This is a genomic window from Sphingomonas qilianensis (assembly GCF_039614825.1).
In the GTDB taxonomy this organism is placed as follows: Bacteria; Pseudomonadota; Alphaproteobacteria; order Sphingomonadales; family Sphingomonadaceae; genus Sphingomonas; species Sphingomonas qilianensis.
On the sequence record NZ_JBDIMF010000001.1, the window covers coordinates 1 to 230686 of the forward strand.

The 230686-nt window shown below is 64.6% G+C and carries 205 protein-coding genes, 2 tRNA genes and 3 pseudogenes (1 of these 210 cut by a window edge); 81 read left to right on the forward strand and 129 right to left on the reverse strand.

Going from position 1 to position 230686, the window contains the following annotated elements; genetic code table 11:
• Window positions 1–285: 285 nt before the first annotated feature.
• From ABC969_RS00005 to ABC969_RS00015, 3 genes are all read left to right on the forward strand, one after another.
• Complete coding sequence (locus ABC969_RS00005; protein WP_345862195.1) at window positions 286–435, forward strand: hypothetical protein; 150 nt, start codon at window positions 286–288, stop codon at window positions 433–435.
• A 175-nt stretch (window positions 436–610) separates the two neighbouring features.
• On the forward strand, window positions 611–1015 hold the full coding sequence (locus tag ABC969_RS00010; RefSeq protein WP_345863759.1) for a hypothetical protein: 405 nt from the start codon (window positions 611–613) through the stop codon (window positions 1013–1015).
• 256 nt (window positions 1016–1271) lie between these two features.
• Window positions 1272–1724 carry a hypothetical protein gene (locus tag ABC969_RS00015; protein WP_345862196.1) on the forward strand — a complete coding sequence of 151 codons (453 nt, stop codon included), beginning with the start codon at window positions 1272–1274 and terminating at the stop codon, window positions 1722–1724.
• Window positions 1725–1874: 150 nt separating this feature from the next.
• On the opposite strand, the gene ABC969_RS00020 is transcribed toward ABC969_RS00015, so the two are convergent.
• From ABC969_RS00020 to ABC969_RS00045, 6 genes are all read right to left on the reverse strand, one after another.
• A tRNA-Lys gene (locus ABC969_RS00020) sits at window positions 1875–1950 on the reverse strand.
• 107 nt (window positions 1951–2057) lie between these two features.
• On the reverse strand, window positions 2058–3176 hold the full coding sequence (rodA, locus tag ABC969_RS00025; protein ID WP_380808891.1) for a rod shape-determining protein RodA: 1119 nt from the start codon (window positions 3174–3176) through the stop codon (window positions 2058–2060).
• The gene (gene mrdA / locus ABC969_RS00030; RefSeq protein WP_345862197.1) at window positions 3173–5248 is read right to left on the reverse strand and encodes a penicillin-binding protein 2; all 2076 of its coding nucleotides are present in this window, start codon (window positions 5246–5248) and stop codon (window positions 3173–3175) included. Before mrdA ends, rodA begins: the two co-directional genes overlap by 4 nt.
• Window positions 5249–5256: 8 nt before the next feature.
• Window positions 5257–5775, reverse strand: coding sequence for a rod shape-determining protein MreD (mreD, locus tag ABC969_RS00035; protein ID WP_345862198.1), 519 nt, complete (start codon window positions 5773–5775; stop codon window positions 5257–5259).
• Window positions 5772–6710, reverse strand: coding sequence for a rod shape-determining protein MreC (locus ABC969_RS00040; protein WP_345862199.1), 939 nt, complete (start codon window positions 6708–6710; stop codon window positions 5772–5774). Before ABC969_RS00040 ends, mreD begins: the two co-directional genes overlap by 4 nt.
• Window positions 6711–6796: 86 nt before the next feature.
• Window positions 6797–7843, reverse strand: a complete 1047-nt coding sequence (locus ABC969_RS00045; protein ID WP_345862200.1) for a rod shape-determining protein — start codon at window positions 7841–7843, stop codon at window positions 6797–6799.
• Window positions 7844–7998: 155 nt separating this feature from the next.
• Between ABC969_RS00045 and mutL the strand changes: the two genes are divergently transcribed.
• Entirely contained in the window at window positions 7999–9804 is a 1806-nt protein-coding gene (gene mutL, locus ABC969_RS00050; RefSeq protein WP_345862202.1) for a DNA mismatch repair endonuclease MutL, read from the forward strand.
• Between the two features lie 417 nt (window positions 9805–10221).
• On the opposite strand, the gene rplI is transcribed toward mutL, so the two are convergent.
• From rplI to ABC969_RS00070, 4 genes are all read right to left on the reverse strand, one after another.
• On the reverse strand, window positions 10222–10842 hold the full coding sequence (rplI, locus tag ABC969_RS00055; RefSeq protein WP_345862203.1) for a 50S ribosomal protein L9: 621 nt from the start codon (window positions 10840–10842) through the stop codon (window positions 10222–10224).
• Window positions 10843–10856: 14 nt separating this feature from the next.
• Entirely contained in the window at window positions 10857–11081 is a 225-nt protein-coding gene (rpsR, locus tag ABC969_RS00060; RefSeq protein WP_034158365.1) for a 30S ribosomal protein S18, read from the reverse strand.
• Window positions 11082–11095: 14 nt separating this feature from the next.
• Window positions 11096–11521, reverse strand: coding sequence for a 30S ribosomal protein S6 (rpsF, locus tag ABC969_RS00065; RefSeq protein WP_345863761.1), 426 nt, complete (start codon window positions 11519–11521; stop codon window positions 11096–11098).
• A 240-nt stretch (window positions 11522–11761) separates the two neighbouring features.
• Entirely contained in the window at window positions 11762–12124 is a 363-nt protein-coding gene (locus tag ABC969_RS00070) for an RcnB family protein (RefSeq protein WP_345862204.1), read from the reverse strand.
• Between the two features lie 170 nt (window positions 12125–12294).
• Here ABC969_RS00070 and fabD point away from each other — a divergent pair, with 170 nt between their 5' ends.
• The 6 genes from fabD to mltG all read left to right on the forward strand — a co-directional run bounded on the left by fabD (window position 12295) and on the right by mltG (window position 17174).
• Window positions 12295–13230 carry an ACP S-malonyltransferase gene (gene fabD, locus ABC969_RS00075; RefSeq protein WP_345862205.1) on the forward strand — a complete coding sequence of 312 codons (936 nt, stop codon included), beginning with the start codon at window positions 12295–12297 and terminating at the stop codon, window positions 13228–13230.
• 42 nt (window positions 13231–13272) lie between these two features.
• Window positions 13273–13701, forward strand: coding sequence for a GxxExxY protein (locus ABC969_RS00080; RefSeq protein WP_345862206.1), 429 nt, complete (start codon window positions 13273–13275; stop codon window positions 13699–13701).
• Complete coding sequence (gene fabG, locus ABC969_RS00085; RefSeq protein ID WP_345862207.1) at window positions 13701–14438, forward strand: 3-oxoacyl-[acyl-carrier-protein] reductase; 738 nt, start codon at window positions 13701–13703, stop codon at window positions 14436–14438. The genes ABC969_RS00080 and fabG overlap by 1 nt, the downstream gene beginning before the upstream one ends.
• A gap of 109 nt (window positions 14439–14547) precedes the next feature.
• Complete coding sequence (locus ABC969_RS00090; RefSeq protein WP_345862208.1) at window positions 14548–14784, forward strand: acyl carrier protein; 237 nt, start codon at window positions 14548–14550, stop codon at window positions 14782–14784.
• Window positions 14785–14917: 133 nt separating this feature from the next.
• Window positions 14918–16177 carry a beta-ketoacyl-ACP synthase II gene (gene fabF / locus ABC969_RS00095; RefSeq protein ID WP_345862209.1) on the forward strand — a complete coding sequence of 420 codons (1260 nt, stop codon included), beginning with the start codon at window positions 14918–14920 and terminating at the stop codon, window positions 16175–16177.
• A gap of 28 nt (window positions 16178–16205) precedes the next feature.
• Window positions 16206–17174 carry an endolytic transglycosylase MltG gene (gene mltG, locus ABC969_RS00100; RefSeq protein WP_345862210.1) on the forward strand — a complete coding sequence of 323 codons (969 nt, stop codon included), beginning with the start codon at window positions 16206–16208 and terminating at the stop codon, window positions 17172–17174.
• A 161-nt stretch (window positions 17175–17335) separates the two neighbouring features.
• Here mltG and eda read toward each other — a convergent pair whose 3' ends face one another.
• From eda to ABC969_RS00135, 7 genes are all read right to left on the reverse strand, one after another.
• Window positions 17336–17941, reverse strand: coding sequence for a bifunctional 4-hydroxy-2-oxoglutarate aldolase/2-dehydro-3-deoxy-phosphogluconate aldolase (gene eda / locus ABC969_RS00105; protein ID WP_345862211.1), 606 nt, complete (start codon window positions 17939–17941; stop codon window positions 17336–17338).
• An 11-nt stretch (window positions 17942–17952) separates the two neighbouring features.
• The gene (gene edd, locus ABC969_RS00110; protein WP_427916122.1) at window positions 17953–19812 is read right to left on the reverse strand and encodes a phosphogluconate dehydratase; all 1860 of its coding nucleotides are present in this window, start codon (window positions 19810–19812) and stop codon (window positions 17953–17955) included.
• Window positions 19775–20488, reverse strand: a complete 714-nt coding sequence (pgl, locus tag ABC969_RS00115) for a 6-phosphogluconolactonase (RefSeq protein WP_345862213.1) — start codon at window positions 20486–20488, stop codon at window positions 19775–19777. Before pgl ends, edd begins: the two co-directional genes overlap by 38 nt.
• A gap of 185 nt (window positions 20489–20673) precedes the next feature.
• Window positions 20674–22143 carry a glucose-6-phosphate dehydrogenase gene (gene zwf / locus ABC969_RS00120; RefSeq protein ID WP_345862214.1) on the reverse strand — a complete coding sequence of 490 codons (1470 nt, stop codon included), beginning with the start codon at window positions 22141–22143 and terminating at the stop codon, window positions 20674–20676.
• Window positions 22144–22195: 52 nt separating this feature from the next.
• Entirely contained in the window at window positions 22196–23125 is a 930-nt protein-coding gene (gene argC / locus ABC969_RS00125; RefSeq protein ID WP_345862215.1) for an N-acetyl-gamma-glutamyl-phosphate reductase, read from the reverse strand.
• Window positions 23122–23520: an SH3 domain-containing protein gene (locus ABC969_RS00130; RefSeq protein WP_345862216.1), complete on the reverse strand. Its 399-nt coding sequence runs from the start codon at window positions 23518–23520 to the stop codon at window positions 23122–23124. Before ABC969_RS00130 ends, argC begins: the two co-directional genes overlap by 4 nt.
• Complete coding sequence (locus tag ABC969_RS00135; RefSeq protein ID WP_345863762.1) at window positions 23456–23776, reverse strand: MarR family transcriptional regulator; 321 nt, start codon at window positions 23774–23776, stop codon at window positions 23456–23458. The genes ABC969_RS00130 and ABC969_RS00135 overlap by 65 nt, the downstream gene beginning before the upstream one ends.
• A 251-nt stretch (window positions 23777–24027) precedes the next feature.
• Here ABC969_RS00135 and secG point away from each other — a divergent pair, with 251 nt between their 5' ends.
• Together secG and pyrG are read left to right on the forward strand one after the other, a co-directional pair.
• Complete coding sequence (secG, locus tag ABC969_RS00140) at window positions 24028–24393, forward strand: preprotein translocase subunit SecG (RefSeq protein ID WP_345862217.1); 366 nt, start codon at window positions 24028–24030, stop codon at window positions 24391–24393.
• A gap of 89 nt (window positions 24394–24482) precedes the next feature.
• The gene (pyrG, locus tag ABC969_RS00145) at window positions 24483–26117 is read left to right on the forward strand and encodes a CTP synthase (RefSeq protein ID WP_345862218.1); all 1635 of its coding nucleotides are present in this window, start codon (window positions 24483–24485) and stop codon (window positions 26115–26117) included.
• Window positions 26118–26177: 60 nt separating this feature from the next.
• Here the strand turns inward: pyrG and ABC969_RS00150 are convergent, their stop codons facing one another.
• Window positions 26178–26645 carry an Hsp20 family protein gene (locus ABC969_RS00150; RefSeq protein ID WP_345862219.1) on the reverse strand — a complete coding sequence of 156 codons (468 nt, stop codon included), beginning with the start codon at window positions 26643–26645 and terminating at the stop codon, window positions 26178–26180.
• A gap of 397 nt (window positions 26646–27042) precedes the next feature.
• Here ABC969_RS00150 and ABC969_RS00155 point away from each other — a divergent pair, with 397 nt between their 5' ends.
• The 8 genes from ABC969_RS00155 (at window position 27043) to ABC969_RS00190 (ending at window position 39410) form a co-directional block, all read left to right on the forward strand.
• Window positions 27043–29511 carry a TonB-dependent receptor gene (locus ABC969_RS00155; protein ID WP_345863763.1) on the forward strand — a complete coding sequence of 823 codons (2469 nt, stop codon included), beginning with the start codon at window positions 27043–27045 and terminating at the stop codon, window positions 29509–29511.
• Window positions 29512–30007: 496 nt separating this feature from the next.
• The gene (locus ABC969_RS00160) at window positions 30008–31258 is read left to right on the forward strand and encodes a lipoprotein-releasing ABC transporter permease subunit (protein ID WP_345862220.1); all 1251 of its coding nucleotides are present in this window, start codon (window positions 30008–30010) and stop codon (window positions 31256–31258) included.
• Window positions 31251–31925, forward strand: a complete 675-nt coding sequence (locus ABC969_RS00165) for an ABC transporter ATP-binding protein (RefSeq protein ID WP_345862221.1) — start codon at window positions 31251–31253, stop codon at window positions 31923–31925. Before ABC969_RS00160 ends, ABC969_RS00165 begins: the two co-directional genes overlap by 8 nt.
• Window positions 31922–32512, forward strand: coding sequence for a GNAT family N-acetyltransferase (locus ABC969_RS00170; RefSeq protein ID WP_345862222.1), 591 nt, complete (start codon window positions 31922–31924; stop codon window positions 32510–32512). Before ABC969_RS00165 ends, ABC969_RS00170 begins: the two co-directional genes overlap by 4 nt.
• Entirely contained in the window at window positions 32509–32994 is a 486-nt protein-coding gene (locus ABC969_RS00175; protein WP_345862223.1) for a glutathione peroxidase, read from the forward strand. The genes ABC969_RS00170 and ABC969_RS00175 overlap by 4 nt, the downstream gene beginning before the upstream one ends.
• Window positions 32995–33170: 176 nt before the next feature.
• Window positions 33171–36761, forward strand: coding sequence for a DNA polymerase III subunit alpha (gene dnaE / locus ABC969_RS00180; protein WP_345862224.1), 3591 nt, complete (start codon window positions 33171–33173; stop codon window positions 36759–36761).
• Window positions 36762–37011: 250 nt separating this feature from the next.
• A complete protein-coding gene (locus tag ABC969_RS00185; RefSeq protein ID WP_345863764.1) occupies window positions 37012–38580 on the forward strand; it encodes a long-chain fatty acid--CoA ligase in 1569 nt (522 codons plus the stop codon).
• 47 nt (window positions 38581–38627) lie between these two features.
• The gene (locus ABC969_RS00190) at window positions 38628–39410 is read left to right on the forward strand and encodes an EAL domain-containing protein (protein ID WP_486669486.1); all 783 of its coding nucleotides are present in this window, start codon (window positions 38628–38630) and stop codon (window positions 39408–39410) included.
• On the opposite strand, the gene ABC969_RS00195 is transcribed toward ABC969_RS00190, so the two are convergent.
• Genes ABC969_RS00195 through ABC969_RS00215 form a run of 5 tightly spaced genes read right to left on the reverse strand, consistent with a single transcriptional unit; the run spans window position 39407 to window position 45057 of the window.
• Window positions 39407–40477, reverse strand: coding sequence for a PA0069 family radical SAM protein (locus tag ABC969_RS00195; protein WP_345862225.1), 1071 nt, complete (start codon window positions 40475–40477; stop codon window positions 39407–39409). The two genes, ABC969_RS00190 and ABC969_RS00195, sit on opposite strands and share 4 nt — an antisense overlap.
• A 44-nt stretch (window positions 40478–40521) precedes the next feature.
• Window positions 40522–41961: a S41 family peptidase gene (locus tag ABC969_RS00200; protein ID WP_345862226.1), complete on the reverse strand. Its 1440-nt coding sequence runs from the start codon at window positions 41959–41961 to the stop codon at window positions 40522–40524.
• Between the two features lie 57 nt (window positions 41962–42018).
• A complete protein-coding gene (moaB, locus tag ABC969_RS00205; protein ID WP_345862227.1) occupies window positions 42019–42546 on the reverse strand; it encodes a molybdenum cofactor biosynthesis protein B in 528 nt (175 codons plus the stop codon).
• Window positions 42536–44287, reverse strand: a complete 1752-nt coding sequence (locus ABC969_RS00210; RefSeq protein ID WP_345863766.1) for a lytic transglycosylase domain-containing protein — start codon at window positions 44285–44287, stop codon at window positions 42536–42538. The genes moaB and ABC969_RS00210 overlap by 11 nt, the downstream gene beginning before the upstream one ends.
• A gap of 35 nt (window positions 44288–44322) precedes the next feature.
• Window positions 44323–45057 (reverse strand): uracil-DNA glycosylase, encoded by a 735-nt coding sequence (locus ABC969_RS00215; protein ID WP_345862228.1) that lies wholly within the window; start codon window positions 45055–45057, stop codon window positions 44323–44325.
• Between the two features lie 116 nt (window positions 45058–45173).
• Here ABC969_RS00215 and ABC969_RS00220 point away from each other — a divergent pair, with 116 nt between their 5' ends.
• The 5 genes from ABC969_RS00220 to ABC969_RS00240 all read left to right on the forward strand — a co-directional run bounded on the left by ABC969_RS00220 (window position 45174) and on the right by ABC969_RS00240 (window position 52584).
• Window positions 45174–46835, forward strand: coding sequence for an electron transfer flavoprotein-ubiquinone oxidoreductase (locus tag ABC969_RS00220; RefSeq protein WP_345862229.1), 1662 nt, complete (start codon window positions 45174–45176; stop codon window positions 46833–46835).
• A 168-nt stretch (window positions 46836–47003) separates the two neighbouring features.
• On the forward strand, window positions 47004–47828 hold the full coding sequence (locus ABC969_RS00225) for a 4-(cytidine 5'-diphospho)-2-C-methyl-D-erythritol kinase (RefSeq protein WP_345862230.1): 825 nt from the start codon (window positions 47004–47006) through the stop codon (window positions 47826–47828).
• Between the two features lie 233 nt (window positions 47829–48061).
• Window positions 48062–49783: a dihydroxy-acid dehydratase gene (ilvD, locus tag ABC969_RS00230; protein ID WP_345862231.1), complete on the forward strand. Its 1722-nt coding sequence runs from the start codon at window positions 48062–48064 to the stop codon at window positions 49781–49783.
• Window positions 49784–49876: 93 nt separating this feature from the next.
• Window positions 49877–51382 (forward strand): NAD(P)H-hydrate dehydratase, encoded by a 1506-nt coding sequence (locus tag ABC969_RS00235; protein WP_345862232.1) that lies wholly within the window; start codon window positions 49877–49879, stop codon window positions 51380–51382.
• Window positions 51379–52584 carry a class I SAM-dependent RNA methyltransferase gene (locus tag ABC969_RS00240; protein WP_345862233.1) on the forward strand — a complete coding sequence of 402 codons (1206 nt, stop codon included), beginning with the start codon at window positions 51379–51381 and terminating at the stop codon, window positions 52582–52584. The genes ABC969_RS00235 and ABC969_RS00240 overlap by 4 nt, the downstream gene beginning before the upstream one ends.
• 82 nt (window positions 52585–52666) lie before the next feature.
• On the opposite strand, the gene truA is transcribed toward ABC969_RS00240, so the two are convergent.
• Together truA and fmt are read right to left on the reverse strand one after the other, a co-directional pair.
• Entirely contained in the window at window positions 52667–53410 is a 744-nt protein-coding gene (gene truA / locus ABC969_RS00245; RefSeq protein ID WP_345862234.1) for a tRNA pseudouridine(38-40) synthase TruA, read from the reverse strand.
• The gene (fmt, locus tag ABC969_RS00250) at window positions 53407–54333 is read right to left on the reverse strand and encodes a methionyl-tRNA formyltransferase (protein WP_345862235.1); all 927 of its coding nucleotides are present in this window, start codon (window positions 54331–54333) and stop codon (window positions 53407–53409) included. Before fmt ends, truA begins: the two co-directional genes overlap by 4 nt.
• 55 nt (window positions 54334–54388) lie before the next feature.
• Between fmt and recR the strand changes: the two genes are divergently transcribed.
• Together recR and def are read left to right on the forward strand one after the other, a co-directional pair.
• Window positions 54389–54985, forward strand: a complete 597-nt coding sequence (gene recR, locus ABC969_RS00255; protein ID WP_345863767.1) for a recombination mediator RecR — start codon at window positions 54389–54391, stop codon at window positions 54983–54985.
• Window positions 54986–55235: 250 nt separating this feature from the next.
• Window positions 55236–55763 (forward strand): peptide deformylase, encoded by a 528-nt coding sequence (def, locus tag ABC969_RS00260; RefSeq protein ID WP_345862236.1) that lies wholly within the window; start codon window positions 55236–55238, stop codon window positions 55761–55763.
• A gap of 164 nt (window positions 55764–55927) precedes the next feature.
• On the opposite strand, the gene ABC969_RS00265 is transcribed toward def, so the two are convergent.
• Window positions 55928–57592 (reverse strand): formate--tetrahydrofolate ligase, encoded by a 1665-nt coding sequence (locus ABC969_RS00265; RefSeq protein ID WP_345862237.1) that lies wholly within the window; start codon window positions 57590–57592, stop codon window positions 55928–55930.
• A gap of 262 nt (window positions 57593–57854) precedes the next feature.
• Here ABC969_RS00265 and ABC969_RS00270 point away from each other — a divergent pair, with 262 nt between their 5' ends.
• Window positions 57855–59306, forward strand: a complete 1452-nt coding sequence (locus ABC969_RS00270; RefSeq protein WP_345862238.1) for a DNA recombination protein RmuC — start codon at window positions 57855–57857, stop codon at window positions 59304–59306.
• 7 nt (window positions 59307–59313) lie between these two features.
• Here the strand turns inward: ABC969_RS00270 and ABC969_RS00275 are convergent, their stop codons facing one another.
• From ABC969_RS00275 to ABC969_RS00315, 9 genes are all read right to left on the reverse strand, one after another.
• Window positions 59314–59619, reverse strand: coding sequence for a type II toxin-antitoxin system RelE/ParE family toxin (locus tag ABC969_RS00275; RefSeq protein ID WP_345862239.1), 306 nt, complete (start codon window positions 59617–59619; stop codon window positions 59314–59316).
• Complete coding sequence (locus tag ABC969_RS00280) at window positions 59616–59867, reverse strand: type II toxin-antitoxin system ParD family antitoxin (protein WP_345862240.1); 252 nt, start codon at window positions 59865–59867, stop codon at window positions 59616–59618. The genes ABC969_RS00275 and ABC969_RS00280 overlap by 4 nt, the downstream gene beginning before the upstream one ends.
• Window positions 59868–59937: 70 nt before the next feature.
• On the reverse strand, window positions 59938–60738 hold the full coding sequence (locus ABC969_RS00285; protein ID WP_345862241.1) for a TrmH family RNA methyltransferase: 801 nt from the start codon (window positions 60736–60738) through the stop codon (window positions 59938–59940).
• 126 nt (window positions 60739–60864) lie between these two features.
• The gene (locus ABC969_RS00290; RefSeq protein ID WP_345862242.1) at window positions 60865–61137 is read right to left on the reverse strand and encodes an HPr family phosphocarrier protein; all 273 of its coding nucleotides are present in this window, start codon (window positions 61135–61137) and stop codon (window positions 60865–60867) included.
• On the reverse strand, window positions 61137–61544 hold the full coding sequence (locus ABC969_RS00295; RefSeq protein ID WP_345862243.1) for a PTS sugar transporter subunit IIA: 408 nt from the start codon (window positions 61542–61544) through the stop codon (window positions 61137–61139). The genes ABC969_RS00290 and ABC969_RS00295 overlap by 1 nt, the downstream gene beginning before the upstream one ends.
• A complete protein-coding gene (gene rapZ, locus ABC969_RS00300; protein WP_345862244.1) occupies window positions 61544–62479 on the reverse strand; it encodes an RNase adapter RapZ in 936 nt (311 codons plus the stop codon). The genes ABC969_RS00295 and rapZ overlap by 1 nt, the downstream gene beginning before the upstream one ends.
• Complete coding sequence (locus ABC969_RS00305; RefSeq protein ID WP_345862245.1) at window positions 62479–62907, reverse strand: HPr kinase/phosphorylase; 429 nt, start codon at window positions 62905–62907, stop codon at window positions 62479–62481. Before ABC969_RS00305 ends, rapZ begins: the two co-directional genes overlap by 1 nt.
• Window positions 62904–64463 carry a sensor histidine kinase gene (locus ABC969_RS00310; protein WP_345862246.1) on the reverse strand — a complete coding sequence of 520 codons (1560 nt, stop codon included), beginning with the start codon at window positions 64461–64463 and terminating at the stop codon, window positions 62904–62906. Before ABC969_RS00310 ends, ABC969_RS00305 begins: the two co-directional genes overlap by 4 nt.
• The gene (locus ABC969_RS00315; protein WP_345862247.1) at window positions 64460–65167 is read right to left on the reverse strand and encodes a response regulator; all 708 of its coding nucleotides are present in this window, start codon (window positions 65165–65167) and stop codon (window positions 64460–64462) included. Before ABC969_RS00315 ends, ABC969_RS00310 begins: the two co-directional genes overlap by 4 nt.
• 211 nt (window positions 65168–65378) lie before the next feature.
• On the opposite strand from ABC969_RS00315, the gene ABC969_RS00320 reads away from it, so the two are divergent.
• Window positions 65379–66995: a phosphoenolpyruvate carboxykinase gene (locus ABC969_RS00320; RefSeq protein ID WP_345862248.1), complete on the forward strand. Its 1617-nt coding sequence runs from the start codon at window positions 65379–65381 to the stop codon at window positions 66993–66995.
• 23 nt (window positions 66996–67018) lie between these two features.
• Complete coding sequence (locus ABC969_RS00325) at window positions 67019–67516, forward strand: hypothetical protein (protein ID WP_345862249.1); 498 nt, start codon at window positions 67019–67021, stop codon at window positions 67514–67516.
• Here ABC969_RS00325 and ABC969_RS00330 read toward each other — a convergent pair.
• Window positions 67503–67964: an NfeD family protein gene (locus ABC969_RS00330; RefSeq protein ID WP_345862250.1), complete on the reverse strand. Its 462-nt coding sequence runs from the start codon at window positions 67962–67964 to the stop codon at window positions 67503–67505. The two genes, ABC969_RS00325 and ABC969_RS00330, sit on opposite strands and share 14 nt — an antisense overlap.
• A complete protein-coding gene (locus tag ABC969_RS00335) occupies window positions 67961–68944 on the reverse strand; it encodes an SPFH domain-containing protein (RefSeq protein WP_345862251.1) in 984 nt (327 codons plus the stop codon). Before ABC969_RS00335 ends, ABC969_RS00330 begins: the two co-directional genes overlap by 4 nt.
• Before the next feature lie 164 nt (window positions 68945–69108).
• Between ABC969_RS00335 and guaB the strand changes: the two genes are divergently transcribed.
• From guaB to ABC969_RS00350, 3 genes are all read left to right on the forward strand, one after another.
• Window positions 69109–70566 carry an IMP dehydrogenase gene (gene guaB / locus ABC969_RS00340; RefSeq protein WP_345862252.1) on the forward strand — a complete coding sequence of 486 codons (1458 nt, stop codon included), beginning with the start codon at window positions 69109–69111 and terminating at the stop codon, window positions 70564–70566.
• A gap of 180 nt (window positions 70567–70746) precedes the next feature.
• Window positions 70747–71922, forward strand: coding sequence for an RsmB/NOP family class I SAM-dependent RNA methyltransferase (locus ABC969_RS00345; RefSeq protein WP_345862253.1), 1176 nt, complete (start codon window positions 70747–70749; stop codon window positions 71920–71922).
• A 32-nt stretch (window positions 71923–71954) separates the two neighbouring features.
• Window positions 71955–72467 (forward strand): hypothetical protein, encoded by a 513-nt coding sequence (locus ABC969_RS00350; RefSeq protein WP_345862254.1) that lies wholly within the window; start codon window positions 71955–71957, stop codon window positions 72465–72467.
• 30 nt (window positions 72468–72497) lie between these two features.
• Here the strand turns inward: ABC969_RS00350 and ABC969_RS00355 are convergent, their stop codons facing one another.
• The 6 genes from ABC969_RS00355 to ABC969_RS00380 form a co-directional block, all read right to left on the reverse strand.
• Window positions 72498–72743, reverse strand: coding sequence for a DUF6894 family protein (locus ABC969_RS00355; RefSeq protein WP_345862255.1), 246 nt, complete (start codon window positions 72741–72743; stop codon window positions 72498–72500).
• Window positions 72744–72831: 88 nt separating this feature from the next.
• On the reverse strand, window positions 72832–73566 hold the full coding sequence (locus tag ABC969_RS00360) for a Crp/Fnr family transcriptional regulator (protein ID WP_345862256.1): 735 nt from the start codon (window positions 73564–73566) through the stop codon (window positions 72832–72834).
• A 40-nt stretch (window positions 73567–73606) separates the two neighbouring features.
• A complete protein-coding gene (rsmA, locus tag ABC969_RS00365; protein ID WP_345862257.1) occupies window positions 73607–74428 on the reverse strand; it encodes a 16S rRNA (adenine(1518)-N(6)/adenine(1519)-N(6))-dimethyltransferase RsmA in 822 nt (273 codons plus the stop codon).
• Window positions 74425–75420, reverse strand: coding sequence for a 4-hydroxythreonine-4-phosphate dehydrogenase PdxA (pdxA, locus tag ABC969_RS00370; protein WP_345862258.1), 996 nt, complete (start codon window positions 75418–75420; stop codon window positions 74425–74427). Before pdxA ends, rsmA begins: the two co-directional genes overlap by 4 nt.
• A gap of 10 nt (window positions 75421–75430) precedes the next feature.
• Window positions 75431–76774 (reverse strand): peptidylprolyl isomerase, encoded by a 1344-nt coding sequence (locus tag ABC969_RS00375; protein WP_345862259.1) that lies wholly within the window; start codon window positions 76772–76774, stop codon window positions 75431–75433.
• An 88-nt stretch (window positions 76775–76862) separates the two neighbouring features.
• Entirely contained in the window at window positions 76863–79124 is a 2262-nt protein-coding gene (locus ABC969_RS00380; RefSeq protein WP_345862260.1) for an LPS-assembly protein LptD, read from the reverse strand.
• A 158-nt stretch (window positions 79125–79282) separates the two neighbouring features.
• On the opposite strand from ABC969_RS00380, the gene ABC969_RS00385 reads away from it, so the two are divergent.
• The 4 genes from ABC969_RS00385 to ABC969_RS00400 all read left to right on the forward strand — a co-directional run bounded on the left by ABC969_RS00385 (window position 79283) and on the right by ABC969_RS00400 (window position 82214).
• Window positions 79283–80755 (forward strand): leucyl aminopeptidase, encoded by a 1473-nt coding sequence (locus ABC969_RS00385; protein ID WP_345862261.1) that lies wholly within the window; start codon window positions 79283–79285, stop codon window positions 80753–80755.
• Entirely contained in the window at window positions 80756–81196 is a 441-nt protein-coding gene (locus ABC969_RS00390; RefSeq protein WP_345862262.1) for a DNA polymerase III subunit chi, read from the forward strand.
• Between the two features lie 75 nt (window positions 81197–81271).
• Window positions 81272–81694, forward strand: a complete 423-nt coding sequence (gene ndk, locus ABC969_RS00395) for a nucleoside-diphosphate kinase (RefSeq protein WP_345862263.1) — start codon at window positions 81272–81274, stop codon at window positions 81692–81694.
• 1 nt (window position 81695) lies between these two features.
• Window positions 81696–82214, forward strand: coding sequence for a GNAT family N-acetyltransferase (locus ABC969_RS00400; protein WP_345862264.1), 519 nt, complete (start codon window positions 81696–81698; stop codon window positions 82212–82214).
• 50 nt (window positions 82215–82264) lie between these two features.
• Here the strand turns inward: ABC969_RS00400 and ABC969_RS00405 are convergent, their stop codons facing one another.
• The 3 genes from ABC969_RS00405 to purM are packed head-to-tail and all read right to left on the reverse strand — an operon-like array spanning window position 82265 to window position 84591.
• Window positions 82265–82897 carry a hypothetical protein gene (locus ABC969_RS00405; protein WP_345862265.1) on the reverse strand — a complete coding sequence of 211 codons (633 nt, stop codon included), beginning with the start codon at window positions 82895–82897 and terminating at the stop codon, window positions 82265–82267.
• Window positions 82894–83445 carry a phosphoribosylglycinamide formyltransferase gene (purN, locus tag ABC969_RS00410; RefSeq protein WP_345862266.1) on the reverse strand — a complete coding sequence of 184 codons (552 nt, stop codon included), beginning with the start codon at window positions 83443–83445 and terminating at the stop codon, window positions 82894–82896. Before purN ends, ABC969_RS00405 begins: the two co-directional genes overlap by 4 nt.
• Before the next feature lie 39 nt (window positions 83446–83484).
• Entirely contained in the window at window positions 83485–84591 is a 1107-nt protein-coding gene (gene purM / locus ABC969_RS00415; protein WP_345862267.1) for a phosphoribosylformylglycinamidine cyclo-ligase, read from the reverse strand.
• A gap of 60 nt (window positions 84592–84651) precedes the next feature.
• On the opposite strand from purM, the gene ABC969_RS00420 reads away from it, so the two are divergent.
• Genes ABC969_RS00420 through ABC969_RS00435 form a run of 4 tightly spaced genes read left to right on the forward strand, consistent with a single transcriptional unit; the run spans window position 84652 to window position 90234 of the window.
• Entirely contained in the window at window positions 84652–85905 is a 1254-nt protein-coding gene (locus ABC969_RS00420; RefSeq protein WP_345862268.1) for a heavy-metal-associated domain-containing protein, read from the forward strand.
• Complete coding sequence (locus tag ABC969_RS00425; RefSeq protein WP_345862269.1) at window positions 85902–86555, forward strand: HdaA/DnaA family protein; 654 nt, start codon at window positions 85902–85904, stop codon at window positions 86553–86555. The genes ABC969_RS00420 and ABC969_RS00425 overlap by 4 nt, the downstream gene beginning before the upstream one ends.
• On the forward strand, window positions 86552–88732 hold the full coding sequence (locus ABC969_RS00430) for an RNA degradosome polyphosphate kinase (RefSeq protein ID WP_345862270.1): 2181 nt from the start codon (window positions 86552–86554) through the stop codon (window positions 88730–88732). Before ABC969_RS00425 ends, ABC969_RS00430 begins: the two co-directional genes overlap by 4 nt.
• 8 nt (window positions 88733–88740) lie before the next feature.
• Window positions 88741–90234, forward strand: coding sequence for a Ppx/GppA phosphatase family protein (locus ABC969_RS00435; RefSeq protein ID WP_345862271.1), 1494 nt, complete (start codon window positions 88741–88743; stop codon window positions 90232–90234).
• 145 nt (window positions 90235–90379) lie between these two features.
• Here the strand turns inward: ABC969_RS00435 and ABC969_RS00440 are convergent, their stop codons facing one another.
• The gene (locus ABC969_RS00440; RefSeq protein WP_345862272.1) at window positions 90380–90667 is read right to left on the reverse strand and encodes an I78 family peptidase inhibitor; all 288 of its coding nucleotides are present in this window, start codon (window positions 90665–90667) and stop codon (window positions 90380–90382) included.
• Window positions 90664–91839 carry a ribonuclease D gene (gene rnd, locus ABC969_RS00445; protein WP_345863768.1) on the reverse strand — a complete coding sequence of 392 codons (1176 nt, stop codon included), beginning with the start codon at window positions 91837–91839 and terminating at the stop codon, window positions 90664–90666. Before rnd ends, ABC969_RS00440 begins: the two co-directional genes overlap by 4 nt.
• Window positions 91840–92012: 173 nt before the next feature.
• Between rnd and aspS the strand changes: the two genes are divergently transcribed.
• Entirely contained in the window at window positions 92013–93830 is a 1818-nt protein-coding gene (gene aspS / locus ABC969_RS00450) for an aspartate--tRNA ligase (RefSeq protein ID WP_345862273.1), read from the forward strand.
• 13 nt (window positions 93831–93843) lie between these two features.
• Window positions 93844–94620, forward strand: a complete 777-nt coding sequence (locus ABC969_RS00455; RefSeq protein WP_345862274.1) for a polyphosphate kinase 2 family protein — start codon at window positions 93844–93846, stop codon at window positions 94618–94620.
• On the opposite strand, the gene ABC969_RS00460 is transcribed toward ABC969_RS00455, so the two are convergent.
• The gene (locus ABC969_RS00460) at window positions 94617–95264 is read right to left on the reverse strand and encodes a carbonic anhydrase (protein ID WP_345862275.1); all 648 of its coding nucleotides are present in this window, start codon (window positions 95262–95264) and stop codon (window positions 94617–94619) included. The genes ABC969_RS00455 and ABC969_RS00460 overlap by 4 nt on opposite strands.
• 55 nt (window positions 95265–95319) lie before the next feature.
• Between ABC969_RS00460 and lipA the strand changes: the two genes are divergently transcribed.
• Both lipA and ABC969_RS00470 read left to right on the forward strand, forming a co-directional pair.
• Window positions 95320–96240: a lipoyl synthase gene (lipA, locus tag ABC969_RS00465; RefSeq protein ID WP_345862276.1), complete on the forward strand. Its 921-nt coding sequence runs from the start codon at window positions 95320–95322 to the stop codon at window positions 96238–96240.
• A complete protein-coding gene (locus ABC969_RS00470; protein ID WP_345862277.1) occupies window positions 96240–96716 on the forward strand; it encodes a type II toxin-antitoxin system RatA family toxin in 477 nt (158 codons plus the stop codon). The genes lipA and ABC969_RS00470 overlap by 1 nt, the downstream gene beginning before the upstream one ends.
• On the opposite strand, the gene ABC969_RS00475 is transcribed toward ABC969_RS00470, so the two are convergent.
• Genes ABC969_RS00475 through ispF form a run of 3 tightly spaced genes read right to left on the reverse strand, consistent with a single transcriptional unit; the run spans window position 96662 to window position 98960 of the window.
• Entirely contained in the window at window positions 96662–97177 is a 516-nt protein-coding gene (locus ABC969_RS00475) for a CinA family protein (protein WP_345862278.1), read from the reverse strand. The genes ABC969_RS00470 and ABC969_RS00475 overlap by 55 nt on opposite strands.
• A gap of 2 nt (window positions 97178–97179) precedes the next feature.
• On the reverse strand, window positions 97180–97710 hold the full coding sequence (locus ABC969_RS00480) for a hypothetical protein (protein ID WP_345862279.1): 531 nt from the start codon (window positions 97708–97710) through the stop codon (window positions 97180–97182).
• On the reverse strand, window positions 97710–98960 hold the full coding sequence (gene ispF / locus ABC969_RS00485; protein ID WP_345862280.1) for a 2-C-methyl-D-erythritol 2,4-cyclodiphosphate synthase: 1251 nt from the start codon (window positions 98958–98960) through the stop codon (window positions 97710–97712). The genes ABC969_RS00480 and ispF overlap by 1 nt, the downstream gene beginning before the upstream one ends.
• Window positions 98961–99045: 85 nt before the next feature.
• Here ispF and dusB point away from each other — a divergent pair, with 85 nt between their 5' ends.
• The 8 genes from dusB to ABC969_RS00525 all read left to right on the forward strand — a co-directional run bounded on the left by dusB (window position 99046) and on the right by ABC969_RS00525 (window position 109480).
• Entirely contained in the window at window positions 99046–100044 is a 999-nt protein-coding gene (gene dusB / locus ABC969_RS00490; RefSeq protein ID WP_345862281.1) for a tRNA dihydrouridine synthase DusB, read from the forward strand.
• Window positions 100044–101126 carry a two-component system sensor histidine kinase NtrB gene (locus ABC969_RS00495; RefSeq protein WP_345862282.1) on the forward strand — a complete coding sequence of 361 codons (1083 nt, stop codon included), beginning with the start codon at window positions 100044–100046 and terminating at the stop codon, window positions 101124–101126. The genes dusB and ABC969_RS00495 overlap by 1 nt, the downstream gene beginning before the upstream one ends.
• 1 nt (window position 101127) lies before the next feature.
• The gene (ntrC, locus tag ABC969_RS00500; RefSeq protein ID WP_345862283.1) at window positions 101128–102582 is read left to right on the forward strand and encodes a nitrogen regulation protein NR(I); all 1455 of its coding nucleotides are present in this window, start codon (window positions 101128–101130) and stop codon (window positions 102580–102582) included.
• A 61-nt stretch (window positions 102583–102643) separates the two neighbouring features.
• Complete coding sequence (locus tag ABC969_RS00505) at window positions 102644–104866, forward strand: sensor histidine kinase (protein WP_345862284.1); 2223 nt, start codon at window positions 102644–102646, stop codon at window positions 104864–104866.
• A 2-nt stretch (window positions 104867–104868) separates the two neighbouring features.
• Window positions 104869–106242, forward strand: coding sequence for a nitrogen assimilation response regulator NtrX (gene ntrX, locus ABC969_RS00510; protein WP_345862285.1), 1374 nt, complete (start codon window positions 104869–104871; stop codon window positions 106240–106242).
• A 297-nt stretch (window positions 106243–106539) separates the two neighbouring features.
• Window positions 106540–107031, forward strand: a complete 492-nt coding sequence (gene hfq, locus ABC969_RS00515) for an RNA chaperone Hfq (protein ID WP_345862286.1) — start codon at window positions 106540–106542, stop codon at window positions 107029–107031.
• The gene (gene hflX, locus ABC969_RS00520; protein WP_345862287.1) at window positions 107028–108320 is read left to right on the forward strand and encodes a GTPase HflX; all 1293 of its coding nucleotides are present in this window, start codon (window positions 107028–107030) and stop codon (window positions 108318–108320) included. The genes hfq and hflX overlap by 4 nt, the downstream gene beginning before the upstream one ends.
• 413 nt (window positions 108321–108733) lie before the next feature.
• Window positions 108734–109480, forward strand: a complete 747-nt coding sequence (locus tag ABC969_RS00525) for an alpha/beta hydrolase (RefSeq protein WP_345862288.1) — start codon at window positions 108734–108736, stop codon at window positions 109478–109480.
• 158 nt (window positions 109481–109638) lie between these two features.
• Here ABC969_RS00525 and mazG read toward each other — a convergent pair whose 3' ends face one another.
• The 8 genes from mazG to hemN all read right to left on the reverse strand — a co-directional run bounded on the left by mazG (window position 109639) and on the right by hemN (window position 116581).
• Window positions 109639–110442, reverse strand: coding sequence for a nucleoside triphosphate pyrophosphohydrolase (gene mazG / locus ABC969_RS00530; RefSeq protein ID WP_345863769.1), 804 nt, complete (start codon window positions 110440–110442; stop codon window positions 109639–109641).
• Window positions 110443–110547: 105 nt separating this feature from the next.
• A complete protein-coding gene (locus ABC969_RS00535; RefSeq protein WP_345863771.1) occupies window positions 110548–111171 on the reverse strand; it encodes a response regulator transcription factor in 624 nt (207 codons plus the stop codon).
• A 64-nt stretch (window positions 111172–111235) separates the two neighbouring features.
• Entirely contained in the window at window positions 111236–111907 is a 672-nt protein-coding gene (locus tag ABC969_RS00540; protein WP_345862289.1) for an NAD(P)H-dependent oxidoreductase, read from the reverse strand.
• A gap of 14 nt (window positions 111908–111921) precedes the next feature.
• Window positions 111922–112062: a hypothetical protein gene (locus tag ABC969_RS00545; RefSeq protein WP_345862290.1), complete on the reverse strand. Its 141-nt coding sequence runs from the start codon at window positions 112060–112062 to the stop codon at window positions 111922–111924.
• 87 nt (window positions 112063–112149) lie between these two features.
• The gene (locus ABC969_RS00550; RefSeq protein ID WP_345862291.1) at window positions 112150–112953 is read right to left on the reverse strand and encodes a universal stress protein; all 804 of its coding nucleotides are present in this window, start codon (window positions 112951–112953) and stop codon (window positions 112150–112152) included.
• A 61-nt stretch (window positions 112954–113014) separates the two neighbouring features.
• Window positions 113015–113407: a response regulator gene (locus ABC969_RS00555; protein WP_345862292.1), complete on the reverse strand. Its 393-nt coding sequence runs from the start codon at window positions 113405–113407 to the stop codon at window positions 113015–113017.
• A 54-nt stretch (window positions 113408–113461) separates the two neighbouring features.
• On the reverse strand, window positions 113462–115030 hold the full coding sequence (locus tag ABC969_RS00560; protein WP_345862293.1) for a PAS domain-containing sensor histidine kinase: 1569 nt from the start codon (window positions 115028–115030) through the stop codon (window positions 113462–113464).
• A gap of 162 nt (window positions 115031–115192) precedes the next feature.
• Window positions 115193–116581 (reverse strand): oxygen-independent coproporphyrinogen III oxidase, encoded by a 1389-nt coding sequence (hemN, locus tag ABC969_RS00565; protein WP_345862294.1) that lies wholly within the window; start codon window positions 116579–116581, stop codon window positions 115193–115195.
• 89 nt (window positions 116582–116670) lie between these two features.
• On the opposite strand from hemN, the gene ABC969_RS00570 reads away from it, so the two are divergent.
• Window positions 116671–117333 carry an OmpW/AlkL family protein gene (locus ABC969_RS00570; RefSeq protein WP_345862295.1) on the forward strand — a complete coding sequence of 221 codons (663 nt, stop codon included), beginning with the start codon at window positions 116671–116673 and terminating at the stop codon, window positions 117331–117333.
• Window positions 117334–117481: 148 nt separating this feature from the next.
• Here ABC969_RS00570 and ABC969_RS00575 read toward each other — a convergent pair whose 3' ends face one another.
• Entirely contained in the window at window positions 117482–118306 is an 825-nt protein-coding gene (locus tag ABC969_RS00575) for a universal stress protein (protein ID WP_345862296.1), read from the reverse strand.
• Between the two features lie 147 nt (window positions 118307–118453).
• On the opposite strand from ABC969_RS00575, the gene ABC969_RS00580 reads away from it, so the two are divergent.
• Window positions 118454–119107 carry an NAD(P)H-dependent oxidoreductase gene (locus tag ABC969_RS00580; protein WP_345862297.1) on the forward strand — a complete coding sequence of 218 codons (654 nt, stop codon included), beginning with the start codon at window positions 118454–118456 and terminating at the stop codon, window positions 119105–119107.
• A gap of 16 nt (window positions 119108–119123) precedes the next feature.
• On the opposite strand, the gene ABC969_RS00585 is transcribed toward ABC969_RS00580, so the two are convergent.
• The 11 genes and pseudogenes from ABC969_RS00585 to ABC969_RS00640 all read right to left on the reverse strand — a co-directional run bounded on the left by ABC969_RS00585 (window position 119124) and on the right by ABC969_RS00640 (window position 130697).
• Window positions 119124–120275 carry an acetate/propionate family kinase gene (locus ABC969_RS00585; protein ID WP_345862298.1) on the reverse strand — a complete coding sequence of 384 codons (1152 nt, stop codon included), beginning with the start codon at window positions 120273–120275 and terminating at the stop codon, window positions 119124–119126.
• A gap of 32 nt (window positions 120276–120307) precedes the next feature.
• On the reverse strand, window positions 120308–122665 hold the full coding sequence (locus ABC969_RS00590; RefSeq protein ID WP_345862299.1) for a phosphoketolase family protein: 2358 nt from the start codon (window positions 122663–122665) through the stop codon (window positions 120308–120310).
• A gap of 182 nt (window positions 122666–122847) precedes the next feature.
• Complete coding sequence (locus ABC969_RS00595; RefSeq protein WP_345862300.1) at window positions 122848–122988, reverse strand: pepsin/retropepsin-like aspartic protease family protein; 141 nt, start codon at window positions 122986–122988, stop codon at window positions 122848–122850.
• A pseudogene (locus ABC969_RS00605) lies at window positions 122989–123470 on the reverse strand (retropepsin-like aspartic protease family protein); the annotation flags it as partial. It lies immediately after the preceding gene.
• Window positions 123467–124231, reverse strand: a complete 765-nt coding sequence (locus ABC969_RS00610) for an MBL fold metallo-hydrolase (RefSeq protein WP_345862302.1) — start codon at window positions 124229–124231, stop codon at window positions 123467–123469. The gene ABC969_RS00610 and the pseudogene ABC969_RS00605, both read right to left, overlap by 4 nt.
• A 116-nt stretch (window positions 124232–124347) precedes the next feature.
• Complete coding sequence (locus ABC969_RS00615; RefSeq protein ID WP_345862303.1) at window positions 124348–125124, reverse strand: TatD family hydrolase; 777 nt, start codon at window positions 125122–125124, stop codon at window positions 124348–124350.
• On the reverse strand, window positions 125124–126644 hold the full coding sequence (metG, locus tag ABC969_RS00620) for a methionine--tRNA ligase (RefSeq protein ID WP_380808863.1): 1521 nt from the start codon (window positions 126642–126644) through the stop codon (window positions 125124–125126). The genes ABC969_RS00615 and metG overlap by 1 nt, the downstream gene beginning before the upstream one ends.
• Before the next feature lie 81 nt (window positions 126645–126725).
• Window positions 126726–127709, reverse strand: a complete 984-nt coding sequence (locus ABC969_RS00625; protein ID WP_345862304.1) for a DNA polymerase III subunit delta' — start codon at window positions 127707–127709, stop codon at window positions 126726–126728.
• Entirely contained in the window at window positions 127706–128332 is a 627-nt protein-coding gene (gene tmk / locus ABC969_RS00630; protein WP_345862305.1) for a dTMP kinase, read from the reverse strand. Before tmk ends, ABC969_RS00625 begins: the two co-directional genes overlap by 4 nt.
• The gene (locus ABC969_RS00635) at window positions 128329–129504 is read right to left on the reverse strand and encodes a D-alanyl-D-alanine carboxypeptidase family protein (protein ID WP_345862306.1); all 1176 of its coding nucleotides are present in this window, start codon (window positions 129502–129504) and stop codon (window positions 128329–128331) included. Before ABC969_RS00635 ends, tmk begins: the two co-directional genes overlap by 4 nt.
• Window positions 129505–129656: 152 nt before the next feature.
• The gene (locus tag ABC969_RS00640) at window positions 129657–130697 is read right to left on the reverse strand and encodes a lytic murein transglycosylase (RefSeq protein ID WP_345862307.1); all 1041 of its coding nucleotides are present in this window, start codon (window positions 130695–130697) and stop codon (window positions 129657–129659) included.
• A 94-nt stretch (window positions 130698–130791) separates the two neighbouring features.
• Between ABC969_RS00640 and ABC969_RS00645 the strand changes: the two genes are divergently transcribed.
• A tRNA-Ser gene (locus ABC969_RS00645) sits at window positions 130792–130881 on the forward strand.
• Window positions 130882–131115: 234 nt separating this feature from the next.
• Here ABC969_RS00645 and ABC969_RS00650 read toward each other — a convergent pair.
• Window positions 131116–132001 (reverse strand): annotated as a pseudogene (locus tag ABC969_RS00650) (IS3 family transposase); the annotation flags it as partial.
• 336 nt (window positions 132002–132337) lie between these two features.
• Entirely contained in the window at window positions 132338–133171 is an 834-nt protein-coding gene (locus ABC969_RS00655; RefSeq protein WP_345862308.1) for a PEPxxWA-CTERM sorting domain-containing protein, read from the reverse strand.
• A 246-nt stretch (window positions 133172–133417) separates the two neighbouring features.
• Here ABC969_RS00655 and ABC969_RS00660 point away from each other — a divergent pair.
• Window positions 133418–133582: pseudogene (locus ABC969_RS00660) on the forward strand (IS3 family transposase); the annotation flags it as partial.
• Here ABC969_RS00660 and ABC969_RS00665 read toward each other — a convergent pair.
• The 15 genes from ABC969_RS00665 to ABC969_RS00730 form a co-directional block, all read right to left on the reverse strand.
• Window positions 133564–134073: a hypothetical protein gene (locus ABC969_RS00665; protein ID WP_345862309.1), complete on the reverse strand. Its 510-nt coding sequence runs from the start codon at window positions 134071–134073 to the stop codon at window positions 133564–133566. The pseudogene ABC969_RS00660 and the gene ABC969_RS00665 overlap by 19 nt on opposite strands.
• Before the next feature lie 36 nt (window positions 134074–134109).
• Window positions 134110–134403 (reverse strand): hypothetical protein, encoded by a 294-nt coding sequence (locus ABC969_RS00670; RefSeq protein ID WP_345862310.1) that lies wholly within the window; start codon window positions 134401–134403, stop codon window positions 134110–134112.
• Entirely contained in the window at window positions 134391–134894 is a 504-nt protein-coding gene (locus tag ABC969_RS16450) for a tyrosine-type recombinase/integrase (RefSeq protein WP_380808861.1), read from the reverse strand. Before ABC969_RS16450 ends, ABC969_RS00670 begins: the two co-directional genes overlap by 13 nt.
• A 14-nt stretch (window positions 134895–134908) precedes the next feature.
• Window positions 134909–135358 carry an Arm DNA-binding domain-containing protein gene (locus ABC969_RS00675; protein ID WP_345862311.1) on the reverse strand — a complete coding sequence of 150 codons (450 nt, stop codon included), beginning with the start codon at window positions 135356–135358 and terminating at the stop codon, window positions 134909–134911.
• 121 nt (window positions 135359–135479) lie between these two features.
• Complete coding sequence (rpmE, locus tag ABC969_RS00680; RefSeq protein WP_345862312.1) at window positions 135480–135710, reverse strand: 50S ribosomal protein L31; 231 nt, start codon at window positions 135708–135710, stop codon at window positions 135480–135482.
• 98 nt (window positions 135711–135808) lie between these two features.
• Window positions 135809–136297 (reverse strand): 3-hydroxyacyl-ACP dehydratase FabZ, encoded by a 489-nt coding sequence (gene fabZ / locus ABC969_RS00685; protein ID WP_345862313.1) that lies wholly within the window; start codon window positions 136295–136297, stop codon window positions 135809–135811.
• On the reverse strand, window positions 136294–136962 hold the full coding sequence (locus tag ABC969_RS00690; protein WP_345862314.1) for an OmpH/Skp family outer membrane protein: 669 nt from the start codon (window positions 136960–136962) through the stop codon (window positions 136294–136296). Before ABC969_RS00690 ends, fabZ begins: the two co-directional genes overlap by 4 nt.
• The gene (bamA, locus tag ABC969_RS00695; RefSeq protein ID WP_345862315.1) at window positions 136962–139658 is read right to left on the reverse strand and encodes an outer membrane protein assembly factor BamA; all 2697 of its coding nucleotides are present in this window, start codon (window positions 139656–139658) and stop codon (window positions 136962–136964) included. Before bamA ends, ABC969_RS00690 begins: the two co-directional genes overlap by 1 nt.
• 76 nt (window positions 139659–139734) lie before the next feature.
• Window positions 139735–140868, reverse strand: a complete 1134-nt coding sequence (gene rseP, locus ABC969_RS00700) for an RIP metalloprotease RseP (protein WP_345862316.1) — start codon at window positions 140866–140868, stop codon at window positions 139735–139737.
• Window positions 140865–142022, reverse strand: a complete 1158-nt coding sequence (locus tag ABC969_RS00705; RefSeq protein ID WP_345862317.1) for a 1-deoxy-D-xylulose-5-phosphate reductoisomerase — start codon at window positions 142020–142022, stop codon at window positions 140865–140867. The genes rseP and ABC969_RS00705 overlap by 4 nt, the downstream gene beginning before the upstream one ends.
• Window positions 142019–142813, reverse strand: coding sequence for a phosphatidate cytidylyltransferase (locus ABC969_RS00710; protein WP_345862318.1), 795 nt, complete (start codon window positions 142811–142813; stop codon window positions 142019–142021). Before ABC969_RS00710 ends, ABC969_RS00705 begins: the two co-directional genes overlap by 4 nt.
• Window positions 142810–143550: an isoprenyl transferase gene (locus ABC969_RS00715; protein ID WP_380808981.1), complete on the reverse strand. Its 741-nt coding sequence runs from the start codon at window positions 143548–143550 to the stop codon at window positions 142810–142812. The genes ABC969_RS00710 and ABC969_RS00715 overlap by 4 nt, the downstream gene beginning before the upstream one ends.
• A gap of 14 nt (window positions 143551–143564) precedes the next feature.
• Window positions 143565–144122, reverse strand: a complete 558-nt coding sequence (gene frr, locus ABC969_RS00720; protein WP_345862319.1) for a ribosome recycling factor — start codon at window positions 144120–144122, stop codon at window positions 143565–143567.
• A 1-nt stretch (window position 144123) separates the two neighbouring features.
• On the reverse strand, window positions 144124–144846 hold the full coding sequence (gene pyrH / locus ABC969_RS00725; RefSeq protein ID WP_345862320.1) for a UMP kinase: 723 nt from the start codon (window positions 144844–144846) through the stop codon (window positions 144124–144126).
• Between the two features lie 78 nt (window positions 144847–144924).
• Window positions 144925–145647: a Crp/Fnr family transcriptional regulator gene (locus tag ABC969_RS00730; protein WP_345862321.1), complete on the reverse strand. Its 723-nt coding sequence runs from the start codon at window positions 145645–145647 to the stop codon at window positions 144925–144927.
• A 515-nt stretch (window positions 145648–146162) separates the two neighbouring features.
• Between ABC969_RS00730 and ABC969_RS00735 the strand changes: the two genes are divergently transcribed.
• The gene (locus tag ABC969_RS00735) at window positions 146163–146360 is read left to right on the forward strand and encodes a hypothetical protein (RefSeq protein WP_345862322.1); all 198 of its coding nucleotides are present in this window, start codon (window positions 146163–146165) and stop codon (window positions 146358–146360) included.
• A gap of 57 nt (window positions 146361–146417) precedes the next feature.
• Here the strand turns inward: ABC969_RS00735 and ABC969_RS00740 are convergent, their stop codons facing one another.
• The 5 genes from ABC969_RS00740 to ABC969_RS00760 form a co-directional block, all read right to left on the reverse strand.
• Window positions 146418–146618 (reverse strand): hypothetical protein, encoded by a 201-nt coding sequence (locus tag ABC969_RS00740; RefSeq protein WP_345862323.1) that lies wholly within the window; start codon window positions 146616–146618, stop codon window positions 146418–146420.
• Window positions 146619–146826: 208 nt separating this feature from the next.
• Window positions 146827–147759, reverse strand: coding sequence for a translation elongation factor Ts (gene tsf / locus ABC969_RS00745; RefSeq protein WP_345862324.1), 933 nt, complete (start codon window positions 147757–147759; stop codon window positions 146827–146829).
• 89 nt (window positions 147760–147848) lie between these two features.
• A complete protein-coding gene (rpsB, locus tag ABC969_RS00750; RefSeq protein WP_345862325.1) occupies window positions 147849–148739 on the reverse strand; it encodes a 30S ribosomal protein S2 in 891 nt (296 codons plus the stop codon).
• A 404-nt stretch (window positions 148740–149143) separates the two neighbouring features.
• Entirely contained in the window at window positions 149144–149956 is an 813-nt protein-coding gene (pssA, locus tag ABC969_RS00755; RefSeq protein WP_345862326.1) for a CDP-diacylglycerol--serine O-phosphatidyltransferase, read from the reverse strand.
• 7 nt (window positions 149957–149963) lie between these two features.
• A complete protein-coding gene (locus tag ABC969_RS00760) occupies window positions 149964–150695 on the reverse strand; it encodes a phosphatidylserine decarboxylase (protein ID WP_345862327.1) in 732 nt (243 codons plus the stop codon).
• A gap of 144 nt (window positions 150696–150839) precedes the next feature.
• Here ABC969_RS00760 and ABC969_RS00765 point away from each other — a divergent pair, with 144 nt between their 5' ends.
• Entirely contained in the window at window positions 150840–152060 is a 1221-nt protein-coding gene (locus ABC969_RS00765) for an NADP-dependent isocitrate dehydrogenase (protein WP_345862328.1), read from the forward strand.
• Between the two features lie 124 nt (window positions 152061–152184).
• Window positions 152185–154011 carry a cation:proton antiporter domain-containing protein gene (locus tag ABC969_RS00770; RefSeq protein ID WP_345862329.1) on the forward strand — a complete coding sequence of 609 codons (1827 nt, stop codon included), beginning with the start codon at window positions 152185–152187 and terminating at the stop codon, window positions 154009–154011.
• Between the two features lie 2 nt (window positions 154012–154013).
• Here the strand turns inward: ABC969_RS00770 and ABC969_RS00775 are convergent, their stop codons facing one another.
• Together ABC969_RS00775 and alaS are read right to left on the reverse strand one after the other, a co-directional pair.
• Window positions 154014–154712 (reverse strand): hypothetical protein, encoded by a 699-nt coding sequence (locus ABC969_RS00775; protein WP_345862330.1) that lies wholly within the window; start codon window positions 154710–154712, stop codon window positions 154014–154016.
• Window positions 154713–154784: 72 nt separating this feature from the next.
• Window positions 154785–157442: an alanine--tRNA ligase gene (gene alaS / locus ABC969_RS00780; RefSeq protein ID WP_345862331.1), complete on the reverse strand. Its 2658-nt coding sequence runs from the start codon at window positions 157440–157442 to the stop codon at window positions 154785–154787.
• 212 nt (window positions 157443–157654) lie between these two features.
• Between alaS and ABC969_RS00785 the strand changes: the two genes are divergently transcribed.
• Window positions 157655–158059, forward strand: a complete 405-nt coding sequence (locus tag ABC969_RS00785) for a YbaN family protein (protein WP_345862332.1) — start codon at window positions 157655–157657, stop codon at window positions 158057–158059.
• On the opposite strand, the gene ABC969_RS00790 is transcribed toward ABC969_RS00785, so the two are convergent.
• The gene (locus ABC969_RS00790) at window positions 158056–160101 is read right to left on the reverse strand and encodes a S9 family peptidase (RefSeq protein WP_380808980.1); all 2046 of its coding nucleotides are present in this window, start codon (window positions 160099–160101) and stop codon (window positions 158056–158058) included. The genes ABC969_RS00785 and ABC969_RS00790 overlap by 4 nt on opposite strands.
• Window positions 160102–160230: 129 nt before the next feature.
• Here ABC969_RS00790 and ABC969_RS00795 point away from each other — a divergent pair, with 129 nt between their 5' ends.
• Both ABC969_RS00795 and ABC969_RS00800 read left to right on the forward strand, forming a co-directional pair.
• Window positions 160231–162039, forward strand: coding sequence for a DUF885 domain-containing protein (locus ABC969_RS00795; RefSeq protein ID WP_345862334.1), 1809 nt, complete (start codon window positions 160231–160233; stop codon window positions 162037–162039).
• A gap of 41 nt (window positions 162040–162080) precedes the next feature.
• On the forward strand, window positions 162081–163691 hold the full coding sequence (locus ABC969_RS00800) for an NAD(P)/FAD-dependent oxidoreductase (RefSeq protein WP_345862335.1): 1611 nt from the start codon (window positions 162081–162083) through the stop codon (window positions 163689–163691).
• On the opposite strand, the gene ABC969_RS00805 is transcribed toward ABC969_RS00800, so the two are convergent.
• From ABC969_RS00805 to ABC969_RS00840, 8 genes are all read right to left on the reverse strand, one after another.
• Entirely contained in the window at window positions 163688–164758 is a 1071-nt protein-coding gene (locus ABC969_RS00805; protein WP_345862336.1) for an oxidoreductase, read from the reverse strand. The genes ABC969_RS00800 and ABC969_RS00805 overlap by 4 nt on opposite strands.
• 101 nt (window positions 164759–164859) lie before the next feature.
• Entirely contained in the window at window positions 164860–165366 is a 507-nt protein-coding gene (gene msrA, locus ABC969_RS00810) for a peptide-methionine (S)-S-oxide reductase MsrA (protein WP_345862337.1), read from the reverse strand.
• Window positions 165363–165812 (reverse strand): peptide-methionine (R)-S-oxide reductase MsrB, encoded by a 450-nt coding sequence (gene msrB / locus ABC969_RS00815; RefSeq protein ID WP_345862338.1) that lies wholly within the window; start codon window positions 165810–165812, stop codon window positions 165363–165365. The genes msrA and msrB overlap by 4 nt, the downstream gene beginning before the upstream one ends.
• 52 nt (window positions 165813–165864) lie before the next feature.
• Entirely contained in the window at window positions 165865–167073 is a 1209-nt protein-coding gene (locus ABC969_RS00820; RefSeq protein ID WP_345862339.1) for a chymotrypsin family serine protease, read from the reverse strand.
• 59 nt (window positions 167074–167132) lie between these two features.
• Complete coding sequence (locus ABC969_RS00825) at window positions 167133–168098, reverse strand: FAD:protein FMN transferase (protein ID WP_345862340.1); 966 nt, start codon at window positions 168096–168098, stop codon at window positions 167133–167135.
• A 5-nt stretch (window positions 168099–168103) separates the two neighbouring features.
• A complete protein-coding gene (locus ABC969_RS00830; RefSeq protein ID WP_345862341.1) occupies window positions 168104–168997 on the reverse strand; it encodes a DUF4198 domain-containing protein in 894 nt (297 codons plus the stop codon).
• A 14-nt stretch (window positions 168998–169011) separates the two neighbouring features.
• Window positions 169012–169500, reverse strand: a complete 489-nt coding sequence (locus tag ABC969_RS00835) for a DUF2271 domain-containing protein (protein WP_345862342.1) — start codon at window positions 169498–169500, stop codon at window positions 169012–169014.
• 9 nt (window positions 169501–169509) lie between these two features.
• Window positions 169510–170154, reverse strand: a complete 645-nt coding sequence (locus tag ABC969_RS00840; RefSeq protein ID WP_380808979.1) for a PepSY-associated TM helix domain-containing protein — start codon at window positions 170152–170154, stop codon at window positions 169510–169512.
• Between the two features lie 145 nt (window positions 170155–170299).
• On the opposite strand from ABC969_RS00840, the gene ABC969_RS00845 reads away from it, so the two are divergent.
• From ABC969_RS00845 to ABC969_RS00855, 3 genes are read left to right on the forward strand one after another with little or no spacing between them, the layout of a single operon-like run.
• Window positions 170300–171952: an MFS transporter gene (locus ABC969_RS00845; protein ID WP_345862344.1), complete on the forward strand. Its 1653-nt coding sequence runs from the start codon at window positions 170300–170302 to the stop codon at window positions 171950–171952.
• Window positions 171949–173103, forward strand: coding sequence for an HlyD family secretion protein (locus tag ABC969_RS00850; RefSeq protein WP_345862345.1), 1155 nt, complete (start codon window positions 171949–171951; stop codon window positions 173101–173103). Before ABC969_RS00845 ends, ABC969_RS00850 begins: the two co-directional genes overlap by 4 nt.
• Window positions 173100–174461, forward strand: a complete 1362-nt coding sequence (locus tag ABC969_RS00855; RefSeq protein ID WP_345862346.1) for an efflux transporter outer membrane subunit — start codon at window positions 173100–173102, stop codon at window positions 174459–174461. The genes ABC969_RS00850 and ABC969_RS00855 overlap by 4 nt, the downstream gene beginning before the upstream one ends.
• A gap of 120 nt (window positions 174462–174581) precedes the next feature.
• Here the strand turns inward: ABC969_RS00855 and ABC969_RS00860 are convergent, their stop codons facing one another.
• The 7 genes from ABC969_RS00860 to ABC969_RS00890 all read right to left on the reverse strand — a co-directional run bounded on the left by ABC969_RS00860 (window position 174582) and on the right by ABC969_RS00890 (window position 186959).
• Window positions 174582–174929, reverse strand: coding sequence for a hypothetical protein (locus tag ABC969_RS00860; protein WP_345862347.1), 348 nt, complete (start codon window positions 174927–174929; stop codon window positions 174582–174584).
• A 2-nt stretch (window positions 174930–174931) separates the two neighbouring features.
• Window positions 174932–176434 carry a L,D-transpeptidase family protein gene (locus ABC969_RS00865; RefSeq protein ID WP_345862348.1) on the reverse strand — a complete coding sequence of 501 codons (1503 nt, stop codon included), beginning with the start codon at window positions 176432–176434 and terminating at the stop codon, window positions 174932–174934.
• 100 nt (window positions 176435–176534) lie between these two features.
• Window positions 176535–178532, reverse strand: a complete 1998-nt coding sequence (locus ABC969_RS00870) for a TonB-dependent receptor (RefSeq protein ID WP_345862349.1) — start codon at window positions 178530–178532, stop codon at window positions 176535–176537.
• 90 nt (window positions 178533–178622) lie between these two features.
• The gene (locus ABC969_RS00875) at window positions 178623–179648 is read right to left on the reverse strand and encodes an SMP-30/gluconolactonase/LRE family protein (RefSeq protein WP_345863774.1); all 1026 of its coding nucleotides are present in this window, start codon (window positions 179646–179648) and stop codon (window positions 178623–178625) included.
• A 5-nt stretch (window positions 179649–179653) separates the two neighbouring features.
• Complete coding sequence (locus ABC969_RS00880; RefSeq protein WP_345862350.1) at window positions 179654–180760, reverse strand: Gfo/Idh/MocA family protein; 1107 nt, start codon at window positions 180758–180760, stop codon at window positions 179654–179656.
• 33 nt (window positions 180761–180793) lie between these two features.
• A complete protein-coding gene (locus ABC969_RS00885) occupies window positions 180794–183790 on the reverse strand; it encodes a TonB-dependent receptor plug domain-containing protein (protein WP_345862351.1) in 2997 nt (998 codons plus the stop codon).
• Between the two features lie 112 nt (window positions 183791–183902).
• Window positions 183903–186959, reverse strand: coding sequence for a glycosyl hydrolase family 28-related protein (locus ABC969_RS00890; RefSeq protein WP_345862352.1), 3057 nt, complete (start codon window positions 186957–186959; stop codon window positions 183903–183905).
• 187 nt (window positions 186960–187146) lie between these two features.
• On the opposite strand from ABC969_RS00890, the gene ABC969_RS00895 reads away from it, so the two are divergent.
• From ABC969_RS00895 to ABC969_RS00910, 4 genes are all read left to right on the forward strand, one after another.
• Window positions 187147–187704: a gluconokinase gene (locus ABC969_RS00895; protein WP_380808848.1), complete on the forward strand. Its 558-nt coding sequence runs from the start codon at window positions 187147–187149 to the stop codon at window positions 187702–187704.
• A 57-nt stretch (window positions 187705–187761) separates the two neighbouring features.
• On the forward strand, window positions 187762–188721 hold the full coding sequence (locus tag ABC969_RS00900; protein WP_345862353.1) for an alpha/beta hydrolase: 960 nt from the start codon (window positions 187762–187764) through the stop codon (window positions 188719–188721).
• Window positions 188722–188879: 158 nt separating this feature from the next.
• Window positions 188880–190166: a PQQ-dependent sugar dehydrogenase gene (locus ABC969_RS00905; RefSeq protein WP_345862354.1), complete on the forward strand. Its 1287-nt coding sequence runs from the start codon at window positions 188880–188882 to the stop codon at window positions 190164–190166.
• Between the two features lie 400 nt (window positions 190167–190566).
• Window positions 190567–193077 carry a cellulase N-terminal Ig-like domain-containing protein gene (locus ABC969_RS00910; protein WP_345862355.1) on the forward strand — a complete coding sequence of 837 codons (2511 nt, stop codon included), beginning with the start codon at window positions 190567–190569 and terminating at the stop codon, window positions 193075–193077.
• Between the two features lie 239 nt (window positions 193078–193316).
• Here ABC969_RS00910 and ABC969_RS00915 read toward each other — a convergent pair whose 3' ends face one another.
• Window positions 193317–194033 (reverse strand): pirin family protein, encoded by a 717-nt coding sequence (locus ABC969_RS00915; protein WP_345862356.1) that lies wholly within the window; start codon window positions 194031–194033, stop codon window positions 193317–193319.
• Window positions 194034–194158: 125 nt separating this feature from the next.
• On the opposite strand from ABC969_RS00915, the gene ABC969_RS00920 reads away from it, so the two are divergent.
• Together ABC969_RS00920 and ctrA are read left to right on the forward strand one after the other, a co-directional pair.
• Window positions 194159–195070: a LysR family transcriptional regulator gene (locus ABC969_RS00920; RefSeq protein WP_345862357.1), complete on the forward strand. Its 912-nt coding sequence runs from the start codon at window positions 194159–194161 to the stop codon at window positions 195068–195070.
• Window positions 195071–195304: 234 nt separating this feature from the next.
• Window positions 195305–196012, forward strand: coding sequence for a response regulator transcription factor CtrA (gene ctrA, locus ABC969_RS00925; RefSeq protein WP_345862358.1), 708 nt, complete (start codon window positions 195305–195307; stop codon window positions 196010–196012).
• 210 nt (window positions 196013–196222) lie between these two features.
• Here the strand turns inward: ctrA and ABC969_RS00930 are convergent, their stop codons facing one another.
• The 3 genes from ABC969_RS00930 to ABC969_RS00940 form a co-directional block, all read right to left on the reverse strand.
• Window positions 196223–196546, reverse strand: a complete 324-nt coding sequence (locus ABC969_RS00930; RefSeq protein WP_345862359.1) for a GIY-YIG nuclease family protein — start codon at window positions 196544–196546, stop codon at window positions 196223–196225.
• 80 nt (window positions 196547–196626) lie between these two features.
• Complete coding sequence (locus ABC969_RS00935; RefSeq protein WP_345863776.1) at window positions 196627–198270, reverse strand: amidohydrolase; 1644 nt, start codon at window positions 198268–198270, stop codon at window positions 196627–196629.
• The gene (locus ABC969_RS00940; RefSeq protein ID WP_345862360.1) at window positions 198270–199124 is read right to left on the reverse strand and encodes an NAD(P)-dependent oxidoreductase; all 855 of its coding nucleotides are present in this window, start codon (window positions 199122–199124) and stop codon (window positions 198270–198272) included. The genes ABC969_RS00935 and ABC969_RS00940 overlap by 1 nt, the downstream gene beginning before the upstream one ends.
• Window positions 199125–199181: 57 nt before the next feature.
• Between ABC969_RS00940 and ABC969_RS00945 the strand changes: the two genes are divergently transcribed.
• Both ABC969_RS00945 and ABC969_RS00950 read left to right on the forward strand, forming a co-directional pair.
• Entirely contained in the window at window positions 199182–200417 is a 1236-nt protein-coding gene (locus ABC969_RS00945; RefSeq protein ID WP_345862361.1) for a threonine ammonia-lyase, read from the forward strand.
• Between the two features lie 159 nt (window positions 200418–200576).
• A complete protein-coding gene (locus tag ABC969_RS00950; RefSeq protein ID WP_345862362.1) occupies window positions 200577–201353 on the forward strand; it encodes an arginyltransferase in 777 nt (258 codons plus the stop codon).
• A 23-nt stretch (window positions 201354–201376) separates the two neighbouring features.
• Here ABC969_RS00950 and ABC969_RS00955 read toward each other — a convergent pair whose 3' ends face one another.
• The 4 genes from ABC969_RS00955 to ABC969_RS00970 form a co-directional block, all read right to left on the reverse strand.
• A complete protein-coding gene (locus ABC969_RS00955) occupies window positions 201377–202189 on the reverse strand; it encodes a transglutaminase family protein (RefSeq protein ID WP_345862363.1) in 813 nt (270 codons plus the stop codon).
• A complete protein-coding gene (locus ABC969_RS00960; protein ID WP_345863777.1) occupies window positions 202189–203124 on the reverse strand; it encodes an alpha-E domain-containing protein in 936 nt (311 codons plus the stop codon). Before ABC969_RS00960 ends, ABC969_RS00955 begins: the two co-directional genes overlap by 1 nt.
• Before the next feature lie 13 nt (window positions 203125–203137).
• Window positions 203138–204649 (reverse strand): circularly permuted type 2 ATP-grasp protein, encoded by a 1512-nt coding sequence (locus ABC969_RS00965; protein WP_345862364.1) that lies wholly within the window; start codon window positions 204647–204649, stop codon window positions 203138–203140.
• A 196-nt stretch (window positions 204650–204845) separates the two neighbouring features.
• Complete coding sequence (locus ABC969_RS00970) at window positions 204846–206873, reverse strand: protein-disulfide reductase DsbD family protein (protein WP_380808976.1); 2028 nt, start codon at window positions 206871–206873, stop codon at window positions 204846–204848.
• A gap of 74 nt (window positions 206874–206947) precedes the next feature.
• Here ABC969_RS00970 and ABC969_RS00975 point away from each other — a divergent pair, with 74 nt between their 5' ends.
• Window positions 206948–208603, forward strand: coding sequence for an alkaline phosphatase family protein (locus tag ABC969_RS00975; RefSeq protein ID WP_345862365.1), 1656 nt, complete (start codon window positions 206948–206950; stop codon window positions 208601–208603).
• 102 nt (window positions 208604–208705) lie between these two features.
• On the opposite strand, the gene metH is transcribed toward ABC969_RS00975, so the two are convergent.
• From metH to ABC969_RS00995, 4 genes are all read right to left on the reverse strand, one after another.
• The gene (metH, locus tag ABC969_RS00980; RefSeq protein ID WP_345862366.1) at window positions 208706–211399 is read right to left on the reverse strand and encodes a methionine synthase; all 2694 of its coding nucleotides are present in this window, start codon (window positions 211397–211399) and stop codon (window positions 208706–208708) included.
• A gap of 114 nt (window positions 211400–211513) precedes the next feature.
• A complete protein-coding gene (locus ABC969_RS00985) occupies window positions 211514–212560 on the reverse strand; it encodes a homocysteine S-methyltransferase family protein (RefSeq protein WP_345862367.1) in 1047 nt (348 codons plus the stop codon).
• Between the two features lie 123 nt (window positions 212561–212683).
• Entirely contained in the window at window positions 212684–213631 is a 948-nt protein-coding gene (gene metF / locus ABC969_RS00990) for a methylenetetrahydrofolate reductase (protein ID WP_345862368.1), read from the reverse strand.
• A complete protein-coding gene (locus ABC969_RS00995; protein WP_345862369.1) occupies window positions 213628–214602 on the reverse strand; it encodes an ArsR/SmtB family transcription factor in 975 nt (324 codons plus the stop codon). Before ABC969_RS00995 ends, metF begins: the two co-directional genes overlap by 4 nt.
• A gap of 116 nt (window positions 214603–214718) precedes the next feature.
• Between ABC969_RS00995 and ABC969_RS01000 the strand changes: the two genes are divergently transcribed.
• Genes ABC969_RS01000 through ABC969_RS01010 form a run of 3 tightly spaced genes read left to right on the forward strand, consistent with a single transcriptional unit; the run spans window position 214719 to window position 216171 of the window.
• Window positions 214719–215009, forward strand: coding sequence for a hypothetical protein (locus tag ABC969_RS01000; protein ID WP_345862370.1), 291 nt, complete (start codon window positions 214719–214721; stop codon window positions 215007–215009).
• Window positions 215010–215032: 23 nt separating this feature from the next.
• Complete coding sequence (locus ABC969_RS01005; RefSeq protein WP_345862371.1) at window positions 215033–215224, forward strand: hypothetical protein; 192 nt, start codon at window positions 215033–215035, stop codon at window positions 215222–215224.
• Window positions 215221–216171 carry an aldo/keto reductase gene (locus ABC969_RS01010; RefSeq protein ID WP_345862372.1) on the forward strand — a complete coding sequence of 317 codons (951 nt, stop codon included), beginning with the start codon at window positions 215221–215223 and terminating at the stop codon, window positions 216169–216171. Before ABC969_RS01005 ends, ABC969_RS01010 begins: the two co-directional genes overlap by 4 nt.
• 123 nt (window positions 216172–216294) lie before the next feature.
• Here ABC969_RS01010 and ABC969_RS01015 read toward each other — a convergent pair whose 3' ends face one another.
• Both ABC969_RS01015 and ABC969_RS01020 read right to left on the reverse strand, forming a co-directional pair.
• A complete protein-coding gene (locus ABC969_RS01015; protein WP_345862373.1) occupies window positions 216295–218517 on the reverse strand; it encodes a S9 family peptidase in 2223 nt (740 codons plus the stop codon).
• A gap of 24 nt (window positions 218518–218541) precedes the next feature.
• Window positions 218542–219930: a DUF418 domain-containing protein gene (locus tag ABC969_RS01020; protein WP_345862374.1), complete on the reverse strand. Its 1389-nt coding sequence runs from the start codon at window positions 219928–219930 to the stop codon at window positions 218542–218544.
• 227 nt (window positions 219931–220157) lie between these two features.
• Here ABC969_RS01020 and ABC969_RS01025 point away from each other — a divergent pair, with 227 nt between their 5' ends.
• The 3 genes from ABC969_RS01025 (at window position 220158) to ABC969_RS01035 (ending at window position 225881) form a co-directional block, all read left to right on the forward strand.
• Window positions 220158–222521, forward strand: coding sequence for an FdhF/YdeP family oxidoreductase (locus ABC969_RS01025; RefSeq protein ID WP_345862375.1), 2364 nt, complete (start codon window positions 220158–220160; stop codon window positions 222519–222521).
• On the forward strand, window positions 222457–223305 hold the full coding sequence (locus tag ABC969_RS01030) for a formate/nitrite transporter family protein (RefSeq protein ID WP_345862376.1): 849 nt from the start codon (window positions 222457–222459) through the stop codon (window positions 223303–223305). The genes ABC969_RS01025 and ABC969_RS01030 overlap by 65 nt, the downstream gene beginning before the upstream one ends.
• A gap of 128 nt (window positions 223306–223433) precedes the next feature.
• The gene (locus tag ABC969_RS01035) at window positions 223434–225881 is read left to right on the forward strand and encodes a S9 family peptidase (RefSeq protein ID WP_345862377.1); all 2448 of its coding nucleotides are present in this window, start codon (window positions 223434–223436) and stop codon (window positions 225879–225881) included.
• Window positions 225882–225947: 66 nt separating this feature from the next.
• Here ABC969_RS01035 and ABC969_RS01040 read toward each other — a convergent pair whose 3' ends face one another.
• The 3 genes in view from ABC969_RS01040 to ABC969_RS01050 are tightly spaced (at most 47 nt apart) and all read right to left on the reverse strand, a layout consistent with a single transcriptional unit that may run on beyond the window.
• Window positions 225948–227459 carry a tryptophan halogenase family protein gene (locus tag ABC969_RS01040; RefSeq protein WP_345862378.1) on the reverse strand — a complete coding sequence of 504 codons (1512 nt, stop codon included), beginning with the start codon at window positions 227457–227459 and terminating at the stop codon, window positions 225948–225950.
• On the reverse strand, window positions 227459–229012 hold the full coding sequence (locus ABC969_RS01045; protein WP_345862380.1) for a tryptophan halogenase family protein: 1554 nt from the start codon (window positions 229010–229012) through the stop codon (window positions 227459–227461). The genes ABC969_RS01040 and ABC969_RS01045 overlap by 1 nt, the downstream gene beginning before the upstream one ends.
• Window positions 229013–229059: 47 nt before the next feature.
• Window positions 229060–230686, reverse strand: the 3' portion of a protein-coding gene (locus ABC969_RS01050) for a TonB-dependent receptor (protein ID WP_345862381.1). The gene runs 1421 nt beyond the window's last position; 1627 of the gene's 3048 nt are visible here — the last part of the coding sequence; the start codon falls outside the window, past its right edge — the gene reads right to left on this strand; it ends in the stop codon at window positions 229060–229062.

Below are 230686 nucleotides of genomic sequence, written 5' to 3' on the forward strand. Positions count from 1 at the left end.
CGGCGGCTATGCCCTCGCATCCGGCCGCAAGTTGTGGCTCGTCGTGCAGGATTGCGCTGCCGACGAGTTGACCCCGGTGATGGCGCAGCTTGTCGGGCACCCGGAACGCGTCGAGGCAGTCCGATGCACGATCGAGCAACGCCAAAGCGGCAACGTGCGGTGATGGCACACCCCTCAATCCCGCCCCGCCTACCAGCCCCGCCTCGTGTTGGTTGGCAACGGTCGCGCCGGCGCCGGTGGGCTCGGCCGAATGACATACCATCCGCCACCCGCCTGCTTGCGATCATGCCTTCGTTGCCACGTGCCGCTTTGGCCCGGCTCACCGCCTGCATGATCGACCGAATGGACGAGATCGACGGCGATCCGGACCTTGAGCATCTGCGCGAGGATTGGGAAGACAGTTACGACTGCGAACAGGAGGATGCTTACGACTAGCCCCGCCTCATGGCCCGAGGCAACGCCCCGGCCCAAGCAGCACCCGCCCGTCGTTCGCAGATCGCGGTCGGCGGGTTGGTCGCGTGTCCATCGATTCCAGGACAGCCACGATCTGTCAGCGCAGTACGGATCAGACTGGTGGATCCCGATCTATCGGCAAGTCTTCCCTACCTTGATGTCGGCCGTCGCGATCGAGCAAGATGGGTGGGCCCAGCGGGCGGGTATCGATCGCTTGCTCACGCTGGCCTGCGGGCGCACCTTCACCGTGGACGAGAAGATCCGCACGCAGGATTGGCCCGACGTGCTGCTAGAGCGCTGGTCCGACGAGAAGCGCCAGCTGCCGGGCTGGGTGCAAAAGCCGCTGGCGTGCGACTTCATAGCTTATGCCTATGCGCCGGCCGCAACCTGCGTGCTGCTGCCCGTGCCGTCGCTACAACGTGCTTGGCGCCAGCATGGGCGGCAGTGGATTGGGCTCTACGGGATACGGCGAGCGGCCAATCACGGCTACACATCGGTTAGCGTGCCGGTGCCGCGGGGCGTGCTGATGCAGGCGATCGTCGAGGCGATGTTCGTTTCGTGAAAATCGAACGCCGCCATTCTTAATGGTAGATAAGCGTTGACGAATACGGAATTTCGATCCCTTCGGCGGCGCGGAGGAGGCAACAAATGAAAGCTAGCGCGGACAGAGAACCTATAGAGGCGCCTGGAAACGCCACCAGCCTAACTGGAAAACATATATCCTTTCAACGCGTCTGCCGTGATCCATCACAGCCGATGGTATTGAGTCTGTTTGGCGATATCGTAGGAGCCCCAGCGCTGTGAGTATGCAAGCCGTTATGACAAGCGTAAATTGGGGGGCGCTGGCACAGATGATGACAGCGTGCTCGGCGATTGCCGCACTATTTTTGGCGCCCCGTCTTGCCGGTCGCAATGAGCAACGAAAGCTTATGGCTGCCACTCAGCAATCATGGCTTGATGCGCTCAGAAGTGATGTTGCCGAATTGATAGCTGTATGGATGCAGGTCGTAGCAATAAGGGAAAGAATAAAGGACGTCGAAGCTCTCCGGGCCGATGAAAGAGAACGCGTCTATCGAACTGACCACCTAAATCACCGAGTGAGACTTTGTCTCGACTTGTCCGACACCGCGCAGAATGAGTTATACAAAGCGATAAGCGGCTATTTGAATGCGAAATCTTTTACGGAACTTTCCGATCGACGCCTGGCAGTCGGTACTGCCATGGAGACATTGGCGGCGACGGTTGCACAACGAGTAAAATCAGGGAAATAGCGTACACGCTATCGCAGCGCTGACACAACGGCAGCCCTACGCCCGGCAAAGAATGATTACCGTGGGTGCATGGTGGGTGCACGATCAGCGTCGTGTAATGACGCTCCGTCTAGGGTGCGGCCAAAAAAGACGGTTTTCTGGGGTTTGTGGTGGTGGACGCACTTGGGCTCGAACCAAGGACCCGCTGATTAAGAGTCAGCTGCTCTACCAACTGAGCTATGCGTCCGTGTCCGATGCGGCGTCTGGTGGTGCGTTGGAGGGCACCGCCGCGTTCGGGGAGGGCGCGAACTAGCATCGCCCCCGGAGATTGCAAACCCTTTTATGCGCTTTTTTTCACAACCGGCTGGTTTGTCGGTTTTGACGGTCGATCGACATCAGGATTCCCAGGCACAACAACACGGTGAGCTGTGCTGAACTGCCGAAGCTGATGAAGGGCAGGGGGATGCCGACGACCGGCGCCAGCCCCATTACCATCGACATGTTGATCGCGACATAGAAGAAGATCGTCGCCGACAGCCCCGCTGCGGTGAGCCGGGAGAAGCGCGTCGGCGCGTTGAGCGCAACGCTCGCACCCCAGAAGATGATGCAGAAAAAGGCAATGATCGTCAGCACACCGCCGACCAGGCCCCATTCTTCCATCATCGTCGCCAGCGCGAAATCGGTATGCCCCTCGGGCAGATAATCGAGATGGCTTTGTGAGCCGTTGAGGAAGCCCTTGCCGAAAATACCGCCCGATCCGATGGCGATCTTGGACTGACTGATATGATAGCCGGTGCCAAGCGGGTCGCTTTCCGGATCGAGAAAGATCAGGATGCGGTTGCGCTGGTAATCGTGCAGCGCGAAATTGAATGCCAGCGGTATCGCGGCGCCAAGCGCCAGCGCGCCGCCGACAAACAGTCGTAGCGGCACGCCGGCCAGGAATACCACCGTCACCCCGCCGGCGCAGATCATCAGCGCGGTGCCCAGATCGGGCTGCAGCATCACCAGTCCCGCGGGAATGCCGATCAGCAACGCCGCCGGCCAGATCGCGCCGAAGCGCCGTGTCTCGTTTGGCGGCAGCAGATCATAGAATTTTGCGCAGGCCATCACGATGAACGGTTTCATGAATTCGGACGGTTGCAGCCGGATCACGCCCAGATCGAGCCAGCGCTGGCTGCCGCCGCGCACCGCGCCGAGCAATTCGACCAGTATCAGGGCGACGACCAGCACAGCATAGACCGGCAGCGCGATGCGCGCGAGAAAGCCCTCCGGCATGCGGGACAGCGCGATCGCGCCGCACAGCAAGATGACGAAGCGGATGCCCTGGCTGAGCGCCCAGGGGCGCACGCTGCCGCCCGCCGCGGAATACAGCACGATCAGGCCGAACGCGCCGATCGCCATAACCAGAAAGATCACCCGCCAAGGCAGCTGCGCCAGCGGCGCGGGGACGAAATCGAGCCCGTTGCGCATCATTGCGGTTCCGGCGAGCCGGTGATCTGCGCGATGCCGTTGCCCGTCGCCGCGTCCCGCGCCAACGCATCGGCGGTGGCATTGGCGGCGTCGGTCGCGGCTTCCACCGCGGGGGCGGCGGTCGGCTGCGTGGCGCGCGTCTCGGTGGCCGCGGCGACGGTCGGCGGCGGTGCGCTCGCCGCCGCGCGGAAGGCCGCGGCCTGCGCGGCGGCACGCGTGGGGATGTCACCGCCCCAGGTCGGCTCGAATTCGGCCAGCGATGCCATCGCCCGGTCGCGATCGAACATATAGGTCATGATGTCGCGTCCGGTGAGCGGCGTATCCAGATTGGCGGTGATATGCCCGTTATGTTCAAGCACCACGGCCAGCGCATATTTGGGCTTATCGGCCGGGGCAAAGCAGACGAGCAACGCGTGATCGCGCATCTTGAAGGGCAATTGCGCGTTCTTGAGCACGCCGCCGGCCCGCTCCGACATGGTGATACGGCGGACCTGCGCGGTGCCGGTTTTTGCGGCCATGGTCACACCGGGGACGAGCAGCCGTGCCCGCCCGCCGGTGCCGCCCTGGTTGATCACACCGAACATCGCATCGCGCACGATGGCGAGTTGCTCGGGCGTCGCCGAAAGCGGCGGGGCCGGGGGCGGGGTACCGTTCATGATCAGGCGCGGCTTGAGTTGCCGCCCCGAGCCGATCCGCGCCGCCATCACCGCCAGCTGGAACGGATTGGCCAGCACATAACCTTGGCCGATCGAGGCGTTGAGCCCGTCGGCCACTGTCCACTTCTGCTTGTACTTCTTCAGCTTCCACGCGCTGTCCGGCACGGTGCCGTAACGCTGCGAATCGAATGGCAGTTCGAATTTCTGCCCCAGCCCGACCTCGCGCGCGATCGGCGCGATCGCATCATAGCCGACGCGGCGGATCATTTCGTAGAAATAGATGTCGCAGCTCTGCATCACCGCATTCTTCATATCGAGCGGCCCGTGCCCGCCACGCTTGTGGCAATGGAACACGCCACTGCCGACGCGCATCGCGCCCGAGCACACAATGCGGGTGGCGGGATCTACGCCGGCGTGGAGCAAGGCCAGCGCGTTCATCGGCTTGACCGTCGATCCCGGCGGATACAGCCCTTGCAGCGTCTTGTTCATCAGCGGAACGTGATCATCGTCGGAGAGCATCTTCCATTCCATATGGCTGATGCCGTCGGAAAAGCTGTTGGGGTCATAAGCCGGCATCGAGACCATCGCCAGAATATCGCCATTGTCGCAATCGATCATCACCGCCGAGCCGCTGTTGGTGCCCAGCCGCCGCGCGGCATATTCCTGCAAGCCCGCATCGATGGTCAGCCGCACGGTCTTGCCCGGCGCGTCGATCTTGGTTTCAAGCTCCCGTACCAGCTTGCCGCGGGCGGTGACTTCGACGCGCTTGGCGCCGGCATCGCCCCGCAGCGTGCGCTCCAGCGTCTTTTCGAGCCCGTCCTTGCCAAGCTTGAAGCCGGGCGTGACATAGAGCGGATCGCGGGTTTTCTGATATTGCACCGCCGTGGCCGCGCCGACATAGCCGGTCAGATGCGCTACCGCCGCGCCGGCGGGATAATTGCGCGCAAAGCCGCGGGTGGGGGCAACGCCCGGCAATTCCGGCAGTCGCACGCTGACCGCGGCGAACCGCTCCCAATCCAGATTTTCCATCACCTGCACCGGCTGTAGCCCACGCGCATGTTTGAGATCGGTGCGGATCCGCTCGAGCTCCTCGGGCGGCAGGCTGAGAATCCGGCCCAGTTCGGCCAGCACCTGCTCGGCATCGACCAGCCGGTCAGGGATCAGATCGACGCGGAAATCGGTGCGGTTGTTGGCGATCGGTGCACCGTTGCGGTCGACAATCCAGCCACGCCGTGGAGGCACCAGCGTCATGTTGACGCGGTTGCTTTCGGATAGCACGCGATAGCGTTCGTTTTCGGCCACCGAAAGCCACGTCATGCGGCCGGCGAGCAACAGCCCGACCGCCGCCTGGCCACCGCCAAGCATCAGCGCGCGGCGGGTGAAACTGTAAGTTTGGGATTGTTCGGTGGCGATCCGCATGGGACGATCTATGCGTCCCCGCGCTTGCCATCAAGCCATGTGCAGATTCGCGCAATCAGCGGAAACAGCATGATCGTCATGGCCAGCTGCAGCATCAGCGCGGTATCGACATGCGCGGCAAGCGGCGTGGCCACCGCTCGGCCGGCGAGCAGGCAAAAGGCGATGGCACCACCGGCGATCAGCCAATCCTGCCAGAAATCGCGATACACCATGCGCTGATCAATCAGATCGATCATGAAAAGGCATAATTGCCATAGCAGCATCGCGCTGCCCAGCGGCTGGCCGCTGAGCAGATCGTCAAACAAGCCTAGCGGCAACGCCCCCCAGATCGGAAATGAATCCGAACGAAGCAGGCGCCAGCCCAGCAGCATGAGCAAACCAAACGGAGGCAACAGCGGGATCCCGGCGATGACGGGCCAGATCGTGAGCAGCGACCCCGCCAACACGCTGAAGGCAGGGAGCCAGCGGGCGACCGGGCTGAGCGGGGCGGGGTCAAACGGCCCGGCGCGGGGGCGGGGCGGGATCATTCCGGCGCGCTCGGGGCGAGGGTGGGGGCAGAGGTGGGGCTAGGGGACGGCATGGCCGTGGGCGTGGCCGTGGGCGCCGGCTTTGGTGCAGGCGGAGGGAGAAAGGCCTGCTGTACCAAGGCAAAATCGAGCGTGTTGGGCTGCGCCAGTGCGCGTGCCAGCGCGATGTCGCTGGCCCGCCGCACGACGCGCGCCACCGGAATATTGGGCGCGAAAATGCCGCCGGTGCCGGATGTCACGAACAGATCGCCTGCGCCGAACGCGGCGTTGGCGAGGCTGACCGAGCGAACATCAAGCATACCGTCGCCACGCCCCACGACCAGCGCCGCCAGACCATCGCGCGTGCGCCGCACCGGCACGATGCTTTCCGGATCGGTGATCAGCAGCACGCGCGCGGTGTTCGGCCCGGTTTCAAGGATGCGTCCGATCAGCCCCTCGGGCCCCTGCACCGGTTGCCCTTCGCGCACGCCTTGCCAACTGCCGGCATTGAGCACGGCGACGCGCCGCGTGCTCGACGCGGTGGAGCTAACGAGACGCGCCGTGACCACCGGTTGCACCGCCCGTTCGCGAAAATGCAGCAACGCCCGCAAGCGGCGATTATCGTAATTCAGTGTCCGCGCGCGCTGCAGCAGGCGCGACGCGTCGGCCAGTTCGCGGCGCAGTTCGGCGTTGCGTGCCTTGACCGCGAAATGCTCGCCAATGCCCGCTGGAATAGAGCCAAGCCCACGCCCGATCGCGGCCAGCCCGCTCGATAGCGGCGTGGTCAGCTCGGCGACAGTGGCGCGCGCGGCGGCGTAAGCAGGGGGATTTACGGACGACAGGGCCAACAGCACCAACGCCACCAGCGCCCCCGCGCCGGCGATCACGTAACTCAGAAAAAGCCCGTATTGCGCCCGCCGCGAAAACCCCGGACGCCGATTGCGAGACGGCGCCATCTTGCCCCCTTTTAAAGTTGCCCGCGACCGCCGCGATGGCCGATCGGGCGCCAGATCATCGTCACGCGGCGCACCGCATCCTAAGCTCAGGCGCTGTGCAGCACACCACGATAGACCGGATCTTCGAGCGCGCGACCGGTGCCCAGCGCAACGCAGATCAACGGATCGTCAGCGATCGTTACCGGTAGACCGGTCTCGTCGCGCAGCACTTCGTCGATGCCTTGCAACAGCGCGCCGCCGCCGGTCAGCACGATGCCCTGATCGACGATATCGGCGGCCAGTTCGGGCGCGGTATTCTCCAGCGCGATGCGCACACCCTCGACGATCTGACCGACCGGCTCGGACAGCGCCTCGGCGATCTGCCCCTGGTTGATCTGGATTTCCTTGGGCACGCCATTGACCAGGTCGCGGCCCTTGACGTGAATGGTCAGCCCGATGCCATCCGCTGGCGGCTTGGCCACGCCGACTTCCTGCTTGATCCGCTCCGCGGTGGAATCGCCGATCAGCAGATTGTGGTTGCGGCGCACATACGAAACGATCGCTTCGTCCATCTTGTCGCCGCCGACGCGCACCGACGTGGTATAGGCCAGCCCGCGCAGGCTGAGCACCGCGACTTCGGTCGTGCCGCCGCCGATATCCACGACCATCGAACCGATCGGCTCGGTCACCGGCATGTCGGCGCCGATCGCCGCCGCCATCGGCTCTTCGATCAGCCACACCTGGCTGGCACCAGCATTGGACGCGGCATCGCGGATCGCGCGGCGCTCTACCGAGGTAGAGCCCGAGGGCACGCAGATCACGATCTGCGGCCAGCGCAGGAAGCGCCGCTGCCCGCCATGCACCTTATGGATGAAATGCTTGATCATCTGCTCGGCGACGTCGATGTCGGCAATGACACCGTCGCGTAACGGGCGGATTGCCTGGATGCTGTCGGGCGTCTTGCCCATCATCAACTTGGCATCCTCGCCGACCGCCTTGACGCGCTTGACACCGTTGATCGTCTCGACCGCGACGACCGACGGTTCGTTGAGCACGATGCCCCGCCCGCGCACATACACCACGGTATTGGCGGTCCCCAGATCGATCGCCATGTCCTGCGACATCATCCGGAAGAAGCGGGAGAAGAATGCCATTGATCGTTCCGTACTTGGCCGCCCCGACTGGAGCGGCAGCCTTTGCCAACTCGCGCGGTATCTACATTATGCCAAAAAACTGAGCGGGAATTGCGCGCTCAGGACTTGGCGAATGCGGGTCGCGGGATGCCGTCGCTTGGTCTAGGGAAAACAGCATGTCAATACGCCGGCTGCCCGAACATCTCGTCAATCGTATCGCCGCCGGTGAAGTGGTTGAACGACCGGCCAGCGCGTTGAAGGAACTCGTTGAAAACGCAATTGATGCTGGCGCGACGCGAGTCGATGTGCGGCTCACCGGCGGGGGCATCGACGGCATCGAAGTGATCGATGACGGATGCGGCATGACGCCCGCCGACATGGCGCTGGCGCTGGAGCGGCATGCGACGTCGAAACTGCCGGACGAAGCGATCGAGGCGGTCAGCACGCTGGGTTTTCGCGGAGAGGCGCTGCCCTCGATCGCCAGCGTTGCGCGAATGACCCTGGAGAGCCGCGTGCGTGGGGCCGAGGGCTGGATGCGCGTGGTCGATAACGGCGTGGTCGACGCGGAGGGGCCCGCCGGTGTGCCGCCCGGCACGCGCGTTCGCGTTGATGGGTTGTTCGCGCGCGTGCCGGCGCGGCGCAAGTTTCTGCGCACGGCGCGCAGTGAATATGCCGCTTGTCTCGATGTCGTGAAGCGGCTGGCGATGGCGCGGCCCGATATCGCCTTTTCGCTCGAGCATGACGGGCGGCGCACGCTGCAGGTGCTGGCCGGCGAGAGCCTGCCGCAGCGGGTCGCCGCGCTCACCGATCGCGGGATGATCGATAATGGCGTGCCCATCGATTTTGCGCGCGAAGGGCTCACGCTCGGCGGCGTCGCCGGATTGCCCACGTTCAACCGCGGCATTGCCGATCACCAATATCTCTTCGTCAACGGGCGCCCGGTGAAGGATCGTCTGCTGATCGGGGCGATCCGCGGTGCCTATGCCGAGATGATGCCGCGCGATCGGCATGCCATGGTCGCGCTGTTCCTTGATGTGCCGGCGGATGCCGTCGACGTGAACGTGCATCCGGCCAAGACCGAGGTCAGATTCCGCGAACCGGCGCTGGTGCGCGGGCTGATCGTCAGCGGTTTGCGCCGCGCGCTCGACGCGGCGGGGCACCGCAGCGTGCAACGCCCCGCCGAGGATGCGATGGCGGCGTGGCAAGCGGAACCCGCCGATCGGAATCCGCGCGACGGAAGTCCCGCAGCTTCGCTGTTCACGCCGTCGCCAGCAAGCGAAGCGCCGGCTTGGGCGGGATTGACGGCGGGACACGCGGTGTTTGACCGTCGGCAAAGCTTTACGATGCCCGCGCCTCAGGGGCGCGCCGAGCCTTCCTACGCCCCGCCGCCCGAGACCATCGCGCATCCGCTCGGCGTCGCCCGCGGGCAGGTCGCCAAGGCCTATATTGTCGCAGAGGCCGAGGACGGTCTGGTGCTGGTCGATCAGCACGCCGCGCACGAACGCCTGGTGCTGGAGCGGATGCGCAAGGCGATGGCCAATGGCGGCGTCGCGTCACAGGCGCTGCTCCTTCCCGAGGTGATCGAACTCGATGAGCCCGCCTGCGATCGGCTCGAGGCGCGGGCAGTGGAGCTGGGAGAGTTCGGGCTCGATCTCGAGCGTTTCGGCCCACGCGCGATGCTGGTCCGCGCCGTGCCCGCGTTGCTCGGGCAAAGCGACGTGATCGGCCTGGTCACCGATCTGGCCGACGAGCTTGCCGCGTTTGATGAAGCGCTGTCGCTGAAAGAACGGCTGGATGCGGTGGCCGGCACGATGGCGTGTCACGGCTCGGTCAGGGCAGGGCGCGTGCTCTCGGTCGCGGAGATGAACGCGCTGCTGCGCGAAATGGAGATCACGCCGCATTCGGGGCAGTGCAATCACGGTCGGCCGACATGGGTGAAGCTGCAGATGGGCGACGTGGAGAAGCTGTTCGGGCGGAAGTGAGCTTGGTCGTTTGCCATGCCTTATCCCATCCTTGGGAGAGGATTGGGCGAGGGTCTTCTTCTTCCTTTTTTAGGTTGAGAAGGAAGAAGACCCTCACCCAACCCTCTCCCGCGAAGGGCGGGAGAGGGCATAGTCCGGGTTGTGGCCAACGGGCCGTTCATCTCCCGGAAACCTTTTCGGCGCTCGCGCATTTCACGCTTCAGGTCCTCAGTTCACGAAAAGCGAACCGATCATGAAGCAGATACTCCCCCTCGTATTCGCGCTGATCCCGCTGGCTGCCGTCGTCGGCGCCTGCGTCGCTTGTCCATGAACTGAGTGTTCCCCGGCGCCCCCCTCGCCGGCCGGAACTCGAACAAGAAAGGCCCGCCCGGATCGCTCCGGACGGGCCTTTTTCTTGAACCAACCAGAAGCTGAAGATCAGCCTTCGGTCGTCTCGTCGTCGTTCCGGGCAACCGGCGCGTCGTCGTTCGACGACACTTCGGCGGTCATGCCGGGCTCGGCGTTGGGATCGTAATCCTCGACGAAGCCAGCTTCGTCCTTTTCGAACATCGCTTCCATCACGTTCACGCCCGAGGCCTGCATTTCTGCTTCCTCCGGCGAGCGCGCGACGTTGACCTTGACGGTCACCGACACTTCCGGATGCAACGCGACCTTCACTTCGTAGAGGCCGATCGCCTTGATCGGCTTGTTGAGCACGATCGACGACTTGGGGACCTTGTGGCCCTCGGTCTCGAGCAGCTCAAGCAGATCGCGAACCGCGACCGAGCCGTACAGCTGGCCCGTGTTCGATGCCTGGCGGATCAACGTCAGCGTGATGCCGTCGATGGTCTTGGCTTCGATCTCGGCTTCACCGCGGCGCGCCGCGTTGGTCGCCACGATCGATTCCTTGTTCTTTTCGAACACCTTGCGGTTGGCTTCGTTGGAGCGAAGCGCCTTCTTGTTCGGCAGCAGGAAGTTGCGGGCGAACCCGTCCTTCACGGTGACGACGTCGCCGATGGCGCCGAGCTTCTCGACGCGCTCAAGCAGGATGACTTGCATGGGTCAGTCCTTCCTTACTTAACGATATAGGGCAGCAGGCCCAGATGACGGGCGCGCTTGATCGCCTGGGCGAGTTCGCGCTGCTTCTTGCCGCTCACCGAAGTGATACGGCTCGGGACGATCTTGCCGCGCTCGGACACGAAGCCCTGCAGCAACCGGACGTCTTTGTAATCGATCCGTGGGGCATCCTTGGCCGAAAACGGGCAGGACTTGCGACGGCGGAAAAATGGGCGTGCCATTGTCTATATGCTCCTTATTCGCCGTCGAAATCACGACGCGGGCGCTCGGAGCGCTCGGGGCGGTCACCACGGTCAGGGCGGCCGCCTTCGCGGTCACCACGACGCTCGCGGTCACGATCGGATTTGCGCATCATCACGCTGGGGCCTTCTTCATGGCCGTCGACCTTAACGGTCATGTAGCGGATGACGTCTTCGTTGATCTGCGTCTGGCGCTCCAGCTCGGCGACAACATCGCCGGGGGCGTCGATTTCGAGCATCACGTAATGCGCCTTGCGGTTCTTGGCGATCTTGTACGCCAGGCTGCGCAGGCCCCAATTTTCGGTCTTTACGACGCGACCATTGTTATCGTCGATGATCTTCTTGGCGTTTTCCGCCAGGGCGTCCACCTGCGCTTGAGCCAGATCCTGGCGCGCAAGGAACACGTGCTCATACAGAGCCATGTCTTGTCCTTCGTCTTGGCCGATCGCTGACGCCCGCACCATGCGTGACGCCCCTCCGGCTATCGTCTTGGTATACAAACGAGGCGGCATAGCATGTCGCTGCCGCTTCGAAGCGGTATTCAATAGCGACATTGCGGGAGAAGGCAAGGCGCTGTCCTATCGGCAGGGGCGGCGCACCCACAAAGAAAAGGCGGCGGGACCGAGGTCCGGCCGCCTTTTCTGGGTTAAAACAGCTGCCGCTTACCGGATCAGGCCGCTGAAGATCTGCGAGATGATCCCGCCATTGCTGACCAGGATGACGTTGCGGTCAGACTGGACATAGCGATAACCGCGCGGGGGCGCCCGCAGGCCGCGATACTGGCGATAGTCGATCTGGCGATAATTGCGTGCCTGGCGCTGGTCGAAACGCTGGCCCTTGCGCCAATCGCTGCGGTACTTCGGCGCCTGCTGGCGGACCACGGTGCGCTTCACGACCTTGCCATTGTTGCGCTGCACGACGGTGGTCTGGCGCTCCTGCTGGCGGCCCTGCGCGCTGGCGACCGATGCGGCGATCGGGCTCAAGGCAACCGATGCGGCAAGCGCGGCGAGGATGAACTTCTTCATGAACTGTCTCCGAAAAACTCGGCGCCGTCGTTGGCGTCGAAAACATATTTAGGAGCCGCTTGTCGCAGCCTTGTCCCGCCGAACGCGCGAAAGCGTAACAAAGTGTCGCAAGCTTGCCAGATCGCGTGCTCTTTTCTAGGCCGCACCCCTGCAATCAGGAGCGACCAGTGATGCGTGCATTCATTTTTCCCGGGCAGGGCAGCCAGGCCGTCGGCATGGGCAAAGCGCTGTCCGAGGCCAGTCCGGTCGCCCGGGCGGTGTTCCAGGAAGTCGATGAGGCGCTTGGCCAGCATCTTTTCCGCCTGATGACGGAAGGGCCGGAGGACCAGCTTCTGCTCACCGAGAACGCCCAGCCCGCGATCATGGCCAACGCCATCGCCACGCTGCGCGTGCTCGAACAGGAGGGCGGTATCCGTCTGGCCGACAAGGCCGATTATGTCGCCGGCCACTCGCTCGGTGAATATACCGCGTTGTGCGCCGCGGGCGCGATCGATCTCGCCACCACGGCCAAGCTGCTCAAGCATCGCGGTCAGGCGATGCAGGCCGCGGTGCCGGTGGGTGAGGGCGCGATGGCGGCCTTGCTCGGCGCCGATCTGGTAAAGGCGCAGGCCATCGCCGATGCCGCGGCGGAGGGCGAGGTGTGCACCGTCGCCAACGATAACGACCCCAGCCAGGTCGTCATTTCGGGGCACCGCGGGGCGATTGAGCGCGCTATCGCGCTGGCCAAGGAAATGGGCGCCAAACGCGGCATTTTGCTCCCCGTCTCCGCGCCGTTTCACTGTCCGCTGATGCAGCCTGCCGCCGATGCGATGGAACAGGCGCTGGCAGATGCCCGCATCGCGGCGCCGCTGGTCCCCGTCTTCGCCAACGTCACCGCCGCCTCCGTCAGCGACCCCGATACGATCCGCCGCCTGCTCGTCGAGCAAGTCACCGGCATGGTCCGCTGGCGAGAATCGGTGCTGGCCATGACGACGGCGGGCGTCGAGCGCCATGTCGAATTCGGCGGCAAAGTGCTCGCCCCGATGGTCAAGCGCATCGCGCCGGACGTCGAGGCAATCAGCCTGATCTCGATGGACGATATCGAGGGGCTGGCTAGGATGCTTTAGCAAGGATTGTTCACGCAGAGGCGCGGAGGACGCGGAGAAGACGTGAAGGACATCGACGAGGTCAGCGGTGACGTAATCGATGTCGCTTTGCGGCTGCACCGCGAGCTTGGCCCTGGCCTTATGGAAAGCGTTTATGAGGCATTATTAGCGGCTAGATTGATAAAGATGGGTTACGCTGTCGCGCGGCAGCAGCCTATAAGCATCGACTTCGATGGGATGCATTTCGAGGGGGCGTTCAAGATCGACCTGCTGGTCGATGGTCGCCTGATCGTCGAACTCAAATCGATCGAACGGCTGTTGCCCGTCCATGCCAAGCAATTGCTAACATATCTAAGACTGACACATCAGCCCGTCGGGCTGCTGATAAATTTCGGCGGCGACACGCTGAAAGAAGGGATACGCAGATTGGTGAATAACCACGTCTCTGCGTCCTCCGCGCCTCTGCGCGAACCAATCAACAGGAGAGACTAATGTTCGACCTTACAGGCATGACTGCCCTTGTCACCGGCGCATCCGGCGGGATCGGCTCGGGCGTGGCACAGGCGCTGGCGGCACAGGGGGCCAGGCTCGCCGTGTCCGGCTCCAATCTCGCCAAGCTTGAGACGTTCAGGGATGGCCTTGGCGGCGATCATGTCGCGCTGCCGTGCGATCTGTCCGACGGCGCGGCAGTGGATGCGCTGGTGCCCTCGGCGGTCGCCGCACTCGGCAAGCTCGATATCCTGGTCAACAATGCCGGCGTGACGCGCGACAATCTCGTCATGCGCATGAAGGATGAAGAGTGGGACATGGTGATCCGCGTCAACCTCGAAGCCGCGTTCCGCCTTGCGCGTGCCGCGGCACGCCCGATGATGAAGGCGCGGTTCGGGCGGATCGTGTCGATCACCTCGGTCGTCGGCACGACGGGCAATCCCGGCCAGGCCAATTACGCCGCCTCCAAAGCCGGGCTGGTCGGCATGTCCAAGGCGCTGGCGCAGGAACTCGCCAGTCGCGGCATCACGGTCAATTGCGTGGCCCCCGGGTTCATCGCCTCGCCGATGACCGATGCGTTGCCCGAAGCGCAGAAGGAAGCGCTCAACGCGCGCATTCCAGCGGGCAAGATGGGCGAGGGCGCCGATATCGGCGCTGCGGTGGTCTATCTCGCCAGCCGCGAGGCGGGCTATGTTACGGGACAAACCGTGCACGTAAACGGCGGAATGGCCATGATCTAGCGTGGGCCCAAGGGTGAACGAACCGTCAACGCCCCCTTGCAAGGGCACCAACCCCGTTCTAGGTGCGTTCAGGAATTACCCAAACCCCCAGCGATAGAGGGAAGATACAATGAGCGACACCGCAGACCGCGTTAAGAAGATTGTCGTCGAGCATCTCGGCGTCGAAGCCGACAAGGTCACCGAGGACGCGAGCTTCATCGACGATCTGGGCGCTGACAGCCTCGATATCGTTGAGCTGGTGATGGCCTTCGAAGAAGAGTTTGGCGTCGAAATCCCCGATGATGCTGCCGAGAAGATCACGACCGTCAAGGACGCGATCACCTTCATCGACGAGAACAAGGCCTGATCGCCGGTCGCCGCTGATGCCATCCGGTGTCGGCGGTATCGGACCGAGACGACCATAGGATCGGCTCTCCGTCCCGGCACAGCGTCCAGGGGTGGGGGGCCGTTCGCATTTTGAGACTTAATGGAGAACGCCCATGCGCCGCGTTGTCGTAACCGGACTTGGACTCGTCACGCCGCTTGGCGCGGATGTCGAAACCGCCTGGGCGAATATTCTCGCCGCGAAATCTGGCGCGGGGACGATCACGCGTTTCGACGCGACCGACTATCACAGTAATTATGCCTGTGAAGTGAAGCCGGCCGATCACGCCTATGGCTTCGATCCGAACAAGCGCGTCGATCACAAGGTCCAGCGGCAGGTCGATCCGTTCATCATCTATGGCATCGATGCCGCCGGCCAGGCGCTCGAGGATGCCGGCCTGCTCGACATGACCGAAGAACAGCGGTTCCGCGCCGGTTGCTCGATCGGATCGGGCATTGGCGGTCTGCCGGGGATCGAGAGCGAATCGATCGTGCTGCACGAAAAGGGCCCGCGCCGCGTCAGCCCGCATTTTGTGCATGGCCGGCTGATCAACCTGATCACCGGGCAGGTGCAGATCAAATACGGGCTGATGGGCCCCAATCATGCCGTGGTCACCGCCTGCTCGACCGGCGCGCATTCGATCGGCGATGCCGCCCGGATGATCGCGATGGATGATGCCGATGTGATGCTCGCCGGCGGTGCCGAGGGCACGATCTGCCCGATCGGCATCGCCGGATTCGGCCAGGCGCGCGCGCTGTCGACCAATTTCCGCGATGAGCCATGGCGCGCCAGCCGCCCCTGGGATCAGGGCCGTGACGGCTTCGTCATGGGCGAGGGCGCAGGAGTCGTCTGCCTGGAGGAATATGAGCATGCCAAGGCGCGCGGCGCGAAAATCTATGCCGAGGTGATCGGCTATGGCCTGTCGGGCGACGCCTATCACGTTACGGCGCCGCATCCCGAAGGCTCGGGCGCGTTTCGCTCGATGCAGATGGCGATGAAACGCTCCGGGCTCGATCTTGCCGATATCGATTACATCAATGCGCACGGCACCTCGACGCCGCTTGGCGACGAGCTCGAATTGAACGCCGTGCGCCGGCTGTTCGGCAGCAATATCGAGACGCTGTCGATGTCGTCGACCAAGTCGGCGATCGGGCATCTGCTGGGCGGCGCCGGCGCGGTCGAGAGCATCTTCTGCATTCTGGCGATGCGCGACAGTATCGTGCCGCCGACGCTCAACCTCGACAATCCGAGCGAGAATTGCGCCGGCGTCGATCTCGTGCCGCACAAGGCCAAGGAGCGTAGGGTAAAAGCCGTGCTCAACAACAGCTTCGGCTTCGGCGGGACCAATGCCTCACTTGTCATGAAGGCGATGTGATCTATTCTTCACGCCGGGGTGTAAACGCATGAAGAAGCTCGGATACGCGGCGCTGATCGTCGCCGCGCTCGCCGTGGCAGTGTTCTTTCTCGTGCTGCAGCGCTGGAGCGGCAGCGGTCCGCTGCAGCGTGCCACCACGGTGCAAATCGCCCCTGGCACCAGTATGTCCGGCGCGGCGAGCGCTCTCGAAAAGGCCGGGGCGATCTCGTCCGCCGGCGCGTTCAAGCTGTTCGCCCGCCTCTTCGGTGGCAATACGGGGATCAAGGCGGGCGAATACAGCATTCCGGCGCATGTCAGCCAGGCCGACATTCTCAAGCTGCTGCAGGGCGGCCGCACGCTGCAGCGCTTCGTCACCATTCCCGAGGGCTGGCCGTCGGTGATGGTGCAGGATGCGGTGATGAACGCCACGGGCATGACCGGCACGATCGACGCGCCCGCCGAGGGCTCGATCCTACCCGACAGCTACAGCTTCCAGCGCGGCGAAGCCCGACCGGCGATAGTGGCGCGGATGCAGCGCGCGATGAGCGACTATCTCGCCGCCGCCTGGGAGAAGCGCAAACCCGGCATTGCCGTGGCCACGCCCCGTGAGGCGCTGATCCTTGCCTCGATCGTTGAAAAGGAAACCGGCAAGGAAGCCGAGCGTCGCACCGTTGCCGCGGTCTATTCCAACCGGCTTAAGCGCGGCATGCCGCTGCAAGCCGATCCGACAGTGATCTATCCGGTGACGAAGGGCCGCCCGCTCGGGCGCCGCATCCTGCGATCCGAGCTGCAGGCGGATAACGGCTATAACACTTATGCCAAGACCGGGCTGCCGATCGGCCCGATCGCCAATCCGGGGCGCGCGAGCATTGATGCGGTGCTCGATCCGGCAGCATCCAGCGCGCTGTATTTCGTGGCGGATGGGACGGGGGGACACGTGTTCGCGGACACGCTGGAGCAGCACAACGCCAATGTGCAGAAATGGTATGCGATCCGGCGCGCCAGAGGCGAGATGTAGCTCTTATTCCTCCCCCAGCTTGCTGGGGGAGGGGGACCGCCCGGCGCAGCCGGGTGGTGGTGCGGTTCTCGCAGCAGGCGGAGCGCTTGGCGGGTACCCCTCCACCATTCGCACGAAGAACACGAATTTTCCCCCTCCCCGAGCTAAACTCGGGGAGGAATTCAGATGCGCAACGCGCTCGCCGCTTTCGCCTTTGCCTCGACCTCGGCCATCGTTCCGCCGGTCACCCAACTCCCGCCGACGCACAGCACCGGCGCGAACGCCAGCCACTCAGGCGCGCTTGCCTCGGTGATCCCGCCGGTCGGGCAGAAGCTGCACTGATAAAAGGGTGCGGCCAGCGCCTTGAGCGCCTTGAGCCCGCCCGAGGCTTCGGCCGGGAAGAATTTGAAATGCGTGAGGCCCAGATCCAGCCCGCGCATGATATCGCCGGCATTGGCGATTCCGGGCAGGTAGGGCACGCCGCTATCGATAATGGCTGTGCCCAGCCGCTCGGTGAGGCCAGGCGAGACGATGAATTCCGCGCCGGCCGCCATCACCTTCTCGAACTGTCCTGTATCGACGACGGTGCCCGCGCCGACGATCGCGCCGGGCACCTGCTTCATCTCGCGGATCGCCTCCAATGCGGCGGGGGTGCGCATCGTCACTTCCAGCACGCGCAGGCCGCCTGCCACCAAGGCTTCGGCCAGCGGCCGCGCGGTTGCCGCATCATCGATCACCAGCACCGGGATGACCGCGCTGGTGCGCATGATCGTCTGAATATCGCTCATCGTTGTGTTCCTTACCAACCCATCGCCGCGAGCATGGCGGATCCGCCGCGCTCCGCTTCGTTCGCCTGTGCGCGCATCAGCGCAAACAATTCGCGCCCCATGCCGACCGCAGGAGCGGGGGCGGGGGCAAAATCGCGCGCCGCCCACTCGGCCGGATCGACCAAGGCAACCAGCTCGCCCGTCTCGGCGCTCAGTCGGATGACATCACCGTCGCGGACTTTGCCCAGCGGACCGCCACCCAGCGCCTCGGGGCTGGAATGGATCGCGCACGGCACCTTGCCGCTGGCACCCGACATGCGCCCGTCGGTGACCAAAGCGACACGGAAGCCCTTGTTTTGCAGCACGCCCAGCGGCGGGGTCAGCTTGTGCAGTTCGGGCATGCCGTTGGCGCGCGGCCCCTGGAAGCGCACCACCACCACGACATCGCGATCGAGCTCGCCCGCCTGAAATGCATCCTGCACTTGCTGCTGGGTGGAGAAGACGCGCGCCGGTGCCTCGATCGTCCAGCGATCGCGGTCGACCGCACTGACCTTGATGCACGCGCGGCCGAGATTGCCGGCGAGGATGCGGAAGCCGCCCTCGGCGGAAAACGGCGTCGCTGCGGGACGGACGATCGTGTCATCCTTGCTTGGGCCCGGATCGCTCCACTTGAGAAGCTCGTTGGCGATGTCCGGCTTCGTGCCGAAATCCGCCATCGTCGCGCCACCGGCGGTGAGCACGTCGCCGTGCATCAGGCCTTCGCCGAGCAATTCGCGGATCACATACGGCATGCCGCCGGCATCTTCGAACTGGTTCACGTCCGCCGCGCCGTTGGGATAGACGCGCGCAATCAGCGGCACGACCTTAGACAGGCGATCGAAATCCTCCCAGTCGATCACGATTCCGGCGCACGCGGCGATCGCCGGCAGATGGATCAGATGATTGGTCGAGCCACCCGTGGCGAGCAGCCCGATCGCGGCGTTGACGATCGCGCGCTCGTCGATGCACTGGCCGATCGGGCGATAATCCTCGCCCTGCCAGCCGATCGCGGCGATGCGGTGCACCGCGGCGCGGGTCAGTTCCTGGCGCAATTTGGTGCCCGGATTGGCGAAGGCGGCACCGGGGATGTGGAGCCCCATCATCTCCATCATCATCTGGTTCGAATTGGCGGTGCCGAAGAAGGTGCAGGTGCCCTTGCCGTGATAGGCGGCGATCTCGGCATCGAGAAGCTCCTCGCGGCTGGCCTCGCCGACCGCATAGCGCTCGCGCACCGCTGCCTTGGCCTTGTTGGCGAGCCCGGTACGCATCGGGCCGCCGGGGATCAGCAACATCGGCAGATGGCCGAAGCGCAGCGCGCCCATCAGCAGCCCGGGGACGATCTTGTCGCAGATGCCGAGCAACGCCGCGCCCTCGAACAGCCCGTGGCTGAGCGCGATTGCCGTGCTCATGGCGATCGTGTCTCGGCTGAACAGCGACAGCTCCATGCCGGGATAGCCCTGCGTCACGCCGTCGCACATCGCCGGCACGCCGCCCGCAACCTGCGCGGTGACGCCCGCCTCGCGCGCCCACACCTTCATCTGCTCGGGATAACGATAGTAAGGCGCGTGCGCCGAGAGCATGTCGTTATAGGCGGTGACGATGCCGATGTTCATGGCGCTGCCGGGGCGCATCGCATCGCGATCCTCGTCCGTCCCGGCATAACCGTGCGCCAGATTGGCGCAGCCCAGGCTGGGCCGTTCCAGGCCATGATCACGCTCATGCTGGATCAGCGCCAGATAGGCGTCACGCGTCGGCTTCGATCGCGTGATCATCCGGTCCGTCACGGCACCGATTTCGGCATTGAGCGCAGTCATGTCATTCGCTCCAGTGGATATCGACCGGCAGTTCGGCATCAGCGAGCACGCGACCGATGGGATAGGCGGAGGACGGCCCCTGCTTGATCGCCTGTTCGATCACCTTGCGCTTCTCCGCGCCGGTCACCGCGATCAGCAGCGCCTTGGCCGACACGATCGCCGCGCGCGACAGCGTGACGCGTGGCACCGGTGCTTCCTTGGGCAGCGGATCGGGCAGCACGCCCAGCGCGCGGCGCTCCTTCGGCCCGGCAATCGCTTCATCGAAATCGGGGCCGGGGAAGATCGAGGCGGTGTGCCCGTCGCCGCCGACGCCGAGCAGGCACAGGTCGAGCGGCCAGTGCAGATCCTGGCACAGCGCATCGGCCGAGCGGCCTGCTGCTTTATAATCTGCCGCCTTGTCGCTGACGATCGGCATTACCCGCGCGCCCTTGGGCAGGAAGGTCTTGGCGATCATCGTGACATTGCTCAGCGGATCGCCGAGCGGCACGATACGGTCATCGGTGGGGATGATCGTCACGCGCTTCCAGTCGATCTTGGCTTCGGCCAGCTTAGCGTAGATCGGGATCGGCGTCTTGCCGCCGGACAGCGCGATGACCGCCGCGCCGCGTGCATCGATTGCGCTTTCGATGATGAAGGCGATGTCGCCGGCAACGGCCGCGGCCATCTCCTCGGCATCGTCATAATCCCACCATTCGATTTCGTGTTCGTCGCTCATGATGTTTCCAATCTTCTCGTATCTCTTAGCCCTCTCCCGCCCTTCGCGGGAGAGGGTTGGGTGAGGGTCTTGTTCTTTTCGGACGCCCGCCAAAAAAGAAGACCCTCACCGCTGCGACTAGGCCGGCATGAAGAATGCCGACCAAGTCTCGCTCCTCTCCCGCAGGCGGGAGAGGGCGTCGAAAGTCAATCGTCCTGCCAGGTCACCCCGTCGCGCTCGCTCAGCGCTACCGCCGCCGATGGCCCCCAGCTGCCCGACGGATAGCTTTTCGGCTTGACTGCGCCCGCCTCCCATCCGGCGCGGATCGCATCGGTCCACTCCCATTGCGCCTCGACCTCGTCGCGGCGCACGAACAGAGTGGGATCGCCCTCGATCAGATCGAGCAGCAGGCGTTCATAAGCGATGCGCCGCCGCGATCCGGCAAACGCGCTGTCCATGCTGAGATTGAGCGGCACCTCGCGCAGCCGGATGCCGTCGCGATCGAGCCCCGGCTCCTTGGCCATGACCAGCAGCTGGACATATTCCTCGGGCTGCAGGCGGATCACCAGCACGTTGGGTTGCAGCGTGCCGCCGCGCCCGGCGAACATCGAATGCGGCACCGGCTTGAACTGGATGGCGATCTCGGAGCGCCTGGTCGCCATGCGCTTGCCGGTGCGCAGATAGAAGGGCACGCCTTGCCAGCGCCAGTTATCGACATGCGCCTTGATCGCGACGAACGTCTCGGTGGTCGATGGTTTGCCCAATTCGTCGGCATAACTTTTGACGATCTCGCCACTCACCGCGCCCTCGCCATATTGGCCGGTCACCGTCAGATTGGGCACGTCCTCGGAACGCATCTGGCGCAGCGAGCGGAAAACCTTGGCCTTTTCGTCGCGGATCGCGGTGCCGTCGAACCGGGCAGGGGGCTCCATCGCGACCAGCGCGAGCAATTGCAGCATGTGGTTGGTGACCATGTCGCGCAGCGCGCCGGCGGTTTCGTAATAGCCCGCGCGATCCTCCAGCCCGACCGTCTCGGCAATGGTGATCTGCACATTGTCGATCCCGCGCGCATTCCACACCGGCTCAAAAAACGAATTGCCAAAGCGCAGCGCCAGAATGTTCTGCACGGTCTCCTTGCCGAGATAGTGGTCGATGCGGAACGTGCGCTCCTCGGGGAAAGCTGTCGCCACCGTATCATTGATCGTGCGGCTGCTCTCCAGATCGTAGCCGAGCGGCTTTTCCAGCCCGATGCGCACCGTCGGCCCGGCCAGCCCGGCGGAATCGAGGCCCTTGATGACCGGCTCGAACAACGACGGCGCGGTCGACAGGAAAATCGCCAGTCCGCCGGCCACGTCACCGACCTTGGCGGCCAGATCCTGATAATGCGCTATGTCCGTTGCATCGAGCGCCTGATAGCCGATCCGCTCGAGAAACGATTGCACCGCATTTGCGTCCTTGCGATCCTCCGGCAGGAATTCGTCGAGCGCGGCCTTGGCGAATTCCCGGTAGCTGGCGTCGTCATGCTCGGAGCGCGCGGTGCCGGTAATCGTCAGCCCCTCGGGCAGCAGATGATCGGCGTGCAGCCCATAAAGCGACGGCAGCAACATGCGCTGCGCCAGATCGCCGGTCGCGCCGAACAGCAGCAATTTGCTCACCGGGGTGCGGGTCGTCGGCATAGGCTTGCTTTCCGTTATTGGGGTGAGCCGTAATCCGGCTGCGGCAGAGTGACTAGAGCGTCAGCCCGGCGACCGGATCGAATCCCGCCATAATGTTGAGGTTCTGTACGGCCGCGCCGGCGGCACCCTTGCCGAGATTGTCCAGCGTGGCGATGAATCGCGCCTGCCCGGTATCGACACTGCCGCATACGCGCAGCGTCAGCCGATCACTGCCGGCATCGGCCTCGATTGCTACGGTTTTGGCATCGTTGTCGCCGATGTGGATCAAGGGTGAATCACGATACGCCTCGGCCAGGACCGCTTCGCACACGTGCAGGCTCGGGCGGCGTGAAAAAGCGTGCAGCGGCAGCGGCACCTCGACGATCATGCCGCGATAGGTGTTGGCGACCGAGGGCGCGAACAGCGGCGGATGCTCGATCCGCGCATGTTTCTGCATCTCGGCAACATGCTTGTGCGCCAGGCCAAGGCCGTAAGCGCGCGCTGCGGGCGGCGTGGCGCTGTCACGATAGTTGGCGATCATCGCCTTGCCCCCGCCGGAATAACCCGACACGGCGTTGACGCTCAGTGGCCATTCAACCGGCACCAGTCCAGCGCGCACCAGCGGCCGCACCAGCGCAAGGAAGCCAGTGGGATAGCAACCGGGATTGCTGACCCTTTTGGCCTCGGCGATCATCGCCTGCTGACCCGGCTCCAGTTCGGGGAAACCATAGGTCCAGCCCTCGGTCACACGGTGCGCGCTCGATGCGTCGATCACGCGCGTGCGGTCGTTGGCGATCAGCGCCACGGCATCGCGCGCGGCATCGTCCGGCAGGCACAGGATAACGAAATCGGCGTCGTTGAGCGCTTGCGTACGGGCCGTAATGTCTTTGCGCAGCGCCTCGTCGAGCTGGATTATCGCAATATCGTCGCGTCCGGCGAGCCGCTCGCGGATTTCAAGCCCGGTCGTGCCCTCGGCGCCATCGATGAATACGCTGACCGTCATGCCCGTGGCCCAATCGCATCTGCCAGAATATAGCCGACCAACCCCTGGGCGGGCGCCAAGCCCCAGGCGTTCATCCCGGCCAGTTCGAGCACCTCAAACGTGTCGCCGGCCATTAACTGCGCGATCTCGGCAGCATCAGCGGCGGCCGCTTCCCTCAAGCTGGCATCCTGCGTGAGAATGACGGCCATGGGCGCCGCATAATGCGGCGCAAAAACGCGGTCGGCAAGGCGCAGATCGGCAAGGTCGCCGCGTACGGCATGCGTCCGCGGGTCGAGCGTCATCGAGCGGCCAGCGAGCGCAAAGCTGCTGCGTGCCGGCGACGGGGTATCGTTAAGCGACGGCGTGGCGGGGGCTTGGCTGATCGGCCTCGCCGAGAAAATGCCCGAACTCTTCAAGAAAATCTGCCCCTTCAGTGGTGCGCGCGACAAAGATGTTGCGTTTGTCGCTATCATCACGCTGCCGGCGCAGATAGCCCAGGCTGCCAAGGCGGTTCAAGGCGCGCGTCACCACGGGCTTAGAAACATTAAGCGCGCGCGCTAATCCGCGCACGGTATGTGGCCCGGGTTTCAGGTACACCACGAGCAATAATGCCATCTGCCGGTTGGTCAGATCCGGTTCGCCCGATCGCACGTAATCGACCAGCGCCTGCATCCAGGATCCGAGTGCTGAGCCGAAAGAGGGTTTTTCCAGTACAGTCGCCACAATGAACTTCCACCGTTACCCGATGCCTGCAGTCCGTCGGCATCGGGTTCATAACGCCCGCGATCGCGGGTGGTTTCAGGCCAGCAACGAATTGTTAAGATCAGCCACGCGGCGGGGCGGCTCGGCTCGACGGTTGATTGGCGGCGCAGCCTCGCCTATGTGCCCGCTTTCAGCACAGCCAAGAAACGTACCAGCACCCCATGTTCACTTTCCTGCTCGTCATTCACGCAATCATCGCGGCTGCCTTGGTGGCGGTTATCCTGATGCAGAAGTCGGAGGGTGGTGGCCTTGGCACCGGCGGCAGTCCATCGGGGCTGATGTCGGCGCGCGGCGCGGCGGATTTCTTGACTCGCTCGACTGCGGTGCTGGCCTCGGTGTTCGTCGCCCTCAGCATCGTGCTCGCCGTGCTGGCGGCCAATCGCCAGACGGTGACGATCGATCCCACGCTGGCACGTAAGCCCGCCGTAGCGGCGCCGGCGGCGCCGCTCGCGGTCGATCAGCAGAACGGCACGGCGATCCAGGCACCGGCGCCCGCCTCGAACGAAGCCGTGCCACTCGCACAATAAGCGCCCACCGCTTCTCGCAATTTTATTACTCACCTCCCGGAGTCGCGCGCTTGTCGCCGCGGCCCGATAGACGCTAGGCATTTGCTCCCATGGCGCGGTTTATCTTTATCACCGGCGGCGTGGTCTCCTCGCTCGGCAAGGGTCTCATGGCGGCGAGCCTCGCGGCTCTCCTGCAAGCACGCGGGTATCGCGTGCGCATCCGCAAGTTCGATCCGTATCTGAATGTCGATCCGGGCACGATGTCGCCGTATCAGCACGGCGAAGTCTATGTGACGGATGATGGCGCGGAGACCGATCTCGATCTTGGCCATTACGAGCGCTTCACCGGCGTGCCCTCGCGCCAGTCGGACAACATCACCTCGGGCCGCATCTATCAGCAGATCATCGCGCGGGAGCGGCGCGGTGATTATCTGGGCGCGACGGTGCAGGTCATCCCGCACGTCACCGATGCGATTAAGGAATTCGCCCAGGCCGAAACGGAGGATCTCGATTTCGTGCTGTGCGAGATCGGCGGTACGGTCGGTGATATCGAATCGCTGCCGTTCATCGAGGCGATCCGCCAGCTGCGCAACGATCTGGGCCGCGGCAATTCGGTCAGCATACACGTCACCTTGGTGCCGTATATCGCCGCCGCGGGCGAGCTGAAGACCAAGCCGACGCAGCATTCGGTGCGCGAGCTCGCCGCCCTCGGCGTACAGCCCGATGTGTTGGTGTGCCGCTGCGAACAGCCGCTGCCGGCCAGCGACCGCGCCAAGATCGCCTTGTTCTGCAATGTGCCGCAGGCCGCGGTGATCCCTGCGCTCGATGCCAAGAGCATCTATGCCGTGCCCGAACAATATCATGCCGAAGGGCTCGATTCGGAAGTGCTGCGTGCGTTCGGGATCGAACCCGGCGCCGCGCCGCGGCTGGATCGCTGGGCCGACATCATGGATCGCCTGCAAAATCCCGAAGGCGAGGTCACGATCGGCGTGGTCGGCAAATATGTCGGCCTGCCCGATGCCTATAAGTCATTGAACGAGGCGCTGGTGCATGGCGGCATGGCCAACCGGGTCAAGGTCAACGTCCAGTGGATCGACGCCGAATTGTTCGAGAGCGAAGACAGCGATATCGCTGCCAAGCTCGAGCCGCTGCACGCCATCCTTGTGCCGGGTGCGTTCGGCGAGCGCGGCGCGGAGGGCAAGATCGCCAGCGTCCGCTTCGCGCGTGAGCGCAAGGTGCCGTATTTCGGCATTTGCTTCGGCATGCAGATGGCCTGTGTCGAAGGCGTGCGTAATTTGGGCGGTATTGCCGATGCCTCGTCGACCGAGTTTGGCCCCACGTCCGAACCCGTCGTCGGCATGATTACCGAATGGATGACCGCGGAAGGCGTGCAGAAGCGCGAGGCGGATGGCGATTTGGGCGGCACGATGCGGCTCGGCGCCTATGAGGCCAAGCTTACCGGCAACAGCGTGGTCGCCTCGATCTATCAGTCGGACGATATCAGCGAGCGGCATCGCCATCGTTATGAGGTCAACACGCATTACCGCGAAACGCTGGAGGCGGGCGGTCTGGTTTTTTCCGGCATGTCGCCGGACGGCATGCTGCCCGAGATCGTCGAGCGCCCTGATCATCCGTGGTTCGTCGGCGTTCAGTTCCATCCTGAACTGAAGAGCAAGCCGTTCGACCCGCATCCGCTGTTTGCCAGCTTTGTGGCAGCGGCGGTCAAGCAAAGCCGCTTGGTTTGAACAAAAAGGCGCCCGGGCGACAAGCCCGGACGCCATGTTAACACCAGTAGGGCGAATGGCTTACGCCGCCTGCGACGTCTGATCCTCGACCGCGGCCGGCGGCGCGCCGGTCTTGATCGCGACGGTCTTGGGCTTCATCGCCTCGGGGATTTCGCGCACGAGCTCGATCGCGAGCAGACCGTCGTTCAGCCGCGCATCTTCGACGCGGACGAAGTCGGCCAGCTCGAAGCGGCGCTCGAAGCTGCGATTGGCGATGCCCAGATGCAGGAAGGCGGCGCTGTTGCCGTCTTTCTCGTCTTTCTTGCCCTTCACCTGCAGCAGGTTCTGCTGCGCGACGATCTCGATCTCGTCGCGGCCAAAGCCGGCCACCGCCAGTGTGATGCGATAGCGATCATCGGCGAGCCGCTCGAGGTTGAAGGGTGGGTAATTCTCCACCGGCGCCTGCCGGGCGCTGGTTTCGAGCATGTCGAACAGCCGATCGAAACCAACGGTCGATCGACGATAGGGGGTCAAATCGAACTGACGCATGAAAATTCTCCTTTGAGCAATTCACATTGATGCATCGACGTCCGCCTGCTGCGCGACGTCACTCCCGCGCGGCCCCGCAGGCACCACGCAGCAAGAATTTTGGAACGGACTGTTCGAGCGTCAAGAGGTCGCATTAGAAAAAATTCATGCTGTCCGGCGTCGAATGTTCCGTGGTCTGTACAACCTTACTACGACAGTCGTCAGAGCCCGGTTACCCGACCGTTAGCCTCCCTTTGGCGCAAAAGTGGCGCGCCCCGTCGCCGCACATTTCCAGAATATCAAGGTTTTTAAGCATTCTAAAGTCGGGCTTGGGGCACAGAAAGTTTCTCCAATTTATATCCTATCGAATTACTCGGCATTCTTTCCCGGCCGCTGCTTTGGCGACAGGGGGACGATGATGTTTGCACACGCCTGGCATGTTCTAATGGCCTCCACCGCCTCGCCGCTGGCTGTTGTGCCGCTGCTGGTAAAGCCGCTGCAGCAGCCCGCCACCGCGGATGCACCGGACAGCGACGCGCGTACCGGCGACGTCGTTGTTACTGCGCGTCGGCGCTCCGAGCGCGCGCAGGAGGTGCCGATCGCGCTGTCGGTCATCGGCGGCGATGAAATCGAGAAAACCGGCGCGTTCAATGTCAATCGGCTGCAGCAGCAACAGCCGAGCCTGCAATTCTACTCCAGCAACCCGCGTAACTCGGCAATCAACATCCGGGGGCTTGGCGCCCCGTTCGGCCTGACCAATGATGGGATCGAGCAAGGCGTCGGCTTTTATGTCGACGGCGTCTATATCGGCCGCATCGGCGCCTCGACGTTCGATTTCGTCGATGTCGCGCAGGTCGAGGTGCTGCGCGGGCCGCAGGGTACGCTCTACGGCAAAAATACCACCGCTGGCGCCATCAACATCACCACGCGGCCGCCGAGCTTCACCCCCGAAGCGCGGGTCGAGTTGAGTGGTGGCAATTATCACTTTGTGCAGGGCAAGGCCTCGGTCTCCGGTCCGCTGACCGACAAGCTTGCGTTGCGCCTGTCGACCTCAGCCACCACGCGCCGCGGCACGGTCTACGACGTCACCTCCGACGAAAGGCTCCATCGGCAGAGCAATCTGGGCATTCGCGGCCAGGCGCTATGGCAGCCGACCGATACGCTCGATCTAACGCTATCGGGCGATTTCAACGTCCAGAACCCGCTCTGCTGCGTGCAATATTATGCCCGCACCGGCGCGACGCAGCGGCCGATCGCACGGCAATATGCGGCGCTGGCCGCGGCATTCGGCTATGCGCCGCCCAGCACCGATCCGTTCGACCGCGTCATCGATCTTGATGCCAGCATCAACTCGCGCCAGGAAATCGGCGGTGCCGCGCTGGTGGCCAATTGGGATCTCGGCCCCGCGACGCTGACGTCGGTTAGCGCATGGCGCTATTGGGATTGGCAGCCGCAGAACGACCGCGATTTCATCGGCCTGCCGATCACCACCGTGTCGCAGAACCCGTCGCAGCAGAAACAGGTCTCGCAGGAAGTGCGCCTCGCGTCCAAGGGCCGCAACACGCTGGACTACACCGTCGGCGCATTCTTCTTTCACCAGACGATCGATACGCAGGGCTCGCAAGTTCAGGGGCCGGCGGCGAGCCGTTTCCTCTTGTCCGGCGCGGACGCCTCCAATCCCAACGTGCTCAACGGCTTGACCTCGACCAACACGATCAGTTTCGACAACAGCAGTTTCGCCGTCTTCGGCAAGCTTAACTGGGCACTGACAGACCGGCTGCACGTTCAGCCCGGCGTCAGGGTTAATTATGACAAGAAATCAGGCTTTTACGAATCGATCGTCAGCATCCGTAACAGCCAGTACGATTTCGTCGCCACCGCCGATAATGTTGCGGCGTTGCTCGCGGCGCGACCCGTCGGTGCCGCGCGGACGACCTTCCAGAATCAGATCAACACGCTGGCACCGCAGCGCTACAGCCCGGAATTCAGCGATTGGAACATGTCGTGCGATTTCACCGTCTCGTACGATCTTACTGCCGATGTTCACGGCTATGCGACCTATGCAAAGAGCTTCAAATCGGGCGGCATCAACCTCTCCGGCCTCCCGCTCAATGCGACCAGCACCGGCGTCGATCTCGCCACGCAGACCGTGAAGCCCGAAAAGGTCGATCATTTCGAAATTGGCTTGAAGACGCAGTTCTTCGATCGCCGCGTGACGGTCAACGCGGCTGCCTTTTGGACCGAGATCGGCGACTATCAGGCAACGGTAAACAACAATGCGATCAACGTGATCCGCGGCTATCTGGCCAATGCTGACAAGGTCCGCTCGCGGGGGTTCGAATTCGATTCTAGTTTTCGGCCGAGCCGGCGGTTCAGTGTCTACCTCAGCGGCGCTTATACCGATGCGACCTACCGCAAATTCACCAATGCGCCGTGCCCGCCAGAACTGTCCGGCGGCAGCGCCACCGCGCCCGGCGGGGTTACCGACCCAGTCGGCACGGCGGGCGGGCGCAGCCCTTCCTTTTGCGACATCTCCGGCCAACGCCTGCCGGGCATCTCCAAATGGTCGTTCTCTTATGGTGCGGAATATAATTTGTCGGTCGGCGGGGCAGGGGGCCAAGTCTATCTCGGCTATGACGGCAATTATCGCTCGCGTTTCTCGTCCAACCCGTCGCCATCGGCCTACACCTGGATCGACGGTTATTCGCTGTCCAACGTCCGCGCCGGATACCGCAAGGATAGTCTCAACGTGTTCGGCTGGGTGCGCAACGCATTCGACCGGCAGTATTTCGAACTGCTCTCGACGCAATCGGGCAGCACCGGGCTGATCGTCGGCCAGCCTGGCGACCCGCGGACCTACGGATTGACGATCAGCAAGTCGTTTTGAACCCAGCACTGCCGCTCTTCGCGGGAGAGGGTTGGGTGAGGGCCTTCTTCTTCTGTTTGTTTTTGTCTGGGAAATTTAAAACGCCGACGGCAAAGCCGTCGGTCGGGGCGGCGGATGCGCCGCCCGCCGTCGGTTTTGGGCGATCCGCTCTGCGGACCGCGGCGTCATCGCCGCCTTCGCCCAAAAGCAAACGCCCGAACTGTTTCCAGCCCGGGCGTCCTGCGTGACGATCGCTCGTCAGCCCCCAATATACTTCCGCTACACGCCTCTGCAGGCGGAGCTGAAAGCCAAGTCCCCGAACCACGGCCATTGCCTGTGTCTCAGTATGTATGTTGCTAGGTTGTGTACCGGCGCTTGTCATCGGCTATGTGCCGCGACGCGTTTGATTGCGCCCGTCCTGTGTCGAATCCGCCACAGTCGTGCCTTAGTTGCCAGTCCTCCCACGCCGCCGTAGAGAAGCGCGTCTCTCCTCGGGCCAAAGTGCAGCCATACCCTCATGATCCTGTCCCGTTACGAACGCATGATCGCCCGGCGCTATCTGTTGCCCGGCAAGGGCGAGGCGTTCATCTTTCTCGTTGCCAGCATCAGCCTTGTCGCTGTGATGCTCGGCGTCGCCGCACTGGTCATCGTGATGAGCGTGATGAACGGCTTCCGCGCCGAATTGTTCGACAAGATCGTGGGGCTGAATGGCCATGCCGTCGTCCAGGGCTATAACGGTCGCCTGCCCGAATGGCAGGATGCGCTGGCCAAAACGCGGGCCACGCCCGGCGTTACCGCGGCGATCCCGCTGATCGAACAGCCCTTGTTCGCCATCTATAACGGCCGCTCCGAGGGCATATTGGTGCGCGGCATGCGCGCGCAGGATCTGCGCAACAATTCGGTGATCAGCAGCAAGATCGTGATGGGCACCCTGAACAGCGTCACCCCGCGATCGAACACCATCGCGATCGGCTCGCGGCTGGCGGAATCGCTCGGTGCGGTGGTTGGCAGCCAGGTGACGATCATCAATCCACAAGGCCCGGCCACGCCGTTCGGCACGATGCTGCGCTCGATCAGCTTCACGGTCGGCGCGATCTTCGAGATCGGCGTCTACGATTACGACAAGACCTATGTGATGATGCCGCTGGAGGATGCGCAGACGCTGCTGCTGCTTGGCGACAATGTCGGCATGATCGAGGTGCAGACCAACAATGCCGATCGGGTCGGCGAGATCCTCGCGCCGCTCGCCGAACAGATGCAGGGCAAGGCGCAGATCCAGGACTGGCGGCAGATGAACGCGCAATTGTTCCAGGCGCTGGCGGTCGAGCGCGTGGCGATGTTCACCGTGCTGTCGATCATCATCCTGGTGGCGGTGTTCAACATCCTGTCGTCACTGATCATGCTGGTGCGCGCCAAGACGCGCGACATCGCCATCCTGCGGACGATGGGGGCGACGCGCGTCGGGCTGATCCGCATCTTCATGGTCGTGGGCACCACGATCGGCGCGCTGGGCGTGCTCGCCGGTTTGATCCTCGGCTTCATTTTCCTGTTCTACCGCCAGGGCGTGGTCAATTTCGTGCAGCTGGTCACCGGGCAGAATCTGTGGGATCCATCGATCCGCTACCTCACCGAACTGCCCTCCAAGACCGATCCGGTCGAAATCGTCACGATCGCGCTGATGGCGCTGATCTTCAGCTTCCTCGCCACGCTCTATCCCGCGTTCAAGGCGGCGAGCACCGATCCCGTGCAGGTGCTGCGTTATGAATGAGCCGATCCTCCGCGTCACCGGGCTGCAGCGCAGTTTCGTCCAGGGCGATGTCACGATCGAGGTGCTGCGCGGCATCGATCTGACGGTCGGCAAAGGCGAGATCATCGCGTTGCTCGGCCCCTCGGGCTCGGGCAAATCCACGCTGCTGCAGGCGGTCGGGCTGCTGGAGGGCGGGTTTGCCGGCTCGATCGAGATCGCCGGCAAGGAAGCGGCCAAGCTCGATGCGCATGGCCGCACCCTGGTGCGCCGCGATCAACTGGGCTTCGTCTATCAGTTCCATCATCTGCTGCCCGATTTCAACGCGACGGAGAATGTTGTCCTGCCGCAGCTGATCAAGGACAAGACGCGCTCCGAGGCCGACGATCGCGCCGTCGCCTTGCTCACTGCTCTTGGGCTTGGCCACCGGCTGACGCATCGCCCCAGCCAGCTGTCGGGCGGTGAGCAGCAGCGCGTCGCCGTCGCGCGCGCACTGGCCAATCGCCCCGCCCTGGTGCTGGCCGACGAGCCGACCGGGAATCTCGACGAAGCCACCGCCGATATCGTGCTGGCGGAATTTCTTCGCCTGGTCCGCGACGAAGGCTCGGCCGCCTTGGTCGCCACGCATAACGAGCGTATTGCCGCCAAGATGGACCGCGTGGTGCGGTTGCACGAGGGCCGGCTGGCATGAGCGTGTGGCGTGACACGCCGACGCTGATCGGCCGTCACGTCACGCTCCGCCCGCTCGATCGCGCCGATCGCGCCGCGATCCTCGCCGCGTTTGCGCACGGCCTCGAGCATGTCTTCGCCACGATCGTGCCCGACGAGGCCAGCATCGATGGCTGGTATGATCGGCTCGAACAGGAACAGGCGGCGGGCCGGGCGCTGCCCTTCACCGTGCTGGATGCCGACGGCCAGGTCGCCGGCGTCACCCGCTTCATGCGCATGGCCGAGCCGCATCGCCGGCTCGAGATCGGCGGCACGGTCTATGCCCCGCGCGTCCAGCGCACCGGGCTCAACACCGAAGCCAAGCGGCTGTTGCTGAGCCACGCCTTCGACACGCTCGGCTGCCAGTGCGTCCAGCTGCGCACCAACTGGTTCAACCGTGCGTCTCGTACCGCGATCGAGCGGCTCGGCGCGCGGCTCGATGGCGTGTTGCGCGGGCATATGATCACGCCGGGCGGGGCGCCGCGCGACACCGTGGTCTATTCGATCCTGGCGCACGAATGGCCCGGCGTGCGGCAGAATCTCGACCACCAGCTGGAGAAACACGCATGACCGCGATCACCGACATCATCGTCAAGAATGCCGATGGCAGCGCCGCCGATCTCTCGGCATATGCCGGCAAGGTGCTGCTGATCGTCAACACTGCGTCCAAATGCGGCTTCACCCCGCAATATGAGGGTCTGGAAGCGCTGCACCGCGAGTATGTGGACCGCGGCTTCGAAGTGCTCGGCTTCCCGTGCAACCAGTTCGGCGGGCAGGAGCCGGGCGACGCCGCGGAGATCGCCAATTTCTGCGCGCTGACCTATGACGTGACCTTCCCGGTCTTCGCCAAGATCGATGTCAACGGCGCCAACGCCGCGCCACTGTTCGTCGAGCTGACGAAGCAGGCCCCGGGTCTGCTCGGCACCAAGGGCATCAAGTGGAACTTCACCAAATTTCTCGTCGGCAAGGACGGCCAGGTGGTGGAGCGCTATGCCCCGACAACGAAGCCGGCGGACATCAAGGCGGACATCGAAAAGCTGCTGAAGGCCTAGTCACAACCGTCATCCCAGCGAAAGCTGGGATCTCAGGCGGCCGGCGCAAGACAGAAGCCGCACGAGACCCCAGCTTGCGCTGGGGTGACGGGCAGGGGCTCCGTCGACCCTATTCCCACAACAATTTTGCAAGCAGGCGGTTACGCGAATCAAGCAAAGGCGGCATAGTCACACACATGTCGCATTCCGCCTTCGTGCCGCTCCGCATCTTCTCCTCTTACACCATGCTGGACGGCGCGATCGAACCCAAGGCGATCGCCAAGCGCGCCGCCGAACTGGGCTACCCCGCCGCCGCATTGACCGATCGCAACGGGCTCTATGCCGCGATGGCGTATTCGGATGCGTGCAAGGGTGCGGGGGTGCAACCGATCATCGGCACCATGCTGGGCCTGTGCCGCCCCGACATGCCCGAGAGCGTGGACGTCCCGCTCGACTGGATCGCGCTCTATGCGCAGGATGAGACGGGCTACAACAATCTGTGCGAACTGGTCAGCCAGGCGCATCTCGGCCGCCCGCTCGAACTCTCGCCGCATGTCAGCTTCGAAACGCTCGCCAAACACGCCGAGGGCCTGATCGCGCTCACCGCCGGCCGCGAGGGCGGGCTGACGCGTCTGCTAGCCGAGGGTCAGCTGAACCGCGCCGAGGCTTATGCCGATCGGCTCGAACGGCTGTTCCCGAACCGCCTCTATATCGAGCTCACGCGCCGGCTCGACGAGATCGAGGGCAAGGCCGAGGCCGCGCTTCTCGATCTGGCCTATGCGCGCAACCTGCCGATCGTCGCAACCAATCCGTGCTGCTACGCCGAAGAGGATTTCAGCGAGGCGCATGATGCGTTGCTGTGCATCGCCAATTCCACCTACATCGCCAGCGACGATCGCCCGCGCAGCTCGCCCGATGCCTGGATGAAGCCGGCCAAGGACATGCGGGCGCTGTTCGAGGATCTGCCCGAGGCGATCGCCAATACGCTCGTCGTGGCGCAGCGCTGCGCGGTGTCCGCGCCGTATCGCAAACCGATCCTGCCGAGCCTCGCCGGCGACCGCGATGCGGAATCGATCGCACTCCGCGCCGATGCGCATGCCGGGCTGGAAGCACGCCTCGACAGGATCGAAGCCCTGCGCCAGCATTCCCACGCGTCATCCCAGCGCAAGCTGGGATCTCCAGCGGCAGGCGCCGGACAGGAGTCGCACGAGACCCCAGCTTCCGCTGGGGTGACGGAGAGCGAGCGCGAGGATTGGCGCACGCCCTATAGGGAACGGCTCGATTTCGAGCTCGACGTGATCATCCAGATGGGCTTCCCAGGCTACTTCCTGATCGTCGCCGATTTCATCAAATGGGCCAAGGATCACGAGATCCCGGTCGGCCCGGGCCGTGGTTCGGGTGCGGGCTCGGTCGTCGCCTGGTCGCTGACCATCACCGATCTCGATCCGATGAAACTGGGGCTGCTGTTCGAACGCTTCCTCAATCCGGAACGCGTGTCGATGCCGGATTTCGATATCGATTTCTGCGAAACGCGGCGCGAGGAAGTGATCCGCTACGTGCAGCAGAAATATGGCAGCGATCACGTCGCGCAGATCATCACCTTCGGGCGATTGAAGGCCCGCGCGGTGCTCAAGGATACCGGCCGCGTGCTGCAGATGAGCTATGGCCAGATCGATCGACTGGCCAAGCTCGTCCCCAGCCATCCCACCGATCCGTGGACGCTGGAGCGCACGCTGAACGGCGTCAGTGAGTTCCACCATGAGTATAAGTCCGACGCCAACGTCCGTCACCTGATCGATCTGGCGATGAAGCTGGAAGGCCTGCCGCGGCACAGCTCGACGCACGCCGCCGGCGTGGTGATCGGCGATCGCCCTTTGGCGCAGCTCGTGCCGCTGTACCGCGATCCGCGTTCCGACATGCCCGTCACGCAGTTCGACATGAAATATGTCGAGGGCGCTGGCCTCGTAAAGTTCGATTTCCTCGGGCTGAAGACGCTGTCGGTGCTCAAGAAGGCGGTGCAATTGCTCGCCCAGCGGGGCATCACGATCGATCTCGACGGGCTTGAATGGACCGACGAGTTGACCTTCAAGCTGATCCAGAGCGGCAATACCGTCGGCGTGTTCCAGATCGAGTCCGAGGGCATGCGCCGCACGCTCACCGCGGTGAAGCCGACGGTGTTCGAAGACATCATCGCGCTCAACGCACTGTATCGCCCGGGCCCGATGGACAACATCCCGATGTTCGGCCGGCGCAAGAACGGCGACGAGCCGATCGAATATCCGCATCCGTTGCTGGAAGGCATCCTCAAGGAAACCTACGGCATCTTCGTCTATCAGGAACAGGTGATGCAGGCGGCGCAGATCCTCGCCGGCTATAGCCTGGGCGGCGCCGATCTGCTGCGCCGCGCGATGGGCAAGAAGATCCAGAAGGAAATGGACGATCAGCGCGCCACCTTCGTCGAGGGCTGCGCCACCGCCAACAATATCGGCGCGGCCAAGGCCAATGAACTGTTCGACTTGATCGACAAGTTCGCCGGCTATGGCTTCAACAAGAGCCACTCCGCGGCATACGCGCTGCTGACCTACCAGACCGCCTATCTGAAGGCGCATTATCCGCACGAATTCTTCGCAGCATCCATGTGCTACGACCTGCATCTCACGGATAAGCTGGCGATTTTTGCCGACGACATGCGCCGCCTCGGCGTCGCCTGCGTGCCGCCGTGCGTCAATAACAGCGAGGCGGAGTTCAGCGTCGAGGCGACCGAGGACGGACTTGCCGTCCGTTTCGCGCTCGCCGCGCTCAAGGGCGTGGGCGAGGGCGCGATGGAAAAGCTCGTCATCGAGCGCAAGCAGAACGGCTATTTCGCCAGCATCGATGATTTCGCCCGCCGCGTCGATCCGCGGCTGCTCAACAAGCGGCAATTGGAAGGGCTGGCCGGCGCCGGCGCGTTCGATGGCCTGAACTCCAATCGCGCGGGCATCTTTGCCGTCGCCGAGACCTTGCTCGCCACCGCCGCGCGCACGCAGGAGATGAAGGCGAGCGGGCAGGGCGGTCTGTTCGGCGGCGACGAGGCGGCCGAGCCCGATATCAAGCTGCCGCTCAGCGCGCGCTGGACGATGGCGCAGCGCATGGAGCAGGAAAAGGAGGCGTTTGGCTTCTATTTCTCCGCACATCCGGTCGATCGCCACGCGCATCTCGCCAAGGCGCACGGCGCGCGCCAGTTCTCCGCCCTCGCCGATCTGCAGATCCCCGATGACGGCACGCGCGCCGGCGCAACGATGGCGGCGCTGGTCGAGGACGCAAAGTGGCGCACCTCGGCGCGCGGCAAACGCTATATGATGGCGACCCTGTCCGATCCCTCGGGCCAGTTCGTCGCCACCTGCTTCGATGACAATGTCGCCGCCGATCTCGAGGAAGCCGCGCGCAACGGCGGTTGCGGCGTGATCACCGTCGAGCTCGATCGCCGCCCCGGCGAGGATACGCCGCGCGTCACCGTCAAGCGCATCCAGCCGTTCGAGCAGCTCGCCAATCTGGCGCGTTTCAACCTGGTCGCCGATGTGCACAGCATCGCCGCGATGCGCCAACTGGCGGAAATGCTGGCCGATCATCGCGGCGCGCGTGGTGAGGTATGGGTCAACGCGGCGCTCCCCGATGGCCGCGCCGCGCGCCTGCTGCTGGGGCGCGATTTCCTGCTCGATGGCGAACTCGCCGGGCGGATCGAGAGCTTGCAGGATGTCGATCATGTCGAGCTGAAACCCGCCGAGACGCGGCTCGCGCTGGTCGGCTGAGGCGGTTCCACTCTCGCCATCACGCGTCACCCCAGCGAAAGCTGGGGTCTCATGCGGCTTCCGTCCGCTGCGGGCTGCGAGATCCCAGCTTTCGCTGGGATGACGACGTTTCCGTGCGCGCGACAGGTCTGTCCCGCCACTCGCCGAAGCAATTCGTTACAGTCGCGGGATTGCCCCAAGCGCCCCCGCGCCTATGCTGGCGCGCTAACACCGCAAGATAGCGGACGAGGAGAGCAACGTGCTGGGTGGAATGCAGGATTTCGAATTACGCGTGCCTCGTCTGCTGGATCACGCCGCGCGCGAACATGCTGCGCGAGAGATCGTCAGTCATTGGGCCGACGGCAGCGAAACCCGCACCAATTGGGCCGGTATTGCCCGCGATGCGAAGAAACTCGCCCAGGCGCTCGAAAAACTAGGCATAACACCCGGCGACCGCGTCGCCACGCTGGCGATGAACCATCACCACCATCTGATCGCCTGGTACGGCACGATCGGCATGGGCGGCGTAATCCACACGATCAATCCGCGGCTGTTCGACGAGCAGTTGATCTACATCGCCAACCACGCCGAAGATCGCGTGCTGATGTATGACAAGGCTTTCCAGCCGCTGGTCGATCGCCTCAAGCCGCACTGGACCAGCATCGAACAGTATATCTGCTTCGACGATGGCCAGTTCGAATCGCTGCTGGCGGCTGAGGACGGCAACTACACCTGGATTGAAGGCGGCGAGCGCGAGCCGTGCATGCTGTGCTATACCAGCGGCACCACCGGGCACCCCAAAGGCGTATTGTATACGCACCGCTCCACCTTGCTCCACGCCATGCATGCCGCGTCGGCGGCGGTGATGACGCTCAGCGCGCGCACCACGATGCTGCCGATCGTGCCGCTGTTTCACGCCGCCGCCTGGGGCCTGTGCTTCGCAGCACCACTCGCCGGGTGCAAGATGGTGTTCAGCCAGGTCAACGATGCCGCGGTGCTGTGCGGGCTGATGAACCGCGAGCGCGTCACGCTGGCCGGCGGCGTGCCTACCGTGTGGCTCGCCTTGTTCCAGCATATCGACGCCACCGGCGAGCAGCCCGCCACGGTCGAGCAGATCACCGTCGGCGGATCGGCCGCGCCACGCGCGATGATAGCGCGCTTCCTCGATATGGGCATACAGGTGATCCATCTGTGGGGCATGACGGAAACGTCCCCCGTCGCCACCGCCGCCACCCCGCCGCCCGACTGGGACGCGATGAGCCGCGACGCGCAACTCGATATGCTCCAGCGCCAGGGCAGCATCCCGTTCGGCATCGAGCTACGCGTGATCGACGATGAGGACCGCGAGCAGCCACGCGACGGCCTCTCTTCCGGCCGCTTGCAGGTCCGCGGCCCGTGGATCGTGCAGCGCTATTTCGGCGCCGCCGAAGACGCCGTTGATGCCGATAACTGGTTCGATACTGGCGATGTTGCTGTGCTACACCCCGATGGCACGATGCAGATCACCGATCGCGCCAAGGATGTCATCAAATCGGGCGGCGAATGGATCAGCTCGGTCGATCTCGAAAACGCCGCGGTGGGTTGCCCCGGGGTAGCGGAGGCTGCCGCGATCGGCATCGCGCATCCCAAATGGGACGAACGCCCGTTGCTGCTGGTGGTGCGCAAACCCGGCAGCACGGTCACCCCGGCGGAGATCACCGCGCATCTCGCGAACCATGTCGCCAAATGGTGGCTGCCCGACGATATCCTGTTTGTCGACGGCCTGCCGCACACCGCCACCGGCAAATTGCTCAAGACCGAGCTGCGCGCCCGCTACAAAGATTATCGATGCGGTAATTAACATAGGTGTGGCATGATCCGTTAAGTCCTCTGGCATAAGAGCAGATGATGACTGATCGTCTTCCCCCCTGTGCCGGATGTCGCGATGGCGCGACGTTCGACATCCAAATATCGATGGCGTTCCAGCCAATCGTCGACATCACGACGGGTCGGCCCTGGGCCTATGAAGCGCTGGTGCGCGGCGCCGACGGCGCTTCGGCCGCATCGGTCTTGGACCAAGTTACGGATGACAATCGCTACGCCTTCGATCAGCGCTGCCGGGTTGCCGCGATCGAGCGCGCGGTCGCCGCCGGGATCGTCGATACCGGCGCGCTGCTGTCGATCAACTTTCTCCCCAACGCGGTTTATTCGCCCGCCGCCTGCATTCAGCTCACCCTGCGCACCGCCAAGGCGACCGGCTTGCCGCTTGATCGTCTCATGTTCGAATTCACCGAGCAGGAACGGATGGACGATCCCGAACACGTCCAGCGCATCGTCGATTCCTACCGCGCGATGGGCTTCACCACCGCGATTGACGATTTCGGTGCGGGCCATGCCGGGCTCGGTCTGCTGGCGCGCTTCCAGCCCGATGTGATCAAGCTCGATATGGAGTTACTGCGCGGCATCGATATCAGCCTGCCGCGCCGCATGATCGTCGAGGCGGTGGTGGGGCTCGCGGCGCGGCTTGGCATCCGCATTGTCGCCGAGGGCATCGAAACGCGCGCCGAGCTCGATGCGGTGCGCTCGATCGGTGTCGATCTGGTGCAAGGCTATCTGCTCGCCAAGCCGGCTTTCGAACAGTTGCCGGCCTTTGCGCTGCCCGCCGTCCCACGTACCGCGCACGCCGCTTAGAACAATTCGCCCTGCGCCCCCTTCGGCGGCCGAAAGAGATCGCAGCGCACCGTCAACCGCTCTCCGGTGAGGCCATGTTTGCGGCAGGCAATCTGAAACCTTGTCCGTAGCAGCTCTGCCCACGGCCCTTGCCCGCGCATCCGCGAATGAAAGTCCGGATCGTTATCGCGCCCGCCGCGAAGCTCGCGGATCACTGCCATCACTTTGCCGGCGCGCTCGGGAAAATGCGTGTCCAGCCAGGCGCGAAATAAGGGCGCCACTTCGTGCGGTAGCCGCACGGGGATAAAGAACGCCGCTCGCGCGCCCGCCGCCGCCGCCCGTTCGATCAGATGTTCCAGCTCGTGATCGGTAATCGCCGGGATCACGGGCGCGATCGACACATAGGTCGGGATGCCGGCATCGCTCAGCTTACGCACCGCCGCCAGCCTTCGTGCGGGGGCGGGGGCGCGCGGCTCCAGCGTCATGGCGATGCGCGGGTCGAGCGAGGTGATCGACAGGCACACCGCCGCCAGCCCCTTCGCCGCCATCGGTGCCAGCAGATCGATATCCTGCGTCACGCGGTCCGATTTGGTCGTGATGGTCAGCGGATGATCATGCTCGGCCAGCACCGCGATACACGCGCGGGTGATGCGCCAATCGCTCTCGATCGGCTGATAGGGATCGGTATTCGTCCCGAACGCGATCGGTCGTACGACATAGCCCTTCTTGGCCAGTTCAACGCGCAGCAGTTCGGCGGCATTGGGCTTGGCGAACAGCCGGCTCTCGAAATCCAGTCCCGGCGACAGATCGAGATAGGCGTGGCTGGGCCGCGCGAAGCAATAGATGCAGCCATGCTCACAGCCGCGATACGGATTGATCGACCGATCGAAGCCGATGTCCGGCGAACTATTCCGAGAAATAATCGTCCGCGCGGCCTCCGCGGTTACCGTGGTGCGCAGCGTTGGGCTGGCCCCGTCGATCGCCGTGCGCTCATCCAGCCAATCGCCGTCAGCCTCGATCTGCGGCAGATTGAACCGCCGACTTTCCGCGTTGATCGTCGCGCCGCGCACTGCCCGCTTGTTGGCCATGTGCCAAGCATAGGCACACGATCAGAACAGATCAAGAACGATCATCACCGCTTTAGGGCCAGGGCACGTGCTTGCTCCACCGCCATCGGCAGATGGGCGGCCGTCAACCGTCCGGCGAAACTGGCGCCGTCGTTCGCGCGCACCCCCGTGGATATATCCGGCACGATCCCGCTGACCTCGTTGCTGCCATCTTTGCGAAACCGCACGCAATTCGGCATGTCGAGCACGGCGCCGCTATGCGACAGCGTCGTCGGCTCCTGACCATCGAGATGCCCGCAGCCCGCGCCGCCCGAGCGCGTACCCATTATGATCGCCGCGCCATTGTCTTGCAGCAGCGCGGCAAATTGCTCCGCGGCCGACCATGTCTCGCTGTCGATCAGCACGATCACCGGCCCCTGCCAGACGCTGTCGCGATAGGGAAATTGTGCCGCGCTGAACACTTCCGGCGCCCACCCCCGGCCATCCAGCGTGCCGGCCGGTAATTGCGGCAGCAGCCCGCTGGCGAAGCCGGATCGCGCCAAACGCGGGCATGCCGCACCGTCGCAGGGTCGTACTTGGTCCGCGGTCGCCTCGGCCTGCCCGGCAAAATCCAGCAGCATCGCCCGATCGTGCGGCGGTGCCTTGCCCGCTTCGCTGCGCAGCTTGGCCGCCAACGCTTGCCAGCGCGCCACCCAGGCGGGGCTGCGCAGCACGCCGATCGGCGCGGAGTGCAGCGCCACGGGGGAGACGATGCGCGCCGCCGCCTCGGCCCATTCCGTACCGCCGCCATTGCGCGTCAGATCGACCAGCAACACGTCTGCACCTGCGGCGCGAAGCTGTGTGATGGTCGTCATCAGCGCGCGCGTCATCTGCGCAAATGCTTCCGTCAGCACCCGATCGTCGCACCCGGCGTCGCACGGCTGCGTGATTGCCGTTCGCGTGGTCGCCACCGCCTGTGCACATAAAGACGGGTAGCCGTGCGGCGCGAAAATCCCCATGCGCACGACGCCGATCGTGCCGCCACGCGCATCGACCAGGCCTGCGTTGAACGGCCCGCCGGCATCGATCGGCCGATAGCCCGACAAGGCGGCCGCCGTTCCCGCGGTTACTTGGCCCGCTGTATAACCACGCGCGGCGCAGAAGCGGGCCACCGTGGGAGCCAAGGCCGGTGCTGCTGGCGGTGTGAGGCTGGGCGGAGACGAGGGGGCGGGCCAGCGCAATGCCAGGTGTCCGTCGTTGAAGCGTTCGACCAGGCGATCCATCGCGCGGCGGGCATCCGCGTCACTGCTGCCTCGGCGGATCTCGCTGGCGGTACGCGCAATCCAGGTGTCGAGCGAAACCTCGCGCTGCTCGGTCAGCCACTCGAGATTAGGATAATCGCGCACGATCGCGGCACGAAACTGCGCGAGATCGGCAAGCCAGGGGGCAGGATCCCACGCTGGCGCGGCGGCCAGCGAGAGAAACGCTGCCACGGCAAGCACCGTAGTTTTACCGGCAAATGTCATCACATCCCCCCTGCCACCCCATGGCACCGGGCTCGCTTGGCCGGCCCAGCGACGCGGTCAGCGCTCCATCAGCCGCGGCATCAGCTCGACGAAATTGCACGGTTTGAACCGGCTATCCAACTGGTGCACGAGTATCCCGTCCCAGCCATCCTTCACGGCGCCGGTCGAGCCGGGGAGCGCGAAGATATAGGTGCCGCGCGTCACGCAGGCGCAGGCGCGCGACTGGATCGTCGAGGTGCCGATGGTCTGGAAACTAAGCCACCGAAACAGCTCGCCGAACCCTGGGATCGGCTTGTCCTGCACCTGCTCGATCGCCTCGGGCGTCACGTCGCGCCCCGTAACCCCGGTGCCACCGGTGGTGATAACGCAATCGACCGTTTCATCATCGATCCAGCGATGCAGCCGCGTGACGATCTCCGGCACGTCATCGGTCACGATACCGCGATCGGCCAGCACATGCCCTGCCGCGGTCAGCCGGTCGACCAGCGCCTGGCCCGAACGATCGTCGGCCAGCACGCGGCTGTCGGAGATCGTCAAGACGGCGATGCGGACCGGCTTGAATGTCGCGCTGTCGTCAATTGGCACTGAGCACCAGGCCCTTTGGTGCCGCGGTCAACCGCACGCCGCTGGCCCCCGGCAAACCCGGGAAACGCGGCCACAGCCCTTGCGCCAGCGCGGTGCGGCTGGGCGAGACGGGCTTGCCGCTCTGGCTTTCATACATCCAGTAATTGCGCAGCACCGTGCTGACATAGCCACGCGTTTCCCAATAGGGGATCGATTCGATGTATAGCAGCGGATCGCCGCCATCGCGCGACAGCGCGTTCCACATCTGCACCGGCGCCGGCCCGGCATTGTACGCCGCGATCACCTTGGGCAGCAGCCCGCCGGTCAACGGCAGATCGCGCAATTGCTCGAGATAGGATTGCCCGACCTCCATGTTCACGGACGGCCGCGACAGCATTGCGCGATCATAGAGGCGGCCATGCTTGCGTGCGATATCGGTCGCCGCCGCGGGCATCACCTGCATCAGGCCATATGCGCCGGCCGGGCTGACGACATCGGTGCGGAAGCGCGATTCCTGCAGCGTGTGGGCGTAGACCAGGGCCTTGTCGACGCGCCAGCCGCCATCCGGCGTCCAGTTGGGCTGCGGATAGCGCGCCGCCACCGTCGTCGTCGCGCCGACCGGGCCGTTATACGACAGCCACACGGTCGTGCTCGGCAGATTGAAGCTGTTCGATAGCCGCACGAGCGCCGGGAATTCCTGCGGGTTGCCGAGCTTTGCCTCCTGCTTGACCACTTCATCGGCCAGGTTCGTTTCACCAATTTCCACCAGCGCTGCCGCCACGCGCACGTTCGGGCGCCGCGCGAGCAATTGCCAGTCAGTGGCGACATATTTGTCCGGCTTGGGCGTCACATCGCGAATGCCCAGCGCCTGGCGCGCAAGCAGCCCGTAAAACGTCTCGCGGTATTGCGCCGCGCTTTTCAGCCGCGCTTCGATCCGATCGGGCCGCGCGCAGGCCATGTCGGCGCGCGCCGCCCAGTACAGCCCGGCCGAGCGCAATTCGATATCGCCCGCGCGCGCCGAAACGCGTTCAAACGATTGGCCGGCGCCCGCGCAATCCTTCTGCCGCCAGGCCGCGAGCGCGTTGACCCACTCGCCTTGAATCGCCCAGTCGCCCGAGCCCAGCGCCGCCTTCGACGCCATCGTCCGTGCCGCGCGATCATTGCCCTGCAGATAATAGATCCAGGCGACCTTCTGCTGCCATTCGGTCTGCGCGTCGGGTGTCAGGCCGTAGGTCGACTCGAGCAGCGCCTGCGCCGATGCGCCGTCATCTGCTTTGACAAAGGGCTGCATCTTGATCGCCAGCTCGGCCGCGATCATGTCGCTCTTGATGCTCTTGGCGCGTTGCCGCACCGGCGCGCCGCCCAGCCAGGTCAGTCGCTTGGCTTCGGGCAATGGCGGCAGATCCACGCCGCCGCGCGATTTGGCCATGGCATAGATTTGCGTCGCCTGCGGCAGTTCGGGCGCTTCGGCGAGCAATTTGAGCAGCGGATCGAGCTCCGCCTTGGGTGATCCCTTGGCGGTGAGCAATTCCGCGCGCGCAATCGCGTGCAGCGGCCCCGGCTTCATCGAATCGAGCTGCAGTTGCGCGTCGAGCCAGCGTTGCTCGCGGATTGCCGAAAACACTGTGCGATACCCCTCGCGCTGCCCGGCATCGAGCTGGTCGGGAATTCCTTGTGCCCCCCGTGCCGCGCCTTTCTGCGGCGCAACATCCGCCGCGGCGGCCGGGGCAGGGGCGGACACCGCCGCATAGGCGCCGGTCATCGGCGCCGCGACGATGGCGCAAGCTAATAATGTTCTCACGATTCCAATCCCTCGATCAGCATCTGCAAGTCTTTCCATGCTTCGGCCTTGGCCGCCGGTTTTTCGAGCAGGAAGCGGGGGTGAAAGCTCGCTACCACTTCTATCGTCGAAGCCACCGTGCCAGCTTTAAGGTTAAGTGTCCGTAACTGGCCCCTGGCATGCGGCGCATCCGCCCCAAGCAAGGCACGGCTCGGCGCATTGCCCATCACCAGCACGCGTTTCGCCGCCGTCAGCGCGACATGATGCTGCGCCAGTTCGCCCAGCCGCGCTTCCATCTCGGGCGCGACGCGGCCTGCCGCGGGGCGCGTCGTGCACACCGCGGCCAGATACACCGTTTCGCGGCTGCGCCCGATCGCCGCCAGCATGCGATCGAACAGCCGGCCCGCCGCGCCGCTCAGCAGCACGCCGCTCTCGGCATCCTCGCGCTCGGGCATGTCGATCAGGATCATCAGGGTGGCGGCAGGATCGCCTTGGCCCACGATGCAGCGGCCATGCCAGCTTGCTTCGGGGGCGTCGGGGCCGGCTCGCCACGCGGCGAATCCGTCCAACGTTTCCGGCAGCGCGACATCGGCCACGACCAGGTCGACGGGGGCCGCCGCTGACACCGGCGCGGCGCGCGCCAGCCAGTTGCGCGGCTCCTCGTCGATCGCGGTATCGACCCCGGCCTCTTGCCACCAATCGAGCGTACTCGCAGCGGCTTGATTCCAGTCGTAATTCTGATCAGCCCCCATATATCCTTATGGCGGGATGTTGACGTGAAGGTCAACTTGCTGGCACCGCAACTTGGACAGGACGTGGTTGCCGCGCGACGAGCGCGCGCGGGGCACGCCGCTGATGGAGACGAAGAGTGAGCGAACGCGAATCCATGCCGTATGACGTCGTGATCGTCGGCGCCGGGCCTGCCGGCCTGTCCGCGGCGATCCGCCTCAAACAGGCGGCGGCGGCGAAGGAAGCGGAGATTTCGGTATGCGTGCTCGAAAAGGGCTCGGAAGTCGGCGCGCATATTCTGTCGGGCGCGGTGATCGATCCCAAATCGCTCGACGAATTGCTGCCCACATGGCGCGATGACGGCTGCCCGCTGGCCGAAGTCCCGGTGACCGAAAATCATCACTGGGTGCTGACCCGCGCGAAGAAATATGAGCTGCCGCATCTGCTCTCGCCGCCGTTCATGCACAATAAGGGCACTTATACCGGAAGCCTCGGCAATCTGTGTCGCTGGCTCGCCACCCAGGCCGAGGAACTTGGCGTCGAGATTTTCCCCGGTTTTGCCGCGGCGGAAATCCTGTTCAACGAGGATGGCTCGGTCAAGGGCGTCGCGACCGGCGACATGGGCGTGGCGCGCGACGGGACGCACAAGGGCGATTACACCCCGGGGCTCGAGCTACACGCCAAATACACGTTCTTTTCCGAAGGCGTGCGCGGGCATCTGAGCAAGGAACTGATCCGCACCTTTGATCTCGCTAAGGATGCCAATCCGCAGGTCTACGGGCTCGGCGTCAAGGAATTGTGGGATATCGATCCCGCTTTGCATGTCCCCGGTCGCGTCATTCACACGCAGGGCTGGCCGCTGACCGAGACCGATGGCTCCAATGGCGGCGGCTGGATCTATCACCAGGCCAATGGCCAGGTCTCGCTCGGTTTCGTCACCTGGCTCAATTACACCAATCCCTATCTCTCGCCGTTCCAGGAAATGCAGCGCTGGAAGACGCATCCGCAGATCGCCGCGTTGCTGAAGGGCGCCAAGCGCGTCAGCTATGGCGCGCGCGCTATCAGCGATGGCGGGCTGCAATCGATCCCCAAGCTGGTCTTCCCCGGCGGCGCGCTGATCGGCGACAGCGCCGGCTTCCTCAACGTGCCGCGCATCAAGGGCACGCACACGGCGATGAAATCCGGCATGATGGCGGCCGAGGCGGCGGTCGAGGCCGTGCTGTCGCAGCGCCAGCATGACGAGCTTGCCGCTTATCCCGCGGCGTTCGAGGCATCCTGGGTTAAAAAGGAGCTGTCGGTCGTCCGCAATGTGGCGCCGCTGCTCAAGAAGTTCGGCGATTTTCTGGGCACGATCTTTTCGGGCGCCACGATGTGGGCCGAGCATCTCGGGCTCAAGATGCCGTTCACGCTGCATCATCACGCGGATCACGAAAGCCTGTGGCGCAAGGATCTGGTCAAGAAGATCGAGTATCCCAAGGCCGATGGCGTGCTGACCTTCGATCGCCTGTCCTCGGTGTTCATCTCCAACACCAATCACGAGGAGGACCAGCCGGTCCATCTGACGCTCAAGGATCCCGCGATCCCGGTCGCCTACGATCTGCCGATGTACGACGAACCGGCGCAGCGTTATTGCCCGGCCGGCGTGTACGAGATCGTCGGCGAGGAGACGGGCGATCCGAAGTTCGTCATCAACGCGCAGAATTGCGTCCACTGCAAGACCTGCGACATCAAGGATCCGACGCAGAACATCAACTGGGTCGTGCCGGAAGGCGGCGGCGGGCCGAACTATCCGAATATGTGACGCGCCAGGCCAGACGCAGCGAAGCTGCGGCGCGCCTCAAGGCGCGTCCGGCCGGCGGCGCTCAAGCGCCGACCGACGACACGGCTTTGCCGCGGCGCGCCCCGTTGCTATGGGCCTCTCCCTGCGTCGCCGGCTGACGCAGGCCGGCAAGCGTCTAAGGTTGAAGCGATGATCGTTGAACGCGCGCCTGCCAAGATCAACCTTGCGCTACACGTCCGCCGCCGCCGCGCGGATGGCTATCACGAGCTCGAAACGCTGTTCGCCTTTCTCCGCGATGGCGATGACATCCGCGTGGCGCCCGGTCCCGGGCGGCTCCACATAGACGGTCCCTTTGCTGCCGGTCTCGATGTCGACGCCGACAATCTCGTCACACGCGCCGTCACGATCTTCGCGCAAAGCTTTGTTATCGCAACGGAATATGCAATCACGCTGACCAAGAACCTGCCCATCGCGTCGGGCATCGGTGGCGGATCGGCCGATGCCGCGGCGACGCTGCGCGCGCTGGCCAGGCTCAACCACATCCCGCTCGATCATCCCATGTTGTTCGCTTGCGCCAACGCACTCGGCTCGGATGTGCCTGCCTGCCTGTATGGGCGAAGCGCGATGGGCACGGGCAGGGGCGAGCAGCTTATGCCGCTCGACGGGCTCACCGATATACCGGTGCTGCTGGTCAATCCCGGCGTCGCCGTCTCGACCGCCGCCGTGTTCAAGGCGTGGGATAGCGTCGATCGCGGTCCGATCGGCGCGGGGGCCATCCTCGATCGCGCCCGCGCCGGGCGCAACGATCTCGAACCACCTGCTCGTGCGCTGGTCCCGGACATCGCTGCGGTGCTGGATCGCCTGGACAACACCAAACCGCTGCTTGCGCGCATGTCCGGCTCCGGCGCCACCTGTTTCGCGCTGTACGCGAGCGCTGCCGATTGCAGCAGCGCCGCAGCCGCCGTACGACACCGCCATCCCGAATGGTGGTGTCTCGAATCGACACTCGCGTAACACATATTCGTCATTTCGGGACACCCGCGCCCGTCCGCAGCGCCAGGCCACGCAAATCCGCCATTGGCACACACCTTGCTGGTCTAAAGCCGAACGGGTCCGACGCTCCGCGCGCGTCCGCCGATGATCCTCCCGGGCATCATCAATGTGGGAAAGGCGGCGTGCACCAGCACGTCGCCTTTTTCGCGCAACAGACTTGCGTCAAACCCGCCTCTCGCGACATAGGCGTGCGCATGACTCATGTTTTCGATAAATCGCGCCTCCCCAGCCGTCACGTCTCCGTTGGCCCCGAACGCGCCCCGCACCGCAGCTATTATTACGCTATGGGCCTCTCGGAGGAGGAGATTGCCCGCCCGTTCGTCGCATTGGCCTCTGCCGGCAATAACAGCGCGCCGTGCAACACCACGCTCGACGCACAGGCCGATGCCGCGCAGGCCGGGGTCAATGCCGCCGGCGGCATGCCGCGGCGCTTCAACACCATCACCGTCACCGATGGCATCGCCATGGGGCATCAGGGCATGAAAAGCTCGCTGGTCAGCCGCGAGGTGATCGCCGATTCGGTCGAGCTCAGCGTGCGCGGTCATTGCTACGACGCGCTGGTGGGCTTCGCCGGCTGCGATAAATCGCTCCCCGGCATGATGATGGCGATGCTGCGCCTCAACGTGCCGAGCATTTTCGTCTATGGCGGCTCGATCCTGCCGGGCCGCTATCACGACAAGGACGTCACCGTCGTGGATGTGTTCGAAGCGGTGGGGCAGTTCGCAGCGGGCAATTGCCCGATCGCCGAGCTGCACGAGCTCGAAAAAGTTGCCTGCCCCGGCCACGGCGCATGTGGTGGTCAGTTCACCGCCAACACCATGGCCTGTGTCGGCGAGGCGATCGGATTATCGTTGCCGAACAGCAACATGGTGCCCGCACCATATAGCACGCGTGAACAAATCGCGGTTGCCGCCGGGGCGCAGGTGATGGAGCTGATCCATCAGAATCTCCGCCCGCGCGACATCTGCACGCGCGAAGCCTTTATCAACGCGGCGCGCGTCGTGGCGGCCACGGGGGGCTCGACCAACGCCGCGCTGCACTTGCCCGCCATGGCGCATGAAGCGGGCATCGATTTCGATCTGTTCGATGTGGCGGAAGCCTTTAAATCAACACCTTATATCGCCGATCTCAAACCGGGCGGGAACTATGTCGCCAAGGACATGTATGAGGCCGGCGGCGTCTATATGCTGATGAAGACGATGCTCAGCGGCGGCTTTCTCGACGGCAATTGCAGGACGGTGACGGGCAAGACGCTGGGCGAGAATATCGATCAGGTCACCTGGAACCCCGATCAGAAGGTCATCTACGATATCAACACGCCGATCACGCCGACCGGCGGCGTCGTCGGCTTGCGCGGCTCGCTCGCCCCCGATGGCGCGATCGTGAAGGTTGCCGGCATGCACCGGCTGGTGTTCGAAGGCCCGGCGCGCGTGTTCGATTGCGAGGAAGATACCTTTGCCGCGGTCGAAGCGCGTGAGATCGCCGACGGCGAAGTGATCGTGATCCGCTACGAGGGGCCTAAGGGTGGCCCCGGCATGCGCGAGATGCTCTCCACCACCGCCGCGCTGTATGGCCTGGGTCTCGGCGAAAAGGTCGCCTTGGTCACCGATGGCCGCTTTTCCGGCGGTACGCGCGGTTTCTGCATCGGTCATGTCGGGCCCGAGGCCGCGGATGGCGGGCCGATCGCCCTGGTCGAAAATGGTGATCTGATCCGCATCGATGCCGAACAAGGCACGATCGACCTGCTCGTCGAGGCGGACGTGCTGGCCACGCGCCGCGCCGCCTGGGTGCCACGCGCCAACGATTATCAATCCGGCGCGCTGTGGCGCTATGCCCGCAACGTCGGCCCGGCCTATAAGGGCGCGGTCACGCACCCGGGAGCCGCGGCCGAAACCCATGTCTATGCGGATATCTGATGCCGGCGCGCGGCTAGCTGTCCTGTCGGTTGCCGGCCTGCTCACCGCGTGCGGCAAGCAGGTCGCGCTCACGATCACCAGCGGGCACACTCCATGAGCCCGCTCGCCGGCCCGATCCTCACCGCCGCCGAAATTCGCGGCGCCGAGGCATCGGCCATGGCCGCGGGCGCCACGGTCGACAGCCTGATGGAGCGCGCCGGCCAGCAGATCGCCGTTGCGGTCCGGCGTCTCGCGGGCGCCAATGCGATCCTGGTGGTGTGCGGCCCCGGCAACAATGGCGGTGATGGCTATGTCGCCGCGCGGCTGTTGCGCGAAGCGGGCCTGAAGGTGCGGGTCGCCGCGCTCGCCGAGCCCAAGACCGACGCCGCCAAAGCGGCGCGGGCGGCGTGGCCGGGGGGCGTCGAACCCGTCGCCGACGCCCAACCCGCCTCGATCCTGGTAGACGCGCTGTTCGGCACCGGCCTCGCGCGCCCGCTGGACGCCCCAGATGTGCCCCTTCCGTCATCCCAGCGAAAGCTGGGATCTCAAGCGGCAAGCGCGGAACAGCCGCCGCAAGAGACCCCGGCTTCCGCTGGGGTGATGGCGCGCAATGGCGCAGCGGCAACCCCCATCACCGCCAAGCTGCGCGCGCTGGCGCAGGCGGCAACGCTTACCATCGCCATCGATCTCCCCAGCGGCGTCACCACCGATGACGGCCGCGTGCTGAGCGACATCCCCGTGTTCGACATCACGCTCGCGCTGGCCGCTGCCAAGCCCAGCCACCTGCTCCAGCCCGCCGCGCGCCACTGTGGCACGATCCGCATCCTCGATATCGGCGTCGCGACGACCTCTGCCGCACAGGTGCTCACCCGCCCAAATTTGCCGCCCCCCGGCCCGGACGCGCACAAATATACCCGCGGCATGGTCGCGATCGTTGCCGGCAGCATGCCCGGCGCCGCGCGCCTCGCCGGCATCGCCGCGATGCGCGCCGGGGCGGGGTATGTCCTGCTGCTCGCCGACGATCACAGCGGCCCCGACGCGTTGGTGCACAAGCCTTTCGCCCCGCAAGCGATCGCCGATCCGCGCATCGGCGCGCTGCTCATCGGCCCGGGCCTCGGCCGCGACGCCGATGCGGTCGCGAAACTCGATGCCACGCTCGTCACGGATCACCCGCTGGTCATCGATGGGGACGCGCTGCACCTGCTCAAGGGAAATCGCCTGACGACACTCGCCACCCGCGATACCCCCCTGATCCTCACCCCGCATGCTGGCGAGTTCGATGCCTTGTTTGGTGCATCGGATGCCAGCAAGATCAAGCGTGCCCGCGCTGCCGCCGTTCAGGCGAACGCGGTCATCGTCTTCAAGGGCGCTGATACCGTCATTGCCGGCCCCGACGGCGCGGTGCGCGTGGCGCCCGGCGCCAGCCCCTGGCTTTCCACCGCTGGCACTGGCGATGTTCTCGCCGGCGCGATCGCCGCGATGCTCGCCAGTGGCCTCGCGCCGCTCGAGGCCGCCTCGGCCGGGGTATGGCTTCATGGCGAAGCGGCACACCGCGCCGGCGCCGCCTTTATCGCCGATGACCTTGCCCAAGCGCTGAGTGCCGCTAGAGCCACCGAATGACCGACCACCTGACCGATACGATCATTCGCGTTGCCGCGCGCGGCGACGGGCTGACCGCCGATGGCCGCAGCGCCGCCCTGACCGCGCCCGGCGACACGCTTGCCGCTGATGGCACCATCATCCCCGGCCCGCATCATCAGGTGCCGCCATGCCGCCATTTCCCCACCTGTGGGGGCTGCCAGCTCCAGCATCTCGATGACGAGAGCTTCGCGCAGTTCATCATTGACCGCATCCAGGGCGCGCTCGCCGCGCACAATCTGAGCACCGACATCCGCCCCCCAAAGCTCTCGCCACCCAAAACGCGCCGCCGCGCTGCGCTGCAGGCAGAGCTCAAGCAGGGCAGGGTGCAGATCGGCTTTAGCGAGAATGCCAGTCACGCGCTGGTCGACATCCAGGAATGCTGGGTGCTCACCCCCGAATTATTCGCCGTGATCGCGCCATTGCGCGTCCTGCTGGCCAAATTCCTGCGCAAGAATCGTCGTGCCCGGCTGCATCTTACCCAGGCGGATCAGGGGCTCGATCTGCTGATCGAAGGGATCGAAGCCGAGGGTCTCGACGCTGCCGAGGCGATCAGCGCTTTCGCGCTCGCCCACAATGTCGCGCGCTTCGCCATCGATAGCGGCGTCGGTCCGGAGATCCGGTGGGAGCCCGAGCCGGTCACCGTCACGCTCAGCGGCGTGCCCGTGCCGCTGCCCGTCGCCGCCTTCCTGCAGGCGACCAAGGACGGGGAGGGCGCGCTGATCGAGGCGGTGCGCTTAGCCACCGCTGGCGCCGCCACCGTCGCCGATCTGTTCGCCGGGCTTGGCACCTTCACCTTCGCATTGCCCGGCAAAGTCTATGCCGGCGAAGCTGCGCGCGACGCGATCCTGTCGCTCAAGGGCGCCGCCGCGCTGGCGCGCCGCCCGGTGTTTGCCGACCATCGCGATCTCTATCGCCGCCCGCTGACCACCGCCGAGCTCGACCGCTTCGACGCCATCGTGCTCGATCCGCCGCGGGCCGGTGCGCGCGAACAGGCGTTGCTGCTGGCCCCGTCAAAGGCACCTTCCATCGCCTATGTTTCCTGCAATCCCAGCAGCTTCGCGCGCGATGCAGAGTTTTTGTGCCAGGGCGGCTACACGCTCGACTGGATCCAGCCCGTCGGCCAGTTCCGCTGGTCGACGCATGTCGAGCTGGCGGCGAAGTTCACGCGGCGCCCCGCCTAATCGTCACCCCAGCGAAAGCTGGGGTCTTCAGCGGCAAAGACGCGACGGTTGCCCCGAGATGCCAGCTTCCGCTGGCATGACGTCATGATGAATAATCCGCCCCGATAAAGAACAGCCCGTCCGGGGGCGCATTGAGCCCGAGCCGCGTGCGGTCCTTTGCTGCCAAGGCATCCGCCATATCATCCGGCGACCATTTGCCCTGACCGACCAGCCCGAGACATCCGACCATCGAGCGGACCTGATGATGCAGGAACGAGCGCGCCGAAGCGAACACGCTGATACGGTCGCCCGACGCTACCACGTCCAGCCGATCCAGTGTCCGAAGCGCACTATCGGCCTGGCAATGTGCCGAGCGAAAGGTGGTAAAGTCATGCCGCCCGATCAGCCGCGCCGCCGCTGCCGCCATCGCCGCGCTGTCCAGCGCCACGGGTACGCGCCATGCCAGCCCGCGCTCCCACGTCAGCGGCGCACGCCGCATGACGATGCGATATTCATAATGCCGCCCGAGGCACGAAAACCGCGCATGCCAGTCCTCGGCCACTTCGTCGCACGCCAGGATCGCCACCGGCGCGGGCGCGAGCTTGGCGTTGATTGCTGCGGCCAGCCGAAATCCCGTCAGCGGTTTGGCCACATCGACATGCGCGCGCATCGCGCTGGCATGCACGCCGGCGTCGGTGCGCCCCGCCGCATGCACCGCCACCGTCTCGCCCGTTACGGCAAAAATAGCCGCCTCGATCGCCGCCTGAACGCTCGGGCTATGCGTCTGCCGCTGCCACCCGGCAAACGGCCGCCCGTCATATTCGATGGTCAGCGCAAACCGCGTCAAAGCTTGGTGCCCGCCGGGATCGGGAAACCGCGCAGCAGCTCGCCCGCGCTCATCACGCCGCGCCCGGCGCGCTGCAACAGGGTCGGGCGGATGTAGCCCGCGCCGCATTGGATGATCAGGTCATCACTGACCACCAGACCGTCGTCCCGGCGCAAGCCGGGGTCTCCCGCGGCAGGCGGGTCGGGCAGCACCTCCGCCGCCAGCACGCGCACCCGCTCGCCCGCCACCTCGAACCACGCCCCCGGCGGATTGAACCCGCGCACCTGCCGCTCGACCGCCTCGGCAGACTGTGCAAAATCGAGCCGCGTCTCCGCCTTGTCGATCTTGGGCGCATAGGTCACGCCCGCTTCAGGCTGCGCGACGGCCGGATAGGCATTGATATCCGCCAGCACCTGCACCATCAGCCGCGCGCCGAGCGCGCTCATCTCGTCGGTCAGTTCGCCCGCCGTCTTGGCGCCGATCGCGGTCCGTTCCTCGAGCCGCACCCGCCCGGTATCCAGCCCCGTCTCCATCTGCATGATGCCGACGCCGGTCTCGGCATCGCCGGCGAGGATCGCACGCTGGATCGGCGCCGCCCCGCGCCACCGCGGCAACAGCGAGCCGTGGACGTTGAGACAGCCGAGGCGCGGCGCTTCCAGCACGGCGCGCGGCAGGATCAGCCCATAGGCCGCGACCACCGCCACATCCGCCCCGAACGCGGCAAAGTCGGCCTGCGCCGCCACATCCTTGAGCGACACCGGCGTGCGCACGGCAATGCCCAGCGCCTCGGCGCGCGCCTGCACCGGGGAGGGCGTCACCGCCTTTCCCCGCCCGCTGCGCCGCGCCGGCTGGCTGTAGGCCGCTACAATATCATGCCCGGCATCCACCAATGCCTGCAGCACCGGCACCGCAAATTCGGGCGTCCCCATAAACACAATCCGCATGGCGCATGCTCTGGCCGCTTGGCAATCGCTCGCGCAACCCCCTATCTGTTCCGTCATGGCCTCCCCGCAGATCGACGCGCTCACGCAAGCCCTGGCAAAGCTCCCCGGACTGGGGCCGCGATCCGCCAGACGCGCGGTGCTGCATCTGCTCAAGAAGCGTGAAACCGCGCTGGGGCCGCTGCTCGATGCGCTGAACGCAGTTGATGAAACGCTCGCAACCTGCAGTAATTGCGGGAATATCGATACGACAAACCCATGCGGCATCTGCGCCGATCCGCGCCGCGACGCCCGCGCTTTGTGTGTGGTGGAAGAAGTCGCCGATCTCTGGGCGCTCGATCGCTCGCGCTTGTTTCCTGGGCGCTTTCACGTGCTCGGCGGGCGCCTGTCTGCGCTGGAGGGCATCCGCCCGGAGGATCTGACGATCGATTCGCTTGTCCGCCGCATCGAGGCGGGTGGTATCGACGAGGTCGTGCTGGCGATGAACGCGACGCTCGAAGGCCAGACCACCGCGCATTACATCGCCGATCGCATCGAGCGTTTCCCCGTCCGCATCACCCAGCTTGCGCACGGCCTGCCGGTCGGCGGTGAACTCGATTATCTCGACGAAGGCACGCTCGCCCAGGCGCTCCGCGCCCGCCGCCCCGTCCCTTGACCGCGCGGAGCGCAACCAGTCTGCCCACTGCGTCTTCGTGTTCTTCGTGGCTTCGTGCGAAAATCCAATGCGCACGAAGCCACGAAGAACACGAAGAGAAAGGAGGCGCGGCAGCCTGTTCTTCTTAGCGTCTTTGCGTCTTTGCGTCTTTGCGCCTTTGCGCGAACGATCCTTCTTTTTTCGCGCAAAGACGCGAACACGCCAAGGGAGTAAACTTGACGCGGGACCGTCACTTTCCTAGCTCGCCGTGATGGCAATCCTAGACATCCTTGAAGTTCCCCATCCCGGCCTGCGCGCCGTGGCCAGGCCCGTCGCGGCAGTGGACGACGCGACGCGCGCGATCGTCGCCGATATGTTCGACACGATGTACGATGCGCGCGGCATCGGTCTGGCCGCCACGCAGGTGGCGATCGAGCAGCGCATCGTCGTGATCGATCTGCAGGAGCCGGAATCGGACGCCGAAGACGCCAAGCCGGTCCGCGCGCCGCATGTGTTCATCAATCCCAAACTGGTATCGGTCAGCGCGGAACTGTCGAGCTATAACGAAGGCTGCCTCTCGATCCCCGAGCAATATGCCGAGGTCCAGCGCCCCGCCACCTGCCGGCTGGCCTGGCTCGATGATCAGGGCGCCGCGCAGGAGCAGGATTTCGACGGCCTCATGGCCACCGCGATCCAGCACGAGATCGATCATCTGAACGGCGTGTTGTTCATCGATCACATCTCGAAGCTCAAGCGCGACATGCTGATGAAAAAGCTGACGAAGATGCGCAAGGGCTAAGGGCAGGGGCCGCTGGCGGATATGTCACCCCAGCGAAAGCTGGGATCTCAAGCGGCTAAGGCTCGCCGTATCCGCGCAAGACCCCAGCCTTCGCTGGGGTGACGATGAGGCGGGGTGAGCGGGCCTCCAACTACTTGCTCAAAATACCACTTTGAGCGAAAACCCTAGAACAATCCCTCGATCTCGCCCCCGGCCCCAAGGCGGATCCCCTCCGCCGCCGGCACGCGCGGCAGCCCCGGCATCGTCATCACCTCGCCGCAGATTGCCACCACGAATCCCGCGCCCGCGCTCAGCCGCACCTCGCGCACCGGCACGACATGATGCGTCGGCGCGCCCAGCTTTGCCGGATCGGTCGAGAAACTATACTGCGTCTTGGCCATGCAGACGGGCAAATGGCCAAAGCCTGCCTCTTCCCAGCGCCGCAATTGCGCATGCACCGAGGGATCGGCGATCGCCTCCTCGGCGCGATAGACCCGCGTCGCCACCGTGTTGATCTTCTCGAACAGTGGCAGGCCATCATCATACAGCGTTGCGAATTGCGGGCTGCCGTGGTCGCATAGCTGGGCGACCGCCTCTGCCAGCGCCACCGCCCCCGCGCCGCCATCGGCCCAATGCGTGCACAACACCGCTTGGGATCCGTGCGCCGCGGCGATCTCGCGGATCACCGCCATTTCCTCGGCACTGTCGCCATCGAAGCGGTTGATCGCCACCACCACGGGCACGCCGAACATCCGCACATTTTCGATATGCCGCGCGAGATTGACGCCGCCGCGCCGCACCGCCGCTGCGTCCGCCGGGCCGAGATCGCTTTTGGCCACGCCGCCATTCATCTTCAGCGCGCGCACCGTCGCCACGATCACCGCTGCCGCCGGCTTCAGCCCCGATTGCCGGCACTTGATGTCGAAGAATTTCTCCGCGCCCAGATCGGCGCCGAACCCGGCCTCGGTCACGACATAATCGCCCAGCGCGAGCGCGGTGCGCGTGGCGATCACCGAATTGCAGCCATGCGCGATATTGGCGAACGGCCCGCCATGCACGAACGCCGGATTGCCCTCCAGCGTCTGCACCAGATTGGGCTTGATCGCCTGCGCCAGCAGCACCGCCATCGCGCCATCGGCCTTCAGGTCGCGCGCCGTGACAGGGCGCCGGTCACGCGTATAAGCCACGACGATGCGCCCCAGCCGCGCCTCGAGATCCTCCAGCCCGTCGGCAAGGCACAGGATCGCCATCACCTCGGACGCCACCGTAATGTCGAACCCGCTCTCGCGTGGGAATCCATTGGCGGGGCCACCCAGCGACTGCGCGATGTCCCGCAGCGCGCGATCGTTCATATCGAGCACACGGCGCCACACGATGCGCCGCACGTCGATGTCGAGCGCATTGCCCCAATGGACATGATTATCGATCATCGCCGCGAGCAGATTGTGCGCGCTGGTAATGGCGTGGAAATCGCCGGTGAAATGAAGGTTGATATCCTCCATCGGCGCGACCTGCGCATAGCCGCCGCCAGCCGCGCCGCCCTTGGTGCCGAAACACGGCCCCAGCGAGGGCTCGCGTAGACACAGCACTGCCTTGCGCCCGATCAGGTTGAGCGCGTCCGCCAGCCCCACCGAGGTGGTCGATTTGCCTTCGCCCGCGGGCGTCGGATTGATCGCGGTGACCAGGATCAGCTTGCCGTGCCGGCCCGTTGCGGGGACCCGCGCCAGATCGATCTTCGCTTTGAAATGTCCGTAAGGCTCAACCGCTTCGGTTGGGATATTCAGCTTGGCAGCGATCTCGCCGATGGGCTGGAGCGTGGCGGCGCGCGAAATCGCGATGTCTGTCAGCATGGGGGATGTCGTAGCGAGCGGAAATTGCGCCGCAAGCCCGGCGGATGCGAATATTCGCTCTGTCCTACATCCAGTGTTCAATCTATGTTCCTTGCCATGCCGGCCGCTTTGCACTTCTCTGCCCGATATGCATCTCGCCGCGGATGCGCCGCGCTGGTCCTGAAAACGGCGCCAGCGTCTCAACATTGTCAACATTCGCCGCCTGCCAGCGCCAAATACGCGTGAGCCTCTCAACATTCTCAACATTCGCCGGACTGCTTTGATGGAAATTTTTCTCGCTGTGTTGCTTGCCGTGATTCTCGGGGTCGCGCTCGGCTGGTGGCTTGGCAGCCGCGCCGCGGCGCAGGCGCGCGCCGAGCGCGATGCGCGGACCGAGGAATTCAAGCGCGCCATCACCGAGCTCGCCGCCGCCGAGGAGCGCGGCAAGGCCACCGCCTATCTGCGCGATCAGCTCGATGTGATTCGCAACGAACGCGATGTCGCGCGCCTGGAGAATACCGCGCTCAAGACGCACACGGCGGCCTTTGAAAGCCGCCTCGCCGAAATGCGCCAGGCGGACGACGCCCGGTTGCAGATGGTGCGCGAAACGCACGAGACGCGCATCGCCGAATTGCTCCACGCCAAGGATCTGCTCGCCACGCAATTCGCCGAAGTGTCGAACAAATTGCTCAACGATGCGCAGGAGGTGTTCCTGCGCCGCGCCGACGAACGCTTCAAGCAATCCGAGGAAACTGCGGGCCAGAACCTCAAATCGATGCTCCAGCCGGTCAGCGATCGCCTCCTCCGCTATGAGGAAGCCGTGACGAAGGTCGAGAGCGAGCGCAAAGGCGCGTTCAGCGAGCTTAAGGGCCAGATCGAGCAGATGCGCATCGGCCAGGAGAAGGTCTCCACTGAAGCCGCCAAACTGGTCAATTCGCTACGCAACGCCCCCAAATCGCGCGGCCGCTGGGGCGAGCAGCAGCTAAAGAACGTGCTGGAAAGCTGCGGCCTGTCCGAACATGCCGATTTCCAGACCGAAGTCAGCGTCGCCGGTGAGGATGGCGGGCGGCTGCGCCCCGACGTGATCATCAACATCCCCGGCGGGCAATCGCTGGTGATCGATGCCAAGGTCTCGCTCAACGCCTATCAGGACGCGTTCGGCGCGGCCGACGATGCCGAGAAGATCGTTGCCTTGGGCGCGCATGCCGCGGCGATGCGCGCGCACGTCAACGGTCTCGGCAACAAGGCCTATTGGAGCCAGTTCGCCGATGCGCCGGATTACGTCATCATGTTCGTGCCCGGCGAGCATTTCCTCTCCGCCGCGCTTGAGCATGACCCCACCTTGTGGGATTTCGCCTTCGACAAGCGTGTGCTGCTCGCCACGCCGACCAACCTGATCGCCATCGCGCGCACCGTTGCTGCGGTCTGGCGGCAGGAAAAGCTCGCCAAGGAAGCGCGCCAGATCGGTGAGCTCGGCAAGGAAATGCATGATCGCCTCGCCAAGGTGGCGGATGATCTGCGCAAGGTCGGCTCGGGGCTGAACAGCGCGGTGAGCAACTTCAACACGTTCACCAACTCATTCAACACCCGGCTCGTCTCGACCGGCCGCAAGTTCAAGGCGCTCAACGTAGACACCGGCGCGCGGGAGCTGGAAGACGTGCCGGCAATCGAGACGCTCGCGCGCCACGGCACGACGCCCGCACTACTCGAGGAATCAAAGGAACGCGCCGAGTGACGGCGCGCTAGCCGTGAAACTGCGCTTCGGCATCCCGGCTGGCATGGAGCACATTGACGATTTCGACGTCCCCATCGCGATAGCGGAAAAAAATGACATAGGATTGGAATGGCGTGCTCCGCAGGCCCGGCAAAATTTCCGGTCGCGGCGTCCCGATGTTGCCGGGCAACTCGGCTATTCGAGCGCACTTATCATGCAGCCTGACGGCGAAATTGGTGCCGATTTCGCGACTGGCGGCGTGGGTGGCAATATACCGCGCAATGCCGCGGATATCGTCCTCCGCTGCCGGAAGATACCGAAGGCGGTGGCTCATTTCGCGATATTCTCGCGCTCCCACTCGTCCAACTCGGCCTCGACAGCGGCAAGAACTTGCTCACCGGTCTTGGCGCCGCCGCGGGCTATCGACGCTTGGATCGTCTCGCGCAACGCCTGCAATGTCGCTTCGCGCGCTTGGACCAACCGAAGCCCTTCGTTCACCACGTCGCTGGCCGACTCGAACTTCCCGTCTTTGACGGCTTCCCGCACGAAGCCTTCCCAGCGTTCTCCGATCGCAACATCCATCGGTTTTTTCCTCACTCACGGTGCCGGTGATCATACCACATCAGATGCGAACGATACCACCAATCCCTGCTCAGCCGCGCCGCTGCGCCAGCACCTCATAAGCCATCACCGCTGTCGCCACCGCCGCATTCAGGCTGTCGGCCTTGCCCAGCATCGGCAGCTTGACGAGCAGGTCGCATGCTGCTGCCATCTCCGCCGGCATGCCCTGCGCCTCGTTGCCGGTGAGCAGGAAGGTCGGGCTGTCATAGTTGGCGGCACGATAGTCGTTCTCGGTATCGAGGCTGAGCCCGACCAGTTGCCCGGGGCCGCTGCGCAGCCAGGGCAAGAAGTCATCCCATTCCGTCTGCACGACGGGCACGGTGAACAATGCCCCCATGCTGGCGCGCACCGCTTCGATCGAAAACGGATCGACGCATTCGCCGATCAGGATCAGCCCGCCCGCGCCGACCGCGTCGCCAGTGCGCAGGATGGTCCCCAGATTGCCTGGATCACGCAACCGTTCGGCCACCAGCCAGATATCCGCGCTGCTCCGATCGAGCACGGCCAGGGCCGAGTCGAACGCCGCGAACACGCCGACCACCGCCTGCGGGTTATCCTTGCCCGACAATTTGGTGAGGATATCAGGCACCGTCTCGATCGCCTGCCCACCGCTGTCCTCGACATCGAAGATCAACGTGCGGACCAGCGGATGCGCGGCGCCCTCGCGCGAGTAGAACAGAAATTCGGGGATCCGCCCATTTTCCCGCGCCTCGGTCAGGATGCGCAGCCCTTCGGCGAGGAACAGTCCTTCGGCGCGGCGATGGCGCTTCTCGCGCAGGCTGCGCATGCGCTTGATCAGCGGGTTGGAGAAGGCGGTAATCTCGCGGGGCATCTCGTTTCCCCCCTCCCATTTACGGGAGGGGCCGGGGGTGGGCTCCCGGTTTCCTCAATTGGCACGTTCGCGGTGGGCGCGAGCCCACCCCCATGCCCTCCCGTAAACGGGAGGGGAGCAAGAAGGTCAATCCTCGCCGAACTTTGCCTCCACCAGATCGCACAAGGCGCCGACGGCGGCCTCGTCGCCATCGCCATCAGCAGAAATAACGATCGAATCGCCCATTGCCGCGCCGAGCATCATCAGCCCCATGATCGACGTGCCCGTCACCGACCCGGCACCGTCTTTTTCGACCGTCACCTCGATGCCCTGCGTCGAAGCAAGCGTCACGAATTTGGCACTGGCCCGGGCATGCAGCCCGCGTTTGTTGGTGATGAGCACCGTCCGCTGCACGGGCATCAGGCGGCCGCCTCGCCCAGCACTTCGGACGCCACGGTAATATATTTGCGTCCCGCCTCGCGCGCTGCGGCGACGGCATCGACGACCTTCATCTTCGAGCGGGCCGAGCCCAGGCGGATCAGCATCGGCAGATTAATTCCGGCAATCACTTCCACGCGACCCTTTTCCATCAGCGAAATGGCCAGATTGGAAGGCGTGCCGCCGAATAAATCGGTCAGCACGATCACGCCGCTGCCATCGTCCACGGCGGCAATCGCCGTGGCGATGTCGGCGCGGCGCGCCTCCATATCATCGTCCGGGCCAATCGGGATTGTCGCGACGCGCTCCTGCGTGCCCACGACGTGCTCCATCGCGGTGACGAATTCGTCCGCTAACCGTCCATGTGTCACCAGAACCAGGCCGATCATTACAACTGCGTTCCACTACCAGGGGCGTCTTCCGGAGGGCTCTCCAGGCTGTCCTGGGGCGCCGCCGCCAAATCACGGTGCCGAACCGTGGGGGAAAATGCTGCGTCGCGCAACCGCTTCGCCACGCGCTCGGCGACATGCACCGAGCGGTGTCTCCCTCCGGTACAGCCAAACGCCACCGTCACATAGGATTTCCCCTCCGCCCTGTAGCGCGGAAGCAACAGCTCCAGCAGCGATTCGATGTGCGATACCGCTGCCTCATAGGCTGGATCTTCGGCGACATAAGCCGCGACATCGGCATCGAGGCCAGTGCCTGGTCGCAGCGCCGCGACCCAATGCGGGTTGCGCAGAAAGCGCATGTCGAACACCAGATCGGCATTGCGCGGCAGCCCGCGCGAAAAGCCGAACGACAGGATCGACAGCGTCGGCTCGCCTAGACCGCCGCCCGAAAAGCTCTCGCGCACCTGCTGCGCTAACTCGTTCGCAGTCAGTGTGGTGGTGTCGATCAGGCGGTTGGCCCAACGCCGGAGCGGCGCCAGCAATTCGCGTTCGCGCGCGATGCCGTCGCTGGCCAGCCGATCAAGCGCCAGCGGATGCCGGCGCCGAGTCTCGGAATAGCGCCGTTCGAGCTCGCTCCCCGCGCAATCAAGGAACAGCGTGCCGATGTCGTGGCCATGCTCCTCGCGCAGCGTCTTGATGCGTTTGGCGACGCGCTCGGGGTCGAAGTCGCGCGTCCGCGCACCGATCCCGATTGCCAGCGGGCGCTCGTTATTCTCTGTCCCCTCGGGGAGCGGCGCGCTGAGCAGACGGTCGAGCAGCAGCAGCGGGAGGTTATCCACCACTTCCCAGCCCAAATCCTCCAGCGTTCGCAGCACGGTAGACTTGCCGGCGCCGGACAGGCCCGTGACCAGCAGGATCTGCTTGGGATGCGACATCAAGATTCCGTCCGTGCCAGTGCGAGTTCGACCTTGATCGGGGCGGAAGCTTCCAGCCCGTTCAGCGTGACCAGGGGGATGCGAAGGCCGCCGACGACCCGCTCGGCGTGCTCCGGCAGGCGTTCGACCACGTCGTCCAGCCGGACCAGCAACGCGATCGGCGCCACGGCAAGAGTATCGACCGCGATGATGCCGAGCCCGCGCACTTCCATCTGCCCGCGGATCGTGGCTGGCGCGCTGGCCAGCAGGCGATCGCCATCCCGCGCCACGACCGTGTAATCATCGCTGATCAGTCGCGCGCCACGATCGATCAGGCGCAGCGCCAGATCGGACTTGCCCGCCCCCGAGCGGCCCTCGATCAACACCGCGCGACCGCCGATTGCGACGGTCGACGCGTGCAGCGTCTCCGAGAAATATGCGTCGCTCATTGTTCATCCACCAGCGGTAACCGCACGACAAATCGCGCCCCGGGCAACCGATCATCGCGTGGCTCGGCCGTAATGGTGCCTTGATGCCCCTCCACGATGGTCCGTGCAATAGCCAGTCCGAGCCCGGAATGCTTGCCGAACGCTTCGCTTTCCGGGCGCAGCGACTGGAAGCGGTTGAACACCTGTTCGCGCGCATCCTCGGGCACGCCGGGGCCCTCATCCTCCACCCCGATGGTGACCCGCTCAGCGCGGCGTTGCGCGGCGATCGTCACCCGACCCCCATCGGGCGAAAAGGAAATCGCGTTTTCGATGAGATTTTCGAAGACCCGCTCCAGCCTGGCGCCTTCGCCCATCACGACCAGCGGGTCGGCGGGCAGCGGCGCGAGGACGAGGCTGACATGGCGCTCCACGCCGCGCTGCTCACGCTGCAGCAGCAGCCCGGCGATCATCGCGCCAATATCGACGGGTTCGAACTTGGCACGGCTGAGCTGCGCATCCAGCCGCGATGCTTCGGAAATATCGGTAATCAAGCGGTCCATGCGGTGCACATCGTCGCGCAGGATCGCCAGCAGACGCTCCTGCAAGGCGGGATCGCGCACCAGCGACAGCCCATCGAGCGCCGAGCGCATCGAGGCGAGCGGGTTTTTCATCTCATGCGTCACGTCCGCCGCAAACGCTTCGGTGGCGTCGATGCGCGCGCGCAGCGCCAGGCTCATGTCGGACAAGGCGCGCGCCAGCATGCCCACCTCGTCGCGGCGCGAGGGGAGGCGGGGGACGACCACTTCGCGCGCCCGCCCCAGGCGTACGCGCACGGCCGCGCGCGCCAGCCGCCGCAGCGGTCGCACGATGGTGCGCGCGAGAAACAGCGACAGCAGGATCGAGACCAGCGAAACGATCAGCAGAACCACGCTGAGACGGAAGCGTTCGACCCGCACCGTTTGCGTGATCTCGCGCGCATTGCTGGTGCTCAGCACGGTACCCTGACCCGGCACGACCGCAGCGGCGGTAATCACCGGCGTGCGATCGGGAGCACGCCACACGGTAGCAGGCAGCGCGCTGGCGCCATGCGCCGCGCGGACATCCGGCCAGCTCAGGCCATCGCTGCGTTCGCGATAGAGCGGCGCGCGCGGCGCGCCCACCACGGTGTCGATGACCGCATCGAGAAACCGCGCCGCGCCTTGCCCCCAATCCTGTTTGTCGGGATCGCGCAGCACGACATTGCGCAAGCCGAGCGCGCGCGTGTCGGCGAGCAATGTACCCGTATCGTCATACAAGCGCAGCCGGGCGCCGGTATCGTTGCCCAGTCGGATCATCAAGGCATCGCGCCGCCCCGGCGCCACGGAGCGCAGCGCCTCGGCCATCAACCGCACTTCGCTGACCGATTGCGCGACGCGGCTGTCGACGATCCGGCTACGATAGGAATCGAGATAGAAGAAGCCACCCGCCAGCAGGGCGAGGGCGAAAATATTGACCGCCAAAATTCGCGGCGTGAGCGAGACGCGGCCGGACCAGCGCAGATCCGGCACATCATCTTCATCCCGCCCGAACGTGGTCATTCCTCGGAAAATCGATAGCCGGCGCCGTATAACGTCTCGATCGCGTCAAATTCCGGATCGCATTGGCGGAACTTGCGACGCACGCGCTTGATATGGCTGTCGATGGTGCGGTCATCGACATAGATGTCGTCCTGATATGCGGCATCCATCAGCTGATTACGCGTTTTGACGATGCCGGGCCGCTGCGCGAGCGTTTCGAGAATCAGGAACTCGGTTACGGTGAGCGTGACCGGTTTGCCGTTCCAGGTCACGCGGTGTCGCGCGGTATCCATTGCCAACCGTCCACGGACCAATTCGCCTGCGGCAACTTCCGCCGCCCCCGCAGGCCCTGCCTGTACCAATTCAGTACGCCTCAGAATCGCGCGGATGCGGGCGATCAGCAGTCGCTGCGAAAACGGCTTGGCGATATAATCATCCGCGCCCATCGCCAGGCCCAGTGCCTCATCCAGCTCGTCATCCTTGCTCGTCAGGAAAATCACCGGCGTGGCCTGCCGCTCGCGCAGCCGTCGGAGTAATTCGAGCCCGTCCATGCGCGGCATCTTAATATCGAAAATGGCCAGATCGGGCGGATTGTCCACCAGCGCCTTGAGCGCAGTCTCCCCATCCGAATAGAGACGCGTCACAAAGCCTTCGGCCTGCAACGCGATCGAGACCGAGGTGAGGATATTCCGGTCGTCATCGACGAGCGCGATCGTGGCCGTCATGGGGTCGCCTTGCTGTTCGCCAGCCCGATTAGGGCAAATGCTGCAACTGCTCAACTGCGCGCGATCATCCATGATCTGAACCCCGCACTTTCAACAATTGTCAGATAAATACTCGAATTCTCGCAACTAGACAAAGGTCAACCGACCGCGATAAGCGCTGCTGTTAAGTGTTAACGCGATATTCGCCCTAACGCCTTACAGGAGAGCGCAATTGAGCGACCGTATTCCCGACGCCGGCCTAGAAGCGCAAGGCATCGAAACCCGCGCCAATCTTCACTGGAACCTGGTCACTGCCCGCTTGGTGGAAACCGCCGTCGCGCGTGGCGAGGGAAAACTGTCCGCCGATGGGCCGCTGGTCGTCGAAACCGGTGCGCACACGGGTCGCTCGGCGCAGGATAAGTTTATCGTCCGTGATGCCGAGACGGAAACAACGGTCTGGTGGGGCAAGAGCAACAAGGGCATGAGCCCTGAGCATTTCGCCGCGCTGAAAGCGGATTTCATGACCGCGCTGCGCAGCAAGGAAGACCTTTACATCCAGGATCTGTTCGGTGGGTCGCAGCCGGAAAATCGGGTGCGCGTGCGCGTCGTCACCGAGCTTGCCTGGCACAATTTGTTTATCCGCACGATGCTGGTGCGTCCGGAGGAATCCGAACTGCGCGGCTTCGCGGCCGATTACACCATCATCGACCTGCCGAGCTTCCGCGCCGACCCGGCCAAACATGGCTGCCGCAGCGATACGGTGATCGCGGTGAATTTTACCGAAAAGCTGATTCTGATCGGCGGCACCAAATATGCTGGCGAAATGAAGAAGAGCGTGTTCGGTTTGCTCAATTATATGCTCCCGATCGACGGCGTGATGCCGATGCATTGTTCGGCCAATATCGGCCCAGACGGCGACACCGCGGTGTTCTTCGGCCTCAGCGGCACGGGCAAAACCACGCTCAGCGCCGATGCCAGCCGGACGTTGATCGGTGACGACGAACATGGCTGGTCGGACACCGCCGTGTTCAATTTCGAGGGCGGTTGCTATGCCAAGATGATCCGCTTGTCCGCCGATGCCGAGCCGGAAATTTTCGCCACGACCAAGCGCTTCGGCACGGTGCTGGAAAATGTCGTAATGGATCCTGTCACGCGGGCGCTGGATCTCGAGGACAATAGCCTCGCGGAGAATAGCCGCGGCGCCTATCCGATCGACTTCATCCCCAATGCCTCCGAGCATAATATGGGGCCGGTGCCCCGCAACATCGTGATGCTGACGGCGGACGCCTACGGCGTGCTGCCGCCGATCGCCAAGCTGACCCCCGATCAGGCGATGTACCATTTCCTGTCGGGCTACACGGCACGCGTTGCCGGGACGGAGATCGGGGTGACTGAACCCGATGCGACGTTCTCGACCTGTTTCGGCGCGCCTTTCATGCCCCGGCATCCATCAATCTACGGCAATCTGCTGAAAAGCCGCATCGCCAAGGGCGGCGTCGATTGCTGGCTGGTCAATACCGGCTGGACCGGCGGCAAATATGGCACGGGCCATCGCATGCCGATCAAGGCAACGCGCGCGTTGCTCAACGCGGCGCTGGATGGTTCGCTGAATGACGCCGAGTTCCGCACCGATCCGAATTTCGGCTTCAAGGTGCCGATCAGCGTGGCAGGCGTGGACGATGCGATCCTCGATCCACGCCAAACCTGGGCGGACAAGGAGGCATATGACGCGACAGCGGCCAAGCTGGTCGATCTGTTCGTCGAGAATTTCACGCAATTCGCCGAGCATGTCGATGAAGGCGTGCGCCAAGCCGCACCGCAAGCGCCGCAGACCACCGAAACTGCTTGAAGCCCGATCACCGCATCGGGCCAATGCGAAAGTCCGATGCGATGACCGATCATCCGTTCCGCCCCTTCGCCGACGATGCCGCGGTCCGCGCGGTTGGCGAAGGGCTGCTCACCCGCACGCTGCCGCGTGCGGACTGGACCCACGAGGCGCATCTCGCGGCAACCATATGGCTGTTGCGCGAACGGCCCGATATCGATGTCGATGCCGAAATTGCCGCCATCATTTCAGGCTATAATGCCAGCGTGGGGGGCGTGAACGATGATAGCCAAGGCTATCACGATACGATCACCCGGTGTTTCCTAGCTGGCGCGCGGTTGCATCTGGTGGGGCGACCGGCAGGGGAGTCGCTGGTCGCCGCGGTCAACGCGCTGCTGGCGTCGCCCATGGGCCGCCGGGACTGGCCGCTGCGTTTCTACTCGCCCGCACGCCTGTGCTCGGTCGCGGCGCGCCGCGGCGCCATCGCGCCGGATGTCGCGGCGCTCCCGGCGGCTGACCAGGGGCGTGAATTCAGGGCGCCGTAAAAATTGCCAGCGGCTCCACCACTAAAACGCCGCGGTCGACCTGGTGCACGCGCACGCGGGTGCCCGCCGGGCAATCCGGCCCGCGCGCTGGCCACACGCCATCGGCCACTTTCACGCGGCCATGGCCGCCATCGATCGCCTGCTCCACGGTGACGATCTCGCCGATTAGCCGCGCGGCGCGATCGTTGAGCAACGGGTCGGCCGTTTCGATCGGGTAATCGCGGTACCAGCGGCGACCGATGAGCACCGTCACCCCGCTCCACAAGGCGAACGAGGCGAGCTGACCGGCCAGTGGCAGATCGGCCAGCACCAGCGTGGCCGCGCCGGTCAGCGCCGCGGCGATCGCGAGAAAGACCAAGAACACGCCCGGGATAAGCAGTTCGGCAAGGCCGAGCAGCAGCGCCAGCGCCAGCCAGAGCGTGCCTGCGCCGATCCCGCCGCCCGTCACTGTCCGTTTTGCTCGAACGGACCGCGCAGCCGAGTTGGCGGCGTCGGCGGGGTGGGGGGCTTGGGCGCCGGCGTATCGGCCAGCGCCTGTTTGGCGAGCTCGCCAATCCCGCCCAACGTGCCGATCAGCTGCGTCGCCTCGACCGGGAACAGGATCGTCTTGGCGTTAGGGGAGGTGGCGAACTTGCCGACTGCCTCGACATATTTCTGCGCGATGAAATAGTTGAGCGATTGCGCGCTGCCCTGCTCGATCGCCACCGAGACGAGCTCGGTGGCCTTGGCTTCCGCCTCGGCCAAGCGCTCCCGCGCCTCGGCATCCCGATAGGCGGCTTCGCGCCGCCCCTCGGCTTCGAGGATTTTGGACTGTTTCTGGCCCTCGGCGCGCAGGATTTCCGACGCGCGGCTGCCTTCGGCCTCGAGGATGTTGGCGCGCTTCTCCCGCTCGGCCTTCATCTGCCGGCCCATCGCGTTGACGATATCGGCGGGCGGGCGGATGTCCTTGACCTCGACGCGCGTGATCTTGACGCCCCATGCCGCAGTGGCGTGATCGACCACCACCAGAAGCCGCGCGTTGATCTCGTCGCGCTTCGACAGCGTTTCGTCCAAGTCCATCGAGCCCATCACGGTGCGCAGATTGGTCGTCGTCAGCTGCAGGATAGCCACATACAGTTCGGACACTTCATATGCCGCCTTGGCCGCATCGAGCACCTGGAAGAACACCACGCCATCGACCGCGACCATGGCATTGTCCTTGGTAATGATCTCCTGCCCGGGAATATCGATCACCTGCTCCATCATGTTGATCTTGCGACCGACGCGGTAAAAGAAGGCGGGATAGAAATTGAACCCGGGCCGCGCCGTCGTGGTGAAGCGGCCAAAATATTCGATCGTATATTGGTAGCCTTGCCGGACGATCTTGATGCTCGTCATGAGATAGACCAGCACCAACGCGACCGCGATCGCACTCAAGATCAAGCCCATGGCAGATGCTCCAGAAGTTATCTTGGTAATTTAGCAGATCATCTGGACAAACCTAGTCAAATGCGGCGCCGGGCGGGGCGGGCGGCAACGCCCGCCCTAGCGCAACGGCGCCCACTTGGTTACATGGCACGCCACGATTCTCCCTACGCAGGAACTGGCATCTCATGGACATCCGCCTCGGCCTCACTTTCGACGATGTCCTGCTATATCCGGCCGAGTCCGATATCGTCCCCAGCCAGGCCAATACCGCGACGCAGCTGACACGCGGCATCACGCTCGACATCCCGATCCTGTCCTCGGCGATGGATACGGTGACCGAGGCCGACATGGCGATCGTCATGGCGCAGCTCGGCGGCATCGGCGTGCTTCACCGCAACATGGAGATCGAGGAGCAGGTCGCGGCGGTGCGCCAGGTCAAGCGTTTCGAGAGCGGCATGGTGGTCAACCCGATCACCATCCATCCGCGGGCGACGCTGGCCGAGGCCCGTGCGCTGATGACCAACAACCGCATCAGCGGTATCCCGGTGGTGGAGAGCGACGGCAAACTGGTCGGCATCCTGACCAACCGCGACGTGCGCTTCGCCGAGAACCCGCTCCAGCCCGTGTCAGAGCTGATGACGCACGAAAATCTCGCCACCGTGTCCTCGGGCGTGGGCAAGGAAGAGGCGCGCCGGTTGCTGCACCAGCGCCGGATCGAGAAGCTGCTTGTGGTTGATGACAGTTATCGCTGCGTCGGGCTGATCACGGTCAAGGATATCGAAAAGGCCGTGACCTATCCCAACGCCACCAAGGACGAGAGCGGCCGGCTGCGCGTCGCCGCCGCCACCACGGTCGGCGACAAGGGCTTCGAGCGCACCGAGGCGCTGGTCGATGCCGAGCTCGACCTGATCGTGATCGATACCGCGCATGGCCATAACCGCGATGTCGCGCGCGCCGTGGAACGCGTGAAGAAGCTCAGCAATTCGGTCCAGGTGATCGCGGGCAACGTGGCCACCGCCGCCGCTGCGCGCTCGCTGATCGATGCGGGGGCGGACGGGATCAAGGTCGGCATCGGGCCGGGCTCGATCTGCACCACGCGCATCGTGGCGGGCGTGGGCGTGCCGCAGCTCACCGCGGTGATGGAATGCGCCGCCGAAGCCGCCAAGAGCGGCGTGCCGGTGATCGCCGATGGCGGCATCCGCACCTCGGGCGATATCGCCAAGGCGCTGGCCGGCGGTGCTTCCAGCGTCATGATCGGTTCGCTGCTGGCCGGCACCGAGGAAGCGCCGGGCGAGACCTTCATCTATCAGGGCCGCGCGTACAAATCGTATCGCGGGATGGGCTCGGTCGGCGCGATGGGGCGCGGCTCGGCCGATCGCTATTTCCAGGGCGACATCAAGGATCAGCTGAAACTGGTGCCCGAGGGGATCGAGGGGCAGGTGGCGTTCAAGGGGCCGGCGCGCGATGTGATCCACCAACTCGTCGGGGGAGTGAAGGCGGCGATGGGCTATACCGGCTCGGCGACGATCCCTGATCTGCAACGCCGTGCGCAGTTCGTGCAGATCACCGGCGCGGGTCTGATGGAGAGCCATGTGCATGACGTGTCGATTACGCGCGAGGCGCCGAATTACCCTACGCGGTAAGCCGCGAGGTACGGTGGCAGGGGACTTTAACGTCACCCCGGACTTGTTCCGGGGTCCACTGTGCCGCATGAGCTTCGGCCGACTGTTTTGCGGCGCGGTGGACCCCGGAACAAGTCCGGGTGACGAAATATATTGTCAGTCCCGCTGCTCTCACCGACACGACGACGTCAGGACAGATCAATGACCCCCTCCGCCCGTATCCAGGCCGCGATCGACCTGCTCGACGCCATCGTCATCGCCGCGCGTGATCAGGGCGCGGCGGCGGATACGATCATCGCCAAATATTTCGCGCAGCGCCGCTATGCCGGGAGCAAGGACCGGCGCGCCGTGCGTGAACTGGTATATGCCGCGATCCGCCAACTCGGTGAGCGTCCCAAGAGTGGGCGCGCGGCGATGCTGGCGCTGGCAGCGACGGATCCAGAGATCGCCGCCTTGTTCGATGGATCGACGCATGCACCCGCCGCGATCGGCAGCAACGAGGCCGCAGCCGCGCCGGGCATCGCGCCGGAATGGATCCTCAAACACCTGCTCGCCTCTGGCATCGGCGACGAGGAACTGCCCGCGCTGATCGATCGCGCGCCGCTCGATATCCGTATCAACCGATTGGTCGCCACGCCCGCGCCGATCGACGGTGCCGAGCCGGTCGCCGGTCTGCCCGACGCATTGCGGCTGCCCTCGGGCACCAGCATTGAGCAGCTCGATGCGTTCAAGGACGGCGCGATCGAGGTGCAGGATGCCGGCAGCCAGATCGTCGCGCTGGCGGCGCGCGCGCTGCCCGGGCAACGCATCGTCGATCTGTGCGCCGGGGCGGGGGGCAAGACGCTGACGCTCGCCGCCGCCATGGGCAATGACGGGGCATTGCTCGCCACCGACACCGATCGCGCGCGCCTCTCGCGCCTCACCCCGCGCGCGGCGCGAGCCGGCGCCACCGTGGTCGAGACGCGGCTGCTCAATCCCGGTGCCGAGGCAGAGATGCTCGCCGACTGGAACGACAGCGCGGATTGCGTGCTGATCGATGCGCCCTGCTCGGGCACCGGCACATGGCGGCGCAACCCCGAGGCGCGTTGGCGCCTGACGCCCGACCGGATCGAGCGGCTGGCGGCAACGCAGGCCCACGTGCTCCAAATCGGCGCCGCGCTGGTTAAGCCCGGCGGCGCGCTCATTTATATCGTGTGTTCGCTGCTCGATGAGGAAGGGGCGGGGCAGGTCTCCGCATTCCTTGCCGACCATCTTGGCTGGACCGTCGATCCGCTCGATCTGCCCGCCGGTCGCGCGCATGGCGGCGGCATGCGGCTAACGCCGGCGCACGACGCCACCGACGGCTTTTTTGTCGCGCGCCTCCTGCGGCCATGCTAGCCAAATTCACTGTGCCTACCCTGGAGAGCATCATGCGTTATTCGTCCGTTGCCGCCGCTGTTGCGCTGACGCTGCTGACCGTATCGACCTCGCTCCATGGCCAGCGACCCGACGACCAGATCGATCCGCGCTCGCTGGCGCTGCTGGCGCAGGGCCGCGCGGCGCAGGCTGCGGGCAACCTCGATGGCGCTACCGATCTGATCGAAACTGCACTGGCAGTCGACCCGCGCAACCGCCCAGCCTTTATCGTGCTCGGCGATTTGGCGCAGGCGCGCGGACTGCCGGGCAAGGCGATCCGGCTATATCGCGAGGCATTGTTGCTCGAACCCAATGATCGATTGGCGCTGGAGCGGGAAGGCGCCGCGCTGGTCAGTAAGGGCGCGGTGGCACAGGCCAAGGGCAATCTGGGCAAGATCCGCACGTTGTGCGCCAGGGACGCCTGTCCCGAAGCGGCCTCGCTCGCGGCCGTGATCGCTAAAGGCCCGCCGGTGCAGACCGTGGCGGCGACGACCCTGCCGGACAAGATCCCCACGGCGAAGCAATAACGCTCCCCATGGGCGGAAGCGTGGAAAGCGTTAAGCTCCCACCACGTCCACCGCGTCCTTGAACAGCACCAGATCCAAACACCTGCCTTCGCCATCAGTGATCTCGATCCGACAGGACAGGCAAAGACAGCCCGTACCCAATTCCTCGCACATGATTGCGCGCGCATCTTCCTTCGCCGCGTCGCGCGCGGCCGCCAGCGATGCGAACTCCCGACCCTCGGGATCGGAGGTCACCGTGCCGCATTCATGCAGATTGAAATAATAGCGTGCCATCATGGGCAAGCGTTTGGCGGCCAGCGAAGTTTCGCCACCTCGAGATTAAGATCATAAAGTGCGCAGCTTGGCCGGACCGATCGATCGCGCTTCAATCAGCCTTTTCGAGCACCAGATAGCGCGCGTCGAACTCGGCGATGTCACGCAACCGCGGCCAATCAATCACGCGCATCGTCTTGCCCGTGATATGCGCCGCGCCCCCCTCGCGCAGTGCGCGGAGCGTGCGGTTGACGTGCACCGGGGTCAGCCCGGTCGTGTCGCCCAGGGTAGTTTGCGTCAGCGGCCAATCGATCTCATGCCCGTCGTGCGATTGGCCCTTGCCGAAGCGGCACGCCATCTCGCACAGCAAATGCGCGACGCGCCCCTTGGCCGACAGCCGGGCATTGACCAGCGCCCACTGCGACAGCACCGCGGCATCGACCATGCAATCGCGCCAGAATGCTTCGGCGAGCGTACGCGATTGCCCAACGAGCTTGTGGATCTCGGCATGCGGCACGCGGTAGATCAGCGTCTCCCCGACGCTCTGCAGCGCCGTTGCCGCCTTGGGCAGCACGACCGAATGGAGATCCGCCATGTCGCCCGCGATGTGCAATGCGGTCATCTGGCGCTCGCCATTGCGCGTCTGGCCAAAGCGTCCGGCGAGCCCGGATACGACCAGACAAGCGCGGCTAACCTGTTCGCCCAGCCGGACGAAATCGCGGTTGGGCCGGATCAGCTCCAGCTCGCCCGGCAGCGCCAGGATGGCTTCGCGTTCGTCTTCGGTGAGGGTGGACCGCAGCGTCAGGCGGTCCAGCCAGAGGGATAGGCCGTATCGAGCGTCGTTCATCGCGTTCGCCTACAACGAACTCGTGCCGCGCTCCAAGTGCTTAGGCAGTCATCGCGCCCGCCGTGGCAGTAAAGTCGGCGACGCTCAGCGTCTCGGCGCGCCGCGTGGCATCGATCCCGACAGCTTCCAGCGCGGCCAATGCGCCGGACAGACCCTTGACGCTTTGGCGCAGCATCTTGCGCCGCTGCCCGAAGGCCGCGGCAGTGAGGCGCTCAAGCGTGAGGAAATCGACCTGCACAGGCGCCGCGAGCGGGGTGATATGCACCACTGCGGACATCACCTTGGGCGGCGGCGTGAAGGCCGAGCGATGCACCGGCATGGCGAGCTTGGCGGTAGAGCGCCACTGTGCCAGCACGGCGAGGCGGCCATAGGCGTCGTCATCCGTGCCCGCGACGATGCGATCGGCGACTTCCTTCTGGAACATCAAGGTCAGGCTCTGCCACCACGGCAACCAATCGGCTGACAGCCAGCGCACCAGCAAAGCCGTGCCGATATTGTACGGCAGGTTGGAGACGATGTGCGGCTTGCCGTCAAACAGACGCGTGGTGTCGAGTTCGAGCGCGTCGTCTTCGATCACGCGCAACTGCCCCGGAAAAGCCTCACCCAATTCCGCCAAAGCAGGGATGCACCGGCGATCGCGCTCGACCGCCGTGACGCGAGCGCCGGCCTGCAACAGCGCGCGGGTCAGCCCGCCGGGGCCGGGGCCGACCTCGAACACCTCGGCGTCCTGCAGGTCACCGGGGATCCTGGCGATGCGCGCAAGCAATTGCTGATCGAGCAGGAAATTTTGCCCCAGCGCCTTGCTGGCATTGAGGCCATAACGCGCGATGACCTCACGCAGCGGCGGCAGATCGACGCTCACGCTTCGGCGGCTGCGCGGCGCGCGGTCGCTTCACCGGCCATGCGGATCGCGGCGATCATCGCGCCGGGATGCGCGCTATTGGTACCGGCAATACCAAAGGCGGTGCCATGATCGGGCGAGGTGCGTACGATCGGCAACCCCAGCGTGATGTTGACCCCGTCATCGAAATGGAGCGTCTTGAGCGGCACGAGCGCCTGATCGTGATAGCAGCACAAGGCGGCGTCGTAGGTGGCGCGTGCCCGCTCGTGGAACATCGTATCGGCGGCGAACGGCCCCGTTGCGTCAATGCCCTCGTCTTGCAGCAGCGCGATCGCCGGCTGGAGGATATCGATCTCTTCGCGGCCCAGCGCGCCATGCTCGCCGGCGTGCGGATTGAACCCGGCAAAGGCGAGACGCGGCCGTTCGATACCGAAATTGCGTGTTAGCCCGCGCGCGGCGACGCGCGCCTTGGAGAGGATCAGCTCGATCGACAGCAACCCCGAAACGGCCGCCAGCGGCACATGCGTGGTGATCGGCACGACGCGCAGCGTTGGCCCAGCGAGCATCATCACCGCATTGTCCTGCGCGATCCCGCACCGTTCGGCGATAAATTCAGTCTGCCCGGGATAGCTGAAGCCGATCTGATAAAGTTGGGTCTTGGACACCGGGCCGGTGACCAGCGCGCTCACCGCATCGGAACGCGCCAGACCCGCCGCCAGCTCGAGCGAATGCAGCGCACAGCGCGCACCATCGACATCGGCCATACCCGGTGTAATTGCGCCGCCATCCTCGACATTGAGCACCGGCAGCGCGCTGCCGAATGCTGCCGCGGCCTGGCTGGGATCCCCGATTTCGGTGACCGGGCCGTGCCACACCGCCGCGATCGCGCGGGCATCGCCCACTGCGAAGAATAACGGCAGACGCTGCGCAGCGCGCGCCGCCCAGGCCTTGGCGATCACCTCCGGGCCGATCCCGGCGGGATCGCCCATGGAGACCGCCAGCGGAGCGATCACGCGGGCCGCCTCAACGATATTCAATGATCGCGTCACGGCGCAGATCGCGCAGCATCTGCTGCGCGCGCAGATTGACGCGCTGCTGTTCAATCTGGCCCTGCAACTGATCGGCACGCGGCAGTTCGCCATTGCGTGGTTCGTCACGGCCACACACGACCAGCGCACGCACGCCATCCTGCGCCGAGCCAAATGGCGGGGTGGCCTCGCCGATCTGCAATTGCAACATAATCTGTTGCAGTGCCTGCGGCAGTTCGCGGATCAGGATCGAATCGCGATCGACCACGTCGGCGCCGAGCGCGCTTGCGACCTTGGCGACATCGCCGCAGCCCTTGATTTGCTTTACTGCAGTGGCAAAGGCGCTGACCCGATCGGTGGCCTGCGCCTGCGTGGTGCCAGCGGGGAAGTTCACCGTCAGCTGCTTGAGCGCAAGCCGCGCATCGCGCGGATCAGCGGTAAGCACCTGCCGCTTGTCGACCAGATAGAGCAGCGAGAAACCGCCCGGCACTTCGATCGGTCCGGCGATCTGCCCCGCGGCCATGGTCGTCGCTACCTTGGCGAGCGATTCCGGCAGCTGCGGCGCACGCACCCAGCCGAGATCGCCATCGACCGACTTGGTCGTTGCTTCGGAAAAATTGCGCGCGAAATAGCCGAACGGTGCCTCGCCCTTCTGAATCTTCTCGATCATCTGGCGCATGCTGGCGAACACCTGCTCGGCGCGATCGGGCGTGGCCGAGAGATAGATTTCGTTGACGCGATATTCCTCGGTGCCCTTGCTCGCCTCGAGCCGCGCCAGGATGGCCTGCACTTCTTCCTCGCCGACATTGACGCTCGGCTCGACCTTGCGGCGCAGGAACCCGTTCCAGGCAAGCTCGCCTTCGATCTGGCGCTTCATCGATCGCTCGGACGAGCCGACCTTGCGCAGATAGGTGCGGAACTGGTCGGGAGTCTGCTGGAAATTCTTGGCCACGCCGTTGAAGCTCGAATTGATCTGCGCCGCCGGAATGGTGATGTCGCTGGCCTTGGCTTCCTGGATCTGCAGCGCCTCATCGATCAGCTGGTTGAGCACCTGGGTGCGCAGCCGGACCTTATCCTCATCGCTGATCTTGAGCGGGTTGGCGGCCATGATCAGCGCCACGCGCTGATCGACATCGGTGCCGGTGATCACGGTATCGTTGACGATCGCGGTGGGCTTGCGGACGTTGGGATCGACCTTGCCGAAAACCTGCATATTATCGGGAATATTAAGCCCGGTATCGGGAACGGCTTCCCCCGCGGTCTGCGCCATGGCGGCGCTGGCCACCGCGATCCCGGCGCACAGGGTCATCACGCGTCCGAAACGGGTAGCCTTCGTCATCGAAATCATCACGTTATTCTTAATCCCATGAGAAGCGTCGTCGCGCCGATGCCAACCGGGCCATGAAGCGGAACAGGTGAACGGAAGCTTAGCGGCCCAGATTCTTGAAGGAAAGGCTCAACGAAAAGCCGTTGCCGCTGCGGGCGTCACCGGTGGTCTGATAGTCGTGGCGCCAAGTGAAGCCCAGTTTCAGGCAGTCATCTTCATAAGCCACGCCAAGCCGGTGGCGTACCGGATCAAACCCGTCCGACAGCGATTGGATATCCTCGCTGCGATCGGTGAGATCCACTACGGCGGAGCCGAACACCGACCAGAAGCGGGCAAACTGCACGCGCCCCGCTACCCGCGCTTCCTCGCGATCGGCAAGATCCTCGGCCGTACCGGTAATGTCGCGGTTGAGTCTCAGATAACCGAGCAAGGCATAGGTGCCGCGCGAGCCGATCGTCGCGTCGATCTCGTTGCGGCGAATGCCCAGGCCGTTTTTGTCGAGCCGGTAGCGATGCGTGAACGCGACGAAATCGCGCACGCGAATGTCCGTGCGGCCGACCACGTCCGAAAAGCGATCGGTGAGCCCCGTGCCATCCGGGAAGATCGCCGGCCGTGTCCCCAAGCGATAGCTCTGCCCGATATTCGTGGCGATCGCGATGCCTGGCAAATCTAGGGCCCAGTCCGCGCCGTAGGTAAACCGCGTGGCATCCTCGAACCGGTCATAGCCGGCGAAGCGATTGAGCGCGAACAGGTTCGAATCCTCAAGATCGATCGAACGCGCATCCTCGTTCGGGATATCGAGATTCTCGACCTTGGGGGAGGCAACCATCTGGACGCGCGGGGTCAGGCGCTGCGTGCCGCCGAACAGCGTGCCGATCAGCGGCCATTTCACGTCGACCGCCAATGCGCCGACCAGGCGACCTTGATACCCCTCGGTGCCGCGATAGCTCGCCACCGGCGTCAGCAGCGTATCGTTGGCGTGATACACATCGCCACGACCATAAGCGGTGAAGGTCACCTCTTGCCCGAAACGGGTGATCTTGCGCAGATCCCAGCGCGCGCTGGCGAAAGCACGCTGCGTATCCTGGCCCTCGGTGCGCGTCAGCGCGAGCGTGTTGACCTGCAGCTGGATCTTGCCGCCAAGCAATCCGTCATCGATCCGGCGGCGATAATCCAGCTCGGGAAAGGCGATCGGCTGCAAACCCTGCGGGTCGTTGACGCGCACGGTCTGAACCGCCCAGCCGGTCAGCGCGAAATAGCTGTTGGCGTCGATCCGCTCCAGGCTGGCGGTCGAGCGCAGACGATCATCGTAAGAAATATCATAGCGGCGCAGGAAGGTGCGATCGGTGGCCAGTCGCAGTGATGCGCTGGCGCTCCAGTGTTCATCGAACTGGAAACGCGCCACGCCGTCGATATAACCGCGAAAGGCGGTTTCGGTGCCGATCGGATTGGCGGTGTTGAGATCTTCGCTGCGGCGGCCATAAGTGGCGTAGCCGCGCAGCTTGAACGCGCCCTTGGCGCTCAGCGCGCTATAATCCGCCTGCAGCATCGGCAACACGCCGGTGAAGACATGCGGCGTGATGATCAGATTGCGGTTGGGCGCCAGGCTGAAGAAATAGGGCTGGGCATATTCGAAACCGTTGGTGCGATTATATTTGATGTCGGGCGTCAACAGCCCGTTGGCGCCACCGCTTTCACCCCCCACCGGATGCGAAAATGCTGGCAGCGGAAGGCTAGGCAAGCCGAACAACGTGATCTTCGCGCCACTGTAGAAAATGCGCCCCCGCTCAGGGCGATACACGACGCGCACCGCGCTGATCTTCCACGATGGCTCTTTCGGGCAGCCGGCCGAATTGGTCACCGTGCACGGGGTATAGGCGGCGTCGTCCAGCGTGATCGTTTCGTTGAGCGAGCGTGTGCCACGCCGGGCGGCAAGGCGACCACCCCGTTCCAGAACCACCAGCATGTTATCGACCATGCCGTCCTTGAGCGAATCGGTCAGTTCGATCGAATCGCCATAAGCGGTGTCGCCGCCGGGGTTGGTCACCGCGATCTGACCGGTGGCGGTCACCTTGCCTGTCTTGCGATTCCATACGACCTGATCGGCGCGCAAGCGATCGCCGCTGCGAAACATCCGCACGTCGCCCGTTGCCGTAACGATATCCTCCGCATTGTCATATTGCAGTTCGCCGGCGGAAAATTCGACCTCGTCGCCGCTTGCCGGCGGCGCTGTCGTGCTCGGCATGGTCTGCGCGGGCGGGGCCTCGACTGGGCGCGACTGGAGATCCTGTGCCTGCGCGGCGCCAGCAGCAAAGATCGCGAGCGGGAGCGCGCACGTGGAGAACAGATCGGAACGCTTCACGTTGGGAAACACACCCCCGGGCCCGCCGGGATGGCGCGCGATTGGCCGTCCTATCGCACCACCGCCGGCGCGCCGCAATGCGCGCATGGCTTTGCCAGCGCTTTGCGGACCGCCTAGAGGGTACGACTCGTATTCCCCAAGTTGCCTCAAGGATTGCCATGCAGATCGTATTCTCCGCCGCGCCCGTCGATGCCGGTGCCGCGCTTGCCTTGCCGATCGAGAAGGACGCGCTGAATCGCGCACCGCTCACCGGGCTGGACGAGGCGGGCAAGCGTGTGGCGATCGGTGCCGCGCAGGGCAGCCGCTTCGACGGCGAGGCCGGCGCGGTGGTGGAAACGTTCGTGGCCGCCGGAGAGTCGGTGCGGCGCGTGCTGCTGCTAGGGGTCGGCAATGGCGATGACGCATCTTGGGAGAAAGCGGGCGGCGCGCTTACGGCGAAGTTGCTGACATCGGGCGCTGCCAGCGTCACGGTCGATCTGGGCGGCGCGGGCGCAAGCGGACCGGCCGCGGCGCATTTCGCCGCGGCGGCGGCGCAACGCGCCTGGCGACATGACGTATACCGCACCCAACTGCCCGACAAAGCGAAGCCCACGCTGAACGAGATCGTCATCGTCAACGCACCCGAGGGCACGGACGCAGCGTGGAGCGACCAGCGCGCAGTGACCGCGGGAATGGAACTCACCCGGACGCTCGTCGCCGAACCCGCTAACATCATCTATCCTGAAACGTTTGTCGCCAAGGTGCTGGCCGAGATCGAAGGGCTGGGGCTCGAAGTCACCGTGCTCGACGAGGCCGCGATGGGCAAGCTCGGCATGGGCTCACTGCTGGGCGTGAGCCAAGGGTCCGCGCGCGAGGCGCGGCTGCTGGCGCTCAAATGGAGCGGCGCGGGGGAGGGCGATCCCGCCATCGCGCTGGTCGGCAAGGGCGTGACGTTCGATACGGGCGGCATCTCGATCAAGGGTGCGGCCGGGATGGAGGACATGAAGTGGGATATGGGCGGCGCGGGCGCGGTCGTGGGCGCGATGAAGGCGCTGGCCGGGCGGAAGGCCAAGGCCAACGTGATCGGCGTGTGTGGCCTCGTTGAGAACATGCCCGATGGCAACGCCATCCGCCCGGGCGATGTGCTGACCAGCATGTCGGGCCAGACCATCGAAGTGCTCAACACCGATGCCGAAGGGCGCCTCGTGCTGTGCGATTGCGTCACCTGGGTGCAGCGCACGCATCGCCCCAAGACGATCGTCGATCTGGCCACGCTGACCGGCGCGATGATTGTGGCCTTGGGCCATGAGCATGGCGGGCTGTTCGCCAATGACGATGCACTGGCCGACCAATTGCTCAAGGCGGGCCTCGCCACAGGCGACAAACTGTGGCGCTTCCCGCTCTCCGATGCCTATAACAAGCTGATCGATTCCCCGATCGCCGACGTGAAGAATGTCGGCCCGCGCGGCGCCGGATCGATCACGGCCGCGCAGTTCATCCAACGCTTCGTAGACCCGGGCGTAAAGTGGGCGCATCTCGATATCGCCGGCATGGTCTGGTCGGACAAGGCGGGGCCGAATTACGATAAGGGCGCGACTGGCTATGGCGTGCGGCTGCTCGACCGGTTCGTGGCGGCCAATTTCGAAAATTAAGTGCAGGTCGATTTCTATCATCTGACCACGACGCCGCTCGAGCGTGCTTTGCCGCAGATCGCGGAGAAAGTGCTGTCGAGCGGCGCACGGTTGCTGATCGTGGCCGAGAGCGCGACGCAGCGCGCGGCGCTCGATCGCCTGCTGTGGAGCTATGCACCCGAAAGCTTCCTGCCGCATGCCGAGGCAGGCGGCAGCAGCGATGCCGCGCAGCCGGTGCTGATCAGTAGTGAAGCGACGCCCGTTAATGGCGCCCAACGTATTGCGCTCGTTGACGGCGCGTGGCGCGAGGAGGCGCTCGGGTTCGAGCGCGCGTTTCACTTTTTCGATGGCGAGCGTATCCTGGAGGCACGCGCGGCGTGGAAAGCACTCGCGGCGCGCGACGGCGTAGAGCGGCGTTATTGGAAGCAGAACGATAACGGCCGCTGGGAGCAGGCGGCCTAACTTGCATCGCTCCGGTTGCGCGACTAGTTAGCCGCGACTTAACTTCATCCCCCCATCTCAAGGAGCTTCACGGTCATGGCCGCGAACCGCACGTTTTCGATTATCAAGCCCGACGCCACGCGTCGCAACATCACCGGCGCCGTCACCAAGATGCTCGAAGAAGCGGGCCTGCGCGTCATCGCTTCCAAGCGCATCCAGATGACCCGCGAGCAGGCCGAGGGCTTCTATGCGGTGCATAAGGAACGCCCGTTCTTCAACGACCTGGTGTCGTTCATGATCTCCGGGCCGGTGGTCGTGCAGGTGCTGGAAGGCGAGAACGCGATGCAGCGCAACCGCGACATCATGGGCGCGACCAACCCCGCAAACGCCGACGCCGGCACGATCCGCAAGGAGCTGGCCGAGTCGATCGAAGCCAACACCGTGCATGGTTCGGATTCGGACGAGAATGCCGAGATCGAGATCGCCTATTTCTTCAAGCCCGAAGAAATCGTCGGCTGATATGCAGTGGCGCGTGCGACAGGCGGGGGCCGACGATGCCGATCGCCTGTCGCTCGTCGCCAATGCATGTTTTCTCGATACCTATGCGCCGTCGCTCGACGGCGCGGACCTTGTCGCGCACTGCCTGAAGCATAACCGCGCCGAGACGTTCGCGCGCTGGACGCGCAATCCGGGTTCTGTAGTTACCCTGGCGGAGCTCGAACCGACGGGGTCACCTGTCGGTTACGCCGTGCTGACCACGCCCGACTTTCCCATCGCGGCGCAGCCCGGCGATATCGAGCTGCGCCGCATCTACACGCTACGCCAGACTTATGGCGCGGGCATCGGCGCGGCCTTGATCGCGCAGGCGTTCCAAGATGCCAGGCGGCTCGGCGGTAGAAGGATGCTGCTAGGCGTGTGGGACCAGAATTTTCGCGCGCACGCGTTTTACGAGCGGCACGGCTTCGTCGTGATTGGCTCGCGCCAGTTCACCGTCGGCAACGAGACGCACGACGATCCGATCTACGCGCGGGATTTGTAAGGGCGCTCCATCAGCCCGCCGTCATCCCCGGCTTGTCCGGGATGACGGGATTACTTCGCCGCCTTCGGCTTTTCCCGCGCCCAGATCGCTTCCAGCCGCGCGGCGGAAGCCGTCCGCTCCTTGAGTTTCAGTCCTTCGAGCTTGAACGCGCGGCCCCGCAGCACCCGGCCTTCGGTGTTCCACACCACGTCGTAGATCGCGGCATCGTGGCGCTCGACATCCGCGTCCCAATAACTGGCGGTGATGAGCACCGGGACGCGACCGCTCTGCGTGTCCGCCCCACCATCGGTGAGCTTCAGCACCGGTGCGGAAAGCCAACCTGCGTCGATTTGGGGATCCACATCCGTCTTGGCCGCCACGCCGAGCGCGGCGGGGAAGCGGATATCGATCGTCTGCACGTCATGGTCCGGATCGGACAGGGTCAGATCATCGCCGTCAACGGCCGCCTTGAGCATCACCAGCGTACGGACCTTGCGTTCGGTCGCCTGCTCGGCGCGCTTGGCCTGATCATCGGCGCGGCGATCGGACCAGTTCATCCACAGCCCGAGCGCGGCGATGATCATGCCGCACACGCCGACCAGTTCGGCCAGCGTCACCCAGCGGCGGCGCGTCGCCGCAGCCTCGGCGCGGTCGATCGCTTGCGCAGGCGTTTCGGCGGGGGGCGGGGGCGGTGCGTTGGTCATGCCGCGAAGGCTGCCAGGATCTGCGGGTAAAGGCGATGCTCTTCGGCCAGTACCCGCTCGGCCAGCGCGTCGGGCGTGTCGCCGGGCAGGATCGGCACTTGCGCCTGGCCAAGGATCTCGCCGCCATCCAGCTCCTCGGTTACGATGTGTACCGAGCAGCCGGCCACCGCATCGCCCGCAGCAATCGCGCGCGCGTGCGTATCGAGGCCCTTATACTTGGGGAGCAGGGACGGGTGGATGTTTAAGATCTGCCCGCGCCAATTGGCGACGAAGTCGTCGGACAGCAGCCGCATATAGCCGGCGAGCGCGATGACCTCGACCCCTGCGGCGCGCAGTGTGTGGTCGATCGCGGCTTCGTATTGCGCTTTGGGCATGCCCTTGGGCGATTGCGCGAAGGTGGCGATGCCGTGCGTGGCGGCCCAGGCCAGACCGGGGGCGTCCGGCTTGTCCGAGGCGACGAGCGCGATCTCGTAGGCGGTGCCAGCCGCGGCGGCGAGCGCCATCATGTTGGAGCCTCGGCCGGAGATGAGGATGCCGACCCGCTTCACTGCTTCCTTCCCCACACGCGGGAGAGGGATTGCGCGCGCTCAGCCATGGTGCGTGGCGGTCCAATCGGCGCGGGCACCCCAGGTTTCGGTTGAGCCGGTGACGGTGCAGCCCTTGTCGCCCGCCTCGAGTGCCCCGATCGCGAACACTGTTTCGCCTGCCGCCTCGAGCGCCGTGGTGATGCCTGCGGCCGCTTCCGCCGCGACCACTACTGCCATGCCGATCCCGCAATTGAACGTCCGCGCCATTTCCTCAGGCTCGATCGCGCCCTGCGCCTGCAGGAACGCCATCAGCCGCGGCTGCGGCCAGGCATCGGCATCGATCCGCGCATGCACGCCATCGGGCAGTACGCGCGGGACATTCTCCAGCAACCCGCCGCCGGTGATATGCGCCAGGCCCTTGATGCGCTGTTCAGCGAGCAGCGGGAGCAGGCTTTTGACGTAGATCCGCGTTGGCGCCATCAGCGCATCGATCAGCCGCACGTTATGATCGAACAAGGATGGGCGATCGAGCTTCCAGCCCTTGTCGGTCGCCAGCCGGCGGACCAGCGAGAAGCCATTGGAATGCACGCCCGACGAGGCCAGGCCCAAGATCATATCGCCCGGTGCGATTTCGCGCCCGGTCAACACGCGGTCACGCTCCACCGCGCCGACGCAGAAGCCGGCGAGATCGTAATCGCCCGGCGCGTACATACCCGGCATCTCCGCGGTTTCGCCGCCGATCAGTGCGCAGCCGGCTTGCAGGCAGCCCTCGGCGATCGACGCGATGACACGTTCAGCCACTGCCGAATCGAGCTTGGCCGTGGCGTAGTAATCGAGGAAGAACAGCGGTTCGGCGCCCTGCACGATCAGATCGTTGGCGCACATCGCGACCAGATCGATGCCCACCCCGTCGTGCGCGTCGTGCTCGATGGCCAGTTTCAACTTGGTGCCGACGCCGTCATTGGCGGCGACCAGCAGCGGATCGACGAACCCCGCCGCCTTGAGATCGAAGAACCCGCCGAACCCACCGAGATCGGCATCGGCGCCTTTGCGACGGGTCGATTTGGCCAGCGGGCCGATCGCGCGGACGAGCGCGTTGCCGGCGGCGATCGAGACGCCCGCCTGGGCATAAGTGTAGGGACTATTCTGTCGGGGAGTATCGCTCATATGCCGCCCCTAGCCATATCGCGCTTGGATTTCCACGTCTGCTTCGCCACAAGGGCCGCGATGTTCGCCAAAACCTCCACGTCGCGCCGCAAAATCGCGCTCGCCATGCTCCTCGCGACCGGCAGCGGCGTCGTGCTGGCGCAAGACGATAATGGCCCGCAAGGCCTGTCGATGAGCGATGCATCGGGCAGCTATGAGGTCAGCGGTGTCGAGGTCGACGTTACCGGCAAAAGCGCAGTGGCGGCGCGCGAAGCCGGCTGGCGGCTGGCGCAGCGCAAGGGCTGGGCGATGCTCTCCAAGCAGCTGGGCGGGGGGAGTAGCGGGCTTTCCGATGGCACGTTGGATGCGATGGTATCGGGCATCGTCGTAGAAAACGAACAGATCGGGCCCAACCGTTATGTTGCCAAATTGGGAGTACTGTTCAATCGCGGGCGGGCTGGTTCGTTGCTCGGCGTGGCCGGGCAGTCGTTGCGCTCACCGGCAATGCTGGTGCTGCCGCTGCAATATTCGGGCGGCACCGGGCAGATCTTTGAACAACGCACGGACTGGGCCGAGGCGTGGACGCGCTATCGCACCGGCAACAGCGTGGTCGATTATGTCCGCCCGGCGGGATCCGGGCCGGATGCCTTGCTGCTCAATCTCGGGCAGACCGGGCGGCCCGGGCGGCATTGGTGGCGCACGATCCTCGATCAATATGGCGCGCTGGACGTGCTGGTGCCCGCGGTGCGGCTGTATCGCCAATGGCCTGGCGGGCCAGTGATCGGCGCGTTCGAGGCACGGCATGGCCCTGATAACCGCCTGGTGACGAAGTTCAGCTTGCGCGTGAACACCGGGGACGGGCTGCGCGCGCTGCTCGATGCCGGGGTCAAGCGCATCGACGAAGCGTATCAGGCGGCGTTGCGCGGCGGCATGCTATCAACCGATGCCGGACTGTCCTACGTACCGCCGCCACCGCCGGGCACCGTCGTCGCGCCATCCGAGGACGACGCACCGATCGATCAGGCCATCACGACACCCGGCGCCGCGATGATGACGATCAACATCCAGTTCGACACGCCGGGCGTGGCCGCAGTCACGTCCGGCGAAGCGGCCTTGCGCGTCGTTCCCGGCGTGCGCTCGGCCATGACCAGCAGCTTGGCGCTGGGCGGCGTTTCCGTCATGCGCGTCGGCTTCGAGGGCGATCCTGCGGCGTTGCAGGCAGCGCTCGAGGCACGCGGCTGGATCGTGCAGGGGGCAGGGACGACGCTCAGGATCCGCCGCCCGCTGGCGCCACCGACGGCATCGCCCCCCGCGGATAATGCGACCGGCGGATGAGAGTTGCCCCCACAGGCGGGCAGATCGGGCTGCCGTTCGAATGGCCGGCCGACCCCCGCGATGATGAATTCCTGGTAAGCGATTCGAACCGCCGGGCGGTCCAGTTGCTCGAACATTGGGCCTCTTGGCCGGTGATGACCGTGGTGCTGACAGGGCCACGCAAATCCGGCCGCAGCCTGCTCGCCAGGATTTTCGCCGCCAAAAGCGGCGGCACGATCATCGACGATGCCGAGCGCCAGCCCGAAGCGATGCTGTTTCATGCCTGGAACCGCGCGCAGGAAGAGCGCCATCCGCTTGTCATCATTGCCGATCATGCCCCGCCCGAATGGTCCGCCAAACTTCCCGATCTGCGCTCACGCCTGGCCGCCAGCCCGGTCGCGCAGATCGGCGCGCCTGATGACGCGTTGATGCAGGCATTGTTCGAGCGCCTGTTTCTCAAGCGCGGCCTGGATGCGCGGCCGGATCTGATCCAGTGGCTGCTGACGCGCGTCGAGCGTAGTCACATCGCGCTGATCCGCGCGGTCGACGTGCTTGATCAGGAAGTGCTCGAACGGCGCAAACGCTTGTCGATCGCGCTGGCAAAGGCCACATTGAGCGAGGCGAGCCTGATCGTCGATCCCGCGCCCACATTGCCATTCGAGGTTCCATGACCCGACCCGTCCTTATCGCGCGCCTAGCGGAGGCCGAAGACGATGACGATCAGTTCGCCGCCGAAGACGGCAGCGAGCGCTATTTCAATCGCGAGCTATCCTGGCTGGCGTTCAACCGCCGCGTGTTGGAGGAGGCCTGCAACACGGCGCATCCCTTGCTCGAACGCGTCCGCTTTCTGTCGATCTCGGGTTCAAATCTCGATGAATTCTTCATGGTGCGCGTTGCTGGCCTGAAGGGCCAGTTGGTGCAGGACGTCGATCGGCGGTCGGCCGACGGCATGACCTCCGGGCAACAGCTTGCTGCCATCGTCGCCGAGGCGGACGAACTGATCGAGAGCCAGCGTTCCGTGTGGCGCGATCTTCGCCGGCAGCTGAGTGATACCGGGATCGACATTCTCGGGTCGCGCACGATTGACGATTTCCTCAGCGAAGAAGAGGTCGACTGGCTGCAGAACCAGTTTCTCGAACAAATATTTCCAATTCTGACTCCGCAGGCGCTCGATCCGGCGCACCCATTCCCGTTCATGTCGAACAAGGGACTGGCGGTGATGTTCGATCTCGTTCGCCTGTCCGATCAGGCGCCGATTCGCGAATTGATCATGCTGCCGAGCCAGATGCCGCGTTTCGTGCGCGTGCCGGGCGAGCGGGCGCGGTACGTAGCGGTCGAATCGCTGGTCAAGCGCTTCGCGCCCTTGATCTTCCCGGGGTACGAAGTGTTCGGCGGCGCAGAATTCCGCGTGTTGCGCGATAGCGATCTGGAGATCGACGACGAAGCGGAGGATCTGGTTCGGTACTTTGCCAATGCGATCAAGCGGCGGCGGCGCGGGCGCGTGATCCGGCTGGAGCTCGAAAGCGGCATGCCGCCGGCGCTCGGCGAAGCGTTACGGGAAGAGTTGGGTGGGCACGCCTTCGTTACCGAAAGCGGCGCGTTTCTCGGGGTTGGCGATCTCGAAGCGATCGTCGATGAGGATCGGCCTGACCTGAAATTCACGGCCTTTTCCCCGCGCTTTCCCGAGCGCATTCGCGAATTCGGCGGCGATTGCTTTGCCGCGATCAGGGCCAAGGACATCGTCGTACACCATCCGTACGAGACGTTCGATGTGGTGCTCGCCTTTCTCAAACAGGCGGCGGCCGACCCCGATGTGGTGGCGATCAAGCAGACCTTGTATCGCGCTGGCAAGCAGCCGGCGGTGATCAACGCGCTGATCGCAGCGGCCGAAGCGGGCAAGTCCGTCACTGCCGTGGTCGAGCTTAAGGCGCGGTTCGACGAAGAACAGAATATCATCTGGGCCAGCGCGCTGGAGCGGGCCGGCGTGCAGGTCGTGTACGGCTTCATGGAGTGGAAGACGCACGCCAAGATCTCCATGGTGGTGCGCCGCGAGGCCGGGCAATATCGCACCTACTGCCATTTCGGCACGGGCAATTATCACCCGATCACCGCCAAGATCTACACCGATCTGAGCTTCTTCACCGCCGATCCGCGCATCGGGCAGGATGCCGCGCAGATGTTTAATTACATCACCGGCTATGTCGAGCCGGACGGTATGGCATTGGTCAGCCTCAGCCCACGCGACCTCAGGCCCAAACTGGTCGATCTGGTCGACGGCGAGATCGCCAATGCCAAGGCGGGCAAGCCGGCGGCAATCTGGGCCAAGATGAACTCGCTGGTCGATCCGGCGATGATCGAGAAATTGTACGAGGCCAGTGCGGCGGGCGTGGAGATCGATCTGATCATCCGCGGCATCTGCTGCCTGCGTCCCGGCGTGCCTGGCCTATCCGAGCATATTCGGGTCAAATCGGTGATCGGCCGGTTCCTTGAACACAGCCGCATCTGGGCATTTGGCAACGGCAAGGCATTGCCTAATGACGATGCCCAACTGTTTATCTCCTCCGCTGACTGGATGCCGCGCAATCTCGATCGGCGTGTCGAATATATGCTGCCGATTCTCAACCCGACCGTGCATGATCAGATCCTCGATCAGGTCATGGTGGCCAATCTGATCGACAACGAGCAGAGCTGGGATCTGAAAGCGGATGGCTCGTACGTACGTGAGACTCCCGGCCAGCGGCCGTTCAACCTGCATCGCTATTTCATGACCAATCCGTCACTGTCCGGGCGGGGCGCTGCGCTCAAAGGAAAATCGGTGCCCAAATTGTCGCTGCGGCGCGGACGCTGACCCTGGACATGGCCACCTTGTTTCGTAAATCGCGTACCGAACTCTCCAGCGAGCCCCGCACCGGGATCATCGACATCGGCTCCAATTCGATCCGCTTGGTCGTTTATCAGGGGCCGGAGCGGGTGCCCGCCGTGCTGTTCAACGAAAAGGTCATGGCCGGGCTCGGGCGGGGTCTCGCACAGGATGGCGCGATCTCGCAGACGGCGCTGGATCTGGCCGAACAGGCGCTGGCGCGCTTTGCGGCGGTGGCACGCGAGATGGACGTTACGCGGCTGCGGACCGTGGCCACGGCCGCGGTTCGCGATGCGTCGAACGGCGCTGCGCTACTCGAAACGGTGCGACGGCTGGGGCTCGACGTCGAAACCTTGTCCGGCGAGCAGGAGGCGATGGCCGCCGGGCACGGTGTGCTCTCCGGCATCCCGGAAGCCGAGGGCATCGTCGGCGATTTGGGCGGGGGCAGCCTGGAACTGATCCGAGTCGAGCGCGGCGAACTCGGCGAACGTGTGTCGTTTCCGTTGGGCGTGCTGCGCATCGGTGCTGTGCGTGCAAAAGGACCGGGGGCACTTGAGCGCCAGGTTCACGGAGCGCTCAGCGACGCCGGCTGGCTGGGCCGGGGCGCCGGTCTGCCGCTCTATCTGGTCGGCGGATCCTGGCGTGCGCTGGGGCGCCTCGACATGCACCTGACGAGTTATCCGCTGCCGGTGATCCACCAATATGCCATGCCGGCTGAAGCTATTGCACGCATGGGCCGGACGATTGCGCACGTTAACAAGCAATGGCTGCGCGCAGTGCCGGGCCTGTCGTCGGGTCGTGCTTCGACGCTTGGCGATAGCGCGGCGTTGCTGAAGGCTTTGCTCAAGCATATCGGCTGCGATCGCACCGTCGTTTCGGCCTTCGGCCTGCGCGAGGGGCTGTTGTACGGCGCACTCGACGCGGCGACGCAGAACGAGGATCCCCTGATCGTCGCCACGCGTGACGAGGGCCGGCGGCACGGGCGTTTTCCCGAACATGGCGATCTGCTGGATCGGTGGATCGCGCCGCTGTTTGGTAGCGATGACAGCGAGATGGCGCGGTTGCGCCATGCGGCGTGCCAACTCGCCGATGTCGGCTGGCGCGCCAACCCCGAGTTTCGCGCCGAGCGTGGCGTGGAGATCGCCTTGCACGGCAACTGGGTGGCGATCGACGCTCGCGGGCGGGCGCTGATGGCGCAGGCCTTGTTCACCAGCCTGGGCGGCGGGACCAACACGCCCGCGCCGCTGGCGATGCTGGCCCCGGCCGAGGATCTGAAATGCGCGGTAACCTGGGGGCTGGCGATGCGCCTGGGCCAAAGGCTCAGCGGCGGCTTGGCCGGCCCATTGCAGCGCTCGCGACTGAGCCAGGATGCGGTGGCGGTGACGTTGCACCTCGCCGCGGCGGACCGTGCGCTGTACGGCGACGCGGTCGAGCGGCGGCATACCGCGCTCGGCAATGGCGTGGGGCGGACGGCAGTGGTGGCGAGCTGACCCAACCCCCGCCGTCATCCCGGACTTGGTCCGGGATCCACTGCACCGGCCTGGCTGGCGCTTCGGCTTCCCCGGTGATGGCCAAGCCGCGTGTTGAATCCCGGACCAAGTCCGGGATGGTGGGATTAGGGCGAAGGCAGGAAAATCACCCGCAGGTGATGCGTTCGGCTTCACCCTTCAGCCCGACCCACACGTTCACGCGGGCGTCGCTATATTCCATCGTCACGCGCATTTCCGGCGTGATGCGACGTGCCGTAGCTGCGCCAGAGATGCGCTGCACCTCACCCAGCAGCGCCGGCGTCGCCTGCTGACCAACGAAGCGCTGCACCGGCGCTGCCTGGCACACGCCGATGGGCGCGGGGAGCGGGGCGGGATGGTGCTGCGCGCAGCCAGCGAACAATACCAGGGCGGGAGCAACGATCCCCAACTTCATGCCACATCCTCCGTACGCGTCATCTTGAGCTTGCCGCCGACCACGGCGAAGGCCAGCCGCCCCTCGACCAGATCGAGCGCATCACGCCCGAACTGTTCGAAGCGCCAGCCCTGCAGGATCGAAAGATTGTCGCGCGTGCCCGCCGCCAGTGCTTCCAGATCCTCGCTCCGCGCGAGCAAGCGCGCGGCGACGTCGATTTCCTTGGAGCGGATCTTGAGCAGGAGCTTGAGCAGATCGGCGACCAAGGCGCCATCCTTGCCCAGCCCCGGCTTGCGATCGTCGCGCTGCGGCATTTCGTCCGCATCCATCGGCACCGCCGCGTCCAGCGCCGCCATCATGCGCGCGCCGATATCGTTATTGGCCCAGGCCGGGGAGAGCCCGCGCACCTTGGCCAGATCGCCCTGCTTGCGCGGCGGGTGCCCGGCGATATCGGCGATCGTCTCGTCCTTGACGATGCGGCCGCGGGGCAGATCCTTCTGCCGCGCTTCCAGCTCGCGCCAGCGCGCCAGCGCTTTCAGCCGACCAAGCAGATCGGGCTTGCGGCCGGGCACCTTGATGCGCTTCCACGCCTCTTCGGGATCGTTGGCGTAATTGGCGGGATCGCCGATCCGCTCCATTTCCTGATCGAGCCACGCGCCACGCCCCGTCTTGCGCAGCCGGCCAAGCATCTTGGGGAAAATCTCTGCCAGATGCGTCACGTCACCGATGGCATATTCAATCTGGCGGGCATCGAGCGGCCGGCGGCTCCAATCGGTGAAGCGCGCGCCCTTATCGACGACGATGCCGAGATAGGCGTCGACCAGGTTGGAATAACCGATCTGCTCGCCTTGCCCCAGCGCCATCGCCGCAACCTGCGTGTCGAACAGCGGGTAGGGCGTCTTGCCCGTGAGATTGTAGATGATTTCCAAATCCTGCCCGCCGGCGTGGAATACCTTCAGCACCTCGTCATTCTCGGTCATCAGATCGAGCAAGGGCTTCATGTCGAGCCCCGGCGCCATCGGATCGATCGCCGCCGCCTCGTTCACATCGGCGATCTGGATCAGGCAGAGTTCCGGCCAGAACGTGTTCTCGCGCATGAATTCGGTATCGACGCAGACAAAGTCGGCTTGGGCGAGACGGGCGCACAGATTGGCGAGAGTCGCACTGTCGGTGATGAGCGGATGGATATGCATGGGCGTGCCATAGCGAGGCGCGCGCGGCTTGACAAAGGCGGGCTGGAAAGGGAAGCGCAGGGCCATCCAATTCACCGTCATCCCAGCGAAAGCTGGGATCTCCATGGGGCGCGCGTGGCGCCCACCCCATGAGACCCCAGCCTGCGCTGGGGTGACGATAAGAGAGTAGAACCATGCACGCCTATCGCACGCACACCTGCGCCCAGCTTCGCGCCGCCGATGTCGGCACCTCGGTCAAGCTCTCCGGCTGGGTTCACCGCAAGCGGGATCACGGCAATCTGCTGTTCGTCGATCTGCGCGATCACTATGGCATCACCCAAATCGTTACCGACAGCGACAGCCCGACTCATGCCATGCTCGACAAGTTGCGCGCGGAATCGGTGGTGACGATCACCGGCGACGTGGTGGCGCGATCGGCCGAGACGGTGAACGCCAATTTGCCCTCGGGCGAGATCGAGATTCGCGCGCGCGACGTGGTGGTGCAGTCCTCGGCGCAGGAATTGCCGATGCCGGTGTTCGGCGAGAACGAATATCCCGAGGATATCCGCCTGCGTTATCGCTTCCTTGATCTGCGGCGTGAACGGCTGCACGCCAATATCATGCTGCGGTCGAACGTGATTTCGAGCCTGCGCCAGCGCATGATCGGGCAGGGCTTTACCGAATTCCAGACGCCGATCCTGACCGCCAGCAGCCCCGAGGGCGCGCGCGACTATCTCGTCCCCAGCCGCGTTCATCCTGGCAAGTTCTACGCGCTGCCGCAGGCGCCGCAGATGTTCAAACAGCTGCTGATGGTCGCCGGGTTCGACCGCTATTTCCAGATCGCGCCGTGCTTCCGCGATGAAGATGCCCGGGCCGATCGCAGCCCGGGTGAGTTCTACCAGCTCGATTTCGAGATGAGCTATGTCACGCAGGAAGACGTGTTTGCGGCGATCGAACCGGTGCTGCACGGCGTGTTCGAGGAATTCGCCGACTGGCAGGGCAAGGGCCGCAAGGTCAGCCCGCTGCCGTTCAAGCGTATCCCATACCGCGAGTCGATGCTGAAATACGGCAACGACAAGCCCGATCTGCGCAACCCGATCCTGATCCACGATGTCAGCGAACTGTTCCGCGGCTCGGGCTTCGGCCGCTTCGCGTCGATGGTCGAGGGCGGCGACGTGGTCCGCGCGCTGGCCGCGCCGAACACGCACGAGAAGAGCCGCAAATTCTTCGATGAAATGAACAGCTGGGCGCAGTCCGAAGGCTTTCCGGGGCTCGGCTATGCCACGCAGAAGGACGGCGTGTTCGGCGGCCCGATTGCCAACAATCACGGGCAGGAAGGCATGAAGGCGATCGCCGAGGCTTTGGGCCTTGGCCCCAATGACGGCATCTTCTTCGCCGCGGGCAAGGAAGCGCAGGCGGCCAAGCTCGCCGGGCTGGCGCGCACCCGCGTGGCCGATCAGCTCGGGCTGATCGATGACAAGACGTTCGAATTCTGCTGGATCGTCGATTTCCCGATGTTCGAATATGACGAGGACGCCAAAAAGGTCGATTTCAGCCACAATCCCTTCTCGATGCCGCAGGGCGAGATGGACGCGCTGGAGACGATGAACCCGCTCGATATTCTGGCGTACCAGTACGATATCGTCTGCAACGGGATCGAATTGTCGTCCGGCGCGATCCGTAATCACAAGCCCGAGATCATGTACAAGGCGTTCGAAATCGCCGGCTATACGCAGGCCGATGTCGATCTCAACTTTGCCGGCATGATCAACGCGTTCAAATGCGGCGCGCCGCCGCATGGCGGCTCGGCGCCGGGCGTCGATCGTATCGTCATGCTCCTCGCGGATGAACCCAATATCCGCGAAGTGATCACCTTCCCGATGACGCAGAAGGCCGAGGATCTGATGATGGGCGCGCCCAATTTCGCAACCGAGAAGCAGTTGAAGGAACTGAACCTCAAAACGGTGGCTCCGGTGGTTGCGAAGACCGTCAGCGACACGGTATCCGGCTGAAGGGCGCCCGCGCATGACGATCAATCTCTCCGATTATGAAGCCGGCAAGAAACACCCCGGCGACTATTCGGACGATCTGGCCGCGGTGCAGCAGCGGCTGGCCAGGATCCAGGTCGCGCATATTGTGCATCGTCGGCGGGCGATCGTCTTGTTCGAAGGCTGGGATGCGGCGGGCAAGGGCGGCATCATCCAGCGGCTGACCGCCGATTGGGATCCACGCAATTTCGAGGTCTGGCCGATCAAGGCGCCGACACCCGAGGAGGCGGCGAGGCACTTTCTGTGGCGGTTCTGGCGACGGCTGCCCGAGAACGGCAATATCGGCGTGTTCGATCGCAGCTGGTATGGTCGCGTGCTGGTCGAACGCGTCGAACGCTTCGCCACCGAGTCGCAGTGGCGCCGCGGCTATGACGAGATCAACGAGTTCGAGGCGCAGCAGGTCGATGCCGGGACGCAGATCATCAAGATCTTCGTCCATACCACGCAGGAGGAGCAGGACGCACGGTTGCTGGCGCGGCTGGAGCATCCGTGGAAGCGCTGGAAGACCGGCGCCGACGATTATCGCAACCGCGAGAAGCGCGACGCCTATCTCGATGCGATGGCGGAGATGTTCCTGCGGACGGATAAAGGCTGGGCGCCATGGTATGCGATCGACGGCAACGACAAGAAAGCGGCCCGGATTGCCGCGTTGACCGTCATCGCCGATCAACTTGAAGCCAATATTGACATGACGCCGCCCGAATTGGATCCGGCGTTGGTGAAGCTGGCGCGGAAGGCGCTCCAGAAGGACTAGCCGTTGGGACTGGATTGCGCGGGGGCAAACGCGCCCGCGCCGTCCATCACATGCAGTATGCCATCGGCGATCCCGAAATAGGCACCGTGGAGCGTCAGCTTCCCCGCAGCTTCCCGCTCGGCAACGAACGGGAAGCTGCGGAGATTGGCGATCGAAACCCGAACCGTCTCGAGTTCGAGCGCCCGGATTGCTTCAGGACCGTTGCCGTGTTGCGCGACGATGCGGTCGCGAGCTTCATCCAGCATATCGATCCAATGCGCGATAAAGCCCCCCGCGCCGGGCGCCTCGCCCTCAAAGCGGCGCGACACGGCGGCGTGCACGCCACCGCAGGCGCCATGCCCCATCACGACAATCTCGGGCACTTCGAGCTGTGTCACCGCAAATTCCAGCGCGGCGGACACGCCGTGACGGCCGCCACCCGTTTCGAACGGTGGCACGAGATTGGCCACGTTGCGCACCACAAAAATTTCGCCGGGCACAGTATCGAACACCTGTGCGGGGTCGACGCGGCTATCCGAGCAGGCAATCACCATCACACGCGGGCTTTGCCCTTCGCTGAGTTCGTCCCAACGCGCGCGATGACGGCGATATTCGCTGGAACGGAAACGCGCATAGCCATCGAGCAGATCGGTGAAATCGGTCATGGCTGCAGTTCTAGCGTGTGTTGTAACGGCTTCAACCCATCGCTAGATGCACCTCATGAACGAGATGTCTCCGCTCGCCCCCATCGTCCGTCAGCGCAAGCCCGACTGGCTTCGCGTGAAGGCGCCGACTTCGGCCGGCTTTGCCGCCACGCGCGATCTAATGCGCTCGAAAAGTCTCACTACTGTGTGCGAGGAAGCGGCCTGCCCCAATATCGGCGAATGCTGGAGCAAGAAGCACGCGACGGTGATGATCCTCGGCGACACCTGCACGCGGGCCTGCGCCTTCTGCAATGTGAAGACCGGCATGCCGCGCGCGATCGACCGCGCCGAGCCGCAGAATGTCGCCGATGCCGCGGCACAGATGGGTCTGCAGCACATCGTCGTCACCTCGGTCGATCGGGACGATCTGCCCGATGGCGGGGCGTCGCAGTTCGTGCGCGTGATCCAGGCGTTGCGCGCCACCACGCCGGGCACGACGATCGAGATCCTCACGCCTGATTTCCGCAACAAGGCGCAGGCCGCGATCGAGTCGATCGTCGAAGCGCGGCCGGACGTCTATAATCACAATCTCGAGACGGTGCCGCGCCTGTACCCCACGATCCGGCCCGGCGCGCGCTATTACGCGTCGCTGCGGCTGCTGGAGAGCGTGAAGCGACACGATCCGTCGATTTTCACCAAATCCGGCATGATGATGGGCCTGGGCGAGGAGCGGATGGAGGTTCACCAGGTGATGGACGACATGCGCAGCGCCGATGTCGATTTCCTGACGCTGGGCCAATATCTCCAGCCGACGCCGCGCCATGCCAAGGTGCTCGATTTCATCACGCCCAAGGCGTTCGATGCCTATGCGCAGATTGCGCGCGCGAAGGGCTTCATGCTCGTCGCCTCCTCGCCGCTGACGCGCTCCAGCTATCATGCTGGTGACGATTTTGCCCGGCTCCGCGCAGCGCGCGAGGCAAAGCTCGCGCGCGCTTGATGCCCAAACATTCCGAAACCCGGCGGCTGCCCTATAGCTGCGAGCAGATGTTCGATCTGGTCGCGGATGTCGGCCGATATGCCGAATTCCTGCCCTGGGTCACCGCGATCCGCGTGCGCTCGAACAGCGAGACGGAAATGCTTGCGGACATGATTGTCGGTTTCAAGGGCCTGCGCGAAACCTTCACGTCGAAGGTGGAGAAGCAGCGCCCGGGGCATCTGTCGGTCGACTATATCGATGGCCCGCTCAAATATCTGCGTAACGACTGGACCTTCCGCCCCGATGGCGACCACGCTTGCTTCGTCGACTTCACGGTCGATTTCGCGTTCAAGAACCGCGTGTTCGAGATGCTGGCGGGGCAGGTGTTCGGCACGGCGCTGCGCAAGATGATCGGCGCGTTCGAGGAGCGCGCTGCAGTGCTTTACGCGTCGCCCTCGGGCGGCATCAGCAGTTCGAGTGCGCAGAGCGCCGCCTGAAGCCGCACCCCGCCGCGGCCCAAATCGCCGAAATTCTTGCGATCGGCGACGATATCGCCAGGATCCGCGCATCTTTCCGCCCGCGCGAACACCACGGTGCCGACCGGCTTTTTCTCGGAGCCGCCGCCGGGTCCGGCGATCCCCGTGATCGCCACCGCTACATCAGCACCGGAAGCTTCCAGCGCGCCCTGCGCCATGCTCCAGGCAACGGCGATAGACACTGCGCCAAACGTTTCGATCACGTCCGAACTGACTTTGAGCAGATCGAGCTTCGCATCGTTCGAATAGGTCACGAAGCTCGCCTCGAGCACATCGGATGAGCCGGGAATTTCGGTGAGTGCGGCGGCAACCAGCCCGCCGGTGCAGCTTTCCGCAACGCTGATACGGCGGCCAAGCGCGACATTTCGCTCGATCACCTTTCGCGCGGCGTCGACCAGTTCCTGGGGAAGGATCGTATCCATCGTCATGGCCTTGGCTGCGCGGGCGAGAGTGGGCAAATCTTGAACGGCGGTTGCTTCTTCCGGCCGTCGGTGCCGAGCGTGAACAGCAACACGGCAATACCTGCCACACTGCGCGCCGGGAGCGGGGCCAGCAAGGTTACGGCGCGATCGATCTGGGGGCAATCAGCCGCCTCGATCTCCGTAGCCAGTAGCGGCGCGACCACCGTGCTGATCAGCGGGCGTAGCAAGGCGGGGTCGATACCCGCCATATTGCTGCCAACCAGCTTGGCGATGGCGGACGTAACCTGTGGCAGCACCGCGGGCGCTGCGGCACGATAGCGCGCGATCGTCGGCGCCAAGCCCATGCGCAATGTTGCTTCGGGGGGCAGGCTCGCGGCGCAACTCTGCCCGGCGGCCTCGATCAGGTCCGGCAGCAAGGTGATGACGAGGCTCTCGGCTTCGGGCTGGGTAATGCACGGAGCGGCCGCCTGCGCGGTGCTCGCGGCAAGGCTCAGCCACAGAGCGAGACCAGTGGTAATCGTTTTTCCGCGCATCACGCCGCCCCAATCCGGATCGTCGCCACCGCTTGCGCCGCAATCCCTTCGCCACGACCGGTGAAGCCGAGTCGCTCGGTGGTCGTCGCCTTCACGCTAACCTGCGTGAATGACAGCCCTAATAATGCGGCGATGCGGGTGCGCATCGCTTCGCGATGCGGGCCGATCTTGGGCGCCTCGCACATCAGGGTGAGATCGATGAAGTCGATGATCCCGCCCGCATCGCGGACCAGGCCGGCGGCATGTTCGAGGAATTGGGCGGAGTTGGCACCTTTCCACTGTGGGTCACTGGGCGGGAAATGCATGCCGATGTCACCTGCGGCAATCGTTCCTAGCAGCGCGTCGGTGATCGCGTGGAGCGCGACATCGGCGTCGCTATGCCCGGACAGGCCCCTGTCGTGCGGGATCAGGATGCCCCCGAGCCACAGTTCCTCGCGGACTTCGAGCCGGTGGACGTCGAAGCCACTGGCGCTACGCGAAATCATCGCGGCGCCGTATCGCGCCTCGGCCGCGGCAAAGTCGGCAGGGTAAGTGATCTTGTCGAGCATCGTGTCTCCTTCGACCATCGCGACGCTGCCGCCAAGCCGGCGCAGCATTTGCGCGTCGTCGGTCGGTTCTTCGCCGATCCAGTCGCGATGCGCGCGGAGGATCGCGTCAAAGCGAAAAGCCTGTGGCGTTTGAACGCGCGACAGGCCCCTGCGGTCCACCGTGCCGCCCTGCGCGTCGGCTAACGTATCGGCGACCGGCAAGGTGGGGAGGGCGCCCTCGTGGTTGTCTAACGCGGTCAAAAGGCGATCGAGCACCACGGCGGGCAGGAACGGGCGCGCGGCATCATGGATCAACACCCGCTCGACCGACTCCTCCTCCGTCACTCCGGACTTGGTCCGGGGTCTGCCGTGGTTCATACTCACCGCCTGCAGCATATGTGGCGTGGCAGACCCCGAACCTGGTCCGGGGTGACGGGTAGGGGTTGAGGCCAGCGCCTCCAGTCCTGCCAGTACCGATAACCGCCGCGTCGCGCCGCCCATCACATACTCCACGTCACCGATCGCTGCGTGAAGCGCCGCCTCCTGCCCCGTACCGATCACCACGATCACGCGATCGATCGCCGGGTGGTTGCTGAGCGCAGCAAAGCTATGCGCGATCAGCGGCTTGCCGGCCAGCCAGGCGAATTGCTTTGGCATCTCACTGCCGCTGCGCGTGCCGGTGCCGGCGGCGACGATGATGGCGGCTGTGCGGGGCGTCGTCATGGTGCTCGCCTAGCCCAACTGAAGCAGGGTCGCCAGCCTTGCCATTTTGCGTGCCAGTTGCTACTGCCCATTTTTCAGGCACATTATGACAACGCTTCTTCCCATCCAGATCGGCCCGGTGCGGATCGACCGGCCCGTCATGCTCGCGCCGATGACCGGCGTGACCGATATGCCGTTTCGCACGCTGGTGCGGCGCTATGGCTCCGGGCTCAACGTGACGGAAATGGTCGCGAGCCAGGCAGCGATCCGCGAGACACGCCAGTCGCTGCAAAAGGCGGCCTGGCATGCCAGCGAAAATCCCGTGTCGATGCAGCTGGTCGGTTGCACCCCGTACGAAATGGGCGAGGCGGCGAAGCTCAGCCAGGATCGCGGCGCAGCCATCATCGACATCAACATGGGTTGCCCGGTGCGCAAGGTGACCAACGGCGATGCCGGATCGGCGCTGATGCGCGATTTGGACAATGCCGCGGCGATCATTCGCGGTGTGGTCGATGCGGTTACCGTGCCGGTGACGCTCAAGATGCGCATGGGCTGGTGTCATGACAGCCTCAATGCGCCCGAACTGGCCAAGATTGCGCAGGATCTGGGCGTCAAGCTGATCGCGGTCCACGGGCGTACGCGCAACCAGATGTACAAGGGCAATGCGGACTGGGCGTTCATCCGCAAGGTCAAGGACGCGGTCGATCTGCCGGTGATCGCCAATGGCGATATATGCTCGATCGAGGATGCCGAAGCGGCGCTGGGGCAATCCGGTGCAGACGGCGTGATGATCGGGCGCGGTGCTTACGGGCGGCCATGGTTGCTGGGCCAGGTGATGGAGTGGTTCGCCACCGGCCGTCGCGTGCCCGACCCCGATCTCGGCGAGCAATATGACGTTATTGCAGAGCATTACGATGCTATGCTCCAGCATTATGGCAATGAGGTCGGCGTGAATATGGCGCGCAAACATATCGGCTGGTACACGCGGGGCATTCATGGTTCGGCCGAGTTTCGCAACCGGGTAAACCAGATCCCCGACCCCAAGCTTGTTCAGACCATGCTGGCCGAGTTCTACGCGCCCTATCGCAGCCGCGCGGCGGCCTGATGGTCACTGGGCGCGGTAAAGCCAGCAACGGGGGGCCGAGCTTTTCCGAACTGCTGGCCGCCTTGCCCGTCGCCGTGCTGGTGCTCGATCCGGCGGATTGCGTGGTCCATGCCAATGCCGAGTGCGAGGCGCTGCTCAATCTATCGGAGCGAGCAATGCTCGGCCAGCCGCTCGATGCCATCCTGCACTCGCCGCGCGATGCGACCGCGCACGACAGCCATGGTTTCGCTGCGTTCGATGTGGAAATCGAGCTGGTTCGTGGCGGCCGGGTCCGCGTCGATTTCATCGAGGCGGGGGTTGCCGATCGCCCCGGCTGGCGCATGATCACGCTGCATCACGCCGCCGCGTCGCGCCGCCTGGGACATAGCGCGGATCGGGCGTCCGCCGCGCGTGCTGCAGTGGGCGCGGCGGCGATGCTCGCTCACGAGATCCGCAATCCGCTCTCGGGGATTCGCGGCGCGGCGCAATTGCTCGGTCGGGAAGCGAGCGCCTGTGCGGCGGAACTGACGACGCTGATCGTCACCGAGGTAGACCGGATCGCGGCCTTGATCGATCGCATGCAGGATTTCACCGACACCCGCCCGCTGACCATCGGTGCGGAAAATATCTATCCAATGCTCGATCACGTGCGCCGGGTCGCATCGGCGGGCTTTGCGCGTGATGTGATGATCGAGGAAAGGTTCGATCCGTCCCTCCCCTCGGTGCTGGTCGATCGCGATGCGCTGGTGCAGGTCATCCTCAATCTGCTCAAGAACGCGTCCGAGGCGCTGAGCGGCCAGCCAGACGGCCGTATCACGCTCGCCACCGCCTATCGCCACGGCATGGCCGTCAGCGCGGCGCCGGGGCGCAAACGTCGGCCGCTGCCGATCGAGATCAGCGTGATCGACAATGGCCCCGGTGCGCCAGACGATATCGCGGACAATCTGTTCGACCCATTCATCTCGGGCAAGCCGGAAGGCGAGGGGCTGGGGCTGGCGCTGGTCGACAAGCTGGTTCGCGACATGGGTGGGATCGTCCAATATGCGCGCGAAGGATCGCCCGAGGCGACCATCTTCCGCGTCTTGCTGCCACGGGGAAGCTGATATGGGCGGGGAGATCCATAAAATCGGCACAATCCTCGTGGTCGACGACGACGCGGCGATCCGTACCGTGGTGGCCCAGTCGCTGCGCCGCGAAGGTCACCGCGTGACGACGGTGGCATCGCTGGCGGAGTTCGAGCTGCAATTCCCGCTGGTCAAACCGGACGTGCTGATCTCGGACGTCGTCCTGCCCGACGGCAACGGGCTGGATCGTATTGCGCAGCTGACGCGCGAAAGCCCCGCATTGCCGGTGATCGTGTTGTCGGCGCAGAACACGCTGTCCACCGCCGTGCGCGCGACCGAGGTTGGTGCGTACGATTATCTCCCCAAGCCGTTCGATCTCGACGCGCTGTCACACGCCGTGCAAGGCGCGCTCGCTCGCCGCACGAGTGGGCCGCTTGACGCCATCGACCAGGACGCCGGCGCGTTACCGCTGATCGGCCGGTCACCGGCGATGCAGGATGTGTACCGCGTCATCGCCCGCGTCGTTTCCAACGACCTCACCGTGCTGATTTCGGGCGAATCGGGCACCGGCAAGGAGCTGGTCGCGCAGGCGATCCATGATCTGGGGCCGCGGCGTCGCTCACCGTTCGTGGCACTGAATATGGCGGCGATCCCCAGGGAACTGATCGAAGCCGAATTGTTTGGCCATGAGCGGGGCGCCTTCACCGGTGCGCAGGCGCGGTCGGCTGGCCGATTCGAACAGGCAGCGGGCGGCACGCTGTTTCTCGACGAGATCGGCGATATGCCGATGGAGGCGCAGACGCGCCTGCTCCGCGTGCTGCAATCGGGCGAATTCACCACCGTGGGCGGTGCGCGCACGATCCGCGCCGACGTGCGCATTGTCGCCGCGACCAATCGCGATCTGGGCGTTCTGGTGGCTGGCGGTCAGTTTCGCGAAGATCTGTTCTATCGGCTCAATGTGGTGCCGATCGCGCTCCCCGCGCTCCGTGCCCGGCGGCAGGATGTCGCGTTACTGGCGCGGCACTTTCTCGACAAGGCGGCGGAAAGCGGTCTGCCGCGCAAGCAGCTGGAGCCGCAGGCCATCGCCGCGCTCGAGCATTACGATTGGCCAGGCAATGTCCGCGAGTTGGAAAACATCATGCGCCGCATGGCCGTGCTCGCCCGCGACGAACGCATCGATGCCGGCGAAGTCCGCGCCATGCTCGGCACGGCGGGGGCTGCGCCATCCCCCGATCTCGACCCCGGGATCGAGGCTGCCGTACGGGGTCTGTTGGAGCGTCTGGCGCGCGAGCAGCCGGCCGTGTTGGATAATGGCACGCTTTACGATCACGTCATCGGCAAGGTCGAACGCCCGTTGATCGAGGCGATGCTCGCCCGGCACGGTCACAACCAGCTGCGCGCGGCCCGCGCGCTCGGGATCAACCGCAACACGCTGCGTAAACGGCTCGATACGCTGGGCATCAGCACCGGTGCCGGGCGACCGAGCGAGCCCTGATCAGGGCAGGACGCACGAAAGTGTGTTCTATTAGCCACAAGATCGTTGTACGAAGGACACGATGATCGCCGACACTGCAGCGATGGACCGCCCCGAAACGAAGAACCCACGGTTCAGCGTCACGCCGTTTGTCGAGTTGCTCGTGCTGGCAGGCGCTGTGGCGATCGCGCTGGTCAGTTATTTCATCATCGCTGGCGAACAATCGACCCAGCGCTTGCTGACCCCGCCGGTAGTGGCTCTGCTCCTTGTATCGAACCTTGTTCCAGGCGTCGCCTTGCTGGTCTTGCTCGGTCGCCGCATCGCGATGCGGCGCGCCGCCCGCTCGCCGATCGGTGGCAATGGTCGGCTGCACGTCCGATTGGTCGCGCTATTCTCGGTCGTTGCCGCGGTGCCGATGCTCCTGGTGACGATCTTCGCGTCGCTGCTGTTTCAATATGGCGTCGAATTCTGGTTTTCCGATAAAGCGCGCGGGATGCTGGAGAACGCCACCGTGCTCGCGCGGGTGTCGTATCAGCAGCAATTGGATCGTTGGAACACCGAAACGCTGGCCATGGCCGAAGACATCGCCGGCGTGCTGCGCGAACAGCCGATCGATGATCCGCGCTTTCCCGATTTCTTCGGTCGCCAAGTGTATTACCGCAATCTTAATGAGAGCGCGATTTTCACCGTGTCACCGACGCGCGGCATCCAATCGCTGGCGCTGGTCAATCCATACGAGCGCAATCTCACGCAGCAGGTCAGCCCTAAGACCATTGCCGCGCTGAAAGGCGGGCAGAAAAGCGTCATCACGGACATGGGTGACCGTATCCAAACCGTGACGATGCTGCCCGGTGCGACAGACCTCTATCTCTATACTGCACGTTTGACCGACTCGAAGACGATGACGGCGCAGACCGAGCGCGCTGAAGCGGTGCTAGGGGATTATCGTGACCTGCTGGCGCGCTCCCGATCGCTGCAAATCCGCTTCAACGCCGCATTGCTGCTGGTGTCGTTGTTCATCGTCGGGATCGCGGTGTGGATTGCGCTGGAAGTGGCCGACAGATTGGTGCGGCCGGTTGGCGAGTTGGTCGGCGCCGCGCGCGCGGTGGCGGGCGGCGACCTGACCGCGCGCGTGCCATCGCCCAAGACGCGCGACGAAGTCGGCGTGCTGGCCGATGCCTTCAACCAGATGACACGGCAACTGGAAGAGCAGACCGGCGCGCTGGAAACCCGTCGGGCGCTGATCGAAGCGGTGATGTCGGGGGTCAGCGCGGGCGTCGTCTCGACGGGGCGTGACGGCACCATTCGCCTGATCAATCGCTCGGCCAGCGATCTGCTGAAAACCAGTGCGGACAGCCCTGTCGGGCGCCAGCTTGCCGATATCGCCCCGGAACTGGCGGCGTTGATCAACACCGATCAACGTGATGCGATCGTCGAGGTGGACGCCGGGGGGGAAGTGCGGACGCTGGCCGTACGCATCGCCCGCGCCGATGCCGGGCCGATCCTCACCTTTGACGACATTACGCAACAATTGCTCGATCAGCGACGCGCCGCCTGGTCCGACGTCGCCCGCCGCATCGCGCACGAGATCAAAAATCCGCTGACCCCGATCCAGCTTGCGGCGGAGCGGCTGCAACGGCGCTATGGCAAGCAAATCGAGAACGATGATGGCACGTTCGGCCGCCTGACCGAGACGATCATCCGTCAGGTCGGCGATCTGCGCCGCATGGTGGACGAGTTTTCGTCCTTTGCCCGCATGCCCAAGCCATTGTTCAAGCATGAATCGCTGGTCGATATCGCGCGGCAATCTCTGTTCCTGCACGAGGTCGCGCACCCCGGCGTCACCTTCTCGCTGGTCAGCACGCCGGCCACGATAGATTTTGTCTGCGATCGCCGCCAGATCGGCCAGGCGCTGACCAACATCATCAAGAATGCGGTGGAGGCAATCGAGGCGCAAGGGGACGGCGTCAGCGGTGAAGTCGCCATGACGATCGCGGGCGATCCAGCACGATCGGTCGTACTGGAAGTCGCTGACAATGGCGTCGGCCTGCCGGCAGCGCGCGACCGCATCGCCGAACCCTATATGACGACGCGCGCGCGCGGCACCGGGCTTGGCCTCGCCATCGTCAACAAGATCGTCGAGGAGCATTGCGGCACGATGACGTTTGGCGATCGGCCCGGCGGGGGCACCGTGGTCACGATGCGCTTCGACACCGCGGCGCTCGCGCGGATGGATGCAGGCGATGAAGACCTACCCCACCAAAATGATCGGCTTCCCGCCGATCTAACCAGATTACGGACATAATCATGGCGCTTGATATTCTCATCGTCGATGACGAACGCGATATTCGCGAGCTGGTTTCGGGCGTGCTCGAAGACGAAGGCTATGCCACGCGCAGCGCAGCGGACAGCGATGCGGCGTTGGAGGCGATCGCCGCGCGCCGCCCGTCGCTGGTCCTGCTCGACGTCTGGCTGAAGAACTCGAAACTCGATGGGCTCGATCTGCTGGACGAGCTCAAGCGCCGCGATCCATCGATTCCGGTGCTGGTGATTTCCGGCCATGGCAATCTCGACACCGCCGTGGCGGCGATCCGGCGCGGCGCGGTCGACTTTATCGAAAAGCCGTTCGAGGCCGAGCGATTGCTGTTGATGGTCGCCCGCGCGACCGAAACCGAAGCGCTGCGTCGCGAAGTGGCGTCGCTGCGCGCCACTGTCGGCCGCGATACCGATCTCACTGGCAATTCGACCGCGATCAACGGTGTGCGCGCGACATTGAAGCGTGTCGCGGCTACCGGCAGCCGTGTGCTGGTCATGGGTGGGGCAGGGGTCGGCAAGGAAGTCGCCGCGCGGCTGCTGCACGGCTGGAGTCAGCGCGCCGATGCCCCGTTCATCATCGTCAGCGCGGCGCGCATGACACCGGAACGTGTCGAAGAAGAGTTGTTCGGCATCGAGGAGGGCGGCGATCTGGTCCGTCCCGGCATGCTCGAACAGGCGCATACCGGCACCTTGTTCCTCGACGAGATCGCCGACATGCCGCTGGCCACGCAAGGGCGCATCCTGCGCGTGCTGACCGATCAGAGCTTTACGCGGGTCGGCGGGCAACGCGTGGTCAAGGTCGATGTCCGCGTCGTCTCGGCCACGGCGCGCGATCTGGTCCACGAAATCGCCGAGGGGCGCTTCCGCGAGGATCTCTATTACCGGCTCAACGTCGTGCCCGTGCTGATCCCCAATCTCAGCGAGCGGCGCGAGGACATTCCCCCGCTCGTCCATCATTTCATGGCGCATTATGCCAATGAACGCCGCGTGCCGACGCCCGAGATCGCCGGGGATGCAATGGTCGCACTGCAAAGCTACGAGTGGCCGGGCAACGTGCGCCAGTTGCGCAACGTAGTCGAGCGCACCATCATCATGGCGCCAGGCGATCGGATCGGACGGATCGATATCGATCTGCTTCCCGCCGAGGTGCTTGGCGACACGGGCGATATGGGCAGTGGCAGCACGGCGATCATGGGGAGCCCGCTTCGCGAGGCGCGGGAGACGTTCGAGCGGGAGTATCTGCGGGTGCAGATACGGCGTTTCTCGGGCAACATCTCGCGCACGGCGCATTTCATCGGCATGGAGCGTTCGGCATTGCACCGCAAGTTGAAGCTGCTCGGCATCACCGAGACGCGCGACGAATAGGGACTGCCGCATAAGTATTTGAATATGTTGATTTAATTATCCAACTGCGCCTGTGTTAGTTGACGTGAGGATACCGTCACGCGGCGGTCGACGCGCGCACGAAGAGCGCGCGACTTTCGCGACTTTCGCCGGGGGCACGACCCGTGGGTCGCTGCCGGGAACTGCTATTATTCGCCGTCGAGGTGGACGGCGGCACCATGCATCCCTAGATTAGCGCAGCACGGGCGACCGTTGCAATCCGACGCCGGGAAACGGCGCCATGCGGGAAACTCCCGCCAAAAATAAAGGATCGTGCCGATGGCCGACAAGCAAACTTCCCTTCAGGATCTGTTCCTGAACGCGCTGCGGCGCTCGAAAACCCCGGTCACGATGTTTCTCGTCAAGGGCGTCAAGCTCCAGGGCATCGTCACCTGGTTCGACAATTTTTCCGTCCTGCTGCGCCGCGATGGCCAGTCGCAACTGATCTACAAGCACGCCATTTCCACGATCATGCCATCGGGCACGGTGGATGTCGCAGCGATCGTCAATGCAGTGGGCGAGGCGCAGAAGCGCGCGCCATTGTTGCAGGAGATATTCCTCAACGCCGTGCGCAAGTCGGAAGATAATGTGACGATGTTCCTGGTCAACGGCGTGATGCTGCAAGGGCAGATCGCGGCGTTCGATCTGTTCTGCATGTTGCTGCAGCGCGATGGTATGTCGCAGCTCGTCTACAAGCATGCCGTTTCCACCATCCAGCCGGCGCACCCGCTGAACCTGGCCGACGAACCCACCGATGAGGCCGAAGATTGACCACTGGATTTGACCGCGACGCACAGGATTTCGCCCGCGGCGCACGCTGCGTCGTGGTGTTGCCCGAACAGGGCGGGTCGTCGCGCGACGTTGCTGCCCGGCTGGACGAAACCGCAGGCCTGGCGGCGGCGATCGGCGTGGTCGTCGCGGACAAGGTCTCGTTCCGCATCCGCGAGCGGCGCCCCTCGACTCTGCTCGGCAGCGGGCAGGTCGAGATGCTCGCTGCCACCGTGGCGATGGAAGAAGCCGACCTTGTGGTGTTCGATGCCGCGCTGACGCCGGTGCAGCAGCGCAATCTCGAAAAGGCGCTGAAAGCCAAGGTGATCGATCGCACCGGCTTGATCCTCGAAATCTTCGGCGAGCGCGCGGCGACGGCCGAGGGCCGTTTGCAGGTCGAACTGGCGCATCTCGATTATCAGGCTGGTCGCCTCGTGCGCAGCTGGACCCACTTGGAGCGTCAGCGTGGCGGCTTCGGCTTCCTTGGCGGCCCGGGGGAAACGCAGATCGAGGCCGATCGGCGCTTGATCCGCGACCGCATGGCGGGCTTGAAGAAAGAACTGGAAAAGGTCAGTCGCACGCGTGGGCTGCACCGCGATCGGCGCCAGCGCGCGCCGTGGCCGGTGATCGCCCTGGTGGGGTACACCAATGCGGGCAAATCGACGCTCTTCAACCGCCTGACCGGCGCCGCGGTGATGGCGGAGGACCTGCTGTTCGCCACGCTGGATCCCACGCTGCGGCAGATCAGCCTGCCGGGCATCGACAAGGTGATTTTGTCGGATACGGTCGGTTTCGTGTCCGAACTGCCGACGCAATTGGTCGCCGCGTTCAAGGCGACGCTCGAGGAAGTGGTCTCGGCCGATCTGCTGATCCACGTTCGCGACATCGCCCACCCCGATACGATGGCGCAGCGCGACGATGTCGAGGCGGTGCTGCGCGATATCGGTGTAGACGAGACGACGCCCAGGATCGAGGCATGGAACAAGCTCGATCTGCTGGCGGAGGAAGAGCGCATCGAACTGCTCGGCGAAGCGGCGCGGCGCGATAACGTGGTGGCGGTTTCGGCGCTTGACGGGGAAGGGGTCCCGACGCTGCTCGAGACGATCGCTAAGCTCGTGACCGAAGGGCACCGCGATTATCATATCGAACTCGACGCCGGGGATGGCGCCGGTGCCGCCTGGCTGCACGCGCACGGCGATGTGCTGGGCCAGGACATCGATGGCGATCGCGCCAGCTATGACGTGCGCATGGCACCGCGCGATTTCGAGCGCTTCGGGCAGCGCTCGGGATAATCGTGGACGCGTTTGGTCAGACAGCGGGCCGGGGTGTCTATCGTCAGGCCATTCGCGCTCCAAACGTGGGCATGCAGGTAATAGCCGAGCTTACCGAACCGCGTCATAATGGGACGACAGCGTAGCGGCTCGTGGAGACAATTGTGAATTACAAAAACGTTCTGCGCTGGGGTTCGATCGTCGGGGCGAGTGCCTTGACGGTCGCGGCAATGCGTCGTGCTAACCGGGCGAGGATCGTCCCGGCCGAATTGCGCTCCCCAATGCTAATGGCCTCGCCGCGCTTCACGTCGCTGACCACCCCACTCATAAGAAAGATGATGGCCCTCGCGCTGGCGGCAAAGGCTCCCCCGGGCGTAAGAATGTCCCAACACGTCGTTCCAGCAGATGGGTCCGCGCCTCCAGTGAGGCTCGTCATGTTCGAACGCGCCCTATCGGCGGGTACCAGACCAGCGCTGTTGTGGATGCATGGTGGAGGCTTTGTCGTCGGCAGGCCAGAGCAGGACATGGCAATCGTTTCCCGCATTCTTGATCGCATCGACATCGCGATCATCAGTATCGATTACCGTCTGGCGCCCGAACACCCCTTTCCGGCGCCGCTGGACGATTGCCATGCCGCCCTGTGCTGGCTAGTCGAGCACGCGTCCGAACTTGATATTGATATAAAGCGAATTGCCATAGGCGGGCAGAGCGCAGGCGGCGGCCTGGCAGCGGCCTTGGTGCAGCGCGTCGCGGATAACGGGCCGATTGTTCCGGCGTTCCAGCTGCTCGTCTATCCCATGCTGGATGCCCAGACTGGACGCTCCGATCACGGAGCGCGGGGCCAATTCCTCTGGACACCGAAAAACAACATCTTCGGCTGGACTAGCTACCTCGGTCGCGATCCCAAGACCGGCGATTTCCCCAACTATGCAGTTCCCGCTAGGCGCGCCAGCCTAACGGGTTTGCCACCGGCCTGGATTGGCGTTGGTACGCTCGACCTGTTTCATGACGAAGACGTCGAATATGGCAACAGGCTCCGGGGCGCTGGCATAGACTGCGTTACGCATGTCGTCGAAGGGGCCTATCACGGCTTCGACGGCGTTAAGCCTGAAGCCAATGCCACGGCCAGCTTTTACGATTCCATGTTGAGGGCATTGGCCGAAAAGCTGGCCATGGAATGAACTCGCAGATCCACTTTCTTTAAGATCAGAACAAAGGCTGACCATGGCCTGGCCTGCAGACTTTGCTATCAATGGGGACGATCAACCGGTGTTTTAGACACCTGAGGAGGGCTCGTGGCGTTGAGCGTAGATCTGGCTCCCCCTTTATGCGCGCGCGGTCATTGCTGAGCTTGCTTCTTGACCGCTTGCCACAGCGCTTCCTTCTGCTCCAGCGTCAGGCCGGCAAAACGCGCGCCCGCTTTGGCCTCCATACCGCGAAACCGCGCCTCGAACTTGGCATTGGCGGCGCGGAGCGCGGCCTCCGGATCGACGCCCAGATGACGCGCCCAATTGACCACCGAAAATAACAGATCGCCGATCTCCTCGGCGCGTTCCTGCGCCGATGCTGCATCGATCTCGGCAATCTCCTCGATTACCTTGGCGCGTGCGCCCGTCGCATCGGGCCAGTCGAAACCGGTGCGGGCGGCGCGCTTCTGCAGCTTTTCCGCGCGCAGCAGTGCGGGCAGACCGATCGCCACCCCATCCAGCGCGCCCTGCGCGCCTTTGTCGGCGCGCTCCTCGGCCTTGATCTGCTCCCACAAATAATGGCCGCCTGCCGCCGCATCGCCAAAGATATGGGGATGCCGGCGCTCCATCTTATCGCTGATCGTCGTCGCGACATCGGCGAGGCCAAAATGGCCTGCCTCCTCGGCGATGCGACTGTGAAAGACAACCTGTAGCAGCAGATCGCCCAGTTCGTCCCTGAGATCGGGCATGTCGTTGCGCGCAATCGCATCGGCAACCTCATAGGCTTCCTCGATCGTGTAGGGCGCGATCGACGCAAAATCCTGCGCTACATCCCATTCACATCCCGAGATCGGATCGCGCAAGCGCGCCATGACGCGAACCAGTCGATCGATTGCAGCTGGCAGCGCTTGAGCCGACGACACCGTGGCGGCACCCGAAGCGATTTCTCCGACCATAGACACGACTCCGCTCAGCACGACCATTTCGTGGCTGTCGATGCCCCATGCCACTGCCACCGCGCGCTTCCTAGGCCGCGCCTCGCGCCCGCCACCCGCCGCGTGCTACGTCTGCTGGGTGCCGAATCCGGCGGCGAAGGCGATTCTCAGTACGTCCGACAAACTGCGCGCATGCAGCTTTGCCATGATATTGGCCCGGTGGACTTCCACCGTGCGTGGCGAAATGCCGAAATCATACGCAATCGTTTTGTTAGGCAGGCCTTGCGCCAGCCCTTCGAGGACCTCGCGCTCACGCGCTGTGAGACCGGCAATGGCGATGTTGGCGTCGGCCGAGCGCGCGACGTCTGTCGCAGAGCGATCGAGCCGGGCAAAGGCCGCGTCGATGGCATCTAGCAACAGCGCTTTTTCGAACGGCTTTTCGATAAATTCGATCGCGCCCGCCTTCATCGCGCGCACGGCGCTCGAGATATCGCCGTGTCCGGTGAGGATCACCACTGGCATGGCAATGCCGTGCTCGTTCATCGCCTGCTGCACCTGCAACCCATCCATATCGGGCATGCGGATATCGAGCAGTACGCAGCCAGGCGTGGTGTGACGCGCCTCTTTCAGGAACGCCGTCCCGGAAGGCCAGGTGCAAACCTCGAAACCAGAGGTTTTCAGCATAAAGCTGGCTGATCGCCGGATGGACTCTTCATCGTCGATGACGTGAATTAGTCTTGCCTCAGTCATTGCCGGTTCCGCCCCCGGCATGTTGTAGCCGATCCAGCGACAACGGCAACCGTCGCGGTTGGCGCTATGATCGAGCTCTTTGACGATACGCCAGCAATTGGCGCGCATGGCGCTCACTGAGGATCGTGGCGCTGACCTGGCGCGCCTGCTCGCCGACTTCGAGCAGGCATTCCCGCGCATATCGCTCCGATAGCGGCGCGACGATCGCATCGAAATGGCTGTGGCCGGCATCGATCAGGCCGAAAACCGCCGCCAGGTAACTGTCGATGCCCTGACGCAGCGCTATCCACTGCCCCCGTTCCTCGATCCATGGGCGCGTGGAAGCCGACGTGCTGAAACTGATCAGCCGTTTGCCCTGAATGACCGAAGGCCGCGTGCCGGCCAGCATGTCCCGCCCCGAAAATCCCGCGCCCAGCACGCGGTCGACATAGCCTTTGATGATCGCCGGGGGCATGCCGAACCACAGAGGATAAACAAAGACGATGACCGCCGCGTCGCGCAGCACGTCGAGCTCGGCTGCGACATCGGCGGCGGGCGGTGACGGCGACGGCGGAAGTTCGGACGCCTGCAACAGCGGGTTGAAGCGCAGGGCATAGAGATCGCGGATCACGGCGGTCTGCCCGCAATCCGCCACCGCGGCGCAATAGGCCTCCGCCATTGCGTGGCTGAAGCTTCCTAAGTTGGGGTTGGCCAGGATGACGATGTGGCGCAAATCGTGGGGCTTGCCTTCAGGCATGGCGGCGTCCGTTCCTACATGCCCGACCTGAGCAGCGCCGATATGCCTTCCGCCGCGACGATGCACGCCAGCATGATGCCACCGATCATGGCACGCGGTTGAGCGCGCGCCAGGGCGGCGAAGCTATGCGAAATCGACGATATTCGGCGCGGCATCGTGACCTTCATCCCGGCACTGCGAGGTGGCGCTTGAAGCCGACGGTGTTTGGTCGGCATGGCGATATCTACCCGTCAGCTCGACGCTCAATGCGCGAGAAACAACGGCAGGGGGCTGTTCGACAACAATGAACGGGTCGTGCCGCCGAACAGCGCTTCAACAAAACGACGATGACCGAATCCGCCCATCACGATATACCCCGCACTGATCAGTGACGCCTGTTTGACGATTATGGCGGCGGTTCGCTCGCCGGTCCGCGCTGCGCGCCGGATGGTCGCGTGAATGCCTTCCCGCGACAGATAAGTCGCTGCTTCTTCGACGGGCGGATGGACGGACCCGTCCTCCACTTCGAGGATCGTCACTTGATCCGCCAACCGCAGCAGCGGCACGGCGGCGCGCAACGCGGCGGCGGAGCAGGGCGAGCCATCCCAGGCGATCATTGCCCGTGACAAATCGAGCCGCTTGAGATCGGGCGGCACGGCAAGCACGGGCTTGCCCGATTTCACCACCAGTTCGCTCACGGCGGCTCGCATATCGGGCACGGGATAATCATCCAGCTGCCGATTGACCACGATCACATCGGCGAGCGCAGAGGCGTCCATCAGACAGGGCGCCAGTGCGCCGGTTATCGCGGTCCAGTCCCAGGGAACATCCTCATGGCCCAAGCGGCTTTCCAGGCGCGTGCGATTCTCGTCCTCCCGCTCGCGTTCTTCCGCCAACAACGCCGTCGCGGGAAAACCACCGAAGCCGTCCCCCCCGAGATAAGCGGGCATGATCGACACATCGAGACAGGAGAGATGACCGCCGACCGCCCGGCCCAGATCGAGCGCGGCCTGGAAGCGCGCTTCCTGGCCAGTATCATCGTGTACGAGGAGCAGAATATTCTTCATCACCACCTCCGTTGATTGTTCACGTCGTAGAGCGGAGCCGGGCATGCTAATATCGGTATGTTTACGGAGTGGACCTGGGCAGTATCGCGGCCAGCAGATCCTGATGATATAAGGGCTTTTCAAGCACCACATCAAAGCCACTAGCGAGCGCGCGTTGCGACAAGGCGGACGAGGGCAGCGCTGTCATCAATATGGCGCGACCACGCCAGCCCAATGCGCGGAACGCATCGAGCACGCCGATGCCGTCACCATCGGGCAGGACGTAATCGACGATCAGGATATCCGCGCTGGCGGGGCAATGATCCTGCAATGCCGGCGTCGCCGTACCGAAAGACCGCACCTCGAACCCTCGCCAGTGCAGCAGCAGCTGCAGCGAGCGGCGCACCCCTTCGTCATCATCGATCAGGATCACTTTGGGGCGGTGCGGGTCGATCGAGGGGGGGGAAGCAGCCATAGACACCTGACACGGATGAAGCCCCGTCAGTGCGCTCCCCCTGCGCTCCTGTCGCTACGTAATGGCCCGGGGATCGTTCAGGTCAGACGGCCCGCCGTCGTCGTTTTCGTCTTCGTCTTCGTCAGGTGCGGGTTCGGGGCTGGGGACGGTAAAGCGGAAGACGCTTCCGCCGCCCGTTTGCGGTTCGGCCCAGATGCGGCCGCCATGCGCCTCGACGATCGTTCGGCAGATCGACAGACCCAGCCCCATGCCGTTCGCTTTGGTCGTGGCAAAGGCATCGAACAACCGCGGCAATTGCGCGGGATCGATTCCGCTGCCCGTGTCGGCGACGGCGATCTCGATCATTCCTGCCTCACGTCGCGCCGTCGTTACGGTGACATCGCGTTCCAAGGTCGTCTCCACCGCATCGACCGCGTTGCGCAGGAGATTGACGATCACCTGCTGGATTTGCACGCGATCGACCACCGCCTGCTTGGCCTCGGGGGAAAAGCGGAAAAAGGCACGCACGCCGCGCTCGCGCGCGCCCACCAGCGCCAGCGAACTCGCTTCCTCGATCAATAGCTGAAGAGCGATGATCCGCGTCTCGACCTCGCCGCGCTGCACGAAATCGCGCAGTTTGCGCACGATCTGGCCCGCGCGCAGCGCCTCCTTGGCAGATTCCGTCACGGCTTCGCGGAGATCGTCGAGCATTGCCGCCGTCGGTGCAATGAGCAGGTCCCGGCTGGCCTCCATATACAGGGCGATGGCGGTCAACGGTTGATTGAGTTCATGCGCCAAGGTCGAGGCCATCGTGCCCATGGCGCTGAGGCGCGAGACGTGGATCAACTCGGACTGCAACTCCTTGAGCCGCAATTCGCCGCGCTGCTGCTCGGTCAGATCGCGGACAAACCCGGTGAAGATGCGCCGTCCCTTGCTTTGGGTCTCGCCCACCGACAGTTCCATGGGGAACTGACTGCCGTCGCGGCGCGCGCCGACCACCACCCGGCCGATACCGATGATGCGCTTTTCACCGGTCGTCAGATAATGTTCCAGATACTGATCGTGCCGCTCGCGATCCGGGCTTGGCATCAGCACGTTGACATTGCGACCGATCAACTCGGCCTCGCGGTAACCGAACAGCCGTTCGGCGGCAGAGCTGAACGACAGGATCTTCCCCCGTTCGTCAATCACGATCATCGAATCGGGGACCGTCGCCAGGATCGAGCGAACGTGCTGCTCGCTGTCCGTCAGCGCGCCTTCGGTCGCCTTGCGCGTGGTGACGTCGTACAGGCTCTGGCCATAGCCATGGAAAACGCCATCGGTGTCATGCAGCGCGACCAGCGTTGCATCGGCGAGAAATTCCGACCCATCGCGGCGAATGCGCCAGGCGTCCTTGCGGACCGTGGCCTGGTGTCGCGCCTCGGCCAGATCGGCGGCTGGCATACCGCGCGCAGCGTCTTCAGGCGGATAGAGCAGCGCGAACGGCTGCCCGATAATATCCGCCGGGGCCCAATCGGTGAGCAATGCCGCGCCCTGGTTCCACGTCGTGATCCGCCCGTTCTTGTCGAGAAGGAATAAGGCGCGATCGGTCCAGCTGTTGATGAACAGCGCGAATGGCTCGGCTTGCAGCGGCGTGGGGGTCACAGTGCGGCGCCGGCAGTGCGCGCACCGGCGACCCGGCAGGGCTGAATCGGGTCGGTGCATTCTTCGCAGCGTTGCAGCATGAAACCGCCATAGCCGATCGCGGCGCGCAGAAATGACAAAAATGCGCTGCCCGCCAAAAGGAGCGGGGGATCCGCAATGTTCTCAAATCGCTCGGCTGAAGCGCGGCGCGGGGGTGCGATAGCGGTCGAAGGCAGCGGCGATCAGGCGCGCGTAGGGGAGGCCGGCGGGGAGTACGGTGACGTGCGTGTTAGTGACGGCGATCAGGTCACGCGCAACGAAGCGCGCAAGGCTCGGCAGCAACTCCATCAGGGCCATCACCGGTGCACCGTATCGCCCGGCCAGATCGCCCAGATCGACCGCACCGTCGCACAGCAAGCGTTCGATCACCGCGCCGCGCAGGCGATCATCGGCGGATCGCACCACGCCGCGCGCACCCGAAAAGCCGCCATTGGCGGCGCGCAATCGATAGCGCCCGACATGCTTTTCGTTCTGCACAAGCAGGCCGGGATAGTGGCTGATCGCTGAGGCCCCGAGCCCGATGATCGCCTCCGCACTTTCATCGGTAAAGCCCTGAAAATTGCGCCGCAGCCGCCCTTCCGCCGCGGCGCGGGCGAGGCTGTCGTCCGGCCTGGCAAAATGATCGAAGCCGATCGCCTCGTAACCGGCGGACACCAGAAGATCATGCCCCAGCATATGTTGCGCGAACCGCGCCGGGCCATCGGGAAGCTCGGCATTGTCAATCATGCGCTGCCGGGGCAGGAGGCGGGGCATATGGGCGTAGCCGAATAGCGCTATTCGATTGGGCGCGAGCGCCAGAGTCGCGGCAATGGTTTCGACGACGTCTGCCTTATCCTGACCGGGCAAGCCATACAACAGATCAAAGTTGATGCGGGCGATGCCCGCCGCACGAAGCTCTCCAACCACGCGCTGCACCAGCGCTAATGGTTGATGGCGATTGATCCGCGCCTGGATCGCCGGCGCGAAGGTCTGCACGCCCAGACTAACGCGCGTCACGCCCGACAGCGCGAGCGCCGCTGCATAGGTCGCATTCAGCGTGCGCGGATCGAGTTCGGCGGCGATTTCAAGATTTTCGGCGCAGTCGAAGCGCATGCGCAGCCGCGCGGTCAGCGCAACGAATTGCGCGGAGGACAGCGCGTTGGGGCTGCCGCCGCCGAAATGGATAGCGGTGACCCGGCCCCGCAGCGCCGCCGCCACGGCGTCGATCTCCTGCTCGAGTGCGGCGAGATAAGCGGCGAGCCGATCGGACCTGCCGATGGCGCCGGTATTGCAGCCGCAATACCAGCAGATTTCGTGGCAATAGGGGATGTGAACGTAGAGCGAGACGGGCGTGTGTGGCGCCAGCGCTGTGGCCGCGGCGTGTTGCTCGATCGCTCCGACACCGTCGTGAAATTCCGCCGCAGTCGGGTAGCTGGTGTAGCGAGGGACCGTCTGGGTCGCGAGATCGGGCAGATACTGGTGCATGACGGCAACGTGCCAGTGCCTGCCACGAACGACTTTGACGTGAGTCAAAACGCCGCATCGACCGGTTTGCGCGGGATCAAGGCCGCGGAGCGCGGCGCGCCATAGGCAGCGCGAATCGCTTTACCAAGGAGATCACGATGCGCCTCATTTCTTCCACCGCCTCGCTGCTGGCGCTTGCCGCAATGGGCGCTGCCGCCCCGGCCATGGCGCAGCAGAAGGGCGACGTGCTGGTCCGTCTTCGCGCGATCATGGTCGCGCCCAACGAAAGTTCCAGCGGCGTGCAGCCCAGCTTCCCCGGCGCCCGCATCGGCGTCACCGACAGCTATGCGCCCGAACTCGATTTCACCTATATGCTGTCCGATCATATTGGGGCCGAGTTGATCCTGGCGACGAGCAAGCATAAGCTGCAGGGGCGCGGCACGCTCTCCGCGCTCGATAAGGTCGCCAGCACCTGGGTGCTGCCGCCAACGCTGACGCTGCAATATCACTTCCTGCCGCGCGCGAAGATCCGGCCCTATGTCGGCGCAGGGATCAATTACACGATCTTCTATTCGACCAAGGCCAGTGGGGCGCTGAAATCCGCCATCGGCGACACCGACGTGCATCTGAAGGACAGCGTTGGCTACGCGCTACAGGCGGGGCTGGATTTTGACATCACCAAGAAGCTGTTTGCCAATATCGATGTCAAATATATCGACATGGACACCAAGGGGCGGCTGAACACCGGCGCGCTGGTCAACCGGGTAAACACGGCGATCGATCCGCTGGTGGTCGGCATCGGGCTGGGCATCCGGCTCTAACCGTCCGTGCCGCCCGCGCCACGGGAACTGATAATGCCTCGGCGCGGGCACTCGGCTGACCGCCAATGGCGACTGACTAACCATCGGTTTGCGCAGCTAAAGAATGTGCGGTGCAGTCACGGCTAGGCGACCGTGTGACCACTATCGCTCAGTGCACTAACAATACGGGCAAACGCGGGGTTTCGAGAATATCGCGCGTGACGCCGCCAAGGAAAATCTCGCGGACGCGCGAATGGGCAAATGCGCCGACCGCCAGCAGGTCGGCGCGCTGCCGTAGCGCAAAGGCCTGGAGCTGCTCGGCAGGCGCTCCTTCGTCACGCAGCCATTGGTGCTCGACCACTACGCCGTGGCGCCGAAGATGCTGGATCACCGCCAGTTCCGGATCATGCGCCTCGTATTGCAACTCTGGCTTGGCCCCGATCGTGACGAGATCGAGCCGCAGGCCGGGCTGGCCCAGCCGCACCACCTCGTGCATCGCGCGCAACGACTCGGCCGATGGCTTCCAGCCCAGCACTGCGTGGCGGATATGCGGCAGCGGCGATCCTTCGGGCAATAGCAGCAATGGCGTGCCCGAATCGAGAATGACGCTTTCGAGAATGCGGCGTCGGAGCCAGGGGATCTCCCAAGTGCCGGCGCTGCCCGCGACGATCAGATCGGCGATCGGCAGGCTGTGGCGCAAATCGCTCGGCAACCACGCAACATCGTCATGCAAGCCCCAGACCTCAGCCCGGCCACCCCAGTCGCGCACCAACTGTTGCACCCGCGCCATATCGAGCCGGGCCTGTGCGCGCAGCGCGAATTCGGGAATGTAATACGCGCCGAGCGGCGCCAAGGCATTCGAGGCAAGCGGGACGGGCGTCAGCACGGCGATCTCGGTATGCGCCTCCAGCGTGAGCGCGCTGCCGAGCAGATCGCGCAGAAACGGCGCGCAAGTGCGGCCATCGTCAACAAGCCCGAGAATATCCTTGATCATGGTTGCTCTCCGCCCAACATAACGCCAATCAACCGCGAACGAATGGTCAGCGCACCTCGGTAAAGTACCTAAGCGCGCCGGGCTCCGTAGTTTTACGGAGGGTGACAAGCGGCGCAGCGGCGTATTGCGGGTAGCAGGAGATTGCCCATGCCCCACGCCGCCGCTCGATCTAACCCGCGCCACGTGGTCATCCTGTGCCATCCTGACCAGGACAGCTTCAATGCCTCGGTCGCCAGCACCTATGCGGCCACCGTGCGCGAGATGGGGCATGACGTGATCGTGCGTGATCTTTACGCCATGGGGTTTCATCCCGTGCTCAAGGCGATCGAACGGCCCGGCGTCGACTTTCACGGCTTTCCGGACGTTGAAGACGAGCTGGCCATCCTGCGCGATACCGATATCTTCGTGTTGGTCTATCCGATCTGGTTCGGCACGCCGCCGGCCATGCTGAAGGGCTATGTCGAGCGCGTGTTGGGCAGTGCTGTCGCGCCACGCGCCGTCTTCGAGGGTGCTGCGCAAGGCGTGCTCGCCGGCAAACGCATGATCAGCTTTACGTCATCCGGGCTGAAAGCGATCTGGCTCGATCAGATGGGGCAGATGCGTGCGCTCATCCAATGCTTCGATCTTTATATCGAACACGCCTTCGACATGAAGCCATCGCGCCATCATCATTTCGGGCATGTCACGCCGGATATGGAAGCGGCATTCGCCAATCAGCATCTGGAGGAATTGCGCGTGCAGGCGCGGCTGATTGTTGCGGAACTGGATCGCGAGCGGTTGGCCGACCCCGTGATCCTCTAGTCACGTTGGCGATAGGTTACCGTAGCGCGGCGGCGCTGAGCATGGCGATGCGCTGATCCTCCCGCGAGGGCAGCACCTGGAGCGTCACAGCGGACGTCTCCGCACTGATCACCGCGGCGCCGCAATTGTTCCGCACATCGTCCAGGCGCACGCCGATCCAGCGCAGGCTTTGCGCCACCGTCGCACGTACGGCGATATCATGCTCGCCGATCCCGCCGGTAAAGACAATGCAATCCACCCCGCCCAGCGCCTGTGCCATGGCCATGATAGCCTTGCCGACCGAGCGGCAAAAAGCGTCGATGGCGAATTGCGCCGCGGGATCGTCCGCGGCCGCCGCGGCCAGGACGCGGAGATCGCCGTCGATGCCCGACAGGCTGAACAAGCCACTCTCCCGGTTGACCAGGCGTTCGAGCGTGTCGGCGTTGAAGCCGTGATGGCGGAGGAGGTGGATCAGCACGCCGGGATCGAGATCACCGCTGCGTCGGGCCATCAGCACGCCGCCGCTCGGGGTCAGGCCCATACTGGTATCGACCGAGCGACCGGCGTGCACCGCCGTGACACTCGCGCCATTGCCGAGATGCGCGATCACCAGTCGCTCGGGAACAGCAGCCCCGAGCTGATCCAGGATCGATTCGCATGACAGCCCGTGAAAGCCATAGCGGCGTAGGCCGTGCGCCCGGAGCGGCGCGGGGAGGGGGAGGGTGCTGGCCAGCGCCGGCATACTGGCGTGAAACCCGGTGTCGAAACAGGCAATCTGCGGACAATCAGGAAAATGCGCCTGGGCGGCACCGAGGATCGCCAGCGCCTCGGGCAGGTGCAGCGGCGCGAATGACTGCGCCTCTTCCAGCTGCTTTTGCACCTGGGCATCGATCCGTACCGGCTGCAGCAAGTCGGGGCCGCCATGGACGAGGCGGTGGCCGATAGCGTCGGGCGGCGACAGCCCCGATCGGTCGAGCAATGCGACGATCTCGCCGATCCATTGCCCGCGCGCCACCCGGTCGAGCGCGTGGTCAGCACAGAGGCGCCCGTTGGCATCGGTCGCGTGCAGCTGGACCAACGCGGCACCGCGGCTCTCAATTTCACCAGTGAGGTGTGGCGTCACTACCTCGCCGCGCACATCGAACAGCCCGAATTTGAGCGACGATGATCCGCTATTGAAGGTCAACACGCTCGCAGGGTGAGTTGCGCCGTGCTTTGCGCTCATGCCGACCAGCGCCAGTTCTGAATGTCCGGCATATCCTCGCCATGTTCGGCGATGTACAATTTGTGCCGCTCGATCGTCGCCCAATATCGATCGCGTGCCGCAGGAATGCGATCCGCCAGCCGCGGGATGCGCTCGATCGCGTCGAGCGCCAGCCGGAAGCGATCAAGATCGTTGAGCACGACCATGTCGAACGGCGTTGTCGTTGTACCTTCCTGCTTATAGCCGCGCACATGGATATTGGCGTGATTGGTGCGGCGATAGGTGAGCTTGTGGATCATCGCCGGGAAACCGTGAAAGGCAAAGATAACCGGGATGTCGGTGCCAAAAAGAGCATCGAAACCGCGATCGTCGAGTCCGTGCGGATGCTCGCTGCGCGACTCCAGCACCATCAGATCGACGACGTTGACGACGCGGATGCGGATATCGGGGACATATTCACGCAGCAGCATGACCGCGGCGAGGGTTTCTAGAGTCGGCACATCGCCCGCGCATCCCATCACGACGTCGGGGCCGTCGTCACCAGTGCCGGCCCAATGCCAGATGCCGGCGCCCGCGGTGCAATGCCGCACCGCCTCCTCGATGCCCAACCATTGCCATTCGGGTTGCTTGCCCGCGACGATCAGATTGACGTAATCGCGGCTGCGCAGGCAGTGCGCCGCGACCGACAACAGGCAATTGGCATCGGGCGGGAGATAGACGCGCGCAACCTCGGCGGTCTTGTTGGCGACCTGATCGATGAAGCCGGGGTCTTGATGCGACAGGCCATTATGATCCTGCCGCCAGACATGTGAGGTGAGCAGATAATTGAGCGAGGCAATGGGCCGCCGCCAGGGGATATTACGGCTGACCTTCAGCCACTTGGCGTGCTGATTGAGCATCGAGTCGACGATGTGGGCAAACGCTTCATAGCATGAGAAGAAGCCGTGCCGCCCGGTCAGCAGATACCCTTCGAGCCAGCCCTGGCAGAGATGTTCACTCAGCACCTCCATTACCCGGCCGGTTGCGCTGAGATGCTCGTCGACGGGGTCGATTTCGCCCATCCAGGCCTTGTCGGCGATGTCATACATGGCATCGAGCCGGTTCGATGCTGTCTCGTCCGGCCCGAACAGCCGGAAATTCTGCCGATCGAGATTGAGCCGCATCACCTCGCGCAGATATTGGCCCAGCACGCGGGTAGCCTCGGCCTCGACCGCCCCCGGCCGGTCGAGCGTTACCGCGAAATCGCGGAAATCGGGTAACGACAGAGGCTCGAGCAGCATGCCGCCATTGGCATGCGGGTTGGAGCTCATCCGCCGATGGCCGGTCGGCGCCAGCGCGGCGAGCGCATCGCGAATTTTGCCGTCGGCATCGAACAGCTCGTCGGGGCGGTAGCTTTGCAGCCATTCTTCGAGTTGGTGCAGGTGCTCCGGCTTGGAGAAATCGGCAAGCGGCACCTGGTGCGCGCGCCATGTGCCTTCGACCGGCAGGCCGTCGACAACCTTCGGCCCCGTCCAGCCCTTGGGGGTCTTGAGCACGATCATCGGCCAGCGTGGCCGAGGGGGAGGGGCCGCCCCGTTGCGCGCTGCGGCCTGGATCGACCGGATCTCCGCCAGCACCAGCTTCAGCGTCTGCGCCATGATCTGATGAAGCAGGGCGGGGTCGTCCCCCTCGACAAAATAGGGCTCGTGACCATAACCGCGCAGCAGATCGGTCAGCTCGTCGCGCCCGATCCGCGCGAGGATCGTGGGGTTGGCGATCTTATACCCGTTGAGATGCAGGATCGGCAGCACCGCGCCATCGCGCGCCGGGTTGATGAACTTGTTGCTATGCCAGCTCGCCGCCAGCGGGCCGGTCTCGGCCTCGCCATCACCGACGATGCACGCGACGATCAGATCGGGATTGTCGAATGCGGCGCCATAAGCATGCGCGAGCGAGTAACCGAGTTCACCACCCTCATGGATCGATCCGGGTGTCTCGGGGGAAACGTGGCTGGGAATGCCGCCGGGCCAGGAGAACTGGCGAAACAGCCGCTCCATGCCGCCACGGCTGCGTTCGATCGCGGGATAATGTTCGGTATAGGACCCTTCCAGATAGGCATTGGCGACGAGCCCGGGGCCGCCATGGCCAGGCCCAATGATGTACATCATGTTGAGCGTGTGCTCGACGATCAGCCGGTTCAGATGCACATAGACGAAATTGATCCCCGGCGTGGTGCCCCAATGGCCGAGCAAGCGCGGCTTGACGTCAGCGCGGGTCAGCGGCTGCTCCAGCAGCGGATTGCCGCGCAGGTAAATCTGCCCGACGGAAAGATAATTGGCGGCACGCCAATACGCATCGATGGTGGCGAGTTGCTCGTCGGATAATGGGCCAGGCATCATCGTCTCCGGGTTGCCCGCACAGCGCAGGGTTGCTCATTGGCGCCTGGATCGCGGTGCACGATTGCGCCCGAAAGCCAGCGTCGAGTCCGTCGTCGTTCGCTGTCGGTGAGACTATCGGGGAAAACCCTTAGGCGCCATGCCAGCCTAACTAAAACGTCGATCCGATAATATACATTATGTTAAATAAGGCCGGTATTTGACGTCGGGGTGGTTCGTGGCTCGAGCACCAGGATGTTGCCCTCGACTCGCCACGATTTGAGCCGTGACAGGAAATTCATGCCGATCACATTGGTTTCGCCAAACGCAGGCGATACGATCACGCCGATGTCCCGTGCGGATATGCTGCCGATCTGCAGCGTCGCCGCGCTCGTGCGTCGCGCGCTGATCGTGCCGTTGGCCGTATCGATCAGGGTATTGAAGCCGCGGCGTCCAGATCGAGCCCGGCAGCCGCCGCCGTGTCGGTCGAAATCGCGGTTGTCGTGGCGCCACTATCGATCAGCATGCGGCGTTCGACGCCGTTCAGCCGCACCAGCGCCCAGAAATGGCCATCTTCGGCCATCCGGATCCTGACCGTGCCGCCGGACACCGATTGATCACTGATCCCAAGCATATCACCCAATGAGCGGAATGCCGGCGCGACACGCTCCCAATTCCCGACCAGCAGCATTAGTATGGAAAAGATCACGACCCAGGCAGACGCCATCTTGAGCAACTGGCCGAGCGGCACTCGGCGGGCCACCAGTGCCGTTACGGGCAGGATCAACGTCAGGAGCAAGAACGCCATCCCTGCCCCGTCGCTCATGCCGTCAGCTCCAGCCCGTCATATCCCGGCTCTACGCCCGGCGGCAGTTCGTCGCGCAAGGTGGCATAATCCATCGACTGGTCCATATGGATCAATGCCGATCGGCTCGGGCCGAGTTGCTCGATCCAGTCCAGCACCTCGGACAATTGCGGATGTGACGGATGCGGCTTGCGGCGCAGCGCATCGACCACCCAGACATCGAGATCTTTATACAGTACACGCATATCGTTGGTTAAAACGTTGAAATCGGTCGCGTATCCGATCACCTTGCCGTCCGATGCAAAGCGCAGTCCGGCCGAATAGATGCTGCCGTGCGGTTGATCGATGACCGCGATATCGATGTCGCCAATGCGCAACGCATCGGGCAGCAGTTCCCCGGCGATGGTCGGCGGATACCCGGCACGGCCATTGAATGCATAAGCAAAACGCGTGGTGAGATGCGCCAGCGTTTCCGCGCGGGCCAGCCCGCGGACGGGCACGCCGCGCGCATGATACACCTGCCGCAGATCGTCGATGCCATGGCAATGATCGGCGTGATCGTGTGTCCAGATCACCGCATCGACGTCGCCAACCTCTGCCGCAAGCAGCTGTTCGCGCATGTCGGGGCTGGTGTCGATCAGTATGCGCGTGGTCGCCGTTTCAACGATCGCCGAGGCGCGCGTACGGCGGTTTCGCGGATTGCCAGGGTCGCAGGTGCCCCAATCATTGCCGATGCGAGGGACGCCAGAGGATGTGCCGGCGCCGAGGATGCGGATTTTCATGGGGTCCCTACCCTGATTGCGTCACCCCAGCGACAGCTGGGGTTTCGTGCGGCTCCCGTCCCGCAGGTGCCGCTTGAGATCCCAGCTGTCGCTGGGATGACGGACGGCCATATTGCTCACTGAACCGTTTTGGCGAACAAGCGGTGAAAATTGCGCGCCGTCGCCTCGGTCAATTCTTCCACACTCACCCCCCGCAACTCGGCCAGAAACGCCGCGGTATCGGCGACAAACGCCGGCTCGCCGGTCTTACCGCGATGCGGCACCGGCGCCAGAAAAGGCGCGTCGGTTTCGATCAACAGCCGTTCCAGCGGCAGCCGCGCGGCGGTTTCCTGCAGATCCTTGGCATTCTTGAACGTTACGATGCCCGAGATCGAGATGTAGAAGCCGAGATCGAGCGTGATATCGGCGAAGGAGCCGCTGGCGGTGAAACAGTGGATCACCCCGGGATAGGCCCCCTTCCCCAGTTCCTCGCGCAGGATCGTCGCGGTATCATCCTCGGCATCGCGGGTGTGGACGATGATCGGCAGCTGCGTTTCGCGGCAGGCCGCGAGATGCGCGCGAAAGCTCGCCTGCTGCCGCTCGCGGTCGCTATGATCGTAATAATAATCGAGCCCGCTCTCGCCGATGCCGACCACGCGGGGGTGCTGCGCTCGTTGCACCAGCTTGGCCGTGTCGATATGCGGATGCTTGTCTGCCTCGTGTGGATGGATGCCGACCGTCGCCCACACGTCGGCCTCGCGCTCGGCGGTGGCCAGCACATCATCCCACTCGCTTTCGCGCGTCGCGATGTTGAGCATCGCCGTCACGCCACGCGCCCGGGCGCGTTCGAGCACGGCCTGCTGATCCTCGGCCAAGCCCTTATAATTGAGGTGACAATGGCTATCGGCCAGCATCAGGCTGGTTCCACCGGAAGATCAAGCCGCGGGAACACGCCCTGCGGTGGCGGCAAAGCGATGCCCGCCTGCAGCGGCACGGCCAGCGCGGCAAAACCGCGCGCATCGGGCGTTTGGGCAAGCAGGTCGAGCAATTTGTCGGCGCTAGCCGGGACGACCCAGCGCACCAGGATGGCAAGTTGCCGCACCGCCTCGGCGGTGTGGTACAGCACGCCATCGGCGCGTGCGGGATCGGTCTTCCGCAACGCCCAGGGCGCCATCTCGGCGAAATAGCCATTGGCGATGCGCACGCCTTCCCAGATCGCCTCCAACGCTTCGTTGAGCTTGAGGTCGGCCATCAGCGCAGTGACCGTGCCGAGAATGTCGCCCAATTCCGGTTCCGGCGTATCGACGGTGTCCGCCGGCAGCACCCCGCCGCAATTCTTGGCGATAATCGATAGGCAGCGCTGCGCGAGATTACCCAGCCCATTGGCCAGATCGGCGTTGGCACGCGTGACGATCGCTTCGGCGGAATAGGATCCGTCCTGCCCAAAGCTCACTTCGCGCAGCAGGAAATAGCGCAATGCATCGACACCGAATGTTTCAGCCAGCGCGATCGGATTGACGACGTTGCCGATTGACTTGGACATTTTCTCGCCGCGATGGAGCAAAAAGCCATGGCCAAACACGGATTTGGGCAGCGCGAGGTTCGCAGAGAGAAGGAATGCCGGCCAGTAAACCGCATGAAAACGAACGATATCCTTGCCGATGAGATGCAGATCGGCCGGCCACCAGGTAGCGAGTTCACCGGCATTGTCGGGATAACCCGCGCCGGTGAGATAATTGGTCAGTGCATCGACCCAGACATACATCACATGGCCATCGCTACCGGGCACCTTGACGCCCCAATCGAAGCTGGTGCGCGAGACGGAGAGATCCATCAGCCCACCCTCGATGAACTTGGTCACCTCGTTGCGTCGGCTCTCCGGGCGGATGAAGTCGGGGTTGGCGGCGATATGATCGAGCAGCGGCTGCTGATATTTCGACAGGCGGAAGAACCAGCTTTCTTCGGCAGTCCATTCGACCGGCGTGCCTTGCGGGGAAAGCTTGCCCCCCTCCCCGTCGACCAGTTCCTTCTCTTCGTAAAACGCCTCGTCGCGCACCGAATACCAGCCCTCGTAGCGGCTGAGATACAGATCGCCGGCATCGGCCATGGCCTGCCAGATCGCCTGGCTGGCCTTGTGATGCGCTGGCTCAGTCGTGCGGATGAAGCGATCATAACTGATGTTGAGTGCATCATCCATGGCACGGAAATAACCGGACATTTCCGCTGCCAGATCGGCGACGGAGACACCCTTGTCGCGCGCGGCCTGAACCATCTTCAGGCCATGTTCGTCGGTGCCGGTCTGGAAGCGCACATCGCGCCCCGCCTGGCGCTGAAACCGCGCGATGGCATCGGCAGCGATTGCTTCATAAGCATGGCCGATATGCGGGCGCCCGTTGGGATAGCTGATGGCGGTGGTGATGTAGTAAGGGGTCATGCGGGCGGCTGTAGCGTGGTTTTTGCAGGTGTGAAACTGCCGCCGGCCATTCCAGCACCCCGCACATGGTCCTGGGGTCGATTAGCCGTGCGGTGCCAGCGTCGCGACCAACCCAGCCATCTCGAAAACCGTGGCCTGCGCGTCGAGCGAAAGCCCACGCGCGCTGGCGGAAAGCGCCCGTGCCGCATCGTAGCTGTCGAGCGCGGTTCGCAGTGCCGGTCCCTGCCGGCCCGGCGCCGCCGCGGCGATGAACGCCGGCGCGCGATCAAGGAATGCCTCGTACCTGGGTTGTGCCGCTTTCGGCGACAGCAATTTCGCCAGCTTGGCGCGGCGTGCGTTGCTCGGGTCGCCATCGGTAGCGATCGCGCTCATGGCGCCGTCAAGCTGCGCCAGATCCAGACCGGCAAAGCCGAGCGCGCGGCCGGGCGATCCCTGCCCCGCTTTGAGCAACGCGGCCAATTCATCGTCGGCGATGGTCGGCTGCTGCGCGCGCAGCACTTGGCGCATGGTGGTGTCATCGAGCGCCTCGAAGCGCAGCAAGCGGCAGCGCGAGCGGATCGTTGGCAGCAGGCGGCCGGGGGCGTGGCTGATCAGCAAGAAGATCGTGCCCTGTGGTGGCTCTTCGAGATTCTTGAGCAGCGCGTTGGAGGCGCCGGGCCGCTCGACCTCGTCGATCGCATCGATGATGATCACGCGACGCGATGATTGCGACGGCGCCATGGCAAACATCGGATTGAGCGCGCGCACCTGCGCAATCGGGATCGAGCGCGCCAGCTCGGCGCTTCCCTTATCGTCCTTCGGCGCGCGCGCCAGGACGCGGTAATCGGGATGCGCGCCGGATTCGATCAGGCGATTGGTCGGGTGGCTATCGGGCACGTCATATCCCGGCGGCAGCGCTGGACCGGCAGCGCCATCGGCGAGCAGCCGCCGCGCGGCGATGCGCGCGAACGTCGCCTTGCCCACGCCCTCGGGCCCCGCGAACAACCAGGCGTGATGCAACGACCCGCTCGCCATCGCCGACAAGAAGGCGTCATGCGCCGCGTCATTGCCGAGTGGCAGACTCATGGCAGCAAGTCGCTCAGCCCCGCGAGGAGCGCTGTGGTTACCGCCGCCGCACGGACCGAGGCGTCGATCAGCCGCACGCGATCCGGCTCGCGCGCCGCATAGCCCCGAAAGGCGCTGGCGACATCTTCATGGAACGCATCGCCCCGCGCGGCGAAGCGATCCGCCCCCGCGCCGTCCCGCCCCTCGGCCCTGGCCCGCCCCTGCTCGACCGGCACTTCCAGCACAAAGGTGCGATCAGGCAGCAGCCCTCGCGACCCGAAGCCGTGGAGCGCCAGCACCGCGGCGTCGTCGATCCCGCCGGCGACGCCCTGATAGGCCCGGCTGCTGTCGATGAAGCGATCGCAGATCACCCAGGTGCCGGCGCCGAGTGCCGGGCGGATTGTCTTTTCGACATGATCTGCGCGCGCCGCCGCGAACAGCAATGCCTCGCTATGCGGGCTCCAGCGTGCGACGGCACCTTCCATCAGCAGCGTGCGGATCGCCTCGGCGCCTTCGCTGCCACCCGGCTCGCGGGTGACCAAGGCGGGGATGCCGCGCGCGTCGAGTGCGGCGGCAAGCGCACGGACCTGTGTCGATTTGCCCGCTCCCTCGCCGCCCTCGAGCGAGATGAAGCGTCCGATCACCCGCCGAACAGGCCGGTCAGCCCGGCCCAGGCGCGGCCAAAAAAGCCCGCCTCGGCAACGTCGTTCTCGGCCACGAGTGGTAAGGTCTGCGGCGGCAGATCAGGCGAACTGATGATCAGATCGGCGATATGCTGCCCGGCCTTGATGGGTGCTTTGATCGGGCCGTTATAGACGACCTTGCCCGACAGCGCAGGCGCGGCGCCGGCGGGGAGCGTCACGGTGAGATTGGTCGGCGCGACCAGCCCGACGGTGGTGGCATCGCCCAACTGCACTTCGGCGGTCTCGATCTTGCGCCCCTTGGCGGCGATCGGCTTGGCCTGCCACGAGCGGAAGCCCCAGTTCATGAATTTGACCGATTCTTCGATGCGCTGGTTCGAGCTGGTCAGACCGGCCATGACCATTACCAACCGGCGACCATCCTGCGTGGCCGAACCGGTAAAGCCATAGCCCGCTTCCTCGGTATGCCCGGTCTTCAGGCCATCGGCGCCGGCGACGCGCCCCAGCAACGGATCGCGGTTCTGCTGCGTGATGTCGGCGCCCGCACCCAGCGTCTTGCCCCAGGTGAAGCTCGGCAGCGAATAGAACTTCTTGTAATAGTCGGGGAAGTTCTGGATCGTCGCGGCCGCGAGCTTGGCGAGATCGCGCGCCGTGACATAGGTCACGCCGTTATCAGGCCAGCCATTCGACGTGCCGAAATGGCTGTTGGTGAGGCCCAATTGCTTGGCCGCCTCGTTCATCCGCGAGGTGAAGGCGGGCTCGGTACCGGAAATGCCTTCGGCCAGCACGACGCAGGCATCGTTGCCCGACAACGTTACGATGCCTTTGAGCAAATTCTCCACGCTGACCTGCTCGCCCGTCGACAGGAACATGGTCGAGCCTGCCTCGGGACCGTGCCAGCGCTGCCACGTCTCAGGGCGCACTTCGAACTTCTGCCCGAGCTTGATCTCGCCCTTCTTGAGCATGTCGAACGCGACATAGACGGTCATCATCTTGGCCATCGATGCCGGCGGCATGCGGCGATCGGCGTCCTTCGAGAACAATACCGCGCCGGTCGACAGATCGGTCAGATACGCAACGGGCGCCGGCGTCGGGAAATCGGGCGCTTCGGCCAGGCCGGGATTGGCGATCAGCAGCGCAGGGGTGAGAATGGTGGCAGCGAGCAGTTTCTTCATTGTCAGTCCGTGGCGCTAAGAGGTGGGGAACTCAATTCGTATGACGAGCCAAACAGTATCATAGCCGCGCCGGGCGACCGCGTCACGCGCGCGTTGCTTGGCGGCGCGTTTTACCAGGGCCGAACTGGCATGCGGGTCAATCCGAAAAATATCTATTGTTCAATGGCATCCGCGAGCAACCCAACCGAAAGCGCGTAAAAGTTTGAACAATTGTAATCGAGGATGACGCGATAGTTTCCGGTGAGCAAGTATCCCGTCTGCCCCACCCCATCGGGCTCGATCAAGGTCGCCAGCACGCCATCGTCAGGCCAGGTCTTGGTCTCGGGCGACAGCCCCAGCGCGCGCCATTCCGCCATCGTCTTCCACGCACTGTGCCGGGCGAACACGCGCGGGCAGCGCGGCGACATCAATCGGCTGGTCATCGAGGCGCGATCGAGGCTTGCCGGCACGCGCACCGCCAGCCCCCAGGGCTGGCCCGCGCGCCACCCGGCATTGGCGAAATAATTGCCGATCGACGCCAGCGTATCGGGGGCACTGTTCCAGATATCCGCCTTGCCGTCGCCATCGCCGTCGCGCGCCAGCCGCAGATAGACTGAGGGCAGGAATTGCGGCCCGCCGAACGCGCCGGCCCAGCTGCCCTTCATCTGGTAGAGCGGAATGCCGCGATCGATGATCTGCAGCGTGGCGATGAATTCGCCGGCGAACAGCTCGCGCCGCCGCCCCTCATAGGCCAGCGAGGCGAGCGCGCGGGGCAGATCGAAATTGCCCATCACGTTGCCGTAATTGGTCTCATGCCCCCAGATCGCCACCATGATCGATTCGGGTACGCCCTGTTCCCGCTCGATACTGGCCAACCGACTGCGCTGCGCCTGATAGGCGGCCCGCCCGCGATTGATCCGGGAAGCGTCTACATGGCTCGCCTTATACGGCGCGAACGGCGGGATAGCCGCGTTGGGCGCCGCTTCGGGTTGCTGGCGGTCGAGCTCGATCACGCGCGTATTGAGCGTTAGCGTCGGCAGCACCTGATCCAGCGTGCGCACGCTAACCCCCGTGGCCAGCGCTTGCCCGCGCAGCGTCTGCAGATAGGCCTGAAACCCCGCCTCGTCCTGCGCCAGCGCCGGCGTTGCCGTGAGCGCGGCGACACTGGCGAGTGCGGCGGCGATCCATGTGTTCGTGCGAAAAAGCTTACCCATGCCGGCGACACTGGCACAGCGCGGCGCGGCCATGAACCCCAAATGGTCGCAACGCTTGCACAAAGCGGCGCAGCGCGGATATGCGGGGCACACAGGAAGAGTGGCCGAGTGGTTTAAGGCAACGGTCTTGAAAACCGTCGTGGGTGTAAGCTCACCGTGGGTTCGAATCCCACCTCTTCCGCCAAATTATGTTTAGAATCAATAGGTTAGCACGGGAAGCGCACCCTTGCCCCACCCATTGCCCTAACGGGCCGCTAATGATTGCCTCAGATTGGTGTTTGAGTGTCAGCGGACACCCATTTCTGCGTCTGACCTCGGCATGGACAAGCCGTGTAAGGAGCTGTAGCACGCCTCGTTCCAAATATCTGACGAGCAGTCGCCAAGCGTCGCCGCGCACGATAGTTTAGCGCCTGCTTGCGGGTCGGCTGAAGTCCAGCGTCACGCCGTTCTCGTACGCCCGACGGTCGAGCGCCTTCGAGATGAACTCCGGCCCATTGTCCACACGAATGGTCTTGGGCGCGCCGCGGATTGATGAGATCCGTGCCATCGCCTCGACCACCTGCTCGCCTTTGATCCCCTGGTCGACGTCAATTGCCAGAGCTTCGCGGGTGAAGGCGTCAACCACGGTCAGCGCTCGTAAGCGCCGGCCATCGAACAGGGCATCCGAGACGAAATCCATCGACCACATCTCGTTCGCCGCCAGTGCCGTGGGTTGCCGTTCGCGGTTGGCAGCGCTGACGTTGCGTCTCGGTTTCTTGAGCCGAAGGCTCAGTCCATCATTCCGATATAGCCGGTCGACGCGTTTGTGGTTCACGACCCATCCCTCCCTGCGCAGCAGGATGTAGATCCGGAAATAGCCATAGCGCGTCCGCGTTGCCGCCAGATCACGGATGCGCATCACAAGCGGTGTCTGGTCCGGCCTGTGGGAGATGTAGCGCACCGACGACCGCTCGACGCCCAGCGCCGAGCAACCGCGCCGTTCGCTTACGGCATGAGACGCCTGGACGTACGCGACGAGCTCGCGTCGTCGTCCAGGCGTCAGAGCTTTTTGCCAGAACGTCCTGCAGAATGTGCTTGTCCAGGCTTAGGTCGGCGACCAGCTGTTTCAGCTGCCGGTTTTCGTCCTCAAGCTGCTTCAGGCGCCTCATCTCACCAACCCCGAGACCGCCGTACACCTTCTTCCAGCGGTAGAACGTCTGCTCGGAAATCCCCATTCGCCGGATGACTTCGGCCACCGGCGTGCCGGTTTCCGCCTGCTTCAGCGCGAAGGCAATCTGCTCTTCTGAGTACCTAGATTTCTTCATTCCAGCTCCTTGCCCAAAGGCTTCACAAGGCCGGAAAACTCTCGCTCAAACGGGCTAAAAAACAGGGGGGACGTCAATGATCTGCTCACCGACCTCGCCCCGATGGATTATCCAGCGCCCGAACCTGTCAGCGCGAAGCAAGATAAATGGCTTAAGGAACTAAAACCGGATAAATGCAGGATCAACGCCGAAGCCGGACGAGTAACCAATTCGCATAGCGTCCGGTCTGTCCGTTTATGCGATAGGCAAGCACAAATCTGTGCGAAGCTCTGCTTGCGAAATACAAAGCCGCCGGTCTTGGAACCGGCGGCTCTGGTAAATTCATAGCGCGACGATTCAGGCTTCAGACAGCGCCTGGATCACCTTGTTGAAATTGACCTCAGACACGCGAATCTTACGACGCATGGCGGCACCTATAAAACCGAAACCCAGCAGCATCATCGCCCACGTGGCCGGCTCAGGCACGCCTGGGACTGGTGTCACCACGGGACCTGTCCCGACGTCGATCAGCCCGCCGTCGATGCCCTGAGTAAAATCGTAAAAATTATCAAAGGGGTCGACGTCCGTTAGGCTGAATGCAACAGAGCCACCCGTCAATGTAGCGAAAAACGTACTAAGATCAGCTGAGTTCGTGTTGGTAAAAAAACCGGTCGAAAGGATATTGTTGCCAAAACCCGAACCGGAACTAAACACAGTCAAGCCGTCGGATGATGTCTCTTGCGTTGAAACACCCGACCAGTATCCAAAGTTGATCCCGTTCAGGCCCAGGCTGTTGTCCATCCCGGAATCAAAGTCAAACGGGCCGCTATCACCGTCAAATAGCGTGAAGCGCACCGATGCCGAGCTGAGGCCGCCCCCTAAAGCGGCCAGCGTTGCTGAAGTGAAACCAAGTTGCGTTCCGATAACTAGCGGGTTTCCACCGGCCGATCCGGCCGGTGGACCATTTTCCGGTGCGTTTGCAAATCCGCGGTAAAGCGAGGAAGCTGCAAGTTGGCTGACAACCCGGACACCATTCGTTCCCTTAAGGTCGAGAACTATTCCTCCGATTTCAGTGACACCGGAAGGCAACGTGCCGCCCGTCGGCGAGTTGCGCGTAAACTGAGATGCCTGAGCGGTTGTTGGAGTGAATAAGCAAGATATTACAGCGGATGCAATGAGTAATGCCTTCATGTCCATCGTCCCCTATAGTCGACTATCGCAAAGTCAAGTTAACTATAAATGAACGAGTGGCGGCCTACAACCGGTCATATCTATCACTTCCTCACAAATGCGGATGAAGTTAATAGACAAGTTCCTTAAATTATCGAACTGTTAATTAATAGGCTATTAGCGCATTGCAAAAAATAGTCTCATTATATGGTGGCAGCGAACCGTCCCGGGTTTGTCGGAGGCTCCAACTAGTGAGAAGGTGGAGCTATGACGAGCAAGACGATCAACAAGTTTGCGTCCGAAGTCCGCGAGCGAGCGGTGCGGATGGTTTTCGATCACGAGCGGGATCACCCGTCCAGATGGGCGACCGTGGTATCGATTGCCGAGAAGATCGGCTGCGTTCCGCAGACGCTTCACGAGTGCGCGAAGAAGTACCGGTCGCGGTCTTGAGGCTCTCGCTCCGCTGAAAGCGGCGCGAATATGCGCCACCTTGGGGACGATTCGGTACTAGGCGGCATAGGAAAGAACAATGCAGCTATGCCGTCAGCGCGTACCAACCGCTCCGCCTCGCCCAGCGAGATCTCCCCGCCGTCCCAGCCCCCTTCGACACCGGTAACGCAAATGACGTTCGCGTTATTGCGTAAACTACCTTTACCACTGCGGTGATTGCCAAAACGGCCAAGCTTGAACCACGGCAGCCCACCTTTGCGGTCAGCATGCTCATTTTGAATTGTGAACGCCAACTGCCGCATCGACACAAATGTTTCAGACTTCCGACCCGCCCCGGTGGTCGGGAAGCGGGTGACGGCAATCGGAACATCTAACGGCGACGGTTTGAGCAAGCCGTCGAAGTCATCGGTAACGACAGACAAAAGGGTACCGATCAACGAGTCGAACTCGTCGCGAAGGATCGCGATATTCATGGCGGAAGGGCCCTTAGATGGAGCGGCGAACCTGTCCTAGACGTCGGGCTGGATAAGTGGCCGAAGCAGGCCGTCGATATGTTTCAGCTTCTGCCAGAGGTGCCAATCCATCGGATCAGTCAGGATGAACGTTGGCTCACAGAGGTAGGCGCCGCGACAGACCATCATCGGGAGCGCGACCGCCGCGGGTTTCCCCGTGACGAGCGCAATCTGGGCCCGGCAGCGTGCTTCGTGCAGGGCGATGTTTCCCGCATCCGCGAGTGTTACGGACAACGGCAATTCGCGCTTCCGTCGTTTGCACCACTGAGCCCATCTGCTCAGCAGGAACAATCCAAACATCCCCTGCCATCTCGGACCACTTGGCACCGGAGCGTGACGCGTTCAGGATCACAAACTCTAGTGCGCGCAGCCATTGCAGGCCGATCGCGAAGCTGTGCCATAAACGCGGGAGCATCTTCATATGACATTGCCGGATGGTGGCCACGTGACAGCTTTTGCCGCTTCGGTAAAAGCACCTCAAGGTGTCGCCGCCATTGAGCAGGGTTTGCCGCGTCTCGCGAACGGAATCCTCTTGCTTTGGCGGCGCTTAAAATCTTCTCAATGCGACCGCGCACTCGACTGGCCATCTCCGGCAATCGAGCCCAGATTGGCTGTAAGACGGCCAACACATCGTCGGTGCTGATGTCGGCGAGCGCTTTGTCTTTCAGACCAGCTGCATGGGCGCGCAGGCTATTGCGCCACTGATCCTTGTGCTTCGCGTTTCGCCATCCAGCCTCAATCGAAGCGATATATTCCTCGGCGAATTTTCCGAAGGTTCGCACATCAACCTCTGGCGTTAACTCCCCTGCCGACCGGCCTTCAGCACCTCTACTGAGTCATGCGAGCTTGCCGACGGAGAGCGGGCAGCCGCAGCAGCCTCGCGCGCTTTCGCCAAGGTAATATCGTGGGCCGAACCCAGCCCCATTTCCCGCCGCTTGCCGTTCCAGAGGTAGAGGAAAATCCATCGCTTTCCGCCGTTCGCTGTCAGCAAGTAGAGACCATCACCATCGGCGTATTGCCCCGGCTCAGTAACTGTCCGAACGAACACAGCACTCAGCCGATTGATCTGATTCGCCACCCGTCTGCCCCACCAAAGGCTAACAAGATGGACAAGATCTTTATCATATCTGGCGGGATAGGCAATCGCCATACTTTCAACCGACAGTTGAAATGTATTTGAATTCATCAGGTTGGCAGTAAATCCGGAATATTGTAACATCTGATAAAGTATTAGTTCTAAGGACACCTCTTCCGCCAGTTATCGTCCGGAACGTATCGCTCAAACGCAAAACGGGCGCCTCTCTCGCGGTTGCGAGAGAGGCGCCCTTTTGAGTAGAATCATCGTGGCCGCAGACGCGGCGCAGCAATTACTTCTTGCCGAACGACATGCCGCCGAACCGCTTGTTGAAGCGCGCGACCTGGCCGCCGGTATCGAGCATCGTGCCACGGCCACCAGTCCAGGCGGGATGCGCCAGCGGATCGATTTCGAGCGTCATCGTGTCGCCTTCCTTGCCCCAAGTGGAGCGCGTCTCGTACACGGTGCCGTCGGTCATCTGCACCTTGATGGTGTGATAATCGGGATGGATATCTTTCTTCATGGCATTTTCCTTGTGTGTCAGTGGCTGGTTTCCGACCAGCCGGACAAGCGCGGCGCACTACACGCCGCGCTTCGGTAGAGCAAGCATTTTGCTTTTGATCAGCCCTGGGGCGGATCGGCGATCATGGCGGTAAAGTTCGCCTCCGCCGCCAATTGGCCGTCGATCGTCGCGCGCCCGGAGAACTTGCACACGCTGGAGCGCTTCTGGACGAATTCGACATCGAGCTGCAGCAGCACACCGGGTTCGACGGGCTTTCTGAACTTCGCCCCATCGATGGCCATGAAATAGACCAGCTTGCCGGAGCCCGCGAGCCCCAGCGATTCGACGGCGAGAATGCCCGCGGCCTGCGCCATCGCCTCGACGATCAGCACGCCGGGCATGATCGGACGCCCGGGAAAATGCCCCTGAAAGAACTGCTCGTTGATCGTCACCGCCTTGATGGCGGTGATCGATCGGTCGCGCGTTAGCCGCGTGACCCGATCGACCAGCAGCATCGGGTAGCGATGCGGGAGCGCCGCCATGATGCGTCCGATATCGAACGCACCCAGTTCCCCCGCATCACCCGCTTCGGTCAGCTCAGTGCTCAACGCGGACGCTCAGCGGCCTTTGGTGCAGCCGGCGCCGGGGTGCCCGGTGCTGCGGCAGCACGCTGCTGGCCCGGCTGCCAGTTGGCCGGCGGCGTGATGCTCACCTTGGGGATCAGACGGTCGATCTCGGTGCTGATCGCCGGCGTGATATCGGCGGCCGGATCGGCAAAATATGCCGCGTTGGGGCGAATCAGCAGGGTGATGCGGCGTGCCTTGACGACATTGGTGACGGCGTCGTTGACCTTCCCGGCGACCTGCTCGGCGGCATAAGCGCGCGCGCGCGATGCCTGCACGGTCATGCGGCCGATCTCTTCCTGGCCGGCCTTTTCCTTGGCTTCGATCTGCGCGATCTCGGGGCGACGCGCGGTACGCGCGGCGTCGATTTCCTGCTGGTTCAGCTGGTTGTCGCCATTGCCGTCGAGCTTCTTGTACAGCGGCTGCAGCTCAGCCGCGATCGCTTCGCTACGGGCCTTCGCCTGGTCGAGCTGCGGCTTGTAGGTCGTGCCGATCTCGGTCTGTGCCGCGGCCCACACCTTCGAATTGGCGATCGCGGCATCGGGATCGGCGATCGCGACGTTGGTGGCCTGGGCGTTGGCCGAAGCGGCAATCAGCGTGGCCGGTGCGGCCAGAACGGTCGCGAGCAGGATTTTCTTGTACGTATTCATCAGAATGCAGTCCCTACGTTGAATGTAATGAGCTTGTCGTCGTCGCCCTTATCCTTGAGCAGCGCGTAAGCGATATCCACGCGCAGCGGGCCGAAGGGGGAATTCCAGTTGACGCCGGCGCCGACCGACACGCGCGGCTTTGCGCTATCGCCGACGAACCGTTCCAGGAACGGCGCGATCGTGTTGCCATAAGGCGTATTGGGCACGACGCCGTTACATCCGCCAGCACTGTCCGGGATGCCCGCGGCGCAAGTCGTGGCGATCGCGGTGCCGCTGGCGCCGACATAGGAATAAAGCGGATTGCCGTTGCCATCCAGCGTCGGACGGAACAGCGGCTGTACGACGCCATCGATCGTTTCAAACTCGACCGTCGGCAAGGGGCGCGTCACGCCGAACAGCGCACCGGCCTGGACGTAGATCGAAGGCCGCAACCCCAACTCGCGCGCACCGGCACCAAGCGGAATCTCGAGCTCGAGCCGGCTGGAATAATAAGCCCGGCCGCCCAACGCATCATCGACGATCTGATCCTTGTCGGTGACCAGGATCTGCTTGCCATTGGCATCAGTGCCATACGGCACGCGTTGAACGCGTGGGCCGACGCCGCGAATGTTGAAACCGCGGAATTCCGGCTCGCCGAGATAGAAGCGATCCGTGATGCGTATCTTGTCGATGCCCGGGCCACGCGAATTTTCGAGCGAATAAATGAACCCGCCTTCGGTGCTCAGGCCCAGCGTAAAGCCGCTACCCAGACCCCAATATTTATCGGCGTCGAATTTAGTTCGGATATACCGCACGTCGCCACCCAGCCCGGCGAAATCCTGGCTCAGCACCACACGGTGGCCAGCGGTGGGGCGCAAGCGGCTGTTGAGGCTGTCGTAGATCAACGAATAGCCGATCGACGATGTGGCGCGATTGCCGATCGCGTCGCACAGATACCGACCCGCCAGGATCGGATCGCACACGCCATTGGTATAGTAAGTGCCCTCATCGAGCCCGACATCATCAAAGGTCAGGCCGTAACGCCCGGACAAGGAGAGATATTCCGTCAGCGGTACGCCGGCGCGGATCTGGAAGCCGGTCGACACCTGTGTGTAGGTCGTGTTGCGATCGCCGCTCGCGGTCAGGTTGAACGAATTGTAGTCACGGCGGAAGATATCGCCGCCCAGCGCGATATTCTTGTCAAACAGGTAGGGCTCGGTGAAGCCCAGTTCGACCGACTTGGAATAGCTCGAATAATTGACGCTGGCGCGTAATTCCTGGCCCTTGCCGCGGAAATTGCGCTGGCGGATCGAGGCCTGCACGATGAAGCTTTCAAGGCTCGAGAAACCCGCCGACAGCTGCAGCTCGCCGGTCGACTTTTCTTCCACATCGGCAGTGAGCACGACGCGGTCGGGCGCCGAGCCCGGCGTCTGCTTGAGCTCGAACTTGTCCTGGAAATAGCCCAGCGAGTTGATGCGGTCCTGCGAGCGCTTGACCTGGAAACTGTTGAACGCATCGCCTTCCGACAGGCGGATCTCGCGACGGATCACCTTGTCTTGCGTATTGGTATTGCCGTTGATGTCGACGCGCTCGACATACGAGCGCTTAGCCTCGGCGATGTTGAAGTTGATCGACATGGTCAGCGTGTCCTTGTCACGCTGGAATTCGGGGTTCACCTCGGTAAAGGCATAGCCAAACAGCCCGGCCGTCTCGCTCAGCTGGTCGACCGAATTCTCGACCTTCTTGGCGTCATACCAATCGCCCTTCTTCATCGTTAGCCCGGCGGCGAGCTTGGTATTGTCGAAATCGCGGATCGAACTGTCGACTGTCACGTCGCCGAATTTGTAGCGCTGCCCTTCCTCCACCACATAGGTGATGATGAAATCTTCTTTGTCGGGAGTCAGCTCGGCAACGGCCGAGGTGACGCGGAAATCGGCATAGCCCTCGGTCAGGTAGAATTGGCGCAACTTCTGCTGGTCATAGGCCATGCGGTCCTGATCATAGCTCGTCGCCGAGCTGAGCAGGCGGAACAACCGCGCCTGCTTCGTTGCCATCTGCTCGCGCAGCTTGTCGTCGTCGAACACTTCGTTGCCGAGGATGTTGATCTGGCGAACCTTGGATTTCGGCCCTTCGCTGATCTCGAACACCACATCGACGCGGTTCTGATCGAGATTGACCATCTTGGGCTGGATCGAGGCGGCGAAGCGACCCTGGCGACGATAGAGTTCGACGATCCGCGCGATATCCTGGCGCACCGCGGTGCGCGTGAAGATCTGCCGCGGCGCGAGCTTGATTTCCTTGCGGATCTTGTCTTCCTTGAGGCGTTTGTTGCCCTCCAGGATAACGCGGTTGATCACCGGATTTTCGCGGATGCGGATGATGATGTCACCGCTTTCGACGCCAGCGATCGACACGTCGGCGAAGAAATCGCTCGCCAGCAGGTCACGCAGCGCCTGGTCCAGCGTCTCGTTGGTATAGTTCTGGCCGACGCGCAGCTTGGTGTACGACAATACCGTATCCGGCTCGATGCGCTGCGAGCCTTCGACGCGCAGCGTCTTGATCGTGCGCACGATGGCGGGGGCAACATTGTCTGGCGCTGGAGCGAGCGTCGGCGCGGTCTGGGGGGCGGCTTGCGCATATGCTGCGACGGGCAGGCCGGACAGCATCGTGCCGGCCAGCAATGCCGTCGTGGCGCGTGCGCCGAATGTCGAAACCATGCTTGTCACTACCTACCCCAAACCGGAGAAATTATGCGGGTCACCACTATGGCGCGCCCGCCCTGCCTTACCTGCCTCAGCCGATCAAGCCAGCGAGGTTCTTCCATAAGCCGAAAGCGCCGAGATCGTTGAACGTCACGAACATCATGAACATCAACAGCGCCACCACGCCGCCGCGATAGGCCCACTCCTGTACGGCAGGATTTACCGGTCGTCGCCCTATAGCCTCGATCGCGTAGAAAAACAGATGCCCGCCATCCAGCATGGGAATTGGCAACAGATTGATGAACCCCAAGTTAATCGATACCAAGGCGATCAGGAAAACGAACGCCTCTGGCCCCACGCTAATCTGCTCGCCCGAAATCTTGGCGATGCGTAAGGGCCCGCCCAGTTCTTTGACCGAGCGGCGCCCGGTGATCACCTGCCCCAATGTTTCGACCATCGTCACCACGATGTCGCGCGTCTGGCGCAGCGCGACGACCGGCGCTTCGAGCAGCCCGACCTCGAGCAATACCGGACGATCCGGCGCAATGCCTAGCAATCCTAATTGATATTCGTTGCCAAAGCGGTCGCGCTGCTCCTGCGTGCCGATCACCACGTCGCGCTGCACAATCGTGCCGCTGCGTTCGAGCTCGATCCGCACCGTCTCGTTGGCGCGGATCTTCACGTAGCGGGAAACGTCGTCAAAAGTTTCCACGCTGCGCCCGCCGAGCGACACGATACGATCGCCGGGTTGCAATCCAGCGCGTACGGCCGCGCTGTTGGGCACAATTTCTCGCACCACCGGCGGCGTACGCACATCGCCGTAGAGCAAGGCGAACCCCATCAGGATCAGGATCGCGAGCAGGAAGTTGACGACCGGGCCGGCAGCGATGATCAGCGCGCGTTGCCACAGTGGCTTGGCCGGGAAAGTTCGCGCGCGATCCGCGGCGGGCAGCGCGAGCCACGCCGGATCTGTCTGGCTAGCGGGGTTGAGGTCACCGGCGAATTTCACATAACCGCCAAGCGGCAACCAACTGAACTTCCAGCGCGTACCGCGTTTGTCGGTGATCCCGAAAACTTCATGACCGAAGCCGATCGAAAACATTTCGGCCTTTACGCCGCACCAGCGCGCAACGAGATAATGCCCCATTTCGTGCACGAACACGAGCGGGCCGATCACCAGCACAAACGCCAATACGGTAAGAAACAGGCCGGGGGTCTCGATCAAATTACGCGATCCTTCACAAGCTCGTTCGCTGCAGCACGCGCCCCCGCGTCGATCGCCAGGACCTCGGCCAGCGTTGTGGGCGCCGGCGGATCATAACGCAGCAACGTATCGGACACGATTGCGGCAATTTCGAGGAAGCCGATACGCCGGTCAAGAAAAGCCGCCACCGCGATCTCGTTGGCGGCGTTGAGAATGGCCGGCCGTGCGCCGCCCGCGTTCAGCGCATCGCGCGCCAGCCTGAGCGCCGGGAAGCGCTGCTCGTCGGGTGCGGCAAAGTCGAGCCGACCGATCGCCACCAGATCGAGCGGCTGCATTGGTGTTGCCATACGGTCGGGCCAGGCCAGGCAGTGCGCGATGGGCGTGCGCATATCGGGCGGCCCCAGCTGCGCCAGCACCGAGCCGTCGACATAATCGACCAGCGAGTGGATCACCGATTGCGGGTGGATGACGATTTCGATCGCGTCGTGCGGCACCGGAAACAGCCGCGCCGCTTCGATCAGTTCGAGTCCCTTGTTCATGCACGTCGCCGAATCGACCGAGATTTTCGCGCCCATCGACCAATTGGGATGCGCGACCGCCTGTTCGGGCGTCACATCGCGCATCTGCTCGGTCGACCAATCGCGAAACGGCCCGCCACTGCACGTGATAATGATCCGGCGCACGCGCTCAGGTCGCGTCGCATCAAAGCACTGGAAGATCGCATTATGCTCGGAATCGGCCGGCAGCAGCGTCGCGCCGTGTTTCGCCGCCGCCGCCAGAATGATCTCGCCGGCCGAAACGAGCGGCTCCTTATTGGCCAGCACAACGGTGCCGCCCTGCTCTACTGCGGCCATGACTGGCTCGAGCCCGGCGCAACCGACGATCGCCGCCATCGTCCAATCAGCGCTCATCGCCGCGGTATCGAGCAGCGCTTGCCGCCCGCCCGCCGTCTCGATGCCGGAGCCGGCCAAACGCTCGCGCAGCGCGGGCAGGCACGCTTCGTCCGCCACCACAGCGCGCCTGGTGTTGGTGCGCAACGCGGCCTGCGCCAGCTTTTCGACATCGCAATTGGCGGTCAACGCCAACACGCGAAACTTATCCGGCTCGCGCTCGATCAAATCCAGGGTCGAGCTGCCAACCGAGCCCGTCGCGCCCAAAATTGTTACCGTCTTCACGGATAAAACCTCGGCAAGATCAGCAACAACGCCGCCAGCGGGGCCACCGGCACCAGCCCGTCGAGCCGGTCCAGCACGCCGCCGTGCCCTGGCAACATGTTACCACTGTCCTTAACCCCCGCCCTACGCTTCAACCAACTCTCGTACAGATCACCGCCCTGCGCCACGACTGCGAGCAACGGCGTGGCCACGGCCATGCGCCATGGCAATCCGAACTGAACATGCAGCAGCGCGCCGAACAGCCCCGCCGCAATCACCCCACCGCCGAGCCCGGCCCAGGTCTTGTTCGGGCTGATCGCCGGCGCGAGCTTTGGCCCGGAGATAGACCGTCCGGAAAAATAAGCGCCGATGTCGCAGGCCCATACCAGTGCCAGCGCCCAGAAGGCAAAGAGCAGCCCGCCATCAGCGCGGCGCAGGAACACCAGCGACAGCACCGGCAGCCCGCAATACAGGACCCCCGCCGCCAGCCGCGGCTTGCGCGTGACGATCACCGTGAAGAATGCCGCCCCGACCAACAGACCGAGCGTAAAAAAGTAATGCACCTCGATGATCAACGAGGCCGGCGCCATCGTCGCCAGCGGCACTGACAAGGCGAATTGCGCCACGCGCTTGTTCCGCGCCCCGGCCTGATCCAGATCCGACCATTCCGCCATCATGAACAGCGCGCCGACCGTACACAAAATCCAAAAAGCGATCCCGCCCAGCCACAAGGCGATCGCCGCGATCGCGATCATCAGCACGCCGGTACTCGCCCGAACCGCAAGGTCCGATTTACGCTGCGGAGCGCTCACAGGCCGCCATAACGCCGTTGGCGCTGCGCGAACGTCGTCACCGCCTGATGCAGCGCTGCGGCGTCGAAATCGGGCCACAAGGTGTCGACAAACAGCAATTCGGCATAGGCCGCCTGCCACAACAGAAAATTGGACAACCGCACTTCGCCCGAGGTGCGGATCAGCAAGTCGAGCGGTGGCAGATCGTGCGTATCAAGTTCACGCTCGATCGCCGCATCATCGATTGCTTCGACGGCCATCTCGCCGGCCACGACCTTGGCCGCCAACGACCGCGCGGCCGCGGCGATCTCGGCTTGCGCGCCATAATTGAGCGCGATGACGAGGATCGGCCCGCTATTGGCTGCCGTGCGCGCAATCGCATCGTCGACCAGTTTGACAAGATCGGGGGCGAAACGGCGATAATCGCCGATAACGCGCAACCGCACGTTTTCCTGCACCAGCTCATCGATATCGCTGCGGATGAAAATACGCAGCAGCCCCATCAGGTCGCTGACTTCTTCCTCCGGCCGACGCCAATTTTCCGACGAAAACGCATATAGCGTCATCGCCTCGATGCCGATCGCGCGGGCGGCGCGCGTCACGGCGCGCACTGCCTCGACGCCGGCCTTGTGCCCGGCGAAGCGGGGCAGGAAGCGCTTCTTGGCCCAGCGTCCGTTGCCGTCCATGATGATCGCAACATGGCGTGGCAATGCCGTACCCGCGCCGCCGATCGAGCCGGGCGCGGCCTCCGACGCCAGGGCGGGAGCCGAACTCACTTGCCGAGGATTTCCTTTTCCTTGGCCGTCGCCGCCGCGTCCAGATCGGCGATCGTCTTGTCGGTCAGCTTCTGCACTTCGGTTTCGAGCTTCTTGCGATCGTCCTCGCCGAACAGCCCCTTCTTTTCGTCGGTCTTGAGCGAATCCATCCCGTCGCGACGCACGTTGCGCGCGGCGATGCGCGCGTCCTCGGCATATTTGCCGGCCAGCTTGGCCAGCTCCTTGCGGCGCTCTTCGGTCAGATCGGGAATCGGCAGACGCAGCGTGGTGCCATCGACGATGGGGTTAAGACCCAGCCCGGCCGAGCGGATGGCTTTGTCGCAAGGGCCGACATTGGCCTTGTCCCACACCTGCACCGAGATCATCCGCGGCTCCGGCACCGACACGGTCGCAACCTGGTTGAGCGGCATTTGCGCGCCATACACTTCCACCGTCACCGGATCGAGCAACGAGGTCGAGGCACGGCCCGTGCGCAGGCCGGAAAGATCGTGCTTCAGCGCTTCGACCGCACCGGCCATGCGCCGCTCGAGATCGGCCTTATCGTAAGCGGCCATATTATTGCTCCTTCTGTACGGTCGTCGAGATGCCTTCGCCGGCCAGCACGGCGGCGAAATTGCCATGCTCGCGGATATTGAAGACGACGATCGGGATATCATTGTCACGGCACAGCGAGATAGCGCTGGCATCCATAACCTTCAAATTCTTTGCCAGCACGGTATCGTAGCTGACCGTTTCGTAGCGCGTCGCAGTCGGCACGACCTTCGGATCGGCATCGTACACGCCGTCCACCGAAGTGCCCTTGAACAGCGCATCGCACTTCATCTCCGCGGCGCGCAAGGCGGCGCCACTATCGGTGGTGAAATACGGTTCGCCGACGCCTGCGGCGAAAATCACGACACGCCCCTTTTCCAGATGCCGTTCAGCGCGTCGGCGGATCACCGGCTCACAAATCTTGTCCATCGAGATGGCCGATTGCACGCGCGTCGAAACGCCGATCTGCTCGAGCGCATTCTGCACCGCCAGCGCATTCATCACGGTGGCGAGCATGCCCATGTGATCGGCGGTGGCGCGCTCGAAGCCCTTCGCCGCTGCGGCAAGCCCGCGGAAGATGTTGCCGCCTCCTACAACAATGCAAAGCTCATAGCCTTGTGCCTTTACGTCGGCGATTTCGCCAGCGACCCGTGCGGTAACCGCAGGGTCGATCGCCAGACCATTTTCGCCCATCAGGACTTCACCTGACAATTTGAGGAGGATGCGTTTGTAGCGGGGTATCGTCACGGGGGTCCAATATGCTGCTGGGGGCGGCGCGAACCTTAGTGGCGCGGGCGCCGGATTGAAAGCGGGAAGGCGCGCTGGCTAGGCGGCCCGGCGCAAGCGGCGGTGCAAGTAATTCTCGTCGAATCCGGCGATTTGCACCAGCAGATCAGGTTGCTCGATCAACAGGCTGCCGCGCTTCAGCGTCATGGCGCCGGTTCGACGCAGTTCTCGCAACACCCGGTTGAGATGAACTGGGGTCATCCCCAGCGAATCGGCCAGCAACAGTTGCGACAGCGGCAGTTCGAAGCTCATCTCGGTAGTCAGCCCGATGGCGCGCGCCCTGATATACAATTCGCACATCAGATGTGCGACGCGCTCGATGCTGGATCGCCGCCCCATACTGGTGATCCAGGCACGCATTGTGCCCTCATCCACCAACTGCGCGAGATACATCGCCTTGGCCACGCCGCGGTGATGGTCGAGGATAACGTCCATCTCGATGCGATCGATCGTGGCGACATCGGCGCGGGTGATCGTCTGGATGCTGTGATCCATTTCCGCGAGCAGCCCGACATGCAGATCGCAACAATCTCCAGGCATCAGATAGGCCAAAACCTGACGGAGGCCATTGGGCAGAATCTTGTAGCGCACCGCCCAGCCATCCAGCATGACAAAGACAGGCCCCGGCCGGTCACCCTCGCGGATCAGGTCACGCTTGGGGGCAAATTTGCGCGGCCGAGACGTCGCCGCGACCAATGCCGCGGCCCCGTCGTCGCCAAGATCGTGAAAGCGTTGCAGCTTGTCGGTAAAGCGGTTCCCCATGCGACACCTTTCGCACGGCTCAACAGCATTTAATATTGTTGGGCTTTATTGTTCAATGTTAATATACACGACGTATTAGAGACGGAAAATATGTATAAATACATATCGTGAAATACGCAGCATTATTGCACCGCCGCGTCGCAGCTGTTCGCAATTGTGAGCATGATCAAATCCTTTCGACTGCAATATTTCCAGTGTTAGAGCGGGTCCTGATCGCGATCTTGCCTCCCCAGGGACAAGTCGCGACGCTCTTGTGGGCCATCATCCGACGCGGTCGTTCATCGACGCCACAAAGATAGCGTCAGATTGTGTCGGGTCGCCGCACGACGAAACAGAAATCGACGAGCCGGCGTTTCGCTGATCGCGATCGTGGGGCGCCGCGATAGCCAACAGCCGCGCCGGGCCATCGCGTGCAGGTCGTCCCTGCGAAAAACTTCCACAAAAACTATTGATGTATGTTGTAAAGCCGCAGCCAGCACTGGCTATCCATGGACCTCATTGTGGGAGGCGATATCATGAACGACGTGAGCGCAATGGAATATTATCGTGTCCGCGAAGGGCGCGAGCGGGCTATGGCGCGCGCGTCCGCAAATCCCAAGGTTGCCGCGATTCATTTCGAGATGGCGCAGCGGTACGCTGAGCTGATCGCGCTGGGCTCGGTGTCGCGCTATATGCGGGTTGTCACGATGCCAGGCATGACCGTCTCTGCATAATGCGGTCTGATCCGCCTGCCACTCGCTCGGGCGGGGCGCTGGCCGTTGCGCTGCCGCTTACCGGATCGAAATCGATCCCGGGCACCCGCCGGCCGCATATACGGTCGTCTCTCTGACTGTATCATCCTCATACGAAATCCGGTCGGAAACGATCTGCATCGGATGCGCGATCGCTGCGATCAGCAAGGTATCGCCCTCATCCACCATCAGGTTCAAGGCGGTGTTCAAGGCAACTAAGCTATCGTCATATCGGCACATGTGATTCTCCTGGAGACCAGATAATGCCGCGGAATTCCCCACGCATCTTATCATATGTTAGGGATTAGCCTCGGTCCGCATCATTTGCGGCGCGTGGTGAGGTGCAGCCGGAAAAGCGAATCTGCCAATCCGGCCCGCATTCCGTGGGGCCAACAAAAAGGCCGCGTCTCGCGACGCGGCCTCTCCTGCCTGGTCAGAAAAGCCGATTTCAGACCGGCTGCTTCACGCCTGATGCAGCAGCGACTTCCGCGGCGAAATCGCTCGTCTCCTTCTCGATGCCCTCGCCGAGCTGGAAGCGGACATAGTCGACCAGCTTGATCGGTTTGCCCGCTGCCTTTGCCGCATTGGCAACGACGTCGGAGATTTTGGTCTTGCCGTCCATCACCAGCAGCTGGCTGACCAGCGCGTTTTCCTTGCGATACTTGGCGATGCCGCCTTCCACCATCTTGGCGATGATGTCCGCAGGCTTGCCGCTCTCGGCGGCCTTTTCGGTGGCGATGGCGCGCTCACGCTCGATGATCTCGGGATCGAGATCTTCTTCGTTCAGCGCCAACGGGAAGGCCGCGGCGATGTGCATGGCGATCTGCTTGCCCAGCGCGTTGAGCGCATCGGCATCGGCTTCGCTCTCGAGCGCGACAAGCACGCCGATCTTGCCAAGGCCGGTTGCCGCGGCGTTATGCACATACGGCACGACCACGCCGGCGCTGACTTCCAGCCGCTTGGCGCGACGGATCGCTTGGTTCTCGCCGATCGTCGCGATGTTGTTGGTCAGCGTCTCTTCGACGGTCTTTTCACCCAGCGATGCCGCCTTGATCGTCTCGAGCGAATCGCCGAGCGCCAGCGCAACCGAGGTCACATCGCGCACGAAAGTCTGGAACTGCTCGTTCTTGGCGACGAAATCGGTTTCGGAATTGACCTCGACTGCCGCGCCCTTGGTGCCCGACACTTCGACGCCGACCAGGCCCTCGGCCGCGGTGCGGCTGGACTTCTTGGCGGCGGACGCGAGACCCTTGGCGCGCAGCCAATCGACTGCCGCGGTCATGTCACCGTTCGACTCGGTCAAAGCCTTCTTGCAGTCCATCATGCCCGCGCCGCTCTTCTCGCGCAGATCTTTCACCGCTGCTGCCGTGATCTCGGCCATGTCTCTAATCCTTTTTCAGTCTGCAAATGTGATGCGGGCGGGGAAAGGCCATCTGCCCTACCCCGCCCGCTAGATCAGCAAGGTTACGCTTATGCGTCGAGCTGGCGCTCGCCTTCGGCGGCCGTTTCCGGCTCCGTCGATGCAGCCGGCGTCTCGGGATCGGCTGCCGCAAAGTCAGCTTCCGTCACTGACGTGTCGGCAGCGACCGAAGACGATGCCTCGACCGGAGCGACCGTCAGCGCTTCCTCGACCGGTGGCTGATCGAGCGCACCCACGTCGACGTGACGGGCCTGCTGCTCCTGGCCACCGCGCGTCGCGGCGATCGCGATCGCTTCGCAATACAGGCGGATGGCGCGGCTGGCGTCATCGTTCGCCGGCACCGGGAAGGCGATGCCATCGGGCGAGACGTTCGAATCGAGGATCGCGACGACGGGGATACCCAGCGTGTTGGCTTCCTTGATCGCCAGCTCTTCCTTATTGGCGTCGATCACGAACATCACATCCGGAATGCCGCCCATATCGCGGATGCCGCCGAGCGAAAGCTCCAGCTTGTCCTTTTCGCGGGTCAGCTGCAGCACTTCCTTCTTGGTCAGGCCGTGCGTATCGCCCGACAGCTGCTCTTCGAGCGTCTTGAGGCGCTTGATCGAGCCCGAGATGGTCTTCCAGTTGGTGAGCATGCCGCCCAACCAGCGATGGTTGACGAAATGCTGGCCCGAGCGACGCGCTGCTTCAGCGACGGGTTCCTGCGCCTGGCGCTTGGTGCCGACGAACAGCACCTTGCCGCCGGCTGCCGTCGAGGCAGCGACGAATTCAAGTGCGCGTGCGAACAGCGGCACGGTCTGCGAGAGATCGAGGATGTGAACGCCGTTGCGATCGCCAAAGATGTAGGGCTTCATCTTCGGGTTCCAGCGATGCGTCTGGTGTCCGAAATGCGCACCCGTTTCGAGCAACGCCTGCATGGAGACGACTGGTGCCGCCATAGATAATTCCTTTCCGGTTGAGCCTCTGGGAAGCGAGTGATCCATGGGGCGGGTAAAACCCACCGGACACCGGCTATGTATGCTTCCCATGCGGTTTGAAGATGCGCGTTCTACCGCGCGCCTCCTCCGAAATCAAGCGTTGACATACGGAACGAACGTGGAACATAAAGGGCCCGTAACGGGGGTACGGAACCTTCAAAGCCTGCTACAGGTTTAACGTTCCAAGTTTCAGCCCGGATGTTCAAGGAGTTGGGCCATGATGACGATCGTTTCATACCTGCTGTTCGCCACCACATTGGCAGCATCCGTCGCGGTGATGTTTTATACTGTGGCCCCGGCACTACCGCGCATCATTGCCTTGCTCCACGGCCGCGAAGATCTTGCTGCCATGCCGCGACTCGTGCTCAGAGATCGTCGTCAGGTATCGCGGGCGCGCTCGGTGCAGCCGAAGACGCAGCCGGCGCAGCGCGTAGCCGCTTGATCCGGGCATAGGATCGCATGCTGAATGGTATCGACAAGAAATAGGCGGCGGCCAGCAGCGACACGGTATGCCACGGCGCGGATACGATCGCTGCACCGACGAGCACGACGATCGCCAATGCTTCGAACCGAATGTTGCGGCGCAGCTTGAGCGATCCCCAGGAATAGGTCGCGATGCTGGAGATCATCAGCAGCGCGACCAACGCGACCCACGGTGCGACCAGATACGGCGAACGAAACAACGGCTCATCGGTCCACACCCAGAAGAACAAGGGCAGCATCGCCAGCCCTGCCCCCGCCGGTGCGGGAACGCCGGTGAGGAAGCCTGCAGATTTATGCGGTTGTTCAGTCTCGTCTATTTGCGCGTTGAAGCGCGCGAGGCGGAGCGCGCAGAATACTGCAAGCACCAGCGAACACAGCCAGCCGAGGCGGGGCAGATCCTGCAGCGACCACAGATACATGATCAGCGCTGGCGATACGCCGAACGAGATCGCGTCGGCCAGCGAATCGAGCTCGGCGCCGAAACGGCTTTCGCCATGCAACATGCGCGCGACCCGGCCATCGAGCCCGTCGAGCACTGCGGCGATGATGATCATCAGCACCGCGATCTGGAAATTGCCCGCAATGGCAAAACGGATCCCGGTCAGCCCAGAGCACAATGCCAAAGCGGTAATGGCATTGGGCGCGACCGCGCGCAGCGGAAGCCCGCGCGGCTTGCGCGGCATTGGCCGCATCATGCGCCGATCACTGCGCGATGCCGCTAGGCACAACGCCGCCGACCCGGCCCAGCACGGTCTCACCGGCAACGCTGCGCTGGCCCAGGCAGACCTGGCACGCGACATCATCGGGTAGGAACACATCGACTCGGCTGCCAAAGCGGATCAGCCCCACACGCTGCCCGGTGGCAACCATGTCACCCGGCTTGACGAAGCCCAGGATGCGGCGTGCGACCAGCCCTGCGATCTGGGTGAAGCCGACACGGCGCCCATCCTTGCCCTCGACGACGATGTGCTGCCGTTCGTTTTCGTCGCTTGCCTTATCGAGGTCGGCGTTGAGAAACTTCCCCGAGATATACACGACCTGGCGGATCGTGCCGGCGATCGGCGTGCGATTGATATGCACGTCGAACACCGACATGAAGATCGACACGCGCAGCAGCGGTGCATCGCCCAAGCCGTTTTCGCCGGCCAGTTCGCGCGGCACGGCGACGCGCTCGATCATCGTTATCAACCCATCGGCGGGCGCAATGATGAGGTCGTCGCCTTGCGGCGTGGTGCGTACCGGATCGCGGAAGAAGGTCACCACCCAGGCGGTGACCCCCAGCAACGGCCAGAACAGCACGTTGGAAATCAGCCACGTGCACAACAAGGTGATCGCCAGCGCGATCATCACATATTTGCGCCCCTCAGGGTGCATGCCAGGGAACCGCCATTTCACGGTCGTCGTCGCCAAAGGCGGCTTGTCTAATGATGCCATAACTTCCGTTCTACCCACCAGGATACCGGCTGACAACGCCCAACGCCCACCTGCCATGTCGGCAAAGCCGATCCAGACGGTTGATCGCCAGCCCCCATGCTCCTAGACGCTTGGCCAAACCTCCCCCCTTACGGAAAGAGTCACATGGCGAAGATCAAGGTAAAGACGCCTGTCGTGGAGATCGACGGCGACGAGATGACACGGATCATCTGGCAGTGGATCCGCGAGCGTCTGATCCTCCCCTATCTCGATATCGATCTTGAATATTACGATCTCGGGATGATGAGCCGTGACGGCACCGACGACAAAATCACCGTCGACAGCGCCAAGGCGATCCAGAAATACGGCGTCGGCGTGAAATGCGCGACGATCACCCCGGACGAGCAGCGCGTTGAGGAATTCGGCCTCAAGAAGATGTGGAAGTCGCCCAACGGCACGATCCGCAACATCCTGGGCGGCACGATCTTCCGTGAGCCGATCGTGATCAAGAACGTCCCCCGCCTGATCCCGGGCTGGACGCACCCGATCGTCGTCGGCCGCCATGCCTTTGGCGATCAGTATCGTGCGACGGATTTCCTCGTTCCCGGCCCGGGCAAGCTGCGTATGGTGTTTGAGGGCGACGACGGCACCAAGATCGACCAGGAAGTGTTCCAGTTCCCTTCGCCCGGCGTCGCCATGGCGATGTACAATCTCGACGATTCGATCCGCGATTTCGCGCGTGCATCGATGCATTACGGCCTGAACCTCAAGTGGCCGGTGTATCTGTCGACCAAGAATACCATCCTCAAGGCCTATGACGGCCGCTTCAAGGATCTGTTCGCCGAGGTTTTCGAGAGCGAATTCAAGGACAAGTTCAAGGAAGCGGACATTGTCTATGAGCATCGCCTGATCGACGACATGGTCGCGTCGGCGCTGAAGTGGCACGGCGAATTCGTCTGGGCGTGCAAGAACTATGACGGCGATGTCCAGTCGGACCAGGTCGCGCAGGGCTTCGGCTCGCTCGGCCTGATGACCTCGGTGCTGCTCACGCCGGATGGCAAGACAGTCGAGGCGGAAGCCGCGCACGGCACCGTCACACGCCACTTCCGCCAGCACGAGCAGGGCAAGGCGACCTCGACCAACCCGATCGCCTCGATCTTCGCCTGGACCGGCGGGTTGAAGTATCGCGGCAAGTTCGACGGTACGCCTGAAGTGACGCAGTTCGCCGAGACGCTCGAGCGCGTCTGCGTACAGACAGTCGAGAATGGTCACATGACCAAGGATCTGGCGCTGCTGATCGGCCCGGAACAACCGTGGATGACCACCGAGCAGTTCTTCGAACAGGTCCGTCTCAATCTCGAACAGAAGATGGGCGCGCGCGGTTAAGCCTCGCCCAGGCTGGGTGCCGTCGTGATGCGTAACATCGCGATGGCACCCGACGTGGCAACATCATTCGGCCACGGGTCGTTCACGGGCTGACAATCACGTCGCATCCCGTTTAGACGGGCGTATGGCAGCACCCTTACTCAACAGCGGATTCAGCGACGCGCTGGTTATTCTTGGCGCGGCCGGCATCGTCATCCCCGCCTTCGCCCGCTTCAGGATCAGCCCGGTCATCGGGTTTATCCTCGTCGGCTTGCTGGTTGGTCCCTCGGGGCTCGGAACGTTCGTCGATCGTTATCCCTGGCTCTATTATTTCACCATCTCCGACGCGCATTCGATTGAGCCGTTTGCCGAATTCGGCATCACTATGCTGCTGTTCTCGATCGGGCTCGAACTCTCCCTGAAGCGCCTTTGGGCGATGCGCGCGCTGGTGTTCGGCACGGGCGCGGCGCAATTGCTCGTGTCGGGCGTGCTGATCGGGCTTGGTCTGTATTTTTACGAGCAAGTGGCGATCAACGTCACCACGTTCGGCTTTGCCGGCGCCGCAGCGCTGGGCATCGCGCTGGCGCTCTCATCCACCGCCTTGGTGCTGCCAATCGCCGGGACGACAAGCCCCGTCGGTCGCTCGGCTTTTTCGATGTTGCTGTTCGAAGATCTGGCGCTGGTGCCCATCATCTTCGTGCTGGCGGCGCTGGCGCCGAGCTCGGCCGGTGATGGCTTGTCCAATGTGCTTGGTGTGCTCGGTCGCGGCGCGCTGACCGTTGCGATCATCTTTGTCGGCGGGCGCTTGTTGCTCCCCAAGCTGTTCGCGCAAGCCGCACGCACCAAAAGCCCCGAACTGTTCCTTGCCGCCTCGCTGCTGGTGGTGATCGCCGCCAGCCTCGCCACCACGGCGGCGGGTCTGTCCCCGATCGTTGGCGCATTGCTCGCCGGGTTGCTGATCGCCGAGACGGACTATCACAACGAGGTCGAGGTGATCACGGCGCCCTTCAAGGGGCTCGCGCTCGGCGTGTTTCTGATCACGGTCGGCATGAGCCTGGATATCCGCATGATCGCGGAAAATTGGGTTGGGCTGTTCGCCGCCATTGCCGGCGTGATCGCGATCAAGACCGCGGTCACTTTCCTGTTGCTCAAGCTATCCGGCATTCGTAACGGCGTTGCGGCGGAAACCGGCCTGTTGATGGCCAGCCCGTCCGAAACCACCTTGATCGTGCTGGGGACGGCGGCGCAAGCAAGCCTGATCAGCGCCACCACCGCCAGCTTCTGGCAGACCGTCACCGCGATCGGGCTGACCATAACGCCGCTGCTGTCCCAGCTCGGCAAGCGCGTTTCCAGGGGCATCGAGCGCCGCGCGAGCGGCGATCCGGCGGATACGGAGATTCCGGCGGAAGGCCCGGGCACGGTGGTGATCGGCTTCGGCCGCGTGGGCCAAATGGTCGCCGACATGCTCAAGGTCCATAACCAGCCCTTCATTGCAGTAGAGGCCGATATCGACGTTGTCGCGTCCGCCAGACGAGACGGCTATCCGGTGATCTTCGGCGATGTGGCGCGCAGCGAGTTGGTCGATCGGCTCAATCTGGGCCGTGCCAAGGCGCTGATCCTGACGATGGATGATCCCGTTCTGTCGGTACATCTCACGCGTCGCGTACGCGGTTGGGTGCCCGGGCTGACGATCGTTGCGCGCGCGCGCGATGTGCATCACGCCGCGCAACTCTATCAGGCCGGCGCCACCGACGCGGTACCGGAGACGCTGGAAAGCTCGCTGCAATTGTCGGAGGCGGTGCTGGTCGATCTCGGCGTCGCCGTTGGTCCGGTGATCGCCTCGATCCATGAGAAGCGCGATGAACTCCGTCAGGAAATCCGCGCCTCGGCCGAAATGGATCGCGATCCGCGATTGAAGCGGCTGCGCGGGCGGACCAACGGGCCGAGTACGCTGGGCGAAAACATCGCCTGAAGCTATTTCTTGGCAATCTGCCCGAGCGGCAATAAGCGGTCAGCCAGCGTCTGTGTCGCCTTGCTGTTGCCGTTCATGAGCGGTGTGAGCAACAAATTGGCCGAGCGCTGCATGATGCGATCCAGCGCTGTCGGCGCATTAGCGCGCGTCGCCGCCTCGGCTAATTGCTTGCCGCGCACGTCGGCACCGTCGATTTCGAGCCGTAGCAACGCTGCCAGCCCGATATACATGGCGCGATTGCCACCCAGCGCCAGTGCACGATCGATCGAGGCCAGCCCCACCTTCTTCTGCGCACCGACCGCGGCGCGGCCCACAAACTGGCCGACCGCGGCGATCACGCCGATATGCCACGCGCCCAGCGCCAGATGCGCTTCGGGATTGTTGGGATAGCGGGCGACCAGTGCCTCGAACCGGCGCCGTGCCTCTACCGCGCCCGAACGGTTGCCGGTCAGCTGCGCGCGATAGCCGATCGCGGTCGCCTGAACGATCGCCGCTTCCTGATCATCGCCCGATCGCGCCAGCATCGCGCCGGTCACCTGATGCACGCGATCGATCTTGGCCAAGGCCACGGCCTTGTCGCGGTCGGCAAACACCGCGGTGGTGAGCACGTCGCGCGGTGTCTCGGCAGCAGCAGCGCAGGGCATCATCGCAAGCGCAACGGCCGCCGCCGTCGCTGGCCAGTGCCGGTATAATATGCTCATCCTGATCTGCCCGTAATATGCCATGCGATTGTCAGCCTATCGCAGGCCGTTCCAGCAGATCGTTAACATGGATCAGGCGGACAGCGCGGTGCGGATTGCGGCGAGTGCGTCCTCCGCCTTGGCGCCGTCCGGCCCGCCGCCCTGCGCCATATCGGGCCGGCCGCCGCCGCCCTGGCCACCCAGCACGGCCACCGCGACGCGCAGCAGATCCACGGCATTGTGCGTGGTTGCCAGATCGCCCGTAACGCCCACGGCGATCGAGGCACGGCCTTCATTCACCGCCAGCATCACGGCGATGCCCGAACCGACACGCTGCTTGGCCTCGTCGACCGCGCCGCGCAGCCCCTTGGCGTCGAAATCCTGCAGCACCTGGCCGACGAAATTGACCCCGCCAACCTGTTCCGGCCCGGCCGGCGCCGTGCCACTGCCGCCGCCAAGCGCCAGCGCCTTCTTGGCCTCAGCCAGTTCGCGCTCGAGCCGTCGGCGGTCTTCGACCAACGCAGCGACGCGCGCTGGCACCTCGTCCGGCGTCGACTTCAACGTCGCAGCCGCTTCGCGCAGCTTCTCGTCGCGCGATGCCAGATACTGGCGCGCGGCTTCGCCGGTCAGCGCCTCGATGCGCCGCACGCCCGAAGAAACGGCGCTTTCGCCGACCACCTTGAACAGTCCGATATCGCCCAGCGCGGTGACATGCGTGCCACCGCACAATTCGAGCGAATAGGTCTTGTCGTCCGCGGCGCCCATCGAGACGACGCGCACTTCGTCGCCATATTTCTCGCCGAACAGCGCCATCGCGCCTTCCTTGATCGCCTCGTCGGGCGTCATCAGCCGCGTGGAGACAGGCGAATTGGCGCGGATGTGATGATTCACATCGGTCTCGACCTCGCCGATCCGCGCGGGATCAATGCTGGTAGGCTGCGAAAAATCGAAGCGCAGCCGATCGGGGGCCACCAGGCTGCCTTTCTGCGCCACGTGCAGCCCAAGCCGCTGGCGCAGCGCTTCATGCAGCAGATGCGTGGCCGAATGGTTGGCGCGGATCTGGTCGCGGCGGGCCACATCGATCTCCAGCTTGACGGTATCGCCGACCTTGACGCCACCCGCATCGACGATCGCGTGATGCACGAAGATGCGGCCCAGCTGCTTCGACGTCTCCGTGACCTGCGCACGCAGCCCCTCGTCATTGGAGATCGTGCCGGTATCGCCGACCTGCCCGCCGCTCTCGCCGTAGAAGGGCGTCTGGTTGACGACGATCGAAACCGTATCGCCCGCCGCAGCCTGTTCCACGCGCGCGCCGTCCTTTACCAGCGCCACGACCTGCCCCTCTCCCGCCGTGGCGGTATAGCCGAGGAATTCGGTGCTGCCCGATTGCTCGGCGATATCGAACCAGATGTCGTCCGATGCCTTGGCGCCCGACCCCTTCCAGGCAGCGCGCGCCGCGCGTTTCTGCTCGGCCATCGCCGCCTCGAAGCCGGCACGGTCGATGTGCATATCTAGGCCGCGCAGCGCATCCTCGGTCAGATCATAAGGGAAACCGAACGTATCGTAGAGCTTGAACGCGGTGTCGCCGGGCAGCGTATCGCCGGCCGACATGGTCGCGGTCGCCTCGTCGAGCAGGCGCAGCCCGTTGGTCAGCGTGCGGCGGAACTGCCTCTCTTCCTGCAGTAAAGTCGATTCGATCGAGGCCTGCGCGCGCAGCAGCTCGGGATAGGCCGCGCCCATCTCGGCGATCAGCGACGGCACCAGCCGGTGCATCAACGGCTCTTTCGCGCCCAGCAGATGCGCGTGGCGCATGGCGCGGCGCATGATCCGGCGCAACACATAGCCACGGCCTTCATTGGCCGGCAGCACGCCATCCGCGACCAGGAAGCCGCTGGTGCGCAAATGATCGGCGATGATGCGGTGGCTGGCCTGGTTGTCGCCGGTCGTGGCGGTGCCGGTCAGCGCGCCCGACGCGGCGATAAGCGCCTTGAACGTGTCGGTATCATAATTGTCGTGGCAACCCTGCAGCACCGCGGCGACGCGCTCCAGCCCCATGCCGGTATCGATCGAGGGCTTGGGCAGATCACCGACAATGGCATTGTCGAGCTGCTCATATTGCATGAACACGAGGTTCCAGATCTCAACGAACCGGTCCCCGTCCTCGTCCGGGCTGCCCGGTGGGCCACCGGGGATATGATCGCCATGATCGTAGAAGATTTCCGAGCAGGGCCCGCACGGTCCGCTATCGCCCATCGTCCAGAAATTGTCCGACGTGGCGATGCGGATGATGCGATCGTCGGGCAGGCCGGCGATGCGCTTCCACAGATCGAAGGCTTCGTCATCGGTGTGGTATACAGTGACGGTGAGCTTGTCCGCTGGCAGGCCCCACACCTTGGTCAGCAAGGTCCAGGCATGCGTGATCGCCTGATCCTTGAAATATTGCCCGAACGAGAAATTCCCCAGCATCTCGAAAAAGGTATGATGCCGCGCGGTGTAGCCCACGTTGTCGAGATCGTTGTGTTTCCCGCCGGCGCGGACGCATTTCTGGCTCGATGCCGCGGTCCCATAAGGCCGCGTTTCCAGCCCGGTGAACACGTTCTTGAACGGCACCATGCCGGCATTGACGAACATCAGCGTCGGATCGTTCTGCGGCACGAGCGGCGCGGATGCCACGCGGGCGTGTCCGGCCTTCTCGAAATAGTCGAGAAACGAACGGCGGATGTCGTTGGTGGACATGAAATGTGCGGTCATGGGATGCGATCTAGGCGAGCGCGCGCGCCGGCTCAAGCGCTCTAGTGCGGCAGGCCAGAGCAACCACCGCGTCGGCCGGCCGCCGCTCTTTGCTATGGGATGCCGGATCACGCCCTATAGTGGGGCGCGCAAAGACCTTTGCCTGGTGCGGATAGATGATTCGATGACGTGTTCCTGTCTCCGTGCCCCCACCGACCCGACCGCCAAGACCCATGCCCGAAACTGAGCGCTCCGCCGCGCATCCGGCGGTGCGCGCCGGCTGGCTGGCGCTTGGCCTGATCAACGTGGCGCTCGGCATCATCGGCGCCGTGTTGCCCCTGATGCCGACGACGATCTTCCTGATCATGGCCGCCGCCTGCTTCGCGCGCTCTTCGCCACGGCTCGAAGCGTGGCTGCTCGGCCACCCCCGTTTCGGCCCGACACTGCGCGCCTGGCGGGAGCAAGGTGCCATTCCCCGCCGCGCCAAGATTGCTGCCTGCACCGGCATCACGCTGGGATATGCCGCCTTCGTGCTCGGCGCGCGCCCGCATTGGCCGCTCGCGGCGCTGGTTGCCGCCGCGATGATGGCGTGCGCCGCCTATATCCTCACGCGCCCGGCACCGGCATCGCCCGATTAGCGCTTACGGTAGCGATCGAACCACGCGATGATCGCCGATGCCTTGGCGGCGGATTGCGATGGCCGCGCGGCCAGCCCGCCATGGCTCGCCCCCGGCACCTTGACCAGGGCGGTCGGGACACCGGCAATCTGCAATGCCGCGTAATATTGCTCGGATTCGCTGACCGGCGTGCGATAATCGTCGCTACCGACCACCACCAACGTCGGCGTCCTGACGTTGCCGACCAGGCTCAGCGGCGAGCGCTGCCAATAGCTCATTGGATCCTCCCACGGCAGCTTCGCGAACCAGTAGCGCGACGTGAACAGGGTATTGTCCATGGTCAGCGATTCGCTGATCCAATTGATCACGGGCTTCTGCGTCGCCGCCGCCTTGAAGCGATTGGTCTTGCCGACGATCCAGGCGGTGAGCACGCCGCCACCCGAGCCGCCGGTGACGAACAGGTTATCGGGATCGGCGGTGCCCTCGGCGATCGTCGCATCGACCGCCGCGATCAGATCGTCATAATCGGCGGAGGGGTAATTCTTGTCGATCAGATTGGCGAATTCCGCGCCGTACGAGGTCGAACCGCGCGGGTTGGTCCACAGCACGGCATAACCCGCCGCCGCATACAGCTGGACGTCGGTGGCGAAGCTCGGGCCATAAGCGCTGTTCGGGCCGCCATGAATTTCCAGCACCAGCGGCACGCGCTTTCCCGGCGTCGCGCCCGGCGGCGTGGCCAGCCATGCGTCGATCGCCCGGCCATCGGGCGCGGTGACGGCGATCTTGCGCACCACCGCCAACGCCTTGGCACCAGTCAGTACCGCGTTGAGATTGGTCAGGCGGCGCGGTTTTCCCCCGGCGAAAACCCACACATCGGCGGGCGCGCTGGCATCGCCGCCCGTATACGCGAGCGTGCCCCCGCGCGAGACGGAAAAGTCGCCGCCGGTATAGGGCCGATCCAGTCCACCCCCCGCGACATTATCGACGAGCGACGTCAACCGGCCGTCGAGCCCGATCCGCGCGACATGCCGCCGGCCATGATCGTCATAGCTCGCATACAGGCTGCGGCCGTCTGCCGCCCACACCGCATCCTCGATCGCGCGGTCAAGGTTGGCAGTCAACGACCGAGGCGCGCCCGCGTCACCATCACCGACATAAAGCTGCGTGTTCTCGTAACTGCGCCGCTTGTCGTCGAACCCGAGCCACGCGATCTTCGCGCCATCGGGCGATACGCGCGGTTGCGCGTCTGGCCCATCGCGCGTCGTCAACGTGCGCAGCCCGCCGCTGGCGATATCGACTGCAATGACATCCGAATTCATCACTTGCCGGTCCGCCTCCGGCCCGCGGATCGCGGCGAAGACAATGCCTTGCCCATTCGGCGTCCACGATAGCGGCCCGCCATCATCGAACTTGCCATAGGTCAATTGCCGCGCCGCGCCGCCATCGGCGCCAACCACGAACAGGTGGTCGTAGCCAGGCTTCACATAGCCCGGCCCGTCATTGCGATAGTTCACACGGTCGATAACCGTCAGCGGCTCGGCCCATTTGGCGCCCTCCGGCTTGGCCGGGCTGGTGCCGAGCTTGGTGCCCTCCCCCGCGACGGTTGCAATATATGCGAGCTTGGTGCCATCGGGCGACCAGGCCAGCGCCTGCGGATCGCCGGGGAAGCTGGTGATGCGAGCGCTTTGTCCACCGGCTACCCAGCGCACGAACAACTGGCCATTGTCCCCGTCCGACGCGGAATAGGCGATCCGCGTGCCATCGGGCGACCAGCGCGGGCTGCTGCCTTGGGCCACAAACGGCGTCTGCCGCCCGCTCGCCACGTCGATCAGCCAGAGCGAGGATTGCAGACGGTCGGTCATCACGTCGCCGGTGCGCCGAACATAAACGATCGTGCGTCCATCGGGGCTGATCTGCGGGTCCGCGGCGATGGTCAGGCCGAACAGATCGCTGCCCGTGAAGCTACGGCTCGGCACCTCGGAAGGCGGTGCGGACGATTGCTGCTGCGCGATGGCGGGCGTGGCGGCGAGCAACAGCAAGGCGAGCGTAAGGCGCACGGTTATCTCCTTTGATACCGGGCGAAAGATGCCCGATGTCGTGCGATTGGCAAGCGCGATTTGTTCGCCATCGAAACCTCGAGCAGCGGCGGCTATGCCTATGACAATAGGATGATTCGTTTGAGGAGTTTGCCGATGCACGCTGATCGCCGTCAGTTTCTCGCCGGTTCTGCCGCCACGGCGGCGTTGGCCACGGTACCAGCCTGGGCCGCGACCCCAGCCCGCGCGCCACTGTCTGATTTGTTCGACGAACTGGTTCAGACGCAGCTCCGCCGCAGCCCGGAAAGCGCGACGCAATTGGGGCTCGATACCGCCGCCAATGCTGATCTGCGCGCCAAGCTCAGCGATCAATCCGCCACCGGCATCGCCGCCCACAAGATGGAAATCAGCGCGCAGCTCAAGCGGCTCGAGGCGATCGACCGCGCCGCTTTGACGCCGGAACAGCGCGTCGACCTCGATTGCATCCTGTTCACGCGTCGCTCCGCTGTTGCCATCCAGGCATTGGATTTCGGCGGATCGGCCTATGGCCCCAGCCCCTATGTCGTGTCCCAGCAATCCGGCGCGTATCAATCCGTGCCTGATTTTCTCGATACCAAACACAAGATCGAGAGCAGGGGCGATGCCGACGCCTATCTGCAGCGCGTGCAGGCCTTTGGCCGGCAGATCGACGAGCAGACCGAGCGGATGCGGCACGATGCCGCCGCCGGCGTGGTGCCGCCTGATTACATTCTGGATCTGACGATCGAGCAATTGAGCAAGACCGCGGTGCCGGCCAACGATGCCCTCGTCGTCCAATCGATCGCGCGCCGCGCCGCTGCCAAGGGGCTCGGCGATACCTATGGCACGCAGGCGGCGGCGATCTATACCGCCGGCGCCCTCCCCGCGCTGCAGCGCCAATTGGCCTATGCCCGCGACTTGCGCGCCAAGGCGACGCACGATGCCGGCGTGTGGAAATTGCCGCAGGGCGCGGCCTTCTATCCGGTGGCGCTCAAGGCCACGACGACCGCCAGCATGACCCCGCAGGAGGTCCACACATTCGGCCTCGATCAGGCCGAGATGCTGTCCGCGCGGCTTGATGCCGAGCTCAAGAAACAGGGCTTCACCAAAGGCAGCGTCGGCGAGCGCATGGCCGCATTGTACAAGAACCCCGACCAGCTTTACCCCAATACCGATGCCGGCAAGCAACAGGCGATCGCCTATTGCAACGCCAAGCTGGATGCCATTCGCAGCCGCTTGCCCAGTGTATTCGAGCGTGTGCCACCCTACAGCTTCGAAGTCCGCCGCGTGCCTCCGCAAACCGAGGCCGGCGCTGCCGCCGCGTTCAGCCAGGCGCCGGCAATCGATGGCTCACGCCCCGGCCTGGTCTATTTCAACCTCAAGGACGCCGGCGACTGGCCCAAATTCTGCTTGGCGACGACGGTATATCACGAGGGCCTGCCCGGGCATCAGCTGGAAAGCGGGCTCGCGCTCTCCAACGCCGGCCTGCCCCTGATCCGCAAGATCAACGGCTTTTCCGGTTATGGCGAAGGCTGGGCGCTATATGCCGAGCAACTCGCCGACGAGATCGGCCTGTATGACGATGATCCGCTCGGGCGCCTGGGCTATCTCAAATTCATGCTGTTCCGCGCCAATCGCTGCGTGGTCGATACCGGGCTGCATCATCTGCGCTGGAGCCGCGAGCAGGCCATCCGTCGCTTCGTCGAGCAGGAAGGCGAAACGCCGGGCTTCGCCGCGCGCGAAGTGGAGCGCTATACGGTCAATCCCGGCCAGGCGTGCAGCTACAAGATCGGCCATTCGGTATTCGCCGATATCCGCACGCGGGCTCAGGCGAAGCAGGGTGTGCGGTTCGATCTCAAGGCCTATCACAGCGCGGTGCTGCGTCATGGCCGCGTGCCACTCGATGTGCTGCGGCAGATCGGAGACGAATGGATGGCGCGCGGCTGACGCTATTGGCGTCGCGCGCCGCCAGCCGCTAAGGCGCGGCGATGCTCCGTATCACCGAACTGACGCTGCCGCTGTTTCATGCCGATGAGGATCTGCCCGCGGCGATCTGCAAGCGATTGCGCATCTCGCCGCGCGATCTGATCAAGCAAGTCATCGCCAGGCGCGCGCACGACGCACGCGACAAGACCGATATCCTGCTGGTCTATTCGGTCGATGTGAACGTCAAGAACGAGGATGCGGTGCTGGCGCGCTGCCGCAAGGATCGGGGCGTGCAGCGGACGCCCGATACGCGCTATCGCTTCGTCGCGCAGGCGCCCGCCGATGCCCCGCGGCCGGTCGTCATCGGGGCAGGCCCGTGCGGTCTCTTCGCCGGGCTGATCCTCGCGCAGATGGGCTACAAGCCGATTATTCTGGATCGTGGCAAGGTGGTGCGCGAGCGGACCAAAGATACCTGGGGCCTGTGGCGCAAAGCCGTGCTCAATCCCGATTCCAACGTGCAGTTTGGCGAGGGCGGCGCGGGGACGTTTTCGGATGGCAAATTGTGGAGCCAGATCAAGGATCCGCGCTATCTCGGGCGCAAGGTGCTGACCGAGTTCGTCAAGGCGGGCGCCCCGGCCGAGATCCTGACCGAGGCGCACCCGCATATCGGCACTTTCCGGCTGGTGACGATGGTCGAGAGCATGCGCGAGACGATCGAGGCGCTGGGCGGCGAATATCGCTTTTCGACGCGCGTCGACGGGCTGGATATCGGCGGCGGCGCGCGGCGCGTGCGCGGGCTGCATTTGCAGGATGGCGGCTATCTCGAGGCCAGCCATGTGGTGATGGCGATCGGCCACAGCGCGCGCGATACGTTTGCGGCGCTGCATGAGCAGGGCGTTCATGTCGAGGCCAAGCCGTTTTCGATCGGCGTGCGCATCGAGCATCCGCAAAGCTGGATGGACGAGGCGCGGTTCGGGCCATGCGCGGGCAACCCGATCCTGGGCGCGGCGGATTACAGCCTGTCGCATCACTGCTCGAACGGCCGCACCGTCTACAGCTTCTGCATGTGCCCCGGCGGCACGGTGGTGGCGGCGACATCCGAGCCCGGGCGTGTGGTGACCAACGGCATGAGCCAATATTCGCGCAACGAGCGCAACGCCAATTCCGGGCTGGTGGTCGGCATTGACCCCGCGCGCGATTATCCCGGCCATCCGCTCGCGGGCATCGCGCTGCAGCGCCACTGGGAGTCCGCCGCTTATGTCGCGGGCGGCGCAAGCTATGCCGCGCCGGCGCAGAAGCTGGGCGATTTCATGGCCGGGCGCGCCTCCGAAACGCTGGGCGCAGTAGTGCCGTCCTACAAACCGGGGGTGCATTTAACCGATCTCGCCGAATGCTTGCCCGATTTTGCGGTCACCGCGATGCGCGAGGCGCTTCCCGTCTTCGGGCGGCTGATCCCCGGCTATGATCATCCCGATGTCGTGCTGACGGGCGTCGAGACCCGCACCTCCTCGCCCGTGCGCTTCACGCGTGGCGACGATTTCCAGAGCCTCAACACCGCCGGGCTGTTTCCCGCCGGTGAAGGCGCGGGCTATGCCGGGGGCATCCTCTCCGCCGCGGTGGACGGGATCAAGGTGGCGGAAGCGGTCGCGCTCAGTATCAACGCGGCGCGCTAGCCGCGCGCATAGCCCGCGCGTTCTGCCTCGCTCAGCGCCGGCACGACCGAACGCAGCGCCCGCGCGGATTTGGCGGCCGCCTCAAGACAGGCCATCACCGCGATCGCCTGGACCGGCGGCACGGGATTGGGTGCGCGCCCGTGCAGCGCGTCTACGATTCCGTGATAGAATAGCCGCTGATCGCCAGCGGTCGCCCCGATCTCTCTGGGACCGCCCTCGGCATCATGCACGATCAGCGCATCGTCATCCTCGCCCCACCCTGCCGCGCCGGGCGTCATGCCGGCCAGCAATTGCCGCTCCTGCCCATCCATCCCCTGCTTGATCATGCTGCCGGCATCGCCGTGCACGATAAAGCGCGGCGATCCCCCCGCCACCAGCATGCTCGCCTGCAGCACCACGCGCCGGCAGGGATAATCGAGCACGACATGCGCCCAATCGTCCGATCGCCCGCCATCGCGTAGCGTCGCCAGATTGCCGGTGATGGAATCGGGCACGCCGAACAGTTGCAGCGCCTGATCGAGCAGGTGCGGCCCGAGATCGAACCAGATCCCGCTCCCCGGCCCGTCGCCCTCGCGCCAGCGGTCGCGGACCTCTGGGCGGAAACGATCGAAATGCGATTCGAAATGCGTGACGCGGCCGATAAAGCCATCGTCGATCGCCTTGCGGACGGTCAGGAAATCGCTGTCCCAGCGCCGGTTATGAAACACGGCGAGCAGGCGATCGTGCATCGCTGCCGTCGCGGCTAAAGCGCGCGCTTCCGCCAGATCAAGCGTGAAGGGCTTGTCGACGACGACGTGCTTGCCCGCCTTGAGTGCGGCATCGGCCAGCGGCGCATGGCTGTCATTGGGCGTGGCGATGACGACCAGGTCGATGTCGGCGGCGGTGGCGGCCGCCAGCGGATTGGCGACGACGGTGATGTCCGGCAGGTCGGCATGGACCTTGGCGGCGTCGCTTGAGCCGACCAGGGCGAGCTCAAGCCCCGGGATCGCGCGGATCAGTGGCGCGTGGAAGGTCTTGCCGGAGAAGCCGTAGCCGATCAGGGCGACGCGGATCGAGCTGTGGGTCATGTGGGCCTTAGCAAGCATTCGTCACCTCGGACCTGTTCCGGGGTCCGGACCAAGTCCGGGGTGACAGAGAGGGTGGCGTTTAAACGCCACCCTGGCGCAGCTTACGCCGCCTCGCGCCGCGGCAGCTTCCAGCCCGGCCGCACGAAATGGCAGGTATAGCCATTGGGCAGTCGCTCGAGATAATCCTGATGCTCGGGCTCGGCTTCCCAGAAATCGCCCAGCGGCGCGACTTCGGTCACGACCTTACCCGGCCACAGACCCGAGGCATCGACATCGGCGATCGTATCCTCGGCCACCGCCTTCTGCGCGTCATCGGCGTAGAAGATCGCCGAGCGATAGCTCGCGCCGACGTCATTGCCCTGGCGATTGGCGGTCGAGGGATCGTGGATCTGGAAAAAGAATTCCAGCAACGCGCGGTACGTGGTCTGCGCCGGATCATAGACGATCTCGATCGCTTCGGCATGGTTGCCATGGTTGCGATAGGTGGCGTTGGGCACCTCGCCGCCCGAATAACCGACGCGCGTGGCAACCACGCCCGGCAGCTTGCGGATCAAATCCTGCATTCCCCAAAAACAGCCCCCGGCCAAAACAGCACGCTCGGTGCTCATGCGACATTCTCCACTTGATTGAGATATTGGCCATATCCCTCGGCCTCCATATCGTCACGATGGACGAAACGGAGCGAGGCGGAATTGATGCAATAGCGCAGGCCCCCGCGATCGCGGGGGCCATCTTCGAACACGTGCCCCAAATGGCTGTCGCCATGCTTGGAGCGCACTTCGACGCGGCGCATAAACAGCGAATTATCGACCAGCTCGGCGACATTGGCGGGCTCGATCGGCTTGGTGAAGCTCGGCCAGCCGCAGCCGGATTCATATTTGTCGGCGCTGGCGAACAAGGGCTCGCCGGAGACGATATCGACGTAAATGCCGGGTTCCTTATTGCCCAGCAGCGCGCCGGTGCCGGGGCGCTCGGTGCCGCTTTCCTGCGTCACATGATATTGCTCGGGCGTCAGCGCCGCGATGGCGTCCTGATTCTTGCTATAGCTGGTCATGGGCTTCTCCATTGCGACGCTGAAGATGGGGAGTCGGCTCGCATCCGACAAGCTATCCGCGCAGCAGTGCCCAACCGGCGGGCAGGTAATCAACCGACATGTAGAAATAGAAGGCGCAGGAGCCGTCGCGGCGATAGCTGCCGCCTTTCAGGATGCCAAACGCAGTGCCGCCGCTGAACACGGGTGATCCGCTGTCCCCCGCCTGGCAGGTCGGCCCGGCAACAGTCACCCACGTCGGCAGGCACGCGCCGCCGCAAATGTCGCCCGCCGGCGCGAAATCGGTCAATTCCACCAAGGCGCAGCTATAACCGGTGCGCTCGCCGCGATGGCAGACGAAGTCGCCGCTGCGCGTCGCCGCGCGTGTGCGCTGCCCGGTCACCGCGCGCAGCCGCGTCTTGCCGGTATCGCTGTAAAAGCTCGGCGCCAGCGGCGCGGCGCTGGCGTTGATCTGCACATCGCGGTAGCCCCAGCCCCATTGCCCGACATAATCGAGCGGCAGCACGCCGCGTTGCGGATCGCGATAGCTCATCTGATCAAGGCAATGCGCCGCGGTGGTCACCGCGTGCTGCACGCCATCGGACACGGCAAAGCCGGTGGTGCAGACATAGCGCCTGCCATCCGTCGGGCTGACCCCCTCGAGCCGCGCTCCCCCGGCAATGTCCATGTTGCGATCGACCTGATTGAGAATGCGCACCTGCACCGGCACGCCGGCAATTCCCTCCAGCTGCGCGCGCAACGCCCCTGCCCCCGCGCCCGCCTGCGCACTGGGCACGATCACGACGAGTTCGCCCGTGCGCGGATCGAAACCGATGCCGGGCGCGCGCGGCAGGGCCGCGCGAATCTCGGCCTGATGCCAGGTCAGCGCCCAGATGCCCTGCTCGCGCGTGCCCCGTGCGCCGGTCTCGAACAGCACCGGTACGCTCATCGCCTCCGTCCTGATCCGGGTCGGGCGCACCGGCGCATCGCCGGTCAAATGCACGACGATGCGATAATCGGGGCGATGCTCGAGGACGATCCCGGCCAGCCGGTCGCGATATTTCTCTGCCAGTTTGTCAGTCGCGGCCACGCTTTGCTCCTGCGCGGCCAGCCGGCGCACCGCCTCGCCCGGCGACACGCCGAACTGCCGGGCGTAATCCGCGCCGTCGCGCGCCAACGCATCGGCCGGCGTTTCGAGAATGGCGGCCGGCATGACCACGGCTGCCCCCGGCGCTGTGGGCGGTGGCAGCGATTGTGCCGCCGCGCCGGTGGCGGCGACAAGCATCGGAAGGATCAGGCTACGCACAGTACAGAAGTATCAGCCCCACCGCAGCTTGGCGAGTGCTACAGCATCCCGCCGAGCGCAGCCGACAAGTGCTCACGCGCCGCGCCACCGTCATGCGTGACGATGCGTGCCGCAATCCGCTCGCGGTCGGCCAGCGCCAGCCCCGCCGGCCCGAGCACGGTCAGCGCGCTGGCCCAGGCATCCGCCTCCATCGCGCTTGCATGCAGCACGCTGACCGAGACGACGCCGTGCGACGCCGGGTAGCCGGTGCGCGGATCAAGGTTGTGCGCGCCGCGCGCATAATCGCCCGAGGTGGCGACGGCGAGACCGTGCAGCGCCACCCGCAGCGGACGGAGATCGATGCCCGGCGGTGTTTCCAGATCGACCCACCACGGATCGCCATCCGGCCGAATGCCGAACCCGGCCAGCTCGCCGCCGATCTCGACAAGGGCGTGACGGATACCCGCAGCCTGCAACAGCCCAGCCACCGCATCGACGGCAAAGCCCTTGGCGATACCCGACAGATCGAGCCCGACCCCGCCCGGTTGGCGCAAGCGACGTAATGCCGGATCATAGGCCAGGCGGTGCCAGCCCGATTGCGCGCGTGCCGCGATAATGCCGGGGGCGTCGGGCGCCGGCATCGGCCCGGGCGGGCCAAAGCCCCACAGATCGACCAGCCGCCCGATCGCCGGATCGAACGCGCCCTCACTCAGCGCGGCAATCCGCAGGGCCGCAGCCATGACATGCGCAAAGTCAGGCGGCAGCGCCATCCACGTTCCCGCCGCCGCGCGGTTGAACTTGCTGAGCAGCGAGCCTGGTTCCCAGTGGCTCATCTCGGCAACGATGCCGTCCAGCCGCGCCACGATCGCCGCGCGTATTGCCGCCGCACCGGCGCGTGGCTGAGGCACGAAAAGCACGCGCCAACGGGTTCCCATCGTCAACCCGTCGAGCGTGACGATCGGCGCCGCCGGATCGTGCCCGGCAAACGCGCTGCCGTCGATCACCGGCGGCAGCGCGATGCGCATCACGCTCAGGGCGTCAGCACTTCGAGCGTGGTGGAATAGGCCATGCGCCGTTCGGTCGCACGCGGCACGCTTGTCTTGCCGTCGGTGAGGTTGGCGTTGAGCCAATACATGCCCGCGGTGGGCCAGGTAACGGTAAGCACCCCGTCCGCGCCCGTGGTCAGCTCCATCCCGCCTTCGGCGTCACGATAGCGCTTGCCGCCGGGAATCACGCTGACCTTGATGCCCGCCGCCGGTTTGCCGTCGACCAGGAAGCGGAAGCGCGCCGCTTCACCCGCGACCAGCTCATCCGGATGCGTGATCGGCGCGAATTCCAGCCCCTTGCCGGTCGGCTTGAACACTATGGTGGTCGGCTCGCCGGCAGTGACGAAGATCTCATTGCGGCTCGACGTTTCGGTCAGCTTCACGTCGGTGGCATTGGCCGGAATATCGGCGACGCTGAGCGGCGGCTGCCGCATTGCGCCGCCTTGGCCGGGCGCCGGACGCCCGCCGGCCGGGCCGCCGGCGTACGCGCCCGGCGGCGGACCGCCGCGCCCGCCGACACGCTTCTCCACGCCATCGACCTTGAAGCTGCCCATCACGCCGGACATTTCCAGCCCGATCTTCCAAGTGCCCGGTTTGTCGAGCTGCACGTCAAACACCGAGCGATAGCGGCCGGTCGACGGGTTCTTCAGTTCGCCCGGCGTGCCATCCGGCTGCCATACCTTCATATTCTCCAGCCGGCCCGGCTGGTGATCGAAGAAGAACAGATCATTGGAGATAGCGGCATCCACCGTGACCCAGCTTTCGGTGCCGGAAAATACCGTGCCCGAGGGCAGCAGCCACATGCGATGTGCGGACAAGGCGGTCGGGATCGACAGCAAGGCGGCGGCGGTAAGCAGATGGCGAGTGAAGGGCGTCATGATCGGATCTCCTGTTAGCGGGCGGATAACGTGATGGCGCCGAGTTCGCTCTTGCCCGCGGCGCTGCCGGCGATGCGGGGCACGGTGAGCGGCACACTGACCAGCTCGCGGCCGCCCGTCTCGCGCGCTGCCTCGACGTGCAGTACATAGGCACCCGGCTTGAGATCGGCGGGCAGCGCAAGCCGGTATTGGCCCGGCGCGCGTGTCGCCCCGCTGACGCCGTTGGCGGGCAGGCTCAGGCTGCGCCCACCTTTGCGCCACCAGGCGCGCAAATCCGACAGCCATTTGGTGCCCGGCTCCTTGCCGCCCTTTTTGATGTCGTACCACACGGCCAGCGTGCGCGCTGCGCCCCCTCCGGCGGGCTCCACCCATACGGCGACATAGGGGCGATGATATTCCGCCACGCTGAGCCGCGGGATGGTGATCGTCACGGTGCCCGCCAGCGCCGGCGCGGCGACCAGGCCGGTGAGTAGAACGGGGGCGGTCAGCAGGGTCGCGCGCATGGGATGCTCCTAGTGTAGAAAGACGATGGCGATTATCACCGGCAGCGCCAGCCCCAGGCCCACCAGGGGCCAGGTCGAGCGCCGGTGCCGGGCGTGGAGCTGCAGCAGCAGCAGCCCGGTCAGCGTGAACAGGATGCACGCGACGGCAAAAATATCGATAAACCAGAACCAGGCGGTCCCGGCGTTGCGGCCCTTGTGCAGATCGTTGAGATAGGAAATCCAGCCGCGATCGGTCGTTTCGGCGGTGATCTTGCCGCTCGTCCGATCGATGCTGACCCAGCCATCGCCCCCCGGCCGCGGCAATGCGACATAAACTTCGTCATCGGACCATTCGCCAGCCCGGCCTGTGGGATCGACGCCTACCGCGGTAACGACCGCCGCCGCCACCGGCCCCGGCAGCGGCGCGCTGGCCGCCGGCGTTTTGGGCAAGGCGGACAATAGCGGGCCTGGCAACACGGCTTCCCTGGACACCACCACCGGCGTCGCGCCGATCGAGGCAGCATGGTTGAGCGTGATCCCCGTGACAGAAAAAAGCAGCATCGCCATCAGCGATACCGCAGCGCTCATCCAGTGCCACATATGCAGCTGCTTTAACCACCAGCCGCGCCATTTGCGTTTGGAGGTTTTTGGCGTGCGAGCGGCAGATTGTTGGATGACGTTTCACCAGCGAAAGAGTTGCCCCGTAAAACCGCTATTGCGAGGCATTGTCAACAACGAATAATCATTGCGATATCGTTATGAAATATTCTTGGCTTAGTATGCACATGACGTTAGCGAGTTGGGGTTATAGAGGGGCGCGATGGGAATCGCCGGGCGGGTGCGCAAATTTTTCAGCGAGGAAGAGTGGGCGTTCGCCCCGCACGAGGCGCCGGCCATGCCCGGGTCGCCCGGTTCCCCCGCGCACCCTCAGCGCCGCAAGATCGCGTATGCGCTGGTCGGCGTGCTGGTCGGGCTGACCGGCGGGCTGGGCAACGCGTTGATTTCGGCCAACACGACGTCTCTGGGCGGCGCGCTCGGGCTCGATCCCGCGCAGATCGCATGGCTGCCGACCGTCTATGTGATGACCAATGTCAGCATCAATCTGCTGCTGATCAAATTCCGCCAGCAATTCGGGCTCCGCCCGTTCGCGATCATCTTTCTCCTGCTCTATGTGCTGCTGACCTTCGCGCATCTGTTTGTGCAGGATTTCTGGTCTGCGGTGCTGGTGCGCGCGGCCAGCGGGATGGCCGGCGCCCCGCTCACTAGCCTGGCGCTCTATTATCTGATGCAATCGTTCAAGCCCGCCTGGCGCTTGCGCGCCGTGGTGATCGGGATCGGTATCCCGGCCTGCGCCACCCCGCTGGCGCGGTTGTTCTCGCCCGAATTGCTCGCGATGAGCCAGTGGCGCACCGTCTATCTGTTCGAGCTCGGGCTGGCGACGATCAGCCTTGCTGCGGTGCTCGCCTTCCGCTTGCCGCCGACCGTCCGGCAAAAGGCGTTCGAACGGCTCGATTTTGTCACTTTCCCGCTGTTTGCCATCTCGATGGCGCTGTTCTGCGCGGTGCTTGGGCTTGGCCGGATCGTCTGGTGGACCGAAAGCGCGTGGATCGGCTGGGCCTTGCTCGTCGCCATCCCGATGCTCACCGCCGCGTTGCTGATCGAACATGACCGCACCAATCCGCTACTCAACACGCGCTGGCTGGCCAGCGCGGACATCCTGCGTTTTGCGGTGGTCACGGTCATGGCGCGCATCGTCCTATCGGAACAGACCTTTGGCGCGATCGGGCTGCTCACCGTCTTGGGGCAGAATAATGATCAGCTGATCGTCTTCTTCCTCATCATCTTCGCCGCTACCGTCGCCGGCGTGCTGGCCAGCGCGGCGACGATCAATGTCGAGAAACTGACCCATTCGGTGATGCTCGCGATCGGCCTCGTCGCCATCGCGGCGTACGCCGATTCGCATTCGACGAGCCTGACGCGCGCGCCGGAACTATATGCCACGCAAGCCGTGATCGCATTTTCCGGTGCCTTCTTCGTCGGCCCCGCCCTGTTGTTCGGGCTGACCCGCGCGATGCAGCAAGGCAGCGGGCACATCATCAGCTTCCTGGCGCTGTTCGGCATCGTCAATTCGATCGGCGGGCTGGCCGGATCAGCGCTGCTCGGCACGTATCAAGTGGTGCGCGAAAAGGCCAACAGCGCCGCCATCGTGCAGGCGATCAATCCGACCGACCCGCAAGTCCAGGCGCGGTTGCAGGCCGGCGCCGGCGGCGTCGCGCGCGTGATCGGCGATCCGGCGCTGCGCACTGCGGAGGGCGGCGCGCTGCTGTCGCAAACCGCCACCCGCGAAGCCAACGTGCTGGCCTATGACGATGTGTTTCGGCTTGTCGCGCTGCTGGCTGCGCTCACCTTCACCTATCTCGCCTTCATCTTGATACGTCGCACGCGCCGCGCGCGGCGAGAGGCCCGTTTATGACCGATGCCCGTTCCCCCGTTTCTGCCACGCCGATGAGCGAGGAAAAGCTTGCTGAGCAGGAGGCCGCCGCCCCTGCTGCACCAGACGGCTCGGGCTGGTCGCCGCCCAAGGTTTCGCGCCTCGGCATCGTCATCATTCTCTTGCTTGGCCTGGCCGGAATGCTCGCCGTCCTCTCCGCGTGGCGCATCTGGCCTTTTGCCACGGCCAATGAATCGACCGACAATGCCTATGTCCGCGGCCGCGTCACGGTGATCGCGCCGCAGGTATCCGGCTACGTCACGCGCGTGCTGGTGCGCGATTTCGAGGCCGTCACCCCGGGCCAGCCGCTGATCGAGATCGATCGCCGCATCTATGCGCAGCGCGTCGAGCAGGCCCAGGCGGCGTTGTCCGGTCAGGCGGCCACGCTTGCCAACAGCCGCCAGGCCGCCGCCAGCCGCGCCGCCAGCCTGCAGGCGCAGGATGCCGCGGTGCAGAATGCCGCCGCGCAGCTGATGCGGGCGCAAGCCGATATGAACCGCGTCAACGATCTCGTCACCGATGGCTCGGTCTCCTTGCGCGAACGCGATCAGACGCTTGCTGCATTGCGCCAGGCGCAGGCCGGCGTCGCCCAGGCCAGGGCGGCGCGGGAAATTGCCCGGCAGGATATCCGCACCGTCGAGGTCGGGCGTGGCGGGCAGCAGGCCGGCGTGTCGGGCGCCGAAGCCGCGCTCAAACTCGCGCAGATCGATCTCGCCAACACCGTGGTGCGCGCGCCCGAGGGGGGGCGGCTGAGCGAAGTCGGGGTCCGCACCGGGCAATATGTCACCGCCGGCTCGCAATTGATGTTCCTCGTTCCCGCCGATGTGTGGGTGATCGCCAATTTCAAGGAAGCGCAGACCGCGCGGATCGCGGTCGGCCAGCCGGCCAGCTTCACCGTCGATGCGCTGGCCAATGCCCGCATCATGGGCCGGATCGAGCGTATCTCGCCGGCCACCGGCAGCGAATTCGCCGTTCTTAAATCGGATAATGCGACGGGCAATTTCACCAAGGTGCCGCAGCGCATTGCCGTGCGCATCCGCATCGATCCGGGGCAGAAGCTGGCCGATCGCCTTCGCCCCGGCATGTCGGTGCAAGCGCGCGTCGATTCCTCCACGTCGCCGGCCATCCGATGAAACGCGCCGCGCTGCTGCTGGCGGTCGCCTTACCCGGCTGCACCTTGCCCGGCAAACGCACTGACGCGCCGGGTACCACCGCTGTCGTGCCCCCGGCGGATTGGCGCACTCCGCTACCGTCCGATGGCCCGATACGCGCCGATTGGTGGCGGAGTTTCGGTGATCCGGCGCTCACCGCCTTGGTGGAACGCGCGCTGGCCAACAATATCGATATCCAGATCGCCGCCGGTCGCGTCGAGGAAGCACGCGCGACCGAAGCCCTGTCGCGCGCGCAATTGCTACCGCAGCTTGGCGGTGTGGCCGCAGAGACACAGGGCCAGACGGTCAGCCCGCTGGGCACGCCCAGCCGTGCGATCGGCGCGCAACCATCGCTCAGCGCGAGCTACGATCTCGATCTGTTCGGTCGCCTGCGCGTCGCCTCGCGCGCCGCGCGCGCACAATTGCTCGCCAGCGAAGCGGCGCGCGATACCGTGCGCCTCGCCACCGCCGCTACCGCCGCCTCGGGCTACATCACGCTGCGCGCGCTCGATCAGCGCTTGTCGATTGCGCAGGCGACGCTTGCCGCGCGCGCCGACGCTCTGCGCATCGCCCGCCGCCGTTACGAGACGGGGTACTCCTCGCGGCTCGAATATCGCCAGGCGCAAGGGGAATACAGCGCCACTGCACAGCTCGTCCCTGCCGCCGAACTGGCCATCAGCCGCCAGGAAAATGCGCTGTCTTTGCTCACGGGCACCGTGCCCGGCGCGATCCCCCGCGGCGTGCCGCTCGATCGCCTGACGCCCCCGCCAATCCTCGATGGCCTGCCCAGCGATCTGCTGCGGCGCCGCCCGGACATTTTCCAGGCCGAGCAGACATTGGTCGCCGCCGATCGCTCGCTCGACAGCCAGCGCGCGGCCATGCTGCCCCATCTGTCGCTCACCGGATCGGCCGGGATCGTCCTGTCGACCGCACTCGCCAACCCGGTGGGCGTGTTCTCGCTAGGCGCCAGCATCCTCGCGCCGATCTTCGACGGCGGTCGCCTGCGCGCGCAGGAGCAGGCCGCCACCGCGCGCCGCGATCAGGCCGCTTTCGCCTATCGCCGCACCGCGCTGACCGCCTTTCGCGAGGTGGATGATGCGCTGGCCGGCGTGCGCCGCACCGGCGAACAGGCGACAGAGCTCGCCAACCAGACCGAGGCAGCCCGCGGCGCGCTGCAAAACGCCTCGAACCGCTACCGCGCCGGCTATTCCGGCTATATCGAGCAACTCGACGCGCAACGCAGCCTGCTCACCGCCGAGCTGTCGCTGGTCCAGACGCGCACCGATCGGCTGACGAGCTATGTCGCGCTGTATCAGGCAATGGGCGGCGGCTGGCGGTAGGGAGCGGATAGCGAACTGATCAGCGGCATCCCAGCGAAAGCTGGGATCTCAAGCGGCAGGCGCGGGACCGAAGCTCCACGAGACCCCAGCGTTCGCTGGGGTGACATCAGCGGCGGCGTATTACCGCTGCTCCTCTTCCCCGCCGCTCTGGCTGTTATCCACAGCCTCCGCATCGCGTGTCGCGCGCGCGGTCATGCCCGTGGCCGAGGCGTCGTCGAGCATCTGCTCGTCGGGCGGGGTAATCGGCTCGGGCGGCAGATCCATGCTGGCATTGGCGTCCGTGGTCTGTTCCGCCTCGGGCGTCGGCAGCGCAGCTGGTGCGGGCTCGGGTTCGGATAGCGGTGCCACCTCGTCGAATGCGGCATTATTCTCGATCGTGGCGGCGTCGGAATCGCCGTTCGAACAGGCACCGACGCTCAGCGCGAGCAAGGCGCCGGCAGTGGCAAGCAGAAGACGGGTCTTTTTCATGATCATCCTTTCACCGCCGCCAGCGCCTGACGCGCCGAGCGGGCTTCGATTTTCGCAGCCAGCGTGCCGTCCCAGCGATACGGGTCGGCACGGAAGCTGACCTGTCCGGCGGGATTGGCGAACGCCGTCCAGTATAGCAGATATACCGCGACCGGGTCGGCCATTTTGGCGCGCACCGTCTTGCCCGCCGCCACCGTCGTGTCGATCTGCGCCTCCTGCCATTCCGGCGTGGTCTTGAGCAGCAGTTTGGCGAGATCAGCGGGCTTTTCGAGCCGCACGCAGCCGTGGCTGGCCAGTCGGTCGAACCGCGCAAACCCCGCCTGCGCCGGCGTATCGTGCAGATAGACGGAGAAATTATTGTCGAAATCGAACTTGTAGCGGCCCAGCGCGCTGCGTTCGGACGATTGCTGCAGCCGCTTGCCGCCATCGCCGGTGTCGATCACGCGAAAGCCGTTGCGCTTGAGATAGCCGGGATTGGCCTTCTCCTTGGGCCACAATTCGCGCATGGCGATCGAGGTCGGCACATTCCAGGGCGGATTGAGCACCACGCTGTGAATCCTGGACACCAGCATCGGCGTTTCATCGCCCGGCCGCCCGGTCACCGCCTTCATCGACATGACCGGGGAATCGCCCTGGAACACGGTCAGCACCGCGGCGGCGATATTCACCTGCACCCGGTTCTGCTCGATCTCCGCCGGCAACCAGCGCCAGCGCTCCATATTGGCCATGATCTGACGGACGCGGTCCTGCACCGGCACGTTGAGCGCGGCGATCGTCTGCGCGCCGGCGAGGCCCACCGGGTTGAGCCCATAGCGTCGCTGCGCGCGACGCATGGCGTCGATCAACGCGGCGTCATAGCGATCGCCGCTCGCGTCAAACTCGCTATCCTCTACCGCCAGCCGCTTGCGCAGCGCGGCCACCGCGGCGCCGCTCGCGCCCGGCTTGAGTTCGGGTCCGGCGGACAAAGTCGCCCAGCCACCAGCTGCGGCAATCTCGCGGTAGCGCGCAAGGCCGGCGACCAAGGTGTCATATCCGGCATAAGGCGGCGGCAGCGCGGCGATCCACGCTGCCAGCCGATCGCGCCGCACCGCGTCCGAAAAGCCCGGCAACGGATCATATTGCTGCGGCCGGATGCCCCATTCGGGCTGGAAGTCGCTCGGCGCCAGCCGCCCGGCATGCACCGCGCGCGCATGATCGAGCGCTGCGCCGACCAAAGCCTCGCGGTCCATCGATGCGGCGCGCGGGGTCGCATCCTCGCGCAAGCCCTGCGCCACCGCATCGCGATCCAGCAATTGTGCCAGCTGACGCGCCTGCTTTTCGCTCAGCTCGGTCCGTGGCAGCGCCGGTGCGGGGAGCGTCGGCACGGTCTGCGGCACGCTCAATGGGACGGGCGGCTGCCCCTGCTGCGCGGCAAGCGGCACGCCGGCAAGCACGGCGCCGAGCGCCGTCGCGCGCGCGATGATGGCGATACGTCGCGGCTGAAGGGAAGGCTTACTGAAACGCATCGTCGTCATATCCTGTGTTCGGCACGCTGCTGTCCTGCGTTCGAGCTGAATAGTCCAGCGCGAACCGATAATTACCGCAAGATGATCACCGCCGGCGGGCTCAATTCAGCCGCAGGCCGATCCACAGCGTCTGCGGCGTGCCGAGATCGATCGACCCGCCCTGGTTGCGCGTCACGACATCAACGTCGAAGGCGTTTTCGACCCGCCCGACGATCGACACCCGCCGCGTCACCGGAACGCGGACCACCGCGTCGACGGTCAGCGCATCGTGCAACACGTCCGTCTCCAGATCATCCTCGAACTGCTTGCCGACATAGCGCAGCGTGCCCGAGAGCGACCAATTGGCGGCAGGCGCCCAGCCGAGGGTGGCGCTGCCGGCATGACGCGGGCTTTGCGATGGCGCGAAGCCGTCCAGCGCCCCGGCATCGTCCACCGCAGAATCGCTGAAAGCGTAAGAGCCGTTGAAAAACACCTGGCCGACATTGGCCTGCGCGGTCAGCTCGATCCCTTTGGCGACCACCGCATCGACATTTTGCCGCTGGCGCAGATTCGGCCCGACCGTGACGTTGGCGATCGCCCCCTCGAGCCGGTTGTAAAACGCGGTCACCCCGATCTTGACGCCACGCACCGGCGCAAGATCGATCCCCGCCTCCAGGCCGCGCAACTTCTCCAGCCCGAGATCGGCATTGGCCTGCGTCGTCACCGGAAACACCACGAACGGGCGATACAGTTCGTTGAGCGTCGGCAAGCGGAAGCCGGTATACGCCGCGGTCCGCAGCGCCAGTGAATCGCTCGCCTGGAACAGCGCGCCAGCGCGCCCGGTCGCCTCGGCCCCGTCGCGATCGACGTAGCGCAAGTCGCTGATCGCTGATCCTACCGCGTTGTTTTCGCGGTAAAAACCATCGCTGATCGTCCAGCGATCGCCGCGCACCCCCCCGGTCAGCACGAGCCTGCCAATCGTCCAGTCGTCCTCGATGAACAGTCCGGTGGTGCTGGTATGCCCGCCGGCGTTGCGCCGCGCGGTTACCAGCCCGGTGGTGGCATTATAGGCATCCTCGAACAATTCGCCGTCGCCGATCCGCGCGTCGACGCCGATACGCAGCACGTGATCGGGCCCGACCGGCGGGCGGATCTCGATCTTGCCGCCGATCCCGGTTGAAGGCGTATTGCGCTGGTCGAGCGTCAGGCGGAAATTGGTCGAGCTGATCACCTTGTTGCTAAAATTGCGCGCCTGGACATAGGCCAGAGCATCGACTTTCCACTCGCCGCGATGGATCAGGCGGATGCTGGCATCCTGCCCGGCCGATGAACTGTCGGCGCCACGGAAGCGCAGCGTGCGATGATCGCCATACACCAACCCGCGAAACTGCAGCTCGGTCTCCGCATCGATCGGCGCGACCGCGCGTATGCCCCCCGACCAGTCCCGATAGCGCGCCCGCGCAGTGGCGGGCACGCGCTGGTCCTCGGGCGTGGTGTAGAAGCCATCGCCGCGTTCGAACCGGCCCGAGAGCGTGACATAGCCGCCCCCCAAATTGGGCGAGACCGATCCGGCGACGCTCATTGCATCGTTGCTGCCATAAAAGCCGCTGCCCGAATACGTGGGCAGATCGGCCCGCGTCGCGCTGACCAGCTCGACCGTCCCCGCCACCGCGCCCGCGCCGAACGCCCCCGCGCCGCCGCCGCGCGTGATCCGCACGCCGGACAAGCGATCGGCCGAGAGGGCGCTGAACGGAATATAGCCGAAGAACGGATCGGCCAGCGGCACGCCATCGAGCAGCACCAACGCCCGGCTCGAGGCGTTGCCACCCAGCGCGCGCAGCGTCACGCCCTGCGCGGAGGGGTTGGCCGAGCGGCTGTCCGAGCGGCGGAATTGCTGGAACCCCGCGACGTCCTTCAGCACATTTTCGACGCGATCGGAGGCCTCGTTGGTCAGCCGGTCACGATCGATGATCGACGCGCCATAAGCCGGCGTGCCCGGTGGCAGGGGCAAGCCGCTGCCGATCACGACGATATCCGGGATCGTCTCGGCTGGCGCTTCCTGCGCAAAGGCGCGCAGTGGCAATATCAGGACGATCAACGGCAGGAGGAAGCGGCGCATGCCGGGCTGAACCTTCGACAGGGGAACAAGGTCCGCCCACTTAGCCGTAAAACCGCCGCTGTCCCTGATAAACTCCGCCCCGAACGGGCGTCAGCCGCGACCCCACCCTGACGTGCGCATCCGCACCCGCGCCAGCATGTCGTGCGAGGTCATGAACAACGTCCGCCCATCGGCGCCGCCAAAGCAGCAGTTGGCGATCGTCTTGCCGGTCGAGATCACGCCCAGCCGTTTGCCTTCAGGCGTCAGCACATGCACACCGCCCGGCCCGGTAGCGAACAACCGCCCCGCGGCATCGACCACCATCCCGTCGGGCAAGCCCGATCCGCCCGCCGCCTGCGCCGCGCGCATGTCGCAGAACAGCCGCGCCGGGCTGATATTGCCGCGTCGATCGAGCGGATAGGCCAGGATTTCCGGGCGCGTCTCGTCCGACAGCGCGAGATACAGCGTCCGTTGATCCGGCGACAGCGCCAGCCCGTTTGGCCGGCGATGCGACCGATCCAGCAAATGCACGCGGCCATCCGGATCCAGCCGGAACAGCCCCTGGAAATCGAGTTCGCGCAGCGGCGAATGATCCTGATCCTTCAGCCCGTATGGCGGATCGGTAAAGAAGATCGCGCCGCTCTTGGCCACCACCACGGTGTTGGGGCTGTTGAACCGCTTGCCCTCGAAGCGATCGATCAGGAGCGTCTTGCGCCTGGTGGCCAGATCGAGCCGCGCGATCGCGCGATTGCCGCTATCGGCCATCACGAGCCGGCCCGCGCCGTCGATCGCCAGCCCGTTCGCGCCAGCCTCGTTAAACGCCTCGGGCACCACTCCCTGCAACCCGGACGGTCGCATGAACACGTCGAGCCCCTGGCGCTCGCGCCAGCGCCAGATCGTGTTGCCCGGCACGTCGGAAAACAGCAGACAATTTTTCCGCCGCGCCCATACCGGCCCCTCGGCCCAGCGATAGCCGGTGCCCAGCACCTCGACCTCGGCGGAGACGTCCACCACCGCATCGAGCGCTGGATCGAGCCGCTGTACCCCGCGGCCCGGTTGCGCCGCATGCAGCACGGCGGGCAGCGCGAACGGCGCAGCGATCGCCGCCTGAACGACGCGACGACGCGACCATGGCATCACGCTCACGCCCGATCGAGCCGCACGGTGCGACCCTCGCGCATCGACTGATAGATCGCCTCGATCACGCGCAGATCGGCCAGCCCCTCCTCCCCCGCCACGATCGGCTGGCGATCCGCCAGCACGCATTCGGAAAGGTGATCGAGCTGCCCGGCAAATTGCGATTTGGCGGGCTTGGGCAACACGCGCGGCTCGGTCTTGCCGTCCCGGCGGATCGTCATGCGATGGCCCTCATACGACGTGGCCGGCTCCATATCGATATATCCCTCGGTGCCGATGACATGATAGCTGTTATGCCCCGAACTATAGCTCGACAGGCAGTTGGCGATCACGCCGGAGGGGAATTTCAGCGTGAAATCGATCCGGTCCTCGACCGTGCGGAAGCGCGGGTCGGTGCGATCGGTCGTCTCGACCGCGGTGACCGTCAGCGGTTCCTCGCCGGTCAGATAGCGCGCGGCGTTGAGGCTGTAGATGCCGATATCCATCATCGATCCGCCCCCCGACAGCGCGCGATCGAGCCGCCACTGGTTGGGTTGCGCGTTAAAGCCATGCTCCGCCGTGATCAGCTGCGTCGGGCCGACATGCCCGCCACGCGCCAGTTGAATCGCCAATTTGTTATACGGCTCGAACCGGCTGCGATAGCCGATCATCAGCTTGCGCCCGGCGCCGCGCGAGGCAGCGATCATCGCCTGGCATTCCGCCACACTGACCGCCATCGGCTTTTCGCACATCACATGTTTGCCCGCGCGCGCCGCGCGGATGCTGTATTCGGCATGCATGCTGTTGGGCAGCACGATATAGACGATGTCGATCGCCGGATTGTCGCGGATGCGATCGAAATCAGCGTAGGAATAACAGTTTGCCGCCGGAATGTTATATTCAGCGGCATAGCGCGTCAGCTTGGCCGGCGTGCCGCTCACGAGCGCGACGAGCTGCGAATGCTCGCATTCCACGAAGCGCGGCATGATCTGCTTGGTGGCGTAACTGCCCAGCCCGACGATCGCATAGCCAAGCTTGTGCCCACCGGCCTGTGCGCGCGCCGCGCCCGCAGCCGACACCGCCAGCCCCGCGCCGATTCCTGCCAGTATATGGCGTCGGTTCAGTCGCTCCATCATCATCCCCCTGCCGATTTACCAGCGCGATTCTCAGAACTTGGCGCGCAAGCCCAGACGATAGATGCGCCCCAGCGTGTCGTACAGCGCCGGATTGACGTCGAGCCCGGTATTTGTTTGCGGCGAAGGCGCGGGATCGTGATCGAACACGTTATCGACCTTGCCGAACAGGCTGATGCCCTCCTTGATGTTCACCGATCCGGCGATGTCGACATAGAAGGCGCCCTTCATCTTGTTGTAATCGATCGTCGGGCGGTTGGCGGTGGAGGCCGGGCATCCCGTCGTGCACACCACATATTGATTGCCGAATACGCCGTCCGAGAACCAGCGCTCCTGCACCGTCAGGCTGAATGCATCATTGTCGTAGCTCTGCGTCGCCAGCCATTTCCAGTTCGGCGTGTTGCCATTGTTGGCCCCGGCCTGATCCACCGTGTCCACCCCGGCAATGCCGGCATCGACCAGAAACTCGCGGACATGGGTGCCGAGCGCACGGATCGTGAAAAGGCCCGGCAGCCCGAGCGGCCGGCGCCATTGATAGCTCGCCTCGATATCGAACCCGCTGGTCTTCCACGAGGCGAGATTGAACGGCTGGACGTTGATGAAATTGCCACCCTGCGTCGGGCTGTTGAGCACGAAGCCGCCGCAAAATGCCTGATTGCCCTCGAAGCAGAAGCGCACGATCTGGTCCGCCGACAAAGTCGAAATCACGCCGCTCAGCTTGATCGTGTAGTAGTCGAACGACAGGCCCAGCCCCGGCAACCAGGAGGGGCGCGACAGCACGGCGCCGATCTCGGTGTTGCGCGCGATTTCGGGCTGCAGATTGGGGTTGCCGATCGTATTCTGAAACGCCTGCACGCCGACATTGCGGAACGGATCGTTGAAGTTCGGCAACGTGGTCACGGTCGGCGCAGCGAACAGTTCGGACAGGTTGGGCGCGCGCACGTCGCGCGACGTCACCGCGCGCAAGCGGATGCCGTCGAGCGGGGTTTCCCAGGTGCCGCCGACCTTCCAGGTCCACACCGTGCCCGACGTGCTGTAATGCGTCCCTCGGCCCGCAACGTTCAGATTGGCTTGCCCTGCCGCGGTGCTTTTCCACAACGGCACGTTGAGCTCGAGAAAGCCCTCGTACACATCGTATTTGCCGCTGCCATTCTTGTAATTGCCCGCCGCCCAATTGCTGCCCAGCGTGGAATTCAGCACCGGATCGGCCGGATAATCGGCGCTGTTCGGGCTGATCGTGGTCACGCCGGCGCCATAGGGATCGCCTGTCACCTCGTAAAACTCGCGCCGATATTCGCCGCCAAACGCCACGGACAAAGGCCCCGCCCATAAACTGATCGGCTGACCGGAGAAGTTGAGGCTGGCGACATCCTGCTTCAGCTTCGTGTGCTGAAACGGCCCGTTTTCCGGCGTGACATAGGCCAGCGCCGACGCCGAGGGTGCCGCGCCGCCAAAGATGTTGATCGGCTGGCAACCGGCGGCGCGCGCCGCGGCGTCGGCGCACACGATCGCGCCGTTCAGCGTGATCGCATTGGTCGCGGCGACATAGCGGTTCTGCAGCACGATATCGTCCACGTCGATATCGGACAGCGTCGTGCCGCGCTCGTAATATGCGTCATAGTCCCAGGTCGATCCGCCGACCTCGAACTGCCCCTGCGCGCCGATGACGAAGCGATATTGGCGTCGATCGGTCTGCACGTGGGGATCGGGAAAATTGCCGTTGCTTGAGCCGAAATTGAACTGCGTGATGCCGGCGGTGGCGCAACGATCGCGCACCAGTTGCGGCAGATAGGGGTTGGCGCACTGCACCGTCAGATTGGGCCGGTTATAGCCCGGGCTCGGCTGGTTGGCGGTCTTCACCTGCGCGATATTGGCGGTGAAATAGAGCTCGTTATTCTCGGCGAAATCGAACCCGATGCGCCCGAACCCATTGATCCGCTCGAGCGACGATTTCAGCGATGCGCCGGAGCCGGGCGCACCGCTCAGATCGCCGCCCACACAGAAGCTGGCGGCGGGAAAACAGCCGGTTACCCTGCCCGTGCCGGTTGGCTGCCCACCCGATCCGTAATTGAAATTGTACGGTGCGCCATTCTGGTCGAACGCGATGCCCTGCAGCGGACCGTTATTGATCAGTCCGTAAAGTGCATATTGATACGGCTGCGCATAGTCGCGATACAGAAATTGCGGCGAGCCGTTATTGGTCTGCCCGGTATTGATTAAGGTGGTGGCGCGATACCAGTCGCGCCCGCCCGCCAGATCGGTGCCGAAATCGCCCGGCCCGACGCCGTCTTCATGATCATATTCGCCGCTGACGATGACATGCAGCCGATCATCGAAAAACGACTTGCCGACCGCGGCCTGCACCAGCGCCTGCTGATCATCGCCATAATTGGTGATGCCGCCCTGCACATTGCCCTTGAAGCCCTCGAACCGCGTATCGGTGATGAAATTGACCACGCCGCCCACTGCATCCGAGCCGTATGACGCGGACGCACCGCCGGTCACCACGTCGACGCGCTTGACCAGCAATTGCGGGAACATGCTGATATCGGGCACGCCGGTGACGTTCGCGCCGACCACGCGCTGGCCGTCGAGCAGAGTCAGCGTGCGGATCGCGCCCAGGCCGCGGAGCGAGAATGAGCTCAGCCCCTGCGTGCCGCTCGACGTGCTGAACGTGCCGGTGGCGGCGCCCGTCGACCCCTGCAGCGAGGGCAATTGCGCGATCGTGTTGAAGATATTGGGCTGCGCATTCTTGGCGATCTGATCCTCGCCGATTACCGTCGTTGGGGTCGGCGCGGTGAACCCGCTGGTGCGGATGCGCGTGCCGGTGACGATGATCTCGCGGTCCGGTGTTGCCGTATCGTCGTCGGGCGCCTGCGCTGGCGTGGCGACCGACGCTGCATCCTGCGCGGCCGGTGCGGTCTGCGCCGCCGCCGGCGTCACCGCCAGCGCGGTCGCCAGCGCAGCCAGACTGATAGCGGTATCACTAATGCCAGCGAGCAGTCGCCGATCGCTCGAAACGGTGCGCATCAATCATCCCCTCCAAGGTAAGGCGGGCGGCCTCTGTCGAGCCGTCGCGCCATCGTGGAGTCGTTCTATCGGATCGCGATCGCAGCGACATCTACGACCATGGTCGCAAATCCTATGGCTGCGCGGCGTACAGCGCATGATGCGCGAGGATGAACAAGGTGCGCCCATCCGCCCCACCGAACAGCAACTGTAACGGCCGCTCCGGCACGTCGATCCGCCCCTGTTCACTGCCGTCCGCGCCGTAGACGAACACCTGTCCATTGGCGACGTACACGCGCCCGTCCGGCCCTACGGCAACGCTTTCGCCCCCGCGCGGCGCGAACGGCTTGAGATCGGTTACCGTGCCCCCGGCGCCAAGGAGTCCGCTATAAGTGCGCGCCTCCGATGCGTTGGCGAGATGGATGCGTTCGCCGACCTTGCCGCTCACGAAGCCGTACGTGTCGAGCGTATCGGAAAAGCGCCAGCCAAGATGATCGCTCGGCCCCTGCTGCCACACGCGAAACGCTGGCAGCACCACGCTGCCATCGGGTGAGACATATTCCCGCGATTTGGCCACGCCCATGTCCCGCGCGAACATCTCGGCCAGCGTGGTGAAATGGTCCGCCGCTGGATCATATTGATCGCGAAACTCGCCATTATTCCAGAAACTGCCCGGCACGGCGATGCGCGCGCCCCGCCGCTCGGCCACCGGCGTCGGCGCGATCACGCGCACCGCCAGCGGATCCTTGGGGTCGAGGCTATACACCGTCGCTTCGGGACCGTCGGAGGACAGCACGAGCAGCTTGCCCGACGCATCGACCGCCAGATTGACCGGATCGAGCGGCGCATCCGCGACCACGGAGAGTCTTTCCTTGTCCGACCAGCCATGAATGCGCTGGAACTGGCGATCCACGAAATAGAGCTTGCCCGCGGCATCCACCGCGCCGCCGCCGATCGAATAGAAACCGTCGGCCAACTTCCGCACCGCGCTCAGCGAAGCCGTCGCTGCCCCCGCCGGGGCGTCGGTGACGTCCAGCACGGCGAACTCGCGCTCGCGCACGTCAAGGCCACGCGTCACATCGCGAATGGCATTTTCATACGGGAACTTGCTCGCCCGCAAATACGTGCCGCAGCCATTGGCATCGCACGTCGCAAAACCGCTTTCGGCATTCACATGCACGTTGCGGAAACGGATGCCGCTCGAATTGGTCAGCGTCACTGCGGCCGGCGCCGGCTGCAGCGAGCGGGTCACGCGATAGCCATGGAAATTGGCGAACAGCAGGTCGCGCGAATTGCGGATCTCCAGCGCCACCGTCGTCCGCCCCTCGCCCGCCTCTTCCTCGGTCTGCGGCGCGAGGAACTCCCAGTTGCGCACCCCGTCGAGCACGATCTCGGCGCGCACATGATGCTCGGCCGACATCTGATAGACGTGGCCCGACGTGCTCGTGTTCGACACGTACAGTCCGGCCTGCGCATAGGTATTGGGCGTCCACAGCCCGTTGAACGTGCCCCCGCCGCCATCAGTCACCCACAGGCTGGAATATTGCCCGTCCCAGCGCTTCCGGGGATCGGCATCGCCGGTGTGATTGGCATTATAGGGATCGAAGCGGCTCCCATCGGCCAGGTTGGTGCCATGCCCGCCCTGGAACTTGACGTCGTCGATCAGCGATGCGGCGCCGGCGCGCCACACAATCCCCGCCGCGCGCGGGTTCACCCCGCCGGTGGCGATGCCGAGACCGGTCACGATCGCGTCGCCGCCCTGCGCGCTCTCGATCAGCCCCTTGGGCGCGCCGACGCCGCGAAACGCCGCGCTGTCGTCCGCCAGCACGATCTGTGTGAGGCTCGGGTGCAGCCCGATCAGTACGCTGTCGGGGCGCAGCTTCAGCGTATCGCTCACGCGGTAGAAGCCGCTCGGGAAATAGAGCACGCGGTGCGTGTCGATCGCGCGCTGCAACGCCGCGGTGTCATCGGCGACGTTATCGCCCTTCACGCCGAGGGTGCGCACATCGGTCCAGCGCGATACCGCCGGAAACGCGCGGATCGCCGCCGCCGGCCGGTGCGGCAGCGCGCGCAGCGGCGCGGCGGCCATCCGCGTCTGATACGTGCCCGTGGCCCCCAGCGAGGGCAGCGTCAGCCCGTAAGTGAATTCCTTCACGCCGTACCGTGGCCCCGGCCCTGCCACCGTCTTGCCGCTATCGCGAAACCGCGCGAACACCGGCGTGGCGCTCGCCGTCGCCTCCTCGAAGCCGATCTGCGTATAGGCATTGCCCTCGTTGCTGATCACCACTCCGGCACGCGAAACATTCTCGAAGCGCACCCGGCTGCCCCACAGCCAGTCGCCGTAACCGCGGTCGATCTCGATCCCCACCGGCACGTTGCGGATCACCGTGTTGACCAGCGTCAGCCCCGCCTCATGCTCGCGGATCGCGGCATCGCGCTGCCCCTCGAAGCTCGAATCGAGCAATGTATAGGGCCAGGCGGGCGAAGGCTTCTCGGTCAGGATCCCATAGCGCCCGCCCTGGAAATGCAGGTCCATGCCGAGATTGCCGACCTGATAGATCCCGGCCAATGCCGATCCCAGGCGAAAGTCGATATGGCTGAGATAGGCATGCTGCGCCGTGTGCGAACGCACCGCAGTCGCCGCGGGATTGCCCGCGCCGATCTCGAAATCGACGTTGCTCATCGCCGAATAGAAAGTGCCCGAATTGGCATCGGCAATGTTGGCATAGAACGGCACGCTGGTCGGCGGCGGCACGGCCACGCGCGGTGCAGCGACCACCCCGCCCGGCCCCGGTGCAGCGCCGCCCGGTCGGTTGCCGGTAAAGAAGATCATGCTCCCCACGCCGCGCTGGAAGCCGGGCGTCGCCGGCGCCAGCACGAAGGTCGGCCGCGTCTTGCCCACCCCGAACAGGCGCACGCCGGGCCACATATAGACGGTGCGGCTCAGTCGATAACGGCCCGCGGGCAGGAACACGATCCCCCCGCCCGGCTTTCCCGCCGCATCGATCGCCGCCTGCAGCGCCGCGGTATCGTCCGCCACGCCATCGCCCATGCCCCGGGCGATGATCGCGCTTGGATCGGACGGCATCGTCGCGAACGCCGATGGCCCCGCCCAGGCCGGCGCCGCCGGCAACACCGGCATCAGCACGGCGACCGCCCAGGTCGTCCCCCAGCCCATTTGTCGTGCCATCATGCTGCCCCTCGCCCGTGTTCCCGACCGCTGCGGTTATGCCGCTCCATGCTATGCCGCATAGGCGATGCGCAACAGCCGCCGCGACCGCGACAAAGGTCGTAATGGTCAAGCCCCGCCACACACCCGATAGCATTGCCGCCAGCCGCTCTCGCGGGAGATCGGCGCTGAAACGCAAGGAAGCGCGGTGCACGCAGACGATCGGAAGGCACTGCCGCGCGTGGCGATCATCGCCATGGGAGTAAGCGGCAGCGGCAAATCGACGCTTGCCGCGTGCCTCGCCGCCAAGCTCGGCTGCGCGCCGATCGAGGGCGACGATCATCACGCCGCCGCCAGCATCGCCAAGATGCGCGCGGGTCACCCGTTAGACGATGCCGATCGCTGGCCGTGGCTCGATCGCCTCGGCACGGCAATCGGCGCAGCGGTCGCGCGCGATGGTATCGCCGTGGCCGCCTGCTCCGCGCTCAAACGCAGCTACCGCCGCCGCCTCGAAATCGCTGCCGGGGTGCCGCTGCGGTTCGTCCTGCTCGATGGCACGCGTGACGAGATTGCCCGCCGCCTTGCCGCGCGCACCGCGCATTACATGCCGGCGACATTGCTCGACAGCCAGTTCGCCGCACTGGAACGGCCGGGCGCCGACGAACCCGCGCTCATCCTGCCCGCAGCGGCCACAGCGGCAGACCTCACACACGACATATGGCTCTGGTTGTCCGTTGGGCGCGCCGCCCCCCACGCTGCGAAATGATTGTACGGCGGTGATTACAATCGTACCCAGGTCGCGTAACCCCATAGGAGGCGCGCCATGAGCATTCTTGCTGCGGTCTTGTCGGCGTCCGTGACGGTCGCCGGTGCGCCGATCCCGGCGGAAACCTATATCGAGGCCAAAGGCCCGTCGGGTCCGCTCAAGGGAACCATGGTGTCGCCCGCTACGCCCGACGCGCCGATCGTCCTGATCATCCCCGGTTCCGGCCCGATCGATCGCGATGGCAACAGCCCGGCGGGGCTCAAGGCCCGATCGCTCAAGCTGCTCGCCGAGGGCCTCGCGGCGAACGGCATCGCCTCGGTGCGGATCGACAAGCGCGGGATGTACGCCAGCGCCGCCGCCATCCCCAACGCCAATGCCGTCACGATCGGCGATTATGCGTCCGACGTGCACGCCTGGGCAACCGCGATCAGGCGCCGGTCGGGTGCCAACTGCATCTGGGTGCTGGGGCACAGCGAGGGTGGTCTGGTCGCGCTCGCCGCCGGCCGCGATAGCGCCGATATCTGCGGGCTGATCCTGGTATCCACCGCGGGCCGCCCTTTGGGCGCGGTGCTGGCGGAGCAATTGAAGTCCAACCCGGCCAACACGCCGATCCTGGATCAAGCCTTGTCGGCGATCGCCACGCTCGAAGGGGGCCAGCATGTCGAGCCTTCCAACCTGCATCCCGCGCTGCTGCCGCTATTCAGTCCCGCCGTGCAGAACTACCTGATCGATGCCATGGCCCAGGATCCGGCAAAGCTCATCGCCGCGTTTCCGAAGCCCGTCCTGATCCTGCAGGGCGAGCGCGATATCCAGGTCGGGGTGCACGATGCGCAGTTGCTCAAGCAGGCGGCGCCGACCGCCAAGCTGGTCCTGCTTCGCGACACAAATCATGTCCTGAAGACCGTGACCTCGGATGCGCGTAATGCCAACATCGCAACCTATGCCGATCCCAGCCTGCCGCTGGCGCCCGGCGTGGTCCCGAGCATTGCCGCGTTCATCACCACCTCGCGGCGATAACTGCGCCGGGTGTCGGCCATCAGTCGAATCTCTCGTTCCTGCGATCGTCCCATCGGCACGGTAGGTGAGGATCGGTACAGTGCGCTTCCCGGTATAATCCAATAGCATATCAATCGCTTTTGCGGCAGATCCGCCGCTCCCGATGAGAGGATGTCCCTGTGTTGCGTAACCCATCGATCGGCCTGGCCACCACCCTGCTGCTGGCGGCCTGCGGGCCGGCCGGCCCCGCACAGCCTCCCATTGCGTCCAATGCATCGGAAGCCTCTGAGGCATCCAAGCCCCCCGTAAATTACGGGGCGGCAACGCCCGCCACCGCCCAGCCGTTCAAGATCGCGCCGGTCGCCAGCTTCGATACGCCCTGGGCGCTCGCCTTTCTGCCGGACCAGCGCATGCTCGTGACGGAAAAGCCCGGCCATCTGTGGCTGGTAACCCCGGCCGGCGTAAAAACCGAAGTCAGCGGCGTGCCGAAGGTCCATTTCGAAGGGCAAGGCGGTCTGCTCGCCGTGGTGACCGCACCCAGCTTCGCGCAGACGCGGCAGATCTACCTTACCTATTCCGAACCGGGCGATGGCGGCGATGGGCTGGCGCTGGCCCGCGCCACGCTGGATAGCAGCACCGCTCAGCCGACGCTGAAGGATGTCCGTGTCATCTGGCGGCAATTGCCGCGCGGCAAAGGCGGTCAATTCGGCGGATACATCACGTTCTCGCCCGATGGTCGCTACCTTTTCCTGACCTCGGGCGAGCGCCAGCGGTTCACGCCCGCGCAGGATCCCGATCAGGCGCTGGGCAAGATCCTGCGGCTGACGCTCGACGGCAAGCCCGCACCGGGCAATCCCGGTGCGGGCAAGACCGGCGCCACCACCATCGGCGTGATCGATCCGCCGGAAAATACCGGTGCCGCCGCCACCGCCGCGGTGCGCACCGCCACCATGCCAAGCCCGAACCTCACGCCGGCGGAAACCTGGAGCACCGGTCATCGCAATCCTTACGGGCTCGCCTTCGATTCACGCGGGCGATTGTGGGAAACCGAGATGGGGCCGCAGGGCGGTGACGAACTGAATCTGATCGAGCCGGGCAAGAATTATGGCTGGCCCGTCGTCTCCTACGGCAAGAATTATGATGATACGCCGATCGCCGCGCACAGCGGCAATGCCAAATATCAGCAGCCGGTATTATACTGGAATCCGATCATCGCGCCGGCAGGCCTGGCCTTTTATCGCGGCAACATGTTCCCCGAATGGCAGAACTCGGCCTTTGTCGGCGGCCTGGCATCGATGGCACTGGTCCGGATTGACTTTGACGGGGCGGTGCCGCGCGAAGCGGAGCGGTGGGAAATGGGCGCGCGCATCCGCGCCGTCATGGCCGGCCCGGATGGCGCGTTATGGCTGCTCGAGGACGGCCCTAACGGGCGATTGCTGCGCCTGACCCCGAAACGGGCCGGGTGAGGCAAGCATCGCTGGCGTCGCAAACCCGGCCAGGGTCTGATCCAGATGTCACGCAACATTCCCCGCGCCCACCGCACCAGCCGGCCCGCATCAGGCGCGGCTGGCGCGGTGGCGCGGTGGTCCCAATGGCGGATCGGCGGTAAAATGGATCGGGTTGGAAAGCCGGCGCCTGTCGCGGTGCCGGGGGAACCGGGCCGCAAGCACGCGCCGATCACCCATCTCCTAAGATCTGCCGTGAACATCCAGTGGCACGGCCCTGATCCGGATCACGTCTCAACTGCTTGACGCGAGGCCCATAGTCATCGCACCCTTGCCGCGACACGCCGAAAATGCGGCGGACTTAGGAGAGGTTATGCCCCGAATGTCGCGAGCGCTCGGTTGCTCTTTAGGCTCCCTGCCCATGCTGCTGCTCATCGGTGCCGCGCCCGATGACGCCCGGCTCACGCTCAGCCCCAAGGGCTATCTGACCGAACCCGGGCTCGACGTCATCGTCTTCGACGATATCTATCCCGATGGTCATCAGACCGGGGTGACCATCATCCAGCACGGCACGCGGGTTGCCGCCAATGGCGATCTCCGGCTGGAGCCGGAGCCCGGCCAATGGTCCCCGATGCCCGCCTCCGCCGGCAAGCGCGTGATCGATCCGGCCACCGGCACGATCACGCAAGCGCTGACCTATCCCGATGCGAGCAAGAACGGGCGCGGGTTCAATCCGATCTTCTACCCCGATCTGAAACTCGATTACCGCGTTCGCGTCACGCCCGCGGGCGGCAACAGCTTCCGCATCTCGGTCGATCTCGATCAGCCGATCCCGCGCGACCGCGTCGGCCAGATCGGCTTCAATCTCGAGCTGTTCCCTACGCAACTGTTCGGCAAAGCGTGGACGCTGGACGATCAGAGCGGCATTTTCCCGCGCCAGCCGAACGGTCCGGTCGACAAGTCCGCCGACGCCCAACTCCCGGTGCCGCGCAATGCGCAGCCCAACGGTCCCGTCCAGTCGCTGAATGGTCAGGCACTCGCGCGGCCCCTCGCCCGCGGTCGCGCGCTGGTCGTCGCGCCCGAAGAAGACAGCCAGCGCATCCGCATCGAGAGCGTGAACGGCCAGCTCGAGCTGCGCGACGGGCGATCCGCGCACAATAATGGCTGGTATATCGTCCGGCAGGCGGTCGCCGCCGGGGCCACGCGCGGCGCGGTCGAATGGATCGTCACGCCCAACGTGATGCCCAACTGGCGCTCCAAGCCGGTGATCCAGGTCTCACAGATCGGCTATGCGCCCGGCCAGCCCAAGCGCGCGGTGATCGAGCTCGATCCCGCCGACCCGACCGATGCCCCCGCGCAGCTCTTCCGCCTCACGCCGGAGGGCCGGCGCGAGGTGATGGCGTCGGTCCCGCAAGGCTGGGGCGATTTCCTGCGCTACCGCTATCTGCAATTCGATTTCAGCCGCGTCACGCAGCCCGGCATGTACCAGATCGGCTATCGCGGCGCGCTGTCGCACCCGTTCCGCATCGACGCGGATGTCTATGCCCGCCACGCCTGGCAGCCGACGCTGGAATATTTCCTGCCGATCCAGATGTGCCACATGCTGGTGCGCGAGAAATACCGTGTCTGGCACGGGCGCGATCATCTGGATGACGCGCGGATGGCGCCGATCAATCTCAATCATTTCGATGGCTATGCGCAAGGCCCTGCGACGCTGACCAAATACAAGCCCGGCGATCATGTGCCGGAGCTCGATGCGGGCGGCTGGCATGATGCGGGCGATGACGATCTGCGCGTCGAATCGCAGATCGGCGAGGTCTGGATCCTGTCCAAGATGGTTGAGGAATTCGGCCTCGATCATGATGCGACGCGCATCGATCAGGCGCGCAAGCTGGTCGAGATCCGCGATCCCGATGGCAAGAACGATGCGCTCCAGCAGATCGAGCATGGCCTGCTGACCGTCCTTGGCGGTTATCGGGCGATGGGCCGGCTCTATCGCGGCGTGATAACCCCGTCGCTGCGGCAATATGCCCTGCTCGGCGATACCGTGAACGTCACCGACAACGTGCCGGGTAGCGGGGGCACCGAGTTGGGCGTCGATGCCAATGGCGCGCCGGTCACCGCCGATGATCGCTGGGTGTTCACTGAGGACAATCCCGATCGGGAGCTGGATACTGCGGCGGGATTGGCGGCATCGGCACGCGTGCTGCGCGCCAGCAATCCGGCGCTTGCCGCCGAGGCGCTCGCCGCAGCGCGCGATCTCACCGCCAAAGCGGGCGCGCGGGCCAAGCTTGCCCCACGTGTCTTCGCGCTCGCCGAATTGCTGCAGGCGACCGGCGAGCAAGGCTATGCCGCGCAGCTCAGCGCGCTCGAGCCGCAGATCCTGCAGGAAATCGAGCGGACCGGCTGGATGCTCCACACCGTACAGCGGCAATTGCCGAGCGGGTTCCGCGAACGGCTGGCCCAGGCGGTGGCGACCTATCAGGCGAAGGTCGCCGCCGATGCCCGCACCGATTCCCCCTATGGCGTGCCCTACAAGCCGGAAATCTGGGGCGCTGGCTGGCAGATCCAGGAACGCGGGGTGCGTCAGTATTTCTTTCACAAGGGCTGGCCGGGCGTCACCAGCACGGACAGCTATGTCAACGCGCTGAACTTCGTGCTTGGCGTCCACCCGGGCGAGAATACGGCGAGCTTCGTGTCCGGGGTCGGCGCGAAATCCGCCACCACCGCCTACGGGATCAACCGCGCAGACTGGAGCTATGTCCCGGGCGGGGTTATCTCGGGCACCAATCTGATCCGCCCCGATCTGCCCGAGCTCAAGGTCTGGCCGTATTTCTGGCAGCAGACCGAATATGTCATGGGCGGCGGCGCCACCAACTACATGTTCCTCGCGCTCGCCGCCGACAAGCTCTACCGCGGCGGGGCCAAATAAGTTCAGGCCCGCGCCGCCGCCGAACCACCGTCCGGGCTATGCGCGGTGGCGGAAGGCGCACGACCGCGCGGGATCTGGCGCGGCTCGGGCTGTTCTGGCTGCAGGGGGTTACATATAGCTACACTCCATAAAAAGGACGTAAGAATTGGTTGTCACCTCAGCACACGCTGCGGTCTCAATGGGGGACGCGCGTTACGCGCCCCAACAAGATCCCAGCTTTCTCTGGGGTGATGGTGTAGTTATTCGCTGTCGACCAGCACGATCTCGGTATCCTCGATCGCCGTGATCACAACGGTCTGCCCGCCTTCGAGTGCCGCGCCATCGCGCGCATCGAAACGCTGGCCGTCAATCTCGACCGCGCCCTTGGCCAGCACGAAATAGGCATGACGCCCATCGCCGACGCTATGCGTGACGCTGTCACCGGCCGTTACCGTAGCGCCGAGCACGCGGGCATCGGTGCGGATCGGCAGCGCGCCGACATCCTCGGCAAAGCCGCTCGCCAGCACCTGGAATTCGCCGTTGCGCGCTTCCTTGGGGAAAGGCTTCGCGCCCCAACTGGGCGCGCCGCCCTTGCGGGTCGGCTCGATCCAGATCTGGAAGATCGTCGTCGTCTCGTTTTCCAGATTGAATTCGGAATGGCGCACGCCGGTGCCCGCGCTCATCACCTGCACGTCGCCAGCACCGGTGCGGCCCTTGTTGCCGAGCGAATCCTGATGCGTGATCGCGCCGCTGCGGACATAGGTGATGATCTCCATATCCTTGTGCGGATGCGCCGGAAAGCCGCTATTGGCGCCGATCTCGTCATCGTTCCACACGCGGATCGCGCCCCAGCCCATCCGCGCCGGATCATAATAATTGGCGAAGGAGAAATGGTGCCGCGCGTTGAGCCAGCCGTGATTGGCATGGCCCAGGCTATCGAACGCGCGCTTTTCAATTTTGCTCTTGGTCTCGAACATGGTGCAATCCTCAAGAAGAAGTTGTTGCCGCCAAGATAAGCGTTTGGATCACACCGTAAATGGAAACGCTGGAAACCAATCGTTTCGATTGGTAAATGACCGAACCGATTGGAAAAGGATTCGTTATGCGCCTGCCGGACCTCGAAGCCTGGGCGATCTTTGCCCAGGTCGTCGAACATCGCTCGTTCAGCGGCGCCGCCGATGCCATCGGCGTCTCCAAGGCGACCGTGTCGAAGGCGATCACGCGGCTGGAAGCGCATCTCAACCAATCCCTGTTCCACCGCACCTCGCGGCGCCTGACGCTGACCGAGAGCGGCAAGGCGCTGGCCGAACACGCCGCGCGCATCCTGGCCGAGGCCAATGCCGCCGAGGAGGCCGCACGCGACGCCGCCACTGCGCCGACCGGGCTGGTCCGCCTTACCGCCCCGATGACGCTCGGGCTGCTGCACGTGGCGCCGCTGATCGCCGAATTCCTGACGCTGCACCCGGGCATCGAGATCGATTTGAACCTCACCGACGGCAAGGTCGATATCGTCGCCGATGGCTTCGACGTGGCGCTGCGCATCGCCGATCTGCCCGACAGTTCGCTGCGCTCGCGGCGCCTCGGCCCCGTCACCGCGCACATTGTCGCCGCGCCGTCCTATCTGCAATTGCACGGTCGGCCGACCCATCCGGCGCAGCTCGGCGAGCGGCCCTGCTTTGCCTATACCAACGTTACCGGGCCGTGGCGCTTCACCGGCCCCGAGGGCGGCGAAGCAGCGGTGCGGCCGACCGGCCCGCTGCGCGCCAATAGCGGCGACGCGCTGCTCCCCGCGCTGCGCGCCGGGCTCGGCATCGGCATCCTGCCCGATTTCATCGTTGGCCCGGATCTCGTCAACGGGACGCTGGAGGCGATCCTCACCGACTGGAGCCTGCCCCCGATCGCGCTTCACCTGCTCACCCCCCCAAGCAACTTGCGGCCCGCGCGCGTCGAAACGCTGATTGCCTTCCTGGCCGATCGTATGCGCACCGTGTGCACCGCCGATAGTTACGCCTGAGCGAACCGATCGTTAACTTCATGGTGCAATACCGCTGCTGCGCCGCAACCATTCGGTGCGCCAGTCGTTTTGGCGAATTGGTGACTTTGCAAAAATCTGTTCCCGAATCTCGAGTTAGGCCAATTAATTCGAAATTAACCTTTTACCTTCATCTGTGATGAGGTTAATAGTTTATGCGTAATCGGATCGAGGCATTGTGGCTTGATCGACTGCGAGTGAACAGGGGACAGCCTGATGCGCGTGTTGCTGATTGAAGACGAGCCAACGACCGCCAAGGCGATCGACTTGATGCTGACCACCGAAGGTTTCAACGTTTACACGACCGACCTTGGCGAAGAAGGCCTGGATCTGGGCAAGCTCTACGATTACGACATCATCCTGCTCGATCTCAACCTGCCCGACATGCATGGTTATGACGTGCTCAAGAAGCTGCGCGTCGCCCGAGTGCAGACGCCGGTGCTGATTCTGAGCGGCGTCAACGAAATGGATAGCAAGGTCCGCAGCTTCGGCTTCGGCGCGGACGATTACGTCACCAAGCCGTTCCACCGCGAAGAACTCACCGCGCGGATCCATGCCGTGGTGCGCCGCTCGAAGGGCCACAGCCAGTCGGTCATCCGCACCGGCAAGCTGGCGGTCAATCTCGATGCCAAGACGGTCGAGGTGGATGGCAGCCGCGTGCATCTGACCGGCAAGGAATATGCCATGCTCGAGCTGCTCAGCCTGCGCAAAAGCACCACGCTGACCAAGGAAATGTTCCTCAACCATCTGTATGGCGGGATGGACGAGCCTGAGCTCAAGATCATCGACGTGTTCATCTGCAAGCTGCGCAAGAAGCTCAGCATGGCATGCGGCGGCGAAAATTATATCGAGACGGTATGGGGCCGCGGCTATGTGCTGCGCGATCCGGACGAAATGGGCATGCCGATCGCCGAAGTCGCGTAACGGACGTGTAGCGCTGCTACCCGCAGCCAATGGCCGCGGCATCGGGGGGTGCCGCGGTTTTTTTTCTGGGCGTGGGCGCGCGCTTGCCCAAATTCTACCGTCATCCTGAACTCGTTTCAGGATCCAGGCGCGATCATCCGCCTCACGGACACCGCCTATGGGACAACTGACCGCGCCTGGATGCGGAACCCTAAATTCAGGCTGACGGTATCACATCTTCCACCGCGGCGCCGACAATGGCGGCAGCCCGTAATCCAGCGCCAGATCGCGCCATGTCGGATTGTTTGCCTCGATCAGATTGATCTTCCAGTCGCGATGCCAGTTCTTCAGCTGCTTCTCGCGCATAATAGCGGCCTCCATCACGCCAGCGAACTCGATCCAGACCAGCCGTTTGATGCCATAACGCTTGGTGAAGCCTTCAATCAGCGCGTCGCGATGCTGAACCATGCGGCCCACCGGCACCGAGGTAACGCCGATATACAAGGAGCCGCGCTTCTGGCTCGCCAGAATGTAAACCGCGGGTGTGCGTTCCAACGACCTTGCCCCCGTTGCGATCGACCGCGCCTGGATCCTGAAACAAGTTCAGGATGACGGCAAGGGGAGCGGCGGCAGTCCTATTTCCGCTCCCACACCTTCTCGCCGCCGACCCATGTCTCCTGCACCTTGGTCGCGCGCAACTCACTCGGGCTTGCGAGCAGCGGATCGCGATCGACGATGATGAAATCGGCGCGCTGCCCCGGTGCCAGGCGGCCGAACTTGTCCTCGGCAAAGCCGGCATAAGCGGCGCCCTGCGTGAAGGCCCACCACGCCTGTTCGCGCGTCACCGCCTCTTCCGGTCGCCAGCCGCCGAACGGCTGCCCCGCCGCATCGGTGCGCGTGAACGCGGTTGCCCAGCCGGCGAAGGGATCGGGGCTTTCGACCGGATAATCCGAGCCGAACGCCAGTTTCCCGCCGTTCTGGAGCATCGTATGCCAGGCATAGGCGCCGACCAGCCGCGCCGGCCCCAGCCGCGCCTCGGCCATCACCCGGTCGCTGCTTTCGTGCACCGGCTGCATCGAGGCGATCGTGCCAAATTTGCCGAAGCGTGGCAGATCGACGGGATCGACGATCTGCGCATGTTCGATGCGCCAGCGGCGATCGCCCTTATAGGTATCAGACATCGCCTCGATCGCGTCGAGCGCCTGTGCATTGGCCTTGTCGCCGATCGCGTGCACCGCGACCTGGAAACCCTCGAGCGACGCGCGGCTCATCAGATTGCGGATCACATCCTCCGCCATGAAGCCGAGCCCGCTTTCCTTGGGCGCATCGGCATAGGGCGCTTTCAGCCACGCGCCGCGCGAACCCAGCGCGCCATCGGCATACAGCTTCACCCCGCCCAGCCGCAATTTGTCGCCGTATAGCCACGGCGTTGGCCCACGCCCGGCGATCTGCACCGCGGTATCGACGCTGCTGGCATAGATCATCAGCCGCACGCGCATCGCGCCGAGATCGCCCATCCGGCGATAGGCCAGCCAATCGTCGATCGTCGCGCCCATATCGGCGGTGGCGGTGATACCGTTGCTCAGCAGGATGCTCTGCGCCTTGACGAAGGCGGCGTTGCGATCGGACGGCAGCGGCTGCGGCACGGCCTTCTCGACCAGCTGCTGCGCGGCATCGACGAACACGCCGCTCGGCTGCGCGCCCGTCTTCTCGATCCGCCCGCCGGCCGGCGACACGCTCCTGGCGGTGACACCTGCGGCTTTCAGCGCGGCGCTGTTGCCCCAGCCGGCATGGCCATCGACGCGCGACAACCAGACGGGGCGATCGCTGACCACGGCATCGATATCCGCCGCGGTGGGGAAGCGCCCCAGCCCCCACACTTCCTGATTCCAGCCGCCGCCCAGGATCCATTTGCGATCCGGATTGGCCTTGGCATAAGCCGCAATTTTGGCCTTGGCCGCGTCCAGCGATGTGGTGTCCGACAGGTCCAGCGCCAGCGCGCGGAAGCCGAGTTCCATGACATGGCCGTGCCCATCCACGAAGCCGGGCAGCAATGTCCGGCCCTTGAGATCGGCGCGCCAATCGAGCTTTTCCGGCCGCTTGTCGCCACGCTGCAGCAGCTTCGTCACCTTGCCGTCGGGCGTCATCAACAGCCCGGTGAACTGGATCGGCTTGCCATCCTTGTCCATTGTCACGCCATTGACGTTATCGATCAACGCATCGGCAAAAGCGGGGGTGGCCAGCGCCAGCAGCGACACCGTCGCCAGTACAAAACGCATCACTTCGGCAATCTCCTGACCAACGCACTCGTATCCTGGCGCGACCCGCCCATTTTCTGCACTTCGGCATAGAATTGATCGACCAGCGCCGCGACCGGCAGCACCGCCCCGTTGCGCTTTGCCTCGTCGAGCGCAAGCCCCAGATCCTTGCGCATCCAATCGACCGCGAAGCCGAAATCGAAGCGCTCCTCGCCCATCGATTGCCAGCGATTGACCATCTGCCAGCTTTGCGCCGCGCCGCCCGAAATCGCCTCGAACACTTTCGCCAGATCGAGGTCGCTGGCCTGCGCGAAGCGCAATGCCTCGCTCACCCCCTGCAACACGCCGGCAATGGCGATCTGGTTGACCATCTTGGTGGTCTGCCCCGCCCCCGCCGCGCCGACATGCACGATGCGCGCGGCATAGACCGCGATGATCGGCTCGGCCGCTGCCATCGCCGCGGGCGATCCGCCGCACATGATCGACAATGCGCCCGTTTCAGCACCGGCCTGCCCGCCCGAGACCGGCGCATCGACCACCAAAGATCGCGCCGCCGCCAATCGCCGCGCAATATCCGCCGACACGGTGGTGTGATCGATGAACACCGCGTCCTCGCGCATCGCGCCAAACGCGCCTTCCGCGCCCAGCGTTACTGCAGCCAGATCATCGTCATTGCCGACGCAGGTGATCACGGCATCCATGCCTGCCGCCGCTGCCGCCGGGGTGTCGGCCACCGCGCCGCCATAGTGCGCGGCCCACGCCTCCGCCTTGCTGCGCGTGCGATTATAAACGGTTACGGCGTGTCCCGCCGAAACGAGGTGCCCCGCCATGGGCGCGCCCATGACGCCGGTACCGATGAATGCGATTGTTGCCATCGTTCCGCGATAGTCAGTGTTTCCCCACCGCGCCAGATGGTCTAGGCGCACTATTCTATGGCCAGCCTTCCTCGCACCACCGCCCCGCTCCCCGTGACGATCGACGATGTCCGCGCCGCGCATGCGCGCATTGCCGATCAGATCGTGCACACGCCGACCTTCATCAGCCGCACGCTGAGCGAACTGACCGGCGCGACCGTCTTTCTCAAGTTCGAGAATTTGCAGTTCACCGCCGCCTATAAGGAGCGCGGCGCGCTCAACACGCTGCTGCAATTGCCCGCCGGCACGCCCGGCGTAATCGCCGCCTCGGCCGGCAATCATGCGCAGGGCCTCGCCTATCACGCCAACCGGCTGGGCATTCCGGCGACAATCGTGATGCCGACCAACACGCCGACCGTGAAAGTCACGCAGACCGAGGGGCACAAGGCCACCGTGGTGCTGCATGGCGAAACGTTCGACGCGGCATACGCTCATGCCCGCGAGCTCGAGGCCGTCAATGGGCTGACCTTCGTACATCCGTTCGACGACGTCCGCGTGATCGCCGGCCAGGGCACGGTGGCGATCGAAATGCTTGCCGACGCGCCCTCGATCGATACGTTGATCACGCCGATCGGCGGCGGCGGGCTGATCTCGGGCATGGCCACCGTGGCGCGCGCTGCCGGGCGACCGATCGAAGTGATCGGCGTGGAGGCCGAGCTGTTCCCGTCGATGTACAATCGCATCAACGGCACCAAGCTGCCCTGCGCCGGCGACACGCTGGCCGAGGGCATTGCGGTGAAGGAGCCGGGCGCCATCACCGCCGCGCTGGTGGCCGAGCTGGTCGATGACATCGTGCTGGTCAGCGAGCGCAATCTCGAACGGGCCGTCAGCCTGCTGTTGCAGATCGAGAAGACGGTGGTCGAAGGCGCTGGCGCCGCCGGCCTCGCCGCCTTGCTCCAGCATCCCGATCGCTTCCGCGGCAAGACCGTGGGTGTCGTGTTGTGTGGTGGCAATATCGACACGCGGCTGCTCGCCAACGTGCTGCTGCGCGATCTCGCGCGCTCGGGGCGCCTCGCACGGCTGCGTATCCGGCTGCAGGATCAGCCCGGTGCGCTGTTCAACGTCGCGCGGATCTTCGATCAGCAGCGCGTCAACATCATCGAAGTGTATCACCAGCGCGTGTTCACCACGCTGCCCGCCAAGGGGCTGATCACCGATATCGAATGCGAGACGCGGGATCGCGCGCATCTCGATCGCCTGATGGCGGCGCTCAACGAGGCGGGGTACGAAGCGAGCCCGGTCGAGCTCGCCTGACGCGCTCCCCTGCTGCGGCAGGGGAGCCGCGCGCACCGGGATCGCCATGCTCCCGTTAACCTACAATGATGGTAAATCGCCTTTTAATGACTCGCGAAGCCACGCATAATGGCACCACGCCCACGCCACCGTGCGGCGCTGAAAAGGGCTAGCCGACCCGTGACCGCGCCGTTCCGATTCCCTCGGTTTTTCGTGACCAGCCCGGCGCCCTGCCCGTATCTGCCCGGCCGGCAGGAGCGCAAGGTGTTCACCGAGCTCAACGGCCCGCATGCCGGCGAGCTCAACGACGCGCTGGGCCGGATCGGCTTTCGGCGCAGCCAATCGGTGGCCTACCGCCCGAGTTGCGCGGGCTGCACCGCCTGCGTTTCGGTGCGCGTCGTCGCGGCCCAATTCATCGCCAACGCCACGCAGCGCAAGCTGATCAAGCGCTTGTCGACCCTGGATGTCGCCGCCTGCCGCCCCTGGGCGACCGACGAGCAATTCCAGCTGTTGCGCCGCTATCTTGCCGCGCGGCATCCAAGCGGCGGCATGGTGGGGATGGACGACGGCGATTACGCCGACATGGTCGAACATTCGCCGGTCAACAGCTTCATCGTCGAATATCGCCAGCCCGCAGTCGATGGCCGGCCGGGCACGCTGATCGGATGCTGCCTGACGGATCAGCAGGCGGATGGCCTGTCGATGATCTACAGCTTCTTCGATCCGGATATTGCCGGGCTGGGCAATTTCATCATCATGGATCACATCCTGCGCGCCCGCGCGGTCGGGCTGGATTATGTCTATCTGGGCTATTGGGTGAAGGGCTCGCCGCGGATGGAGTATAAAACGCGGTATCGCCCGCTCGAAATACTCGGGCCGGGCGGCTGGGCGCTGTTGCCGGACGCCACGCCCATCGCCGCCAACGTGCAGAAAGCGCGGGAAAGCGAACTGGCTTGACTATCCCGCTCTAGGGTATGCGATCACGGCGCGCTTGGCGCCACCGTTACGTCGACATCCATTTCCTCATCCCCCTCGCCCAGCCGTGACCCCGCCACCGGCGCGGCGCCCGCCGCATCCAGCGCCACCGCGACGCGCACATAAGCCTCGTCCGCCGAGCGCCCGGCATAGGGATCGAACGCCACCCAGCCGAGCCGCGCGACATAGGCTTCGGCCCAGCCATGCGGCGCGGGGCGATGCTCGCCGCCAAAGGCGAAGCGGCTATAGCCCGAGACATAGCGCGCCGGCACGCCCAGCGCATGCGCCCCGGCAATGAACATGTGCGCCAGATCGCGCGGCGTGGCCTTGGGCAGCGCGAAGGCCTCGGCGGCGCTGCGCCCCATCACCGGACGCGCGCGATCGGCCACGAACTGCGCGTTGAGCGCGAGATTGAGCCGGTGCAGCCGCCCCACCGTATCCGTCCCGCCCACCACAGCATCCTGCGCGAAGCTGGTAAGCGCGCCGTCTGCAGCGGTCAGCGGTGTAGCGCGCAGGAACAGTTCGGGCGGCAACACTTCATGCGCGCCGTGCACCACCCCATCCGTGCGGTTGGTCAGGATTTCGCCCGACACGGCGATCTCGATACTGTCGATCGGCCCGGCAACATACAGCATCGTGATCTTGTTGCCGAACCCGTCGCGCCCCGCGCGCAGCCGCGCGTCGCAATCGACATGCAGGTTCCACGACGCCACCGTCTGATCATCGGTATTTTCCGGCGTCAGCCGGAGCATCTGCGTCAGCCGCGCTTGCGGGGCGGAGAAGCGATAGATCGTGTGATGATCGATGCTGAGCCGCATCAGCTGAACTTGAACTGGCGGCCGATCGCCGCGTGCAGCAGATCGTTTTCCGTCAGGAAAGCCTGGAGATATTGGTGCAGCCCGCTGACGATCACCTCGCCGGTGCGCGTCTTGGCCATGCGCATGTGCCGCATCCGCGCCATCCGGTCCGCTTCGCCGTGCAGCCCGGTGCGTTTGGCCAGCAAGCTCAAAATATCCACCGTCTCCTCGACCGAGGCCGATAGGCTGCGCGGCAATTCATGCCGCGCGATCAGCAGGTCGATCACGTTGGCGGGCTTCAACCCTTCCGAATAGAGCCAGCGATAGGCGGTCACGGCCGACACGGTCTGCAGGATCGTGGTCCATTGATCGCGATCGACCACCCCGCCGATGCGCTCGCCCTCGGGCAGCAGCAGATGATATTTCACGTCGAGCAGCCGCGCGGTATTGTCCGCGCGCTCCACCGCCTGGCCCAGCCTGATGAACTGCGTCGTGGCGTTGCGCAGCATCTTGTGCACCGCGCCCTCGAACCCGCGCGCCTCGGTCTGCACCGCTTCGACCAGGTTGAGCGTCGCCACCGCGCCGCCAGCGGCGGCGCGCTTGTCGAACACCAGCCAGGCGCGGTTGACCGCGGTCCATGCCTCCCGGGTCAGCGCGGTGCGCACGGCGCGCGCGTTGTTGCGCGCCATATCCAGGCAGCGCACGATCGATCCGGGGTTGCGATTGTCCATCGTCAGGAACTGCGCCACGCGCTGCTGCGACAGCGTCGCGCCGGTCGCCTCGAACGCCGTGTCCGTCTCGGTCACGCGCAGCGCGCTCAGCCACGCCGCCTCGCCCGCCGGGCGTGGTGACAGCACATCCAGCCGGACCGTCGCCTCGACCAGCCGCGCGACGAAATCGGCGCGCTCGATATAGCGCCCCAGCCAATAGAGCGACGACGCGGTGCGCGACAGCATCATGCCCCGGCGCTCACTGTTGCTGCCCTTGCGTCATCGTGCCCAGCGTTTGCGCCTGCGCCATGCCGCCCATCGTCTGTTGCTGCTGCCCGCGCCCGCCATCCATCAACACGAAACTATCCTTCGTCCCCCCGCCCTGCGAGGAATTAACCACCAGCGATCCTTCCTTCAGCGCGACCCGCGTCAGCCCGCCGGGTACCACCTGCACGCCCCTGGCGCCGGTCAGCACGAACGGCCGGAAATCGACATGGCGCGGGGCCAGCCCGCTGTCCGCCAGCGTCGGCACGGTGGACAGTGCCAGCGTCGGCTGCGCGATATAGCGATGCGGCTCGGCGATCAGCGCGGCGCGGAAATCCTCGATCTCCTGTTTGGACGCGGTCGGCCCCACCAGCATGCCATAGCCGCCCGATCCGTCGACCAGCTTCACCACCAGCTCGGGGAGATTATCCAGCACGTATTTCAACGCCTGTGGCTCGCGGCAGCGCCACGTCTCGACATTGGGCAGCTTGGCCTCGCCACCCGAATAGAATTTCACGATATCGGGCATGTAGCTGTAGATCGCCTTGTCGTCGGCGATGCCGTTGCCCGGCGCGTTGAGCAACGCGACGTTGCCCGCCGCATAGGCCGCGATCAGCCCCGGCACGCCGAGCATCGAATCCGGCCGGAACACCAGCGGATCGAGATAATCATCGTCGATGCGGCGGTAGATCACGTCCACGCGCACCATGCCGCCGATCGTGCGCATCCACACGATATCGTCATCGACCACCAGATCAGCCGCCTCGACCAGTTCGATGCCCATCGAATCCGCCAGGAACGAATGCTCGTAATAGGCCGAATTATAATGGCCGGGCGTCAGCACGACGCAGACGGGGTTCATTGCCCCATGCGGCGCGACCGACTTCATCGTCTCGAGCAGCCGATCGGGATAGGAATCGACCGCCGCGACGCGGAATTCGCGGAACAGCTCGGGGCACAGCCGCAGCATCGCCTCGCGATTTTCCAGCATGTACGATACGCCGGAGGGCGTGCGCGCATTATCCTCCAGCACGAAGAAATCATCCGGCCCGGTGCGCACCAGATCGATCCCGCAGATATGCGCCCAGATGCCGTGCGGTGGCCGCATCCCGGCGATCTCGGGGCGGAACTGCGCGTTGCCGAAGATCAGATCGGGCGGCAGGATGCCCGCATCGATGATCTTGCGCGCACCATAAATGTCATCGAGAAACGCGTTGATCGCCTCGACGCGCTGCACCAGCCCGTCGGACAATCGCGTCCATTCGTCGGCCAAGAAGATGCGCGGCACGATATCGAACGGGATGATCCGTTCGCTGGCCTCACTCTCGCCGTAGACGGCAAAGGTGATGCCGAGCTGGCGAAACGTCGCCTCGGCGCTTTCCTGACGACGGCGCAATTCCTGCGGCGGCGTATCGTCGATCCACTGGCCCAATGCGGCCAGCTCGTCGCGCGGAACCATTGTTCCGCCATTCCCCATGATTTCGTCGAACGCCTGGCGATTCCCCATCGGATCGTAATGCCCCCGTATCAATTGAGTTCCATGCTGGGACATATTGTTGCGGCGCACAAGCACCGGCGCCCGGAAATGTAGCGCCAGAGTAACAGCGGCACATCTCGGCCGCTGCTCGGCAAGCGAAGCGTCGCCGGCACGCTGCCCCAAACCAGCCCGTCACCCCGGACTTGGTCCGGGATGACGAATGAGTTTAAGCCCCTAGCCCCGCCAGCAACCCTGGCGTTAAAACCTGCGGCAACACCTGCGGCTCGGCGGCGCCGGGCGCGTAATAGAGATAGAGCGGCACGCCGGCGCGGTTATGCGCCTCGATAAAGCGCCCGAGCACCGGATCGCCATCGGTCCAATCCCCCACCAGCACGGCCACGTTGTTCCTTTCAAACGCATCGCGCGTCGCCGCGGTATTGATCGCCGCCGCCTCGTTGACCTTACACGTCACGCACCAATCGGCGGTGAAATAGGCGAACACCGGACGCTTCTCGGCGCGCAAGGTGGCGAGCCGCGCCGCACTGAATCCCTCGCCCTCGGCCACCGCGGCGGCCGATGCCGGCGCGCGCTGGACCAACGCCGCTGCGCCCACCGCCACCACCGCCAACGCAAGCGTGGCGATCGGCCCAAAAGGCAGCCCGCGCCGCTGCCGCCGGCCGGAAAGCCACAAGAGCAGCCCGATCGACAGCGCGCCGGCCAGCCCCAGCGTCAGCCCGTCGACGCCCGCCTGTCGCCCCAGCACCCAGGCCAGCGCCAACGCCGTCAGCCACATCGGCACGCTCAGGACATGCCGGAAGGTCTCCATCCACGCGCCGGGTCTGGGCAAGCGCCGACGCAGCGCGGGCACGAAACCGAGCGCCAGAAACGGCAGGGCCAGCCCCAGACCCAGCCCGGCGAACACCGCGAGCGCCGCCGCCCATGGCAGCACCAGCGCCGCGCCCAGCGCCGCGCCCATGAACGGGCCGGTGCACGGTGTAGCGACGAATGCCGCCAGCGCGCCGGTGGCAAACGCGCCGCTCACCCCGCCGCTTGAGCCGACGAAGCGCGGCGTGGGGATGTCGAACAGCCCGGCGAAATTGAGCGCGAGCGCCACCGTCAGCAACAGTAGCAAGACGACGACGCGCGGATCCTGCAGCTGGAACGCCCAGCCGACCGCATTGCCGCCGGCGCGAAGCGCCAGGATCAACGCCCCCAGCCCCACGCATACCGTGATCACGCCGGCGGCATAGCCCAGCGCCTCGCGTCGCGCCGCGCGCTCGTCGAGATGCCCGCGCGCCAGGCTGAGCGCCTTGATGCTGAGGATCGGGAATACGCACGGCATGACGTTGAGGATCAGGCCGCCGAGCACCGCGCCGGCAAAGGCCAGGAACGCTGCAAGCCACACGCCTGTGCCGCCGCCGGTCGCGCCCGCCACGGTGCCGGGCAGCGCGGTCACCGCCAGCGCCAGATCCGGCCCGACGCGCAACACGCCATCCAATGGCTGTCCGCCCGATTTCGCTTTGGTCGTCACCAGCACGCGATCGCCATCGCGCGCGATCGTCTGCGGCGCGGCATTGTCGATGGCGTTGGTCTTAGGGAAAAAATAGCCGTCGGCCAGCGGCGCGCTGGCCGGATAGGGCACGGCGATCGTCGCCACGCCGTCCATCACCTGCCACGTCGCCTTGGTATCGAGCGGCTTGGGGATCGCCCGCCGCCAGGCATCGAAACGGGCGCGATCCGCCGGCCTCACCGCCCCGTCGCCGACCACCAGATCGAGCGCCAATGCGGCACTTTCCGGCACGCACAGCGTCTTGGTGCAGACCAGATAATTCGTCTTGAGCCGCACCGGCAGCCTGGTGCCCGCCGCCAGGCCGGCCGGTACGCTAAGCGTCACCAGCGGCGCATACGGCCGTTCGAATACGTAATTCATCAGCCCGGCGATCAGCAGCGTGCCCGGCACGGGATAGACCGGAGCGCTTGCCGTCACCCCGGCGGGCAATGTCCAGTCGAGCGTCGCCGGAAATCCCGCATCGCCGGGATTGGACCAATAACCGTGCCAGTCGCGCTCGGGCCGCGTGTCGAGCGCCAGTGTCACGGTCGATCCCGCCGCCGGGCGATCGCTTTCCGCCACCAGCCGGATCGCCAGATGCGGCGCGCGCCCCATCGGTGGCAATGGCTGCGCCGTCGCGGACCCCGCCGCCATCGCCCCCAGCATGACCCAGAGCGTCACAAATCTGACCCATAAACCGCGCATCGGCATTCTTGTCCCCATCACTGCCATCGCGCATAGCGGGGGCACGACCGAATTGCACTCGAAGGAATGTTTCGATGAAAGCCACGGCAGCCATCCTCGCGCTCGCGCTCACCACCACCGCGGCGCTGCCCCTCGCCGCGCAAGACGCGCCCGCGCAGCTGCCCGTGCCCGCCGCACCTAAGCCCAAGCCCAAACTGATCGTCGTCGTGTCGGTCGATCAATTCTCCGCCGACTTGTTCGACGAATATCGTGCCACGTTCGATGATGGGCTCGCCCGTCTGGCCAAAGGCGCGGTGTTCCCCTCGGGCTTCCAGAGCCATGCCGCGACCGAAACCTGCCCCGGCCATTCCACCATCACCACCGGCTATCGCCCCGCGCAGACCGGCATCATCGCCAACAACTGGATCGATCAGGCCGCGCCGCGCCAGGACAAGACCGTCTATTGCGCCGAGGACGAAACCATCCCCGGCACCGATTCGAGCAATTATACCGTCTCCGACAAGCATCTGAAGGTGCCGACGCTCGGCGAGCGCATGAAGATCGCCGATCCGCGCACGCGCGTCGTGTCGGTCGCGGGCAAGGATCGCGCCGCGGTGATGATGGGTGGTCACAACGTCGATCAGCTGTGGTGGTGGAGCGGCAAGGCCTTTGTCAGCTATGCCGGTCGCGCCGCGCCCGCTGTCGTCACGCGCGCCAACGCCGCGGTCGCTGGCCTGATCGCGCGCGCGCAGCCTGCCCTGCCGGTTGCGGCGCACTGCCTGGCCAAGGACAAGGCGATTTCGATCGGGGCCGGCAAAAGCGTCGGCACCGGGCATTTCGACCGTGCCGCGGGCGACGCGAAGGGCTTCCGCGCCTCGCCCGCGTTTGACAGCGCGGTGTTCGCGCTCGCGGCCGGGCTCGTGCAGGACATGAAGCTGGGGCAAGGCCCGCAGACCGACATCATCACCGTCGGCGCATCGGCAACCGATTATATCGGGCACACCTACGGCACCGATGGCGCCGAAATGTGCCTGCAGATAGCCGAGCTCGATCGCAACCTCGGCGGCTTCCTTGATGTGCTCGACGCCACCGGGGTGGATTACGAAATCGCGCTGACCGCCGATCATGGTGGCAACGATCTGCCCGAACGCGAGATCACCGTGGGCATGCCCGAGGCGCAGCGCGCCGAACTCGCGCTCGCCCCCGCGGTGATGGGCAAGGCGATCGGCGACCAGCTCGGCATCACCGGGCCAACGCTGTTCGGCGATATTCCCAATGGCGATGTGTGGGTCTCGACCGCGCTGACGCCGGCGCAGCGCAAGGCCGTGCTGGCCGAGGCGGTCGCGCGCTACAAGGCGCTGCCGCAGGTCCATTCGGTGCTCACCGCAGCGCAGATCGCCGCCACCCCGATGCCGAGCGGCGCGCCGGAAAACTGGAGCATTCCACAAAAAGCGCGCGCGTCGTTCGACGCCAGCCGTTCGGGCGACCTGCTGGTGTTTCTGAAACCTCGCGTCACGCCGATCCCCGATCCGACCCGTGGCTATGTCGCGACCCACGGCTCGCCGTGGAATTACGATCGCCGCGTGCCGATCCTGTTCTGGCGCGCGGGCATGGCAGGGTTCGATCATGCCGCGGGAATCGAGACGGTGGATATCGCCCCCACGCTGGCGCACACGATCGGGCTAAGCCTGCCCGGCGTCGATGGCCGGTGCTTGGATCTGACGCGCGCGGGCGCGCCCTGCGCCAGATAAGCCGGCGATCTGGATCATCATCATCGGCATTGCCCGCGGCCCGGCCAGGCTGGCCGGATCGGCGTGAAGCGTTTCCTCGACAACCCGCGGTACCGCCGCGGTTTATTCCAGATTGGGCCGTAACCAACGCTGGGCGGTGGCCAGATCGACCCCACGCCGCATGGCATAATCCTCGACCTGATCCGGCCCGACGCGCGCCACGCCGAAATATTCCGCCTGGGGATGCCCGAAATAAAAGCCGCTCACCGCCGCGCTCGGCAGCATGGCGAAACTGTCGGTCAGCGTGATGCCGGTCGCCTCGGTAGCGCCGAGCAATTCGAACAGCATCGGCTTCTCGCTGTGATCGGGGCAGGCGGGATAGCCCGGTGCCGGGCGAATGCCGCGATATTGCTCGCGGATCAGCGCCTCGTTGGTCAGTTGTTCGCCCTCGGCATAGCCCCAAAGCGTGGTGCGGACATATTGATGCAGCCGCTCGGCAAACGCCTCGGCGAGGCGATCGGCCAGCGCTTTCAGCAGAATATCCTGGTAATCGTCATGCTGCGCCTTGAACCGCGCGAGATGCTCCTCGATGCCGTGCCCTGTCGTCACTGCGAAGCCGCCGATCCAGTCCCCCGCCGGATCGATGAAATCGGCCAGGCACATGTTGGCACGGCCTTCGCGCTTCGAGACCTGCTGGCGCAGAAAGGGCATGCGCACGCTCGCTTCATGCGTGCGATCGAGGTTGGGGGTGTGCAGATCGGGCGGGAAGCTGGCGCCATCGGGGCTGCGTCGTGCCTCGCTATGGCTGGTACAGATGAACACGTCATCGCCATCGCGATGGCACGGCCACAGCCCGGCCACGCCCTTGGCGGTCAGCCATTTCTCGGCGATGATCTGGTCGAGCATCTTCTGCGCATCGGCGAACAGCGAGGTCGCGCTCTCGCCGACGACCTCGTCGGTGAGGATCGCGGGATAATTGCCGGCCAGTTCCCATGCGCGGAAGAACGGCGTCCAATCGATCAGCTCGCGCAGATCGGCCAGATCCCAATCATCGAACACATGCAGCCCGGGCTGTTTCGGCGCGGGCGGCTTGATCGCCATGTCGGCGGGGAAAGCGTTGGCGCGCGCCTCGGCGATCGGCACCAGCGCGCTCTGCCCCTTATTGGCGCGCGCCAGGCGCACCGCTTCATACTCATCCGCCGTCTTCTGCACGAAATCGTCGCGGATCGTGTCGCTGACCAATGTCGAGGCCACGCCCACCGCACGGCTGGCATCCAGCACATGCACCACCGGCCCGTCATAAGCCGGCGCGATGCGCAGCGCGGTATGCACCTTGGAGGTCGTCGCGCCGCCGATCAGCAACGGCATGGTCATCCCTGCCCGCTTCATCTCCTCGGCCACCGTGACCATCTCGTCGAGCGAGGGCGTGATCAGCCCGCTGAGCCCGATCATATCGGCATCGTTCTCGTTCGCCGCCTTCAGGATGTCGCTCCACGGCACCATCACGCCCATGTCGACCACGTCGAAGCCGTTGCACTGCAGCACAACGCCGACGATATTCTTGCCGATATCGTGCACGTCGCCCTTCACGGTCGCCATGATGATCTTGCCCTTGCCGCGCGCGCCGGGCTCCTTGGCCGCCTCGATGAACGGCAGCAGATGCGCCACCGCCTTCTTCATCACGCGCGCCGATTTCACCACCTGCGGCAGGAACATCTTGCCCGATCCGAACAGGTCGCCGACCACGTTCATGCCGTCCATAAGCGGCCCTTCGATCACCTCGATCGGCCGGGCAAAATGCTGGCGGCATTCCTCCGTATCATCGACGACATGCGCGTCGATGCCCTTGACCAGCGCATATTCGAGCCGCTTGGTCACCGGGAGCGAGCGCCATTCCGCCGCCGCCTTCTCCGCCACCGCATCGGTGCCGCGAAACTTCTCGGCCAGCGCGATCAGCCGCTCGGTCGGCGTCTCGTCTGCTTTGCGCGCCGGGCGGTTGAGAATGACATCCTCGCACGCCTCGCGCAGCTCGGGATCGATATCGTCATAGATATCGAGCTGCCCGGCATTGACGATCGCCATGTCGAGCCCGGCCGGAATGGCATGATACAGGAACACCGAATGCATCGCGCGGCGCACCGGCTCGTTGCCGCGGAACGAGAAGCTGAGATTGGAAAGACCGCCCGAGAAATGCACGTACGGGCAACGCTGCCGGATCACCTTCACCGCCTCGATGAAATCGACGCCGTAATTGTCATGCTCCTCGATGCCCGTCGCCACCGCGAACACATTGGCATCGAAGATGATGTCCTCGGGCGGGAAGCCGATGCCCATCAGCACGTTATAAGCACGCTCGCAAATCTCGATCTTGCGCGCCTGCGTGTCCGCCTGCCCGGCCTCGTCGAACGCCATTACGACGACGGCGGCGCCGTACTGCATGCACTTGCGCGCCTCGTAGAGGAACTTTTCCTCGCCCTCCTTCATGCTGATCGAATTGACGATCGGCTTGCCCGAGACGCATTTCAGCCCGGCCTCGATCACGCTCCATTTGGAGCTGTCGACCATGAACGGGATGCGCGCGATATCCGGTTCCGCCGCGATCAGCTTGAGGAACGTGGTCATGGCGAATTCGGCGTCGAGCAGCCCCTCGTCCATATTGACGTCGAGCACCTGCGCGCCGCTCTCGACCTGCTGCCGCGCGACCTCCACGGCGGCGGGATAATCCCCCGCCATGATCAGCTTCTTGAAGCGTGCCGAGCCGGTGACGTTGGTGCGCTCGCCGATATTGACGAAATTGGTGGCGGAAATGGTGGTCAAAAAACTATCCTAATCGTCATCCCAGCGAACGCTGGGATCTCGGTGCCGCAAGGGCGCGCTTGGTTACCACGAGACCCCAGCGTGCACTGGGGTGACGGGTATGGCGGATGGGCGCTACGCCGCCATCGTCATTGGCTCCAGCCCGGCCAGCCGTGTCTTGACCGGCGGCACCGGAATCGCGCGCGCGGGCAGCCCCTGCACCGCCTTGGCCATGGCTGCGATATGCGCCGGGGTCGAGCCACAGCAGCCGCCCAGCACATTGACCTGCGCGTTCGCCGCCCATTCGCGCACCAGCCCCGCCGTGGTCGAGGGCTGCTCGTCATATTCGCCCAGTTCATTGGGCAGGCCGGCATTGGGGTAGACCATGATCAGCGTGTCGCAGATGCCGCTCAGCGTGCGCACATGCGGCCTGAGCTGCTCCGCGCCGAACGAGCAATTGAGCCCGATCGTCACCGGGCGGGCATGCCGCACGGCATGCCAGAACGCCTCCACGGTGTGCCCCGAAAGATTGCGCCCCGACAGATCGGTCAGCGTCATCGACAGCATGATCGGCACCTCGCGCCCCAACGCATCGGCGGCTTCCAGCGCGGCCATGATCCCGGCCTTGGCGTTCAACGTATCGAACACCGTCTCGATCAGGATGAAATCGACACCGCCCTCGATCAGCGCATCGATCTGCTCGCGATACACATCCTTGAGGTAATCGAAGGTGATCTCACGAAAACCGGGATCGTTGACGTCCGGGCTGAGCGACAAGGTCTTGTTGGTCGGCCCGATCGCCCCCGCCACGAAGCGCGGGCGCCCGTCCGTGGCGGCGTATTCGTCGGCCAGCCGACGCGCGATCTGCGCCGAGGCCAGGTTGATCTCGCGCACCAGATGCTCGGCGGCATAATCCGCCTGGCTGACCAGGTTCGCGCTGAATGTGTTGGTGGAAACGATATCCGATCCCGCATCGAGATATTCGCGCGTGATCGTCTCCGGCACTTCGGGCTTGGTCAGCGCGAGGATGTCGTTATTGCCCTTCTGATCCTTGGCGAGGCCGAGATCGCCGGCATAATCCGCCTCGGTCAGCTTCCAGTTCTGGATCTCGGTGCCGAACGCGCCATCGGTGATCAGCACCCGCTTGGCGGCCTCGGCCAGAAATGTCTCGCGAATGGTCATCTTCTATCCTTCTACTCCCCTCCCGCTTGCGGGAGGGGCTGGGGGAGGGCCTGTCGCCAACGCCCGGCCCGCGGGAGGACACGCCCTCCCCTAACCCCTCCCGCCAGCGGGAGGGGGATTAAACTAAGCCGCCACGGCGTTGACCGCAGCGCCAGCCGCCGCCCGAACGCCCAGCAAATGGCAGATCGCATAGGTCAGCTCGGCGCGGTTGAGCGTGTAGAAGTGAAACTGCTTCACGCCCCCGGCATACAGCTTCCGGCACAGCTCGGCGGTCAGCGTCGCGGCGATCAGCTGGCGCGCGCCGGCATGATCCTCCAGTCCCTCGAACAACCGCCCCATCCACGCCGGCACCGCGGTGTTGCACATCGCCGCCATGCGGAGGACGCTGGCGAAGTTGGTCACCGGCATGATCCCCGGCACCACCTCGGCATCGATGCCGGCCTTGGCCATGGCATCGCGGAAGCGGAAGAAGGTCTCCGGCTCGAAGAAGAATTGCGTGATCGCCCGGGTCGCGCCGTTATCGAACTTGCGTTTGAGATTATCCAGATCGACCTGCGCATCGCGCGAATCCGGATGGCATTCGGGATACGCCGCGACCGAGATTTCGAACGGATGCAGCTTGCTCAGCCCCGCCACCAGCGCCGCGGCATTCTCATAACCGCCGGGATGCTGCGCATAGGCTTGCCCGCTGGTCGGGCTGTCGCCCCGCAAGGCGACGATATGCCGCACGCCCGCCGCCCAATAGTCGCGCGCTACCTGATCGATTTCGTCCTTGGTCGCCTCGACGCAGGTCAGATGCGCCGCCGCGCCGAGCGAAGTCTCGCGCTGGATGCGCGCCACCGTGGCATGCGTCCGCTCGCGCGTCGAACCGCCGGCGCCATAGGTCACCGACACGAAACGCGGCCCCAAGGGCTCGAGCGTCTTGATCGACTCCCACAACGTCTCTTCCATCTTCTCGCTTTTGGGCGGGAAGAATTCGAACGACATTTCCGCGTCGCCCGCCAGATCGGCGAACAGGGGCGCGTCCAGCGCGCGGCGCGCTTCCTCGAGCTGATTAACCGAAATGCTCATGCCGCTTTGACCTCATGCAATTGCTCGGCGCCTTTACGCGCCAGCCATAATTTCACCGTCAGTTCGCCGCCCTCCAGCGTCTCCGTCCGCGCCGGCATCAGCCCGGCGGCAGCAAACCAGGCGGCGATCTGCTCGTCCGAAAAGCCAAGCCGCGTATGCGCATCGCGCGCGCGCAATTCCTCGCGATCATGCGGCGCGAAATCGGCGATCAGCAGCCGCCCGCCCGGGCTCAGCACGCGTGCCGCTTCGGCGATCGCGGCGCCCGGCTGCTGCGCGAAATGCAGCACGTGATGGATGATCGCGGCATCCGCCTCGCCATCGCCCAGCGGCAGCGCATACAGATCGGCCTGGCGCAGATCGGCATTGGCGATCCCGCGCTCGGACAGTTTCGCCCGCGCCAGCCGCAGCATTTCCGAGCTGCGATCGATCCCGAGCGACTGTTTAGCGCGCGCCCCGAACAGTTCGAGCATCCGGCCGGTGCCCGTGCCGATATCGATCAGCTGCCCGATCGGAGGCCCATTCTCGTCGTCAAAGCCCAGCACTTCTAACATCGCCGCCTCGACCTGCTCCTCGGCGATATGCAGCGAGCGGATCGCGTCCCACTGCCCGGCATTGGCCTCGAACCAGCCCGCCGCCGACGATGCACGATCGGCTCGCACCGCCGCCAGCCGCGCCGCATCCGCCACTGCCCAATGATCCGGCTCGATCGCATGCCAGGCGTCCAGCGCCGCCACGACCGGCGCGACCTTCGCCGCGCTGCCCACGCCGACGAACACCCAGCTGCCCTCCTTGCGCCGTTCGGCCAGCCCGGCATCGCACAGGATCTTCACATGCCGGGACACGCGCGGCTGGCTTTGCCCCAGCACTTGCGCCAGTTCGCCGACCGACAACTCCATCGAGCGCAGCAGCGCCAGGATGCGCAGTCGCGTCGCATCGGCCAGCGCGCGGAAGATATCGAGAGCGATCGTCATGATCCACATATAAAGATATCTTTATATGAGGTCAACGCGCAAGCGATTGCGGAGCTAAATTGGTAGCGCTAGCGTTGGCGGCCATTCATCCTATCCGTTTCTTGCAGGAGTACCTCATGAAGAAGTTCATTGCCCCCGTACTGATCGGCGCCGTCGCCGCGATGCTGGCCGCCTGCTCGCCTGCCGCGCAGAACGAGACGGCGCAGGCCGGCGATCAGATCGCGGCCGACGCCAACGCCACGTTCGGCGAAGCGATCAACGACACCGATGCTGCTGCCGATCGCGCTTTTGGCTCGGCCGAAGCGACGATGGATAACAGCGCCGCGACGCTCGGCAATGCCGCCGATGATGCCGCCGACGCGACCGGCGCCGCGTTGAAAGACGCCGGCAACGCGATCGAAGACTAAGCGTGAGACGGGAGGAGCAACGCATGACGATCAAGCCCGCGGCGGCGCTCGCCTTGCTCCTCCTCGCCGCCTGCAGCTCCAGCGACGATGCGCCGGGCGCCGTCAGCCAGAGCGAACAACAGCAATTGAACGACGCCGCCGCGATGCTTGATGTCAACAGCGTCGATGCCAATGCCGTCAGGTTTGACGGCGACAATGAGAGCCAATCACAATGACCGATCTCCGTCGCCTCGGCGCCACCGATCTCCACATCGCCCCGCTGGTGCTGGGCGGCAACGTGTTTGGCTGGACCGCGGATCGGGATACCAGCTTTGCTGTGCTCGACGCATTCGTTGCCGGTGGCGGCACGATGATTGACACCGCCGACGCCTATTCCGCTTGGGTGCCGGGCCATCACGGCGGCGAATCCGAGACCGTGATCGGCGAGTGGCTGAAGGCCAGCGGCAAGCGCGCCGACGTGCTGATCGCCACCAAGGTCGGCATGCTGCCGGGCGAGGGTGGCGAGAAACTCGCCCCCGCGCGCATCGCCGCCGCCTGCGATGCCTCGCTCCAGCGGCTCGGCGTCGACACGATCGACCTCTATTTCGCGCACCAGGACGACGACGCGGTGGCGCAGGAGGACGCGCTCGCCGCGTTCGGCAAATTGTTCGACGCGGGCAAGATCCGCGCGCTCGGCGCCTCCAATTTCCACGCCACCCGGCTCAAATCCGCCAACGATGCGGCCAAGGCACACGGCCTGCCGCATTATCATGTGCTGCAGCCCGAATATAATCTCGTCAGCCGGCACAAGTTCGAAGGCGAGCTGCAGAATTACTGCGTCACCAACAATATCGGCGTGGTGCCCTATTACGGTCTCGCCTCGGGCTTCCTGACGGGCAAATATCGCAGCGCCGACGATTTGGGCAAAAGCGTGCGCGGCGGGCGGATGGGCGCGCTGCTCGAGGGCAAGGGCAAGGACGTGCTGGCGGCGATGGATGCCGTCGCCGCGGAGACCGGCGCCAGCCTGGCGCAGATCGCCCTGGCCTGGCTCGCCGCGCAACCCGGCGTGACCGCGCCGATCGCCAGCGCGACGAGCGTCGCGCAGGTGCAGGAGCTGCTGGGCGCGATCACGCTGGAGCTGACGCCCGAGCAGGTCGAGCGGCTTACTATGGCAGGCGCCTGACCCCCACATGCCCGTCACCCCGGACTTGGTCCGGGGTCCAACGTGCCGCATGAGAAATGGCCGGTGCGTGTGCGGGCCGTTGGACCCCGGACCAAGTCCGGGGTGACGGTACCGTATGCGCCCCTATTTCCCCATGCGCCGCGCGTAGAAGTCCAGAATCGTCGTCCACAGATGTTCGCCGACCTGCGGCCCGGATACGCGGTGGGTGAAGCCCGGATAGAACATCATCTCGAACGGCGTGGCCGAGGCCTGCAACCGCGCCGCCAGGGCAGTCGAATTCTCGAAGAACACATTGTCGTCCGACATGCCGTGGATCAGCAATAGCGGATCGCTGATCTTGGGCGCGTCGGTCAGCGCGCTCGATGCCGCATAGGCCTTCGCGTCGGTCGCCGGATCGCCCATATAGCGCTCGGTGTAGTGCGTGTCGTACAATTCCCATTTGGTCACCGGCGCACCCGCCACGCCGGCGGCGAACATGCCCGGTGCCGCCTCCAGCATCTTCAGCGTCATATAGCCGCCATAGGACCAGCCATAGGTCACGATCTTATCGGACGCGACGAACGCCTGTTGCTTGAGCCAGTTGGCGCCAAGCAGCTGGTCCGCCACCTCGACCGTCCCGGCCGCGCGGTACAGCTGGCTTTCGAACGCCATGCCGCGATTGGCCGAGCCGCGATTGTCGATCATGAACACGATATAGCCCTGCGCGACCAGATATTGGTGCAGCGCCCCAGCCCAGTTGCGACTCACGGTCTGCGAATGCGGCCCGCCATAATGTTCGAAGAAGACGGGGTATTGCTTGCCCGGTTCGAGTACCGGCGTGATCATTTCCCAGTGGAGCGTGCTGCCATCCGCCGCCTTCAGCGTGCCGAACTTGGTCGGCTGATGCTGCCCGACATACGGATAATACGGATGCCCCGCCGTCAGCGCATTCTCGTTGACCCAGGACAGCCTTTTGCCGCTCGCGTCCGCCAGATACACTTGCGTCGGCTGATCGGGATTGGAGCGCGAGACGATGATCCGCGAAGCGGCGTTGTCCATCGTCGCGCCGTTCCACCAGCCCGGCTCGGTCAGCCGCGTGATCACGTTCGGTTGCGCGATGTCGACGCTGTAGAGGTGCCTTTCGAGCACCCCGTCCTTGTTGCCGGTAAAGAAAATCCGCCCCCTGGCCTGATCGACGCCGGCCACATCGTTGACCACCCAGTCGCCCTTGGTCAGCTGCGTCCACTTGCCGCCCTTGAGCCGATACAGATGCGCATAGCCGTCGCGTTCCGAGCTCCAGATCAGGCTGCCGTCATCGAGCAGGCGATACGCGTCGCTGAGATTGACCCAGCTGTTGGGCCTGGCCTGTTCGCTGAACAGCACGCTCGATTTGCCCGTCGCCGGATCCACCTTGAGCACGTCCAGCACGGTCTGCGCGCGATTCTGTCGCTGCACCAGCAAGGCGCTGCCATCCGGCGTCCAATCGACCCGCGCCAGATAGATGTCGGTATCACGCCCGAGATCGACCTTCACCCGGCCCGTGCCATCGGGCTTCATCACATACAAATCGACCAGCACGTTGGGCTTGCCCGCCGCGGGATAGCGCTGATCGAAGGTCTTGGTGCCGTTGGCGCCGATCGCCGCGCGCGTGATCACCCCGACCGGCGCCTCGTCGAACCGCTCGACCGCCACCATCCGGTCGCCCGGCGCCCACCAATAACCGGTGCGGCGGTTCATTTCTTCCTGTGCGACGAATTCCGCTTCGCCCCAATGCACGGTGCCCTTGCCGTCGTCAGTTAGCATGCGCGCCGCCCCGCCCAGTGGCTGCACGACGAGATTCTGATCGCGCACATAGGAGACGAACCCGCCGCCGGGGCTGATCTTGGGATTGAGCGCGCCGCCGACATTCTCGGTCAGCCGCGTCACCGTGCCGTCGAGCCCGGCGAGATACAGATCGCCATCGATCGGCACGAGGATGGTATTGCCATCCGGCGACCATTCATAGCTGACGATCCCGGTCTTTCCGCTGATGCTGCGATCGCGCTCGCGCTGCATCTTCTCCGCCTCGGACAATTCCGCGCCGCTGCCGACCTTCTTCGAATCGACCAGCATGCGCTCCTGCCCCGTGCGCGTATCCAGCGCCCACAGATCGAAGCGCTGTTTTTCATCGGCGCGGGGCTTGAGCGAGGTGAGCAGCGTGCCGTCCGGCGACAGCTTGAGCGATTGCGGCTGCGGGCCAGACAGATCGGGCGAGCCGAACACGCGCTTGAGCGTCAGCGGCGGCGGCGGTGTTGCTGGGTCAGCCGCCAAAGCGGGGCTCCCCAGCCCGGCCAGCATCACGCCTGCCAGCAACCACGGTTTCGCCATCACGCTTCTCCAAATCTTGCGACATCACGCCGCCGCTATACCGTCGGCCAAGCGATTGTCGCCGCTTTTTAGGCGCTTGCGCCACCGCAACCGGCGCCGTTCGACAAGCGAGCGCCATGCCCATTCGACCGGCGCGATGTCGAAATGTCGCAGCCACAGATTGGCCAGCGCCAGCAACAGGATATTGATCACCAGCGCGGTGAGCATCAGCACTGCCCAGCCGCTTTTCCCGTACAGGCCAAGCGCGAACGGGGGATAAAGCACCCACAGGCAGATCAGCGTCTGCAACACGTACAGGCTGAGGGCGGTGCGCCCCGCCGCGGCGAACGGCCGCAGCAGCGCCGCGCCGCTGACGCTCATCACGATCACATTGATCAGCCCGAGATGGCCCAGCGTCGTCGCCAGCCGGGTCAGTTCCCCCGTGGCGTAGATCAGATGCGGATAGCCGTCGAAGCGCGTCGTCCAGTAAGCATCGATCGCGCGGGCGGGAAGCCCCACAGCATAAGCGAGCACCGTCAGCCAGAGATAGAAGCGCCGCGAGCGCTGCCCCTGGATCACGCCCCATTTGAACAAGCCGGCGCCGATCAGCATCGTCGCCACCGCTTCCCACACGAACAACGGCTCCAGAAAGCTTCCCGCGGCTATCCCGTCGGACCTTCCCCAGAGGACCATCATCGTCCTCCAGGCATTGTTGGCCCAGCTGGCGAAATTGCCCGTGGCGGCCGCACGATCTCGGTCCTCACGGGCGATGCGGCGGCGCTCATTGTGCTTTTGCCTGGCCCGTTCGGCGATCGCCGCGGTGTAGCGCGTAACCCTGCGGGCCTCGATCGGGGTCAGCGCCTGCCCCGCTGCGCGCTCGGCCTGCAGCCGCGGCACCTCGATCCGCGCCCGCTGCGCCTCCTCCAGCGCCATTCCCAGCCCGAACAGCTGCGACAACGCCATCAGCAGCCCGATCCCCAGCAACGCCGGCGCCGCCAGCCGCCGAAACAGAAACGCGATCAGCGCCGCCACGCCATAGGTATGCAGGATGTCCCCCGGCCACAGCAGGATGAAGATGTGCACCAGCCCGAACAGGGAAAGGACGATATTGCGGCGGTAATAGCCGCGCCACACCGCCTGGCCGCCCAACGCCGCTGCAGCACGATCCGTCAGGATCACCATGCCGACACCGAACAGCATTTCCAGCAAACACCGCGCCGTGCCGCTGACGAAAATCTCGCGCAGCCACCAGAAGATCTGGTCCGCCGCGGTCCAGCCGAAATGACGGATTTCTTCCGACGAGGCCCAATAGGATCCGCCCATATCGTTGATGTTCATGAACAGAATGCCGAGAATGGCGATCCCGCGCAGGATATCGAGCACCGCGATACGCGGCGCGCCATCGGGCTCGGTGGGGGTAGCTGGCGTGTTCATCCGCACATGATCTGGCAGAGCGACGCCAAAACGTCACGCCACGATCGTCGCTGCCCTCAGCCGCGCCCGAGCAGCGCCGATCCCGCGCGGCACGAAGCGGAGTAGACCTGCCGTGAACAATTTCTTGCCCGGGCGGGCGTCGATTATCCTTGCGCCAAAGTCTTAGTCCTTCATTACCCACGGAAAATCCGGGCCGCTTGGCAAGGCCCGCATCCTGGAGTTCGAGTATGCGTAAGCCACGCCCAGAGGGCATCAAGGATTATACCGGGCCTGCCGGCGGCTGGGGCGCGCTGAAGGCGGTGGCTGTCTCGCTGAAGGCGCAGCAGATCGTCCAGCGCGGCGCGCAGACATTGTTGAAGTCGAACCAGCCCGACGGCTTCGACTGCCCGAGCTGCGCGTGGCCCGACCCCAAGCACACATCCTCGTTCGAATTCTGTGAGAATGGCGCGAAGGCCGTGGCATGGGAATCGACCGCCAAGCGCATCGGTACCGAGTTCTTCGCCGAACATTCGGTGTCGGACCTCTGGGCAAAAAGCGATCACTGGCTCGAAGGCGAAGGCCGCATCACCGATCCGCTGCGCTATAACCCCGCCACCGATCACTACGAAGTGGTCGGCTGGGACGAGGCGTTCGCCGAGATCGGCGCTGGCCTTGCCAAGCTGGAAGACCCCAACCAGGCCGAATTCTACACCTCGGGCCGCTGCTCGAACGAGGCGGCGTTCCTGTTCCAGCTGTTCGTGCGGCTCTACGGCACCAACAATTTCCCCGATTGTTCGAACATGTGCCACGAGGCGACCTCGGTCGGCCTCCCGCAGTCGATCGGCATCGGCAAGGGCACCGTCAGCCTCGAGGATTTTGATCATACCGATCTGATATTCTCGATCGGTCATAATCCCGGGACCAACCATCCGCGCATGATGGCCACGTTGCGCGAGATCGCGCGCCGCGGCGGCAAGATCATCGCCTTTAACCCGCTTAAAGAACGCTCGCTGGAGCGCTTCGAATCGCCGCAGTCGGTGATCGAGATGGCGACGGGAACGGCAACGCCGATCGCGACAAACTATCTGCAGGTCAAGGTCGGCGGCGACGCGGCGGCGATCAAGGGCATCTGCAAGGCGCTCGTCGCGCTGGACAAGGCCGCTGCTGCCGCGGGGGCCCCGTCGGTGATCGACCACGCGTTCATCGCCGAGCACACCGCCGGCTTCGACGCGCTGATCGCCGATCTGGAAACCAGCGACTGGGCCGACATCGTCCATGCCAGTGGGCTCGGCCAGAGCGATCTGGAGGAAGTCGCGCGGCTCTATGCGCAGTCGACCGCGGCGATCGCCTGCTACGGCATGGGCATCACGCAGCACCGCACCGGCACCAGCAACGTCCAGCAGATCGCCAATCTGCTGCTGCTCCGCGGGAATATCGGCCGCCCCGGCGCGGGCATCTGCCCGCTTCGCGGCCACAGCAATGTGCAGGGCGATCGCACCGTCGGCATCACCGAGCGGCCGATGCCGATGCTGCTCGACAAGATGCAGGAAGTGTTCGGCTTCGAACCCCCGCGCGAGCACGGCCATTCGGTGGTCGAGAGCATCGCCGCGATGCGCGACGGCAAGGCCAAGGCAGTGGTTTGCCTGGGCGGCAACCTCGCCATCGCCTCGTCCGATCCGCAGGCCTGTGCGCAGGGGTTCCGCAACATGGAACTGGCCGTGCACATCACCACGAAGCTCAACCGGACGCAGCTGCTGATGGCCAAGGGCGCGACCTATATCCTGCCGTGCCTCGGGCGGACCGAACGCGATGTGCAGGAAAGCGGGCCGCAATCGGTGACGGTCGAGGATTCGATGTCGATGGTTCACGCCTCGCGCGGCTTCCTGATGCCGCCGGGCGAAAATGTCCGGTCCGAGCCGTGGATCGTTGCCGGGATCGCCAAGGCGACGCTGGGCAGCAAGGGCGGGATCGACTGGGACGGCTACGTCGCCAATTACGATCGCATCCGCGACAAGATCGAGGCCGTGTTCCCCGCGTTCAAGGACTATAATGTCCGCGTCCGCGAGCCGGGCGGCTTCCATCTGCCCAACGCCGCGGCCGAGCGCGTGTGGCTGACGGATACCAAGAAGGCCAATTTCATGGTCGCACCAAGCGTTGAAGAGGACGAAACCACCCGCGATCCGACCGTTCTGCGCCTGACCACGCTTCGCTCGCATGACCAGTACAACACGACAATCTACGCGCTCGACGACCGCTATCGTGGCGTGTTCGGTCGCCGCGACGTGCTGTTCATGAACGCCAAGGAGATTGCGCGGCTGGGCTTTGCCGAAGGCGACGTGATCGACATCACCACCGCGCTCGACTTCAAGCGCTCCGACCGGATCGTCCAGGGGCTGATCCTGGTCGAACACACGTTGCCCGACGGTTGCTGCGCCTCTTATTATCCTGAGACGCAGCCGTTGATCGCGCTGGAGGATCATGATCCGCAGAGCCTGACGCCGTCGTATAAGTCGGTCCCGGTGCAGATCCATCCGGCGGGAACCGACGATGGCGCCGAACGTCTGGTCGAACGCGCCGGCGTCGTGGGTCGGCATCTTCCTGCGAAAGCCTGACTTCATGTACGCATCGACGATTACCGGCTTTGCCGACCGCGCGGCGGTGGACGCGGCCGCGATCCGCCGTTCGCCCGCGGGCTTCTTCGTCGGCGCGATGCTGGCGGGCGCCTATATCGGCATCGCCATGATTCTCGCGATCAGCACGGCGGGTGGCTTGCCCGCCGGCGTCCGGCCGCTGGTGATGGGCGCGACCTTCGGGCTCGGGCTGCTGCTGACGGTGTTTGCAGGCGGCGAATTGTTCACCGGCTATGTGATGTATCTGGGGTTCGGGCTGATGCGCCGGACGGTGAGCTGGGCGGATGCCGGCGTGCTGATGGTCGTCGTGTGGATCGGCAACCTGATCGGCGCGCTCGTCTTGTCGGCGTTGTTCATTGCCGGCGGCGGTGGGCAGGTGTTTGCCTACGCGACGACGATGTTCAACGCCTATACCGCGCACAAGGTGGAGGCCGACGCGGTGACCCTGCTGGCTCGGGCGATTCTATGCAACTGGCTGGTATGCCTGTCGATCTGGACCGCGGCGCGCGTGACCGGCGATGCCGCCAAGATCTTCGCCATGGCGTGGATCCTGCTGGCCTTCGTCGCCGCGGGGTTCGAGCATTCCGTCGCTAACATGACCGCGCTGACGCTCGGCCTGTTCTCCCCTGGCGAGACGATCGCGATGCCGGGGATCATCCACAACCTTGTGTACGTGACGCTGGGCAACATCATTGGCGCGCTGGTCTTCGTGGTCGGCGCCTATGGGTTGACGGCAAAGACCGACGCGCCGGCAGCCACCCACTAAGGACACGACCCGCGCACCGCGGCTGATCCAGGCCGGCGCTGGACCGCCGGAGCTGAATCCAGTCTCTCCTAGTGTCGATCGCAGCGACGTGCCACACGCTGAGTCACAACTGTAACAAGGGGTTACGAATGCGCGCCGGTGCCTGTCTGATCGCTCTCCTGTTCACCACCACGGCCATGGCGCAGACCCCCGGCACCGCTTATCATCGCGCACCGAACGCGATTGCGAAAGCGTTGGAGACGCCGCCGACCCCCGGCGTCGCCGTCAGTCCCGATCATCGCACGCTCGCGATCTTTGGCCGCGAAAATCTGCCGTCGATCGCCAACCTGTCGAAGCCGATCCTGCGCCTCGGCGGGTATCGCATCGATCTAGCGACCAACGGCCAGGCCGAGGTGCGCGTGCAATGGCTGAACGCGCTGAGCTTCAAGGACATCGCCAGCGGCAGGACGGTTGAGGTTGCGCTCCCCCCCGGCTTGCGCTTCGCATCGCCCGATTGGTCGCCGGACGGCACCCGCCTCGCCTTCTACGCGCAGGACGCGCAGGGCCTGTCATTGTGGATCGCCGACCGCAGCGGCAGCGCCCGCGCGGTGGCAAATAACCTCAACGGCACGTTCGGGCCGCCGTTCGCCTGGATGCCCGATAGCAAGGCACTGATCGCCTATACGGTTCCGGCGGATCGTGGCCGCGCGCCAGCAGCCAGCATCACCCCGAGCGGCCCGGTTGTGCAGGAAAGTGCGGGACGGACATCGGCTGCGCGCACGTATGAGGACCTGCTTGGCGATGCGCATGACGAAGCATTGTTCGATCATTATTTCACTGGCCAGCTGGTCCGGATCGATCTTGCCGGTACCGCACGGCCACTAGGCAAACCGGGTCTGATTTCCGAATTCAGTGTCTCGCCCGATGGCCGCTACCTGCTGACCGAGCGGCTCAAGCGTCCCTATTCCTATCTGCTCCCCGCGCGTTTCTTCCCGACCGAGATCGCGGTTACGATGATCGACGGGCAAGCGGTGAAGACACTTGTCGATCGCCCGCTTGCCGACGACCTTCCGGTCGATTTCGACGCCACGGTCAAGGGACCGCGCGAGGCGATGTGGCGGTCCGACGCACCGGCGACGCTTGTCTGGGCCGAGGCGCTGGACGGCGGCAACCCCCGCGCCAAGATCGCCTTTCACGACAAGGTGATGATGCAGACCGCTCCGTTCGACGGCGCGCCGGTCGAGCTGGCCATGACCCCCGCCCGCTATGCCACGACGCTGTGGGGCGATGACGGCTTCGCGATGGTCATCGACAGGGAATGGCGAACGCGTACCGAGCATCGCCTTGCCGTTGCGCCGTCACGCCCGGGCCAGACGCGGACCATGCTGACGCGCAACTACCAGGATCAATATGGCGATCCCGGCCGTCCGATTATGGAAGAGAATGCCGCCGGCAAACCGGTGATGCGCTTCACGCCGGGGCGTGACCGCGTCTACGTCTCCGGCGAGGGGGCGACCAAGGCAGGTGCCTTCCCGTTCCTCGCTACGATGCCCGTGGCGGGGGGCGGACAGACGCGGCTATGGACCGCCAAGGCGCCGTATTACGAAACCGTCGTCGCCTTGCTCGACGACAAGGCCGATCGCATTCTGACGCGGCGTGAGAGCGCGACGCTTGCCCCGAATTACATGGTCCGCAGCGTGAAGCGCGGCAATGCCAAGCCGATTACCGCCTTTGCCGACCCTGCCCCGGTCTTCGCCGGCGTCACGCAGCGCACGATCACTTATCCCCGCGCCGATGGCCTGCCATTGTCCGGCTCGCTCTATTTACCGGCGGGCTATGATGCCAAGCGCGACGGGCCGCTGCCGACGTTGCTGTGGGCCTATCCGGGGGAATTCACCGACGCCAAGGTCGCCGGGCAGAACGTCGATCAGGGCAATCGCTTTGTGCGCCCGCGCGGGATCAGCCATCTGTTCCTGCTGACGCAGGGCTACGCGATCCTCGACAATCCGGCCATGCCGATCATCGGCGAAGGCGGCGCGGAGGCGAACGATACCTACATCCAGCAACTCCAGCAGAATGCGCAGGCCGCGGTCGAGGCGGTGGTCACGATCGGCGTCGGCGATCGAAGCCGCATGGCGGTTGGGGGGCATAGCTACGGCGCATTCATGACCGCGAACCTGCTCGCGCACACCGATCTGTTTCGCGCCGGCATCGCGCGATCGGGTGCATATAATCGTACGCTGACGCCCTTCGGCTTCCAGGCGGAACAGCGCACCTACTGGCAGGCGACACCGACTTATACGGAAATGAGCCCGTTCACGTATGCCCACCGCATCAAGGAGCCCATCCTGCTGATCCATGGCGGCGCCGATGACAATAGCGGCACCTTCCCGGTCCAGTCCGAACGCATGTACGCCGCCTTGAAGGGCAATGGCGCGACGGTGCGCTATGTCGTCCTGCCGAACGAGCCACACGGCTATCGCGCGCTGGAATCGACCGAAGAGACATTGTGGCAGATGACGGACTGGCTGGATCGCTACGTAAAGCCCAGGCAGGCGGCTGCCACGGCGCAGCCCGCGGCAACCACCAGACGGTGAGCGACGCCGTCGCGACTGTGTCGTGCAACGCCGCCGCGACTGCGCATCACAACCACTGGGCCGGCATTACAGCGGCCTGGCGCAGTGGCTGGCAATGAACTGGTCATGCGCGGGCATTGCCGCAGCGGTCTGGCCAATCACGCCACGCAAATGCTGCAAAAAGCGCGCCGCCTCTTCGGGCGGCAGCGTCGCCACGAGCGGGTCATAGGATTGCGGCAGGCCAATCTGTCCCATCAACACGGCGATCCAACCGTCTTCGGAAAATAGCTGTCCGGGCTCGGGCATGGCGCGCCCCCGCTCCCGCCACAGCGCCAGCCGCTCGACCAGCGCATCCGGCGGCGGCGTATCGCGGCACTGCTGCCAAAAATCGCCGTCGATCCGCCCGTTGGCATGATAATGAAGGATGATAAAGTCGCGGATCTGCTCATAGTCGCGGCGCAGCATCCGATTGTATTTGTCGCGCTCGATCGGGGCGTGGCCGCTGTCCGGAAACAGGCTCATCAAGCGGGTAATGCCTGACTGGATCAGGTGAATGCTGGTCGATTCGAGTGGCTCGAGAAAGCCACCGGCAAGGCCGATCGCAACGCAATTTCGTTCCCACAAATGCTCGCGGACGCCCGCCGTGAAGCGCAATTGCCGTGGTTCACTCGTGGCCAGCGTGTCGAGCCCGGCCAGCAAGGCGTCCGCCGCAGCCTCGTCCGTCATGTATGCACTGCAATAAACGTGACCATTGCCGACGCGATGCTGCAGCGGGATGCGCCACCGCCAGCCCGCCTCGGTTGTGGTGGCGCGCGTGTACGGCACGGGAGCGCCGGATGATGTGCTGGGCACCGCCAGAGCGCGATCGCACGGCAACCATTTCTGCCAGCTGACGAACGGCACGCCGAGCGCATCGCCGAGCAGCAGCGCGCGAAATCCGCTGCAGTCGATAAACAGATCGCCCTCGATACGACGACCATCGGCCAACACGATCGCATCGATAAAGCCATTATCCGGGGCGAGATCCACCTGTGTCACGCGCCCCTCGACACGCCTCACGCCGCCCTCTTCGGCGAGGTGGCGGAGAAACTGCGCATATAGCCCGGCATCGAAATGAAATGCGTAACGCAGTGACGACAGCACGGCGGCAGGGTCGCCCGTCGGTCGGTTAAAGCGCCCCAGCCGCGCGGCCACCGCGGCAAGGCAATAATCTTCGAGGGATCCGACATCGTTCAGTGGCGCCTGAAGCCCGGCTTGCCGACGCCAGATCTGATGAAATTTGATTCCCGCCGCATCACGACCAAACGTGCCGAACGGGTGCATGTAGCGCCCGCCCGCCTTGCCCCAGCCGACGAATTCGATGCCCAGCTTGAACGTCGCGCCAGTCGCGCGCACGAACGCATCTTCGTCGATGCCGAGATAGCGGTTGAAATCCAGCAGCGACGGGATCGTTGCCTCGCCCACCCCGACCGTGCCGATCTCCTCGGACTCCACCAGCGTCACCGTGGTGCCGGCACCGGCCAGCCGCGCCAGCGCCGCCGCGGTCATCCAGCCGGCGGTGCCACCGCCAACTATAACGATACGCTTGAGCGGCGCCATCACGCCGCCAAGCCGGGCGATCCAAACGGACGTTGGCGCGCATAATCGATCAATTGTCGATTGCTGGGAAGATTGGCGACGGCGAAGGCCGCCTGCCGATCAATCTCCGCGAACGCGCGCCGCGCATCCGTTGCGTAGCGATAAGCGCCGGCGCGCGCCGACAGATCGGTCTTCCATCCCATCCCGTACAAAACGTACTGCCAGCTCGCCTCGGTGAAGATATCGACATTGCTGTCGATGTCGATCTCCGTCGGCGGCCGAAAGCGCCAGCGCTCGAGCAGCTCGTGCAGGCTATCGGGGATCGATGCAGCGGCGACATTGTCGTGCCAGAAATCGGAATCGCGCCGTTCGGAAATGCAATAATGCAGCTTGATGAAGTCACGCGCGCGATCGTAGCGGCGGAGCATATTGGCGTTAAACTGGCGTGCCGAGGTTTCCCAATCGCCACCCCATGGGAAGAGATTGGCGACCATCCCCGCAGCTACCTCGGCAAACACGATGCCGGTGGCTTCCAGCGGTTCGAAAAAGCCGCTCGACAAGCCGATCGCGACACAATTCTTGTGCCAGTTGATCTCGCGATAGCCCGCCTCGAAGCGGATCTTGCGCACGTCGTGATCGGCGCCTGCAGGACCCACATAAGCGCGCAGCAACTCCTCGGCGCGTGTGTCATCGGTGTGGGCGGAGGAAAAGACATGGCCGATGCCGCGGCGGCGATCGAGCCCGATATCCCACATCCAGCCTGCTTCCTGCGCGGTAGCGACGGTATACGAGACGATCGGCTCCTGCGCGCTCCGATACGGCACCTGGAGCGCAAGCGCGGTATCGCAGAACAGCACGTCGCGGCACGAGCGGTAGGGGATGCCGAGCGCCTTGCCGATCAGTTCGGCACGAAAGCCCGAACAATCGATATACAGGTCGGCGGTTAGCCGGCCGCTTTGCTCGGTATCCACCCCGGCGATCGCGCCATCGTCGCCGATAATCACCTCGGTCACGCGATCGACCAGATGCGAGACGCCGTGTTCCACCGCCTTGTCGCGCAGCAGCGCGGCAAGCGCCACGGCATCGAAATGAAAGGCGTAATTGAGCGGCGCGACATAATCGGGATGGCTTGGCAGCTTTGGCGCACGATGCGCATCGGCCGCCTTCTTTTGCGGGCTGCATACCTCGTCCCAATTCGCCGTACCGCCATGACCGAGCAACCAATACGGCAACAGATCGAGCCCATCATCGCTCGGTGCGATCTGGAACGGGTGCGTGTAATGGTCCGGGCCCGCCGTGCCCGGCGTAAAGCGCCAATGCGCGAATTTGGCGCCTTGCTTGAAACTGGCGCCGCATTTGCGGATCAGATCGACTTCGCTGACGCCGATCGTCGCCAGGGTTTGGCGGATAGTGGGAAAGGTCCCCTCCCCCACGCCCAGAATGCCGATCTCGCTCGATTCGACAAGCTGGATCGAAACGCCGCCGGGCAGATCGGCGCTAAGCCGCCGCGCCAGATAGCCGGCGGTGAGCCAGCCGGCGGTGCCCCCACCGACAATAAGGATACGCTTACTCATTGCCGTCTCCCGAACGGGTCCGCCGGATACCGACGGACCCGCCTGCATCAGAAGGCCAGGTTGATGCCGGTGCTGATGCGCCGGTCGCTCTGGAACCAGCTACGGCCAACCAGCTTACCGTTGGGATAGCCGCCCATCAGCGTACGCTGGGTTGCGGCGGTCAAGTTGGTCGCCTGGACGCCGAACGAGAAGTTTTCCGTGACCTTGAAGCGAACGCCGGCGTCAAGCGAGCCATAGCTTCCACCGTAGATCGGCAAGGCGATCTGAGTGGTTGTGTTGGGCCCGCCATCAAGATCGGTCAGCACGCCCGGTGCGCTATAATAGCTGTACGTGCCATTGGTGCCGTTGCTGTTGGTCGACAGCAGATAGCGCGAGCGCCACGAATAAGCCAAGCGGATCGAGAACGGATTGCGCTCATACAGCAAGGTCGCATTAGCGTTGTGCTGCGACAGGCCTACCAACGGCGCGTCATTCTTAATGGCGCCGGTGATGTCGCGGTACAGGTCACCCGGGTTGCTGCTGTCGATGAAGGTGTAATTTCCCTCGAAGCCGAAACCACCGAGCACGCCCGGCAGCATATCGAGGAAGAAGCGGCCACCCACTTCAACGCCTTTAACCGTCGCCGCCTTCGTGGCGTTGACATAATCCGATGCGGACGCCGTCACTGTCTCGGTAGTGCCATCGGTAAACAACACGTTCACCTCGCGGTTGGTCAGCGAGTAGATCGGCAGGTTGGTGATCCGCTTGTAGAATGGCGCAACGTGGAACGAGGTGCCCGGTCGCGCATAATATTCAAACGACAGATCGAAATTGTTCGACAGGGTAGGCTTGAGCAACGGATTGCCGGTTTCTGCAGTGAAGTTGGTAAACACCCCCGGCAGCCCCGAGCCACCCGGATTGGTCACAGTCGAGACACCGACCGTCCCCGAAGAGCGCAGCGCGTTGAATGTCGGGAGATCGACCGTGATATTATACCCGCCGCGCAGCTTGATCTTCTCCGTCGGAGAGAAATCGAGGTTGATGGACGGCAACACGCGGGTGAATTCCGCCTTGCCCGAACGCGCGACAAAGGTCGGCGCGAGCGTCTGGGTCCGGCCGTTGCGAATGAACGGCGTGCCTCCATTCTGCTGGATGAAGCCATTGCCCTGGTTCTCGATATGCACGACGCGCACGCCGACATTGCCGCCGATCCCGGGGGCGCCGTCCTGCGGGCCGAAACGCACCAGCGCATAGCCAGCGAGATTCTTGGTGCGGTTGTCGAGCTGGTCGCCGGGCAGCACGAAACCGGGCTGACGGATGGCAAGAGAACCATCGGCGTTACGCTGCCCGCCATATCCAGTGCTCGGCAGCGGACCCGCCGAAGAACAGTTGAACTCATTGCCGGTGCAGAAGCCCGCTGGAGGCGATTGCGTGAGTTGCAGGCGGTCGAAGCGCGACGCCAGCCCTTCGCTCGCAAACATCAGATTGCCGGGCAGGATGGCCGAGCCGCGGAAAAAGTCCTTGAACGCGTGCAATTCGGTGTCGCCGGGCGCCGCATTCGCATAGGTCAGCTGCGGGTCGCCATTCCAGCCACGACCGAGCGCGGCCCAGTTATACCCGTTCTGGAAATCCCGCTCCTTGCGCTGCGCATAGCGGCCACCGACCTTTACCGAGCGGAAGAAATCGCCGTCGAAC

Bases quoted from the DNA above. Each gene is read 5' to 3' on its own strand.
- ABC969_RS00185 (WP_345863764.1), top strand. From the start codon at position 37,012: ATGCAGGATTTCGAATTACGCGTGCCTCGTCTGCTGGATCACGCCGCG.
- ntrX (WP_345862285.1), top strand. From the start codon at position 104,869: ATGGCGCTTGATATTCTCATCGTCGATGACGAACGCGATATTCGCGAG.
- pgl (WP_345862213.1), bottom strand. From the start codon at position 20,488: ATGAGCGACGAACACGAAATCGAATGGTGGGATTATGACGATGCCGAG.
- ABC969_RS00910 (WP_345862355.1), top strand. From the start codon at position 190,567: ATGCTGCTGCTCATCGGTGCCGCGCCCGATGACGCCCGGCTCACGCTC.
- frr (WP_345862319.1), bottom strand. From the start codon at position 144,122: ATGGCCGCTTACGATAAGGCCGATCTCGAGCGGCGCATGGCCGGTGCG.
- tsf (WP_345862324.1), bottom strand. From the start codon at position 147,759: ATGGCCGAGATCACGGCAGCAGCGGTGAAAGATCTGCGCGAGAAGAGC.
- ABC969_RS00855 (WP_345862346.1), top strand. From the start codon at position 173,100: ATGAAACGCGCCGCGCTGCTGCTGGCGGTCGCCTTACCCGGCTGCACC.
- ABC969_RS00610 (WP_345862302.1), bottom strand. From the start codon at position 124,231: ATGAAAATCCGCATCCTCGGCGCCGGCACATCCTCTGGCGTCCCTCGC.
- ABC969_RS00640 (WP_345862307.1), bottom strand. From the start codon at position 130,697: ATGGGTAAGCTTTTTCGCACGAACACATGGATCGCCGCCGCACTCGCC.
- fabF (WP_345862209.1), top strand. From the start codon at position 14,918: ATGCGCCGCGTTGTCGTAACCGGACTTGGACTCGTCACGCCGCTTGGC.
- ABC969_RS01040 (WP_345862378.1), bottom strand. From the start codon at position 227,459: ATGGCGCCGCTCAAGCGTATCGTTATAGTTGGCGGTGGCACCGCCGGC.
- ABC969_RS00310 (WP_345862246.1), bottom strand. From the start codon at position 64,463: ATGACCACGTTCGGGCGGGATGAAGATGATGTGCCGGATCTGCGCTGG.
- ABC969_RS00210 (WP_345863766.1), bottom strand. From the start codon at position 44,287: ATGACCGGCGCCTATGCGGCGGTGTCCGCCCCTGCCCCGGCCGCCGCG.
- ABC969_RS00525 (WP_345862288.1), top strand. From the start codon at position 108,734: ATGTTCGAACGCGCCCTATCGGCGGGTACCAGACCAGCGCTGTTGTGG.
- ABC969_RS00155 (WP_345863763.1), top strand. From the start codon at position 27,043: ATGTTTGCACACGCCTGGCATGTTCTAATGGCCTCCACCGCCTCGCCG.
- recR (WP_345863767.1), top strand. From the start codon at position 54,389: ATGGCCTCCCCGCAGATCGACGCGCTCACGCAAGCCCTGGCAAAGCTC.
- ilvD (WP_345862231.1), top strand. From the start codon at position 48,062: ATGACTCATGTTTTCGATAAATCGCGCCTCCCCAGCCGTCACGTCTCC.
- rplI (WP_345862203.1), bottom strand. From the start codon at position 10,842: ATGCAAGTCATCCTGCTTGAGCGCGTCGAGAAGCTCGGCGCCATCGGC.
- ABC969_RS00615 (WP_345862303.1), bottom strand. From the start codon at position 125,124: ATGCTGGCCGATAGCCATTGTCACCTCAATTATAAGGGCTTGGCCGAG.
- ABC969_RS00265 (WP_345862237.1), bottom strand. From the start codon at position 57,592: ATGCTGACAGACATCGCGATTTCGCGCGCCGCCACGCTCCAGCCCATC.
- argC (WP_345862215.1), bottom strand. From the start codon at position 23,125: ATGACGGTCAGCGTATTCATCGATGGCGCCGAGGGCACGACCGGGCTT.
- ABC969_RS00885 (WP_345862351.1), bottom strand. From the start codon at position 183,790: ATGCGCACCGTTTCGAGCGATCGGCGACTGCTCGCTGGCATTAGTGAT.
- ABC969_RS00150 (WP_345862219.1), bottom strand. From the start codon at position 26,645: ATGCGTCAGTTCGATTTGACCCCCTATCGTCGATCGACCGTTGGTTTC.
- ABC969_RS00900 (WP_345862353.1), top strand. From the start codon at position 187,762: ATGAGCATTCTTGCTGCGGTCTTGTCGGCGTCCGTGACGGTCGCCGGT.
- ABC969_RS00280 (WP_345862240.1), bottom strand. From the start codon at position 59,867: ATGGATGTTGCGATCGGAGAACGCTGGGAAGGCTTCGTGCGGGAAGCC.
- aspS (WP_345862273.1), top strand. From the start codon at position 92,013: ATGCACGCCTATCGCACGCACACCTGCGCCCAGCTTCGCGCCGCCGAT.
- ABC969_RS01035 (WP_345862377.1), top strand. From the start codon at position 223,434: ATGCGCGCCGGTGCCTGTCTGATCGCTCTCCTGTTCACCACCACGGCC.
- ABC969_RS01000 (WP_345862370.1), top strand. From the start codon at position 214,719: ATGAAGAAGTTCATTGCCCCCGTACTGATCGGCGCCGTCGCCGCGATG.
- ABC969_RS00760 (WP_345862327.1), bottom strand. From the start codon at position 150,695: ATGGCATCATTAGACAAGCCGCCTTTGGCGACGACGACCGTGAAATGG.
- def (WP_345862236.1), top strand. From the start codon at position 55,236: ATGGCAATCCTAGACATCCTTGAAGTTCCCCATCCCGGCCTGCGCGCC.
- ABC969_RS00970 (WP_380808976.1), bottom strand. From the start codon at position 206,873: ATGCGCGGTTTATGGGTCAGATTTGTGACGCTCTGGGTCATGCTGGGG.
- ABC969_RS00800 (WP_345862335.1), top strand. From the start codon at position 162,081: ATGCTCCGTATCACCGAACTGACGCTGCCGCTGTTTCATGCCGATGAG.
- bamA (WP_345862315.1), bottom strand. From the start codon at position 139,658: ATGGTTTCGACATTCGGCGCACGCGCCACGACGGCATTGCTGGCCGGC.
- ABC969_RS00200 (WP_345862226.1), bottom strand. From the start codon at position 41,961: ATGACATTTGCCGGTAAAACTACGGTGCTTGCCGTGGCAGCGTTTCTC.
- ABC969_RS00860 (WP_345862347.1), bottom strand. From the start codon at position 174,929: ATGAAAAAGACCCGTCTTCTGCTTGCCACTGCCGGCGCCTTGCTCGCG.
- ABC969_RS00765 (WP_345862328.1), top strand. From the start codon at position 150,840: ATGGCGAAGATCAAGGTAAAGACGCCTGTCGTGGAGATCGACGGCGAC.
- ABC969_RS00975 (WP_345862365.1), top strand. From the start codon at position 206,948: ATGAAAGCCACGGCAGCCATCCTCGCGCTCGCGCTCACCACCACCGCG.
- ABC969_RS00960 (WP_345863777.1), bottom strand. From the start codon at position 203,124: ATGCTGTCGCGCACCGCGTCGTCGCTCTATTGGCTGGGGCGCTATATC.
- mltG (WP_345862210.1), top strand. From the start codon at position 16,206: ATGAAGAAGCTCGGATACGCGGCGCTGATCGTCGCCGCGCTCGCCGTG.
- ABC969_RS00225 (WP_345862230.1), top strand. From the start codon at position 47,004: ATGATCGTTGAACGCGCGCCTGCCAAGATCAACCTTGCGCTACACGTC.
- ABC969_RS00550 (WP_345862291.1), bottom strand. From the start codon at position 112,953: ATGAAGAATATTCTGCTCCTCGTACACGATGATACTGGCCAGGAAGCG.
- ABC969_RS00070 (WP_345862204.1), bottom strand. From the start codon at position 12,124: ATGAAGAAGTTCATCCTCGCCGCGCTTGCCGCATCGGTTGCCTTGAGC.
- ABC969_RS00360 (WP_345862256.1), bottom strand. From the start codon at position 73,566: ATGAACGACGCTCGATACGGCCTATCCCTCTGGCTGGACCGCCTGACG.
- dnaE (WP_345862224.1), top strand. From the start codon at position 33,171: ATGTCGCATTCCGCCTTCGTGCCGCTCCGCATCTTCTCCTCTTACACC.
- ABC969_RS00325 (WP_345862249.1), top strand. From the start codon at position 67,019: ATGCGAAAGTCCGATGCGATGACCGATCATCCGTTCCGCCCCTTCGCC.
- metG (WP_380808863.1), bottom strand. From the start codon at position 126,644: ATGACCCCTTACTACATCACCACCGCCATCAGCTATCCCAACGGGCGC.
- ABC969_RS00935 (WP_345863776.1), bottom strand. From the start codon at position 198,270: ATGCGTTTTGTACTGGCGACGGTGTCGCTGCTGGCGCTGGCCACCCCC.
- ABC969_RS00940 (WP_345862360.1), bottom strand. From the start codon at position 199,124: ATGGCAACAATCGCATTCATCGGTACCGGCGTCATGGGCGCGCCCATG.
- mreD (WP_345862198.1), bottom strand. From the start codon at position 5,775: ATGATCCCGCCCCGCCCCCGCGCCGGGCCGTTTGACCCCGCCCCGCTC.
- eda (WP_345862211.1), bottom strand. From the start codon at position 17,941: ATGAGCGATATTCAGACGATCATGCGCACCAGCGCGGTCATCCCGGTG.
- ABC969_RS00045 (WP_345862200.1), bottom strand. From the start codon at position 7,843: ATGGCATTCTTCTCCCGCTTCTTCCGGATGATGTCGCAGGACATGGCG.
- mazG (WP_345863769.1), bottom strand. From the start codon at position 110,442: ATGGTCGGAGAAATCGCTTCGGGTGCCGCCACGGTGTCGTCGGCTCAA.
- ABC969_RS00305 (WP_345862245.1), bottom strand. From the start codon at position 62,907: ATGAGCGACGCATATTTCTCGGAGACGCTGCACGCGTCGACCGTCGCA.
- ABC969_RS00495 (WP_345862282.1), top strand. From the start codon at position 100,044: ATGGTCACTGGGCGCGGTAAAGCCAGCAACGGGGGGCCGAGCTTTTCC.
- ABC969_RS00580 (WP_345862297.1), top strand. From the start codon at position 118,454: ATGCCCCACGCCGCCGCTCGATCTAACCCGCGCCACGTGGTCATCCTG.
- ABC969_RS00570 (WP_345862295.1), top strand. From the start codon at position 116,671: ATGCGCCTCATTTCTTCCACCGCCTCGCTGCTGGCGCTTGCCGCAATG.
- ABC969_RS00175 (WP_345862223.1), top strand. From the start codon at position 32,509: ATGACCGCGATCACCGACATCATCGTCAAGAATGCCGATGGCAGCGCC.
- ABC969_RS01020 (WP_345862374.1), bottom strand. From the start codon at position 219,930: ATGAACACGCCAGCTACCCCCACCGAGCCCGATGGCGCGCCGCGTATC.
- ABC969_RS00170 (WP_345862222.1), top strand. From the start codon at position 31,922: ATGAGCGTGTGGCGTGACACGCCGACGCTGATCGGCCGTCACGTCACG.
- ABC969_RS00460 (WP_345862275.1), bottom strand. From the start codon at position 95,264: ATGACCGATTTCACCGATCTGCTCGATGGCTATGCGCGTTTCCGTTCC.
- ABC969_RS00215 (WP_345862228.1), bottom strand. From the start codon at position 45,057: ATGGGGGCTGATCAGAATTACGACTGGAATCAAGCCGCTGCGAGTACG.
- ABC969_RS00455 (WP_345862274.1), top strand. From the start codon at position 93,844: ATGACGATCAATCTCTCCGATTATGAAGCCGGCAAGAAACACCCCGGC.
- ABC969_RS00355 (WP_345862255.1), bottom strand. From the start codon at position 72,743: ATGATGGCACGCTATTATTTCAATCTGCATGAATGCGGCACGGTGACC.
- ABC969_RS00235 (WP_345862232.1), top strand. From the start codon at position 49,877: ATGAGCCCGCTCGCCGGCCCGATCCTCACCGCCGCCGAAATTCGCGGC.
- ABC969_RS00405 (WP_345862265.1), bottom strand. From the start codon at position 82,897: ATGACCAACGCACCGCCCCCGCCCCCCGCCGAAACGCCTGCGCAAGCG.
- ABC969_RS01025 (WP_345862375.1), top strand. From the start codon at position 220,158: ATGCGTAAGCCACGCCCAGAGGGCATCAAGGATTATACCGGGCCTGCC.
- ABC969_RS00335 (WP_345862251.1), bottom strand. From the start codon at position 68,944: ATGGGCTTGATCTTGAGTGCGATCGCGGTCGCGTTGGTGCTGGTCTAT.
- ABC969_RS00400 (WP_345862264.1), top strand. From the start codon at position 81,696: ATGCAGTGGCGCGTGCGACAGGCGGGGGCCGACGATGCCGATCGCCTG.
- ABC969_RS00880 (WP_345862350.1), bottom strand. From the start codon at position 180,760: ATGGAGCGACTGAACCGACGCCATATACTGGCAGGAATCGGCGCGGGG.
- ndk (WP_345862263.1), top strand. From the start codon at position 81,272: ATGGCCGCGAACCGCACGTTTTCGATTATCAAGCCCGACGCCACGCGT.
- ABC969_RS00010 (WP_345863759.1), top strand. From the start codon at position 611: ATGTCGGCCGTCGCGATCGAGCAAGATGGGTGGGCCCAGCGGGCGGGT.
- ABC969_RS00775 (WP_345862330.1), bottom strand. From the start codon at position 154,712: ATGAGCATATTATACCGGCACTGGCCAGCGACGGCGGCGGCCGTTGCG.
- ABC969_RS00955 (WP_345862363.1), bottom strand. From the start codon at position 202,189: ATGCGGCTCAGCATCGATCATCACACGATCTATCGCTTCTCCGCCCCG.
- ntrC (WP_345862283.1), top strand. From the start codon at position 101,128: ATGGGCGGGGAGATCCATAAAATCGGCACAATCCTCGTGGTCGACGAC.
- ABC969_RS00375 (WP_345862259.1), bottom strand. From the start codon at position 76,774: ATGACGAAGGCTACCCGTTTCGGACGCGTGATGACCCTGTGCGCCGGG.
- ABC969_RS00870 (WP_345862349.1), bottom strand. From the start codon at position 178,532: ATGCGCCGCTTCCTCCTGCCGTTGATCGTCCTGATATTGCCACTGCGC.
- ABC969_RS00740 (WP_345862323.1), bottom strand. From the start codon at position 146,618: ATGTGCCGATATGACGATAGCTTAGTTGCCTTGAACACCGCCTTGAAC.
- rapZ (WP_345862244.1), bottom strand. From the start codon at position 62,479: ATGTCGCATCCCAAGCAGATCCTGCTGGTCACGGGCCTGTCCGGCGCC.
- ABC969_RS00995 (WP_345862369.1), bottom strand. From the start codon at position 214,602: ATGACGATCGCTCTCGATATCTTCCGCGCGCTGGCCGATGCGACGCGA.
- pyrG (WP_345862218.1), top strand. From the start codon at position 24,483: ATGGCGCGGTTTATCTTTATCACCGGCGGCGTGGTCTCCTCGCTCGGC.
- ABC969_RS00655 (WP_345862308.1), bottom strand. From the start codon at position 133,171: ATGAAGGCATTACTCATTGCATCCGCTGTAATATCTTGCTTATTCACT.
- ctrA (WP_345862358.1), top strand. From the start codon at position 195,305: ATGCGCGTGTTGCTGATTGAAGACGAGCCAACGACCGCCAAGGCGATC.
- ABC969_RS00505 (WP_345862284.1), top strand. From the start codon at position 102,644: ATGATCGCCGACACTGCAGCGATGGACCGCCCCGAAACGAAGAACCCA.
- ABC969_RS00475 (WP_345862278.1), bottom strand. From the start codon at position 97,177: ATGGATACGATCCTTCCCCAGGAACTGGTCGACGCCGCGCGAAAGGTG.
- msrA (WP_345862337.1), bottom strand. From the start codon at position 165,366: ATGAGCACCGAGCGTGCTGTTTTGGCCGGGGGCTGTTTTTGGGGAATG.
- metF (WP_345862368.1), bottom strand. From the start codon at position 213,631: ATGAGCATTTCGGTTAATCAGCTCGAGGAAGCGCGCCGCGCGCTGGAC.
- ABC969_RS00635 (WP_345862306.1), bottom strand. From the start codon at position 129,504: ATGAAGAAACTGCTCGCTGCCACCATTCTCACCCCTGCGCTGCTGATC.
- ABC969_RS00920 (WP_345862357.1), top strand. From the start codon at position 194,159: ATGCGCCTGCCGGACCTCGAAGCCTGGGCGATCTTTGCCCAGGTCGTC.
- ABC969_RS00730 (WP_345862321.1), bottom strand. From the start codon at position 145,647: ATGGGGAACCGCTTTACCGACAAGCTGCAACGCTTTCACGATCTTGGC.
- ABC969_RS00625 (WP_345862304.1), bottom strand. From the start codon at position 127,709: ATGAGTCTGCCACTCGGCAATGACGCGGCGCATGACGCCTTCTTGTCG.
- ABC969_RS00865 (WP_345862348.1), bottom strand. From the start codon at position 176,434: ATGCGTTTCAGTAAGCCTTCCCTTCAGCCGCGACGTATCGCCATCATC.
- ABC969_RS00945 (WP_345862361.1), top strand. From the start codon at position 199,182: ATGGCCAGCCTTCCTCGCACCACCGCCCCGCTCCCCGTGACGATCGAC.
- ABC969_RS00875 (WP_345863774.1), bottom strand. From the start codon at position 179,648: ATGCCATGGTCGCGTCGTCGCGTCGTTCAGGCGGCGATCGCTGCGCCG.
- ABC969_RS00735 (WP_345862322.1), top strand. From the start codon at position 146,163: ATGAACGACGTGAGCGCAATGGAATATTATCGTGTCCGCGAAGGGCGC.
- ABC969_RS00440 (WP_345862272.1), bottom strand. From the start codon at position 90,667: ATGAAGTTGGGGATCGTTGCTCCCGCCCTGGTATTGTTCGCTGGCTGC.
- ABC969_RS00385 (WP_345862261.1), top strand. From the start codon at position 79,283: ATGCAGATCGTATTCTCCGCCGCGCCCGTCGATGCCGGTGCCGCGCTT.
- rpmE (WP_345862312.1), bottom strand. From the start codon at position 135,710: ATGAAGAAAGATATCCATCCCGATTATCACACCATCAAGGTGCAGATG.
- ABC969_RS00160 (WP_345862220.1), top strand. From the start codon at position 30,008: ATGATCCTGTCCCGTTACGAACGCATGATCGCCCGGCGCTATCTGTTG.
- ABC969_RS00005 (WP_345862195.1), top strand. From the start codon at position 286: ATGCCTTCGTTGCCACGTGCCGCTTTGGCCCGGCTCACCGCCTGCATG.
- ABC969_RS00040 (WP_345862199.1), bottom strand. From the start codon at position 6,710: ATGGCGCCGTCTCGCAATCGGCGTCCGGGGTTTTCGCGGCGGGCGCAA.
- ABC969_RS01030 (WP_345862376.1), top strand. From the start codon at position 222,457: ATGGCGCCGAACGTCTGGTCGAACGCGCCGGCGTCGTGGGTCGGCATC.
- ABC969_RS00420 (WP_345862268.1), top strand. From the start codon at position 84,652: ATGTTCGCCAAAACCTCCACGTCGCGCCGCAAAATCGCGCTCGCCATG.
- rpsR (WP_034158365.1), bottom strand. From the start codon at position 11,081: ATGGCACGCCCATTTTTCCGCCGTCGCAAGTCCTGCCCGTTTTCGGCC.
- ABC969_RS00435 (WP_345862271.1), top strand. From the start codon at position 88,741: ATGGCCACCTTGTTTCGTAAATCGCGTACCGAACTCTCCAGCGAGCCC.
- ABC969_RS00430 (WP_345862270.1), top strand. From the start codon at position 86,552: ATGACCCGACCCGTCCTTATCGCGCGCCTAGCGGAGGCCGAAGACGAT.
- mrdA (WP_345862197.1), bottom strand. From the start codon at position 5,248: ATGCGGATCGCCACCGAACAATCCCAAACTTACAGTTTCACCCGCCGC.
- ABC969_RS00090 (WP_345862208.1), top strand. From the start codon at position 14,548: ATGAGCGACACCGCAGACCGCGTTAAGAAGATTGTCGTCGAGCATCTC.
- ABC969_RS00830 (WP_345862341.1), bottom strand. From the start codon at position 168,997: ATGACGCCCTTCACTCGCCATCTGCTTACCGCCGCCGCCTTGCTGTCG.
- ABC969_RS00285 (WP_345862241.1), bottom strand. From the start codon at position 60,738: ATGCCCCGCGAGATTACCGCCTTCTCCAACCCGCTGATCAAGCGCATG.
- ABC969_RS00295 (WP_345862243.1), bottom strand. From the start codon at position 61,544: ATGATCGGCCTGGTTCTGGTGACACATGGACGGTTAGCGGACGAATTC.
- ABC969_RS00315 (WP_345862247.1), bottom strand. From the start codon at position 65,167: ATGACGGCCACGATCGCGCTCGTCGATGACGACCGGAATATCCTCACC.
- ABC969_RS00665 (WP_345862309.1), bottom strand. From the start codon at position 134,073: ATGAATATCGCGATCCTTCGCGACGAGTTCGACTCGTTGATCGGTACC.
- ABC969_RS00015 (WP_345862196.1), top strand. From the start codon at position 1,272: ATGACAAGCGTAAATTGGGGGGCGCTGGCACAGATGATGACAGCGTGC.
- ABC969_RS00785 (WP_345862332.1), top strand. From the start codon at position 157,655: ATGCCCGAAACTGAGCGCTCCGCCGCGCATCCGGCGGTGCGCGCCGGC.
- ABC969_RS01045 (WP_345862380.1), bottom strand. From the start codon at position 229,012: ATGAGTAAGCGTATCCTTATTGTCGGTGGGGGCACCGCCGGCTGGCTC.
- ABC969_RS00820 (WP_345862339.1), bottom strand. From the start codon at position 167,073: ATGCTTGTCGCCGCCACCGGCGCGGCGGCACAATCGCTGCCACCGCCC.
- ABC969_RS00240 (WP_345862233.1), top strand. From the start codon at position 51,379: ATGACCGACCACCTGACCGATACGATCATTCGCGTTGCCGCGCGCGGC.
- ABC969_RS00190 (WP_486669486.1), top strand. From the start codon at position 38,628: ATGACTGATCGTCTTCCCCCCTGTGCCGGATGTCGCGATGGCGCGACG.
- rodA (WP_380808891.1), bottom strand. From the start codon at position 3,176: ATGATGCGCAACGGGCTCGATTTCGTCCCCGCGCCGCTGGCGCAGCTG.
- ABC969_RS00805 (WP_345862336.1), bottom strand. From the start codon at position 164,758: ATGACCCACAGCTCGATCCGCGTCGCCCTGATCGGCTACGGCTTCTCC.
- ABC969_RS00425 (WP_345862269.1), top strand. From the start codon at position 85,902: ATGAGAGTTGCCCCCACAGGCGGGCAGATCGGGCTGCCGTTCGAATGG.
- rnd (WP_345863768.1), bottom strand. From the start codon at position 91,839: ATGCATATCCATCCGCTCATCACCGACAGTGCGACTCTCGCCAATCTG.
- purM (WP_345862267.1), bottom strand. From the start codon at position 84,591: ATGAGCGATACTCCCCGACAGAATAGTCCCTACACTTATGCCCAGGCG.
- msrB (WP_345862338.1), bottom strand. From the start codon at position 165,812: ATGACCAGCTATAGCAAGAATCAGGACGCCATCGCGGCGCTGACGCCC.
- ABC969_RS01010 (WP_345862372.1), top strand. From the start codon at position 215,221: ATGACCGATCTCCGTCGCCTCGGCGCCACCGATCTCCACATCGCCCCG.
- guaB (WP_345862252.1), top strand. From the start codon at position 69,109: ATGGACATCCGCCTCGGCCTCACTTTCGACGATGTCCTGCTATATCCG.
- ABC969_RS01015 (WP_345862373.1), bottom strand. From the start codon at position 218,517: ATGGCGAAACCGTGGTTGCTGGCAGGCGTGATGCTGGCCGGGCTGGGG.
- ABC969_RS00270 (WP_345862238.1), top strand. From the start codon at position 57,855: ATGGAAATTTTTCTCGCTGTGTTGCTTGCCGTGATTCTCGGGGTCGCG.
- ABC969_RS00470 (WP_345862277.1), top strand. From the start codon at position 96,240: ATGCCCAAACATTCCGAAACCCGGCGGCTGCCCTATAGCTGCGAGCAG.
- ABC969_RS00555 (WP_345862292.1), bottom strand. From the start codon at position 113,407: ATGGCTGCTTCCCCCCCCTCGATCGACCCGCACCGCCCCAAAGTGATC.
- rpsF (WP_345863761.1), bottom strand. From the start codon at position 11,521: ATGGCTCTGTATGAGCACGTGTTCCTTGCGCGCCAGGATCTGGCTCAA.
- ABC969_RS00770 (WP_345862329.1), top strand. From the start codon at position 152,185: ATGGCAGCACCCTTACTCAACAGCGGATTCAGCGACGCGCTGGTTATT.
- alaS (WP_345862331.1), bottom strand. From the start codon at position 157,442: ATGACCGCACATTTCATGTCCACCAACGACATCCGCCGTTCGTTTCTC.
- ABC969_RS00845 (WP_345862344.1), top strand. From the start codon at position 170,300: ATGGGAATCGCCGGGCGGGTGCGCAAATTTTTCAGCGAGGAAGAGTGG.
- ABC969_RS00350 (WP_345862254.1), top strand. From the start codon at position 71,955: ATGCGTTATTCGTCCGTTGCCGCCGCTGTTGCGCTGACGCTGCTGACC.
- pssA (WP_345862326.1), bottom strand. From the start codon at position 149,956: ATGATGCGGCCAATGCCGCGCAAGCCGCGCGGGCTTCCGCTGCGCGCG.
- hfq (WP_345862286.1), top strand. From the start codon at position 106,540: ATGGCCGACAAGCAAACTTCCCTTCAGGATCTGTTCCTGAACGCGCTG.
- lipA (WP_345862276.1), top strand. From the start codon at position 95,320: ATGAACGAGATGTCTCCGCTCGCCCCCATCGTCCGTCAGCGCAAGCCC.
- fabD (WP_345862205.1), top strand. From the start codon at position 12,295: ATGCGTGCATTCATTTTTCCCGGGCAGGGCAGCCAGGCCGTCGGCATG.
- ABC969_RS00575 (WP_345862296.1), bottom strand. From the start codon at position 118,306: ATGATCAAGGATATTCTCGGGCTTGTTGACGATGGCCGCACTTGCGCG.
- dusB (WP_345862281.1), top strand. From the start codon at position 99,046: ATGACAACGCTTCTTCCCATCCAGATCGGCCCGGTGCGGATCGACCGG.
- fabG (WP_345862207.1), top strand. From the start codon at position 13,701: ATGTTCGACCTTACAGGCATGACTGCCCTTGTCACCGGCGCATCCGGC.
- ABC969_RS00165 (WP_345862221.1), top strand. From the start codon at position 31,251: ATGAATGAGCCGATCCTCCGCGTCACCGGGCTGCAGCGCAGTTTCGTC.
- ABC969_RS00795 (WP_345862334.1), top strand. From the start codon at position 160,231: ATGCACGCTGATCGCCGTCAGTTTCTCGCCGGTTCTGCCGCCACGGCG.
- rpsB (WP_345862325.1), bottom strand. From the start codon at position 148,739: ATGGCGGCACCAGTCGTCTCCATGCAGGCGTTGCTCGAAACGGGTGCG.
- ABC969_RS00690 (WP_345862314.1), bottom strand. From the start codon at position 136,962: ATGAATACGTACAAGAAAATCCTGCTCGCGACCGTTCTGGCCGCACCG.
- ABC969_RS00850 (WP_345862345.1), top strand. From the start codon at position 171,949: ATGACCGATGCCCGTTCCCCCGTTTCTGCCACGCCGATGAGCGAGGAA.
- ABC969_RS00545 (WP_345862290.1), bottom strand. From the start codon at position 112,062: ATGCCGCGCCGAATATCGTCGATTTCGCATAGCTTCGCCGCCCTGGCG.
- edd (WP_427916122.1), bottom strand. From the start codon at position 19,812: ATGCCGAACTGCCGGTCGATATCCACTGGAGCGAATGACATGACTGCG.
- ABC969_RS00890 (WP_345862352.1), bottom strand. From the start codon at position 186,959: ATGGCACGACAAATGGGCTGGGGGACGACCTGGGCGGTCGCCGTGCTG.
- ABC969_RS00540 (WP_345862289.1), bottom strand. From the start codon at position 111,907: ATGCCTGAAGGCAAGCCCCACGATTTGCGCCACATCGTCATCCTGGCC.
- zwf (WP_345862214.1), bottom strand. From the start codon at position 22,143: ATGCCGACGACCCGCACCCCGGTGAGCAAATTGCTGCTGTTCGGCGCG.
- ABC969_RS00835 (WP_345862342.1), bottom strand. From the start codon at position 169,500: ATGCGCGCGACCCTGCTGACCGCCCCCGTTCTACTCACCGGCCTGGTC.
- fmt (WP_345862235.1), bottom strand. From the start codon at position 54,333: ATGCGGATTGTGTTTATGGGGACGCCCGAATTTGCGGTGCCGGTGCTG.
- secG (WP_345862217.1), top strand. From the start codon at position 24,028: ATGTTCACTTTCCTGCTCGTCATTCACGCAATCATCGCGGCTGCCTTG.
- ABC969_RS00290 (WP_345862242.1), bottom strand. From the start codon at position 61,137: ATGCCCGTGCAGCGGACGGTGCTCATCACCAACAAACGCGGGCTGCAT.
- ABC969_RS00135 (WP_345863762.1), bottom strand. From the start codon at position 23,776: ATGCAGGCGCTGGTCGATTACGTGCGATCGGGCGAACCGGATCTGACC.
- ABC969_RS00195 (WP_345862225.1), bottom strand. From the start codon at position 40,477: ATGGCCAACAAGCGGGCAGTGCGCGGCGCGACGATCAACGCGGAAAGT.
- ABC969_RS00480 (WP_345862279.1), bottom strand. From the start codon at position 97,710: ATGCGCGGAAAAACGATTACCACTGGTCTCGCTCTGTGGCTGAGCCTT.
- mutL (WP_345862202.1), top strand. From the start codon at position 7,999: ATGTCAATACGCCGGCTGCCCGAACATCTCGTCAATCGTATCGCCGCC.
- ABC969_RS00985 (WP_345862367.1), bottom strand. From the start codon at position 212,560: ATGACCATTCGCGAGACATTTCTGGCCGAGGCCGCCAAGCGGGTGCTG.
- ABC969_RS00590 (WP_345862299.1), bottom strand. From the start codon at position 122,665: ATGCCTGGCCCATTATCCGACGAGCAACTCGCCACCATCGATGCGTAT.
- ABC969_RS00915 (WP_345862356.1), bottom strand. From the start codon at position 194,033: ATGTTCGAGACCAAGAGCAAAATTGAAAAGCGCGCGTTCGATAGCCTG.
- ispF (WP_345862280.1), bottom strand. From the start codon at position 98,960: ATGACGACGCCCCGCACAGCCGCCATCATCGTCGCCGCCGGCACCGGC.
- ABC969_RS00825 (WP_345862340.1), bottom strand. From the start codon at position 168,098: ATGCGCATCGCGCTGCCGCCGGTGATCGACGGCAGCGCGTTTGCCGGG.
- ABC969_RS00275 (WP_345862239.1), bottom strand. From the start codon at position 59,619: ATGAGCCACCGCCTTCGGTATCTTCCGGCAGCGGAGGACGATATCCGC.
- ABC969_RS01005 (WP_345862371.1), top strand. From the start codon at position 215,033: ATGACGATCAAGCCCGCGGCGGCGCTCGCCTTGCTCCTCCTCGCCGCC.
- ABC969_RS00345 (WP_345862253.1), top strand. From the start codon at position 70,747: ATGACCCCCTCCGCCCGTATCCAGGCCGCGATCGACCTGCTCGACGCC.
- ABC969_RS00535 (WP_345863771.1), bottom strand. From the start codon at position 111,171: ATGACTGAGGCAAGACTAATTCACGTCATCGACGATGAAGAGTCCATC.
- ABC969_RS00965 (WP_345862364.1), bottom strand. From the start codon at position 204,649: ATGGGGAATCGCCAGGCGTTCGACGAAATCATGGGGAATGGCGGAACA.